The sequence below is a fragment of the Arthrobacter sp. 05N33_2 genome (genome assembly GCF_056397425.1).
On sequence record NZ_JBFTNJ010000004.1, the window covers coordinates 1 to 209404 of the forward strand.

General features: G+C 67.5%; 184 protein-coding genes, 1 tRNA gene, 1 rRNA gene, 2 pseudogenes and 3 riboswitches. Of the genes and pseudogenes, 104 read left to right on the forward strand and 84 right to left on the reverse strand.

Annotated elements, in window-relative coordinates:
* Positions 1-120 precede the first annotated feature (120 nt).
* From AC1DHX_RS04365 to AC1DHX_RS04400, 8 genes are all read left to right on the forward strand, one after another.
* Positions 121-282, forward strand: a complete 162-nt coding sequence (locus AC1DHX_RS04365) for a glycine zipper domain-containing protein (RefSeq protein WP_162159054.1) — start codon at positions 121-123, stop codon at positions 280-282.
* A gap of 279 nt (positions 283-561) precedes the next feature.
* Positions 562-1362: a hydroxypyruvate isomerase family protein gene (locus tag AC1DHX_RS04370; protein WP_476860188.1), complete on the forward strand. Its 801-nt coding sequence runs from the start codon at positions 562-564 to the stop codon at positions 1360-1362.
* A gap of 94 nt (positions 1363-1456) precedes the next feature.
* Entirely contained in the window at positions 1457-2368 is a 912-nt protein-coding gene (locus AC1DHX_RS04375) for a 2-hydroxy-3-oxopropionate reductase (RefSeq protein ID WP_290370298.1), read from the forward strand.
* 160 nt (positions 2369-2528) lie between these two features.
* A complete protein-coding gene (gcl, locus tag AC1DHX_RS04380) occupies positions 2529-4319 on the forward strand; it encodes a glyoxylate carboligase (RefSeq protein ID WP_476856967.1) in 1791 nt (596 codons plus the stop codon).
* Position 4320: 1 nt separating this feature from the next.
* The gene (locus AC1DHX_RS04385; RefSeq protein ID WP_476860189.1) at positions 4321-5535 is read left to right on the forward strand and encodes a glycerate kinase; all 1215 of its coding nucleotides are present in this window, start codon (positions 4321-4323) and stop codon (positions 5533-5535) included.
* Positions 5528-6871 (forward strand): allantoinase AllB, encoded by a 1344-nt coding sequence (gene allB, locus AC1DHX_RS04390; protein WP_476860190.1) that lies wholly within the window; start codon positions 5528-5530, stop codon positions 6869-6871. The genes AC1DHX_RS04385 and allB overlap by 8 nt, the downstream gene beginning before the upstream one ends.
* Entirely contained in the window at positions 6868-7533 is a 666-nt protein-coding gene (locus AC1DHX_RS04395; RefSeq protein WP_476899880.1) for a winged helix-turn-helix domain-containing protein, read from the forward strand. Before allB ends, AC1DHX_RS04395 begins: the two co-directional genes overlap by 4 nt.
* A 44-nt stretch (positions 7534-7577) precedes the next feature.
* Complete coding sequence (locus AC1DHX_RS04400; protein ID WP_476860192.1) at positions 7578-8075, forward strand: peroxiredoxin; 498 nt, start codon at positions 7578-7580, stop codon at positions 8073-8075.
* Positions 8076-8126: 51 nt separating this feature from the next.
* Here AC1DHX_RS04400 and AC1DHX_RS04405 read toward each other — a convergent pair whose 3' ends face one another.
* Positions 8127-9035 (reverse strand): serine hydrolase, encoded by a 909-nt coding sequence (locus AC1DHX_RS04405; RefSeq protein WP_476860193.1) that lies wholly within the window; start codon positions 9033-9035, stop codon positions 8127-8129.
* 239 nt (positions 9036-9274) lie between these two features.
* Between AC1DHX_RS04405 and bcp the strand changes: the two genes are divergently transcribed.
* Both bcp and AC1DHX_RS04415 read left to right on the forward strand, forming a co-directional pair.
* A complete protein-coding gene (gene bcp / locus AC1DHX_RS04410; RefSeq protein ID WP_028275479.1) occupies positions 9275-9754 on the forward strand; it encodes a thioredoxin-dependent thiol peroxidase in 480 nt (159 codons plus the stop codon).
* A 211-nt stretch (positions 9755-9965) separates the two neighbouring features.
* On the forward strand, positions 9966-10916 hold the full coding sequence (locus AC1DHX_RS04415) for a hypothetical protein (protein ID WP_476860194.1): 951 nt from the start codon (positions 9966-9968) through the stop codon (positions 10914-10916).
* A gap of 126 nt (positions 10917-11042) precedes the next feature.
* On the opposite strand, the gene AC1DHX_RS04420 is transcribed toward AC1DHX_RS04415, so the two are convergent.
* On the reverse strand, positions 11043-11891 hold the full coding sequence (locus tag AC1DHX_RS04420) for a class I SAM-dependent methyltransferase (protein ID WP_476860195.1): 849 nt from the start codon (positions 11889-11891) through the stop codon (positions 11043-11045).
* Positions 11892-11980: 89 nt separating this feature from the next.
* Here AC1DHX_RS04420 and AC1DHX_RS04425 point away from each other — a divergent pair, with 89 nt between their 5' ends.
* The 3 genes from AC1DHX_RS04425 (at position 11981) to purM (ending at position 15271) form a co-directional block, all read left to right on the forward strand.
* Positions 11981-12364, forward strand: a complete 384-nt coding sequence (locus AC1DHX_RS04425) for a hypothetical protein (RefSeq protein ID WP_476856974.1) — start codon at positions 11981-11983, stop codon at positions 12362-12364.
* 64 nt (positions 12365-12428) lie between these two features.
* Entirely contained in the window at positions 12429-14105 is a 1677-nt protein-coding gene (gene purF / locus AC1DHX_RS04430; RefSeq protein WP_476860196.1) for an amidophosphoribosyltransferase, read from the forward strand.
* Positions 14102-15271, forward strand: coding sequence for a phosphoribosylformylglycinamidine cyclo-ligase (gene purM / locus AC1DHX_RS04435; protein WP_223913416.1), 1170 nt, complete (start codon positions 14102-14104; stop codon positions 15269-15271). The genes purF and purM overlap by 4 nt, the downstream gene beginning before the upstream one ends.
* Positions 15272-15413: 142 nt before the next feature.
* Here purM and AC1DHX_RS04440 read toward each other — a convergent pair whose 3' ends face one another.
* Both AC1DHX_RS04440 and AC1DHX_RS04445 read right to left on the reverse strand, forming a co-directional pair.
* Complete coding sequence (locus AC1DHX_RS04440) at positions 15414-16196, reverse strand: VOC family protein (RefSeq protein ID WP_230009603.1); 783 nt, start codon at positions 16194-16196, stop codon at positions 15414-15416.
* A 263-nt stretch (positions 16197-16459) separates the two neighbouring features.
* The gene (locus AC1DHX_RS04445) at positions 16460-16693 is read right to left on the reverse strand and encodes a DUF3073 domain-containing protein (protein WP_018774150.1); all 234 of its coding nucleotides are present in this window, start codon (positions 16691-16693) and stop codon (positions 16460-16462) included.
* A 293-nt stretch (positions 16694-16986) separates the two neighbouring features.
* Between AC1DHX_RS04445 and AC1DHX_RS04450 the strand changes: the two genes are divergently transcribed.
* Positions 16987-17757: a septum formation family protein gene (locus AC1DHX_RS04450; protein ID WP_476856978.1), complete on the forward strand. Its 771-nt coding sequence runs from the start codon at positions 16987-16989 to the stop codon at positions 17755-17757.
* Positions 17758-17773: 16 nt separating this feature from the next.
* Here the strand turns inward: AC1DHX_RS04450 and clpB are convergent, their stop codons facing one another.
* A complete protein-coding gene (gene clpB / locus AC1DHX_RS04455; RefSeq protein WP_476860197.1) occupies positions 17774-20431 on the reverse strand; it encodes an ATP-dependent chaperone ClpB in 2658 nt (885 codons plus the stop codon).
* A 470-nt stretch (positions 20432-20901) separates the two neighbouring features.
* Here clpB and AC1DHX_RS04460 point away from each other — a divergent pair, with 470 nt between their 5' ends.
* From AC1DHX_RS04460 to AC1DHX_RS04495, 8 genes are all read left to right on the forward strand, one after another.
* Entirely contained in the window at positions 20902-21960 is a 1059-nt protein-coding gene (locus AC1DHX_RS04460) for a LacI family DNA-binding transcriptional regulator (RefSeq protein WP_230008957.1), read from the forward strand.
* Positions 21961-22127: 167 nt separating this feature from the next.
* On the forward strand, positions 22128-23447 hold the full coding sequence (locus AC1DHX_RS04465; RefSeq protein ID WP_476849780.1) for an MFS transporter: 1320 nt from the start codon (positions 22128-22130) through the stop codon (positions 23445-23447).
* An 85-nt stretch (positions 23448-23532) separates the two neighbouring features.
* Positions 23533-24297: an SDR family oxidoreductase gene (locus tag AC1DHX_RS04470; RefSeq protein ID WP_476860198.1), complete on the forward strand. Its 765-nt coding sequence runs from the start codon at positions 23533-23535 to the stop codon at positions 24295-24297.
* 95 nt (positions 24298-24392) lie between these two features.
* Entirely contained in the window at positions 24393-25325 is a 933-nt protein-coding gene (gene kce, locus AC1DHX_RS04475; protein WP_028275471.1) for a 3,5-dioxohexanoate:acetyl-CoA acetone transferase, read from the forward strand.
* A 4-nt stretch (positions 25326-25329) separates the two neighbouring features.
* Entirely contained in the window at positions 25330-26355 is a 1026-nt protein-coding gene (locus AC1DHX_RS04480) for a glycerate kinase (RefSeq protein WP_476860199.1), read from the forward strand.
* 713 nt (positions 26356-27068) lie between these two features.
* A complete protein-coding gene (locus AC1DHX_RS04485; RefSeq protein WP_476860200.1) occupies positions 27069-27560 on the forward strand; it encodes a carboxymuconolactone decarboxylase family protein in 492 nt (163 codons plus the stop codon).
* 176 nt (positions 27561-27736) lie between these two features.
* On the forward strand, positions 27737-29074 hold the full coding sequence (locus AC1DHX_RS04490) for an FAD-binding oxidoreductase (protein ID WP_476860201.1): 1338 nt from the start codon (positions 27737-27739) through the stop codon (positions 29072-29074).
* Between the two features lie 119 nt (positions 29075-29193).
* Complete coding sequence (locus AC1DHX_RS04495) at positions 29194-30063, forward strand: DUF4031 domain-containing protein (RefSeq protein WP_476860202.1); 870 nt, start codon at positions 29194-29196, stop codon at positions 30061-30063.
* A 34-nt stretch (positions 30064-30097) separates the two neighbouring features.
* On the opposite strand, the gene AC1DHX_RS04500 is transcribed toward AC1DHX_RS04495, so the two are convergent.
* The 3 genes from AC1DHX_RS04500 to AC1DHX_RS04510 all read right to left on the reverse strand — a co-directional run bounded on the left by AC1DHX_RS04500 (position 30098) and on the right by AC1DHX_RS04510 (position 31749).
* Positions 30098-30571, reverse strand: a complete 474-nt coding sequence (locus AC1DHX_RS04500) for an SRPBCC family protein (protein ID WP_223917130.1) — start codon at positions 30569-30571, stop codon at positions 30098-30100.
* Positions 30572-30641: 70 nt separating this feature from the next.
* The gene (locus AC1DHX_RS04505) at positions 30642-31055 is read right to left on the reverse strand and encodes a YccF domain-containing protein (RefSeq protein WP_476856986.1); all 414 of its coding nucleotides are present in this window, start codon (positions 31053-31055) and stop codon (positions 30642-30644) included.
* 142 nt (positions 31056-31197) lie between these two features.
* On the reverse strand, positions 31198-31749 hold the full coding sequence (locus tag AC1DHX_RS04510) for a YceI family protein (RefSeq protein WP_028275465.1): 552 nt from the start codon (positions 31747-31749) through the stop codon (positions 31198-31200).
* 551 nt (positions 31750-32300) lie between these two features.
* Here AC1DHX_RS04510 and AC1DHX_RS04515 point away from each other — a divergent pair.
* A complete protein-coding gene (locus tag AC1DHX_RS04515) occupies positions 32301-33209 on the forward strand; it encodes a metallophosphoesterase (RefSeq protein ID WP_028275464.1) in 909 nt (302 codons plus the stop codon).
* Between the two features lie 77 nt (positions 33210-33286).
* Here AC1DHX_RS04515 and AC1DHX_RS04520 read toward each other — a convergent pair whose 3' ends face one another.
* Entirely contained in the window at positions 33287-34297 is a 1011-nt protein-coding gene (locus AC1DHX_RS04520; RefSeq protein ID WP_476860204.1) for a glycoside hydrolase family 16 protein, read from the reverse strand.
* Positions 34298-34598: 301 nt separating this feature from the next.
* On the opposite strand from AC1DHX_RS04520, the gene AC1DHX_RS04525 reads away from it, so the two are divergent.
* From AC1DHX_RS04525 to AC1DHX_RS04560, 8 genes are all read left to right on the forward strand, one after another.
* Entirely contained in the window at positions 34599-35450 is an 852-nt protein-coding gene (locus AC1DHX_RS04525; RefSeq protein WP_476860205.1) for a glycosyltransferase family 2 protein, read from the forward strand.
* Position 35451: 1 nt separating this feature from the next.
* On the forward strand, positions 35452-36450 hold the full coding sequence (locus tag AC1DHX_RS04530; RefSeq protein ID WP_476860206.1) for a glycosyltransferase family 2 protein: 999 nt from the start codon (positions 35452-35454) through the stop codon (positions 36448-36450).
* Between the two features lie 93 nt (positions 36451-36543).
* Positions 36544-37644, forward strand: coding sequence for a hypothetical protein (locus tag AC1DHX_RS04535; protein WP_476860207.1), 1101 nt, complete (start codon positions 36544-36546; stop codon positions 37642-37644).
* Between the two features lie 11 nt (positions 37645-37655).
* On the forward strand, positions 37656-39749 hold the full coding sequence (locus AC1DHX_RS04540; RefSeq protein WP_476856991.1) for a glycosyltransferase: 2094 nt from the start codon (positions 37656-37658) through the stop codon (positions 39747-39749).
* Positions 39750-39757: 8 nt separating this feature from the next.
* Positions 39758-41641 carry a hypothetical protein gene (locus AC1DHX_RS04545; RefSeq protein ID WP_476860208.1) on the forward strand — a complete coding sequence of 628 codons (1884 nt, stop codon included), beginning with the start codon at positions 39758-39760 and terminating at the stop codon, positions 41639-41641.
* The gene (locus AC1DHX_RS04550; protein WP_230009974.1) at positions 41631-42008 is read left to right on the forward strand and encodes a hypothetical protein; all 378 of its coding nucleotides are present in this window, start codon (positions 41631-41633) and stop codon (positions 42006-42008) included. The genes AC1DHX_RS04545 and AC1DHX_RS04550 overlap by 11 nt, the downstream gene beginning before the upstream one ends.
* Entirely contained in the window at positions 42005-42184 is a 180-nt protein-coding gene (locus AC1DHX_RS04555) for a hypothetical protein (RefSeq protein WP_026538140.1), read from the forward strand. The genes AC1DHX_RS04550 and AC1DHX_RS04555 overlap by 4 nt, the downstream gene beginning before the upstream one ends.
* A gap of 97 nt (positions 42185-42281) precedes the next feature.
* Complete coding sequence (locus tag AC1DHX_RS04560; protein WP_476871820.1) at positions 42282-42986, forward strand: hypothetical protein; 705 nt, start codon at positions 42282-42284, stop codon at positions 42984-42986.
* A gap of 30 nt (positions 42987-43016) precedes the next feature.
* Here AC1DHX_RS04560 and AC1DHX_RS04565 read toward each other — a convergent pair whose 3' ends face one another.
* A complete protein-coding gene (locus AC1DHX_RS04565; protein WP_476856994.1) occupies positions 43017-43619 on the reverse strand; it encodes a phosphoribosylanthranilate isomerase in 603 nt (200 codons plus the stop codon).
* A gap of 161 nt (positions 43620-43780) precedes the next feature.
* On the opposite strand from AC1DHX_RS04565, the gene AC1DHX_RS04570 reads away from it, so the two are divergent.
* The gene (locus tag AC1DHX_RS04570; protein ID WP_476856995.1) at positions 43781-44434 is read left to right on the forward strand and encodes a HutD/Ves family protein; all 654 of its coding nucleotides are present in this window, start codon (positions 43781-43783) and stop codon (positions 44432-44434) included.
* Positions 44435-44444: 10 nt separating this feature from the next.
* Here the strand turns inward: AC1DHX_RS04570 and AC1DHX_RS04575 are convergent, their stop codons facing one another.
* From AC1DHX_RS04575 to AC1DHX_RS04590, 4 genes are all read right to left on the reverse strand, one after another.
* Positions 44445-45257, reverse strand: coding sequence for an ABC transporter permease (locus AC1DHX_RS04575; protein ID WP_476849794.1), 813 nt, complete (start codon positions 45255-45257; stop codon positions 44445-44447).
* Positions 45258-45270: 13 nt separating this feature from the next.
* Positions 45271-46200 carry an ABC transporter permease gene (locus AC1DHX_RS04580; protein WP_223917155.1) on the reverse strand — a complete coding sequence of 310 codons (930 nt, stop codon included), beginning with the start codon at positions 46198-46200 and terminating at the stop codon, positions 45271-45273.
* A gap of 68 nt (positions 46201-46268) precedes the next feature.
* Positions 46269-47456 carry an ABC transporter substrate-binding protein gene (locus AC1DHX_RS04585; RefSeq protein WP_230009677.1) on the reverse strand — a complete coding sequence of 396 codons (1188 nt, stop codon included), beginning with the start codon at positions 47454-47456 and terminating at the stop codon, positions 46269-46271.
* An 87-nt stretch (positions 47457-47543) separates the two neighbouring features.
* A complete protein-coding gene (locus tag AC1DHX_RS04590) occupies positions 47544-48620 on the reverse strand; it encodes an ABC transporter ATP-binding protein (protein WP_223917157.1) in 1077 nt (358 codons plus the stop codon).
* Positions 48621-48857: 237 nt separating this feature from the next.
* On the opposite strand from AC1DHX_RS04590, the gene AC1DHX_RS04595 reads away from it, so the two are divergent.
* The 6 genes from AC1DHX_RS04595 (at position 48858) to AC1DHX_RS04620 (ending at position 53127) form a co-directional block, all read left to right on the forward strand.
* Complete coding sequence (locus AC1DHX_RS04595) at positions 48858-49598, forward strand: FadR/GntR family transcriptional regulator (RefSeq protein WP_230009582.1); 741 nt, start codon at positions 48858-48860, stop codon at positions 49596-49598.
* 79 nt (positions 49599-49677) lie between these two features.
* On the forward strand, positions 49678-50439 hold the full coding sequence (locus AC1DHX_RS04600) for a cache domain-containing protein (RefSeq protein ID WP_476860209.1): 762 nt from the start codon (positions 49678-49680) through the stop codon (positions 50437-50439).
* A gap of 22 nt (positions 50440-50461) precedes the next feature.
* Positions 50462-50528: riboswitch (guanidine-III (ykkC-III) riboswitch) on the forward strand.
* A 9-nt stretch (positions 50529-50537) separates the two neighbouring features.
* On the forward strand, positions 50538-50861 hold the full coding sequence (locus AC1DHX_RS04605; RefSeq protein WP_476860210.1) for a DMT family transporter: 324 nt from the start codon (positions 50538-50540) through the stop codon (positions 50859-50861).
* 20 nt (positions 50862-50881) lie between these two features.
* Positions 50882-51268: a DMT family transporter gene (locus AC1DHX_RS04610; protein WP_476849797.1), complete on the forward strand. Its 387-nt coding sequence runs from the start codon at positions 50882-50884 to the stop codon at positions 51266-51268.
* A gap of 176 nt (positions 51269-51444) precedes the next feature.
* The gene (locus AC1DHX_RS04615; RefSeq protein WP_476860211.1) at positions 51445-52455 is read left to right on the forward strand and encodes an aldo/keto reductase; all 1011 of its coding nucleotides are present in this window, start codon (positions 51445-51447) and stop codon (positions 52453-52455) included.
* A gap of 21 nt (positions 52456-52476) precedes the next feature.
* A complete protein-coding gene (locus AC1DHX_RS04620) occupies positions 52477-53127 on the forward strand; it encodes an MBL fold metallo-hydrolase (protein WP_476860212.1) in 651 nt (216 codons plus the stop codon).
* A gap of 54 nt (positions 53128-53181) precedes the next feature.
* Here the strand turns inward: AC1DHX_RS04620 and AC1DHX_RS04625 are convergent.
* Positions 53182-55062 (reverse strand): annotated as a pseudogene (locus tag AC1DHX_RS04625) (DEAD/DEAH box helicase); the annotation flags it as partial.
* A 344-nt stretch (positions 55063-55406) separates the two neighbouring features.
* Positions 55407-55730 (reverse strand): hypothetical protein, encoded by a 324-nt coding sequence (locus AC1DHX_RS04630; RefSeq protein ID WP_476860213.1) that lies wholly within the window; start codon positions 55728-55730, stop codon positions 55407-55409.
* A 209-nt stretch (positions 55731-55939) separates the two neighbouring features.
* Here AC1DHX_RS04630 and AC1DHX_RS04635 point away from each other — a divergent pair, with 209 nt between their 5' ends.
* The 12 genes from AC1DHX_RS04635 to cycA all read left to right on the forward strand — a co-directional run bounded on the left by AC1DHX_RS04635 (position 55940) and on the right by cycA (position 64008).
* The gene (locus AC1DHX_RS04635; protein WP_476860214.1) at positions 55940-56965 is read left to right on the forward strand and encodes a class I SAM-dependent methyltransferase; all 1026 of its coding nucleotides are present in this window, start codon (positions 55940-55942) and stop codon (positions 56963-56965) included.
* Entirely contained in the window at positions 56962-57654 is a 693-nt protein-coding gene (locus AC1DHX_RS04640) for an SAM-dependent methyltransferase (RefSeq protein ID WP_476860215.1), read from the forward strand. Before AC1DHX_RS04635 ends, AC1DHX_RS04640 begins: the two co-directional genes overlap by 4 nt.
* Positions 57655-57964: 310 nt before the next feature.
* On the forward strand, positions 57965-58384 hold the full coding sequence (locus AC1DHX_RS04645) for an Asp23/Gls24 family envelope stress response protein (protein WP_476860238.1): 420 nt from the start codon (positions 57965-57967) through the stop codon (positions 58382-58384).
* On the forward strand, positions 58381-58572 hold the full coding sequence (locus AC1DHX_RS04650; RefSeq protein WP_223917174.1) for a hypothetical protein: 192 nt from the start codon (positions 58381-58383) through the stop codon (positions 58570-58572). Before AC1DHX_RS04645 ends, AC1DHX_RS04650 begins: the two co-directional genes overlap by 4 nt.
* Positions 58572-58970: a hypothetical protein gene (locus AC1DHX_RS04655; protein ID WP_476860239.1), complete on the forward strand. Its 399-nt coding sequence runs from the start codon at positions 58572-58574 to the stop codon at positions 58968-58970. The genes AC1DHX_RS04650 and AC1DHX_RS04655 overlap by 1 nt, the downstream gene beginning before the upstream one ends.
* Positions 58967-59548, forward strand: a complete 582-nt coding sequence (locus tag AC1DHX_RS04660; protein ID WP_476860216.1) for a hypothetical protein — start codon at positions 58967-58969, stop codon at positions 59546-59548. Before AC1DHX_RS04655 ends, AC1DHX_RS04660 begins: the two co-directional genes overlap by 4 nt.
* A complete protein-coding gene (locus tag AC1DHX_RS04665; protein WP_476857005.1) occupies positions 59545-60150 on the forward strand; it encodes a hypothetical protein in 606 nt (201 codons plus the stop codon). Before AC1DHX_RS04660 ends, AC1DHX_RS04665 begins: the two co-directional genes overlap by 4 nt.
* Before the next feature lie 59 nt (positions 60151-60209).
* Entirely contained in the window at positions 60210-60440 is a 231-nt protein-coding gene (locus AC1DHX_RS04670) for a CsbD family protein (RefSeq protein WP_476849806.1), read from the forward strand.
* 42 nt (positions 60441-60482) lie between these two features.
* Positions 60483-61070: an RNA polymerase sigma factor gene (locus AC1DHX_RS04675; RefSeq protein WP_476849807.1), complete on the forward strand. Its 588-nt coding sequence runs from the start codon at positions 60483-60485 to the stop codon at positions 61068-61070.
* Positions 61067-61660, forward strand: coding sequence for an Asp23/Gls24 family envelope stress response protein (locus AC1DHX_RS04680; protein ID WP_476849808.1), 594 nt, complete (start codon positions 61067-61069; stop codon positions 61658-61660). The genes AC1DHX_RS04675 and AC1DHX_RS04680 overlap by 4 nt, the downstream gene beginning before the upstream one ends.
* The gene (locus AC1DHX_RS04685; protein ID WP_476860217.1) at positions 61657-62106 is read left to right on the forward strand and encodes a hypothetical protein; all 450 of its coding nucleotides are present in this window, start codon (positions 61657-61659) and stop codon (positions 62104-62106) included. Before AC1DHX_RS04680 ends, AC1DHX_RS04685 begins: the two co-directional genes overlap by 4 nt.
* A 387-nt stretch (positions 62107-62493) precedes the next feature.
* Positions 62494-64008 (forward strand): D-serine/D-alanine/glycine transporter, encoded by a 1515-nt coding sequence (cycA, locus tag AC1DHX_RS04690; protein ID WP_476860218.1) that lies wholly within the window; start codon positions 62494-62496, stop codon positions 64006-64008.
* Between the two features lie 161 nt (positions 64009-64169).
* Here cycA and AC1DHX_RS04695 read toward each other — a convergent pair whose 3' ends face one another.
* Positions 64170-65618: an MFS transporter gene (locus AC1DHX_RS04695; protein WP_476860219.1), complete on the reverse strand. Its 1449-nt coding sequence runs from the start codon at positions 65616-65618 to the stop codon at positions 64170-64172.
* 91 nt (positions 65619-65709) lie between these two features.
* A complete protein-coding gene (locus AC1DHX_RS04700; protein WP_476849817.1) occupies positions 65710-66741 on the reverse strand; it encodes an Lrp/AsnC family transcriptional regulator in 1032 nt (343 codons plus the stop codon).
* A gap of 203 nt (positions 66742-66944) precedes the next feature.
* On the opposite strand from AC1DHX_RS04700, the gene AC1DHX_RS04705 reads away from it, so the two are divergent.
* Together AC1DHX_RS04705 and AC1DHX_RS04710 are read left to right on the forward strand one after the other, a co-directional pair.
* On the forward strand, positions 66945-68213 hold the full coding sequence (locus AC1DHX_RS04705) for a M20 metallopeptidase family protein (protein ID WP_476860220.1): 1269 nt from the start codon (positions 66945-66947) through the stop codon (positions 68211-68213).
* 24 nt (positions 68214-68237) lie between these two features.
* Positions 68238-69527 carry an MFS transporter gene (locus AC1DHX_RS04710; RefSeq protein ID WP_079550797.1) on the forward strand — a complete coding sequence of 430 codons (1290 nt, stop codon included), beginning with the start codon at positions 68238-68240 and terminating at the stop codon, positions 69525-69527.
* A gap of 87 nt (positions 69528-69614) precedes the next feature.
* Here the strand turns inward: AC1DHX_RS04710 and AC1DHX_RS04715 are convergent, their stop codons facing one another.
* Positions 69615-70850 (reverse strand): MFS transporter, encoded by a 1236-nt coding sequence (locus AC1DHX_RS04715; protein WP_476860240.1) that lies wholly within the window; start codon positions 70848-70850, stop codon positions 69615-69617.
* 154 nt (positions 70851-71004) lie between these two features.
* Here AC1DHX_RS04715 and trmB point away from each other — a divergent pair, with 154 nt between their 5' ends.
* Positions 71005-71961 carry a tRNA (guanosine(46)-N7)-methyltransferase TrmB gene (trmB, locus tag AC1DHX_RS04720; protein WP_476860221.1) on the forward strand — a complete coding sequence of 319 codons (957 nt, stop codon included), beginning with the start codon at positions 71005-71007 and terminating at the stop codon, positions 71959-71961.
* Between the two features lie 102 nt (positions 71962-72063).
* Complete coding sequence (locus AC1DHX_RS04725) at positions 72064-72870, forward strand: DUF1206 domain-containing protein (protein ID WP_230007768.1); 807 nt, start codon at positions 72064-72066, stop codon at positions 72868-72870.
* Positions 72871-72944: 74 nt separating this feature from the next.
* On the opposite strand, the gene AC1DHX_RS04730 is transcribed toward AC1DHX_RS04725, so the two are convergent.
* Positions 72945-73628: an anti-sigma factor family protein gene (locus AC1DHX_RS04730; protein WP_476860222.1), complete on the reverse strand. Its 684-nt coding sequence runs from the start codon at positions 73626-73628 to the stop codon at positions 72945-72947.
* Entirely contained in the window at positions 73625-74134 is a 510-nt protein-coding gene (locus AC1DHX_RS04735; RefSeq protein ID WP_026538160.1) for a sigma-70 family RNA polymerase sigma factor, read from the reverse strand. The genes AC1DHX_RS04730 and AC1DHX_RS04735 overlap by 4 nt, the downstream gene beginning before the upstream one ends.
* Before the next feature lie 186 nt (positions 74135-74320).
* Between AC1DHX_RS04735 and AC1DHX_RS04740 the strand changes: the two genes are divergently transcribed.
* On the forward strand, positions 74321-74848 hold the full coding sequence (locus tag AC1DHX_RS04740) for a COG4315 family predicted lipoprotein (protein ID WP_476860223.1): 528 nt from the start codon (positions 74321-74323) through the stop codon (positions 74846-74848).
* A gap of 165 nt (positions 74849-75013) precedes the next feature.
* On the opposite strand, the gene AC1DHX_RS04745 is transcribed toward AC1DHX_RS04740, so the two are convergent.
* The gene (locus AC1DHX_RS04745; protein ID WP_476860224.1) at positions 75014-75958 is read right to left on the reverse strand and encodes a DMP19 family protein; all 945 of its coding nucleotides are present in this window, start codon (positions 75956-75958) and stop codon (positions 75014-75016) included.
* 196 nt (positions 75959-76154) lie between these two features.
* Here AC1DHX_RS04745 and AC1DHX_RS04750 point away from each other — a divergent pair, with 196 nt between their 5' ends.
* Positions 76155-79553: a DEAD/DEAH box helicase gene (locus tag AC1DHX_RS04750; RefSeq protein WP_476860225.1), complete on the forward strand. Its 3399-nt coding sequence runs from the start codon at positions 76155-76157 to the stop codon at positions 79551-79553.
* A gap of 36 nt (positions 79554-79589) precedes the next feature.
* On the opposite strand, the gene AC1DHX_RS04755 is transcribed toward AC1DHX_RS04750, so the two are convergent.
* Both AC1DHX_RS04755 and AC1DHX_RS04760 read right to left on the reverse strand, forming a co-directional pair.
* Positions 79590-80066, reverse strand: coding sequence for a hypothetical protein (locus tag AC1DHX_RS04755; RefSeq protein ID WP_476860226.1), 477 nt, complete (start codon positions 80064-80066; stop codon positions 79590-79592).
* Positions 80067-80075: 9 nt separating this feature from the next.
* Complete coding sequence (locus AC1DHX_RS04760) at positions 80076-82028, reverse strand: primary-amine oxidase (RefSeq protein WP_476860227.1); 1953 nt, start codon at positions 82026-82028, stop codon at positions 80076-80078.
* 118 nt (positions 82029-82146) lie between these two features.
* On the opposite strand from AC1DHX_RS04760, the gene AC1DHX_RS04765 reads away from it, so the two are divergent.
* Complete coding sequence (locus tag AC1DHX_RS04765; RefSeq protein WP_476860228.1) at positions 82147-82737, forward strand: TetR/AcrR family transcriptional regulator; 591 nt, start codon at positions 82147-82149, stop codon at positions 82735-82737.
* Between the two features lie 123 nt (positions 82738-82860).
* Positions 82861-83832 carry an AraC-like ligand-binding domain-containing protein gene (locus tag AC1DHX_RS04770; protein WP_476860229.1) on the forward strand — a complete coding sequence of 324 codons (972 nt, stop codon included), beginning with the start codon at positions 82861-82863 and terminating at the stop codon, positions 83830-83832.
* A gap of 56 nt (positions 83833-83888) precedes the next feature.
* Here the strand turns inward: AC1DHX_RS04770 and AC1DHX_RS04775 are convergent, their stop codons facing one another.
* Positions 83889-84902 carry an isopenicillin N synthase family dioxygenase gene (locus AC1DHX_RS04775; RefSeq protein ID WP_230009156.1) on the reverse strand — a complete coding sequence of 338 codons (1014 nt, stop codon included), beginning with the start codon at positions 84900-84902 and terminating at the stop codon, positions 83889-83891.
* Between the two features lie 141 nt (positions 84903-85043).
* Positions 85044-86513: an APC family permease gene (locus tag AC1DHX_RS04780; RefSeq protein ID WP_476860230.1), complete on the reverse strand. Its 1470-nt coding sequence runs from the start codon at positions 86511-86513 to the stop codon at positions 85044-85046.
* 332 nt (positions 86514-86845) lie between these two features.
* Between AC1DHX_RS04780 and AC1DHX_RS04785 the strand changes: the two genes are divergently transcribed.
* Complete coding sequence (locus AC1DHX_RS04785) at positions 86846-88255, forward strand: aldehyde dehydrogenase family protein (protein ID WP_476857024.1); 1410 nt, start codon at positions 86846-86848, stop codon at positions 88253-88255.
* A gap of 21 nt (positions 88256-88276) precedes the next feature.
* Here AC1DHX_RS04785 and AC1DHX_RS04790 read toward each other — a convergent pair whose 3' ends face one another.
* From AC1DHX_RS04790 to AC1DHX_RS04825, 8 genes are all read right to left on the reverse strand, one after another.
* Positions 88277-90439 carry an elongation factor G-like protein EF-G2 gene (locus AC1DHX_RS04790; RefSeq protein ID WP_476860231.1) on the reverse strand — a complete coding sequence of 721 codons (2163 nt, stop codon included), beginning with the start codon at positions 90437-90439 and terminating at the stop codon, positions 88277-88279.
* Between the two features lie 106 nt (positions 90440-90545).
* Entirely contained in the window at positions 90546-90944 is a 399-nt protein-coding gene (locus tag AC1DHX_RS04795) for a hypothetical protein (protein WP_476850742.1), read from the reverse strand.
* Positions 90945-91370: 426 nt separating this feature from the next.
* On the reverse strand, positions 91371-91793 hold the full coding sequence (locus tag AC1DHX_RS04800; RefSeq protein WP_028275425.1) for a heat shock protein transcriptional repressor HspR: 423 nt from the start codon (positions 91791-91793) through the stop codon (positions 91371-91373).
* A gap of 15 nt (positions 91794-91808) precedes the next feature.
* A complete protein-coding gene (locus AC1DHX_RS04805) occupies positions 91809-92792 on the reverse strand; it encodes a DnaJ C-terminal domain-containing protein (RefSeq protein WP_476850743.1) in 984 nt (327 codons plus the stop codon).
* Between the two features lie 263 nt (positions 92793-93055).
* Positions 93056-93727: a nucleotide exchange factor GrpE gene (locus tag AC1DHX_RS04810; RefSeq protein ID WP_230009328.1), complete on the reverse strand. Its 672-nt coding sequence runs from the start codon at positions 93725-93727 to the stop codon at positions 93056-93058.
* A 2-nt stretch (positions 93728-93729) separates the two neighbouring features.
* Positions 93730-95592 (reverse strand): molecular chaperone DnaK, encoded by a 1863-nt coding sequence (dnaK, locus tag AC1DHX_RS04815; RefSeq protein ID WP_079550752.1) that lies wholly within the window; start codon positions 95590-95592, stop codon positions 93730-93732.
* Positions 95593-95952: 360 nt separating this feature from the next.
* Positions 95953-96408 carry a hypothetical protein gene (locus AC1DHX_RS04820; protein ID WP_476860232.1) on the reverse strand — a complete coding sequence of 152 codons (456 nt, stop codon included), beginning with the start codon at positions 96406-96408 and terminating at the stop codon, positions 95953-95955.
* A 91-nt stretch (positions 96409-96499) separates the two neighbouring features.
* Complete coding sequence (locus AC1DHX_RS04825) at positions 96500-97315, reverse strand: TetR/AcrR family transcriptional regulator (RefSeq protein ID WP_476860233.1); 816 nt, start codon at positions 97313-97315, stop codon at positions 96500-96502.
* A gap of 124 nt (positions 97316-97439) precedes the next feature.
* On the opposite strand from AC1DHX_RS04825, the gene AC1DHX_RS04830 reads away from it, so the two are divergent.
* Positions 97440-98402, forward strand: a complete 963-nt coding sequence (locus AC1DHX_RS04830; RefSeq protein WP_476860234.1) for an NAD-dependent epimerase/dehydratase family protein — start codon at positions 97440-97442, stop codon at positions 98400-98402.
* Between the two features lie 25 nt (positions 98403-98427).
* Here AC1DHX_RS04830 and AC1DHX_RS04835 read toward each other — a convergent pair whose 3' ends face one another.
* Positions 98428-100662: an MMPL family transporter gene (locus tag AC1DHX_RS04835; protein WP_476860235.1), complete on the reverse strand. Its 2235-nt coding sequence runs from the start codon at positions 100660-100662 to the stop codon at positions 98428-98430.
* 229 nt (positions 100663-100891) lie between these two features.
* Between AC1DHX_RS04835 and AC1DHX_RS04840 the strand changes: the two genes are divergently transcribed.
* The 6 genes from AC1DHX_RS04840 (at position 100892) to AC1DHX_RS04865 (ending at position 106931) form a co-directional block, all read left to right on the forward strand.
* Complete coding sequence (locus AC1DHX_RS04840; protein ID WP_230010948.1) at positions 100892-101452, forward strand: MarR family winged helix-turn-helix transcriptional regulator; 561 nt, start codon at positions 100892-100894, stop codon at positions 101450-101452.
* Between the two features lie 773 nt (positions 101453-102225).
* Positions 102226-103836, forward strand: a complete 1611-nt coding sequence (locus AC1DHX_RS04845) for a hypothetical protein (protein WP_476899881.1) — start codon at positions 102226-102228, stop codon at positions 103834-103836.
* 299 nt (positions 103837-104135) lie between these two features.
* Entirely contained in the window at positions 104136-104951 is an 816-nt protein-coding gene (locus tag AC1DHX_RS04850) for a methyltransferase domain-containing protein (RefSeq protein WP_243180592.1), read from the forward strand.
* Positions 104952-105080: 129 nt separating this feature from the next.
* Positions 105081-105533, forward strand: a complete 453-nt coding sequence (locus AC1DHX_RS04855; protein WP_476860337.1) for a hypothetical protein — start codon at positions 105081-105083, stop codon at positions 105531-105533.
* 173 nt (positions 105534-105706) lie between these two features.
* Positions 105707-106258: a dihydrofolate reductase family protein gene (locus AC1DHX_RS04860; protein WP_476850751.1), complete on the forward strand. Its 552-nt coding sequence runs from the start codon at positions 105707-105709 to the stop codon at positions 106256-106258.
* A gap of 49 nt (positions 106259-106307) precedes the next feature.
* On the forward strand, positions 106308-106931 hold the full coding sequence (locus tag AC1DHX_RS04865) for a LysE family transporter (RefSeq protein WP_476850752.1): 624 nt from the start codon (positions 106308-106310) through the stop codon (positions 106929-106931).
* Between the two features lie 62 nt (positions 106932-106993).
* Here AC1DHX_RS04865 and AC1DHX_RS04870 read toward each other — a convergent pair.
* The 6 genes and pseudogenes from AC1DHX_RS04870 to AC1DHX_RS04895 all read right to left on the reverse strand — a co-directional run bounded on the left by AC1DHX_RS04870 (position 106994) and on the right by AC1DHX_RS04895 (position 113723).
* Positions 106994-108630, reverse strand: a pseudogene (locus AC1DHX_RS04870) (acyl-CoA synthetase).
* 42 nt (positions 108631-108672) lie between these two features.
* Positions 108673-110052: an MFS transporter gene (locus AC1DHX_RS04875; protein ID WP_476857337.1), complete on the reverse strand. Its 1380-nt coding sequence runs from the start codon at positions 110050-110052 to the stop codon at positions 108673-108675.
* Between the two features lie 46 nt (positions 110053-110098).
* Complete coding sequence (locus AC1DHX_RS04880) at positions 110099-110554, reverse strand: MaoC family dehydratase (protein WP_018774069.1); 456 nt, start codon at positions 110552-110554, stop codon at positions 110099-110101.
* Between the two features lie 86 nt (positions 110555-110640).
* A complete protein-coding gene (locus AC1DHX_RS04885; RefSeq protein ID WP_476860338.1) occupies positions 110641-111885 on the reverse strand; it encodes an acyl-CoA dehydrogenase family protein in 1245 nt (414 codons plus the stop codon).
* Positions 111886-111892: 7 nt separating this feature from the next.
* Complete coding sequence (locus tag AC1DHX_RS04890) at positions 111893-112786, reverse strand: amidohydrolase family protein (RefSeq protein ID WP_476860339.1); 894 nt, start codon at positions 112784-112786, stop codon at positions 111893-111895.
* 1 nt (position 112787) lies between these two features.
* Complete coding sequence (locus tag AC1DHX_RS04895; RefSeq protein ID WP_476860340.1) at positions 112788-113723, reverse strand: SDR family NAD(P)-dependent oxidoreductase; 936 nt, start codon at positions 113721-113723, stop codon at positions 112788-112790.
* Positions 113724-113847: 124 nt separating this feature from the next.
* Between AC1DHX_RS04895 and AC1DHX_RS04900 the strand changes: the two genes are divergently transcribed.
* From AC1DHX_RS04900 to pabB, 4 genes are all read left to right on the forward strand, one after another.
* Positions 113848-114327, forward strand: a complete 480-nt coding sequence (locus tag AC1DHX_RS04900) for a MarR family winged helix-turn-helix transcriptional regulator (protein WP_476860341.1) — start codon at positions 113848-113850, stop codon at positions 114325-114327.
* A gap of 49 nt (positions 114328-114376) precedes the next feature.
* A complete protein-coding gene (locus AC1DHX_RS04905; protein ID WP_476860342.1) occupies positions 114377-114916 on the forward strand; it encodes an NUDIX hydrolase in 540 nt (179 codons plus the stop codon).
* Positions 114917-114991: 75 nt separating this feature from the next.
* Positions 114992-115564, forward strand: coding sequence for a low molecular weight protein-tyrosine-phosphatase (locus tag AC1DHX_RS04910; RefSeq protein WP_476860343.1), 573 nt, complete (start codon positions 114992-114994; stop codon positions 115562-115564).
* The gene (gene pabB, locus AC1DHX_RS04915) at positions 115561-117627 is read left to right on the forward strand and encodes an aminodeoxychorismate synthase component I (protein ID WP_476860344.1); all 2067 of its coding nucleotides are present in this window, start codon (positions 115561-115563) and stop codon (positions 117625-117627) included. Before AC1DHX_RS04910 ends, pabB begins: the two co-directional genes overlap by 4 nt.
* Before the next feature lie 24 nt (positions 117628-117651).
* Here the strand turns inward: pabB and cls are convergent, their stop codons facing one another.
* On the reverse strand, positions 117652-119127 hold the full coding sequence (gene cls, locus AC1DHX_RS04920) for a cardiolipin synthase (RefSeq protein ID WP_374706716.1): 1476 nt from the start codon (positions 119125-119127) through the stop codon (positions 117652-117654).
* Between the two features lie 93 nt (positions 119128-119220).
* On the opposite strand from cls, the gene AC1DHX_RS04925 reads away from it, so the two are divergent.
* A complete protein-coding gene (locus tag AC1DHX_RS04925; RefSeq protein WP_476850762.1) occupies positions 119221-120189 on the forward strand; it encodes an aminodeoxychorismate lyase in 969 nt (322 codons plus the stop codon).
* Between the two features lie 72 nt (positions 120190-120261).
* Here AC1DHX_RS04925 and AC1DHX_RS04930 read toward each other — a convergent pair whose 3' ends face one another.
* Positions 120262-121215 carry an ATP-grasp domain-containing protein gene (locus tag AC1DHX_RS04930; RefSeq protein WP_230008542.1) on the reverse strand — a complete coding sequence of 318 codons (954 nt, stop codon included), beginning with the start codon at positions 121213-121215 and terminating at the stop codon, positions 120262-120264.
* 318 nt (positions 121216-121533) lie between these two features.
* Positions 121534-121647: riboswitch (SAM riboswitch) on the forward strand.
* A gap of 27 nt (positions 121648-121674) precedes the next feature.
* Here AC1DHX_RS04930 and AC1DHX_RS04935 point away from each other — a divergent pair.
* The 3 genes from AC1DHX_RS04935 to AC1DHX_RS04945 are packed head-to-tail and all read left to right on the forward strand — an operon-like array spanning position 121675 to position 123608.
* The gene (locus AC1DHX_RS04935; protein WP_230008543.1) at positions 121675-121983 is read left to right on the forward strand and encodes a DUF1737 domain-containing protein; all 309 of its coding nucleotides are present in this window, start codon (positions 121675-121677) and stop codon (positions 121981-121983) included.
* On the forward strand, positions 121980-122399 hold the full coding sequence (locus AC1DHX_RS04940) for a rhodanese-like domain-containing protein (RefSeq protein ID WP_476850764.1): 420 nt from the start codon (positions 121980-121982) through the stop codon (positions 122397-122399). Before AC1DHX_RS04935 ends, AC1DHX_RS04940 begins: the two co-directional genes overlap by 4 nt.
* Positions 122400-123608, forward strand: coding sequence for an O-succinylhomoserine sulfhydrylase (locus AC1DHX_RS04945; RefSeq protein WP_476860345.1), 1209 nt, complete (start codon positions 122400-122402; stop codon positions 123606-123608).
* A gap of 49 nt (positions 123609-123657) precedes the next feature.
* Here AC1DHX_RS04945 and AC1DHX_RS04950 read toward each other — a convergent pair whose 3' ends face one another.
* The 9 genes from AC1DHX_RS04950 to AC1DHX_RS04990 all read right to left on the reverse strand — a co-directional run bounded on the left by AC1DHX_RS04950 (position 123658) and on the right by AC1DHX_RS04990 (position 134606).
* Positions 123658-124749, reverse strand: a complete 1092-nt coding sequence (locus AC1DHX_RS04950) for a hypothetical protein (protein WP_476860346.1) — start codon at positions 124747-124749, stop codon at positions 123658-123660.
* Entirely contained in the window at positions 124746-126041 is a 1296-nt protein-coding gene (locus AC1DHX_RS04955; protein ID WP_230008213.1) for a glycosyltransferase family 2 protein, read from the reverse strand. Before AC1DHX_RS04955 ends, AC1DHX_RS04950 begins: the two co-directional genes overlap by 4 nt.
* The gene (locus tag AC1DHX_RS04960; RefSeq protein ID WP_476860383.1) at positions 126028-126969 is read right to left on the reverse strand and encodes an ATP-grasp domain-containing protein; all 942 of its coding nucleotides are present in this window, start codon (positions 126967-126969) and stop codon (positions 126028-126030) included. Before AC1DHX_RS04960 ends, AC1DHX_RS04955 begins: the two co-directional genes overlap by 14 nt.
* Positions 126969-127874, reverse strand: coding sequence for a PIG-L deacetylase family protein (locus tag AC1DHX_RS04965; protein ID WP_476860347.1), 906 nt, complete (start codon positions 127872-127874; stop codon positions 126969-126971). The genes AC1DHX_RS04960 and AC1DHX_RS04965 overlap by 1 nt, the downstream gene beginning before the upstream one ends.
* A 588-nt stretch (positions 127875-128462) precedes the next feature.
* Positions 128463-129647 (reverse strand): glutamate--cysteine ligase 2, encoded by a 1185-nt coding sequence (locus AC1DHX_RS04970; RefSeq protein WP_476860348.1) that lies wholly within the window; start codon positions 129645-129647, stop codon positions 128463-128465.
* Positions 129648-129698: 51 nt separating this feature from the next.
* Complete coding sequence (locus AC1DHX_RS04975) at positions 129699-131222, reverse strand: UDP-N-acetylglucosamine 1-carboxyvinyltransferase (protein WP_028275394.1); 1524 nt, start codon at positions 131220-131222, stop codon at positions 129699-129701.
* A 202-nt stretch (positions 131223-131424) separates the two neighbouring features.
* Positions 131425-132228: an energy-coupling factor transporter transmembrane component T family protein gene (locus AC1DHX_RS04980; RefSeq protein ID WP_476860349.1), complete on the reverse strand. Its 804-nt coding sequence runs from the start codon at positions 132226-132228 to the stop codon at positions 131425-131427.
* A gap of 52 nt (positions 132229-132280) precedes the next feature.
* The gene (locus AC1DHX_RS04985) at positions 132281-133930 is read right to left on the reverse strand and encodes an ABC transporter ATP-binding protein (RefSeq protein WP_476860350.1); all 1650 of its coding nucleotides are present in this window, start codon (positions 133928-133930) and stop codon (positions 132281-132283) included.
* A gap of 28 nt (positions 133931-133958) precedes the next feature.
* Positions 133959-134606: an ECF transporter S component gene (locus tag AC1DHX_RS04990; protein ID WP_028275391.1), complete on the reverse strand. Its 648-nt coding sequence runs from the start codon at positions 134604-134606 to the stop codon at positions 133959-133961.
* 66 nt (positions 134607-134672) lie between these two features.
* Positions 134673-134816, reverse strand: a riboswitch (TPP riboswitch).
* 187 nt (positions 134817-135003) lie between these two features.
* On the opposite strand from AC1DHX_RS04990, the gene AC1DHX_RS04995 reads away from it, so the two are divergent.
* Positions 135004-135549, forward strand: a complete 546-nt coding sequence (locus AC1DHX_RS04995; protein WP_476860351.1) for a heme-degrading domain-containing protein — start codon at positions 135004-135006, stop codon at positions 135547-135549.
* Between the two features lie 39 nt (positions 135550-135588).
* Entirely contained in the window at positions 135589-135852 is a 264-nt protein-coding gene (locus tag AC1DHX_RS05000; protein ID WP_223915203.1) for a DUF4235 domain-containing protein, read from the forward strand.
* A 109-nt stretch (positions 135853-135961) separates the two neighbouring features.
* Here the strand turns inward: AC1DHX_RS05000 and mnhG are convergent, their stop codons facing one another.
* From mnhG to AC1DHX_RS05030, 6 genes are read right to left on the reverse strand one after another with little or no spacing between them, the layout of a single operon-like run.
* Positions 135962-136309 (reverse strand): monovalent cation/H(+) antiporter subunit G, encoded by a 348-nt coding sequence (gene mnhG, locus AC1DHX_RS05005; RefSeq protein WP_043434548.1) that lies wholly within the window; start codon positions 136307-136309, stop codon positions 135962-135964.
* A 31-nt stretch (positions 136310-136340) separates the two neighbouring features.
* Positions 136341-136619, reverse strand: coding sequence for an MrpF/PhaF family protein (locus AC1DHX_RS05010; RefSeq protein WP_018774043.1), 279 nt, complete (start codon positions 136617-136619; stop codon positions 136341-136343).
* Complete coding sequence (locus AC1DHX_RS05015) at positions 136616-137161, reverse strand: Na+/H+ antiporter subunit E (RefSeq protein ID WP_028275387.1); 546 nt, start codon at positions 137159-137161, stop codon at positions 136616-136618. Before AC1DHX_RS05015 ends, AC1DHX_RS05010 begins: the two co-directional genes overlap by 4 nt.
* The gene (locus AC1DHX_RS05020; protein ID WP_476850770.1) at positions 137158-138786 is read right to left on the reverse strand and encodes a Na+/H+ antiporter subunit D; all 1629 of its coding nucleotides are present in this window, start codon (positions 138784-138786) and stop codon (positions 137158-137160) included. Before AC1DHX_RS05020 ends, AC1DHX_RS05015 begins: the two co-directional genes overlap by 4 nt.
* On the reverse strand, positions 138783-139304 hold the full coding sequence (locus tag AC1DHX_RS05025; RefSeq protein ID WP_230009245.1) for a Na(+)/H(+) antiporter subunit C: 522 nt from the start codon (positions 139302-139304) through the stop codon (positions 138783-138785). The genes AC1DHX_RS05020 and AC1DHX_RS05025 overlap by 4 nt, the downstream gene beginning before the upstream one ends.
* Positions 139301-142345: a Na+/H+ antiporter subunit A gene (locus tag AC1DHX_RS05030; RefSeq protein ID WP_476860352.1), complete on the reverse strand. Its 3045-nt coding sequence runs from the start codon at positions 142343-142345 to the stop codon at positions 139301-139303. Before AC1DHX_RS05030 ends, AC1DHX_RS05025 begins: the two co-directional genes overlap by 4 nt.
* 225 nt (positions 142346-142570) lie before the next feature.
* Between AC1DHX_RS05030 and AC1DHX_RS05035 the strand changes: the two genes are divergently transcribed.
* The 3 genes from AC1DHX_RS05035 to AC1DHX_RS05045 are packed head-to-tail and all read left to right on the forward strand — an operon-like array spanning position 142571 to position 145694.
* Positions 142571-143971 carry an MFS transporter gene (locus AC1DHX_RS05035; protein WP_476860353.1) on the forward strand — a complete coding sequence of 467 codons (1401 nt, stop codon included), beginning with the start codon at positions 142571-142573 and terminating at the stop codon, positions 143969-143971.
* A 38-nt stretch (positions 143972-144009) separates the two neighbouring features.
* On the forward strand, positions 144010-144492 hold the full coding sequence (locus AC1DHX_RS05040; RefSeq protein ID WP_028275382.1) for a cation:proton antiporter regulatory subunit: 483 nt from the start codon (positions 144010-144012) through the stop codon (positions 144490-144492).
* Between the two features lie 5 nt (positions 144493-144497).
* Positions 144498-145694, forward strand: a complete 1197-nt coding sequence (locus AC1DHX_RS05045) for a cation:proton antiporter (RefSeq protein WP_028275381.1) — start codon at positions 144498-144500, stop codon at positions 145692-145694.
* 88 nt (positions 145695-145782) lie between these two features.
* Here the strand turns inward: AC1DHX_RS05045 and dcd are convergent, their stop codons facing one another.
* The 5 genes from dcd to AC1DHX_RS05070 all read right to left on the reverse strand — a co-directional run bounded on the left by dcd (position 145783) and on the right by AC1DHX_RS05070 (position 152319).
* Positions 145783-146358: a dCTP deaminase gene (dcd, locus tag AC1DHX_RS05050; RefSeq protein ID WP_026538211.1), complete on the reverse strand. Its 576-nt coding sequence runs from the start codon at positions 146356-146358 to the stop codon at positions 145783-145785.
* 78 nt (positions 146359-146436) lie between these two features.
* Positions 146437-146883, reverse strand: coding sequence for an SRPBCC family protein (locus AC1DHX_RS05055; RefSeq protein WP_476857317.1), 447 nt, complete (start codon positions 146881-146883; stop codon positions 146437-146439).
* A 234-nt stretch (positions 146884-147117) separates the two neighbouring features.
* Positions 147118-148563 carry a tyrosine-protein kinase domain-containing protein gene (locus AC1DHX_RS05060; RefSeq protein ID WP_476857316.1) on the reverse strand — a complete coding sequence of 482 codons (1446 nt, stop codon included), beginning with the start codon at positions 148561-148563 and terminating at the stop codon, positions 147118-147120.
* 54 nt (positions 148564-148617) lie between these two features.
* On the reverse strand, positions 148618-148971 hold the full coding sequence (locus AC1DHX_RS05065; RefSeq protein ID WP_476863720.1) for a hypothetical protein: 354 nt from the start codon (positions 148969-148971) through the stop codon (positions 148618-148620).
* A 423-nt stretch (positions 148972-149394) separates the two neighbouring features.
* Entirely contained in the window at positions 149395-152319 is a 2925-nt protein-coding gene (locus AC1DHX_RS05070; protein ID WP_476860355.1) for a CBM96 family carbohydrate-binding protein, read from the reverse strand.
* A gap of 440 nt (positions 152320-152759) precedes the next feature.
* Between AC1DHX_RS05070 and AC1DHX_RS05075 the strand changes: the two genes are divergently transcribed.
* Together AC1DHX_RS05075 and AC1DHX_RS05080 are read left to right on the forward strand one after the other, a co-directional pair.
* Positions 152760-153212 (forward strand): FAD synthase family protein, encoded by a 453-nt coding sequence (locus tag AC1DHX_RS05075; RefSeq protein ID WP_476857313.1) that lies wholly within the window; start codon positions 152760-152762, stop codon positions 153210-153212.
* Position 153213: 1 nt separating this feature from the next.
* Positions 153214-154692, forward strand: a complete 1479-nt coding sequence (locus AC1DHX_RS05080; RefSeq protein WP_476860356.1) for a glycerophosphodiester phosphodiesterase — start codon at positions 153214-153216, stop codon at positions 154690-154692.
* 45 nt (positions 154693-154737) lie between these two features.
* On the opposite strand, the gene AC1DHX_RS05085 is transcribed toward AC1DHX_RS05080, so the two are convergent.
* From AC1DHX_RS05085 to AC1DHX_RS05105, 5 genes are read right to left on the reverse strand one after another with little or no spacing between them, the layout of a single operon-like run.
* Complete coding sequence (locus AC1DHX_RS05085) at positions 154738-156012, reverse strand: MATE family efflux transporter (RefSeq protein ID WP_476860357.1); 1275 nt, start codon at positions 156010-156012, stop codon at positions 154738-154740.
* Entirely contained in the window at positions 156013-156771 is a 759-nt protein-coding gene (locus AC1DHX_RS05090; protein WP_230006829.1) for a CDP-alcohol phosphatidyltransferase family protein, read from the reverse strand.
* Positions 156768-158210 carry a hypothetical protein gene (locus tag AC1DHX_RS05095; protein ID WP_476860358.1) on the reverse strand — a complete coding sequence of 481 codons (1443 nt, stop codon included), beginning with the start codon at positions 158208-158210 and terminating at the stop codon, positions 156768-156770. The genes AC1DHX_RS05090 and AC1DHX_RS05095 overlap by 4 nt, the downstream gene beginning before the upstream one ends.
* Positions 158194-159348: a glycosyltransferase gene (locus AC1DHX_RS05100; protein ID WP_476860359.1), complete on the reverse strand. Its 1155-nt coding sequence runs from the start codon at positions 159346-159348 to the stop codon at positions 158194-158196. The genes AC1DHX_RS05095 and AC1DHX_RS05100 overlap by 17 nt, the downstream gene beginning before the upstream one ends.
* The gene (locus AC1DHX_RS05105) at positions 159341-160189 is read right to left on the reverse strand and encodes a glycosyltransferase family 2 protein (protein WP_223915154.1); all 849 of its coding nucleotides are present in this window, start codon (positions 160187-160189) and stop codon (positions 159341-159343) included. Before AC1DHX_RS05105 ends, AC1DHX_RS05100 begins: the two co-directional genes overlap by 8 nt.
* A 41-nt stretch (positions 160190-160230) precedes the next feature.
* On the opposite strand from AC1DHX_RS05105, the gene AC1DHX_RS05110 reads away from it, so the two are divergent.
* Entirely contained in the window at positions 160231-161013 is a 783-nt protein-coding gene (locus AC1DHX_RS05110) for an SGNH/GDSL hydrolase family protein (RefSeq protein WP_476860360.1), read from the forward strand.
* A 14-nt stretch (positions 161014-161027) separates the two neighbouring features.
* Here AC1DHX_RS05110 and AC1DHX_RS05115 read toward each other — a convergent pair whose 3' ends face one another.
* Genes AC1DHX_RS05115 through AC1DHX_RS05130 form a run of 4 tightly spaced genes read right to left on the reverse strand, consistent with a single transcriptional unit; the run spans position 161028 to position 165526 of the window.
* Positions 161028-161633, reverse strand: a complete 606-nt coding sequence (locus tag AC1DHX_RS05115) for an LbetaH domain-containing protein (RefSeq protein WP_476860361.1) — start codon at positions 161631-161633, stop codon at positions 161028-161030.
* Positions 161633-162892: a glycosyltransferase family 4 protein gene (locus AC1DHX_RS05120; RefSeq protein ID WP_476860362.1), complete on the reverse strand. Its 1260-nt coding sequence runs from the start codon at positions 162890-162892 to the stop codon at positions 161633-161635. Before AC1DHX_RS05120 ends, AC1DHX_RS05115 begins: the two co-directional genes overlap by 1 nt.
* A gap of 6 nt (positions 162893-162898) precedes the next feature.
* On the reverse strand, positions 162899-163864 hold the full coding sequence (locus tag AC1DHX_RS05125; RefSeq protein ID WP_476860363.1) for an NAD-dependent epimerase/dehydratase family protein: 966 nt from the start codon (positions 163862-163864) through the stop codon (positions 162899-162901).
* Between the two features lie 45 nt (positions 163865-163909).
* Positions 163910-165526 carry a sugar transferase gene (locus AC1DHX_RS05130; protein WP_223915145.1) on the reverse strand — a complete coding sequence of 539 codons (1617 nt, stop codon included), beginning with the start codon at positions 165524-165526 and terminating at the stop codon, positions 163910-163912.
* A 600-nt stretch (positions 165527-166126) separates the two neighbouring features.
* Here AC1DHX_RS05130 and AC1DHX_RS05135 point away from each other — a divergent pair.
* The 3 genes from AC1DHX_RS05135 to AC1DHX_RS05145 all read left to right on the forward strand — a co-directional run bounded on the left by AC1DHX_RS05135 (position 166127) and on the right by AC1DHX_RS05145 (position 167597).
* Positions 166127-166200: transfer RNA gene (locus tag AC1DHX_RS05135), tRNA-Gly, on the forward strand.
* A 90-nt stretch (positions 166201-166290) separates the two neighbouring features.
* Positions 166291-166440: a hypothetical protein gene (locus tag AC1DHX_RS05140; RefSeq protein WP_018774018.1), complete on the forward strand. Its 150-nt coding sequence runs from the start codon at positions 166291-166293 to the stop codon at positions 166438-166440.
* Positions 166437-167597 carry a N(5)-(carboxyethyl)ornithine synthase gene (locus AC1DHX_RS05145; protein ID WP_476860364.1) on the forward strand — a complete coding sequence of 387 codons (1161 nt, stop codon included), beginning with the start codon at positions 166437-166439 and terminating at the stop codon, positions 167595-167597. Before AC1DHX_RS05140 ends, AC1DHX_RS05145 begins: the two co-directional genes overlap by 4 nt.
* A 16-nt stretch (positions 167598-167613) precedes the next feature.
* On the opposite strand, the gene AC1DHX_RS05150 is transcribed toward AC1DHX_RS05145, so the two are convergent.
* On the reverse strand, positions 167614-169011 hold the full coding sequence (locus AC1DHX_RS05150) for an MFS transporter (protein ID WP_476860365.1): 1398 nt from the start codon (positions 169009-169011) through the stop codon (positions 167614-167616).
* A 140-nt stretch (positions 169012-169151) separates the two neighbouring features.
* On the opposite strand from AC1DHX_RS05150, the gene AC1DHX_RS05155 reads away from it, so the two are divergent.
* Both AC1DHX_RS05155 and AC1DHX_RS05160 read left to right on the forward strand, forming a co-directional pair.
* The gene (locus AC1DHX_RS05155; protein WP_079550633.1) at positions 169152-170006 is read left to right on the forward strand and encodes a LysR substrate-binding domain-containing protein; all 855 of its coding nucleotides are present in this window, start codon (positions 169152-169154) and stop codon (positions 170004-170006) included.
* A gap of 241 nt (positions 170007-170247) precedes the next feature.
* Positions 170248-170643 (forward strand): hypothetical protein, encoded by a 396-nt coding sequence (locus AC1DHX_RS05160; RefSeq protein WP_476857301.1) that lies wholly within the window; start codon positions 170248-170250, stop codon positions 170641-170643.
* A 132-nt stretch (positions 170644-170775) separates the two neighbouring features.
* Here the strand turns inward: AC1DHX_RS05160 and AC1DHX_RS05165 are convergent, their stop codons facing one another.
* Together AC1DHX_RS05165 and AC1DHX_RS05170 are read right to left on the reverse strand one after the other, a co-directional pair.
* Positions 170776-174330, reverse strand: coding sequence for a proline dehydrogenase family protein (locus AC1DHX_RS05165; protein ID WP_476860366.1), 3555 nt, complete (start codon positions 174328-174330; stop codon positions 170776-170778).
* A gap of 249 nt (positions 174331-174579) precedes the next feature.
* On the reverse strand, positions 174580-176043 hold the full coding sequence (locus AC1DHX_RS05170; RefSeq protein ID WP_476860367.1) for an amino acid permease: 1464 nt from the start codon (positions 176041-176043) through the stop codon (positions 174580-174582).
* A 142-nt stretch (positions 176044-176185) separates the two neighbouring features.
* Between AC1DHX_RS05170 and AC1DHX_RS05175 the strand changes: the two genes are divergently transcribed.
* The 5 genes from AC1DHX_RS05175 (at position 176186) to AC1DHX_RS05195 (ending at position 181182) form a co-directional block, all read left to right on the forward strand.
* On the forward strand, positions 176186-177136 hold the full coding sequence (locus AC1DHX_RS05175; protein ID WP_476850779.1) for a LysR family transcriptional regulator: 951 nt from the start codon (positions 176186-176188) through the stop codon (positions 177134-177136).
* 92 nt (positions 177137-177228) lie between these two features.
* Complete coding sequence (panD, locus tag AC1DHX_RS05180) at positions 177229-177657, forward strand: aspartate 1-decarboxylase (RefSeq protein WP_028275366.1); 429 nt, start codon at positions 177229-177231, stop codon at positions 177655-177657.
* Positions 177658-177763: 106 nt separating this feature from the next.
* Entirely contained in the window at positions 177764-178690 is a 927-nt protein-coding gene (locus AC1DHX_RS05185) for an AEC family transporter (RefSeq protein ID WP_018774009.1), read from the forward strand.
* Between the two features lie 67 nt (positions 178691-178757).
* Positions 178758-179888, forward strand: coding sequence for an FAD-dependent oxidoreductase (locus AC1DHX_RS05190; protein ID WP_476860368.1), 1131 nt, complete (start codon positions 178758-178760; stop codon positions 179886-179888).
* A gap of 151 nt (positions 179889-180039) precedes the next feature.
* Positions 180040-181182, forward strand: coding sequence for a GmrSD restriction endonuclease domain-containing protein (locus AC1DHX_RS05195; RefSeq protein WP_476860369.1), 1143 nt, complete (start codon positions 180040-180042; stop codon positions 181180-181182).
* A gap of 30 nt (positions 181183-181212) precedes the next feature.
* Here AC1DHX_RS05195 and AC1DHX_RS05200 read toward each other — a convergent pair whose 3' ends face one another.
* Positions 181213-183840: a trehalase-like domain-containing protein gene (locus AC1DHX_RS05200; protein WP_476860370.1), complete on the reverse strand. Its 2628-nt coding sequence runs from the start codon at positions 183838-183840 to the stop codon at positions 181213-181215.
* 192 nt (positions 183841-184032) lie between these two features.
* A complete protein-coding gene (locus AC1DHX_RS05205) occupies positions 184033-185364 on the reverse strand; it encodes a right-handed parallel beta-helix repeat-containing protein (RefSeq protein WP_223915113.1) in 1332 nt (443 codons plus the stop codon).
* A gap of 239 nt (positions 185365-185603) precedes the next feature.
* Between AC1DHX_RS05205 and AC1DHX_RS05210 the strand changes: the two genes are divergently transcribed.
* The 8 genes from AC1DHX_RS05210 to galK all read left to right on the forward strand — a co-directional run bounded on the left by AC1DHX_RS05210 (position 185604) and on the right by galK (position 196566).
* The gene (locus AC1DHX_RS05210) at positions 185604-186920 is read left to right on the forward strand and encodes an ABC transporter substrate-binding protein (protein ID WP_476860371.1); all 1317 of its coding nucleotides are present in this window, start codon (positions 185604-185606) and stop codon (positions 186918-186920) included.
* Positions 186921-186939: 19 nt separating this feature from the next.
* Positions 186940-187890: a carbohydrate ABC transporter permease gene (locus tag AC1DHX_RS05215; RefSeq protein WP_028278192.1), complete on the forward strand. Its 951-nt coding sequence runs from the start codon at positions 186940-186942 to the stop codon at positions 187888-187890.
* Positions 187887-188855, forward strand: a complete 969-nt coding sequence (locus AC1DHX_RS05220; RefSeq protein WP_243180492.1) for a carbohydrate ABC transporter permease — start codon at positions 187887-187889, stop codon at positions 188853-188855. The genes AC1DHX_RS05215 and AC1DHX_RS05220 overlap by 4 nt, the downstream gene beginning before the upstream one ends.
* Before the next feature lie 2 nt (positions 188856-188857).
* Positions 188858-190978 (forward strand): beta-galactosidase, encoded by a 2121-nt coding sequence (locus AC1DHX_RS05225; RefSeq protein WP_476860373.1) that lies wholly within the window; start codon positions 188858-188860, stop codon positions 190976-190978.
* 9 nt (positions 190979-190987) lie between these two features.
* Entirely contained in the window at positions 190988-191806 is an 819-nt protein-coding gene (locus tag AC1DHX_RS05230; RefSeq protein WP_079550600.1) for a DeoR/GlpR family DNA-binding transcription regulator, read from the forward strand.
* Between the two features lie 104 nt (positions 191807-191910).
* Positions 191911-194148 carry an alpha-galactosidase gene (locus tag AC1DHX_RS05235; RefSeq protein ID WP_476860384.1) on the forward strand — a complete coding sequence of 746 codons (2238 nt, stop codon included), beginning with the start codon at positions 191911-191913 and terminating at the stop codon, positions 194146-194148.
* Between the two features lies 1 nt (position 194149).
* Positions 194150-195331: a galactose-1-phosphate uridylyltransferase gene (galT, locus tag AC1DHX_RS05240; RefSeq protein ID WP_476850788.1), complete on the forward strand. Its 1182-nt coding sequence runs from the start codon at positions 194150-194152 to the stop codon at positions 195329-195331.
* Positions 195328-196566 (forward strand): galactokinase, encoded by a 1239-nt coding sequence (galK, locus tag AC1DHX_RS05245; protein ID WP_476860374.1) that lies wholly within the window; start codon positions 195328-195330, stop codon positions 196564-196566. Before galT ends, galK begins: the two co-directional genes overlap by 4 nt.
* A 19-nt stretch (positions 196567-196585) precedes the next feature.
* Here galK and AC1DHX_RS05250 read toward each other — a convergent pair whose 3' ends face one another.
* Both AC1DHX_RS05250 and AC1DHX_RS05255 read right to left on the reverse strand, forming a co-directional pair.
* On the reverse strand, positions 196586-197575 hold the full coding sequence (locus AC1DHX_RS05250) for an LLM class flavin-dependent oxidoreductase (protein WP_028278201.1): 990 nt from the start codon (positions 197573-197575) through the stop codon (positions 196586-196588).
* 133 nt (positions 197576-197708) lie between these two features.
* Positions 197709-198509, reverse strand: coding sequence for a glycoside hydrolase family 25 domain-containing protein (locus AC1DHX_RS05255; RefSeq protein WP_476860375.1), 801 nt, complete (start codon positions 198507-198509; stop codon positions 197709-197711).
* A gap of 179 nt (positions 198510-198688) precedes the next feature.
* Here AC1DHX_RS05255 and AC1DHX_RS05260 point away from each other — a divergent pair, with 179 nt between their 5' ends.
* The 4 genes from AC1DHX_RS05260 (at position 198689) to AC1DHX_RS05275 (ending at position 203255) form a co-directional block, all read left to right on the forward strand.
* Positions 198689-199558 carry an aldo/keto reductase gene (locus tag AC1DHX_RS05260; RefSeq protein ID WP_476860376.1) on the forward strand — a complete coding sequence of 290 codons (870 nt, stop codon included), beginning with the start codon at positions 198689-198691 and terminating at the stop codon, positions 199556-199558.
* Between the two features lie 70 nt (positions 199559-199628).
* Complete coding sequence (locus AC1DHX_RS05265) at positions 199629-200333, forward strand: type 1 glutamine amidotransferase domain-containing protein (protein WP_476860377.1); 705 nt, start codon at positions 199629-199631, stop codon at positions 200331-200333.
* Positions 200334-200382: 49 nt separating this feature from the next.
* Positions 200383-202128, forward strand: a complete 1746-nt coding sequence (locus AC1DHX_RS05270; RefSeq protein WP_476860378.1) for a helicase HerA-like domain-containing protein — start codon at positions 200383-200385, stop codon at positions 202126-202128.
* Between the two features lie 134 nt (positions 202129-202262).
* Complete coding sequence (locus tag AC1DHX_RS05275) at positions 202263-203255, forward strand: hypothetical protein (protein ID WP_476860379.1); 993 nt, start codon at positions 202263-202265, stop codon at positions 203253-203255.
* A 106-nt stretch (positions 203256-203361) separates the two neighbouring features.
* Here AC1DHX_RS05275 and AC1DHX_RS05280 read toward each other — a convergent pair whose 3' ends face one another.
* From AC1DHX_RS05280 to rrf, 5 genes are all read right to left on the reverse strand, one after another.
* Positions 203362-205320: an NHL domain-containing thioredoxin family protein gene (locus AC1DHX_RS05280; RefSeq protein ID WP_476860380.1), complete on the reverse strand. Its 1959-nt coding sequence runs from the start codon at positions 205318-205320 to the stop codon at positions 203362-203364.
* Positions 205317-207491, reverse strand: coding sequence for a bifunctional copper resistance protein CopD/cytochrome c oxidase assembly protein (locus AC1DHX_RS05285; protein WP_476860381.1), 2175 nt, complete (start codon positions 207489-207491; stop codon positions 205317-205319). The genes AC1DHX_RS05280 and AC1DHX_RS05285 overlap by 4 nt, the downstream gene beginning before the upstream one ends.
* 221 nt (positions 207492-207712) lie before the next feature.
* Positions 207713-208000, reverse strand: a complete 288-nt coding sequence (locus tag AC1DHX_RS05290) for an HU family DNA-binding protein (RefSeq protein ID WP_011776355.1) — start codon at positions 207998-208000, stop codon at positions 207713-207715.
* 425 nt (positions 208001-208425) lie between these two features.
* Positions 208426-208908 carry a hypothetical protein gene (locus tag AC1DHX_RS05295; protein ID WP_476860382.1) on the reverse strand — a complete coding sequence of 161 codons (483 nt, stop codon included), beginning with the start codon at positions 208906-208908 and terminating at the stop codon, positions 208426-208428.
* Between the two features lie 402 nt (positions 208909-209310).
* Positions 209311-209404: ribosomal RNA gene (gene rrf, locus AC1DHX_RS05300) — 5S ribosomal RNA — on the reverse strand; the annotation flags it as partial.

Here is a 209404-nt window from a genome sequence, read left to right on the forward strand (position 1 = left end):
AGTCCGCCCCGTCTGACGGGGCGGACTCCTCCGTGGTTCCGCCGGCCGCGCCTCGGCACCAAATCTGGTCACCCAGCCCGGAGCCCTTGCGGCCCGGGCGATGCTTGCTAGCCTGAGGCTGTGAAGTACGAATCCCTGTGGATCGGAATGCTCCTTGGCGCGGCCCTCGGCTTCGCCATCGGAGTCACCACCGTCGACAAGCCATTCACGGGCCTGCTGATCGGCCTCGGGGTCGGCGCACTCGTGGGCCTGGGCATCCGCAAGGACCCAACGAAGCGGTAGGGAATTTCGCCGCATCTGCTGCCCGCGCGCCCTGAACTGCCGGAACCTGAAATACCGTAGGCTCCCGCGCTCCGAGGTGCCGGGGCAAGAATATCGGGGTCCCTCGCGCCTCACCCCGCAGCCACACCCCCATTCGCTCACCCCTTGACTCCCCGGCCCAACCTTCCCTACACTTTTCATAAAGCAGAATCTTAATTCCACAAAGCGGAAAACAAGCAAGGATCTGCAAGGCAAAGGTGCCCGGGATCCAGCTCCCGCCCACACCGGAAGGAACCCACAATGACGTACACCGTGAACTGCTCCATCCTCCTGACGGAGCTCCCCCTCTGGGAACGCCCGGCCGCCGCGAAGGCCGCCGGTTTTGACGCCGTAGAATTCTGGTGGCCCTTCGAGACCTCCGTCCCCACCGACGTCGAGGTTGCCCGGTTTGAGAACGCCATTACCGACGCCGGCGTTCAGCTGACGGGCCTGAACTTCAACGCGGGCGACATGCCCGGCGGCGACCGCGGCCTGGTCTCCTGGCCCGCGCGCTCCACCGAATTCCAGGACAACATCGACGTCGTCGCCGGCATCGGTGAGCGCCTCGGCTGCAAGGCCTTCAACGCCCTCTACGGCAACCGCATTGACGGCGAATCCGCTGAGCAGCAGGACGCCATTGGCGCCGAAAATCTCGCGACGGCGGCTGCCGGCGTGGCCCGCATCGGCGGTACGGTCCTCCTGGAACCCGTCAGCGGCGCCCCCCGGTACCCCCTGCTCAAGGCGCAGGATGCCCTCGATGTGATCGCCCGGGTCAAGCAGGAATCCGGCGCCGGGAACGTCAAGCTCCTCGCGGACTTCTACCACCTGGCCGTGAACGGTGACGACGTCGCCGCCGTCATCGAAAAGCACGCCAAGGACTTCGGCCACATCCAGATCGCCGACAACCCCGGCCGCGGGGCTCCCGGAACCGGGCAGCTTCCCCTCGGCGAATGGATCGCCCGCAGCCGCGCACTCGGCTACGAGGGCTACATCGGCCTCGAATACAAGGAACCCGCGGAGACCGCATTCAGCTGGGCCATCCGCCAGCGCGTCCCGCAGTAATCCCCACCCGCTCCCTAACCTCGCAAGCTCGGCCAGGGAACCCGGCGGGCGTGGGCCCACCGCCCGCCGTGGCAAAGAAGCACACCCGCGCTACATCGAACACAAAGACTTCAGAAAGAGAACCACAATGAGCAACATCGCAGTCATCGGCCTCGGTATCATGGGACTGCCCATGGCCATCAACCTCGTCAAGGCCGGCCACGCGGTCACGGGCTTCAACCGCAGCCAGGACAAGACCGACAAGCTCGTCTCCGAAGGCGGCAAGGGTGCCGCGAGCATCGCGGAGGCCGTCAGGGACGCCGACGTGGTCATCACCATGGTGCCGGACTCCCCCGACGTCGAAGGCGTGGTCAGCGGTCCCGACGGCGTGTTCGACAACGCCAAGCCGGGCGCCCTGTGGGTTGATGCCAGCAGCATCCGCCCCGACGTCGCCAAACGCCTCGCCGACGACGCCCGGGCCGCCGGGATCCGTCCCCTCGACGCCCCGGTCTCCGGCGGCGAACAAGGCGCCATCGACGCCGCGCTCTCCATCATGGTGGGCGGTGACGCCGCCGACTTCGAGGCGGCACGGGATGTCCTGGCCGCCGTCGGCAAGACCATCGTCCACGTGGGGCCCTCCGGCGCCGGCCAGACCGTCAAGGCAGCCAACCAGCTGATCGTGGCCGTCAACATTGAAGTCCTTGGCGAGGCGATCGCCTTCCTCGAGGCTTACGGCGTGGACACGGACGCCGCCCTCAAGGTCCTCGGCGGCGGCCTGGCCGGCTCCAAGGTCCTGGAGCAGAAGGGCCAGAAAATGCTGGACCGCAACTTCGACCCCGGTTTCCGCCTGGCCCTGCACCACAAGGACCTCGGCATCGTCACCTCCGCGGCCCGCGAGGCCAATGTCGCCGTCCCCCTCGGCGCCATCGTCGCGCAGCTCGTCGCCGCCACCGTCAACCAGGGCGACGGCGGACTGGACCACTCGGGCCTTTTCAAGCAGGTCCTGAAGCTCAGCGGCCGCAACTAAGCGGCGCTGCCGCCCCGTCAAGGGGCACTTCGACACGAACGCACCGGCCGGCGTCGAGATTTACGACGGCGGCCCGCCCTCCCCCCAACAAGAGGTGCCCGCGACGATTCGCCGGGCTTCCCTTCAGCACACCCAAAAACAGACCTTCAAGGAGCACACCATGACGAAGATGCGCACTGTAGACGCAGCCGTCGCCATCCTGGAAAAGGAGGGCGCCACCGAGGCGTTCGGCCTGCCAGGCGCGGCGATCAACCCGTTCTATTCGGCCATGAGGGCCCACGGCGGCATCCGCCACACCCTGGCCCGCCACGTTGAAGGCGCCAGCCACATGGCCGACGGCTACAGCCGGGCCAAGGACGGCAACATCGGCATCTGCATCGGCACCTCGGGCCCCGCGGGCACGGACATGATCACCGGCCTGTACGCGGCGTGGGCCGATTCCATCCCGATGCTCTGCATCACCGGCCAGGCACCCGTGGCCAAGCTGCACAAGGAGGACTTCCAGGCCGTGGACATCGAGTCCATCGCCAAGCCGGTCACCAAGTTGGCCATGACCATCCTTGAACCCGGCCAGGTTCCCGGAGCCTTCCAGAAAGCTTTCCAGCTCATGCGCTCAGGCCGGCCGGGCCCGGTCCTGCTGGACCTGCCGATCGACGTGCAGATGGCCGAGATCGAATTCGATATCGACACCTATGAGCCCCTGCCCGTGGAGAAGCCCAGGGCCAGCCGGAAGCAACTGGAAAAGGCACTCGACATGCTCACCGCAGGCGAGCGCCCGCTGATCGTGGCCGGCGGCGGCATCATCAATGCCGGAGCCTCGGCCCAGCTCGTGGAACTGGCCGAGCTGCTGGGCGTCCCCGTGATCCCCACCCTGATGGGCTGGGGCGCGATCCCGGATGACCACGAACTCATGGCCGGCATGGTGGGCCTGCAGACCAGCCACCGGTACGGCAACGAGAACTTCCTGCGCAGCGACTCCGTGATCGGCATCGGCAACCGCTGGGCCAACCGCCACACCGGCGGCCTGGACACCTACACCGCCGGCCGCACGTTCGTGCACATCGACATCGAGCCGACCCAGATCGGCCGCGTGTTCTCCCCGGACTTCGGCATCGCCTCCGACGCCGGCGCCGCCCTGGATGGGCTGCTGGAGCTGGCCCGGGAACGCCGGGACGCCGGGTCCCTGCCGGACTACACCGCCTGGGTTGACGAATGTTCCGGGCGCAAAGCCACACTGCACCGCAAGACCCACTTCGACAACGTGCCGATCAAGCCGCAGCGCGTGTACGAGGAAATGAACAAAGCATTCGGCAAGGACACCACGTACGTGTCCACCATCGGACTGTCGCAGATCGCCGGCGCCCAGATGCTGCACGTGTTCGGCCCGCGCAAATGGATCAACGCCGGACAGGCAGGCCCGCTGGGCTGGACCGCCCCCGCCGCGCTGGGCGTGGTCCGGGGCAAGCCGGACCAGACCGTGGTTGCCCTCTCCGGCGACTACGACTTCCAGTTCATGATCGAGGAACTGGCCGTGGGCGCGCAATTCAACCTGCCGTACATCCACGTTGTGGTCAACAACTCCTACCTCGGCCTGATCCGGCAGTCCCAGCGCGGCTTCAACATGGAACAGAACGTGTCCCTGGCGTTCGAGAACATCAACTCCACGGATCTCTCTGCAACCGCAAGCGGCTACGGCGTGGACCACATTAAGGTGGCCGAGGGCCTGGGCTGCAAGGCGATCCGGGTGGAAAACCCGGAGGACCTGCCTGCCGCGTTCGACAAGGCCAAGGCGCTCCTGGGCGAGTTCAGGGTTCCGGTGGTGGTGGAAGTCATCCTGGAGAAGATCACGAACATCTCCATGGGCACCGAAATCAACGCCGTCAACGAGTTCGAGGCCCTGGCCGAGACCGCCGAGGACGCCCCCACCGCCATTCTGGCCCTGCAGGCCTGAGATGCGCGTCGTCATAGCGCCGGACAAGTTCAAGGGATCGCTCTCGGCCCCGGACGTCGCCCGGCACCTCGAAGCAGGGCTGCAGAGGGCTTGCGGTGGCAATCTGGAGGTACTGCGGATTCCCGTGGCCGACGGCGGCGAGGGCACCCTCGATGCCGCCGTCGGCTCCGGCTTCGCCCGCCGCAGCGCCGTCGTCAGCGGCCCCACCGGCGCGCCGATCCGGGCGGAGTTCGCGGTCCGCGGACGCGAGGCGGTCATTGAGATGGCCGCCGCGTCCGGCCTCGCCGTCCTGCCCGGCGGCAGGGGCGGCCGCCCTGATTCCGCCTCCGCCAATGGCGCCAGCAGCAAGGGAACCGGCGAACTGATCCGGGCCGCGCTCGACGCCGGGTGCCGGCAGATCATCCTGGGCGTCGGCGGCAGCGCCAACACCGACGGCGGCGCCGGGGTCCTGCAGGGACTCGGTGCCAAGCTCCTCGACGCCGACGGCAACGAGCTTCCGCCCGGCGGTGCGGCCCTGGCCCGGCTGGACTGGATCGACTTCTCCGGCTTCGATTCCCGCCTGGACGGCGCACGCTTCGTACTCGCCAGCGACGTCGACAACCCGTTGCTTGGTGCCCAAGGCGCCGCTGCGATCTTCGGTCCGCAGAAGGGCGCCACCCCCGAGGACGTAGCAGCCCTCGACGCCGCCCTGGCCCGCTTTGTGGACGTGCTCTGCGCCGAAATCGGGCCCCGGGCGCGGAAGGCTGCGGACGCTCCGGGTGCCGGGGCTTCCGGCGGCGTGGGCTACGCAGCCATCGCGGTACTGGCCGCGACCCGCCGGCCCGGCATCGACGTCGTCCTCGAATTCACCGGGCTGGCCGAGCGGCTGGCCGGCGCGGATCTGGTGATCACCGGCGAAGGCAGCCTCGACGAACAGACCCTGCTGGGCAAGACTCCGGTGGGCGTTGCCCGGGCGGCGCGCCGCGCCAAGGTTCCGGTGGTCGCGGTGTGCGGCCGGTCCGTCCTGACCCCGGAGCAGATCAGCAGTTCCGGGTTCCTCGCAGTCCACGCTTTGACGGAGCTGGAAAGCAATGTAGACACATGTATAACCGACGCCGCGGCGCTGCTGGAGCGCCTCGGACGGCAACTCGGCGAGCAATTGGCCAACGTGGCGCACTCCGCGCAGGGCGCCCGCGCCCTGGACAGTGCTCCGGGAAAGGAGACCCTCAGTGTCTGAAGAAACCTACGACGTCGTCTTCCGCGGGCAGCGGGTGCTGACCACCGCCGGCATCGCCGCCCGGGAAGTCGGCATCCGCGGCGGCGTGATTGTCGCGATCGAGCCGCTGGGCAACGGCCTCTCCGGCAGTGAAGTCATTGAACTCGCCGACGACGAGACCCTCCTGCCGGGCCTCGTGGACACCCACGTGCACGTCAATGAGCCCGGCCGGACCGAGTGGGAGGGATTCGCGTCCGCCACCCGGGCGGCAGCGGCCGGCGGCGTCACCACCATCATTGACATGCCGTTGAACAGCATCCCGCCCACCACTACCGTGGAGGCCCTGAAACTCAAGCGGGAGGTGGCCGGGGACCAGGTGTTCGTGGACGTCGGCTTCTGGGGCGGAGCCGTCCCGGGCAACAAGAACGAACTGCGGCCGCTGCACGACGAGGGCGTTTTCGGCTTCAAATGCTTCCTGCTGCACTCCGGCGTGGACGAGTTCCCGCACTTGGAAGCGGACGAAATGGAACAGGACATGGCCGAGCTCAAGTCCTTCGACTCGCTCATGATCGTCCACGCCGAGGACTCCCACGCGATCGACCACGCGCCCCACCCCGGCGGCGACCACTACTCCACGTTCCTGGCCTCCCGCCCGCGCGGGGCCGAGAACAAGGCAGTCGCCGAGGTCATCGAACGGGCCCGCTGGACCGGAGCCCGCGCCCACATCCTGCACCTTTCCTCCTCCGACGCGCTCCCCATGATCGCCACCGCCAAGCGCGACGGCGTTCGCCTCACCGTGGAAACGTGCCCGCACTACCTGACGCTGACGGCCGAGGAAATCCCGAACGGCGCCACAGCCTACAAGTGCTGCCCGCCGATCCGCGAAGCCTCCAACCGCGAACTGCTGTGGGCCGGCCTGCAGGACGGCACCATCGACTGCATCGTCTCGGACCACTCCCCGTCCACCCTGGACCTGAAGGACTTGGAAAACGGTGACTTCGCCGTGGCCTGGGGCGGCGTCTCCTCGCTGCAGTTGGGCCTGTCGCTGATCTGGACCGAGGCCCGGCACCGCGGCATCCCGCTCGAGCAGGTTCTCTCGTGGATGGCGGCAAAGCCGGCCCAACTCGCCGGCCTGGGCAATAAAGGCCAACTGGCGCCGGGATACGACGCCGACCTCGCCGTATTTGCCCCGGACGAGGCTTTCGTTGTGGATGCTTCCAAGCTCAAGCACAAGAACCCCATCACCCCGTATGACGGCAAGGCGCTTTCCGGCGTCGTCCGGCAGACCTACCTCCGCGGCACCCTGATCGACGGCCGGACCCCGGCCGGCAAGCTGATCCGCCGCGGCGGCGTGTGAGCCAGGCGGCCGTGGCCGGCACCCCGCCCGCCGTTCACGGACGGGCCCGGCATAACGGGCAGGCACGGCAGGCCGGCCTCACCGCGAAGGGACTGGCGGTCTGGGTCACGGTGCCGGACGACTCCGACGTTGACCCGGTGTGCCTGGCCCGCGCGGCCGAACTCGTGCTCGGCCGCGCCCTCAGATGTGCCCCGGAGGCGGAAGTCCACTTTAGGCCCGCCGCCGGAGCCGCAACATCCGCCGTCGTCCGGTCCCCCGGAGACGACGGCGCCCCGGCGGGAACAGCAGATCCCGCCGGGGACACCGGCGGGGCGGGCCTGGAGCCCGTCCCCGGCAGCATCAGCCGGCTCGCCGTCGACCTCGCGGCCGGAGACGCCAGGCTGGATGGAGAGCGGGTGCCCCTGACGGATCTGGAGTTCACGCTTCTGAGATGTCTCGTGCAGAACTGCTCCCGCACGGTAAGCCGGCAGGAGCTGCAGCTTTGCCTCGACGCGTTCGACACCCCGGGCGCGGCAACCCGGTCCATCGACGTGTACGTCGGCCGGTTGCGCCGGAAACTCAAGGGCTGCCGGCACGCCGTCGTCACCGTCCGCAGCGGCGGCTACCGCTTCGTCCCCGGTCCGCGGGCGACGGTCCGCGGACCAGCGGAATACAGCATCTGAGCTCCGCTGCCACAACCATCCCGACCCTCGATCGAAGGAACTGCATGCAATCCACCGTCACCACCAAGCTGCACGCCATCACTAAGCTGCACAGCGAAGATCCAGCACCCGGGTTCACGCTGCCAGATGCTGCCGGCCGCCGGATCTCCCTGGCCGATTATCGCGGCAAAGGCGTCATCATCTACTTCTACCCCCGCGCAGCCACTCCCGGGTGCACCACCGAGGCTTGCGACTTCCGAGACAGCCTCGCTGCCCTCCACGGCGCAGGCTTCGAGGTCCTTGGCATCTCACCCGACGCCCGGGAGGCCCTGTCCGCCTTTGCCGCGGAACATGCGCTCACGTTCCCCCTTCTCGCGGACGAAGACCACGCTGTGGCCCTCGCGTACGGCGCCTGGGGCGAGAAGCTGATGGACGGCGAGGTCCGCGAAGGCACGATCCGGTCCACCGTGGTTGTCGGTCCCGATGGCAACGTGGTCTTGGCGCAATACCACGTCAGTCCGCAGGGCCACGTGCGGGCGCTGCGGGAGGAGCTTGGCATCTAGGGGCTCGGACGCCATGCGGGCGGACCCGGACGTGCGCGGGCTGGAAACGGCCTAGAAGAGGGCGCCCGCCACGGCCTGCGTCAGCTGATGGATCACCTCGGTGCGTTCCGGGACGTCGCTCAAGTCCTGGCCCTTGGTGTAGATGACCAGCGCGTATGCGGTGCTGCCTTGCGCGAGGACGGCGGCGTCATGCAGTTCACCGCCCAGGAGCCCGTACTTGTGGAAGACCGTGATCCCCTCCGGAACGGCGGCGGGAATGAGCGTTTCGTAGTTGGTGTCCTGCATATAGGACAACAGCTGGGCGGTGTGGTCTGCCGTCAGGAGCGTCCCGGAATAGACCCCCGCCAGGATCGTCGCCATTTCCGCCGGTGTCAGCGTGTTGATTTCCGGGTCATAGCTCACGCCCAGCGATGCCGCGTACTCCGTCAGCTCCTCGTGGCCCGCGGCGTCCATGATCAGCGACCACGAGTCATTGTCGCTCTGCTGGATCATCTCCCGGAGCTGGAATCCGGCGGTGTAGCTCCCCAAAGGGTCATCGAGGCTGGCCGCCCCGGTTTCGACCAAGTGGTAGTAGGCCGCCGCGGCCAGGACTTTGGCTGTGCTCGCGGCCACGAATTTCTCCCGGACACCGTATTCGTGGACGTCCGCGGTACCGGCGCCCTGGGAGAGGCCGACCAGCGCCACGCCGATCTGGTACTGGCTGTTGGCAGCGAGAATGGCCTGGATGCGCGCGTCCAGGGCAGCGTCCACCGCGCTCGACGCCGGGACCGCCGGATTGAGACTGGCTGACGGCGAAGCACCGGCCTCAGCCGTCGTCGCGGCAGACGGCGCGGCCGACGTCGTCGTGGGATTCGCCGCCGTCAAGCGGGCTTGCGCAAAGGAATAGATGCCTGCGGCCAGGACGACCGCGAGCACTGCTGCACAGACCGCACCCATCAAGGCCCGTGGCCGGACGGTCACTCGACGCGCCCGCGGCCGGAAGTGCGCCCGAATCCAAATCGTCGCTGCTGTGGATTTCGCTGTTCCATAATGACTTCAATCTAGCTACGGCAGCTATGCCGGAGCTATGAAAAAGCTGTCGGCCCCAAGCCTGCCAAAGCCGCCCCGGACGGGTCCTTGCCAGACCCAGGCGGCGGAATACAGCCTCGATCCACGATGTTGTGCATCACAGACCCGTTGTCCACCCCCGAAGGATCATCATGAGCGCAAACATGACCGTCAAGCTTCAGCCGGGCACCCCGGCCCCGGATTTCACCCTGCCTGACGCCGAAGGCAAGCCGGTTGCCCTGGCCGACTACCGCGGCAAGAACGTCATTGTGTACTTCTACCCGCAGGCGGCAACCCCCGGCTGCACCACCGAGGCGTGCGATTTCCGCGACAACCTCGCGTCCCTGCAGGGCTCCGGCTACGAGGTCCTGGGCATCTCCCCCGATGCCCCCGAGGCCCTGGCCCATTTCACCGGCGACTTCGCCCTGACCTTCCCGCTCCTGGCCGACGAGGACCACGCCGTGGCCCTCGCCTACGGCGCGTGGGGCGAGAAGCTGGTCCACGGCGAGGTCACGGAGGGCATCGTCCGCTCCACCGTGGTGCTGGACCCCGAGGGCAAGGTCAAACTGGCGCAGTACCAGGTCAAGGCCCAGGGCCACGTGGCGTCGCTGAAGGAAGCACTGGGCGTCTAACGCTGCACCGCTCCCGCGGCGCTCCCGCGGCGTTCTCGCGGCGTTCTCGCGGCGGATTCGGACCACCGCGGCGGAATCGGACAGATGCAGCACGGATCCGCGGCGCGCGGTTCCCATAGCTGCGCGCCGGTCCGAAGCCGCAGCGGAGTAGTTTTCCACATCCGCCCCGCAGGTGGTTGTCCGGCCCCGCAGCGCGGGCCACCATCGGGGCATGGACCTACCCCGACTGATTCTCAGCAGCGACCTCGCGCGCCTCGGCCAGGACGCGCGGGGCCTTGCACGGCAGGCGAAAGCCGGGCAGCTCCGGCGCATCAGGCAGGGAGTGTACGTCCGGGAACAGGAGTGGGAGGCGCTGCCGCCGTGGGACAGGAATCGGGTCCTCATCCGGGCGGCTGCTTCCACATTGCGGAGCCGGACCGTCTTCTGCCGCCAGTCCTCCGCTGTGCTGTGGGACATGCCGGTTCTGGGCCACAGCCATCTGGTGCATGCCTGCACGTCCGACGGCGGCGGCGGGCGCTCGCGCGCCGGGGTCCGCCGGCATCTGGTCGATTTGGGCTCGGTGCAGATCGAGGAACGTCACGGGCTCCTGGTCACAGACCGTGTCCGGACAGCACTGGACCTGGCCGCCTTCGAATCGTTTGAGCAGGGCGTCGCAGTATTCGACCATGTCCTGGGGCCGCGGCCTGGCAACCTGGCACCGCTCAGCCGCGGGGAACTCGACGCCGGCATTGGCGGCAACTACACGGCAGCCGCGGCCCGGCGGATCCGGACCGCCCTGCAGTTTGCTGATCCTGCATCCGGCTCCCCTGGAGAATCGGTGAGCCGCGCTCTGATGTACCGGCTCGGCTTCCGGATCCCGCTCCTCCAGGTCGAAATTCGTGATGCCCGGGGGCTAGTGGCGTTCACTGACTTTGACTGGCCCGATGATCAGCTTTGCGGAGAGTTCGACGGCCTCGTGAAGTACCGCAAGGCGGAGTATCTCCAGGGCCGGACGCCAGCAGAGGCCCTCACCGACGAGAAACGCCGGGAGGACCGGATTCGTGCCACCGGCCGCCGGGTGATCCGTTGGACGTGGTCGGAGCTGGCCAATCCCGGAACATTCGGCACATTTCTGGCGGCGGCTGGCGTTCCCCGGCGGCCGCTCCCGTCCTGCCGGCGCTGATCCCGCCACGTTCCCGGGAATTCGCTACGAAATCGGACCCGTGCAGCGCGGATCCCCGGCGCGCCCGTCCGAAACCGCAGCCCCTGTCCGAAAACGCCGCGAAAACGGGCCCGGGACGCCAGCCGGCTACACCTTGGTCCCCGCCACCACGGTGGCGGTGGACCGGAGCCGGATCGCGCCGCCGTGCTCGTAGCGGCCCAGCAGAGCGAACACATCCGAACGGATCAGGGCCCGCGACTCCGCGTCCGCCTTGGCCAGGCCCATCGCCACGGTGGTCGCGATGTCGGTCATGAACTCCCAGTAGCTCTCCGGGGATTCGTGCACCAGGTCGGTGCTGACCTGGTGCTCGGCCACCTCGGCGAGCCCGGCCTCCTTGAACATCCGGGTCATGAACCCAGTGGGTGCGCAGCGGAACAGCCCGGGAGTCCCGGCGGGCGGAATGGGCAGTTCCCGGTGCCGGGCAATTGTGCCCAGGATCAGGCTGGCCCAGGGGTTTGCCGCCGCGCGTCCCCAGACGACGGCGCCCACCCGGGTGCCCGGCCTCGCGGTGCGCGCCATCTCTGCCATGGCCGCGGACATCACCGGGAAGAACATCAAGCCGAAGTGGCTGTACACGGCGTCGAATGTGTTGTTGCGGAACGGCAGGGCGGCCGAATCGCACACTTGAAAGTCCAGGTTGTTCAGGCGCCGGGCCGATGCCTTCTCCTCGGCCACCCGGAGCATTCCGGCCGAAATGTCAGTCAGGACCACACGGCCTTCCGGCACCTGCGCGGCCACGTTCAGGCCGGGCTCCCCCGTGCCTGCCGCGACGTCCAGCACCACTGAGTCGGGGCGGAGCCGGAGCTCCTGGCGGAGGGCGTCGCCGAACGGGGCCTGCCAGCCGAGCAGTTCCGCGTCCCATTTCTTCCAGCCCGCCGAGAACTCATCCCAGAGCAAGCGCTGCTCCTCACGAACACGGTCGGCTGAGGCTAACATGGCGGATCCTTAGCTCGTCTGTACCTAGCCCTAGTCTGCTCTGGGATGCGGTCCGCGGCAATGAGTCGAAGGGCAGTAGGCTTAACGGCATGTCTCCCCACGAAACCCCCGGCACAGCAGGCAACGACCCCCAGCGGGAACCGGCACAGGGCAACGTTCAGGGCGGCGTTCCGGAGCGCCGCGAGGTCACCGTCCGCCGGGCCCCGAAATATGTGCCCTTCCTGATCCTGGGCGGGCTCCTGGGCGTGGCCGTCGCGGCCATCATCGCCTTCGCCCTGCCCGGTGACCCGAGCTTCGACCGTTCCTCGGTCTTCGGCTTCTTCATGGTCCTCTGCGCGGCCGGCGGCGTCATCGTGGGTGCCGCGATCGCCCTGGTCCTGGACCGGCGGAGCGTCCGCCGCGCCGAGCACGCCGTCGTCGAATCCGCACCGGACGCCGACGACGACGAGGGCCGCGACGGGAACCTCCGCTGAAGGGCGTCAGGTCATAAACCGGCCGCCGGAAAAGTCTTAGCGCACATCGTGAGATAATCGACCAGTGGCACGCGGCGATGGAAAACTTTCTCATGATCTTCTCCCAGGCGAAAAAGGCCCTCAGGACGCATGCGGCGTCTTTGGGGTCTGGGCACCCGGTGAAGAAGTAGCAAAACTCACCTACTACGGGCTGTATGCACTGCAGCACCGCGGTCAGGAGTCGGCTGGCATAGCAACCAGCGACGGCAAGCGGATCAACGTCTACAAGGACATGGGCCTCGTTTCCCAGGTCTTCGACGAGACCACGCTGAACACCCTGACCGGGCACCTGGCCGTCGGCCACTGCCGCTATTCCACTACCGGTGCGAGCCACTGGGCCAACGCCCAGCCCACCCTGGGCGCGACGTCCACGGGCACCGTGGCCCTGGCCCACAACGGCAACCTGACCAACACGGCCGAGCTCAAGGCGATGATCGAGGACCGCAACGGCGGAAACCTCAGCGGCGAGATGAAGCAGGGCAACACGTCCGACACCGCGCTGGTGACCGCGCTCCTGGAGGGCGAAGAGGGCAAGTCCCTGGAGCAGACGGCCATGGAGCTGCTGCCCATGGTCAAGGGCGGTTTCTGCTTCGTCTTCATGGATGAGGGCACCCTCTACGCGGCCCGCGACACCTACGGGATCCGCCCGCTGTGCCTGGGCCGGCTTGAACGCGGCTGGGTGGTTGCCTCCGAGCAGTCCGCCCTCGCCACCGTCGGCGCCAGCTTCATCCGCGAAATCGAACCCGGCGAATTCATCGCGATCGACGAGGACGGCGTCCGCTCGCAGCGCTTCGCCGAGGCGACGCCGGCCGGCTGCGTTTTCGAATACGTCTACCTCGCGCGCCCGGACGCCTCCATTGCGGGCCGCTCGGTGTACGAATCCCGCGTCGAAATGGGCCGCCAGCTGGCCCGCGAAAACACCCAGGAAGCGGACATCGTCATTCCCGTGCCGGAATCCGGCACCCCCGCGGCGGTCGGCTACGCCGAAGAGTCCGGCATCCCCTTCGCGCACGGCTTCGTCAAGAACTCCTACGTGGGCCGCACGTTCATCCAGCCCTCGCAGACGCTGCGCCAGCTCGGCATCCGGCTCAAGCTCAACGCCCTCGAATCCGTGATCCGCGGCAAGCGTGTCGTGGTGGTGGACGACTCGATCGTCCGCGGCAACACCCAGCGCGCCATCGTGCGGATGCTCCGGGAGGCGGGCGCCGCAAGCGTCCACATCAAGATTTCCTCCCCGCCGGTCAAGTGGCCCTGCTTCTACGGCATCGACTTCGCCTCCCGGGCGGAACTGATCGCCAACGGCGCCACCATCGACGAGATCACCCAGGCCATCGGCGCCGACTCGCTCGCCTACATTTCCGAAGACGGCATGATCGACGCCACCCGCCAGCCGCGCGAGCGTCTCTGCACCGCCTGCTTCACCGGCAAGTACCCGATTGAGCTGCCCGGCGCGGACAAGCTCGGCAAGAACCTGCTCGAGCGCACCGACCTCGGCGGCCTCCCGACCGCCGCCGGCGCGGCTGATTCCGCCGCGGCGCCCTCCGGTGCGGCGTCCGACGCCGAACCCGGCACCTCCATCGCCGACGATCCGGCCGAGAAGGCCGGCGCCACCGGCTGCGATCCGGGGCCGGACTCCGAATTCGAAGAACTGCTCACCGATGCCGACCGCGTCACCACAGCCGACAAGAAAGAGCCAGTATGACTTCCGCCTCCCCGGCCGCTGACATGAACGCCGCCCAGAACGCCGGCATCACCTACGCCTCCGCCGGCGTCGACGTCGAAGCGGGAGACCGCGCCGTCGAACTCATGAAGGACGCCGTCAAGGCCACCCACAACGCCTCGGTGATCGGCGGCGTCGGCGGGTTCGCTGGCCTCTACGACGTCTCCCGGCTGCTTACCTACAGGCGCCCGCTGCTGGCCACCTCCACCGACGGCGTCGGCACCAAAGTGGCAATCGCTCAGGCCATGGACATCCACGACACCATCGGCTACGACCTCGTCGGCATGGTGGTGGACGACATCGTCGTCGTGGGCGCCGAGCCGCTGTACATGACCGACTACATCGCCTGCGGCAAGGTGGTCCCGGAGCGCATCGCCGACATCGTCCGCGGCATCGCGGCCGCCTGCTCGGTCGCCGGCACCGCCCTGGTGGGCGGCGAAACCGCCGAACACCCCGGCCTGCTCGGGGAACACGAGTACGACGTCGCCGGTGCCGCCACCGGCGTTGTCGAGGCCGACCAGCTGCTCGGCCCGGACCGCGTCCGCGCCGGCGACGTGGTGATCGGCATGGCCTCCTCCGGCCTGCACTCCAACGGCTACTCGCTGGTCCGCCGCGTCATCAACCACGCCGGCTGGGCCCTGGACCGCCAGGTCTCCGAGCTAGGCCGCACCCTGGGCGAGGAGCTCCTCGAGCCCACCCGCGTGTACGCCGCGGACTGCCTGGACCTCGCCCGCACCTTCCCGGTGAACGGCTCCGCGGGCGGCAAGGCCGTCCACGGCTTCAGCCACGTGACCGGCGGCGGCCTCGCAGCCAACCTCGCCCGCGTCCTCCCGCAGGGCTTGCTGGCCACCGTCGACCGCTCCACCTGGGAGCTCCCGGCCATCTTCAAGCTGGTTTCCGAGCTCGGCAACGTCCCGCTGGCCGACCTCGAGCGCACCCTGAACCTGGGCGTGGGCATGGTGGCCATTGTTTCGCCGGAAGCGGCCGACGCGGCCGTGAACCGGCTCAACGACCGTGGCCTGCCGTCCTGGATCATGGGCACCGTCGAGCAGAACTCGGATGCGGTCCTCAAGACCGGCCCGGATTACGTCCAGGGCGCCAAGGGCGTCGACGGCGGCGCCGTCCGGCTGGTCAACGCCTACGCCTAAACGGGCCCGACCCACGTCGAGTGCTCCTCAGCCGTTTTGAGGTCTCAAAACGGCAGCCGGGCCCACGCCGGCAGGGTTCCCTGGCCGAGCTTGCGAGGCGAGGGAGCCGGTGGGGAGCACTCGATCCGTTTAAGCCGCGGTCCTAAACCTCCAGCAGGCTGAAGACGCCGCCCTGCGGATCCTTGAGGGTGGCGATGGTTCCGGCTTCCTCGACCTCGTCCGGTTCGATCAGCACGACGCCGCCGGCGGCCACCGCAGCCTGCACCGCCGCTGCGACGTCGGAGACGCCGAAGTAGACCTGCCACCCCGGCTCGAGGGTGTCCTGCGCGTCGCCGGGAACCCGGGCGATGCCGGCCACCTCGGCGCCGCCCACCATGAGCGTGGTGTAGGTGCCGCCGTCGTCCTGGGGGTATTCGGTGACGTCGTGCCCGAAGAGCTGTTGGAAGAAGCCGACGGCGGCCTGCGGTTCCGGCGTGAGCAGTTCAGCCCAGGCCAAGGTGCCCGCCTCCTGGCTCCGGCCGGCTCCGATGTGGCTGCCGGCCTGCCAGGCCCCGGTGGTTCCGCCGCCGGGCGGGGCGAAGAAGACCATGACGCCGGTGTCACCGATCTCCTCGGGGCCGAATTCAAGGTGCCCGGGGGAATGCGCCAGTTCGGCGGCCAGGTCCCGGGCGTCGTCGACCGCGAAATACACGTTCCACCGGCCCGGTTCGGCCGCGGCTTCCTGCCGGGCGTTCTGCGGAGCGAGCACGGTAACCAGGTCGTCGCCCAGGAAGGCTTTCGCGTAGCTGCGTCCGTCGGGAGTGGGCAGGTCTTCGTACCGCCAGCCGAAAACCTCCGTGTAAAAGACCTTCGCTGTCTCCACGTCGGGGGTCTGGAGGTCTGTCCAGCAGAGCTCGCCCTCGGCGAATCCTTTGCGCATGGTCATGGCAGTCCTTCCGGGGCATCGGTGTGGCGTCCGGGAAAATCCGGCACGAACAACGTAGCCCGGCGCCCCGCTGGTGACAACTGCGCCGGCTCATCCGCGGCGCAGCGCGGGCCAGCCGGCCGGCCCGGATACGGAAGGCTGCGGGCACAAGAAAGGCCGCCGGCCACGCCTGTTACAGGTGTGGCCGGCGGCCCGAAAATCTTTGGCTGGCACCGCGGTGCCGGATGGATCCCCCGGAGAGAACTGCCGGAAGGAAACGTCGACTAACCTATGCGACGGGAATCAACCTCGTCGTCGTCGTCTTCCACATCGTCCGCGTACTTATCCACATACGCTGAATAATCCGGTTCAACCGGGTCATCCGCGAAGTGGCTCGTGGCACGACTTCCCGGGCCCGTGAGCTCGCGCTGGAGGGCCGAATAGTCAGTGTTCGGGGAGTAGTACTTGATGTCCCGAGCCTGCTTGGTAGCTTTTGCCTTTTGACGGCCGCGCCCCATGGCGTGACCCCCTTTTGTACTTGGACCGGAGGTGGTCACCTTTTGGCGATAGGTGAGGCCCCGGAATGTTTGGTCAATTTGTCGTACACCTAGATTACATGCTTTCGGCGCCAACTGCTCGCCGGCCCGCCCCCTGTGGACAGTGTGGCGCCTCCCGCAACGGTGGCCGGAGCCACCGGCGCATGCGCGGTGCCGCGCATCTTCGATAGAGTTTCGTGATGTGCGCCCAGAAAAGGGCCGCTACGCCGGGCTTCCAGCCCCGGCAAAGACGCACGGAAGTGGTGAATTTCTCAGTGACCGAAGAGAATCCAAGGAACGACGCCGGGGCCATCCCGCCGCCGCCCTCGAGGCCGCCGACGTCCGCCCTGCCCGTCATTACAGCCGACCGTGCGCGGCCCACGAATCCTGCGGCGGCACCCGCAGCGGCGAAACCCGCGCGCCCGGCCCTTGCCGGCACCGCGTTCGCCGGCGCCAGGAAAGCGCTCTCACGCACCAAGAAGGCTCTCTCACGGCGGGCACGCCCCCTGGTCCGCCGGATCCGCCGGCAGGGGCCAAAGCGGCTCGGCGCGGCCGCGGCCGTCCTGGTGGTGCTTGCGCTTCTGGTCTGGTGGGCTGTGGCCGCATTTGCCGGCAGCGGCCAGGCCTCCGCGGAAAACGACAGCCCGGCCCCCGCCGCTTCGTCGGCGTCCGCCCCCGCCAGCCGCGGGGCGTTGCCGCTGGAGGGCGTCAGCCCCCTGGACTTCCAGCTGCGGGACTGCTTCAAGGACTTCGACCCGGATGCGCAACAGTCCACCGTCGTGGATTGCGCCACCGGCCACTCGGCGCAGCTGGTCGCCGTGGAAAAATACGGGCCAGATGACTCGTACCCCGGCCGGGACCAGCTCAAGCAGAAGGCACGCGATGCCTGCAAGGCGGCTCCGCTCACGGCAAAGGCCGGCGACTACGACCTGAGCTACAAGCTGGCCTACCCGAGCCCGCGCAGCTGGGAGATGGGCGACCGGCGGGTCGACTGCTACGCCGCGACGAACGGCGGAAACGTCATCAAGGAGTCCCTGCTGCCCTAGGCTTGCCCGGCGGCGCCTACTCCTTGCGCCGGACCGAGAGCCCGGTGCCCGTGGCCGCGCCGCCGCTGGTCAGCTCCCCGTCCCCCAGCCCGCCCATGGTGAGTTCCATCAGGTCCGGCGCGGTGTCCACCAGGACGGTGTCGCCGTCGGCGATTTCGCCGGCCAGGATGGCCTTTGCCAGCCGGTCGCCGATCTCGCGCTGCACCAGGCGGCGCAGCGGCCGCGCGCCGTACGCGGGATCGAAGCCGGATACGGCCAGCCAGGCGCGGGCACCCTCGGTAACTTCGAGGTTCAGCCGGCGGCCCTTGAGCCGCTCGCCCAGCTCCTTGACCTGCAGTTCCACGATCCGGGAGAGCTCCTCCACGCTCAGCGGATCGAACAGCACCACTTCATCGAGCCGGTTGAGGAACTCCGGCTTGAAGGAGGCGTTCACCGTGGCCATGACGGCGTTCTTCTTGGCCGCGGCGTCGAGGTTGGGGTCCACGAGGAACTGGCTGCCCAGGTTCGAGGTGAGCACCAAGATCACGTTGCGGAAGTCCACGGTGCGGCCCTGCCCGTCGGTGAGCCGGCCGTCGTCGAGCACCTGCAGGAGGATGTCGAAGACCTCCGGGTGGGCCTTTTCCACTTCGTCGAGCAGCAGCACGGAGTACGGGCGCCGCCGCACGGCCTCGGTAAGCTGGCCGCCCTCCTCATAGCCGACGTACCCGGGAGGCGCCCCGACGAGCCGGGCCACGGAGTGCTTCTCCGAATATTCGGACATGTCGATCCGCACCATCGCGCGCTCGTCGTCGAACAGGAAGTCCGCGAGGGACTTGGCGAGTTCGGTCTTGCCGACGCCGGTGGGGCCGAGGAACAGGAACGAGCCGGTGGGCCGGTTGGGGTCGCTGATCCCGGCGCGGGCGCGGCGCACGGCGTCGGAAACCGCGGCGACGGCCTGCTTCTGGCCGATCAGCCGCTCGCCCAGCACGTGCTCCATGTTCAGCAGCTTCTGGCTCTCGCCCTGGAGCATGCGCCCCGCGGGGATGCCGGTCCAGGCCGAAATCACCTCGGCGATGTCGTCGGCCGTGACCTCGTCGGCCACCATCTGCCCGGACTTGTCCGGCACGGCCGCCTCGGCCTCGGCGGCGGCGTTCAGTTCCCGTTCCAGGGCGGGGATCTCGCCGTAGAGGATCCTGGACGCCGTCTCCAGGTCCCCCTCGCGCTGGGCCTTGTCCGCGGCGGAGCGGAGCTCGTCAAGCTTGGCCCGCAGGTCGCCCACCCGGTTCAGGCCCGCCTTCTCGGCCTCCCACCGGGCGTTCAGGCCCGCGAGTTCCTCCTTCTTGTCCGCCATGTCCGCCCGCAGGGCCGCGAGCCGTTCCACCGATGCGGGATCGGTCTCGCCGGCCAGGGCCAGTTCCTCCATGGTCAGGCGGTCCACCTGGCGGCGCAGCTGGTCGATCTCCTCCGGGGCCGAATCGATTTCCATGCGCAGCCGGGACGCGGCCTCGTCCACGAGGTCGATCGCCTTGTCCGGCAGCTGCCGGCCGGAGATATACCGGTTGGAGAGCGTCGCGGCCGCCACGAGGGCGGAATCGGAGATGGAGACCTTGTGGTGGGCCTCGTAGCGTTCCTTGAGGCCGCGCAGAATGCCGATGGTGTCCTCCACGCTGGGCTCGCCCACGTAGACCTGCTGGAACCGGCGCTCCAAGGCGGGGTCCTTTTCGATGTTCTCGCGGTACTCGTCCAGCGTGGTCGCACCGATGAGGCGCAACTCACCGCGGGCCAGCATCGGCTTGAGCATGTTGCCGGCATCCATGGAGCTGTCCCCGGTGGCGCCGGCACCCACCACCGTGTGGAGTTCGTCGATGAACGTGACGATCTGCCCCTCAGAGTTCTTGATTTCCTCCAGGACAGCCTTGAGCCGCTCCTCGAATTCGCCGCGGTATTTCGCCCCGGCCACCATCGAGGCGAGGTCCAGGGCGATCAGCGTCTTGCCGCGCAGGCTTTCGGGCACGTCGCCTTCCACGATCCGCTGGGCGAGACCCTCGACGACGGCGGTCTTGCCGACGCCGGGCTCGCCGATGATGACGGGGTTGTTCTTGGTGCGGCGGCTCAGGACCTGGATGATCCGCCGGATCTCGGCATCACGGCCAATCACAGGGTCCAGCTTGCCCGAGCGGGCGACCGCAGTGAGGTCCGTGCCGTACTTCTCCAGCGCCTGGAACGAGTTTTCCGGGTCCGCGTTGTCCACTTTGCGGTCGCCGCGGACGCCCGGGAGGGCGGCCAGCAGTGCCTCGTGGGAGGCTCCGGCCTCGCGCAGGAGCTTCCCGACGCCGTCGCTCCCGGCGGCAAGGCCCAGCAGCAGGTGTTCGGTGGAAACAAAGGCGTCCCCGAGCCGCTCGGCTTCGTTCTGGGCATTCTTGATCGCCTGCAGCCCTGCCCGGGACAACTGCGCCTGCTGCACGCTGCTCCCGGAGGTCGACGGAAGGGCCTTGATGGCGGTGCTCGCCTGGACACTGACGGCGTCCGGGTCGGCGCCGGTGGCGCGGAGCAGCGCGACGGCGACGCCCTCCCGCTGGTCCATGAGGGCCTTGAGCAAGTGAGCGGGCTCGACCTGCGGGTTGCCCGCGGTCGAGGCGTTCATGGCGGCCGCAGCGAGGGCCTCCTGGCTCTTGGTGGTGAATTTGGCGTCCAACGAGGGCTCCTTCCGGAAAGGTTCTGATATCAAACTTGAGTCTACATCGCTCAACTTTGATAAGAGGGGGGCTGGCTCCATGTTTGCCGACAGCGAAACGCCTGTCTAGGGCCGACCACCCGCGGCCACCGTGCGCCCCGCGGCCGCCCCCCCCCTGCCGCGCACCCCGCCCGAGGGCCATGCCCCCCCTGGGCACCCCGCCGCTGGACATGCCCTCCCCCGCGCCCGAAGAGTGGCCATAGTGCCACTATGCCCAGCGCCCGGGCCCACGGCTGGACATGTCCCCCCGGCCCGGGCGCCAACAATGGGCATATCCGGCAGCCGTCGGCCCGGGCGCGAACAATGAGCATGTCCGTCAGCAGTCTGCCTGCACGGCCCGCGTGAATGACTTAACGTTGCTTAACGATCGGCGGGCTCCTTACTGTAACTGGGGTCACAGCAAAACGAACCGACGCGAAGGAGGGCCGGACATGCACGAACACGCCGTAAGCGCCACCGTCGACGGCCCCGTTCCGCCGGTTTCGGCCGCTGCCGTGGCCCGCGCCGCAGGGGTTTCCTCGGCTGCGGTTTCCTACGTCCTCAACGGCAAGGGCGGCGTCTCGCCCGAGACCCGACGCCACATCATCCACGTGGCGAACGAGCTCGGCTTCAGGCCCCGTAAGCCGTCGCAGTCAACCGACCCGCAGCGGACCCGGGTCATCGGGCTGATCCTGCCGAACATCATCAATCCGATGTTTCCGCGCTGGGCGCAGGGCGTCATTACGGCCGCGGCGGAGTCCGGCTACGAAGTGTTCGTCGCCACCACCCAGGACGATCCGGAGGTGCTCGCCCAGGTCACCTCGACGCTCGCGCACCGCAACGTCGATGGCATCATCCTGGCCGCCTCGCTCCGGGACGACGCCACCGCGCTCCGCACGCTGAGGGCGGCCCGCATCCCCTACGTGTGCCTGTCCCGCCGGGCGGACTTCCTCGACTCGGATTTCGTCGGGATCGACGACGACGCCGCAGCCACCACGCTGATGCAGCACATGCTCAGCCACGGCTTCACCGAAATCGCCACCGTGATCGGCCCCCGGTTCTCAACGGCCTCCCTGGCCCGCGAACAGGCGTTTGTCCGCACAGCCGCCGCGGCGGGCATCACGATCAGCGGCGACCGGAAGATCAGCACCAGGGTGAACAACGAGGGCGGCCGGCTGGCGGCGGAGCGGCTCTTCTCGGCCGGAACGCCGCCGCAGGCCGTGGTCTGCGGCAGCGACGAGCTTGCCATCGGCGTCATGGAATACGCGTTGTCGCGCGGCCTGCGCATCCCGGACGACGTCGCCGTCGCCGGCTGTGACGGGCTGCCGCACAGCCGCTCCGGGCTGATCAACCTGACCAGCATTGTCCAACCGCAGCAGGAAATGGCCAACGAGGCGTTCGCCATGCTGCTCAAACGCATCGATTCCCCGTCCGCCACCTATACCTCGAAAGTGTGCCGGCACCGCCTGCACGTCGGGCGGACGTGCGGCTGCACGCCTCCTGACAGCTGAGGCCGCGCTACACGCGGGCCGGCCCGTCCGCGGCCAGCCCTACCCATTCCCGCGACCCTGACGAACCACGCGCCGCGCGCACTGCCGCGGCCGTCTGCCTCCCGTTTGCCCTTTCCGCATGCCCGCCCTGACCACCTATCCCGCCCACGAGCCAAGGACCCCGACCCATGTCAGTTGTATCCGCAACAAAGAAGATGCGCACGCCACAGGAAATCAACGGCGTGATCTTACGCCGCGTCATGCCGCTGCTGATCGGCGCCTACATCATGGCCTTCCTGGACCGCACCAACATCGGTATGGCCAAGGACCGGCTGGAGATCGACCTCGGCATCTCGGCCACCGCGTACGGCATCGGCGCCGGGCTGTTCTTCCTGACCTACGCCTTGTCCGAAATCCCGTCCAACCTGATCATGCACAAGGTCGGCGCCCGCTTCTGGATCATGCGGATCATGATCACCTGGGGCATCATCTCCGCCGGCATGGCCTTCGTCCAGGGCGAATGGTCCTTCTACATCATGCGGATGCTGCTCGGCGTGGCCGAGGCCGGACTCTTCCCGGGCGTCATGTACTTCCTGACGCAGTGGTTCGTGGTCAAGGACCGCGCCAAGGCCAACGGAATGTTCCTGCTCGGCGTCTCCATCGCCAACATTGTCGGGGCCCCGCTGGGCGGGCTGCTGCTGACCTTTGATGGGCTCGGCGGCCTGCACGGCTGGCAGTGGATGTTCCTCGTCGAAGGACTCCCGGCCTGCGTCCTCGCCTACGTCGTCTGGAAGAAGCTCCCGGACCGCCCCAGCATGGCGACGTTCCTCACCGCCGAGGAAGCCGCCGATCTCGAGGCCCGCATCGCCGCCGAGGAGACCGCCGGCGCCGCGGCCTCCGGCAACCACCTGCTCCGCGATGTCCTGAAGGACAAGCAGATCCTCCTCGTTGTCGGCGTCTACTTCACCCACCAGATCGCCGTCTACGCCCTGTCCTACTTCCTGCCCTCCATCATCGGCACGTACGGCAAGCTCAGCCCGCTGCAGATCGGCCTGCTGACGGCCATCCCGTGGATCTTCTCCGCGGCGGGCGCCCTGCTGGTCCCCCGCTTCGCCACCGACGGCCGCCGCTCCCGGATGCTGGTCACCGGCACCATGACCGGCATCGTCGCCGGCTTCGCCCTCGGCGCCGTCGGCGGGCCGCTGCTGGGCATGATCGGCTTCTGCCTCGCCGCCTTCAATTTCTTCGCCCTGCAGCCGATTCTCTTCACCTACCCGGCCACCCGGCTCAGCGGCGCCGCCCTCGCCGGCGGCATCGCCTTCGTCAACACCATCGGCCTCTGCGGCGGCTTCCTGGGCCCCTACGTCATGGGCTTCATGCAGGACGCCACCGGCTCCAAGCTCTCCGGCCTGTGGTTCATCGTGGGCATGTGCGTCATCGGCGCGCTGCTGTCCCTGCTGCTCAAGCGCGGCACGGAGAAGCCCGCGATTGTTCCGGCCGCCCACTGACGCACTGCTCCCACCGCCCGTTCCGGATGCGCCCCGCCGCGCGTTCGGAGCGGGTCCGCAAGCCATCTCACTGCAAGGACTACTCATGGATTTCACCGCCAAGCGCATTCTCGTCACCGCCGGAGCGAACGGCATCGGCCTGGCCATCGCCAGCAAGTTCCGGGAACTCGGCGCCACCGTCTTCGTCACCGACATCGACCCCGACGCCGTCGACAAGGCCCGCGTCAACGGGCTCCTCGCCGCGGTCAGCGACGTCTCGGACGAGGGCCAGGTCCGCGAACTCATGGACACCGTCCGGGACGAAATGGGCGGCCTCGACGTCCTCGTCAACAACGCCGGCATCGCCGGTCCCACCGGGCCCCTGGAATCCCTCGACGCCGCGGCGTGGAAGGCAACCTTCGACGTCAACATCCATGGCCAGTTCTTCTGCATCAAGCATGCCCTGCCCCTGCTGCGCGAGGGCAGCGGCGCCTCTATCGTGAACCTGTCCTCGGCCGCCGGGCGGCTGGGCATGGCCGGCCGCAGCGCCTATTCGGCGTCGAAGTGGGCCGTCGTCGGGCTGACCAAAACTCTCGCGATCGAACTTGGCCCGGACGGCATCCGCGTCAACGCCATCTGCCCCGGCGCCGTCAACGGCCCACGCATCGACTCCGTCATCGCCGCCAAGGCCCGGATGCTCGAGCTGCCGGCGGACGAGGTGTCCGCCCTGTACCACAACCAGTCCTCGCTGGGCCGGCTGATCGAGGCCGAGGACATCGCCAACATGGCCGCCTTCGCTGCCAGCGACATGGCCCGCAACGTCAACGGCCAGGCACTCGCCGTGGACGGCAACACCGAAAAGCTCTACTGACCTGAACTGAACTGCCTGGGGAGCCGGTCCGCCCCAGGCCGCCGCCCACCCCGCACCCACGCTGCCCCGCCCCGCCCCACCAAGGAGACATTCCCATGGCTGCTGCCCGCAAGGTCATCATCACCAGCGCCGTCACCGGCGCCATCCACACCCCGTCCATGTCCCCGCACCTGCCCGTCTCCCCCGACGAGATCGCCGACGCCGCGATCGGCGCCGCCGAGGCAGGCGCCGCTATTGTGCACATGCACGCCCGCGACCCCAGGGACGGCCGCCCCTCCCAGGACCCCGAGCACTTCGCCCCGATCCTGGACAAGCTCAAGCGCAACACCGACGCCGTCATCAACATCACCACGGGCGGCTCGCCGCACATGAGCGTCGAGGAGCGGATGCAGCCGGCGGCGCTGTTCAAGCCGGAGCTTGCCTCACTCAACATGGGCTCGATGAACTTCGGGCTGTACCCGATGCTGGACCGCTTCACCGAGTTCGGCCACGACTGGGAGCGCGAGGGGCTCGAAAAGAGCCGCGACCTCGTCTTCAAGAACACCTTCCAGGACATCGAGACCATCCTGGGCATCGGCAACCAGAACGGCACCCGCTTCGAGTTCGAGTGCTACGACATCTCGCACCTGAACAACCTCGCGCACTTCCACGGCCGCGGGCTGGCCAGGGGACCGCTGTTCGTCCAGTCGGTCTTCGGCCTGCTCGGCGGCATCGGCGCGCACCCCGAGGACCTCATGCACATGCGCCGCACGGCGGACCGCCTGCTCGGCGAGGACTACGAGTGGTCCATCCTGGGCGCCGGCAGGAACCAGATGCCGCTCGCCACTATCGGCGCCGCCATGGGCTCCCACGTCCGGGTGGGCCTGGAGGATTCCCTGTGGATCGGTCCCGGCCAGCTCGCCGCGTCCAACGCCGAACAGGTCACCCGGATCCGCACCATCCTGGAAGCCCTCAACTTTGAGGTCGCCACCCCCGACGAGGCGCGGCAGATGCTGCAGCTCAAGGGCCGGGAAAACGTAGGGTTCTGAGCCGATGAGCATCCTGGTGGCCCCGGACAGTTTCAAGGGCACCTTCACCGCTTCCGAGGTGGCCGGGCACATCGCGGCCGGCATCCGCACGGCCGGCGCGGCGGCCCGCGAGCTGCCCGTGGCCGACGGCGGCGAGGGCACCACCGAGGCCCTCGCCCGCGGTCTGGACGCCCGGCCCGTCTTTGTCACCACGGTCGGGCCGTGGGGCGAACCCGTCGAGGCGGCGGTCGGGCTCACCGCCGACGGGACCGCCGTCGTCGAACTGGCCGTCGCGAGCGGCCTCAACCTGCCGTCCGCCGGCGGCCGGGACCCGCTGACGGCGAGCACGTACGGCACCGGCGTCCTGATCGCGGAGGCTGCCCGGCACGGCGCACGCCGCATCGTGGTGGCGGCAGGGGGCTCGGCCACCACCGACGGCGGGGCCGGCGCCATCGCCGCGATCGAGGAACGCGGCGGGCTCCGCGGTGCCGAGCTGGTGATCCTGAGTGATGTCACGACGCGTTTTTCCGACGCCGCACGCGTGTTCGGGCCGCAGAAGGGAGCCGGGCCGGCCGCGGTTGAGCTGCTGACACACAGACTCGAACTGCTCGCGGCGGAGTTCGCCCGGGACTACGGCCGCGATCCCAGTCTGGTGGACCGGACCGGCGCGGCGGGTGGCTTCTCCGGCGGAATGTGGGCCCGTTACGGCGCCCGCCTGGTGTCAGGGGCGGACTATGTCCTGGATCTGCTGGGCTTCGACGCGCAACTGGCCGCCAGCAGCGCGGTGGTGGTCGGCGAGGGCCGGCTGGATTCCCAGACCGGCCAGGGGAAGATCATCGGTGCCATCCTGGCCCGTGCCGGCACCACACCGGTGTACGCGGTGGTGGGATCGGTGGATCCGGACCTTGGCGACTACGCAGACAGCTTTGCCCGCATCATCGTGGCCGGAGATCCGGCAGCCATGCAGGCGGCGGGGGCGGAACTGGCCCATGCGGCTTCGGCGGCTTCCCCTGCTGCTGGCGCTGCTCCTGCTGCTCCTGCTCACCTGTGAGTCCGCGGGACATGTCCTCCCTTGGCCCGCGCCAGTGGACATACTCCCTTTGTGCCCATCCCCGGACCTGAAGACTGGACATGTCCTCCGCTGCCGGACGTGGCCAAGGGACATGCCCTCCCCCGCTCCGCAAAATTGCCCAAAAACTGGACATGCCCATCGCTGCCACGTGTGACCGCCGGGCATGCCCTCCGCTGCCCCGTGCCAGTGGACATACGCCCTTTGTGCCCATCCCCGGACCTGAAGAGTGGACATGTGCCCCGCTGCCGGACGTGACCACTGGACATGTATTCCCGCGGCCGCACGATTGGCTGAAAACTGGACATGTCCCCCAGCGGGATCCGGCGAAAATCAACTCGTGAAGCCCGGCCTGGCGGAGCTCGGCGGCGCGAAGCCTGGCCCGGCTCGGAAGGCACGGCTAGGAAGGACCGGCTCGGAAGGCACAGCTAGGAAGGAGCAGCTCAAAGGCGCGGCTCAGATGGACCGGCTAGGAGGAGGCCCGGCCTAGCGGAGCTCGGCGGTGCGAAGTCTGGCCCGGCTCGAAAGTAGCTGCCCGGGGAGGCCCGGCTCAGAAGGAGCGGTCCGGCGGCCGGGTCCCCCAAGGAGCCGGCCGCCGAACCAAACACTCCCACCCCCAAAGCTTGTCACAGGTTTGACAAAATTGTCACACGCCGCTCCGGGCCGTGCCGAGGCCCGTCGGTATTGTGGAATCCATGAATGACACGACGGCACCGCAGGATCCCGGGCACCGGAGCATATTCCTTGACAAGGCGCACCCCGCTGCCTGGCGCGCACTCAACGGGCTGGGCCTGAAAGCCAAGGAAGCCGCCACCGAGGCCGGGCTGGACGACACACTCATTGAGTTGCTCAATGTCCGCATTTCGCAGATCAACGGCTGCGCCTTTTGCCTGGACATGCACGTGGGCGATGCCGTTAAGAACGGCGAGTCGGCCCAGCGCCTGGCCGTTCTCCCCGCATGGCGCGACACCTCTCTGTTCTCCGAAAAGGAACGTGCAGCCCTGACGCTGGCCGAGGCCATCACCACCATCTCTGACGCCCATACCCGCGACCATGAAGGCGCACAGGCCAGGCGGCACCTGACTGCCGAAGAATTTTCGGCCGTCAGCTGGCTGGCGATTACGATGAACGCGTTCAACCGGGTTTCCATCGTCAGCCAGCACCCGGTCCGCGACGCCCGCGGCTAAACCACCGTCCACTCCCGCCAGCCGCCCGCACCAGAACACCCGGTCGGCGGACAGGTGTCCGCGGCTAAGGGGCCGGCGGTGCGCGGCCGGCCAAACAACGAGCCGTAGCCACAACCGGCGTGCAGTCGTAAGCTCGAAAAGTGGGGCGGAGCCGCGGTCACCGAGGGAGCACTGCCATGAGGTGGGTCAGGCCGGGTCACCCGGAGTACGACGAAACACGAAGACTCTTCAACGCGATGATCGACCGCCATCCGGCCGTCATTGCCCCGTGCGCCGACCCGGAAGGGGTGGCCGAGGCGCTGGCGTACGCGCGGACACACGGCTTCGAAGTCGCCGTCCGGGCCGGCGGCCATTCCGTAGCCGGCATGTCCATGAACGACGGCGGCCTCGTGGTCGACGTTCGTCCGATGAAATCCGTGCGGGTGGACCCGGAGGCCCGCACTGCCACGGTGGGCGCGGGCCTCACCTGCGGCGAGTTCGACCGCGCCACCCAGGAATACGGCCTCGCCATCACAGGCGGGCGGGTCTCCACGACCGGGCTCGCGGGTTTCACGCTCGGGGGCGGGTCCGGCTGGCTCGAGCGCGCCTTCGGCTTCGCCTGCGACGACCTCGTCTCCGTGGATCTGGTCACGGCCACCGGCGAGCAGGTGAGGGCCAGCGCCCAGGAGAATCCCGAACTCTTCTGGGCCCTGCACGGCGGCGGCGGGAACTTCGGCGTCGCCACCTCGTTTACGTTCGGCCTGCATCAGCTGGGGCCACGCGTGCATGCCGGGGTGCTGATGTGGCCGGGGGACGCGGCCCCGGAACTCAGCCGCGGATACCGGGACCTGGCCTCCGCGGCTCCCAACGAAGAGTCCGCCACCCTCATCTACGGGATTGCACCGGCGGAACCCTTCGTGCCCGCGGCCATGGTGGGCAAGATGGCGGTGTACGTCGTGTATGTCTTCGCCGGGGATGCCGAGGAAGGCAAAGAACATGCCAAGGCATACCGGGAACTGGGCCCTGTTGTGGACCTGGTGGAAGACACGGGCTACGCAGACTTCCAGTGCTCCCTCGACGACCCGCCGGGCAAGTACAACTACTGGAGCGCCGACTACCACGACGAACTCTCCGACGACGCCCTGGACGTCATCATCGACTCGGCCCGGAATCTCCCGGGACCAAGCTCCCAGCAATTGATCGCCCATTGGGGCGGGGCGGTGAGCGGGCCGGCCGCCGCGGCCACCCCGCTGCTGAACCGGACCGCCAGCTGGGTGAGCCACCCGTTCGGCCTGGGTGACACCCCGCAGGGCGGGCAGGACGCGAAGGCATGGGTCAAACGCTTCCGCCAGGACATCTCCCCCTACGCGACCGGGGGCGTCTGGCTGAACTTCATCGGCGACGAAGGCCAGGCCCGGATCCGCGCGGCCTACGGCGACGAAAACTACAACCGGCTGGCAGAAGTGAAACGCGAGTTTGATCCCGGGAACGTGTTCCGCGGGAACCAGAACATCCGACCCGCCGTCGCGGTGTGACCACAACGGCGGTGGCCCCGCCGTCGCGGCATGACCCCGACGGCGGCGCCCGCCCGGCGCCCGCACCGGTGCCCGCAGTCCGGGCCGCGCGTGTCCGGGGTCGGGGCTAGACTGCCACCATGGCCGTCTACGTCGATCCGCCGCTCTGGCCTGCCCACGGAACCCACTTTTCCCATCTGGTCTCGGACACGTCGCTCGCGGAACTGCACGCCTTCGCCGCAGCCGCCGGCATCCCCGGGCGAGCGTTCGACGGCGACCACTACGACGTCGCCGAGGCCCGCTACGAGGCCCTGGTGGCGGCCGGCGCCATCCCCGTGGAGGGCCGGGTCCTCGTCCGAAAGTTGATCGCCAGCGGGTTGCGGATCCCGGCCCGACGACGCGGCAAGGCCCTCCGGGTCCCGCTCCTGAACCGCTGGAACGAGGCGTTGCCGGGCCACGACGCCCTCTTCCTGGACCTGCTGGACCGCTGGGGCGAGGAACACCGGACGTACCACGGCCGCACCCACCTGCTGGCGGTGCTGGAAGCCCTGGACCTGCTGTGCGATCCGGCCGATCCGCCCCGGACCGTGCTGCTGGCCGCCTGGTTCCACGACGCCGTCTACCGCGGCGTGGCAGGCCAGGACGAGGAAGCGTCGGCACGGCTGGCCGACGACCGGCTCCGGCATGCCGGTCTACCGGCCGCCGAGGTGGACGAAGTGGTGCGCCTGGTGCTGCTGACGGCCGACCACTGTCCGGAGCCCGGAGACGACGACGGCGCTCTGCTCAGCGACGCCGACCTCTCCGTCCTCGGCGGGGAACCGGAGGCCTACGCCCGCTACCTCGCCGCCGTCAGGGAAGATTTCGCCCACATCGGCGACGCCGACTTCGCCGCCGGCCGCGCCGCCGTCGTCCGCCAGCTGCTGCAGCTCGATCCGCTCTTCCATACCGACCGCGGCCGGACACTGTGGCTGGACGCGGCCCGCGGGAACCTGCAGGGCGAACTCGCGTGAGCCGTGTGCCGGCCTCCCACCGGCGGCCGGCGGCTCAGGCAGCCACGCTGAGGTGATTCGCCAGCCGGTCGAACGACTCGCGCCACCCTTCGCCATGGCGGTCGCGGCTTTCCGCGGAGTCGAACGGCCCCTGCGTGAAGGTCATCTGCGTGCCGCCGTCGATCTCCTCCAACCGGATCGTCACCTCGGTCTCGAAGCCGCGGGTTCCGTCCGGCTTGTCCCAGGCATGGGTGAACACGAACAGGTGCGGCGGCTCGACATCGGTATGCACCCCGCTCCACCAGAATTGCTGCCCGGTACTGTCCTGGATCATGCAGGCGCGGTACAGGCCGCCGACTTCGAGGTCCGCGTCGACGCTCTCACGCGGGACGTGGAAGCCGCGCGGACCCCACCACTGCGGAGCCTGGTCCGGGTCCGTCAAAGCCGACCACACACCCTGGATCGGCGCCCTGAACTCGCGGACAATGACCAGCATGAGGTCCGTGTCGCCATTTGCCGTTTGGCTCATGGTCCTCTCCCTCGGATTGCTTGAACTGACAGGCGAAGTGCCCCCGGCCTGCTGGCTGCGCTGCCGCCGCCTAGCGCCGGCCGGGGCTGTAGGCGGTCACATACGGGGTGTTGCTCGGGATGATTTGTTTGCCGAGCGGCATCAGCGAGATGGGTATGAGCTTGAGATTGGCGATCGCCAGCGGAATGCCGATAATCGTGATGGCCATGGCGAAGGCCGTAACGACGTGCGCGATCGCGATCCAGATCCCGGCCACAAGCAGCCAGATGACATTTCCCACCAGGGTGAATATGCCGTTGCCGCCGGGCTTGTCCACCACCATGCGGCCGAACGGCCACAAGGCATAGGATGCGATGCGGAACGAGGCCAGGCCCCACGGAATGGTGACGATCAGCAGGCAGCAGACGACGCCGGCCAGGAAATATCCCAGGGCAAGCCACAGGCCGCCGAAGAGCAGCCAGATGATGTTCAGGAGTGTCTTCATGGATTAATTCTCGCCCGTAGGAGTGACATTCGGATCAGTTGTTTACCCGGAAAGATCCCCGACTTTCGCGCCCAACCCCGGACAGGTTTCCACGAGCCCGGTCCACGGGTGCCCGTCCGGGTTCGGCCCGCCTCATCGGTGCTTAGGTATCGGCCTGTTTGACCATGGCGGCCTCAACGTTGATCTTGACCTTGTCGCTGACCAGCAGGCCGCCCGCTTCAAGGGCGGCGTTCCACGTCAGGCCAAATTCCTTCCGGCTGATGTCCGCCTCGGCACTGAATCCGGCCCGGGTGGCGCCGAAGGGGTCCACCGCCACACCGGTGTACTCGACTTCGAGCTCCACCGGCTTGGTGACGCCACGGATTGTGAGCTCGCCGGTCAGCACATAGTCTTCCCCCTCGCCCCGGATCCCGGTGGCCCGAAAAGTCATGTCGGGGAACTGCTCAACGTCGAAGAAGTCCGGGCCGCGGACGTGGCCGTCGCGGTTGGCGTCGCCCGAATCGAAGCTGGCGGTCTTGACCGTGGCGTGCAGGCTTGCGTCCGCCAGCGACTCGCGCACCCTTGCCTCGGCGGAGGCCTCGTTGAACCGGCCGCGGACCTTGCTGATGCCCGCGTGGCGGACGCTGAAACCGATTTCGCTGTGGGACATGTCCAATGTCCACACTCCGGGGGTCAAACCTTCGGGCAGAGTCACAACGGTCTCCTTCGAGCGGTGGCGGGCCTGTCCCGCCGGGGCGGTCGGGGTATTCCCCACTCTGCATGCTAACGAGGAAGCCCGTCCCGGGCTAGGTCCCACCGGCCCTGACGCGGGACACGCGGCGCGCGACACGCCAGCGGCCACCCCGGGCGACGGCGTCGCGCGACGGCGTCGCGCGTCGGCGGCGGGATTTCCGACGGCGGGTCCAGCGATCCGGGGCCGGACGCGTTCTCTGGCCTTCGCTCCACGGCCGGGTTACTCTGGCCTATAAATGCCGGCCAATCACCGAATTTCGCAGAACTATTTACACAGTCCTGATCAACCAAATGATGTGAGGAATCGTGGCCAGGTCCCTGGGGAAACATGGCAAGGCGGGTATCGGCGCTTGCTTGCTGAGCCTGGGTCTGTTGCTTTCCGCCTGCCAGCCCGGGCCGCCGGAACCCGCACCGCGCCCGAGCCCCGGCACGCCGTCGTCCCCCGCGCCGTCGCCCCCATCGCCGTCCACCGCACCGCCGTCGTCGTCTGCCGCGCCGTCGGCCGGCGAGCCCGTGCATTTCACCGCCCAGGGTGACATCGGCGTAGGCTCGGGCGCCAAGAAGGTGCTCGACGCCGTTGCCGGCCTCAAGCCGCACCTGAACCTGGCTCTGGGCGACTTCGCATACAAGGCCGGGCTCGAACAGGAGTTCTGCGACATGGTCACCGCCCGTCTCGGCGAGAACTTCCCGTACCAGTTGGTGACCGGAAACCACGAGAGTGACGGCCGGGATGGCGACATCGAGAAGTATGTCCAGTGCCTGCCCAACAGGATGCCCGGCCTCCAGGGCGAATACGGCGTCCAATGGCGCCTCGATGTCCCCGAGCAGAATCCGGTTGTCCGCTTCATCATGGTTTCCCCCGGCATCGATTTCCGGGGCGGGGAGCCGCTGGACTACTCAAGGGACAGCGAACGCTGGCGCTGGACCGCGGACGCCATCGACGAGGCCAAATCGCAGAACATCCCCTGGACGGTGGTGGGCATGCATACCCCGTGCCTGAGCGTCGGCAACTACGACTGCCAGGCGGGGCAGGACTTCACGAACATGCTGATCGAAAAGCAGGTGGACCTGGTCCTGTCCGGCCACGACCATGTCTATCAGCGGACGCATCAACTGGCCACGGGCGGAGGCTGCGCGGAACTCGTTCCCGCGACCTTCGCCTCCGCATGCCTGGCCGATACCGATGACGCCATGGCCCAGGGCTCGGGGACCGTGTTCGCCACCGTCGGCGTTGGCGGCGTCGGACTCTACAACGTCCGATCCGAGGACCCGGAGATGCGCTACTTCGCCAGCACATCCGGGAAGAACCAGGACCCGGCCTTTGGGACCCTGGACGTCATGGCGACGGCGGATGAACTTGCCGCCCGGTTCATTCCCGCCGACGGCTACAGCTTCTCGGATTCCTTCACCCTCCGCCGGTAACCTGCTGCGGCATAAGGGCTCAGGTGTGCGGCGGCGGATAGGCCGCCGGTAAGCCGTCGGACGCGCCCCGAGAGGGCTCAGGCCGGCACCCAGATGCTGACCCAGTCCAGGTAGACGTGGCCCTGGGTTTCCGGAGCCGGACACAGAGGCAGGCACGATTCGGTCTGCAGGATGAAATGCATGGGCGTCGAGGGCACGTCCGTTGTGCTCGCGCCGATGGATCGTCCGTCAATGAAGAACTCAACGCGACCGGGGGTCCACTCTGTCGTGGCAACATGCCAGTCTGTGGAAACTTTATTGGAAAAGAACTGTTCAAAGCGCTTTGGATCCAAGGACATGAAATGGGCAGCTGCCGTCAGGATTGCTCCGAGGTCGCCTTCTGGGAAATCTATCTCCCCGTCCCGCGGCCAGATGCCACTATCCGGCCACAGGAGCCACGCCGTCTTGAAGCCAGGCATGGCATCCCCCCTGTACCGGACTGAGTAGCGGCCGTACAGCATGCTGTTGGCCCTCGGGGGATTTTTGCTGGCATTCGGAAATTTGGGCGTGGGCGCGGCACCCATGAAGACACCGTTTTCCGAATGCATGAACCAGTCCAGAACGCCGTTTTTGACGCTCAGGACTTTCGAGGGATAGTAGCCCGATTTTCCGCCGCTGACCTGTCCGTCCGTATCCGGTGTTCCGTCTTTGTATCCGGCACTCCACCGGTCCCGGTAAAGCGGCCCGGGAAAGGAGCCCAGGGGGACGTCACCGCCGGAGAAGTCCTCCACAAAGACGTTCCTCCATCCGGGCAGATCCCCCGACATGGCCGTGTCAGTGGTCCGGTCCGGAGGCGGTGCCGATGTCCGGGCAGGCCGGGACGCCGGCGCGCCCCCAGGCGCAGGGGCGGCAGTGGCGGTGCCACCTGCCGGCGGCTCGGTCGGCGCCACCGACTGGAGCCCGGGCTGTGCCCCTCCTGTTCCGGCGTCGGTCGGCGGAGCCGCCGGCGACGCCGAAATGGACGTGAACAGCGGCCGCTCGCCCTGTGGAGCGGCATCCGTGCCGCACGCCGCCAGGGCCATGACCAGGACCATGGCGGGAACCGCCATGGTCCTGAAGGTCAGGAGACGCCGGCGTCCTGCCGGCACGCGCCCCCAATGAACGGGTGTCCGCATCGAGCCAGTGTCGCATGGACGCAACCGCCCATCAACAGTTGTGCCTCAAATTTGGTTGAAAGTTCCAGTTAATCCAAGGTTAATGCAAGGTGGCGAAACCAAACTTTAACCCTGGGGTATATCACTAAGTTGTCGACAACCGAACAGCGTAAGCATTGGGTCTATTTTCCGGTCGGAGGAGTCGGAAAGCGCTGTAGTTGCGACGAGCAGAATACGTCATTGAGTGGTGAGGCCAGTGTCCATCCCGAATCTCAAGCCGAACGTGCGCCCCCAAACGACGCCCCCGCCGGCAAATCCCTCGGTCAGCGTGGTGATCCCCACTTTGAACGAGGCAATGAACCTGCCGTGGGTGCTGCGGCGTATGCCCACCTATGTAGATGAGGTGGTAATTGTTGACGGCCGTTCCCTGGACGGCACAGTGGAGGTGGCCCGGGCCTTGCGCCTGGACGTCGTGGTGGTGGCAGAGCCCCGCCCTGGCAAAGGAAACGCCGTGCGGGCCGGATTCGCCGCAGCCTCCGGCGACATCATCGTCATGCTCGACGGGGACGGCAGTATGGACCCCCAGGAGATCGGCTGGCTGGTGACTCCGCTCCAGCACGAATACGACTTCGTCAAAGGCTCCCGCTATGTGACGGGCGGCGGCTCAGACGATCTCACATGGCTGCGCAGCGGCGGAAACAAGATGCTCACCCGGCTCGCCAACACTGTCCTCCACAGCGACTACTCGGACCTTTGCTACGGCTACATCGCCCTGCGCCGCGAATGCGTTGACATTCTGGAGCTGGAGTCGGACGGGTTCGAGATCGAAACTGAACTGATTGTGCGGGCCTCAAGGGCGGGCCTGCGCATTGCCGAGGTGCCCAGCCACGAACTGTCCCGCATCTCGGGGCAGTCAAACCTGCATACCTTCCGGGACGGCTGGCGGGTCCTCCGCACCCTGGCCCGCGAGCGCGTGAGCTGGGAAGCCCCGACCGCCGGCGCCCGCCCCGAGGCCCTGCGTCGGGTCAAGTACAAGTACCCCAACGAGGTCTTCCCGCACGTTCCCACCGATCCCAGCAGCGTCCTGGGCGTACGGGCAGGCGAATAGGATGTCCGAGAACTCCAGCCTTCCGGAAGTATCCGTGGTCATTTGCTCCTACTCGGAGGACCGGTGGGACCAGCTGATCGGCGCCCTGGACTCCGTCCGCACCCAGACCTTCCCACCCAAGCAGACGATCGTCGTCGTGGACTACAACGTGGACTTGTACAAGCGCCTGATCTTTACCGTCCCGGATGCCGTAATTATCGAGAACGCCGGACCCAAGGGTCTCTCGGGCGCCCGCAACACCGGAGCAGGCATCGCTAAGGCCGAGATCGTGGCCTTCCTCGATGACGACGCCGAAGCCGAGCCGGACTGGCTCGAACGGCTCGCGGCGATGTACGACGATCCCGACGTTCTGGCGGTCGGCGGCCGGGTGGAACCGCTCTGGGAAGCCGGACGGCCGGGCTACTTCGCCAACGAGCTCGACTGGATTGTCGGCTGCACTTACCGGGGAATGCCCAAAGTCGCCGCCGAGGTCCGCAACGTCATTGGCGCGAACATGTCCTTCCGCGCCAGCGTCCTGGAACGGGTCGGCGGTTTCAACACAACCCTGGGCCGTCAGGACGCCGTCCCGCTGGGCTGCGAAGAGACCGAACTGTGCATCCGCGCGGTGATCGGAGCTCCCGGATCCCGGGTGGTCTATGAGCCCGCGGCCCTGGTGCACCACCACGTTCCGGCCGAGCGCGGCACCTTGCGCTACATGCTGGCCCGTTCCTGGGGCGAAGGGATTTCCAAGGCGCAGGTCAGCAGGGTGGTCGGCCACAAACGGGCACTTGGTCCCGAACGGCGCTATGTCCGGCAGGTCCTGCCTCGTGCAGTATTCGCCGGAATCCGCGGCTGGCTCGGCGGCGGGGACCGTGCCGGGCTCGGCCGGGCAGCGGCCATCATCGCCGTGCTCGCGGCCACCGCGACCGGCTATGTGCGCGGCCGCCGGCTGCCTGCGGCGCCGTCTCCGGTCAAAGCGGCTGTTGTGACGCCGGAAGAGCCGTGGCGGGAAGTCAAATGAACCGCGCTGCGCCCTTCCCCGTAGACCGCCGGGTGCAGGCCCTGCACCCGGAACCACCTGACCGCAGGAACCCGACCCCAGAAAGCTTGGATCATGAGCCAACCTGAGCGCGACGTGAAACAGCCCATTGGCGCCTCTGCCGGAGCCTCCTTCGATGTCCACGGGATCGTGGGCATCGACGTGGAGGCGGGCACACCAGGGGAACCGCAACTGCGGGATATGCTCGCCCCGTTCCTGGGGAATTCCACCGCGCCGCGGCGGATCACCATCGGCGCCAGGATATCGCCGGTTTCCAGCCAGTCGCACGCGGAGGATGCCTACCGGTTCACCGGGGAGTCCCTCTATATTCCGGCGGACCGCGTCCAGATCATCGAAACAAAGGACGGGTACCGGATCGAAGGCGCCGGTGAGCTCCTGACCTCTGTGATTCCGCTGCTGGACCGGCTGTGTGTCCAGGAGGAGACGGCAATGATCCATGCTGCCGTGGTGGACTTCCGCGGCTCCGGGGTTCTCCTGCCGGCCTGGGGAGGTGTTGGAAAGACCAGTACGGTGGCGAAGCTGGTGGCCATGCCCGACGTGCGGTTCATGGCCGACGACTGGGCCTTCATGGGCGCCGGCGGAATGCTCATGGGCTACGCCAAACCGATGTTCATCAAACCCCACCACCGCGCCATCTACCCGGACATGTTCCGGGGAACCCGCAAGCCCCTGGCCCCCGGATGGCTGACGACTCCTGTCGCCCATCTGGCCACGGCGGTCCATCCGGTCATTGTCCGCTATCCGAAAACAGCCGCATTCACCCGGCGCTGGTCCCCCGAACACCGCATGGTGCAGCCGGAGCATGTTTTCGGGGCGCAACGGATCTCGTCCGCGGCGCCGGCACAGCTGGCCATCTTCCTCGAGCGCTTCGACGGCGCGGACGCGCGGCTGGAAGCACGCAGCGCCGAGTGGATGACCTCCCGGGTCGTCGGCAACTTCCATTCGGAACTGCCCATGGTCTCGCGGCGCCTTGTCGAGGCCCTCGGCGCCACCAGCCTGGTCCCGCTGGAGGAGCATTTTGGCCAGAAGGCGGCCGTGGTGCGCCGGGCCCTGGAGGACGTTCCCTGCTGGCTGCTCCGGCTTCCCGCCGCTTGGTCAGCGGACCAGGCCTCTGACTTCATCGCGAATCTGGTTCGTTCAAAACTGGATGAGTGAGGCGAGGCCACGTGAGCGATCTGAAGGTGTCGGTTGTTGTTCCGGCGCGCAATGCCGCAGCCTGGCTGGGCGAGTGCCTGGAGTCGATCCGCAGCCAACACCCGTACGAAATGATCGTGGTCGATGGCTGCTCGACGGATGACACTGTCGAAATCGCCCGCGACTGCGGGGCGACTGTCATCTCCGATGAAGGACGCGGCCTGCCTGCCGCACGGATGCTCGGCGCCCGCAGTGCCACCGGCGACGTTGTCGCCCTGATCGACGCCGACGTCGTCCTTCCGCCGAAGAGCCTGTCCCGGCTGCTGACCGAATTCGAGGCCGGCGGCTACGACGGCCTGCAATTCGGGCTGGCCAGCGAAGCCGACGGCCCCGGCTATTGGGGGGCTGCGCTGGCCTGGCACCACAACCACAGCCGGGTGCGCAAGTGGTTTGGCGTCAGCGCCACGCTGATGCGCCGCGACGTGCTGCTCGACGTCGGGTTCGACGACGACTTCCGCTCCGGGGAGGATGTGGAGCTGAGAATCCGGCTGGAGCAGGCCGGGTTCAAGCTCGGCGTCTCCGACTCCGTGGTGGTCAGGCACCGGTTTGACGACACGTTCGACTACGCCCGCGACCAATGGCTCCAGGACGGGGCCGGGATGGCCCGGACCGTCCGCAAGCACACGGGCCGCGCCGGCTGGCTCGTGATGCTGCCACTGCTGGCCACCGTGCGGGGGGTCGGCATGTCCCTGGTCCGGGCACCCCGCTTCCTGCCGTACTGGATGGGCTTCCTGCTCTACAACTACCGCGCCATGGCCGGCGAGCTCCTGCGGCCGGCCCACAAACCGATCTCGGTCGGCGGGAACGCGGCCTGGCTGGCCGCCGCGAGGATTGCCCCCATGGTGACGGGCTTCCTGTTCTGGGCACTCGCGGCCCTCGTGCTCCCGCCGGAGCAAATAGGCCTGGGGTCCGCGGTGGTCGCAGCCGCGCTCCTGACCGTGCAGCTGGGGATGCTCGGCGTCGGGCCTGCCACGCTGACGCTGCTGCCCGCGGAAACTGACGGCGGCCGGCGCCTCATCGCCACCGGCCTGCTTACCGTGGCAACCTGCTCCCTGCTGGGCGCTGGCCTGCTGGTTGCCGTCACCTCGTGGCTCGGCACAGGCGTGGGCGAGGCCTGGGCCGACCCCCTGGTCACCATTCTTTTCCTGGCCACGGCACTGCTCGCCGCCACCGCCTACCAGCTGGACCACGTGGGCGTAGCCCAGGAACGGGCCGACCGCACGCTGGTCAGAAGCCTCGCACAGTCCCTCGTGCAGCTCCTCTTCCTGGCCGCCGCGCTGGCCGCCGGGCTCCGTGACCTGGCGGTGATTGTGGGCGCCGTCGCCGCCGGCGCCCTGGCCAGTGTCCTCGTAGGGCTGCGCCAGCTCGCCCGTGCCCACGTGTCCCCGGACTGGAAGCACGGCTTCCGGCCTCGGCCGGCCCTCAATCTCCTGAAGCCGGGGCTTCCCAACCACGCCCTCACGCTCGCCGACCGCGCGCCCGGCTACCTGCTCCCGCTCATCGTTGCAGCTACCCTGGGCCCGGCGTCGACTGCCGCCTGGTATGTGGTCTGGATGATGGCCTCGGCAGTGTTCTTCGTGCCGCAGTCCGCCGGGTTTACCCTGCAAACGGCCCTCGCGGGTTCACGGGCGCGGCCGGGCCTCCTCGCCTCAGCGTTACGGGCCAGCTTTATGCTGACTCTCGTGGCCGGGCTGATACTGCTGCTGGCCGGCCCCCTGCTTCTGGGCTTCCTCGGACCGGATTACGCGTCCGCGTGGGTCCTCATTCCTGTACTCGTCCCGGCACTCCTCCTGAGTTGCGTGACCCAGGTCTACTACGGGCTGTGCCGGGCCCAAGGGCGGCTTTTCGAATCCACGATAGTCGCCACTCTGGCCGCCATCCTGGTCGTGGCACCCGCCGCGGCAGTGGCGCAGCAATATGGCCTCACCGGGGTCTCAGTCCTATGGGCCGTTGCCCAAGCGGCTGCTTGCCTGATGGCCACCTGGCGCCTGATCACCCTGACCCGGATGAAGCCCGCCTCCACCGCAGGCGAGATTCCTTCAGCGGCGCGCCACCAGCCGACCTGAATCGAGAAATGATGACACACGAAACGGCAACAAGCCTCCCTGTGGGCACCACCCACCGGCATGAGGCGCATGCGCACGTCGGCGGTGCTAAGCCGCCCACCCACCGCAACCTCGGACTCACGCCGTCGTGGCACATCGGTGCCCTGGCCGCGGCAGCCGCGGCCGCGCTCGCCCTCGGCGTGTGGAGCATGAACCAGGTCAATCCTTTTCAGATCGGCGGGGCCGGGCTGATTGATGCCCTCCCGCCGGCCTATTTCGTTGCGCTCGGGCTCAGCCTCGCCGGATTTGTTGCGTCGCTGAGCCTCCGCCGTCTGGTTCCGGCGCTTCTGACCTGGCAGCTCCTGGTCACAGTGGTTCTCCTCGACGGTGCTGACCCCATCATTCATGGCCTGCCCCGGCTCGAGGCCAGCTTCCGGCATCTGGGCATTGCGGACACCATTAGCCAATCGGGCCAGCTGGATCCGACCCTGGACGCCTACTTCAACTGGCCAGGATTCTTCAACGTGTTGGGAATGCTCTCCGGGGCGACGGGCGCCAAGGATCTTTTCGGGATCGCAACGTGGGCGCCGGTGGGCGTCAACATCCTCCTGCTCGCACCACTGCTGGCCCTGGCCCGGCGGTTGACGGCAAATCCGCGCCAGGCCTGGGCGGCTGTCTGGATCTTTTACGTGGCCAGCTGGATTGGACAGGACTACCTGTCACCACAGGCCTATTCGTTCCTCCTCCTGCTCACACTGATTGCCTGCCTGCTCAGCGTCTTCGGCGGTTGGGCCTGGCCCACGGAGCGCACCCGCTTCTCCCGGTGGCTTGCCCGCAGTGTCAGCAAACTGGACAGCTCGATCCCGCGGTATGGCGCCGCGGAACCGCACCGGGCGGACACGGCGATTCTCGTGGTGGTCTGCGCACTGATCTTGCTTGCCATGACGGCTTCTCACCAGCTCAGCCCCTTCGCCGCGATCCCCATCCTGGCCGCGCTCCTGCTGACCGGACGTCTCCGGCTGCGCTTCTTGCCGGTCCTGGCCGTGGTCCTGCCCGTCGGCTGGCTGCTCTTTGCGGCTTCCACATTCGTGGAGGGGCATTTCGGCCAGCTGCTCGGCTCGCTCGGTGACATCGGTGCGAACAGCCTCGGCGCGCTGAGCAGCAGGGTCTCAGGCAGCGACGCCCACATGTTCGTGGTTTACACGCGCATGGCCGAGGTTGCGCTGGTCTGGGTGCTCGCCGTTGCCGGCGCCATAGTGGGCTACCGGCGGAAGGCACCGTGGCTGGCGGCCGCGGCCGCGGCGCTGGCGCCGCTGGTCCTGATTCCCCTCCAGCCCTATGGCGGTGAACTGCTTCTGCGCCTGTATCTCTTCAGCCTTCCGTTCGCCGTCTGCCTGGCGGTGCTGCCACTGATGTCAGACAGTGCCGCGGGACTGAGCCTGCGCCGGGCCCTTGCGCTGCTGCTGATGGGCGCGGTGCTGGCTACAGCCACTGTCGTCTCCCGTTACGGAAATGACGGCATGGAAAGCTTCAACGACGACGAAATCGCCTTAGTGAACCACCTCTATGCGACAGCGCCCACCGGTTCCGTCCTCATTGAGGCAGTTCGCAACACCCCGTGGAGATACCAGCACTACGCGGACTACGACTACCGGGCGCTCGTTGCTGCCGAGCCCATTCCCAACGCCGCGCCGCTCAGTTGTGACGCGGCCAACCAGATCGCCCACAAAGCGGGCGCGTACCTCATCGTTACCGAAAGCCAGCAGGAGGCAGCCGAACTTCGCGGTTCGACTCCCACCGGCGACCTTCAACGTTTTACCGCCACATGCGCCACGAGTCCGGGCTGGACAAAGGTTTTTGAAAACGCAGGCGGCGTGATTTTTCACATCGAAGGAGTTAGCAATGGCAACTGAACGCAGCTACGTGAGCTATGCGACGGCAGCCGTCGCCGTAGCAGCCATACCGCTCTCGTTTGTCGGCCCCGAGGGCCTGCGCCTGGCGGTGATAGGCCTGCTGATGCTGGCCGGGCCTGGAACGGCGCTGGTGCTGCTCCTCCGCTTCGACCCCCCGCGCTCAGCCCAGGCAACTGGTGCGCTTCCCCTCAGCATCGCCATCGCAATCGCCTTCAGCCTCGCGATGTCCACCCTCGTGGCGACGGCGATGATCTACGCACGTCTCTGGTCACCGCCGGCGGCCGTATGCCTCCTGTCGGCCCTGACCCTCGTATTCCTGGGCATTGAGTTCAAGCGGCCAAAGCGTGCCCTGGTGCGTGCGAAATGATCATCTTCCTGACGGGGCTGGCCACGATGACGGCCCTCGTGAGCTGCGATGTGCTTCGCGTGTTGCAGCCGGACAAGGCACTCCCGCGCGCCGTGGTGATCACCACGGCAGCCCTGCTGGCCATAGTCGGCGTCGCGGTGGTCATGCAATTGGTGCATCTGGCGCAGCTGGCATGACAGAAACCGTCCGCCCGGTGCCGCGGCACCGGGCGGACACCAACAAGTCGAACCAATCACGGAAAGTATTTCAATGAGAAAACTTAGAACACTCAGCATGGTTGGGACGCTCGGAATGCTCGTAGCCGGTTCCCTTGTCTTCGGTTCCGCCCAGGCTGCCACCGCCGCAACCTGCAGCCCGGCACCGACAAACTCCTATCCGGGCACCGTCGTGCTCGCCACCAGTTTTGAAGCGGGCGGCTTTTGCGGCCTCGTCCCCAAAGTCTCCGGCACAGGCACCGCAACTATGTCCACTTCGCGGCCCCACACCGGGACGCATGCGGCCAAGCTGCACGTGACCACGGATTCGGGCTCGCTCGCAAACCTCTCATCCCCTTCGTTTTCCTCGGGGACCAAGACCTCGTACGCGGACGGCTGGTTCAATATCACTGTTGCCGGCGTTTCCGGCAATGACGTCCCGTACTTCCGTTTCTTCTCCGGTTCCACCCGTGTCGCGGACATCTACCGCTACAACAGCAACGGGCAGTTGTGGCTCAGGGTCACGTCACCGAGTGGCACCTTTGTCTACACGAAGCTGATCTCCAGCAGCATCTCTCTGAGCGCCTGGCACCATGTGTCCATGCGGGTGACCGCCAACGGCAATTCGTCAACAATCCAGGTATGGTTCGACGGCGTGCAGCGCTACAGCAGCTCGAGCGTCCAAATGCTCGGGAGCAGCCTGAGCAAAGTTCAGCTCGGAGCCGAGCACAACCGGCAAAAGGGCGACGAATACATCGATGACGTCGTCATCAAACGCTCCTAGCCCCTCAGATGGTCCGCGGGCGGCCCAGCCTCATTCAGGCGCCTTGGCCGCCCGCACGAAATCCCCGATCTTGGCCAAGTCCTTGATGCCGCGCGCCGACTCGACGCCGGAGGACACATCGACACCCCACGCCCCGGCCTCCGCCGCTGCCCGGGCGACGTTGACGGGATCGAGACCGCCGGCGAGCAGCCACTTGCGTCCGGTCAGGGCCTTGGCCCGGACCGAGCCGTAGTCCCAGGCCTCGCCTGAGCCTGGCACGGCGGCATCGATCAGGAGCAAATCCTCGTCCCAGTCGCTGAAGGCCTCCGGCGCGGCGGCCATGGTGACGGCCCTGATGAGTTTCATCCCGGCGTCGTGCACTGTCCGGACGTCGGCGGGTGAGCGGTCCCCGTGGAGCTGGACCCAGACCAGGCCCGCCTCACGTGCCACGGCGACGGCGTCGGCGGCCGGTTCGTGCCGGAACACCCCCACCGCGGGCACCCCGTCCGGGACATGGGCGAGGAGGTTCCTGACCTGTTCCGGCGTGACCTCCCGGGGGCTGCGGGTCAGGACGAAGCCGACGGCGTCCGCGCCGGAGCCTGCCGCGACGCGGACCGCATCCGGGGTGCTCAGGCCGCACACTTTGACAAACATTCGGGCTCCTTCTGGGCGCTTCCTGCCTCCGACGTTAGCAAGGCCGGGCCCCGGCCGCCGACTTTGCGTCGGCACGGGCGTGCGCAGCCCCGCCGGCGTCCCGGCGCGTCGGCGCGTCGGCGCGAGCGCCGTCCCCGGAAACGGGCCGATAGGCTGAGGCCATGGAGATCATCCGCTATGCCGAGCTCAAAGCCCACCCCTGGCGCAACGGCGGCGGGGTGACGCGTGAAGTGGCGCGCCATCCAAGGACCCCGTCCCTGCGGACCGCCCCGCAAGATACAGGGCAGGACAACGCTTGGGACTGGCGCGTCAGCATTGCCGAAGTCTCCAAGGCGGGCCCCTTCTCCGCGTACGCCGGGATGGACCGTGTACTGACAGTGATTGACGGCGACTTGCTGCTGCTGAGCGTGGACGGGGCCGAACATCCGCTGGAGAAGTACCGGCCGTTCCGGTTCTCCGGCGACGCGGACTCGGCGGGGGCACTGCCCACCGGCGACATCCGGGATCTGAACGTCATCACCCGCAACGGCGCCTTCAAGGGCTACACCTCGATCGTCGAGCTGTCCAAGAAGCGTGCCCATCCGGTGTTCGCAGGCCAACTCGGCATCCTCCTGCAGGGGCAGGGGACCGTCAGCCCCGGGACTGCCGGCAGCCTTTCCGTCGGGCCGGCCGCCGTCGCCGCCCCGGAGCCGGAGCGACTTGAGCTGAACCGTTACGACGCCGTCGTCGGCGCCGATACCGCGACACCGGAAATCGTGGGCCGCGGATTCCTGGCTGTCATCTCGATCGACCCTGCGGAACCCGGCACCGTATAGCGCTGTCCGCCTACACCCGGGCGCCGCCGACACGCACCGAGTCCCCGGACAGCCGCTGCGCGAGCCAGATCGGGACGATCGAGACCACGATCAGCACGACCGCCACGACATTGACCACGGGAGCCTGGTTCGGACGGAAGAGGTTCTGCAGGATCCAGATCGGCAGCGTGGTCTCGCCGGCCCCGATCGTGAACGTGGTAACGATGATCTCGTCGAAGCTCAGCGCGAAGGCCAGCAGGCCGCCGGCCAGCAGGGCGGAGCGGAGCTGCGGGAAGGTCACCAAGCCAAATGTGGTGAAAACACCGGCGCCGAGGTCGGCGGAGGCTTCCTCGAGGCCGGCGCTGGTGCGGCGGAGCCGAGCAATGGCGTTATTGAACACCGTCACCATGCAGAACGTGGCGTGGGCGATCACCACCGTCCACAGGCTCAGCGGGACGCCCAGGATCGTGGTGAACATGTTGTTCAGCGCGATGCCCGTGACAACCCCGGGCAACGCGATGGGCAGGATGACCAAGAGGTTGATGACGTCACGGCCGAAGAACTCATAGCGCTGCAATGAGATCGCCAGCAGCGTCCCCAGCACCAGCGAAATGATGGTCGATACGACTGCCACCCACAGGGAGGACACGACGGCCTCCCTGACGCCGGGCGAGTCAAAGGCCTTGCCCCACCATTCCAGCGTGAAGCCCTTGGGCGGCCAGCCGAAAGTCCGGTCTGCGTTGAACGAGTTCACCACCACCAGCAGCAGCGGTGTGTAGATGAACAAAAACACCAGCGCCGTGACAATGCCCAGGACCACCTTGGCGCTACGGGAAAGTCTCATGATGCTCCTCGCACTACAGGCTGTTCAGGGCGCCGGTGCGGCGGACGACGAAAAGGTAGAACATGATGATGGCGATCGGCACCAGCGATACCGCGGCGGCGAACGGCAGATTGTTGGCCGCTCCGACGTTGGCGTAAATCACGGTGCCCAGCATCTGGGTGGTCCCGCCGACGATCTGCGCAGTGATGTAGTCGCCCAGCGACAGGGAGAACGTGAAGATCGTGCCCGCGATGATGGAGGGGACCAGCAGCGGAAGCATGACCAGGCGCATGGTGGTGAGCGGCTTCGCGCCCAGGTCCCCGGAGGCCTCCAGCAGGGAGTCGGGCACCCGGTCAAAGCCCGCGTAGATCGGCAGGATCATGTACGGCAGCCAGATGTAGGACAGGGTCAGGATGACGGCGGTTTCGCCGTAGCCCGGCGAGGACAGGCCGATCGGGGTCCCCAGCCACTCCAGCAGCCCACCCTCGGACAGGACATTCCGCCAGGCGTAGGCCTTGACCAGGTAGCTTGCCCACAGCGGCATCAGCACGGCCACAACGAGCAGTTTCTCCCAGCGGGCGGGAGCGACCTTGGCGATGAAGAACGCGATGGGCAGTGCCAGGATCATGTCAATCACGGTGACCGCCACGGCGATCCACAATGTCCGCAGGGTGATCCGCTGATACACCGGATCGGTCAGGACCGTGACGATGTTTTCCGTGGTCCAGACCGTGGACACCTCCCCGGTGAAGGTATCCACGGTCCAGAACGCGGTGATGAGCAGTGCCGCCAAAGCGGCGATGTACACGAGCACCAGCCAGCCCGCCGGGGCGGTGAGCAGGGCCGCCAGCCTCAGCCGGGGCGAGCGGTGCAGCAACGCCGAAAAGGCGTTGGTTTTCGCCCGTGGCACGGCCCCGGCATCACCGGGCGCCCCGGGCGGCAGCTGTTGCGTATGAAGTGCCATCTCGCCTTAATCTCTGCCGGCCCCCGGGGCCGGCTCGTTCGTAAGGGTTTGGTGCGGCAGAGCCGGAATCAACCCTTGATTTCCGTCCAGGCCTTGGTCCATTCCGAATAGTCGGTGCACTTGACGTCCTTGCGGCCATCGAGGCACTCGGCCACCGGTGTGGTCCAGAACCAGATCCTGTCGGCGTAGGCCGCATCACCTGAATGGTACGTCTGGCAGTGGTTGGGATCCTTGGTCAGCTCGCAGGCTTTCGCGTTGGCCGGCGATTCGCCAAAGTACTCCGCCACCTGGGCGTTCGGCTTGGGGCTGGCGATGTAGTCGAGCCACTTGTAGGCGCAGTTCGGGTTCTTGGTCTTGGAGCCGATCATCCAGGTGTCCGACCAGCCGGTGGCGCCCTCGTCCGGGACCAGGGTTGCGACCTTGGCGCCGTCTGCCGTCGCGATGTTGGCCCCCACCTGCCAGGTGGTGCCAACCACGGTGCTCCCGGACGTAAACGCCTGGACCTCCTTGACGACGTCGCTCCAGTACTCGCCGATGTGCGTGCGCTGCTGCTTGAGCAGGTCGACGGCCGCGGCCAGCTGGTCCTTGTCGAGGGCATAGGGGTTCTTGATGCCGAGGTCCGGCTTATGGGCCATGAGGTACATGGCGGCATCGGCGATGTAGATGGGCGAGTCGTAGGCCGTGACCTTGCCTGTGTTCTTGGCGGCGTCGTCAAACACAGCGCTCCAGGAGGCGGGGGCCGGGGCGACCTTGTCCGTGGAGTACATCAGCAGGTTGGCGCCCCAGCCGTGGGGCATTCCGTAGTTGACGCCGTTGACGGTGTTCCAGGCTTTGTCCTTCAGGAACGGGTAGATGTCCGGGTAGTTCTTCAGCAGGCTCATGTTGACCGGTTGCACGTCCTGGCCGGCGATCAGGCGCAGCGACGCATCCCCGGAGGCCGAGATAACGTCGTACTGTCCCGTGCGCATGAGCGTCACGGCCTCGTCCGAGGTGCCGAACGGCTTGAAGCTGACCTTGCACTGGGTTTCCTGTTCGAACGGATGCACCCAGTCGACGGCCGGGTCGTTGCTGCCATCCTCGACGTAGCCGGGCCATCCGAGGATGGACACCTGGCCTTCACCGGTGCCGATCTCGGTTTTGACCGGCTGCGCCGACTGTGCAGAACCCGATCCGCCGCTGGTTCCGCAGGCCGACAGCGCGAGGGCTGCGGCCGCGACCACCCCGACTACGAGGGAGGCCTTAGTTCTTGGTGCCATGATCCGTACCTTTCGCTGTGGAGAAAACTCTGGACTGGAACGCTGCGCCGCGGCACGGACGGCAACCCCGCCCGGCATGGCCCGGCGTCAGGTAGTGCCGGGGACCGGAAGCCAAACGACGGCGTCGTCGTCCCAGCTGACCGTGACGGGCCCGTTCACCAGATCGGTGTCGCTGCCGGGCAGCTTTTCCGGAACGAGCGCGACGACGGCGGGTCCGCCGTCGAGCTGCACCCGCACCTGGGTGGCGTGCCCGACGTAAACGAACGACGTCACTGTCCCGGGCCGGGAGGTGGTGCCGGAACGGCGCTCCGGTTCGCCGGCCCAGGCGACGCGCAGCCGCTCGGGACGGATGCACAGCGGCTCCGGCCGGCCATAGATCGTCTGGGCCTGGCCGGCGTCGAATATGTTGGAGGTGCCGACGAAGTTGGCCACGAAGATGCCGCCCGGGCGCTCGTAGATTTCGTGCGCGGTGCCGATCTGTTCGATGCCGCCGTTGTTGAACACGCCGATCCTGTCGCTCATGGTCAGGGCCTCCTCCTGGTCGTGGGTGACGAAGATGAAGGTGATACCCAGCGAGCGCTGCAGTTCCTTGAGTTCGACCTGCATCTGCTGCCGGAGCTTGAGGTCCAGGGCACCGAGCGGCTCGTCCAGGAGGAGGACCTTGGGCTCGACCACCAGTGCCCGGGCCAGGGCAACGCGCTGCCGCTGGCCGCCGGAGAGCTGGGCGGGTTTGCGGCCGAGGAACTTCCCGAGCTGGACGCGGTCCAAGGCTTCCCTGGCCCGCTCCCGCCGCTGTTTCCCGGGCATGCCGCGCACCCGCAGCCCATAGGCGACGTTGTCCACGAGGGACATGTGCGGGAACAGCGCGTAGTCCTGAAATACGGTGTTGACGTCCCGCTGGAAGGGCGCCATGGCCGTGACGTCCTTGCCCTCGAGTTCGATACTCCCGGACGTCGGCAGCTCGAAGCCGGCGATCAGGCGCAGGACCGTCGTCTTGCCGGAGCCGGACGGGCCAAGCATGGAGAAGAATTCCCCGTGGCGGATGTCCAGGTCCACGCCATTTACCGCGACGGTGTCCCCGAAGACCTTGGTGAGCTTACGCAGACGGATCGCCGGAACCTCTTCCTTTCCGGTCGAGGTGCCGGCGGCCAGTGTTTCGGTCATGGGGTGCGCCTTACTCCGTTGCCGGATCGTCCACAGGAACCACGCAACCGAATGTGATCCAGTCCACACTGGGCTGCTGGGCCAAATGCTATTACTCCATAGGTTTTGTGTATAGACCCTCCGGCAAAGCCCGGATTAGGATGTCATCAGCCCGGGCGACGCGCGGCGGCACCGCGGAAGCCGCAGGGATGCACGGCCGGTGCGGGGCGGATACCGCCGGAGGGAAGGGAGGCCCGAATGGTGTTGTCGCCCACGGGCGCCTCCCGGAGCCTGGCGGCGGTGTTCACGCCGATCAAATCACGCGGGCTTGTGGATGAAGTGTGCGGCCGGATCGAACAGGCCGTGGAGACCGGGCTGCTCACCAGCGGCCAGCGGCTGCCGAACGAAACCGAGCTGGCCGCGGCCCTCGGAGTGTCCGCGGTAACGGCACGGGAGGCTCTCTCCCAGCTGCGCGCCTCGGGAATCATCCGGACCGCGCGCGGCCGCAGCGGCGGAAGCTTCATCGCCGACGACGTGCTGCCCTCCCGGGAACGGGCCCTGGCGCAACTGCATGAGCTGAGCCGGCTGCAGATCAGGGACCTCGCGCTGCATTACCAGGCGATCGCCGCGGCCTGCGCGGGCGTGGCGGCCCGCCGCTCCGACGCCGCCGACATCGCCACGCTGCGCTCATTCATCCCCGCAGCGGACGATGACTCCCTGAGCTGGCGTCTGGCCCTCTCGGAGTTCCTGCTGGAAGTCGCGGCCATTGCCCGCTCGGCCCGGCTTGCCCGGGAGCTCATCCGGCTGCAGGCAGATCTCGGCACCCTCACGCTGCTGCCCTGCGCCGACACCGGCTACCGCGGACGCACCGCCGTGATCCTCGGGGACGTGGCGGCCGCCATCGAGACCCACGACCCCGGGGCCGCCGAAACGGGGGTCAAGGCCCTCATCTCCGCCACCACCGACTGGCTGCTGACCGAGCAGGCCAAGAGCTATTGACCGCACCCGCATCCCGGAGCCACGATCGTGGCCATCTTTGACCGCAAATGTCCGGCACCTTCGAGCTAAGGCAGCACCGATGTCCGAAACCACCTCCACCGCAGGCCCCACCGCAGCGTCCATGGCAGCGCCGGCCGAACCCGGCGCTGTTGAGAAGGCGGCCCAGCTGGCCGCAGCCGAACTCGACGCCACCATCGCCGGCATCGAGCACTGCCTGACGGAGTGGGCCGCTGACACCGGGGCCGCCCTGGCCGCCATGTCCGGCAAAGTCACCGGCACGGCCGTGGACAAGCTCATCCGTCCGGTGGTCGAGGAACTGGTGCAGCTGCCCGGCGGCTACGCGGCCGGAGCGGGGTTCATCGCCAACGCCGGGTTGCTCGGGCCCGGGCGCAGCTACATCGCCTGGTGGCAGGGCCCGGATCTGGAGCACGTCGACGCGCTGGCCAACTTCAGTCCCAACTCCATCAGCCGCTACGTCAAGGCCGAGTGGTTCCGGATCCCCGTGGAAACAGGACGGGCCCACGTCACCGGGCCCTACGTGGATTTCCTCTGCACCGACGAGTACGTCCTGACCTTCACGCACCCGGTGTTTACCCGCCCGGACGGCCCGGTCGCGGGAATCGTGGGCATCGACGTGACAGTTCAGCGCCTGGAACGCGGAGCCATGGCGGCGCTGCGGCGGATCGGCGGCCGGGCCACCCTGGCCAATGCCGACGGCCGGGCCATCGTGTCGGCGGCATACGATATCGACGCCGGCGACCTTACCGCGCCGAACGAGCCGTGCGCGCAGTACCCCGTGGGGCGCACGTTCACTCTTTGCAGCGACGCCGTCGGGCTCTGATGCCGATTTGCTAGACTTGGAGGCCAAGGCCCCTCTTCCAGGCCTCCGGACGACGGTTCAGTACCCGGCACGCGACAAGACTGGCCACAGGAGCTGTCATGTCGTGGCTAATACTCATTCTTTCCGGGGCGCTGGAGGCCGTTTGGGCCGCCGCCCTGCACCGGACCGCCCAGGCCAGGGGCCGCCGCCGGCTGGTCCCGGCCCTCGTTTTCCTCGTTTCCGTCCTCGCCAGCACCGGCGGGCTCGCCGTCGCCATGCAGTCCATCCCTACCGGAACGGCCTACGCCGTGTGGGTGGGGGTCGGCGTCGTCCTGACGTCCGGCTACGCGATGGCCGCCAAGGTTGAGCGCCCGACGGCGGCACGGATCCTGCTTCTTGGCGGGATTGCCGCGAGCGTCGCCGGCCTGAAGCTGGTGGCGTGACCATGATGAAACCAGCTGCAATGTCATGGGTGATTCTGCTCGCTTCCGCTGTGCTGGAGGCGGTCTGGGCCACGGCACTGGGCCTGTCCGACGGGTTCTCCCGCCCGTTGCCGACCCTCGTGTTCGCCGTGACGGCCACCCTCAGCATGGTGGGGCTCGGCTTGGCCGTGAAGCGCATTCCGCTCGGCACCGCCTACGCCATCTGGGTGGGGATCGGCGCTGCACTGACGGTCGGCTGGGCGATGGCCACCGGCGTCGAACCGGCCAGTCCGCTCAAGCTGCTGTTCATCGCCGGAATCGTCGGCTGCGCGGCGGGCCTGAAGCTCCTCCCGCCAACGGCGGACTCAGAGGAACCGGCACAAGGCGCTGTCCGGCCGGCCTCCCCTGCGGAAATTCCCCACGTTTAGGGCAGTACGACGGCGTGTCCCCGGCGGCGCGCCGTCGTGCCGGCCGCGCAAGGGTCAAAGGTGGGGAGAATCGTCTGCCCGGCCGATAGCAGGGCCGGAATAGCCGCGCGCATCCCGGGGTTCTTGGCAGGGACGGAAGTCCTACGGAACTATTCAGTGCGCGAATGGAGACCAAGATGACGGCAGCAACAGTCCGGCTCGGCGACGGCCTGATGGTCAGTCCCCTGGGGTTCGGCGGTATGGCCCTGACCCCTGTCTACGGCGAGGTGGACCCGGCCGAGGCCCTGCGGACCCTGCATCACGCGGTGGACGCCGGCGTCAGCTTCATCGACACGGCGGACATTTACGGCGGCGGCAGCAACGAGGAGCTGATCGCGCGGCTGCTCAAGGAACGCCGCGGCGAAGTCCAGCTGGCCACCAAGTTCGGCCTCGTGGGCACACCGTCGGCCGGCTACACGGACATCCGCGGCGACGCCGCCTACGTGCGGCAGGCCGTGGACCGCAGCCTGCAACGGCTGGGCACCGACACCATTGACCTGTACTACCTGCACCGCCGTGACCTCCGCGTTCCGATAGTGGAAACCGTGGAGGCCATGGCGGGGCTGGTACAGGCCGGCAAGGTGCGGCATCTGGGCCTGTCAGAGGTGACGGCCGAGGAGCTGCGCGAGGCCAGCCGCATCCACCCGATCGCCGCGGTCCAGAGCGAATGGTCCATCTGGAGCCGCGACGTGGAACGCAACGTGGTGCCTGCCGCCGCCGAACTCGGGGTGGGATTTGTGCCGTATTCGCCGCTGGGCCGGGGATTCCTCACCGGCACCGTGGACGCCTCGACGCTGGGCAGCAACGACTTCCGCCGCAACATCCCGCGTTTCGCGGCGGACGCTGCCAGCGCCAACAAGGGCGTGGTGGCGGCCGTGCAGGCGGTCGCTGCGGAACTGAGCGTTGCCGGGCAGGCTGCAACTCCTGCCCAGGTGGCGCTGGCCTGGCTGCTTGCGCGGGGCCGCCAGCTGGGACTGCCCGTGGTCCCCATTCCCGGCACCCGCAAGGCGGACCGGATCGACGAAAACCTGGGCGCCCTGGCCCTCGACTTCACCGCAGCGCAACTGAGGACGCTCGGGTCCGCCGCGGACGCCGTCGTCGGTTCCCGCGCCGCGGACCCCAACTGGGTGTCCCAGGGCCGTGAATAGCGGCTCCGTAGACTGATGCCCATGGACTCGCTCATTCACTCTTTACGTGACATCACCATCCGCCGGATTTCGGTCGGCGAGATGGACAACAATGTTTACCTGCTCACGGCCAAGGCCTCCGGCGCGCAGCTCCTGATCGATGCGGCCGATGATCTGGCCGCCATCCAGGGGCTGCTCGCGGACGCCGCCGCGGATACTTCCGCGACGCCGAAGCTGGCGCTGGTTGCCACCACCCACCAGCACTGGGACCATGTCCGGGCGCTGCCGTCCCTGGTGGAAGCCACCGGTGTGAAAACGGCGGCCGGGACAGAGGATGCCCCGGAGCTGCCGGTGCCGGTGGATGTACTGCTGGATCACGGGGGCGTCGGCAACTTCGACGGCTTCGATGTGACGGCTGTACATCTGCGCGGCCACACACCGGGTTCGATCGCCCTTGTGTACCAGGACCCCGAAGGCCCGGCCCACATCTTTTCCGGCGACTCGCTGTTCCCCGGCGGGGTAGGCAACACACAGAAGGATCCGGCGCGCTTTGCCCAGCTGATCACCGATGTGAGCGAGCGGCTGTTCGACGTGTATCCGGATGACACCGTGGTGCACCCGGGACACGGCCAGCCCACCACCCTCGGCGCGGAACGGCCACACCTGGAAGAGTGGCGCGCCCGCGGCTGGTAGCTTCAGCTTTTCGCGGCGTTTTTGGACAACCGCTGCGCTTTCGGACGGCCGCAAGGCCGGAGCCGACGCGCGGCGGGGGCCCGAGCCGCGGGCCGGACGTCCTTCACCGGAACGGCCGTTGCCGCCGCCGGCGTAGGATCCGCCCGAGGTGCCACCGGTGTTGGAGGACCAGACAGCCGCGCTGCCTCCAGATTTGCTGCCGGCGGACTTGGCGCCGGCAGCTGCACGCTGGCCGGTTGCCGGGCGTCCGCTGCGCTGGCCGCCGGTCGAAGCGCCGGTGCGGGGAGCGCCACCTGTGCGGGGAGCTCCGCTGCGGGGAGCCGAAGCGCCCCGGGCGTCGCCGCGTCCGTCTGCGGCGCGACCGTCCGAACCGCGGCCGGCTGCGGCACGGCCGCCGGCGGCCGGAACATCGTTGTGGTGCGCATAGGCGGTGGTGCGGCCGCGGCCACGCGCATTCCGGCGTTCGGCGCGCTCGGCATCTGCGCGGTCCTGGTTCTGTTCGGCGACACGGTCGGCGGCGTTGCGGGCAGCAGCTTTGCCTTCGTAGGCGACGGCGCGGCGCTCGGCGCGCGGCAGGTCGGTCCGCGGTGCCTCGGCGGACACCCGTCCGCGTCCGCCACGGCCACCACGGCCACCCGCGGTGGGTGCAGCCTGGGTGGTGCGGCGGGCGCGCTTGCGCTCGGCGTTGGCACCGGTGGAGGTGCCGCCGCCGTGCTGGGCGGCTTTGGCTGCCAGCAGGGCGGCACGGGTGCGGGGATCGATCTTGTCGGCCATTTCGCCGACCAGTTCAGCAACCAGCGGGGAGTTGGCGGTGACGCGCTCGAAGTTGACCTCGACACCGGCGGCCTTCATCAGCTTCTTGACGTCGGACTGCTGCTCGGGCAGGGTCAGCGTGACCACGGTGCCGTCGGAACCGGCGCGGGCCGTACGGCCTGAGCGGTGCAGGTACGCCTTGTGCTCCGTGGGCGGATCCACGTGGATGACCAGTTCGACGTCGTCGACGTGGACGCCGCGGGCCGCGACGTCGGTGGCCACCAGGACGCGGACATCGCCGGAGGAGAACTCGGCCAGGTTGCGGTCACGGGCGTTCTGCGAGAGGTTGCCGTGCAGATCGACGGCGGGGATGCCGGCGTCGGTCAGGGTCTTGGCCAGCTTGCGGGCGTGGTGCTTGGTGCGCATGAAGAGCACGCGGCGGCCGGCCCCGGAGGCGAGCTCGACGATCAGCTGCTTCTTGACGGTCTGGTCGTTGACCACCAGCACGTGGTGTTCCATGGTGGTCACCGCGGCCTGCGGGTCGTCCACGGAGTGGGTCAGCGGGTTGGACAGGTAGCGCTGGACGATCTTGTCCACGCCGTTGTCCAGGGTGGCGGAGAACAGCAGGCGCTGGCCCTGGGTGGGGGTCATGTCCATGAGCTTCTTGACCACCGGGAGGAAGCCAAGGTCGGCCATGTGGTCGGCCTCGTCCAGGACGGTGATCTCGACTGCTTCGAGGGTCAGGATGCGCTGGCGGATCAGGTCCTCCAGGCGGCCCGGGCAGGCGATGACGATGTCGACGCCGGCGCGCAGGGCCTTTTCCTGGCGGGCCTGGGAGATGCCGCCGTAGATCACGGTGGTGGTCAGGCCCATGGCCTTGGCCATCGGCTCGATGGTCGCGTTGATCTGCGTGGCCAGTTCGCGGGTGGGAGCCAGGACCAGGCCCATCGGGCGGCCGGGCTTGCGGAAGTGCTTGGCTTCGCGCTCTGCGAGTCGTGCCACCAGCGGGATGGCGAATGCGATGGTCTTGCCGGAGCCGGTGCGGCCGCGGCCCAGGACGTCGCGTCCGGACAGGGTGTCGGGAAGGGTCTTGACCTGGATCGGGAAGGGCTCCACGATCCCCTGTGCGGTCAGGGTGTCGGCAAGTGCTTTGGGCGTGCCGAGGGCAGCAAATGTAGTCATGTGTTTCAAAGTCTTTCAGGCGGTATCCGTGCGGATATCGGCCCCCGATGCCGGTTGGCTCAAGGGTTCGCCGAAGAAAAGTCAGGTGATCAACCGGGCTGTTGCCAAACTTCAGCAAGCGGCCGCCGGGACCAAATGGAACGCGTTCATCGACGCAGGATGTGCCTCTCACATGAAAAAATCCCACTGCCTGCGTGCGGATTCCCGAAGGAATCCGGCAGGGATCCGGCTGATGGACCGAAGCCGGTCAACCAAATCAAAAGTGGGCATCACTGCACATCAAGTTCCACTAGCCTACCACCCGGCAGGCCCGGGTCCCGTATCCGTGACGGCCGGCCCGGCCCCTAGCCCGCCATGCTGGGGGCTTGGAACAGCGGAATGTGGGACAACTGGGCGGATGCATGAGCGGATGTGTTGACGGCCGCCCGTGACGGCGTTTTGGCCGGTCCCCGGTCGGCTGGCCGCAGGATCACGAGCGCCTCGGCGTCGATGAGGCGGCGGGTCCCCGTCCGGGCATCGAGGATCCAGAACAGGTCCACGCCTGTGACGGTCTGGGTCACCGGGCCCCGGTGGAAGAGCTTCCCGTTGTGCCACGCCTCAATCTCGTCCCCCACGTTCAACTCGGCCGAGCTGCGGATCTGCCGTGCTTCGTCAACGTCCATGGTCATGGCCCTTCCCCAGCGTTCAATGTCTTGTGCCCAGCATTCATGACGCAGGTTTCAGATTGGTTTCCGGAGCGTGATTTCCACGTGTCCGTCCGCCTGCGCGGCGCCCGGACGGAAGCCCGGACGGCGTATTGACCGCCCTTACGTCCGGGAGGACCATGGTGGGCGGGAAGGGCCGCACGAGGGGCGGCCCGTGAGGGGAGTCGGACGCAATGCCGGGAATAGTCTCCGCTGGCCTGTTTCGGGTCATCCAGCTGGCGTTGTTTCCCTTGAGTGCGGCCGGCTACATCACGTCCGTCCCCGGGATGCTCGCCTACAGCCGGCGCACCGGCACGTCGGCCACGCTGCTCGCATCCCTCTACACGCGCTGGATGCAGCACCGCCTGGGGACACGGCCGGATGTCCCCGCGGCCCGGCTCATGGCCGTTCTGCCGAACGTGTCCGCGACTGGCATCCAGATGGAGACCGCCCCCACGCTCGCCGCCCACCTGATCACGGGCTATGTGCCCAGGCTCTACCGCTATCCGTACCCGGGGCCGGCACCGATGCGCCACCAGCCGACAGCACGGACCAGCCTCTATGACGCGGCCGTTCAACGGCATCGCGGGGGCATCGACCAGCTCGTGATCCTCGGGGCGGGATTCGACACCCGGGCGTTCCGGCTGGCGCCCGGGGACCGCGTGCGTTGCTTTGAACTCGACCTGCCCCGGACCCAGGCTTTCAAACTCGCGATGCTCGAAAAAGCGGGCCTCTCCACGCGCCTGGCCACGTACGTACCCGCCGATTTCGAGACCGAGGACTGGATGGAGAAGCTGCTCGCAGCCGGTTTCGACCCGAACCGGCCCGCACTGTTCCTCTGGGAAGCGGTGACCATGTATCTGGACCGCGCCTCCGTCGAGGCGACGCTGCGCAGGATCGCCGGCACCGCCCCGGGCAGCATCGTGGCCTTCGACTACTTTTCCAGGGAAACGATCACCTCGGGATCGCCCTACATGCGGTATGCGCGGGCTGCCGCGAGATTCGTCGGCGAGCCCCTGACCTTTGGGATCGACAACACTCCCCCGGCCAGGAAGAGCGCCGCGGACTTTGTTGGGTGCTTCGGACTGGTCCTTGAGGAGCACAGGAATTTCGGCAGGGAGACCCGACGGCGGTCCGCGCCGGGAGGGTTCGTCACCGCCGTCGTGCCTGAAAACAAACAGCGAAACCCGGCGAACCGCCATGATGAGGGGAAACCATGACAAAACGCAGCCACAGCCACGAGCATGTCGCCGCCGAACACGCGGCGGTCGAGGATGCGGCGCCCGGTTCCGCAGCCCGGATGTGGGATGAAAAGTACAGCAGCCGGTCCAGGATGTGGAGCGGGGAGCCGAATCCGCAACTCGTCGCCGAGGTGGCGGACCTTCCTGCCGGCGAGGCCCTGGACCTGGGGTGCGGCGAGGGCGCGGACGCGATATGGCTCGCTGCCCGCGGTTGGAGCGTGACGGGCCTGGACGTTTCCGCCGTCGCCCTGGAGCGTGCGGCCGCCCACGCCCGGGAACGGGGCCAGGACGCCACCATCGAGTGGGTGCAGCAGGATCTTGCCACATGGGTCCCGGACCGGTTGTTCGACCTCGTCACGGCCCAGTTCCTGCATTCCACCCAGATGCCGTGGCAGCAGGCGTTGCAGCTCGCCGCGGCCGCGGTGCGGACCGGCGGAACGCTGCTGATCGTCGGCCATCACCCCGACGGGCTGCCTCCGTGGGGCGCGCACCATACTCCGGAGAAGTTCTTCACGGCCGAGGACCTTGCCCGGGAACTCCGGATCGAGGAGCCGATGTGGCGTGCCGAGGTCCTGGACAGCCGGCGTCGCAGCGCCGTCGGGCCCGACGGCGAGGCAGTGTCCCTTACGGATGCCGTGCTGCGGGCCACGCGCCTGGCCGCCCAGTAGACGGCCCAACGGCCTGTCGGGCCATTGTCTGGATGGCCTGCGGGGCCGCTGCCTCAGGCGGCCCCGGGATGTCCAGGACCGCATGTGATGCAGCTCACTCCGATTCGACCGTGAGGATTTCCGTTCGCGGCCCGTCTTATCTATGACGGCGCCACAGAGCGTCTTCCTCAACCGATCAGGAGTGATTGCCTTGACCACCCAAACGCAGACCACCCAGACGCACACCCCGGCAGACGTCCAGGGACAAGCCGGCCCGGCAACCGAAGCGAAGGCCCCCGCAGCGAAGGCGCCCGCCGCGAAGTCCCCCACGCTGGGCGCGCCCGCACCGGCCCCAGGCATCGACGGCCGCGGTGCGACCACTGTCGCAGACGGCGTTGTGGCAAAGATCGCCGGCATCGCGATCCAGGAAATCGAAGGAGTGCACGCCCTCGGCGGCGGAGCAGCCCGTGCGCTGGGAACCCTGCGTGAAAGGGTCGGCCAAAAGGACCTCACCCAGGGCGTCAGCGTGGAAGTCGGACAAACGCAGGTAGCGGTCGACATCACCCTGGTGGTCGAGTACCCGCACCCGCTCCAGCTTGTCGCGGACAAGGCCCGCGACGCTGTCTATACGGCCATCGAGGACCTCGTCGGCATGGAGGTGACGGAAGTGAACATCACCATCACGGACATCCATGTGCCCTCCGATGACGAGGACACCGAGGACGCACGGACCGAGCCGAGGGTGGCTTGAGCCCCACGCTGGCCGGCCTGGCCATCGGAGCCGTCCTGGCCGCAGCGTCCCTGGCGTTTGGATTCTGGGGTTTCCTGCTCACCGCGCTCTTCATGGGGGCAGGGGCCGTGCTGGGCCGCGCGGCCGAGGGGCGGCTGGATCTTGGCGGAGTGCTGGACGCCCTGCGCGGCAAGCGCTCCTCCTCGTGATGCGGGCGGGGCACACCCGGATCACCCAGGCAGCCCTCAGGCACACCATCGAGACGATCGCGGCCCACGCCTTCAGCGTTCCGAGATCCGACGTCGCCGCGGTGCTGGATGACGATTCGGGCCGGCTCGCCGCGAGAGTCTCCGTGAAGCTGGCGCTCCCGCCGCTCCTCGGCCCGCGCCGGGGGCCCGACGGCGGCACCGTCTTCGACCGCTCCCGGGCGGCCCGGACAGCCATCATTGCCCGCGGCCTGGACCTCACCGGCCGGACGCTCAGCAGCGTAGATATCCGGCTCAGCGGGGCCGCACAGCACTCCGGCACTGCCAGGGTCGACGCGCCATCCGGAGCGCCACGCCGGAACCACAAGGACCGGAACCACATGGAAAGGAAAATCGCATGAGCCAGGATCGAGCCATTCGGCGCCTCGTTCGCAGGGAGACCCACTCTTCCCGGGCCACGGCGTCCATCCTGACCGCTAGCGTCCTTGCCGCCGTCTTCCTCTGGCTTGCCCTCGAGACCGTCCTGGCCCTCCTCCAGGAGAGCCCGCTCCTTGGCAGCCCCGACCGGCTGGGCCGATGGCTCACCGGCGTGCCGGCCACCACGCTCCCGGCCGGGTTGGTGGCCGCCGGCGCCGGCCTGGCGGTTCTCGGTCTGGCGCTGCTCGCAGCCGCAACCATGCCCGGCCGCCGGTCCCGGCACGCCGTGCACAGCGGCCGGAGCGCCGTGGTGGTCGATGGCGAGGTGATCGCCTCGGCAGTATCCCGGCGGGCGCGCCTCACCGCGGGGCTGGCACCCGGGCAGATCATCACCACGGTGGGCAAGCGGGCTGTACGCGTCCAGATCCGTCCGACGTCGGGCGTTTCCGTGGACCGGGACGCGATCAGCGCCGCGGTCGACGACGAGCTGGCCGGGTACTCCCTTGGCCGCCGGATCGCACCGACAATCCACATCATGAGGGAAGGGGCGCTGGGGCAATGAGTCGGACCAACAGGGCATTGAATCGGATCCTGCTGGCCCTGGCCGGGCTCGTGCTGCTCGCGGCCGGCGCTGCAACGGCTGCCGCCGGGATCCTGCCGGACGTTGCGGCCGCATGGGCGGCCACAGGATCCTCCCTCCTGGACCAGGCCGGAACACTCCTCGCCTCGGCACCGCTCCCGGGCCCCGCCCGCAGCTGGTGGGCCATGGCCGGGCTCGCCGCGCTGGCCACGGCCGCCGGGCTCAGTATCGCCTGGATCGCATCGCAGGGTGGCGGCCGGACACCTCGCGTGGGCCGGGAATCTGACGGCGGCCGCGGCACCACCGTCGTCGAAACCGGGTTTGTCTCGGCGGCCGTCAAACAGGCCCTCGCCGGCAACCGCCTGGTACTCGGCACCTCGGTATCGGCATGGGACAACAGAGGCACAACGGGACTCCGGCTGCGGCTCCAGGCGCGGCAGGGCGCATCTCCAAGGGAGATCGCGGACACCGCCGACGTCCTGGTCCAGGGGATCGACACATTGCTCGGCCATCCGCTCCCGGTTCTGGTCCGAATCACCAGCGGCACCAAAACCTGGGCGGCCGCACCGGATCGCGCCCGCTAGCCGGCCGGAAGATGTACCGCAACACCGCACCACGCCGTAATGACAGCAGAGGAAACATCATGGGAATCGACGACAAAGTCAACTACACAGTCATCCACCACATCGGTGCGGCCAAAGAAGGCGTCGGCAGCATGACAGGCGACCAGGGCCTCAAGCGGGAAGGCCAGCACGAGCAGGCCCAGGCAAAACTGCAGGAGGCCGGCGACCGGGTCAAGGACGCCGCGGCCGATATCGGAGAGAACATCAAGGACGCCGCGCGGAAGCTCAAGGAAGGCTTCAGCAAGGAGTAGCCCGCACCCCGATATGCCCGCGATGAAAGCAGAGATAAGCGCGTGACTGGTTCACCTTCGGCGCCGCATCAACTGGACCTCGTACCGGACGCCCTGCTGGTGGGTCGGGCCACCGACGGCGACACCGCCGCTTTCGAGGCGCTGGCCCGACGGCATGGCCCCGTTATGCGGGCCTGCGCCCGCCGCCTGACCGGCTCCCTCGCCGATGCCGACGACGTAGTGCAGGAATCGCTGATGCAGGCCTGGAAGCAGCTCGACACCCTGCGCGATGGGGACGCCGTGAAGGGCTGGCTGCTGCGTATTACCGGCAGCCGCAGCATCGACCACCTGCGCCGGCGAAGAAACCATTCGGACCTCGGCGATCTCCACCACGGGCTGGAGGCTGGTGCGGGCACCGCTCACAGGGACCACCCCGAACACGCCGCCCTGAGCGGTTCCCGGATGGACGCGCTCAAGACCGCGCTGGCCGCCCTGCCCGAGGAACAACGCCGCTGCTGGGTGCTGAAGGCGTTCAATGACCAGAGCTATGAGGAAATTGCGCAAACCTTGAACATCAGCACTGCCAGCGTCCGCGGCCGCCTTTCCCGGGCACGCATCACTCTGGCCCGCGAAATGGAGGACTGGCGATGAGCACCCCTGGCGAGACTCTCGGCTGCGGGCACAACCTGGCAGACCTGAGCGAATACCTGGACACCGGACGGATCGGCGATCCCGGCCACCTTGAGGACTGTCCCGAATGCCAGTCCGGGCTGGCCTCGCTGCGCAGGCTCGCGGCCCTCGGCAATGAACTGCTCGACGCCGACACCGCTGCGGCCGGCAGCGGCAGCGACGACTGGATGAAGACCATTCTGGACAACCTGCACCTGGAACTGCGGCCGGGCAGGAACATTCCCCTGCGCGCCGACACACCCGGCGACCTCCTCACCGAGACAGAGGGCGCCATATCGGCGCTGATCCGCTCTGTTGCGGATTCCCTGCCCGGCACCGCTGCCGGAAAATGCCGCCTGTACGGGGACGTCACCGAGCCGGGGGCCCCCATCACCATCGGCGTCGACCTCGCCGTCGTCTACGGGCATCCCTTGGAACAGCGCGCCACCGCGCTTCGCTGGAAGTTGGCCACGACCCTGGCCCTGCAGACAGAACTGAACATCACGGCGATAGATGTCACGATCACCGACGTTTTGGAGCCCGGCAATCCAGACCCAGAGGAGACGCCATGACCCAGCCCTTGCCTCCCGGGCACGGCACGCCTGCGGCACTGCCCGACGGCGCGCTGCCGGCCGAGCTGCCCGACGCTGCGCTGCCGGCCGAACTGCCCGACGCCGCGCTGCCGGCCCAGCTGCGGGCGGTCATCGAGGCCGTTCACGGCGTGACGGCGGTGTATCCGGCGCGACCGCTCTGGCAAACGATCGCGGGCGCGGCCCGGTCGGCCGTGACCGGAGAAGCGCCGCCGGCTGTTGACGTCATCGATTCCGGTGCCGGCGCGACACCTTCGACTGTGAGGACGCGCATCGGCGTGAGCGGGGCGTACCCGGCCCCGGAGGTGGCCCGGGCCGTGGCCGCGGCGGTGCGGCGGCACTTCAGCCCGCACCCTGTGAATGTCCACGTTGGCATCGTCCAGATCGGCATCGACCAGGTTTCAGAAGCCCCGCCGCGCAAAATATGACAAAAGACAGCGGACGACAACTGAAGCTAAGATGATCGACAGCTGTCGAAGCCGCCCACGGGCGGGTGATCTGCGCCAATGCGATTCGGAGCCCCGCAGCGGGCGGGCGTGCCGGCGTCGCAATTTTCCCTAGGGCCCGGCGAAAGATGAGGGTCCCGGACCGGCTCCCGCGCCTTCCGGGAGCTTCGTCACGCCGGGAGCGCGGCGGCACTCCACCGACCAGACGGTCCACCTACGCGGACCGACGTGACAACAGGGACCACGAAATACCGGCCCTAACCTTGATCTACCCGCCAAAACTGTTACCTCCGTCACACTCTGACGGATCCGTGCGGCCCGCACTGTGGAACCCCCGCCGGCGACCGCCTGTGACAAGGAAGAAGCCTCATGTCTGAACGCATCACCACGGCCGCTCCGGCCACTGCAGAATCTGACATTGCCCAAACTGGAACTGCCGCCTCCGCCAACGGTGACTCCGGGAACCGCGAACCGCACCTCGCCCGGGCCCTCGGCAACCGCCACATCCAGCTGCTCGCCATCGGCGGCGCGATTGGCACCGGCCTGTTCATGGGGTCCGGGAAGACCATCTCGCTCGCCGGCCCCTCCGTCATCTTCGTCTACATGATTATCGGCTTCATGCTGTTCTTCGTGATGCGTGCCATGGGCGAGATCCTGCTCTCCAACCTGAACTACAAGTCCTTCAGCGACTTCGCCGGTGACCTCCTGGGGCCGTGGGCCGGCTTCTTCACCGGATGGTCCTACTGGTTCTTCTGGGTGGTCACCGGGGTGGCGGACATCGTCGCCATTTCCGGCTACGTGGACAAGCTCGCTCCCGGCACGCCCCTGTGGATCCCCGCGCTGCTCACGCCCGTGGTCTTGATCCTCCTGAACCTCCCCACCGTGAAGGCGTTCGGTGAAGCGGAGTTCTGGTTTGCCATCATCAAGGTGGTCGCCATCGTGGCCCTGATCGTCACCGGCGCGGTCATGATCGCCACCCACTTCACGTCCCCGAACGGCGCAGAAGCCAACCTCGCCAACATGTGGAACGACGGCGGCATGTTCCCGCACGGCATGTTCGGCTTCGTCCTCGGCTTCCAGATCGCCATCTTCGCTTTCGCCGGAATCGAACTGGTGGGCACCGCCGCCGCCGAAACCAAGGACCCGGAGAAGAACCTGCCGCGCGCCATCAACTCCATCCCGGTCCGCGTCCTCCTCTTCTACGTGGGCGCCCTGGTGGTCATCATGGCCGTCAATCCGTGGCGCACCATCGACCCCGCCAGCAGCCCGTTCATCGGCATGTTCACCCTCGCCGGGCTGGGGATCGCCGCGGTGGTCATCAACCTTGTGGTCCTGACCTCCGCCGCCTCCAGCGCCAACTCCGGAATCTACTCAACCTCCCGGATGGTCTACGGCCTCGCCCAGGACGGGAACGCGCCCAAAGCGTTCGGAAAGCTCAGCGTCCGCAAAGTACCGCAGAACGCGCTGCTGTTCTCCTGCATCTTCCTGCTGGCCGGCCTGGTCCTGCTCTATTCCGGCGACTCCGTGATCGGCGCGTTCACGGTGGTCACGTCCGTGGCGTCCGTGCTGACCATGTTTGTGTGGTCCATGATCCTGGTCAGCTACATCGTCTTCCGCCGCCGCCGGCCGGCCCTGCACGAGGCTTCGTCCTTCAAGATGCCCGGCTCCGCCTTCATGCCGTACGTCGTGCTCGCGTTCTTCGTGTTCATGCTGGTGGCCCTGGGGCAGGCCGACGACACCCGGCTGGCACTCTTCGTGGCGCCCGTGTGGTTCCTGCTGCTGGGCGCGGCCTGGCACTTCAACCGCAAGTCCCCGCTGCAGCAGGCCCGGATTGTGGAATGGAAGGCCGTCCGCTCGCACGAGGAAGCCCGCGCGGCTGCCTGATCCCCGCGCGGAAACAAGGGAGCGCTGAAACAAAGGAGCGCTGAAACAAAGGAGCGCTGACGCACAGGAGCCCCGGCCGGATCATCCGGCCGGGGCTCCTGTGCAGTGCTTGTTACGGTGCTGTGCGCGTCATGGTGCAGCGCCGCTACGGTGCAGTGCCGCTACGCGCGTTTGGTGACGGCGGCCGGGACGACGGCGACGCGCGGCGCGACGGCCACGGCGGCGATCCCGATCACCGCCGTCAGCGCGAACACTCCGGCAAACGACGCCGACGGCGCCGCCGTCGCGAACGCTGCGAACACGATCCCGGTGCCGGCGAGGGCCAGGGCGCCGCCGAGGGAATCCGAAATGGACATCGCCGAACTGTTGAAACCCTCGGTGTCCTTGGTGGAGAGTGCCAGGGTCATGACGCTCAGCCGCGGATACATCAGGCCCATGCCGCCCCCGGCGAAGATCCATCCCGCGATCGCGACCCCGGCCGGCCAGGCCAGCACCGTGGTCACGAGGGCCAGGACGACGGCGCCAAGGACCAGGGCCGATCCGATCCGCACCGCCCTCCGGTGCTCCAGCCGGGTCCCCAGCCGGCCTTGGATGGCCGACGCAGCAGCCCAGGCGATGGCGCCGCCGGTGAGCGTGAGGCCAGCAAACGTCGGGGCGAAGGCGTAGCGTTCCACGAGCAGGTACGGCAGGTAGACCTCGGCGCCGAAAAACGCCGCGGATGCCAGGCCGCGGGTAAGGATCACGCTCGGCAGGCCGCGCCGGGCGGTCAGCGTTCCCCGCGGCATGAGGGGACGGACGGCCAGGAGCGCGACGGCGACGGCGGCCGCCGCCAGCACCCCGCCGGCGACCGGTACCGCGGCGGACAGGTTCAGGCCCAGCACGGCGAGCGCTGCCAGCGCCGCCAGCGCCAACTTGGCAAGGCCTCCCGGCCGGCCGCGGGGCCCTGGCTCAGCGGCCGGGGAATCTCCGTCGGCGCCCGTGCTGCCGTTCAGGCCGCGCAGGGCCGGGGCCGTCAGGAGCAGGGCCGGCACCACGAGTCCGACCACACCGAGAAAGACCCACTGCCAGCCGGCCAGCTGGGCCACGGCGCCGGCCGCGAACGGTCCCACTAGGGACGGGATGACCCAGGCCGCGGAGAAGGCGGCGAAAATTTTCGGATGCAGGACCGGCGGGTAGACCCGGGCAATCACCACGTAGAGGGCCACGGTAAGCCCACCCCCGCCGAGTCCCTGCACCAGCCGTCCGGACACGAGGACCGGCATGGTTCCGGCGGTACCGGCGATGAGCAGGCCGAGCACGAACATGCCCACTGCGGCCAGGAGCGGCGCCACCGGCCCCTTGCGGTCCGACCAGCTGCCCGCGGCCACCATGCCGATCACCCCGGTGGCAAGCGGCCCGGCGAAGGCCAAGGCGTAGAGTCCCGCACCGTCCAGTTCCCGGCTGACGAGCGGCATGATGGTGGTCACCGCCAGGGACTCGAAGGCCGCCAGGAACACGAGCGCGCAGGCGCCGAGGGTCACCAGCAGGTAGCTGCGGTGGAAGATGCCGGCCGATTCCGGGACGGCTTTCGGACGGGATTCCTGGTGATGGGGCGGGTCGGTCTGGGGCACGTGCCACAGCTTACAACCGGACCCTCACAGCCCGCCCGCCTGTGGGCTTATCAGCTGGCCGGTGGGCCCATCAGCTGCCGGTCCGCCGCCGTCAGCCCGCCTCGTCGAACCCCTGGGCAGGAACCACGACGGCGCCACTGGCCCTGGAGTCCGGGTTCAGCATCCAGCCCACACGCTTGACGGTGCTCAGCATGACGACGCTTTCCACGAGCTCGATCCCGGGCACTTTTTGTTGCAGCGCCACCTCGATGTTCATGACGTCCGCTAGGGACTGCAGCCACATGATGATCACGAAATTCGTGGGCCCCGTGGTGGAGGCGCTGAGCCGGACGTTTCGCATGGTCCTCAGCTCGGCGGCGGCGGCCTCGTGCCGCCCGGCGGGGACGTTGACGAACCATTGGCAGGTCACGGGGAAAGCGGAGAGTTTCTGGGCCACCTCGCACCGGAATGACAGGATGCCGCTGGCGAGCACACGGTTGAGCTGGCGCTGGACGGTGGCCGGGTGCCTGCCGAGGCCGCGGGCAATGTCCGCCGCCGTGGCCCGCCCGTCCCTGGCCAGGAACGGCAGGAGCGCCAGGTGGCTTTCCGGCAGCGCCTCCCGGGCGGCAGCCTGGGCAACCCCGGTGGCCTCGGGCCCGGCCAACGCCCGCACGGCGGCCTGCTGCGCGCGGCTCAACACGTTCAGCCGCCAGGAGCCGCCGCTCGCGTGCAGCCTGGTGCACAGGGCGGTCTGATATTTGAGGAGGCCGTCAATCTCCTTCAGCCGGGAGATGACTTTCAGGCTGAAATCGTCCAGGGAGGGCGTAATGACTGTCAGCATGAGGTCCCGGTGGCTGGCCGCCTCCTCCACCGTGACGATTTCCGGCATCTCGGCGAGCCTGGCGGTGACTTCCTCGCGCCGGTGCATTTCGCAATCCACGGCGACGAACGCCAGGCACATTTGCTGGGGGTCACCGATCAGGTGGGCGGTGATCCAGGACACGCCAGAGTCCAGCAGCCGCTCCCACCGGGCGGCCAGGGTGGTGGCGTGCACGCCCAGCACCTGGGCCGCATCCGCCCAGCTCAGCCGCGGGGCAATCTGCAGGACGTTGATCAGGGCGAGATCGTCCTCGCTGAGTTCCATCATTTCTCCCTTCATCCATGCACGAAACCTGCGGCAACAGTCTATTCGTGCATTTTTTCTGCCCTTCGGGCGGGTGTGAACTGTGTCACTTGAGAATAGACGCAGGACGTCCCCGCCGGACGTGAACCAAGGAACTTCGAAAACAAGCCAGTCGCCAACCAGGCGATTTTCGATAAACGACAAACGACAAACAAGGAGAACACGTGCCGATCACCGCAGATGCCCGGGAAATGCAGACGGACCTTGCCCGGCTCCGCCACGAACTGCACCGGGAACCCGAGATCGGCCTGGCGCTGCCCCGCACCCAGGAGAAGGTGCTCAAGGCCTTGGACGGGCTTCCCTACGAGATCACCCTGGGCCAGGAGACGACGTCGGTCACCGCAGTACTGCGGGGCCAGGGGCCCGGGACCGAAGGGGGCTCCCGCCCGGCGGTGCTGCTGCGCGCTGACATGGACGGCCTGCCGGTGCAGGAGAAGACGGGCGTGGACTATACGTCCAGGATCGACGGCGCCATGCACGCCTGCGGCCACGACCTGCACACCTCCATGCTGGCAGGGGCCGCCACCCTCCTGGCCGAACGCCGGCACCAGCTGGCCGGCGACGTCGTCCTGATGTTCCAGCCCGGCGAGGAAGGCTTCGACGGCGCGAGCCACATGATCCGCGAAGGCGTGCTGGATGCCGCCGGCCGGCGTGTGGACGCCGCCTACGGCATGCACGTGTTTTCCGCCCTCGAACCGCACGGCACGTTCTGCACCAAGCCCGGCGTCATGCTGAGTTCCTCCGACGGCCTGGTGGTCACCGTGCTCGGCGCTGGCGGTCACGGGTCGGCCCCGCACTCGGCCAAGGACCCCGTCACGGCGGCCGCCGAGATGGTCACTGCCCTCCAGGTCATGATCACCCGCCAGTTCAACATGTTTGACCCCGTGGTCCTCTCCGTGGGGGTCCTCCAGGCCGGCACCAAGCGCAACATCATCCCGGAAACCGCGCGCATCGAGGCCACCATCAGGACCTTCTCCGAGGAAGCCCGGCAGAAAATGATGGACGCCGTGCCGCGGCTGCTGACGGGAATCGCGGCGGCACACGGCCTCGACGTCGACGTCGACTACCAGCAGGAGTATCCGCTGACCATCACGGACGAGGACGAAACGCACACCGCGGAGAACGTCATTGCGGGCCTGTTCGGCGACTCCCGGCTCTCCCGCTGGGCCACCCCGCTGAGCGGCTCCGAAGACTTCTCGAGGGTTCTGGCCGAGGTCCCCGGCACGTTCATCGGGCTGAGCGCCGTCCCCCGGGACACCGACCATGCCACCTCCGCGTTCAATCACTCCCCGTACGCCACGTTCGACGACGGCGTGCTGGCTGACGGCGCCGCACTCTACGCCGAGCTCGCCATCTCAAGGCTGGCCGCACTCGCGGCCGCCGACGCTCCTGCCGCGGCCAACACGGTAGCCGCCGCCTCCGCCCTTTCCTAGCCCGCACCCCCGAGGGAGAAGACCATGACTGCAGCCACGATCACGCCGGCGGCAACCCGAACATCCACCCGCAAGACGCTCGTCGGCACCGGCATCGGCAATGCCGTCGAATGGTATGACTGGGCCATCTACGCCACGTTCACGCCGTTCATCGCCAGCCAGCTTTTCAGCAAGTCGGATCCTGCGTCCGCGGTGCTGTCCACGCTGGCGATTTTCGCCGTCGGCTTCGTTGCCCGCCCTTTCGGCGGCTTCCTGTTCGGTTGGATCGGTGACCGGATCGGCCGGAAGGCTTCGATGACCCTGGCCGTGGGGCTGGCGTCGGTGGGCAGCCTGATGATCGGCATCGCGCCGACGTTCGCGGCGGTCGGCGTCTGGGCATCGCTCACGCTCCTGGTGGCGCGCCTGATCCAGGGCCTGGCCCACGGCGGCGAGCTGCCGTCGTCGCAGACGTACCTGTCCGAAATGGCGCCGAAGGAACACCGCGGCTTCTGGGCCACCCTGATCTACACCTCCGGCACCGTGGGCATCCTGTTCGGAACCCTGCTCGGTGCCGTGCTGAACATGACGCTGAGCACCGAACTCATGAACGCGTGGGGCTGGCGTATCCCGTTCCTGATCGGCGCGGCCATGGGTCTCTACGCGCTGATCATGCGGTCCCGGCTGCACGAAACGGACGTCTTCGAGGGTGAGGCCGCGACGGAGAAGCGCGCTCCGATCTGGCCGCAGATTGTCCGCCACCGCAAGCAGGCCCTCCAGGTGATCGGCCTGACGGTCGGCCTGACCGTGATCTACTACATCTGGGGTGTCGTCGCCCCCAGCTACGCCACCACCGCCCTGAAGATCGACCGGGGCGAGGCCCTGTGGGCCGGCGTGATCGGCAACATCGTGTTCATCGCGGCGCTGCCCTTCTGGGGCAAGCTGGCGGACCGGATCGGACGCAAGAAAGTGCTGTGGGCCGGTGCGATCGGCGCAGGAATCATGCACTTCCCGATGACCGCCCTGCTCAAGGATTCCGCCTGGCAGCTGGCCGTCAGCATGTCCGTCATGCTGATCTTCATCGCCGCCAGCGCGGCGATCGTCCCGGCCGTCTACGCCGAGCTGTTCCCCACCAGCATCCGCACCGTGGGCGTCGGAGTGCCCTACTCGATCTGTGTGGCCGTGTTCGGCGGAACCGCGCCCTATCTGCAGCAGTGGCTCGGCACCACCGTGCAGATGCCGCAGCTGTTCAATGTGTACGCCGTGCTGCTGCTTGCCATCTCCGCGGCCTGCGTCTTCACCATCCCGGAAACCAAGGGCAAGGACCTCACGCTCTGATCCGGTCCCGCCCGGTTGAGCTATCAGCTGTGGCTGTTCTGGAGGGTCCAGGACAGCCACAACTGATAGCTCATCGCATTTAAAACGTCAGTCGCCGATGTAGCGGTTGCGCCCGGCCCGGTACCCGAACACCGCTGCGAGAGAGCCCACCAGCATGAACAGCACACCCGCCGCGGCAAAGGATCCGGTGGACTGGTGCAGCTGGCCGACCAGGAGCGTGCCGCTGGAGCCAATCCCGTAGCCCACGCCCTGCATCATCCCGGAAAGGTGGGCCGCGGTGTGCCCGTCCCGGGTGCGGACCATGATCAGCGTCAGCGCGGCGGCGGTCAGGCTTCCCTGCCCCAGGCCGAGCAGCCCGGTCCACAGCCACAGGAGTTCCACAGGCCCGAAGATGCTCAGCGCGAAGCCACCGCCGGTCATGAGCGCCACCACCGTGTTGAGGGCACGCTGGTCCCGGAACCTGGTGGCCAGCGCCGGCGCGAACAGCGAGCCCAGCATCTGCAGCGCAATCGAGGCCGAGACGATCAGGCCGGCCGTGCCGCCGTCCACCCCCCGTTCGCGCAGGATCGGCGCCAGCCAGGCGAAGACGCTGAAGGACATCATGGCCTGCAGGACCATGAACCCGGTCACCTGCCAGGCCACGGCGGAACGCCAGACGTTGACGCCTCCGGCCGGCCGCGCCGCCCCGCCGGGACGGGCCCGGAGCGCCGGCGGCAGGAACAGCAGAAGGACGACGCCGGCCGGCAACGCCCAGAACCAGAGCGCCGCCGTCCATTCCCCGCTCGCGCGGAAGACCGGGAACGTGAAGCCGGCACCGAGCGCGGCCGAGGCACAGATCGCCGTGGTGTAGAGGCCGCCCATGAGGCCCAGGCGATGCGGAAAGTCACGCTTGACCACGCCCGGCAGCAGCACGTTGCACAGTGAAATCGCGGCCCCGCACGCGGCGGTCCCGGCGAGCAGAGCCGGAAGGTGGCCGGCCGCCGGCAGCTCCAGGGGCCGCAGCAGCAGCCCGGCGGTGAGCACCGCCATGGCACCGAGCAGCACCCGTTCGGCCCCGAACCGGCGTGCCAGCCCAGGGGCGAGCGGAGCGAACACCCCGAGCAGCGTCACCGGGACGGTGGTGAGCACCATGACCGCCCAGGCCGGAAGCCCGGCGTCGGCCGTCACCTCCGGCAGTACCGCAGCGAAGCTCGAAAACACTGTGCGGAGGTTCAGCCCGATCAGGACCAGGCAGATCCCCAAATACGCGAGCTGCCGGCGGCCGGCAGCGCGCGGCGGCCCGACGGGGCCGTCCCGGAGAACGGCGCCGGCCGAATGGTCCAACTCGTCAGTTTTCCCAGCTGAGGTCACCCGCCCCATTCTTGCAGGCCCGCGTCTTCACCCCTTCCCTTCAATCCTTCCTCCGCGGCCGGCCCGCCGGGGCGGCCGCGGGATCCCCGGGCGGCCCGGCCCGGCGAACTCAACTATTCTGGAAGGGATGAGCGAATCCCCAGAATCCCCCGGCCTGCAGGCAAACCCGGAGTCCGGCTTCCCGGACCAGAGCCAGTTGCCGCGCCCCGTGACCCCCGGCAGCCAGGCCTCGTTCGGCACCTATGGGGGCCGCCCGGTGAGCTTTGTACGCCGCGGCACGCGCCTTCAGGGCCGACGCCAGGCGGCCTGGGAGGAACACGCAGACCGTTGGGCGGTTGAGGTCCCCCGCCATGTCGCCAACACCTCCGTCCACCCGGACTATGTGTTCGACGCAGAGGCCGAATTCGGCCGCACGGCTCCGCTGGTTGTCGAGATCGGCTCCGGGCTGGGCGACGCCGTTTGCCACGCCGCGGAGCAAAACCCGGACAAGGACTTCCTGGCCGTGGAGGTTTACACCCCCGGCTTGGCCAACACCTTGATCAAAATCAACAGCCGCGGACTGAGCAACGTGCGGGTGGTCGAGGCGAACGCCCCTGAGGTGCTCGCAACCATGCTCCCGGCTGGCTCCGTCACGGAACTATGGGTGTTCTTCCCGGATCCATGGCACAAGTCCCGGCATCACAAGCGCCGCCTCATTCAACCGGCGTTCGCTGATCTCGCCGCCCGGGCCATCAGGCCCGGCGGCATCTTCCGGATCGCGACCGACTGGTCCAACTACGCCGTTCACGTCCGCGAGGTCATGGCGGGCTCGGCGGAGTTCGAGAACCTGCACGAGGGCGAGCGCGCCGGCGCGGACAGCCCCCTGACCCAGGTGTGGGAATCCGGCGTCGAGTCCCGCGTGGGCGGAGCACCGGTCAAGGAAGGCCGGGCGCCGGTCAGCACCGAGCACACCGGACCCAACGAGGGCGTCGACGGGACCGGCGGGTGGGCGCCGCGGTTTGAGGGCCGTATTCTGACCAGTTTCGAAAACAAGGCGCACGAAGCCGGCCGCCTGATCTTCGACCTCAGCTACCGCCGGATTTAGGCACCACGGCGCGCGGGTACCTTTTGTTGAGCGGCTTCGCGTGGCACGATTACGGAACGAACCACGCTGGGTAGTACTAAGGAAACGATCATCAAACGAGAATTGAACGACGCTGCTGACGTCGCCGAGGACGTCACCAATTCGAAGCCCCTCGAAATCGCAGCGCGGGCCGGGTTCGCCGTGTCGGGGTTGCTGCACTTCCTCATCGGGCTGGTCGCGATCCGGCTTGCCATGGGCGGCCAGGGCCAGGCCGATGTCAGCGGCGCGGTGGAAGAGCTCGCCGGGCAGCCGGCGGGGCCGTTGCTGCTCTGGACGTCGTTTGCCGCCTGCGTGGCGCTGGCCATCTGGCAGGCGTCCGACGCCATTTTCGATTTCGGGCACCTGCCGACCAAGAAAAAGGTCGGCAAGAAACTCAAGGCGGCCCTGCAGGCCGTGGTGTACACCGCGTTCGCCCTGACGCTCGCGTCGGTCGCCACCGGGGCCGGCTCCGACAACCGCGAGTCGACGTCCGATATGACCGTAAACCTCATGAAGGCACCGGGAGGCGTCGCACTCCTGGTGATCATCGGCGCCGCGGTAGCCGTCACCGGGATCGTCTACGCGATCCGCGGCTTCAAGAAGTCCTTCATCAAGTACCTGCGGATGCCGTCCCAGCCGCAGGCGCGCACCGCAGTGACGGTGATCGGCATGGTGGGCTACGTTGCCAAAGGCTTTGCCCTGCTGCTGGTGGGCCTGCTCATCATCATCGCCACGGTGAAGGCACACCCCGAAGAGTCAACCGGGCTCGACGGCAGCCTGAAGGCCCTGCGGGAGCAGCCGTTCGGCGTGTACCTGCTGGCCGCAGTGGGCGTAGGCCTGATCTGCTACGGCATCTACATGGCGATGCGGGCCAAGCTCGCGAAGATGTAGGCCCGCGTCGGTTTCCATGTCCCGGACCGGAAGCATGTCCCGGACCGGACGGACCGCAGCGCCCCACGAGTGGGCTACCCCTGGGGCACGGCGATGACAGCAACGGTCTGCTGCTGCTCATCGCGCATCTCGACACTGGCGATCCTGGCCAGCTGCACCGGCGTCGCCCCGGTGATCCGGACTCTGCCGGTGGGCGTCGCCGTCCACGCGCAGGCGCGGTCCACGCCGCCGTCACGGTCCTTTACCCAGAGTGAGAGGGTCCCGGCGACGGGCAGGCTGCGGCCGTCCACCGCCAGTTCGGTGCCCCAGGTTTTCTTGACGAGCCCCACCGTGACCTCCAACCCGCTGCTGGCCGCAACGGAATAGCTCGCGTCCGGTTTGGCGGGTTGGCTCAGCAGCGGACCAGCCAGGATCCCCAGCCCCAGGCATGCGGCGGCCGCCGCGGCCACCGCCGACGTCCACCGGCGCCGCACCTTCCGGCGTCGGGCGGCGAGCTCGTCCAGGAGCCGGCTTGGGACAGGTTCGGGTTCCGGCGGGACCAGCGCGCGGTCCCGGGCGGCCGCCGCCGCGGCGGTTAGCGCGACGGCGTCGGACACCGGGATCGCGTCCAGCAGCGCGGGGAGGCTGGCAAGTTCGTCCAGCTCCTGGCGGCAGTGGGCGCACACCGCAAGATGCTGCTCGAAGGCCGCGGCTTCGGCCTGCTCCAGCCCGCCGAGCAGGTACGCGCCGAGGAAGTGATGCAACTCGGTCCCGTTCACTGCTGCACCCCCATTTCGTCGAGGATCGTCCGTAGGGCCCGGACGGCGTAGAACGCCCGGGACTTCACCGTGCCGCTGGGGATCTTCAATTGGGCGGATGCCTCCTGGACTGTGTAGCGGCGGTAGTGGAGCGCAACAAGGACTTCGCGGTGTTCCGCGCTGAGCCGCAGCAACGCCTCCTCCATCAGCACCTTGTTGAGCAGTTCGTCGATGCGCCCGGCGCCGACGCCGCCTTCCGGGAGGGCCTGGACATCGCGGTCGCCGGCTTCCTGCGGCCGCCTTTGGGCCTTGCGGTAATTGTCGATCATGATGTTGCGGGCCGTCCGGAACAGGTAGCTGCGCAGGCTGCCAGTGATCTGCGGCGCCTGCTGCCAGACCCGCAGCACCGTCTCCTGGACGACGTCGTCGGCGAGCTGAGGATCCCGGGAGACGCTGAGGACAAAGCGTTTCAGGGCCGTTCCGTGGTCGCGGTAAATCGCAGCCACGACGTCTTCGTCCAGCGGCATTGCCCACCTCCCGGAAATTCGTGCTCTGCCCCTCTACGACGTACGGGCAGGCCCAATAGTTCAGTGTGCCCCAGGACAGCCCGACACGAACATGTCGGTTCCGTCATGAACCATTCCGCTCTCCATGGCGTCGTATCTCGTAGCGCCGGCCTCCGAGTTGGGCTGGCTCGAGTCTAGGAGCAGCAAATGAAGAAGCATCTCAGCATTGGCTTGTCCGCGTTCGCTCTGGCCGCCCTCCTGTCCGGCTGCGGCGGCGGAACGACCACGACGCCGACGTCGGCGGCACCGGCCACGTCGGCTCCCGCAGAGTCCAGCGCGCCGGCGAGTTCCGCGCCGTCGTCCATGGCCGCGGCGGAGCTCTCGGTGGGCGAGTCCAAGGCGGGCCAGATCGTGGTGGCCGACCAGGGATTGAGCGTCTATTTCTTCACCAAGAACACGAAGGATTCCGGGAACAGCGTCTGCACCGGCGCGTGCCTGACGTCGTGGCCCGCTGTCACGTCGACGACGGCGACTCCCACAGTTAACGGCGTCACCGGCAAGGTCGGAACCATTCCCACGGCTGACGGAAAGATGCAGGTGACCATCAACGGGATGCCGATCTACTACTACTCCAAGGACCAGGCCGCGGGGGACATCAACGGCCAGGGCGTCGGCGGGGTCTGGTTCCTCGTGTCACCCTCCGGGGAAATGATCACCGCACCGCCGGCCGGGTAGGCTCGCCGGCCGCGGATCCGCCGGGCCCGGTCCGCCGGGCAGGAAAACTAAACCCGGCACGGCCGGGCCAGAGTTAGTCGGCACGGGTTGCTCAACACGGCACGGCCGGCGCCTGCATTTGGGGGCAGACGCCGGCCGTACCGGAAAACTGTCGCGGAAGGCCGCCTACGGGCGGGCCTTTTCGAACTCCGCTGACCCTGCGAACTCAACAGCCCCTTCGAAGTCAACAGCCTCTTCGAACACCACAGCCGCGAGGATTTCCTGGGTCCGCGGATTGAGCATGAAGGCCTCGTCGTCGTCCTCCAGCATGAGGAATTCGCCCTGTTCCGTGGTGAAGTGCCAGGCCAGGGTGGTCTCCCCGTTGTGCTCATAATTCGGATCGCCCATGGTGATCCGCACCAGGCTGTGGCCCGCGAGGGCGCACAGCTCGCGGATGATCTGCTCGAACTCCGGCGCGTCCAGGAGCGCCTCCTCCGCGGCTGCCGCCTGGCGCTCCGCGAGGTCGGAAAGCCGGGCCACCCGCCCGGCAATGTGGGCGTCGAGGTCGTCGTCGGAAAGGACCAGCAAGTCCTCCTGGCCGCGCAGCCACGCGGCATTCAGCGCAGCGATGTCCTCTGTTGCGAGGATCGACTCGAATTCCCCGTCCAGTTCTTCGATGCGCCGAACGGCGTCGGAGACCCCGTCGCCCGGTTCGTCTTCCTCTGTGCTTCCGGCGGCCCAGCCGCTGCCGCCGTCGAGGTAGCTGTCGACGTCGGTGTCGGTCAGGGCGCCGAAGGCGGCCACCGTGCGGTTGAAGAGCTCCAGGTGCGCGGCGGCACCCATGGCCTCCAGGCCTTCCCGGACGTAGGGGTCGACTTCCTCGCGTTCGGGCGCGGTGAACACGTACTGCGCGAAACCGCCGGCCAGCGCCTGCGTGAGGTAGAAGTCCACGTAGTAACTGCGCAGCGCGGCCGGGGAGATCTCTTCCGTGTCCAGCAACTCCTCGAACATGGCGTTGACCACGTTGACGTTCGCGTCGACGACGTCCTCGTTTCCGCCTTTGAGGCTTTCGGTGGTCAGCACGGTGGGGTAGCTGTGGGCGGACTGGATGGTGGGCTCACTGTGGGTCATGCGGAATCCTTACTGCTGGCGCTGCTGATACTCCGGACCTCTCCACGGTAGGGCCGTCGTCACGGCCGGCGGCCGAGCCCCGGTTGAACGTCAGGCGAAGTTTGAGCGGCGCTTGTGCTGGCGGCGGCGAAGTTCCGGGGTCCCGGCCGGCTCGGTAAGATGGATCAGATGACCACCTGCCGAAAGTAGCGCGCACATGCCATCCCATCCGGACGAGAGTGCGGCACTGGCAATACAGACTCCCGCGATCAACGACCGCTCCCTCGCGGCCGGGCTCGCCTACGCCATGGGGAGCCGCGTTTCCGGGATCTCCTTCGACGCCGCCACAGGCCTGCTGCTGGGCAAGGTGCGGGGCGGTTCCGACGTGCCCTATTCCACGACGGCGAAGCTGGTCCGGAAGGCAGGCGGCTGGAGCTGCACGGTGGGCGTCTGCAGCTGCCCGGTCCGCAAGGACTGCAAGCACGTGGCGGCCCTGCTCTTCGCGGCCGAAGACAACCCCGCCACCAGGATGCAGCTGCTGGCCCCCGCCGAGGGCACGCGGCTGTCCCGCCAAAGCGCGCCACCGGAAATGGCCGACTGGGAGCAGGCCCTTAGCCCCCTGATCGCCCACCCGGGGATCACGCCGTCCGCCAACGGCACCCCGCTGGCGCTCCAGTTTGACGTCGAGGAACCCGCCCCGCACTTTTCCTACACGGGCCGCCGCGACCCGCTCCGCAGCGTCCGCCAGCTCAAGGCACGCCCCGTCATCATGGGCGCCAAGGGCAAGTGGATCCGCGGCGACGTCTCCTGGAGCACACTGAGCTACCTGAACTACCGGCGCGAATGCAACGAGGCGCACGTCGAGTGGATGCAGGAATTCCTCGCCTCGCACACCGCTGTGGCAAACCGCCAGCACTCCGGCACCGGACTGTGGCTGGGACTGAACACCTATGCCGGCAAGAACCTGTGGAGCCTGCTGTCCCAGGCCCAGAAAATCGGCGTCGCCCTGGTGCACAGCCGCGGCACGGAGCCGGTGCGGCTGGTCGAGCAGCCTGCCGCCGTCGGGCTGAACCTGGCGCGCATCGGCACCGGCGGGGACGACGGTGGTCTGGAGCTCGCGCCGACCATCACGGTCGAAGGTGAGGTGATGGATCCGGCGTCGGTCGGGACCATCGGCCGCCCGGCGCACGGAATCTTCCTGGCGTCCGGCGGCGGCGCCCTGCCCGGTACCGCCCCCGCCGACCCCGTCATCACCCTCGCCCCGCTGGAAAGCGGTCTCAGCGAGGAACTGCTGACCTTCGTCACGGGCGGGACCACCCTGCACATCCCCGCACGGGACGAAAGCCGCTTCCTGACCGGGTTTTACCCCAAGCTCAAGCAAACCGCCCGGGTTACCGCCTCCGACGAGTCGGTGGAACTGCCCACGCTCGCCGTCCCCACCCTGTCCCTGCTGGCCAATTACGGGGCCGACCACCGGGTCCGGCTGCATTGGGAATGGCACTACACGTCCGGAAACCTCGTCACGGCGCAGCCGCTGTGGCGGCACCCGGGCGATCACGGCTACCGGGACGACCCGGCCGAGGCTCGCATCCTCGAGGCGGTCGGGCAGCCCTGGGACGTCGTGCCGGCCCTGGGCGAATCCGCGACCGGCGGCTGGGGCACGCCGCGCCTGGCTGCAACGGCAGAGCTGGCCGGACTGGACACCCTCGCCTTCACCGAGGACGTGCTCCCCCGGCTCCGCGACCTCCCCGACGTCTCCGTGGATACCTCCGGCGAGATTGCGGACTATCGCGAAGCCGACGAGGCCCCGGTGGTGGCGATCTCCACAAAGGCGACGGACAGCCGCGACTGGTTCGATCTGGGCATCGTCATCACCCTGGAGGGCCAGCCGGTTTCCTTCGCGGCACTGTTTTCCGCCCTCGCCGCCGGCCAGACCCGCATGCTGCTCCCCAGCGGGGCGTACTTCGCGCTGGATCTGCCGGAGCTGCACCAGCTGCGGGCCCTGATCGACGAGGCCCGCTCCCTGCAGGACAACCCCGGCGACAAGGACGCCCCGTTGCAGATCAGCCGCTTCCAGGCCGGGCTGTGGGACGAGCTCGCACACCTGGGCATCGTGGATGAACAGGCCGCGGCGTGGCGCGAGTCCGTGGGCGGTCTGCTTGAAGGCGGCATCAAGGGCCTTCCGCTGCCCGGGTCGCTGAACGCCGAGCTGCGCCCGTACCAGCTGGAGGGCTTCAACTGGCTGAGCTTCCTGTACCGCCACGGCCTCGGCGGCGTGCTGGCCGACGACATGGGCCTGGGCAAGACCGTCCAGGCCCTCGCACTGATCTGCGCCGCAAAAGACGCCGCCGCAGGCGATGAAGCCGGGTCCGGGGCCGCCCCGTTCCTCGTCGTCGCCCCCACTTCCGTGGTGGGCAACTGGGAGGCGGAAACGGCACGGTTCGCGCCCGGGCTCAGCGTGCGCGCCATCGGCGAAACCTTCGCCAAGAGCGGCTCGCACCCGGCCGAGGCGATGGCCGGAGCGGACATCATCATCACCTCCTACGCCCTGTTCCGGATCGACTACGAGGCCTACGCCTCCCAGACCTGGGCCGGGCTGGTCCTGGACGAGGCGCAGTTCGTCAAGAACCACCAGTCCAAGGCCTACCAGTGCGCCCGCAAATTGCCCGCCGCCTTCAAACTCGCCATCACCGGCACGCCGCTGGAGAACAACCTGATGGAGTTCTGGGCACTGACCTCGATCGTGGCTCCCGGGCTCTTTTCCAGCCCCAAACGGTTCGCCGAGTATTACCAGAAGCCGGTGGAGAAGAACGGTGACAAGGGGCAGCTGGACAAGCTCCGGCGGCGTGTCCGGCCGCTCATGATGCGGCGCACCAAGGAACAGGTCATCAGTGACCTGCCGCCCAAGCAGGAACAGATCCTGGAAGTCGTGCTGAACCCGCGGCACCAGAAGGTCTACCAGACCCACCTGCAGCGGGAGCGCCAGAAGATCCTGGGCCTGATTGAGGACGTCAACAAGAACAGGTTCACCATCTTCCAGTCGCTGACCCTGCTCCGGCAGCTGAGCCTGGATCCCTCGCTGATCGATCCCTCCCTGTCCGGGGTGCGTTCCAGCAAGCTCGATGTCCTGTTCGAGCAGCTCGCGGACCTGGTGGCCGAAGGGCACCGGGCCCTGATCTTCAGCCAGTTCACCGGTTTCCTGGGCAAGGTCCGGGAGCGCCTGGTCGAGGAGAACATCGAGTTCTGCTACCTCGACGGCGGCACACGCAACCGCACCGACGTCGTGAACGAGTTCAAGAACGGCGCCGCACCGGTATTCCTCATCAGCCTCAAGGCCGGCGGCTTCGGCCTGAACCTCACCGAGGCCGATTACGTGTTCCTGCTGGACCCGTGGTGGAACCCGGCATCGGAGGCCCAGGCCGTGGACCGGACCCACCGGATCGGCCAGGCCCGGAACGTCATGGTCTACCGGCTGGTCGCCAAGGACACGATCGAGGAGAAGGTCATGGCGCTCAAGGCGAAAAAATCCCAGCTCTTCGCCGACGTCATGGAAGGCGACGCACTCACCGGCGGCGCCCTGACGGCGGAGGACCTGGCGGGGCTGTTCAACGACTGACGCTGACCAACCCGGAAGCAGCGCTTCAGCTGCGCTTCAACCAAGATACGGCCGACCGGGGTCCGCCCGCAGCCGGGCCAGCAGCGTCGCGGCGATTAGCGCCGTCGTCATTTCCAGCGCGATGACTGCCAGCAGCGCCCCGGAGCCCGACGGCGCCGCACCGGCGCCGCCGGCCCCTGCGGCCGCTGCGGCGGTTCCATGGTGACTGTGGCCCGTGCCGCCGGCTCCCGTGCCGAGGAGCAGGACCGCGTGCACCGCAGTCATGGCCAGCGCCGCGGCCATCACCTGGCGAAGGGCCCTGAGCCTGCCGTGGCGCCAGATGTGCACGGCGCACGGCAGGCACACTGCCACCATGGCGAGCATGAGCACGTTCAGCCAGGTCCCATGCTGGTTCCCGGCGGCCAGCCACAGATGCGCGAGGCACGACGCCGCGGTCACGGCGGCGCAGATCCGGGAATGGAAGACGACGCCGGCGGGGCCGGCCCGGCGGCCCAAGCTGGCTGCGACACTCACGGCGTCGGCCTAGCTGTGGCAGTGTGCGCCGGCGTCGCCATCGCCATGGCAGCCAGAGGACTGTTGAGCGTTGGCCGGCACGTCCAGCACGGGGCTGCGGTCGAAGAAGCCCTCGGGCCGGAGCTTGAAGCCGACCGTGTCCACCGGCATGATGGGCCAGTCCTCCGGACGCGGGAAGTGGGTCAGGCCGAAGGTGTGCCACACCACGATGTCCTGGCCGTCGATGTCGCGGTCCTGGGCAATGTAGGCCGGCAGGCCTGCTCCCCCGGCGTGCTGGTTGACGAAGTCGCCCGTGGGGTACCGCTCCTCCTCCGCGAACCGCGTGACCCACAGGTCCTTCGTGGCAAAGGCGGCGCGCCGGGCGATGGAGGACTCCGGGTCTGCCAGGAGAGTGGGCTGGCCCTGGGCATGCAGCTTGTAGCCCACGGGATCGCCCAAGCGGTTGCGTGATTCCGGGTTGGAAATGATCCAGGTCCGGCCGCTGCGCGCGTCGGCTTCCCGGACGGCTTCCGACTCGCGCGCCAGGACAGTCCGCTTCCGGGAGAACGCGTTGCCGCGTTCGTTGCCCTCGCCCATTCCCTGGCGGACCACGTCCTCTTCTTCGACCCGGTTGGTGAGGCCGTCGACCGCCATGTCCAGCCGCGCGCTGAACAGGTGCTGGTGGTACGGGGCGCCCAGGCCCGGAGCCAGCTGGGAGATGTTGGCCGAGCCGCCTTCCGGGTAGGCGGAGGTGAAAACCACGCCGGTGGCCTTGGCCTCGAACTCGATGGTGCCGTCGAGGTAGAGGTACCAGTAGAAGCCATAGTCGTAGTTGCCGATGGTGGTGAAGAACGAGATCACCAGGCGGCGGTTGCGGCGGGTGTAGTTGATGCCCGTCCAGAGGTCGCTGTGCTTGGCCAGGATCCCCCAGTCTTCCTCGTGCATGCAGATGCCGTTGCGGATCTCGCGGGGGTTGCCGAAGGCGTCGCTGATGACGGGGCTGAGGTAGGTGATCTCGCCGAGGCAGTCGCAGCCCAGTTCCAGGGAGTTGGCGTACTGGCCCACGAGGTATTCGCCGGTGTCGAAGTAGTTCTGCCACGACCGGATCGGCGACGGGTCCCCGTACGGGACCACCATTTCGGCGATCGATGCGCGGTTGATGATGGGCCGCAGGCGGTCGCCGTCCTGGAAGGCAAGGTTGTGCAGCACCACCCCCTCGCGGACATCGAAGCCGACGTCGAGGCTCCATTTTTCCCATTCGACGTGGTTGCCGCCGGTGACCGTGAAGCTGGGCCCGTCCGGCTGCGTGATGTTGATGGGCTTCTGCGTGGTGCGCAGCGGGCCGGTGAGCTCCGGATCGGTGTAGTTGCCGTGCTCCGCGGGAATCGGGACGGCGCCGGTGTCCAGCACCTGCGTCACTTCCTGGCTCACGACGTCGACATAGGCCACGAGCCCGTCCACCGGGTGCGCCCAGGCGCTGTCCTCGGGGAAGTCCTGCACGAAGGCCAGGCCACGCAGGATCCGCCGGCCCCTTTCCTCCGGGTACTCGAAGACGCCGGCGGACAGCGGGGCAACGCGGACCTTGCTGACGTCCAGACCGCGGCTGGCGAGGGCCTTGAGCCAGCGCTCGTCCGTGGCCAGGAGCTGTTCGACGACTTCGAATTCCTCCTCGAGCACCGGGAGCTCGCCGGTTGCCGCCGTGTCCAGCTCGACGGCGGTAACCACCGTGCCGCTGGAGACCGAAACGGTCACATCGGCCGGCCTTCCCCCTGCGGCATCGTGCAGGAAGACCCGGAACCGGCGGTCCTCACTTTCGGCCGGGGCGTTCCGGGCGGGGTCCAGCAGACCGAGGTACGCGATGCGCCGGGTCCCGCCCAGCAGTCCCGCGGCACGCAGGATGCCCTGGACCGCGGTGATTTCGGCGCCCGTGGCCAGGCTGTAGGGGCTGTAAGGGGTGCGGGTGTCAGTTTGTGCGGTCATCATGACGGCCTTCGTTCGGTGACCCTGGCGGGTCAGAACTTTATTTTCTATAGTTGTAGAGAATACGGAAATGTAAGCTGTGCCACAAGAGTCCGACGCAAAATATTTGGGGAGCTGTCCGGTGCCAAAGATTGTCGACCACGACCAGCGGCGGCTTGAACTCGTCGACGCCACGTGGCGGATCATCGCCCGGCTCGGGATCGAAAGTGCCACCATGCGGGAAATTGCCCTCGAGGCAGGTTTCGCGAACGGCGCCCTCAAGCCCTACTTCCCTACCAAGGATGACCTGCTGACCTTCGCGTTCGGGCACGTCTTCAACCGCACCAACGAGCGCATCGCTGAAGTCACCGCCGGGCAGACCGGGCTGGCGGCCCTGCGGTCGTTTTGCGTCGAGGTGCTGCCGCTGGATGAGGAGCGGATCAACGAGGCCCGGATTGTCATCCCGTTCTGGCAGAAGGCCATCAATGACCCCGGCAAGGCCCGGATCCACCGGGATTCGATGGAGCAGTGGCTTGCGGCGATGCGGCGGTACCTTGCCGAGGCGCGGCAGGCCGGCGCCGTCACCACCGCCGTCGACGACGCCGCCCTGGCCGGGCAGCTGCTCAACCTCCTTCTCGGCGCGCAGATTACGGCGGCACTCACCCCGGAAGGCCAGGTGGAACTCGGGCTGAACGAGCAGCTGGAGGGCTTCCTGACCCTGCTGGCCTGCTAGGCCCCAGGCAATCTTTATTCGCCGAGCGTCGAAAAAAGATGACATCGGCGGGCCGCGCCGCTACCCTGAAAGGACTGTGTCCCATGACACATTCCAAGAATTATGACGGCGTCAGGATCTTCGATGACTGCAGTTGCAACCCGCCCAGTGGCCAGCCCCGCCGGACAGGATGTCCTCACCAGCACAGCAGAATCTTTCGACCACTGGAGGCACCTGGTCGCGGAGTCCTTCGTTCCCCTGGCCGCCTCGAGCGCCGATGCGGACAACTTCCGCGGCCGCATGCGGGCCCGCAGGCTGGACCGTGTGGCACTCGTCGAGGTCTCCTCCTCGAGCCATGAGGTCCACCGCACGCCGGCGCTGATTGCGCAGTCCAACCAGCGCTATTTCAAGCTCAATCTCCAGCTGCAGGGTACCGGACTCCTGATCCAGGACAACCGCGAGGCAGTCCTGCATCCGGGGGATCTCTCCATCTATGACACCAGCCGCCCGTACACGCTTGCCTTCGAGGGCGACGCCCGGCTCATGGTGTTGATGTTTCCCTGGGACGCGCTGTCCCTGCCGCCGGACTGCATCGCGCAGCTTTCGGCGCTGCGGATGGCCGCCGACGGGGGCCTCGCCGCGATCGTCGGCCCCTTCATCGCCCATCTCGCGGAGAACCTGGAGGCGCTGAGCGGCCCCAGCGGATCGCGGCTGGCCACCAACGCCCTTGATCTCGTCTCCACGATGCTGCATTCGGAACTGGACATGTCCCCCGACCGTATGAGGCCCCAGGCCCTGTTGGCGGCATCCGTCCGCGAGTACATCGATGCCCACCTGGCCGATCCAATGCTGTCACCGGCGTCCATCGCGGCGGCTCATTTCATCTCCACCCGGCACCTGCACAACGTCTTCCATGAATCCGGGACCACCGTGGCGAGCTGGATCCGGACCCAGCGGCTGGAGGGGGCGCGCCGCGAACTGCGCGATCCGCTCCTGGCCGGAATGCCGGTCGGAGCCGTGGCCGCGCGCTGGGGCTTCCTGGATGCGGCCCATTTCAGCCGCTCCTTCCGTGATGCCTTCGGTGAGTCCCCCAGCGACTGGCGGCGCGGCGCCTGAGCCTGGCCTTCACCCCCTGCCGAGAGCACCTGCCGTCGTCAGCACCGGCGCCAACGTCAGTTCGTGATCAGATCCGCGTGGTGAACTGCGGCGACGTTCGGGTGGGCCCGGAGCCGGTAGCGAAGAGCGTTGTCTCCGTAGGTTTCCAGGATCGGGCTGTTGGTCGGGTCAACGGACAGTCCGCGGGCCTTGGACTGAAACTCCGGGCTCACCGCAAGCTTCGGCATGGTCGCGTCCAGCGCAGGGTTGTAGAAGAACGGCAGAGAGATCCTGTCAGTGCCGCGCAGGGGCGAGATCACGCGGTGCAGAGTCGCCTTTAGATAGCCATTTGTGGCCAGTTCGAGCATCTCGCCGATGTTGACCACGAATGTTCCGGGCACCTGAGGTGCGTCGATCCACTTCCCCTGATACTCGACCTGGAGTCCGCCCTTTCCGGGTTCGACCAGAAGGAGCGTCAGGACGCCGCCGTCGCGGTGGGACCCGACCCCCTGCTTGGGCTCCGGATTGGACTCCCCCGGATAACGTACAACCTTAAGCAGGGGAAAAGCCCGTGCGGCAAAAGCCGCGTCGAAGGTGTCCTCGGGCGCTCCCAGGGACACGGCAAGCGCCCGCAGGAGAGCGAGGGAAATGGCGCTCAGCCGCTCGGTCCACTCGGAGACAATCGCCCGCATTTCGGGCAGTGCATCCGGCCATAGGTTGGCCCCCTCCAGGCGCCAGTAGTCAGCGACGCCGGCACCCGGCTCCACAGCGTCACGCTCGACGCCGATATCGATCTGCTCGCGCCAGTCCACCGCCCCGTCCGTGAGTTCGCCGCCGACGCGGGTGTAGCCGCGGAACTGCGGGCTGTGGACGTTTTCGACGGAGAGCTTCTGTTCCTCGGACAGTTCGAAGAAGCGGCGTGCGACGTCGAGCATGTCGTCAACGAGCTTCTGCGGGATGCCATGGCCCGCCAGATAAAGGAACCCGACTTCATGCATGGCGTTACGCAGCTCGTCCCGAAACTGGGAGGCCTCCTCAGGCCCTGCATTCAATCGGGAGAAGTCCAGGACGGGCAATGATTCGAGTGACAATGCGGACTAGTCCTTTACAGCGAACTTGGCAAGCCGAAGCCTCTATTAGTTTCAATGTTACGGACGGAGCGACAGCGATGAGGATAAACGTGTCGAAATAAGACATCCGGAGCAGGACGGCGCCCTGGGCAGGGCCCGCCGTCAGGCAGTGACCCCTGCGCGCGCGGCCCTGCGCTCCACGGCAATTTCCACCAGCACACCGGCCGTAAACACAAGGGGTACGGTCAGCAGCAGGCCCACGGCCGTTTCGGCACTGCCGCCGATCAGAGCGGTGAAGTTGATGATGACGAGGGACAGGACCCAGCCAAGCAGCAGGGTGGCGAGCACCGGTGCCACCGCGGTCTGCCAGAGCTGGCCGGACACCCTTTCCCGCCGGAAGTAGGCGACGACGGCCAGCGAGCAGAGCATGTACAGCACAAGGAGCGCGGCCACGGCCAGCCCGCTGAACCAGGAAAAGAGGGTGAGGACAGGATCCAGGGACAGCACCGCGAACGGCGCCACGAGCAGGAAGGCGACCACGGTCTGGATCCGCGCAGCGACGGCGGGCGCCCTGTGCCGGTTGGTCCGGGCCACTCCGCGGGGCATCGACCCGCGCAGGGCCAGCGAATGGAGGTAGCGGTTGATGCCGTTGTGGAAGGCGATGATGCCGGCCAGCAGGGAGGTCACGAGCAGCATGCCGGTGACCGTTCCGGCCCACGGCCCGAACAGCTCCACCATCGGCGTCAGCACGAACGCGGTGGAATCGCCCGATTCGAGGGCCGCGCCCGCGGCGTCGATGACATGCGAGGGTCCGTAGTAGCTGACCAGCATCCAAGAAATGAAGGAGAAGAAGACCGCGATGACGACTACCGAAAGGTACGTGGCCCGGGCGACGGTGCGGTGGGCGTCCTTGGCCTCGGCAGAGTAGATGGCCGTTGATTCGAAGCCGAACATGGAGGCGACGGCGAACATGATGGCAACGCCCGGGGCGCCTGCGCCGATCGCCGCGGGAGAGAAGGACGCCGCCAGGCTGATCCCCTCCGGCCCGCCGCCCCGCAACAGCACGGTGAAGCCGAACATGAGCAGGATGGCGACCTCCAGGCCCACCAGCACCGCCAGGACCCGCGCCCCGAGTTCGATGTTGAGGGAGCCCAGCACCTGCACGCCCGCCATGGTGATGGCGGCTAGAAGCCACCAAGGGACCACGATCCCGGCAGATCCGAGGAGGCCCGAGAACGCCGCGCCGTACAGCCCATACATCGCGGCCTGGACCGTGCTGTACGCGAGGAGCGCGAGCCACGCCGCTCCCGCGCCAACCTTCCGTCCGAAGGCGGCGGTGACATAGGCGTAGAAGGCGCCGTTGGCCTGGATCTTCCGGCTCATGGCCACGAAGCCGACCGCGAAGATCACGATGACGATGCCCACCACCAGATACGCGCCGGGCGCGCCGGCGCCGTTGCCGAGCGCTGCGGCCAGGGGTGATGCCCCGACGATTCCGGTCAACGGCGCCTGGGCTGACAAAACAAAGAAGAGAATGCCCATGACGCCGACGCTGCCGGCACGCAGCGCGGTGGAGTGCTCCGTGCGGGGGCTGGATTCTGCGGTCCGGGAATCTGAATTTGAAATACTCATCGGATCCTTCTTAACGGTCATGAGTCTGGGAGATGGGGTGCGTTGCACCGTGAAATCCAGCATGGCAGGTGGCGCCCGTCACGCTTTTGTCGATTAGCGACCGGTTGTTGTTCCTGAGCGTAGTCAGCACCAGGCCCTGCGCCGGCCGCACGGCGGGCCGGACGCCCTCGGGTCCGCAGCCTCAGGAATAGCTTTCGGTGTTCCGTTCGCTCCCGCACAACAGCTCTTCGCGGATAGACAAGCCCCTCGGCCCCTCGCCGGAGCACGCTTGAAACAGCACTCTTAGGCCGCACCGGCCGCGTTCTCTGACCTACTCGATGTGGAGTACCCCCATGGAAACCTACGACGCCCTACTCGCCTCGATCACCCCGGTGGCCGGGGAAACCCGCACGATCTTTGACCCGGCCACCGGACAGCCGGTCGGCGAAGCACCCGTCCACACCGTTCAGGACCTCGAAGCCGCCATCGCCGCCGCAGCCGCCGCGCAGCCGGCCTGGGCTGCGCTGGGCCACGACGCCCGGTCCGCCGCGCTGCTCAGGGCCGCCGACGCCGTCGAACGCTCCGCCGAGGAACTCGCCCGCCTGCTCTCCCGCGAGCAGGGCAAACCGCTGAACGGCCCGAACGCCCGCTTTGAGGTCGGCGCCTGCGCCGCCTGGCTCCGCGTCGCCGCCGGCACGCCCTTGGACCCCGAAACCGTGGTGGACGACGGCGAAACCCGCGCCGAACTGCACTACCGGCCCATCGGCGTCGTCGGCGCGATCGGCCCCTGGAACTGGCCCATGATGATCACCGTCTGGCAGCTCGCCCCAGCCCTGCGCATGGGCAACGCCGTCGTCATCAAGCCGTCCGAATACACCCCGCTGTCCGTTCTTGCCCTCGTCGAAATCCTCAACCAGGAACTCCCCGAAGGCCTCCTCACGGCGGTCTCCGGCGGCCGCGACGTCGGCGAGGCCCTGGCCGGACACCCCGCGGTCGGCAAGATCATGTTCACCGGCTCCACCGCCACCGGCAAGGCCATCATCAAATCCTCCGCCGACACCGTCAAGCGCCTCACCCTGGAGCTCGGCGGCAACGACGCCGGCATCGTCCTGCCCGACGCCGACCCCAAGGCGATCGCCGAGGGCCTGTTCTGGGGCGCCTTCATCAACACCGGCCAGACCTGCGCGGCGCTCAAGCGCCTCTACGTCCACGACGCCATTTACGACGCCGTCTGCGAGGAACTCGCCAGCGTGGCCCGTGCCATGCCCATGGGCAACGGACTCGACGAGGCCAACGTCCTGGGCCCGCTGCAGAACCGCCAGCAGTTCGACATCGTCGCCAGGCTCGTCGAGGCAGCCCGCGACTCCGGCGCCAGGATCCTGCTCGGCGGCAACCCGGAGAACGACCAGCCCGGGAACTTCTACCCCACCACCCTCGTCGCGGACATCGCCAACAGCAACCCGCTGGTCGCCGAGGAGCAGTTCGGCCCCGCCCTGCCGATCATCCGCTACGGCACCGTGGACGAGGCCATCGCCATGGCCAACGCCGTCGACGTCGGACTCGGCGCCTCGGTCTGGTCCTCCGACCCCGCCGAAGCCCGCAAGGTGGCGGCCCGGCTCGAGGCCGGCACCGTCTGGATCAACAAGCACGGGGCCGTGGACCCCCGCATCCCGTTCGGTGGCGCGAAACAGTCCGGCTACGGACTCGAATTCGGTGTCGAAGGCCTCAAGGCCCTCGGGGTTCCGCAGGTCATCAACGGCTGACGCTGCGCTTAGCAGGGGCCATCAGCGCAGCGCCTGCGGCACGGGTTCGTGCCGCAGGTAGCTGCGCCGGAACCGGCCGCTGCCGGCGGTCAGGGCCCGCAACTCCACCGCGTACCGCAACAGTTCCTGGTCCGGCACCTCGGCGCTGATCTCGGTGCCGTCGGCGCCGGCGGAGGTGGTTCCGGTCAGGCGTGCCCGCCGGGAGGACAAGTCGCTCATCACGGCGCCCACGTGGTCCTCCGAAACGCTGATGGTCACGGACGAGACCGGCTCCAGGAACTGGATGCGGGTTGCCCCGGCCGCCTCCCGGAGGGCCAGCGCCCCGGCCGCCTGGAAGGCAGCATCGGAGGAATCCACGCTGTGCGTCTTGCCGCCGATCAGCGTTACCTTGATATCCACTACCGGGAACCCGGCCGAGACGCCTTTCTGCATCTGGGCCCGGACGCCCTTTTCCACCGAGGTAATGAACGGCCCGGGAATCACGCCGCCAACGGTCTTGTCGACAAACTCGAACCCGCCGCCGCGGTCAAGCGGTTCCACCTCGATGTCGCACACCGCGTACTGGCCGTGGCCGCCGGATTGTTTGACATAGCGCCCGTGCCCGGCGGCCGGCGCGGCAAACGTCTCCCGCAGCGGCGTGATGACCGGGACGCTCTGCAGGTTCACCCCTTGGTCCCGCAGCCTGCCCAGGACGACGTCGGCGTGCGCCTCGCCCATGCACCACAGGATCAGCTGGTGGGTTTCGGAGTTGCGTTCCACCCGCAGCGTCGGGTCCCCGGCAGTGACCTTCCCCAGGTTCCTGGCCAGGGCGTCCTCGTCGCCGTGCGTGGCGGCTTCGATGGCGACCGGCATGAGCGGGTCCGGCATGTCCCAGGCGGCCACCAGCAGCGGCAGCTCCTTGGCCGAAATCGTGTCGCCGGTCTCGGCGGTGCCCAGCTTGGTCAGCGCGCAGATATCCCCCGCGACGCAGAACGGCACTGGCCGCAGTCCTGATCCCAGGGGCGAGTACAGGTGGGTGACCCGCTCGTCGCTGTCGTGGTCCTCGTGGCCGCGGTCGGCCATTCCGCGGCCGCCCACATGGATGGCGGCGTCTTCCCGCACCACGCCGGAGAAAACGCGCACCAGGCAGACGCGGCCAAGGAACGGGTCGATCGTCGTACGGACCACTTCCCCGAGCAGCGGACCGTCGGGGTCGCAGCCGAGCGCGCCGGCGGGCACCCCGTCGAGGTCGGTCGCTGCGGGGACGCCGCGCTCCGCCGGCGTCGGAAACGCACGCACCAGGACCTCGAGCAGTTCCGCCAGGCCGAGCCCGGACTCCGCCGACGCCGGCAGCACCGGGTGGAAGGACCCGCGGGCCACGGCCGTCTCCAGATCGGTGATCAGGACGTCGGGGGCGATTTCCTCGCCTCCGAGATAGCGGTCCATGAGCGTCTCGTCTTCGCTCTCGGCAATGATCCCTTCGATCAGCGCGCCCCGTGCGGACTCCGCGGCGGCGAGTTCGACGCCGGTCGCGGCCCGGGTGGCCGGCGCCGGTTCCGCATCACTGTAGTCGGAGACCGTGCCGGTCAGCAGTCCCAGCAGCCCCGTGACGGGACCGTCCGCGGGGACCGGCAGGTAGAGCGGGAGGATGGAGTCGCCGAATGCCAGGCGGCAGCGGGCGATGGCGGCGTCGAAGTCCGCACGCGGATGGTCCAGGCGGCTGATGACCACGGCCCGCGGCATCCCGAGCCGCTGGCACTCGCTCCAAAGCGCCGTGGTCGCTGCGTCGAAATAGTCGGTGGCCGAGACGACGAACAGCACCGCATCCGCCGCCCGGAGCCCTGCCCTCAGCTCGCCGATGAAATCCGTATAGCCCGGAGTGTCCAGCAGGTTGACCTTGATGTCCCCCACCATCACCGGCACCACCGCGAGCGCCACGGAGCGCTGCTGCGCGATGGCGGAAGGATCCGAGTCGCTCACCGTAGTGCCCTCGGCGATCGAGCCCTTGCGGGTGATGGCTCCGGTGGCGGCAAGCAGTGCCTCGGTGAGCATCGTTTTTCCGGAACCGGAATGCCCCACGAGTGCCACATTGCGGACCTTGTCCGGCTGTTCCGGCGGCGCGACGCCGTTGGCGTCTGCCCGCCGGAGGTCAGACGTACCCCGGACCGGTCCTCTTGACGGCGTCTTGGCGCCTTTCGACGGCATGAGAACCTCCCGGCGTCGCATCCACTCGTGCCCTGCAGGGCCTTGTGTTAAGGATTGGACACCCTGGGACGCCCGGACAGCAAGGTCTTTTTCAGGCCGTAGTTTTTCAGGCCGTGGCCGGAGCAACCAGGGACCCGGAGGCTGCCCGGTTCCGGAGCCAACGGCCCAGGGCCTTGCCTTTGCCCGTCCACCAGCTGTCCTCGTCGCTGCCATGGTGCCACCTGAAGATCACGGCGACCATGACGAACACTCCAGCGGCGACCTCGGGCCAAGAGCCGGAGGCGGCATCGAGGAGCACGCTGAACGCCATGACCACGATGGAAGGCAGTGCAAGTGTCCGGAACCACGTGTTGGCGACGAACCGGCTGCGGGATCGCGGCACGGAGACCGCGCGGACGAAGTCGAAGCACAGGCAGACGACCACCAGGGCCTGCCCCAGGGACATCAGGATGTGCCCCGGCAGGGAACCGGCAAACAGGACGGCCGCCTGGAGCCCCGGGCTCACGGCGTGCCCGTCAACGCAACTGGCCGCAGCCGGGACCCGCCCCGAAGGGGCGAATCAAACCTGGGCGAATCACACCTGGACGGATCAAACTCGGTTGAATCATGCATGCGATGCCCCCCGGCGTCTACGCTGCTCCTGCGCTGGCTCCGCGCCCGGGCTTCCCGTAGGAGCTGTAGGCGTGTCATGCCAGCCTTTTCTGACACTCCAATTCAACGCGCGGAATGGGCATGAAGTCACGCAAATCAGGTACCCGACTATCGGATGGTCGGGTACCTGATTGCGTTCCGGTGTACTCGGTTTGCTCCTGCCGCTACTTGCCCCGGCATTGCGACGTAACTGAAAAACGTGATGGTTGACACATTGCCCGTGGCCGTGTCATCGCCGCCCTGCTCACCAGGGAAACCTGGGGAAACCGCGAGATGAGTCCTAGCCCATGCCCCTCGGCCGCCACACCACCAGCGCCTGCGACCGCGCCTGCGGACGCTTGCCGCGGGCCAGGCTGACGACGTCGCCGGCAGTTCCTGCGGCGAAGATCCGCGAATCGGCCCCTTGGCGGCGCCGGCCCAGTTCCTCAGTCAGTTCTCCGACCCGGCGCTGCAGGGCGGCCACCTGGTTCTCCAGCTGCAGGATCCGCTTGATGCCCTCCAGCGAGACCCCCTCCTGGGAGAGCCGCTGGACCTCGCGGAGCATATTCACATCCCGCTGCGAGTAACGCCGCGACTTGCCCGGGGCACGGCTGGGCGAGACGATGCCCAGCCGGTCGTACTGGCGCAGCGTCTGCGGGTGCATGTCCGCCAGTTCCGCGGCAACGGAGATGACGAAGATCGGCTGGTCGAAGTCGATGGCCATGGCTGGATCCCGTTCCTAGAGCCGGGCCTTGGCTGCCAGGCCCGCGCGGACGTCCTCATTGGCGGTGGCCGCGGCGAAGGCCTTCACGGCCTCCTCCGCTTCCTTGTTCAGCTTCCGCGGAACAGCGACGTCGATCGTCACCAGCAGATCGCCGGTGGCTTTGGCGTGCTTGACGCCGCGGCCCTTGACGCGCAGGGTTCTGCCCGAGGGCGTCCCTGCCGGAACCCTGACCTTGACCGTGTCGCCGTCGACCGTCGGAACCTCGATGTCTGCGCCCAGGGCCGCCTCCGGGAAGGAGACCGGGACGTGGATCCGGAGGTTGTCGCCGTCGCGGACGTAGAATTCGTGCGGCTTTACCGAGACGGTGACCATGAGGTCGCCGTTGCCGGCGGGGGCGTACTGCCCCTTGCCGCGGACGCGGACCTTTTGTCCGTCCTTGATGCCGGCCGGGATGCGGACGTCGATGACCTCACCGTCCGGTTCACGCAGGCCGATCGTGGTGCCGCGGATGGACCCGCCGAATGAGATCGAGGTCGACGCGGTGCGGTCCGAGCCCTTCTGCGGAGCCCGCTGGAAGGACTGGCCCCCGCCGCCGAATCCGCCGCCGCCGAAGAGATCTGCAAACTCGGGCGGCATGCCGCCGGCCGTGCTGTAGCCGCCGGAGTGGCGGCCTCCGCCGCCGGTAAAGAGCCCGCCGAAGAGGTCCTCGAAGCCAGCTCCGCCGCCGGCCCCGCCGCTTCCGCCAGGGGCAAAGCGTGCGCCGCCGCCCATGGCCCGGATGGCGTCGTACTGCTGGCGCTCATCGGGATCCGAGAGCACGGAATAGGCCTCGGAGATGTCCTTGAACTTCTTCTCCGACGCGACGTTCCCCGCATTGGTGTCCGGGTGGTGCTGCCGGGCAAGTTTGCGGTAGGCCTTCTTAATGTCGGCGTCGGAAGCGTCCTTGGCGACACCAAGGATCTTGTAGAAGTCCTTGTCCACCCAGTCCTGGCTAGCCAATGGCGTTTCCTTTCAAAGTCTGTATTGCGTTCGAGCTCCGCTGGATAGGGGGCCGTGCCCGCTTCGCGGTGCCCGCCACGCCGCGGCCCCCTATCCAGCTGCGCTGCGTTCATCTCACCTTAGGCGAGACAACCGCTGAGCGGAGCGAGACAAGGGGCCCGGGAGTGGCATCGGGCCTATCGGAGCGTGGCGGCTTGGGTCCGCAGGACCCTAAGCCGCCACGCGTAGGGGCGGGGCCCCTTGTCTCGCTTCGCGATAGGTGACTACGCCGGTACCGCCACGATCACCTGGGCCGCGCGGAGGACACGGTCGCCGGACTTGTAGCCCGAGCGCAGCACCTGGCTGACGGTGTCGATTTCGATATCCGTGCCGGGCTGCTGGATGAGGGCCTCGTGGATGGTCGGATCGAACTCCACGCCGGTCTCATCGATGCGGACCAGCCCGTACGTCTTCAGCGCAGCCTCCAGTTTGGCGGCGATCGCGGCGAAAGGGCCGTCCGCGAGGTCGCCGTGCTGGCGGGCGGCGTCGACGTCGTCCAGTACCGGCAGCAGCGCGTTCAGGACGCCGATGACGGCCATCTCGCCCGCCACGGCCCGGTCGCGCTCGACCCGCTTGCGGTAGTTGACGTACTCGGCCTGCAGGCGGCGGAGGTCATTCCTGAGCTCCTCCGCCTCGGCAGCGGGCGCGCCCTGGGCCACAGATTCCGCGGCGGGCACCTCAACACTGTTGAGGATGTCCTCCGCCTGGGACAGTGCGTCCCCGGAGTCTGCCGCGGCAGCTGCGTGCTCCTGGCCGGGGTGGCGGGCCTGGCCGGTCTTCGGATCAACCTTGCGGTTGTCGTGGATCACCGGCTTCTGCGGCTCGTTCTCCTGCTGTTCCGCGTCGCGCCGGCTCTCGGAAGAACCGTGCTCTTCTTCGTTACCGTGATGCGGCATGATTACTTCTTCTCGTCTTCGTCAACGATTTCGGCGTCGACGATGTCCTCGTCGGAGCCGGCTGCCGGCTCGCCTGCGGGGGCACCCTGCGCACCGGCGTGGCCGTCGGGGGAACCGGCCTGGGCGTAGATGGCTTCGCCGAGCTTGGTCTGGGAAGCCTGCAGCTTCTCGAACGCGGTCTTCACGGCGGCATCATCGGTGCCTTCGAGGGCCTTCTTGAGGGCGTCGACGTCGGCCTTGACCTCGGTCTTCACCTCTTCGGGCAGCTTGTCGGCGTTGTCAGCGATCAGCTTGTCCACGGAGTAGGCGAGCTGCTCGGCCGTGTTGCGGGTGTCGGTTGCCTCGCGGCGGGCCTTGTCCTCGGCTGCGTGCTCTTCGGCGTCGTGGACCATGCGGTCGATGTCTTCCTTGGACAGCGCGGTGCCGCCGGTGATGGTCATGGACTGTTCCTTGCCGGTGCCCTTGTCCTTCGCCGAAACGTGCACGATGCCGTTGGCGTCGATGTCGAAGGTGACCTCGACCTGCGGAACGCCGCGGGGGGCCGGCGCGATGCCGGTCAGCTCGAAGGTGCCCAGCGGCTTGTTGTCGCGGGTGAACTCACGCTCGCCCTGGAAGACCTGAATGGCCACGGACGGCTGGTTGTCATCCGCGGTGGTGAAGGTTTCGCTCCGCTTGGTCGGGATGGCGGTGTTGCGCTCGATCAGGTGCGTCATGATGCCGCCCTTGGTTTCAATGCCAAGGGACAACGGGGTGACGTCGATCAGCAGCACGTCCTTGCGCTCGCCCTTGAGGACACCGGCCTGCAGGGCGGCGCCGACGGCGACGACCTCATCGGGGTTGACGCCCTTGTTGGGCTCCTTGCCGCCGGCCAGTTCCTTGACGAGGTCGTAGACGGCCGGCATGCGGGTGGAGCCGCCGACGAGCACGATGTGGTCGATCTCGGAGAGCTTGATGCCGGCTTCCTTGATGACGTCCTGGAACGGCTTCTTGGTGCGGTCCAGCAGGTCCTTGGTGAGGTCCTGGAACTTGGCGCGGGTCAGCTGCTCGTCCAGGTGGACCGGGCCGTCGGGGGTGACGGACAGGTACTGGAGGGAAACGTTGGTGCTGGAGGAGGAAGAGAGTTCCTTCTTGGCCTGCTCCGCGGCTTCGCGGAGACGCTGCAGGGCAATCTTGTCCTTCGTGAGGTCGATGCCCTTGACCTTGAGCTGGTTCAGCAGGTATTCAACGACGCGCTGGTCCCAGTCGTCGCCGCCGAGGTGGTTGTCACCGGCGGTGGCGCGGACCTGGATGGTGGAGAAGTTGTCCTCATCCTTGCCGACCTCCAGAAGGGAGACGTCGAAGGTTCCGCCGCCGAGGTCGAAGACCAGGATGAGTTCGTCTTCCTTGCCCTTGTCCAGGCCGTAGGCCAGGGCGGCCGCTGTGGGCTCGTTGACGATGCGCAGGACGTTCAGGCCGGCGATTTCTCCGGCCTCCTTGGTGGCCTGGCGCTGGGCGTCGTTGAAGTAGGCCGGCACGGTGACGACGGCGTCGGTGACCTTTTCACCGAGGTAGGACTCGGCGTCGTTCTTAAGCTTCATGAGGATACGGGCGGAAATTTCCTGCGCCGTGTACTTCTTGTCGTCAATGGCGACGGTCCAGTCAGTGCCCATGTGGCGCTTGACGGACGCGATGGTGCGGTCAATGTTGTTGACGGCCTGGCGCTTGGCGATCTCGCCGACCAGGACCTCGCCGGACTTGGAGAAGGCAACAACCGACGGCGTGGTGCGGCCACCCTCGGCGTTGGCAATGACGGTGGGCTCGCCACCTTCGAGAACGGAGACGACGGAGTTAGTGGTTCCGAGGTCAATACCTACTGCACGTGACATGGATTGTTTCCTTACTTCCTTGGAATCTTGCGGAGATGGCCGCGGACCCGCAGTGGCTCCAACCACAGTGACTGTGGCTCTAACCGCAATAGGTCCGACCGTTATTGAGCGATCTACACTCAACTTTACCCAGAGGGGGACATAAGTCAATTTAAAGTTGAGCGAAGTCGACTCAACTCTGCTTTCCCGCCTCGCCCGCGGCAGCTCCTCGCCGCCTAAATTCCCCTCAATCCAGCCCTTCCGGCGCGTCCCGGGCGGCGTTTCGCCCTGCGCGAACCTGCCCGCTGGGCGCAGGGACGCAGACCTGGGCAGGGGACCAGCCGGCGCCCGCGCCGGCTGGTCCCGCCAGCTTTGATCCCGTTAGTTGTCGCCCCGAGCGGCGTCGCCGTCGGCAGGCTCTCCCGCTGCCGGCCGGGCGGATCGCTCGGGACGGGACGTACCGGCGCTCCCGTAGTCACCTTCGGGGTATTCACCTTCCTCGGCGACGCCGGCGGGCTCACCGGAGACCCCGCCCTCGCCGTAGTCGCCCTCGGGATAGTCGCCTTCCACGTCGCCGACGACGGCGGCTCCGGCCACGCCGGCCTCGCCGTAGTCCCCCGCGGCGTACTCCCCCTCGACGGCGGTGGGCGGGACTTGGCCTGCCGTGCCGGCGGAGCCGTAGTCGCCCTCAACGTATTGCCCCTCAGGTGCCGCGGCCTCTGCCTCATCTTCCGCGGGACCGGCATCGACGTTCCGCGGCGCCGCTTTTCCGGGGACATTCTCTTCAGGCGTGTTCTCTGCAGGCCTGTTCTCTTCAGGCCTGGTCTCTTCAGACATGGATGGATCCTTCCTGGACGCATCTGGCGCGCCCGTGCGGGCGCAGGGGCAGTCTATCGAGCGCCACGGCAAGGCAACAGGGGAACCTGGTTTACCGGGCAGCGCCGGCCGCCGGCAGGCCCGCGACGTCGGCCAGCACCGCGAGGTGGTGGCCGAAGAGCTCCTCCCGGGCTGTGAACGTGTCTGGGCCATACTGGCCGAAAACCTCGAAACTGACGGCACCGAAAAGCGAGGTCCAGGCCAGTGCGCCGCGGGCCAGGAGGTCATCCGGCACCGCCAGGCCGAACTCGGCGCGGATTTTCGCCAGGTCCCCCGCCAGCCCGGCGGCCACGGCAGGACTCCGCTGGCCGGTCGCGGCGAGCCGCCCGGCCCGGAAGGCGCCGTCGAGGATTCCCATGAGGGCCGTAATCACCCTCGTCCCGGGGCCGGTGGTCCGCTCCGCCGGGGCCTGGTAACCGGGCACCGGACTGCCGAAGAGCAGGGCGTAGCGGGAGGGCTCGTGCAGCGCCCAGTCCCGCACCGCGCGGCCCAGCGCCGTGAAGCGCCCGCCGAAGTCTTCCTCCGGCACTGCCCCGACGGCGGCATCCACCGCATCGCCAAGTTCGTTGTACGCATCAATCAGCAGAAGGGTCAGCAGCTCCTCGCGGCTCTCCACGTAGCGGTAGACCGCCGAAGAGACGACCCCGAGATCACGGGCCACGGCGCGGAGGGACAGTGCGGCGGCACCGTGCAGCGCCAGATGCTCCCGGCCCAGCCGGACGATATCGGCCACCGTCTGGGCCCGGGCACGCTCGCGCGGGGTGCGCAGCCGCGCCGCCGCCGGGGCCGCTCCGGCCGCTCCGGCCGGGCCCGCCGGGCCCGCCGCAACGCCGGCGTCTATCGCGCCCGCAATCCTGTCCTCTGGCATGAGTCCAGCATTCCACATTCAAGAGCACTGTCAACAAATGTGAGCACCGCTCTTGACTTGCCGGCCACGGCGACGCATCCTGAATGGGAGAGCACTGCTCTCGATATTTCAAAAGGAGATCGGAATGTCCCAACCTGCAGCCTCCGGACACCAACCGTCCAGGCTCTATGTCGTCACAGGGGCCGGCCCGGTGGGCTGGACCGTCGCCGAACAGTTGGCAGCGGCGGGCCACCGGGTGCGCCTCCTGACGAGGTCCGGCAGCGGACCCGCCCACCCGCTGGTGGAACGAGTGTCGATCGACGTGTCCGAGCCCGCCCGGCTCGGCGAGGCCGTCCAGGGCGCCGCGGCCGTTTTTCACTGCATCCACGGCTCGCGGTACAACGCCGAGGTGTGGGCCAGGGAACTGCCGGCCGCCGAGCTGAATGTGCTCGCCGCGGCGGGCGCGGCGGGCGCCGTCGTGGTCTTCCCGGAAAGCCTGTACTCCTACAGCACCCCGGAAAACATCATGACCGAGGACAGCCCCCGGCAGGCGCAGGGCGGCAAGCGCGGAGTCCGGACCGCACTGCTCGCGGCCCGGGCGGCCTCCCCCACCGCCACCGTGAGCATGGTGGCCGGCGATTTCTTCGGGCCGCGGGTCCGCAACTCGCACGCCGGCGAGCGCATGGTCCGGCCCGTCGCGGCCGGCAAGCCAATGCAGGTGATCGGGCGGGCGGACCGGCCGCATTCCTTCACGTATGTCCCGGACCTCGCGGCCGCCATGATTGCGGCGGCTGGCAGGCCTCAGGTGTGGAACCGGGTATGGCATGCGCCCACCGGACCTGCACTGACCCAGCGCGAGATCGCGGGGGCATTCGCCAAGGCGGCCGGCGCCCGGGCACCGAGTGTCACCGGCGTTCCCGGGTGGGCGGTGAGGGCAATGGGAGTGTTTTCTCCGGATATGCGGGACCTGGCCGAGACCCTGTACCAGTTCGAGCACCCCTTCGTCATGGATTCCACGGCGAGCCAGGCCGCGCTGGGGCTGACACCGACCCCGCTGCACGAGGCAGCCGCCGCCACCGTCGCCTGGTGGGGGGACCAGGGACAGTGACGGCGGCTGCGGTTTTCGGTTCCGCCTAGCGGACCCCGGCCTCCTCGTTTTCAGCCGGATCTGCCTTCGGATTTTCGGCGGACAGCGTGGCCCCGGCGCCGTCGCGGGCCACGGCCCCGTTCCCGGGCCGGCCGAGCTTGCCGGGCCACCAAAGCCGCGGGCCGATGTCGTAGGCCAGCGCGGGCACCAGCAGGGAGCGGACCAGCACCGTGTCCAGCAGGACGCCGAACGCGACGATGAAGGCGAGCTGGACCAGGAACATGATCGGGATGACGCCGAGGGCCGCGAAGGTGGCCGCCAGGACCACCCCGGCAGAGGTGATGACCCCGCCTGTCACTACGAGGCCGCGCAGGATGCCGGCCCGGGTGCCGTGCTTGAGGGATTCCTCCCGGACCCGGCTCATCAGGAAGATGTTGTAGTCGACGCCCAGTGCCACGAGGAAGACGAAGCCGAACAGGGGCACCGTCGCGTCCGCGCCCGGGAAGCCGAAGACATTGTTGAACACGAAGGCGGAGACGCCCATCGCCGCGGCATAGGACAGGACCACGGAGGCGACCAGCAGGACCGGCGCGAGCACCGAGCGCAGCAGCAGCATGAGGATGACCAGGATGACGCCCAGGACCACCGGGATGATGGTGACGAGGTCGCGCTGGGCAGTGGTGTTGGTATCCAGCGCCGTGGCCGTCACACCGCCGACCAGCACACCGCTGTCTATCTTCTTCAGGTCCTGGCGGAGCGACACCACGGCGTTTTCGGCCTCGGCGGAGTCCGCGGCGTGGTTCAGCGTCGCGTTGATCAGGACCTTCCCGTCCCTGATTGCGGGGGCAGCCGGCGCGCCCGGGGCGCCGGTGATGACCGGGGCGCCGCCTTCGGCCAGTAGATAGGCGTCTCCGACGCCGTCGCTGGTCTGCAGCTTCGCCAGAACGTCCTGGGCGTTTGCCTCGTCGGCCACGATCACCGCGGGGCTGCCGGACCCGGCGTCGAAGTGCCGGCCCAAGGCATCCTGCCCGTCGACGGCATTGGAGGAGGTGAGGATGACGTCGGTCTGGGCGACGCCGTTGGCTTTAAGCTGCAGGAGGCCGGTAGCTGCTACCAGGAGCAGCAGCACCGAGGCGACCCAGACCGTGCGCGGCCGGCGGGATACGAGCGAACCGGTGGCCCGCCAGAGTCCCTTCTGGCCCTCGAGGCCGGTGACCAGTTCCGGTTCCCGGTCGGTTTCCGGGAGCAGTTTGGGCCGGAACGGCCAGAACGCTGCCCGGCCCAGCAGTGCCATCAGCGCCGGCAGCAGGGTCAAGGCGGCGAAGAGCGCGCAGAGGATGCCCGCCGCCGCCACCGGGCCGAGGGCCTTGTTGGAGTTGAGGTCGGAGAACAGCAGGCAGAGCAGCGCGATGATTACGGTGGCGCCGGAGGCCAGGATCGGTTCCCAGGCCGCCTTCCATGCGGTGACGGCGGCGGCCGTCCGGTTGGTGGTGTGGGTCAGGGCTTCGCGGAACCGGGCCACATACAGCAGGGCGTAGTCGGTGGCTGCGCCGATCACCAGGATGGACAGGATGCCCTGGCTCTGGCCGTTCAATTGGATCCAGCCGGCCTTGGCCATTCCAAACACCAGCAGGATCGCGGCGCACAGCGCGAAGACCGAGGTGAACAGCACCATGACGGGCAGCAGCAGGGAACGGTAGACAATCAGCAGGATCAGGAACACGGCACCCAGGGCCACGAGCAGCAGGATGCCGTCAATGCCGGCAAAGGCACTCACAAGGTCCGCGGTGAGGCCGGCCGGTCCGGTGACGAATGTCTGCATTCCGGCCGGCGCGGACGCCCGGACCTCGTTGCGCAGTTCCTTGACGACTGTTTTCACTTCCGCCGAGGAAGCAATGGGCACCACGAACTGGACTGCCTTGGCGTCCTCGGAGGGGATGGGACCGATAACCGTGCTCCCGGCCTGCAGGGCCTCCAGCTTGCCCTTGAGGGCCGCGGTCTCGCGGAGCTGGGCCGGGGTGAAGGCGGAGTCGCTCTCAACCACGATCACTGCCGGGATCTCCTTGGAGTCCCTGAACTTTGCCTGCCAGCCCGCAGCCTCGGTGGCCTCGGCTCCGGCGGGAAGGAACGATGCCTGGTCATTCGATGACACCTCGCTCAGGCGGCCGAATGTAGGGCCGCCGACGCCGGCGATCGCCAGCCAGGCCAGGACGAGCACTGCGGGGACCAGCCAGCGCAGCCAGAACGGGACACGGGTCGCCGCGGACGAAGTCGTTTTCATGTTTCCTTCCAGGGTGCGCCTCGGAGTGGGAGCAGAGATCAACTCCATAGTAGACTATCTCCATCATGGAGATAACCCATTTGCCAGGGGCACCGGAGGAGAATGGAAAGACAGCCGGCGTCAGGCCTCTCCGCAGACCCTGCAGTAGACTCCCGAAGGCGCCGTCGACAGCGCCGACCTGCCGCGGTCAGACCACCGGGGCAGGATCAAGGGACGAAGGAGGTCCGCCGTGTCAGCCGAATCCCCGGGCCTATCCGAAGACGCGGTCTCGCCCAAGAACACAGTCCCGCCCGAAGCCGCCGGTCCGCCGCCCCTCGTCCGGCTCCTGCAGGAATTCACCCTCGAAGCCAACCGCTACGTGGACTCCGCCGGCGGCCGCAACGACATGCACCGCACGGACCTCAACGCCCTCGCCGTCATCATGCGGCACGCGGCGCGGGACCAGATTGTCACTCCAGGGGTGCTGAGGAAAGAGCTGAACCTCAGCTCCCCGGCCACCACCGCACTGATCGACCGGCTCCACAGTTCCGGCCACGTGGTCCGTGAGCGCGAGGGCGCGGACCGCCGCCAGGTGCAGCTGCGCATGACGCCCAAGGCCTACCGGGACGGCGGCGCAATGTTCCTGCCGCTGGCCCGCCACATGGGTGCAGCCATGGCGACCTTCACGCCCGAAGAACTGGAGATCGCCACCCGCTTCATGAACTCCATGATCGATGCCACTGTCCGGGCCGGTGAGGAAGCGGCCCGCGGCCCCGGGCCGGAGCAAGCGCCGGGGCAGCGCCCCGGCTGACTCGCGGCCCCGGCGCAGCGGCGACTAGTACCATCGGGACCATTAGGGCCAGCCGCTGAAGAGCAGGACGGCCACAGCCCCGATCTGGAATCGCATGTCGGTGACGACGGCGGCGACGCCGGTGAAGGCTCCCTTTCGTCGATATATTGCTGGTCAGTAACCTAGTCGCTCATCCCAGCCACAGTGAGATCGAGTGAGCAGAGCCTTATTGGAATGGGCTTCGGCATCATCCACCTGAGCTACGGTGCACTCGTCGAAAATACAGGCAGGATGCTGAATTGGTGACGTCGACGAATGATGTCGATGCCATCTAATTCGCGCTGGGGGCGGATTTACCACCGCGCCGCACTCTGCGCAGGCGCTTCACCGTGCGAGAAAGCACTCGGGTTCCGACGAGGAAGCCAAGAAAATGTACAGGTTGGATACCTAGCCTTGCGACGTGGCACAGCAACGCAGCCAACGTCACGCCACAACGTCATTTTCCCCCCAAGAATAGCGAGGCTCGACCCCGGCAAAGCGAGCTCTCCGCACCCACCCAACCAACATGCCGCGACTCAAGCGACTTGACAGCTTTCTTTCGATGTGACGAATCCGGCGAAATTCTGCATGACAATTCGGGCACTTCATTATCTTGCGTGGACACTCTCGACATACTTTGTCGACTGCAATAGCGCAAGTACACAATTCAGGGGGACAAATTGGCATCACATGGGATCGGCGCCATACGTCGCATTTTCAGTCCGGCACGCACAGCACTCATAGCACTCCTGGCGGTGCTTCTTTCACTTCTGACAGCTGCGCCCTCCCTGGCTGCGACGTCCGAGGCTGAACCCAACGGCACCACCGCAACCGCAACAGTGGTGCCCCTGGGAACCACCATTTCCGGTTCAACACTCAGCGCAAACTACTACGACACCGATTACTACGCGATCGACCTGCCCAAGGCAGGCAGGGCCCGCCTGAACTTCAAGTTCCCCACCGGGCTCGGCACCGGAACCACCTACACACTCAGCATCTACAGCGCCAACGGCACCGAGCTCTTCGCCTTCGACCTCGACAGCACCGACGCTGACGGAACCTCGCTCGCCAGCCTGGGCACGTTCCTGCCCGCAGGCCGCGCCTACATCAAAATCTACGGCGAAAACAGCCAGGCAAGCTGGGGCAAGACCTACACCCTCAACACCACCCTGACCGCGGGGACCGTCGAACTCGAACCCAACAGCACCACCGCAACCGCAACAGTGGTGCCCCTGGGAACCACCATTTCCGGTTCAACACTCAGCGCAAACTACTACGACACCGATTACTACGCGATCGACCTGCCCAAGGCAGGCAGGGCCGGCCTGAACTTCAAGTTCCCCACCGGGCTCGGCACCGGAACCACCTACACACTCAGCATCTACAGCGCCAACGGCACCGAGCTCTACGCCTTCGACCTCGACAGCACTGACGCTGACGGAACCTCGCTCGCCAGCCAACAAATCAACCTCCCTGTTGGACGCGCCTACATCAAAATCTATGGCGAAAACAGCCAGGCAAGCTGGGGCAAGACCTACACCCTCAACCTGGGCTGGATTTGGTCGACAACTCCGGCACCAGGCATCTCCGGGACTGCCCAGGTGGGCCGGACCCTGACCGCGGTTACTGGAACCTGGTCGCCCACGCCGGACGTACTGCGTTTCCAGTGGTTCCGCTCCGGAACCGCCATCACGGGGGCGACAGGGAAGGCCTACACCCTGCTTGCCGCCGACTACGGCAAGACAATCACCCTGAAAGTAACCGGGAGCAAGGCCGGGTACCCCAGCATCACCAAGACCTCCGCCGCCACAGCAGCAGTCGCGAAAGGCTCCCTCGTAGCGCCTGTACCGACCATCACGGGCTCGGTTAAGGTCGGCTCGCCCCTTACCGCGGCCCCGGGAACCTGGGGACCATCACCGGTGACCCTGACGTATCAGTGGAAAGCCAACGGCGTCGCTATCACCGGCGCGACCGCCACAACATACAAGCCAATTGCAGCCGACGCCGGCAAAACCCTCACCGTCACCGTCACCGGAACCAAGACCGGCTATACCACCGCCGCGAAGACCTCCACCGCCACGGCAGTGGTCGCGAAAGGCTCGCTCGTAGCGCCTGTACCGACCATCACTGGCACGGCTAAGGTCGGCTCGACCCTTACCGCGACGCCGGGAACCTGGGGACCATCACCGGTGACCCTGACGTATCAGTGGAAAGCCAACGGCGTCGCCATCACCGGCGCGACCGCCACAACATACAAACCCGCCGCAGCCCAAGCGGGCAAGACCCTCACCGTCACCGTCACCGGAACCAAGACCGGCTACACCACCACCGCGAAGACCTCCTCCGCCACGGCCGCGGTCGTTTGACGGCGGTAGATGGATCCGGCCGCCTAAATTGACGGTCAGCCCCACTGATACCTGCGGGTCCAGATCAAGGCGTAGGAGCCAGCCCGATTTGCAGCTCGTAAGCCTTCCCTCGGAGTGGAAATCTGTGGTGCTGCGTCGGCGCCGCCTGGGCGAGCCGCACGTGCATGCCTTGGCCGCCCAGATCCAATCCCACCGTCTGGGCGGGGCCCGCCTCATCGCTGCGCTACCCCGGCACTTGTCGGGAATGGCGGTGGTTGGGGTTCCACCCTTTTCCGGGCAGGGGAGGGTAGCGTTCCATTATGAGTGCGCAGCAGCCTGACGATGTGTACACGCACGGCCACCACGAGTCGGTGGTCCGTGCCCATGCCTCCCGCACGGCGGAAAACTCGGCAGCGTTCGTGCTCCCGCATCTGATGCCCGGGACCTCCGTCCTCGACGTCGGCTGTGGGCCTGGCAGCATCACCTGCGACTTCGCGGAGCTGGTGGCGCCGGGCAGGGTCACAGGCTTGGACCGCTCCCCCGACATCATCGCCCAGGCCGCGGCCCTCGCCGTCGAGCGCGGCGTGGACAATGTCGGCTTTGCCGCCGGCAACATCTACGACCTCGATTTCCCGGACGAATCCTTCGACGTCGTCCACGCCCATCAGGTCCTCCAGCACCTCACGGACCCCGTCGCGGCGCTGCGGGAGATGCGGCGGGCGGCCAAGGCAGGCGGGATAGTGGCGGTGCGCGACGCCGACTTCCACGGCATGAGCTGGTACCCGGCCATCCCCGAACTCGACGACTGGATGGAGCTCTACCAGCGGATCGCCCGCCGCAATGGCGCCGAGCCCGACGCCGGCCGCCGGCTCGTGTCCTGGGCGCAGGCCGCCGGCTTCACGGATGTGGCGCCGTCCAGCAGCAACTGGCTCTACGCCACTGGGCATGAGCGGCGCTGGCAGGCCCGGGTGTGGGGCGAGCGGGTGCTGCATTCGTCCTTTGCCGACCAGGCGCTCGAGTACGGCCTGGCCAGCGAGGCGGACCTGGCCCGGATTTCCGCGGGCTGGCACCGGTGGGGCTCCACCGACGACGGCTGGTTTCTGATTCCCAACGGCGAGGTCATCGCCCGGGCGTGAGCGGCGGCCAGCGGTCACAGCACCGGCACAGCCCGCCGAAAGTGCAGCCATAACTCCGCGCCTGAGGCTGGGTACAGGCCGAATCCTCGGCCGGCCCGGAATTCCGGGCCCCAGCAAAGGAGTTTCACCATGGCAAGAATCAACAAGACCACCGCGGGCATCATGCTCGCTGCGGTGATCGGCGGCGGCGCCATCGGCGCATCGGCCATCCCCGCGATGGCTGCCGATTCCACCGGCAGCTCGTCCTCGGCCCAGGCCACCGACGGCTACGGCACCGGGGGCCAGCGCGGCCCGCACCAGGCCAACGGAAAGACGGAGGAGGTTCTCACCGGCGACACCGCCACGAAGGTCGAGGCGGCGGTAAAGGCCGCCCAGCCGGATGCGGCGATCGAGCGGATGGAGACCGACGCCGACGGCGCCACCTACGAAGCCCACATCACGAAGGCGGACGGCACGCGCGCCACCGTCCTGCTGGATGCGAACTTCACGGTGACCGCAACCCAGGAAGGCCAGGGCGGCCCCGGCGGCGGCCATGGCGGCCCCGGGGACACCGCCACGGATGGCTACACGTCCAACGGCTAACCCTTAGCGGGTCTTGGGCGTGCCCCTTGCACGCCCAAGGCCCGCGATGCTGGCGGCACGGCCGGCCTCCGGGGCGTTCGCCGTCGAGTTGCCTGCAGCCATTCCCTGCTTCCGGGTCTGCGGATAGGGTGCATTAGATATCTGCACTGGAGACCCACGGCAAGGAGAAACCCATGCGCAAATTGACGGCCGGCCTTTTCTGCTCTGTGGACGGCGTGGTTGAAGACCCGTTCAAGTGGCAATTCGACAGCTTCGACGAAGAGCTCGGCGCCGGGATGGGCGAGATGATGGGCCGGATCGACACTGCGCTCCTCGGCCGCGTGGGCTACCAGCAATGGGCAGAATACTGGCCCAACGCCGAAAGCGACGCGGACTTTGCCGGATTCATCAATCCGCTGCCGAAATTTGTCGCGTCCAGGACCCTGACAGGCGAGCTGGATTGGCAAAATTCACGCCTGATCGAGGGCCCGCTGGAAGACTTCGTCGCGGCCCTGAAGAACAGCGACGGCGGCGAAATCGGGATCTTCAGCAGCATTTCGCTGGTCCACCAGTTACTGTTCGCCGGGCTGCTCGACACCTTGATGCTGATCGTCCATCCCGTGATCGCCGGCAGCGGGCGGCGGCTGTTCAACGACGGCGATGCCCTCACCCGGCTGGAGCTGCAGTCGTCCCAGCAGACCAGCAAAGGCAACATGATTCTCAGCTACGGCCTCCGCCGCGACTGACTCCCGTCATCAATCGGACCCGCCACGGCCGGGACCGTAAACTTACCTGGTGCAACCCTCCCTTTGGCTGGCCCTGGCCGGCGCCGGCGTCCTGATCAGCTTCACTCCCGGCGCGGGCGCCATCAACACCATGAGCAACTCCCTGAACTCGGGATTCCGCCGGTCCCTTTGGGGCATCCTGGGCCAGCAGGCCGCCCTCGTGGTGCACATCCTGATCGTGGCCCTCGGCGTCGGGGTGCTCGTGGCGAGCTCACCGGTTGCCTTCAACGTGATCCGCTACGCCGGCGCCGCCTACCTGGTCTACCTGGGCATCCGGCAGTTCCTGCACAAGCCGGACCTGGACCAGGAGAAGGCCGCGGCCCTGCGCAACGAGCCGGGCCTGTCCATGTTCCGCCGTGGCCTCTGGGTCAATCTGCTCAACCCCAAAGCCGTGGTCTTCTTCCTGGCCTTCATGCCGCAGTTCATCCGGCCGGAGCAGCCGCTGCTGCCGCAGTACTTGGTCCTGGCCGCTACCGTGATCGTGATCGACGTGGCGGTCATGTGGTTCTTCTTCGCGGCTGCGGCCCGGTCCTTCCAGCGCTTCACCCGCGACGCCCGCGGACAAAAGGTCCTGAACCGGACGTTCGGCGGGCTCTTCGTCGGCGTCGGCGTCCTGCTGGCCGCAATCCACTAGGCACCGCGGCCGCCGGCGTCCCGGCACCGGCGGCCGGCTCACCGTCCGGGACCGCTCCCCTGTCAGACGTGGCCGGGCGCCAGCTTCCGAAGGTCCGCTTTCCGGATCTTGCCGCTCGCTGTCCGGGGCATCTCGTCCACGAAGACGACTGATTTGGGGATCTTGTACCTCGCCAGCCGGCCCTCCAAGTGGGAGCGCAGCTGCTCTTCCGTGAGCCGGGCGCCCTCCCGCAACAGCACCACGGCCCGCGGCACCTCGCCCCATTTCTCGTCCGGCACCCCGATCACCGCGACGCTTCCGACGGCGTCGAGCTCGGCGATCGCCTGCTCCACCTCGGCGGGATAGATGTTCTCCCCGCCGGAGATGATCATGTCCTTGAGCCGGTCGGAGATGAACACGAAACCGTCCGGGTCCTTGTAGCCCATGTCGCCGGACTTGAACCAGCCGTCCCCTGTGTAGGAGTCCGACGAGGCCTCGGGCCGGTTCCAGTACTGGTGGATGACGTTGGGACCCTTGATCTGGATCTCCCCCACCATTCCAGGCGCAGCGGGCCCGGACGCCGGGTCGAGGGGATCGGCCACCCGGACATCGGTGAAGAAATGCGGCAGTCCGGAGGACCCGGCCTTGTCCCGGGACCTCGCCGCCGGCAGCGTAGTGGCGCCCGGTGCCGTCTCGGTCATACCGTAGCCGTTGGAGAAGCGCAGCCCCCTCCGCTCGTAGGCTTCCAGGACCCGCATCGGCACCGCGGATCCGCCGCAGGTCAGTTTGTTCAGCGAACTGAGGTCCGTGGCGTCCCAGTCCGGGTGCTCGCACAGCATCTGGTAGGTCGTGGGCACCCCGCTGATAGTCGTTGCGCGGTGCTGCTGGATCAGCTCGAGCGTCCGGCGGGGATCGAACTTGGCCTCCAATATCACGGTGCCACCTTTGAGGAGCGTGGGCAGGACGCCCATGTCCAGGGAGGCGACGTGGAACATCGGGGAGATCATGAGAGCCACGTCGGTGGAGGCAAAGTCGAAATCGACCAGCACGTTGATGCAGTTCCACGTGATGTTGCCGTGGGTCAGGAGCGCGCCTTTGGGGTTTCCGGTGGTTCCGGAGGTGTAGAGGATCATGGCGGCGTCGTCCAGGCCCACGGGCTCGTCCGGCGCCAGCGCCGCACCGGACGCAATGACGGCCTCTCATACGCCTCCACGGCGGTTCCCCGGCCAGCGCCGCCGTCGGCCCCGCCGTCGGGCAGCGTTGAATCGGGCAGCGTTGAATCGGGCAGCGTTGGATCGGGCACTGTTTCGGCTGGCGCTGTCGACTCGTCGACGACGATCCGCGAACCCACGGCCGTCTCCGCCGAGCCGCGTTCGGCGAGCACCGCGAGCGACGCCGAGTGGACCAGCACGACAGCGCCGCTGTCCCTGAGCTGGAACTGGATCTCGGGCGGCGCGAGCCGGGTGTTCAGCGGGACGAAGACGGCACCGGCCAGGCCGGCGGCGAAGAGGGTCTCCAGGAAGGAGGGATCGTTTTCGCCCAGGTAGGCCACCCTGTCGCCTTTGATTACGCCGCGGTCCCGGAGGGCGTTGGCGAGCCGGGTGGAGCGTCCCGCGAGCTCGCTGTAGCTGAGACTGCGTTCCCCGGCGATGATTGCGGTCTTGGTGCCCGACTTCGGGCGGCGCCGTTGCAGCCACGAGCCGATGCCAAAATTCTCCACGGAAAATCCTTTCTAGTTAGACGGTAGCGCCAGCGGGCCTGGTTAGGACCGGACAGTCTGCAGATCGTTGTTCTTGGGCTCTCGCGTCAGCAGGATGAAGACGATCGACACGACGGACATGATGGTCAGGTACCAGACCACGGCGGCCGTGTCCTGTCCGGAATCCTTGAAGATCTGCGCCACGATGCCCGGCGTGAATCCCGCGCCGAGGAGCGTGGCGAGCTGGTAGCCCAGCGAGGCGCCGGTGTAGCGCGAGGTGGTGCCGAACTGCTCGGACACGAACGCCGCGAGCGGGCCGAACAGGGTGGAATGGATCATGAGGCCCACGGCGAAGGCCACGAAGATCAGCCCGATGTTGTTGGAGGACAGGAGCTGGAACATCGGCGTGAGGTACAGGATGAAGAGCACCAGGCCGCCGATCATGACGGGCCGCCGTCCCAGCTTGTCGGAGAGCCGGCCGCCCATGATCACGAAGGCGATGGACACGAAGGAGGCGGCCGCGAAGGCGTAGAGAACGCCCTGCCGGTCCGCACCCTTGGACACGGCGTAGGTCACGGAGAACGTGGCCAGCACCACCTGGAGCGCAAACCCGGCCGCGCCGGCCAGCATGGTGAAGATCAGGGTCTTGGGCCGGCGCAGGACCTGCAGGAGGGGAATCTCGCGGCGCACCGGCGCGCTGCCCGGCACCGTCCGCTGGGTGTTGTCCCGTTCGGCCTGTTCCCGCTCGGCTTTCTCTTGTTCCAGTGCCGCCTTGAAGATGGGGCTTTCGGAGACCTTGAGCCGGACGAACATGCCGATGCCCAGCAGGACGAAGGACAGCAGGAACGGCACGCGCCAGCCCCAGGCCAGGAACTGCTCGTTGGGCAGGGCCGCGAACGCGCCCATCACCAGGGTGCCCAGCACCGCGCCGGTGGGGGCGCCGGCGTTGACGAACGAAGCCGCGAAGCCGCGCTTGCCCGATTCCGAATGCTCCAGCGCCATGAGGGCGGCGCCGCCCCACTCCCCTCCGACGGCAATGCCCTGGCAGACCCGGAGGATCACGAGCATCACGGCACCCCAGGCTCCGGCCACCGCGGCGCCGGGCACCAGTCCGATCAGGGTGGAGGCGATGCCCATGACCAGCATCGAGACAATCAGCATGTTCTTGCGTCCCAGCCGGTCGCCGAAGTGGCCGAAGATGATGCCGCCGAGGGGCCGTGCCACGTAGCCGGCGGCGAACGTCCCGTAAGCGGCCACCACCCCCACCCATTCGTCCGCGCCGGAGAAGAACACCTTGGGAAAGACCACCGCGGCGGCCGTGGCATAGAGCAGGAAGTCGTAGTACTCGATGGTGCTGCCGAGATAGCTGGAGGCAATGACGGTCCGTGCTTCACGGCGACGCGTACCCGCGTCCATGGCCTGCAACTGCGAAATTTGGGACATCGTTGTTCCTTATGGCAGAGGGGGGATGGTGAAGGGGTGTGGCGGTTTACTTGTAGAAGCGGGCGAGGAACTCGGCCACGACGGCCGGGCGTTCCTGGCCTTCGATCTCGATCGTGTTGGCCACCTTGATCTGGGCGCCGCCCTTGACCTCGGTGACTTCCGCGATGGTGGCCCGCATGCGGATGCGCGAACCCACCTTGACGGGGGAGGTGAAGCGGACCTTATCGAGGCCGTAGTTGACCTTGGTGGTGACGCCGTCGACGTCGAACAGCTCGCCCCAGAACGGGATGATGAGCGAGAGGGTGAGGAAGCCGTGGGCGATCGGGGCGCCGAACGGGCCGTCCTTGGCGCGTTCCGGGTCCACGTGGATCCACTGGTCGTCGCCCGTGGCGTCGGCGAACTTGTTGATCTGTTCCTGGGTGATTTCACGGTAGTCGGTGACGCCGAGGTCGGTGCCGGCGAGGGTGAGGAGTTTGTCGAAGTCGACGACGAGGTTGGGCATCTTTGGCTCCTGGAGCGGTTGGGTTTGGTTGTACGACGACGGCGGAACACCGTCAGCGGGTAAAGAGCGTCAGCGGGTAAAGAGCGTCAGTGGGTGAAGGCGCTGTGGCCGGTGAGTGCCCGGCCGACGATCAGGGCATTGATCTCGTGGGTCCCCTCATAGGAGTAGACGGCCTCTGCATCGGCATGGAACCGTGCGACGTCGGCCGCGAGCGTGATGCCGTTGCCGCCCACCACTTCGCGGGCCAGCGCCACGGTCTCGCGCATCAGCAGGGAGGTCTGCATCTTGGCCAGGGCCGAATCCTGGTCCCGGTAGATGCCCTTCTCCTGCTGTTCGGTCAGCCGGACCACCAGGGACAGCGCCGAGGTGACGTTGCCGAGCATCCGGGCGAGCTTTTCCTGGACGAGCTGGAAGGACGCGAGCGGGCGGCCGAACTGCCGGCGCCCGGAGACGTAGCGCAGCGCGGCTTCGAAAGCTCCTGCCGCGATGCCGGCGGCGATCCACGCGACGTCCGAGCGCATGGCCCGCAGCATCGCCGCCACGTCCCGGAACGAGTTCACGTTGTGGAGCCGCCTGGCCTCGGGGACGCGGACGCCGTTGAGGGTGATGTGGGCGTTCTGCATCATCCGCAGCGCGGTCTTGCCGTGGATCTTCTCCAGAGTCACGCCGGCCGCCTCGCGGTCCACGAGGAAAGCCTTGACCTGGCCGTCGGCGACGTCGCGGGCGAAGACGGCAAGGACGTCGGCCGTTGCCGCGCCGCCGATCCAGCGCTTGGCGCCGTCCAGGACCCAGGTGTCGCCGTCCGGGCCGGTCTCACGCCCCTTTTCCCTGCGGGCCGTCGTCGCGAGTCCGCCGGCGATGTCGGAGCCGGATTCCGGCTCGGTCAGCGAGAAGACGCCCTTGAGCGAGAAGTCGATGACCCTGGGCATCCATTCGGCCTGCTGTTCCGCGGAGGCCCCGACCCGGATGGCGGTCCGGAACAGCCCGGCCTGGGCCGTGTACCAGGTGGCCAGCGAGGCGTCCGTGCGGGCGAGTTCGAAGATCCGGAAGCCCTGGTAGATGCCCCGGGCCGGTGTCTGACCCGCACCCGGGGCGCCGGTCAGTTCCGCCGGTTCCATGAGGTCCAGATCGATCAGCGGCCGCGCGAGCTGGTCCGGGAACTCGCCGCGCTCCCAGTAGTCGGCCAGGAGCGGCCGGGCCTGGGTGTCCAGGAACTCCCGCAGCCGCCCCAGCACTTTCCGCTCCCCGTCGGTGAGGAGGGATTCGGCGTCGTAGTAGTCGCAGACGCCGTAGAGGCGCTCCTGGGCTGTTGTCTGGGGCGCGGTTTCCACGGACACCTCAGCCACCGAGCCCGAGCAGGCGGACGGCGTTGTGCTTGAGGATCTTGGGCCGGACCTCGTCCTTCAGCGGCAGGTCCGCGAAGGCGCCCAGCCATTTCTGCGGGGTGATGAGCGGGAAGTCGGTGCCGAACAGGACCTTGTCCTGCAGGACCGAGTTGGCCATCCGGACCAGGGACTCCGGGAAGTACTTCGGGGACCAGCCGGAGAGGTCGATGAACACGTTGGCCTTGTGCGTGGCGATCGAGTTGGCCTCGTCCTGCCACGGCACCGAGGGGTGGGCCATGATGATTTGCAGCTCCGGGAAGTCCGCGGCCACGGCGTCGAGCAGGAGCGGGTTGGAGTAGGCCAGTTTGATGCCGTACCCGCCCGGGAGCCCGGCCCCCATGCCGTTCTGTCCCGTGTGGAAGATGGCCGGCAGGCGCAGTTCCTGCAGGGTTTCCCAGAGCGGGTAGAACTGCTCGTTGGAGGGGTCGAAGCCCTGCAGGCTCGGGTGGAACTTGAACCCGCGCACGCCGAGGTCGATTGCCTGGTACTTGGCGCCCTGGATCGCCTCGGCGCCGGTGCGGGGGTCCACGCTCCCGAAGGGGATCAGGACGTCGTTGTTCCGCGCCGCCCCGGCAATGAGGTCCGGGATGCTGTTGGGCTCGTGCTTGAGCTGGGTCCGGGCGTCGACGGTGAAGACGACGGCGGCCATGTTCAGTTCGCGGTAGACCTCGGCGATCCGGTCCAGCGAAGGGCTGCGGTCCTCGGCCTTGAAGTACTTGGCGGAGGCCTCGGTCAGGGCCGCCGGAAGGGACTCGTGGCCGTGGCCGTCCACTTCGAGGTGGACGTGCATGTCGATCGCATCGAGTGAGGCGGCGTCGATGCCGGGTTCGTAGCGCTCGGCAGCCATCTCAGCGGACCTCGGCCGGTTCGGGCTGCAGTTCCGCCGGCAGCGGCAGGAAGTCCTCGCCGACGCTTTGCAGCTTGTCCCCGAAGAGCGCGCCGAAGTTGTCCACGAGATCCTGGTAGCCCCAGCCGCCCTCGCGGTATTCGGTGGCGGCGGCGTCGGGGTGGGTCCAGAGTTGCAGCCGGTCACCGCCCGCTCCGATTGCCTGGCCGGTGACGCCGGCGGCCGCGTCGGAGGCCAGGAAGGCCACCAGCCCGGCGACGTCGCCGGCCGTGCCAAACCCGAGGTCGTGGCGGAAGAAGGCCGGCATCGTCTCGCCGCGCTCGTCGGCCTCGACGGCCTTCTGGAAGTACGGGACGGTCTTGGTCATGGCGGTGGCGGCCACGGGAATGACGGCGTTGGCGGTGACGCCGGCTTTCTTCATTTCCAGCGCCCAGGTGCGCACCATGCCCACGATTCCGGCCTTCGCGGCGGCGTAGTTGGTCTGGCCGAAGTTGCCGCGCTGGCCCGTCGGGGAGCCGATGGTGATGATGCGGCCGGGAATGCCGTGCTCCTTGAAGTAGCCGAAGGCCTCCCGGGCGCAGGTGAAGGTGCCGCGCAGGTGGACGTTGATCACGGCGTCGAAGTCCTCGTCCGTCATCTTCAGCAGGCTCTTGTCCCGCAGGATGCCGGCGTTGGTGACCAGGATGTCCAGCCGGCCGAACTCCGTGACGGCCGCCTGCACGAGCTTCTTGGCGGCGTCGGAGCTGCCCACCGGGGCGACGACGGCGGCTGCGCGGCCGCCGTCGGACTGAATCGTCCGGACAGCGTCGGCGGCGACCTCGGCGTCCACATCGTTGACGACGACGGCGGCGCCATGGCGGGCCAGTTCCCGGGCGTAGGCCAGGCCGAGGCCCCGTCCGCTTCCGGTGACGATTGCTACTTTTCCTGACAGGCTCATTGCCGCTCCTTTGCTAGCTGCCTTGTGCATCCGGCCCCGCGGCGTGGGATGCTGTTCTGTATCCATGAAAATATGGATAGTTGAAAAAGTCAACGATTTATTTTTTGGACTATTGGAGTTGGGCATGGCGACCGAAGTTGACGACGAGCCGGGCACCGAGCCTGTGGAGAAGCTCACGGCGGCAACCATCAGCCTGGACGCGGGTTTCCTGCTGGCCAAGCTGCATGCCGGCGGGTCGGTCCTGAACAACCGCGCCCTGGCCGCGTTCGATCTCAAGGAGCGTTCCTATTCGGTGCTGGCCCTGGCCAACAGCGGGCTGGAACCAACCCAGCGGGAGATGGCCGAGTTCCTCAGCCTGGACCCGAGCCAGATTGTCGCCCTGATCGACGAGCTGGAGAAGCGCGGGCTGGTGATCCGGGCGCCCGGGAAGCTGGACCGGCGCGCCAAGATTGTTTCCTCGACCCCGGAGGGGGAAGCCCTCTTCCGGCGGGCCGAGGCCGCGGCGCGTGACGCGGAATCCGCCGCCCTGGCCGGCCTCAGCGCCCCGGAGATCGCAACCCTCAAGGGGTTGCTCCGCAAGGCGCTGTGGGGACCGGCAGCCTGATCGCGGCCGCTCAAGCGCCGCGGGAATACCCTTGGGGCAGGAGGGAGCCATGACCGTTCGCAGCGCCGGCCTTCTGCTGTACCGGCTAAGGGGTGCATCACCGCCCGGCGGGGCGCCGCCATCCGGCAGCACACCGCAGCTTGAGCTCTGGATAGCCCACATGGGCGGACCGTTCTGGGCCCGCAAGGACTCCCGCGGCTGGTCCATCCCCAAGGGGGAATACCTCGCCGACGAGGACCCCCTGGCGGCCGCGCACCGCGAGTTCACGGAGGAAATCGGCACACCGGCACCCGCCGCCGACTACCACCGGCTTGGCGACTTCCGCCAGCCCTCCGGCAAGATCATCACGGTCTTCACGGCGGAAGCGGACTTCCGGCCCGAACGCATCGTGAGCAACACCTTCGAGCTGGAGTGGCCGAGGGGATCCGGCACGATCGGCAGCTTCCCCGAGATCGACCGCGCGGAATGGACCGCCGAGCCCGCAGCCCGGTCCAGGCTGGTCAAGGGCCAGCTGCCGGTCCTCGACGCGCTGGTCCGGCACCTCGGGCTGGAGCCGGCCGCACCCGGGCCCGGGCATGACAAAAACTAAAAGTCAGTTGACATTTTTTGTAATACTTCGCGGGGGCCAGCTAGCCAAGAGGCCCGGGATCGTTCATGCTTAGCTATGACCTCAATGTCGAGCCAGTACCGGATCATCGCGGTCTGCACCGGAAACATCTGCCGGTCCCCGATGGCGGAACTTATGCTGGCGGAGGCATTCCGGGCCGAGCGCCTCACGGGGGCCGTGGTCGATTCCGCCGGCACCACCGCGTATGAGGCCGGCCGGCCCATCGATCCCCGGGCAGCGCGCAAACTCACGGCGCAGAACATCGCTTCGGACCGCCACGTGGCGCGCGAATGGCGGCCCGAATGGTTCGCGAGCCGGGATCTGATCCTGGCCCTCGACGTCGACCACTACGGCTGGCTCCGGCAGGCAGCACCGGACCGGGTCTCGCTGGCAAAGATCCGCATGCTCCGCAGCTTCGACCCCGCCGTGGCGGACAAGGACCCGCTGGAGCAGGGCATCGAGGACCCGTGGTACGGCGGCCACACCGACTTCGACACCACCTGGAACCTCATCCGGGCCTCCCTTCCGGGGATTGTGCAGCACGTACGCATCGAGCTTGAGCGGCAGGACGGGCAACATCACGGCAGTGATCAACCCAATGCACAGCAGCCGGTACGCTCTATTTCATGAGCCCCGCACCCGTCATCATCGCAATCGACGGGCGCTCCGGCTCCGGCAAGACCACCCTGGCCATCGAACTGGCGGCGCGGTTGAGGGAGCACCACAAGGTCTCGCTCTTCCACCTCGAGGACATCTATCCCGGCTGGAACGGGCTGGCGGCGGGGATCGAACGCTACGTCACCACCGTGCTTTCGCCCTTGCGGCGCGGGGAGAACGCGGAATGGGTCAGCTGGGACTGGGCACGGCACTACGACGGCGAGACCCGCACCACACGCCCGGCCGAAATCGTCCTGGTGGAGGGCGTCGGTGCCGCCGCGGCGGCCGCAGTGCCCCTGCTGGACGCCGTGATCTGGGCGGACTCCTCCGACGCGGACCGCCGGGCCCGGGCGCTGGCCCGGGACGGCGAGACCTACGAGCCCTTCTGGGATCAATGGGCGGCCCAGGAAGCGGAGTGGCTGGCGGCCGATGACGTCCCGGCCCGCGCGGATCTGCACGTGCTCAACCTGGCGGACGGCACCGCCCCGGACGACGTCCTGCAGGCCCTTCAGTACCTTCCCGCCGTCGCCCCTGCCCTGCTGCCCGAACTCGCCGCCCGGCGCGGGCTGCAGTTGCTGGCAGAACGGATCGAGGCCCGGCCCGAAGCCGGGCAGCTGTTTGCGTCGCTCTTTGGCGGTTCACCCAACGCCGTGTGGCTCGACTCCTCCCTGGACCCGGCAGGACTGGCCCCGGAGGCCGCGGAGCGGAGCCGCTTCAGCATTCTGGCCGACGACGGCGGCCGCTTCGGCCAGGCCGTCCGGCACAGTTCCGGACGGACCCGCGTCAGCACGGGCCAGGCCACCGTGACCACCGATGGCCCGTTCTTCCGCTGGCTCGACGGCGTGTGGGGCCGCCGCGCGCTCCGCGCACCCGAGGCCTACCCGTGCGAGTTCACCCTGGGCTGGCTCGGGTACCTCGGCTACGAGCTCAAGCGCGAAACCGGCGGGAACGACGTCACGGCCGCCACCCCGGACGCCTGCCTGATCTTCGCCGGCCGTGCCGTGGTCCTTGACCACGCCGAGGGCACTGCCTGGCTGCTGACCCTGGACGCACCCGACGCCGGGGACTGGCTTCAGACGGCACGTACGGCCGTCACCGCGGCCGCGTCGGCGCAAGCGGCCGCTCATGCCTCCCCGGCCCAGCGTGTCAGCGCCCCGCAAACCACCGCCCCGCGCTTCGCCGCCCGTGACACGGAAGCCGGCTACAAGGCGAAGGTCACCGAGGCCCAGCGGGAGATCGCGGAAGGAAACACCTACGAGGTCTGCCTGACCACGGTGCTCACGGCTGCCTCGCCCGCGGGGCCTCACGGCGTGGATCCGTGGCCGGCCTACCTGGACCTGCGGCGCCGGAACCCGGCCCCGTTCGCCAGCTTCCTGCGGTTCGGCGGGCTCGCCGTGGCGAGCACGTCCCCGGAGCGGTTCCTGCAGATTGCCGCGGACGGCAGGATGCGGGCCGAGCCGATCAAGGGCACGCGCCGCCGGGACACAGATCCAGGCACGGATGCCGCCCTGCGCCAGGAGCTGGAGTCTTCGGCCAAGGACCGGGCGGAAAACATCATGATCGTGGACCTGTTGCGCAACGACTTGAGCCATTTCGCCGTCCCGGGTTCGGTGGCCGTCAGCCGGCTGTGCGCGATCGAGAGCTACGCCACCGTGCACCAGATGGTGAGCACCATCGATGCCCGGCTGCGGCCCGGGATGCCGCGGGCCGAGGCGGTTGCGGCCTGCTTCCCCGCGGGTTCGATGACCGGCGCCCCGAAGGTCAGCACCATGGCCATCCTGGACCGGCTGGAGGCCGCGCCGCGCGGCGTGTACTCCGGGGCGATCGGCTACTTCTCCCTGAACGGGGCCGCCGACCTCGCCGTGGCAATCCGGACCCTCGTGGTCAGCGCCCTCGGCGAGGGTGCCGCGGAACTGAGTCTCGGCGTCGGCGGCGCTGTCACCGCCGACTCGACCCCGCAGGAGGAGTACGACGAAATCCGGACCAAAGCGTTCGGCGTCCTCTCGACGCTCGGCGCCGGGTTTCCCACGGGCTGAGTCGGCTGTCCCGCCGGCCCCCGGCTACTGCAGGGTGGCCGTCAGCCGCGCGACGTTGTCCACGTATTTGACGCCCATCGGACGTTTCATCCAGTCCTCGAGCGTAAGTTCGCGCGAAATGCCCCGGTAGGTGTCCTCCACGGCGCTGATCCGCCGCACGATGTCCTCCCCCAGGAGCATCACCGAGACCTCCAGGTTCAGCGAGAAGGAGCGCATGTCCATGTTGCTGGAACCCAGCACGGCAACGTCGTCGTCGATCGTGAAGTGCTTGGCGTGCAGCACGAAGGGGGCCTTGTAGAGGTAGATCCGCACCCCGGCTTCAAGCAGCGCCTCATAGTAGGACTGCTGGGCGTGGTGGACCAGGAACTGGTCGCCTTTTTCCGAGACGAAGAGTTCGACGTCGACGCCGCGCTGCGCCGCCGTCGTCACCGCATACAGCAGCGAGTCATCAGGGACGAAGTACGGGCTGCAGATCGAGATCTTGCGCTGAGCCGAGTAAATCAGCGTGTTGAAGAGCCGCAGATTGTTTTCGGTGATGAAGCCGGGGCCGCTGGGCACCACCTGGGCGGTGATGTTGCCGGCGTGCAGTTCGGGCCGGTGCGCGAGCTGTTCCTCAATGGATTCGTCGGTCTCGCTGAGCCAGTCCGTGGCGAAGACGACGTTGAGCGTGGTGACGATCGGTCCACGCAGGCAGGCCATCAGCTCGACCCATTCGCGGCCGATCTTGCGGTGCTTGGGGTTGTTGTAGGAGGGCTCGATCAGGTTCTGCGATCCGGTGAAGGCGATCTCGCCGTCGATCACCATGATCTTGCGGTGGTTGCGCAGGTCCGGTCGGCGCCACTGCCCCTGCAGCGGGTTGAGCGGCAGCATGGGCCGCCAGCGGATCTTGCTGGCCTTGAGCCGGGCGATCAGCTTGCGATAGCCCTTGATGCGAAGCGTGCCAAGGTGATCGAACAGGACACGGACCTCGACGCCGCGCTCGGCGGCCTCTTCCAGCGCAGTCAGCAGATCGTCCGTGACGTGGTCCGAGCTCATGATGTAGAACTCGGCGTTGACGAAGGACTTTGCGCCGCGGACCGCCTCGGCCATCGCCTTAATGGAGTCGGGGTAGCCGGGCAGCAGCTCCACTTGGTTACCGTCCACCATCGGCAGCGAGCCCAGCGTCTTGTTCAGTTCCGCGGCGGAAGCCACCCATTCGGGTCCGGCGTAGCGGCTTTCCAGCATCGCCAGTTCTGAGGTCCCGGCGCGCACTCGGGTATTGACCGCGTCCTGCTGCGCGCGGCGCTTGCGGGAGAGCCGGAAGTTGCCGAACAGCAGGAACAGGAGCAGGCCGATGGTCGGCACGATGAAGATGCCCAGCAGCCAGGCCATCGCGGTGGTGGGCCGCCGGTTTCCGGGGATGATGCCCAGTGCCAGCACTCGGATGGCGAAGTCGATCACGGTCAAAATCAGAATCGCCCAGGACGGTAAAGTCTCCGCCAGCGGAAATGGCCAAAACACAGGCGAACCCCTCAACGTACAAGCCACGCGGAACAGTTCCGAACGGGCAGTGACCAAATCCTATCCCGGGACCACCGAGACTAAGCTTTAGCCATGACCACTCCTGCCCCTGTTCCCGCGCCCGCGACCGTTCTGGTCTTCCTCGACCCGGCGTTCGACGGCGGCCGCGTTGCCGACGCGTCGCAGCCGCAGCTGATGGCCACGGACCTGGGCGCCACCCGCGGCGACGGTGTTTTCGAATCCCTCCTGGCCGTCGGCGGCCGGCCCCGCAAGATCCAGGCACACCTGACCCGGCTGGCCGGCTCTGCCCGGCTTCTGGAGCTGGACATCCCCGCCGAGGACGCATGGCGGCGGGCGGTGGAAACCGCCATCCGCGAGTTCCGGGGGCAGGAACCCGCCGCGGCTGCAACGGGCGGCGCGGAGCAGGACGAGGTGGTGGTGAAGCTGATTGTCACCCGCGGGCCGGAGGGCGCGGCTGCCCCCACATGCTGGGTCCAGGCCTCCGCCCCGGCGGCCGCGGGACGGCGGCAGCGCGAGACCGGGATCGACGTCATCCTGCTCGACCGCGGCTACGACAGTGAAGTCGGCGAGCGCGCCCCGTGGCTCCTGCTCGGCGCCAAGACCCTTTCCTACGCCGTGAACATGGCGGCGCTGCGCTACGCCCACCGGCAGGGCGCCGACGACGTCATCTTCACGTCCGCGGACGGCCGGGTGCTGGAAGGTCCGACGTCGACCGTTCTGCTGGCCCACCTGGAAACCTCGGACGACGGCGCCGGCGGCGTCCGCACCATCCGGCGGCTCATCACGCCCCAGCTGGACAGCGGCATCCTGCCCGGCACGTCACAGGGCGCCCTGTTCACCGCCGCCAAGGCCGCCGGCTGGGAGCTGGGTTACGGCCCGCTGGAGCCGAAGGACCTGCTGGACGCCGACGCGGTCTGGCTGATCTCCAGCATCCGGCTCCTGGCCCCGGTGAACCACATCGACGGGCAGGAAATCGGCACCCCGGAACTGCGGCGCCAGCTCACGGCCGAACTCAACGCCCTCTTCGCGACCATCGAATAGCAACGCGGGGTCAGTTACGGCCCATCCCATGTCCCCGGATGGGCCGTAAGTGACCCCGCGTTGGTGTTGCGCTCACCCCAGGGCGTCCGCGGGCACTGCCGGGCACAGGCGGAACGAGGCCGGGTTGAACGCCGGGAGCATGAACGTTGCGAGCACGGCGTCGAGCATTTCCGGGGCCCAGGTGCTGTTCTCCCCCAGGGTCGCGCAGACACCCAGCACCACGGGCGTTCCGTCGGTGCGGCGGCGGATCTGGACCTGGACCGGCCCGGTCAGCCCGAGCGTGCGGACGGCGGCCAGGCCCAGCTTGCGCACATCCCCGGCCTGGTTCGCCGGCACCCTGCGGCTGACCTCGTCGCTGCCGGCGCGTCCATACGGAGTCCTGGTCTTCTCGAGGACCACCGCCACCGGCGCCATCGCGTTGCGTGCCGGGGTGCCGAACACCAGGCACACATAGTCGGCGCCCGGGATAAATTCCTGGACCAGTTGCCCCGCCGGCATGTTCTTCCAGCTAACGGAGTCGGTTCCGGCCAGCAGGTGGATACCATGGGAGCCTTTGAAGACCCGCGGCTTGACCACCACGGGGCCGCTGAGGCCGGCGAGGGAAGCCGGCGCGGCGGCGAGGTCGCCCGGAACCGCGAACCGGGGCACCGGGATGCCGGCGGCTTGCAGCGCCCAGGTGGTGAACAGGTGGTCGTTGGCGAGGGCCACCGCGGCGGGGTCGGCCACGATGATCCGCACGTCCTGGGCGAATCCGGCGCGGGCCGCGGCCAGGACCGGGAGTTCCACGGTGAGGGTCGGAATGATGACGTTGATGGCTTCGCGGTCCACCACCCGGCGCAGGTCCAGGACCATGTCCGGGTTCGTCGCCGGCAGGAGCCTGACCGCGGCGGCGGGAGCCTCCCCGGCCTGGCGGGTGTCGGCACGGGCGTCGGAGCCGAGGTACGGGAGGCCCCGGGCTTCGAGCTGGGCCGCGACGGCCCGTCCGGCGGCGCTTGTAATCCCGGTAACGAGTATGCGCGGGCCCACGATTGCTCCATTCCGCCGTCACCGGCCGGACCGCGGCTGCGGCTCCGACCGTTCCAGCCACCGATTCCCAGACAGCTTGTTGATGGACAGACGGGTCGATTCCGGGACTGCTTGATTCACACATTGCTCGAATCACCTGCAGCTCCGGCCGACTCGTCGGACCTAATCCCCCCAGTAAACGGCGAAACGTCCCGGCAGACACGAGTGGGCTGTACCCGAAACTGGAGCCCGCCACTACTCGCCCGGGCCGCGGTCCGGTTACGGAACATGACGACGGCGGCGGTGCGGGCCGGCGTCGCAGGTGTTACGTTTTTGGGGAGTAATGAGAACCGGTGCCAAGCCCTGACTGGCCGGTCGGCAACCCTCCCTTTCGCGGCGGGGTGCCTCAGGTGAATACTCGGCAATCGAGAATTCGAGCTGCAAGCGTGAAAGAGGAGATCCGTCGTGACCGACACGTCAATACCCACAACAGCCGCACCCGGCACAGCACCCGGTACCGCACCCGGGGGCGAGGAGAGGCTGGCCTACCGCCTGTTCACCGGGGCGGATGACCGCGCCTTTTGCGAGCGGGTGTCAGCCGCCCTGGCCGAGGGCTACGTGCTGCATGGAAGCCCCGCCGCCAGCTTCAACGGAAGCACCGTGATCGTGGCGCAGGCGCTGGTCCTGCCGGCCGCGATTGCCAGTGCGGACGCCGCCGTGGCCAATGCGGTTGATGAGCTCGACGCCGACGAATTTGGCGCCGACGGGGCCTTCGCGGGCCACGCATGAGCTACGCCGGAGACCTCAGCCCGCAGGAGGCGTGGGCCAAGCTGGAGGCCGGAGCCATCCTGGTGGATGTCCGGACCGAGGGCGAATGGGCCCACATCGGCATCCCGGACACCGCGGCCGCGGGCGAGAGCCGCAACGATCCGCTCTTCATCCAGTGGAACCTCGCCGGCGGCACGCCGAACCCGCACTTCGTGGAACAGCTAAGGCAGCAGGCGCCGGAGGACACCGCCGTCGAACTGGTGTTCCTTTGCCGTTCCGGGGCCCGGTCGATCGCGGCCGCGACGGCCGCGACGGCCGCCGGCTACACCTCGTACAACGTCCTTGAGGGCTTCGAAGGCGAGACCGACCGCTTTGGCGAACGCACCGTCAATGGCTGGAAGAACCGCGGCCTGCCCACCAACCTCGGAAAGATCTAAGTGACTTTCAATCCCGACGCCGCCGGCTGGGCGGCCGACACCCAGGCCGTCCGTGGCGGCCTTGACCGCACCGGCTTCCAGGAAACCACCGAGCCGATCTTCCTCAACTCAGGATTCGTCTACGAGTCCGCGGCTGCCGCCGAGCGCGCCTTCACCGGTGAGGACGAGCGCTTCGTCTACTCCCGCTACGGCAACCCCTCCGTCGCCACCTTCCAGGAGCGGCTCCGGCTGCTCGAGGGAACGGAGGCGTGTTTCGCGACGGCGTCCGGCATGTCCGCCGTCTTCACCGCCCTGGGCGCGCTGTTGGCGGCCGGCGACCGGGTGGTCGCGGCCCGCTCGCTGTTCGGCTCGTGCTTCGTGATCCTCAACGAAATCCTGCCGCGCTGGGGTGTCGAGACGGTCTTCGTGGACGGCCCGGACCTGGAGCAGTGGAAATCCGCGCTGTCCGAGCCGACCACGGCGGTGTTCTTCGAGTCGCCGTCGAACCCGATGCAGGAAATCGTGGACATCGCCGCCGTGAGCAAACTGGCGCACGCGGCCGGCGCCACGGTGGTGGTTGACAACGTCTTCGCCACCCCGCTGCTCCAGCGCTGCGGCGACCTCGGCGCGGACGTGGTGGTCTACTCCGGCACCAAGCACATCGACGGCCAGGGCCGCGTCCTGGGCGGGGCCATCCTGGGCACCAAGGAATTCATCGACGGGCCCGTCAAGCAGCTCATGCGGCACACCGGTCCGGCGCTTTCGGCGTTCAACGCCTGGGTGCTCACCAAGGGCCTGGAGACCATGGCCCTGCGCGTCAACCATTCCTCGGCCTCCGCACTGCGGCTGGCCGAATGGCTCGAGGGACAGCCTGCGGTCGGCTGTGTAAAGTACCCGCTGCTGCCGTCCCACCCGCAGTACCCGCTCGCAGTGCAGCAGATGAAGGCCGGCGGGACCGTGCTCACCCTGGAACTGCAGCCCTCCCCCGGGCGCACGGCGAAGCAGGCCGCGTTCGCACTCCTGGACGCGCTGCGGATCATCGACATCTCCAACAACCTGGGCGATGCCAAAACGCTCATCACGCACCCGGCCACCACCACGCACCGCGCGATGGGCCCGGAAGGCCGCGCGGCGATCGGGCTCAGCGACGGCGTGGTCCGGCTGTCGGTGGGCCTGGAGGATGTGGAGGACCTGATCCGCGACCTCGGCCAGGCGCTCAAGCAGGTCTAAACACTTAAACAGGTCCAGGCGCTCAAAGCAGGTCCAGGGCCATGGCCGCTCAGGCCCAGGCCGCCTTGAGCGCCCGCCAGGCGTCGTCGTCGAGCATGCTGGACGGTGTGACGGCGACGGCGGCCGCCCCGCCGGAGACAGACGCCTCCAGCCCGGCCGCCAGGTCCGCGGCCGAGATGCGCCCGTCCTTGGCCCACATCCCGACCGAGATGGCGAACTTCCCGGACCGCTTCGCCATGGCCGCGGCCAGCTCGGCGGAATAGGCGGGAGCGGCGTCGTTGAGCCCGAAGTAGTCCCACAAGACCAGCCGGTCCGCGGCCGCGGCGAGCAGCCCGTAGTCATGGCCGCTCTCCGGCCGGTCGCCGGCGGGATCGTCCCACGGCGCCCGGACGTCCATGTCGAGCGTGGCACCGTTCGCGTGGGCGGCCGCCGCCGCCTTGGCCACGATGGCCGCCACCCCCTTCGACCGCCAGGCCCCAAGGCTCGGGTGTTCGACGTCGATGTCCCCGTTCGCGAGCCGCGGCCAATCCGTCCCGCCGCTGGCCAGCCGGTAGGAATCGCGGTCGTCGCCGCCGTAGGTGTTGTTATCGAACATCAGTTCCGTCAAGGCCACGGCGTCCGGCTGGTACCGCCTGGTCACCTCGGCCACCAAGTCGACCAGCCGCTCCCCGACGGGTCCCGTCGTGAGTGCGCTGACGCTGGCGAACTCCGTGGAGCGGGTGCCGTCGAAGTTGATGCCGGCCAGGCCCGGGTTGGTACGGATCCAGCCGGGGATCAGCAGGTCGATGGTCAGTGTGATCCTGCGTTTCCTGCCATCACCGCCGGTCCCCAGTGCCTTGACCGCTTCGGCCACGTGGTCACGGCCCGGGACGGCCTCCACCTCGGGGTGGGCGTCCCAAGGGAACGCCGTCCAGTCCAGCCGCCCCACGCTGATGGTGACGCTGTTGGCGTTGACCTCATCGAGCCGTCTGGCCAGTTCCGGCAGCGTCGAGGCGGCGTCGACCACAGTTTCGTAGCCGACGCCGACAGTGCGCTCCGCGGCGGGCGCCGTGGGCCCCTGCGGCCCGCCGCACCCAGTGGCAGCAAGGGCCAGCACCGACAGGAGCACGAGGGCAGGGAAGGCAGCCGGTCTGCGCCTCAAACGCTGACGTCCGGGCGCACCGCCGGGGCGGTGACGCTGACCACACCGGTCCGCGTCAGCTTGTTCCAGTGCGCCTCCTTGCCGCGGAGTTCCTGCACCAGCGCGGCCACCATGGTCAGGCTCGTAAACACGGAATAGAGCGGGATGAGCGGGAGCGCCCAGGCGTGCCGCAGGTCCTTCCACGCCCTGTTCATGGCCAGGGCAAACACCGTGAGCAGCAACGTGATGAACAGGCCCACCCAGCCAAGGATTGCCCAGACGTCCGCGCCGAACGGACTGCGGCCCAGCGCCGTGAGGAAGACCAGATCCACGAGTACCAGGATCTGGAGCACCGGGAGCACCACCATGGTGATGGTGTTGAACAGCAGGTACGCGCCGAACTGTCCGTGCCGGAGGTTGCCGATCATGCGCTTGTGCACACCCATGGTCTGCAGCAGCCCGCGGGCCCAGCGGACGCGCTGGCGCCAGAGCGCCCGGACCGTTGACGGCGACTCGGCATAGACCAGCGCGCGCGGGGCGAAGACCACCCGGTAGCCTGCCTTGTGCACCCGCCAGGTGAGTTCCAGGTCCTCGCCTACCGTGTCTTCGCGGAACGGCCCGATCTCCTCCAGGATCCGGCGGGGGAACGCCCCAATGTTGCCGGAGACGATCGGGAGGCAGCCGATCATGGTCAGGGCGCGCCTGACCATCCCGGTGCCGACATGGCTGATGAAGGCCAGCATCCGGGTCTGGACCCGGTCCAGGTTTACCGGCCTGTCGTCGCCGCACACGGCCCCGGTGCGCTGGTCAGTGAAACCCTGGAGCATCCGCTTGACGGTGTTCTGGGAGAAGATCCCGTCAGCGTCGACAAACATGAGGACCTCGCCCGTGGCGTGGCGGATGCCCAGGTTCAGGGCCGCCCCCTTGCCGGCATTGGCCTGGGTCAGGACCGTGATCCGGGGATCCGTCGCGGCGAGCGCGCGCATCAGCCCGGCCGTGTTGTCAGTGGAGCCGTCATCCACGAGCACCACCTCGTACCGCTCGTACAGGGTGAGCTGAATGGAGCGGACGCAGTTTTCGATGACGGTCGCCTCGTTGAAAGCCGGGACGATGATCGACACGCTGGGCCGCTCATCCAGCAGGGTGGGCGTTGCGCGGCGGCGGCGGCGCCCCGCACGGAGTTCAAACCAGACGGACAGCGGCAGCACGAGCAGCTTCACGAGCCCGAACACCAGAATCGGCAGGCCGATGAGGAGCAGGAGGTACTCGGCCCCGGGGACGGCTGATGCGGAGGCGGAACTAAACCAGGACATGGGCGTACGCTCCTGTGCTTTGCCGGAAAGAGGCCGGGTTGAAGGAGGGAAGGGCAAACGACGCCAGCACGGCGTCGAGCAGTTCCGGGGCCTGCCCGTTGTTCGCGCCGAACCGTGCGTTCACTTCAAGGACCACCGGGGTCCCGTCGGCACGCCGGCGGACGTCGACGTCGACCGGGCCCGTGAGGCCCAGCGAGCGGACGGCCGCCATCGCCAGATTTCCGACGTCCATGGCCTCGCCGGCTTCGGCGCGGCGGGTGCTCACGGCGTTGCCCACGTTGCCCTGCGCCAGTTCGGTCTTCTCCACGACGACGACGAACGGCGCGGCCCCGTTGTGCGCCGGGGTGCCGAAGACCATCGGGCCGTATTCGGTGCCCGGGATGAACTCCTGGACAATCAGTCCTTCCGGCAGGCGGTGCCAGTCCACCTGTTTGCTGCCGTCGATGACCATCACGCCGCGTCCGCCGCGGGAGACCCGCGGCTTGAGAACTATGGGGCCGCCGAGCGCGGCCATGGCGGCACCGGCATTGGCGAAGTCCCTGGGCACGCCGAATCTCGGCACGGGGACCCCGGCGGTCTGCAGCTGCCAGGCCGTGAAGAGCTTGTCGTTGGCGAGAGCCACCGGACCGGGATCGCCGATGATGACCCGGACGTCGGTCCCGAAGGCGGCACGGTACCCCGCAAGCTGCGGGAGTTCCTCACTCACCGTGGGGATGACCAGGTTGATGCCCTCCTGGACGACAAGCCGGCGCAGAGCCGAGACCATGTCCGGGTCCGAGGCCGGCGGCACCGGGACGACGGTGAGGCCCGCCCCGGCGGGCAGTTCGCGGATGTCCGTGCCCAGGACGGGAACGCCACGGGACTTCAGCTGGGCAGCTACGGCGCGGCCCGCGGGGCCTCCGGCGCCGGTGACCAGCACGCGGGGCATCACAGCTTTTCCATTTCCGTGCTCCGGAGACGGACGGGTTCGTAGGCTTCGGCGACCCGGCGCCGCGCCTGCCCGCCGCGGAACGAGGCGATGCCGCGGACCCGCTCGGGCGTCATGTACGGCTTGGCGAGCTGGTCGCTGTGCATCCTCACGGCCTGGACCTTGGCGTCAAGGTAGTCGTCGATGTCAATGAAGACGCTCGGGCTGAAGTCCCGCGTTGCCGACGGGCTTTCATAGCAGAGGATTGAGTGGTGCTGGCGGGCGGCCCGCAGCGTCGCCATGTGGACGGCCTGATGGTCCTGGTGCTGGTCGTGGTTGGAATGCGTGAGGATGATGTCCGGGTTGTAGCGGGCGATGGCGGCTTCAATGACACCCACCATTTCCTGGCTGTGCCGGAACAGGTCCGTGTCTGTGAAGTTGTAAAGGGTCATTCCGGTGAGGCCCATGAACGCCGCGCCGCGCCGCGCGTCGAGGGAGCGCTCCAGGGGATCCCCTCCACGGGTGCCATCGCTCATGACGAGCCCCTGCACCTCGTGTCCGGAGTCTACGAACTTCGCCAGGGTACCGCCGCAGGCAAGTTCAAGGTCGTCGGGGTGGGCGCCGATGGCCAGAACTCTGCGCGGCTGGCGGGCCGGGGCTCTCCCGGTGCGCAGGGCCGTCAAAGCAACGCCCAGGGACGCGAGCCCGCCAAGGGTGAGCGTGAGGTCGGCAGTCCGCCACAACTCGGGCGCATCGAGGAAAACGCTGGCAAGATTTGCCACCAGCAGCGTTGAGCCGGCAAGAAGGCAAATCCTGCGGAGCAGTTCGGGACGGCGCAGGCGGCGGTGGAACCAGGACCGGCCAAGGGCGGCGGCGGCCACAAAAGTAATCAGGAAAACGATGAGCAAGACATAAATCGAGACCATGTGAATTCAATTCCTATGTTGTTCGGCACCCCAGTGCCGGGCCGGATTTGATCTTCAGGGCCGGGCGCATAAGCGAACCTGGCTTTGGGAAGTGGGAGGGGCAATTTTCTGAATCTGCTTGCGGCACCCTTGGCAGGGTGCCGCGTCGGTGAAAGGTGCAGCCGCTGCGGGCCGTGCGAGCATTGCAGGACGTTGACCAGCGCATACGTGGCACAGCACAACCGCCCCCCGGCGTGTTACGTGACATTGTGAGACCTTCTGGGAAACCTTCGGAAAACCTTGAACTTGCTCTTCCAGTAAAGGCGAGGGGCCTATCAGGGCGCCCGAGTAGGCAATACCCGAACCTCAGTGAATGGAATTAAAGGCGGTCACGGGTAGTACTCATATTTCTTGTTTCGACTACCCGGCTCCGGCTTTCGCAAGGCGAACGGGGGCGTGCCGCCCTTGCCCGGAACGGTTAACTGAAAAGGGCTGGGCGGCAATCATTAAACAACCGTGATTCCCTATCAGCATTCGGCAATAAATGCGGCGCCTCTTCGGCCTTTTTTCTTTTGGCATCCCGCACCCGCAACTGTTGCGGGCTCCCGGTCAGGCCGGGCGCAACCGGCCCAGGGCCGAACGATTGTCTGCCGGCCCCTCGGCGACGGGCCCCTGGGTGGTCAGTTCGATGGCCCGCTCGACGACGGCGGGCAGGCCGCCGGCCCGGAACGGGCCGCGCTGCAGCTGCGAACCGGTACCCTCTGCCAGAATCCGCTCGACGCCCTCGCGCGCCAGTTCCAGCTCGCCCTGCTCCTCAAGCACCGGGGCCACGAAGTCCACGAGCGCCCTGACCACGTCCGCGGCCGGGGCCGGGGTGAAGGTTCCGAAGTCCAGGAGCTCCCCGCGCAGTCCGCAATTGCTGGCCTGCCAGGCGGCCATGCGCAGCAGCAGCGTGGGCACCGGGGCGGGATCGACGCCGTCGTTCCATTCCCGCGCGGCCGACTCCACGAGGGCGCGCACCAGTACGGCAATCAGGGCAGCATCCTCGGCCCGCAGGCAGACATCCGCGACCCGGATCTCCACGGTGGGATGCTGCCGGGCCAGCCGCGCGTCGAAATAGACCATCCCCTCATCCATCAGGACGCCGCTTTCGACCAGCCGGGTGACCACGCGGCGGTAGACGGGCAGGCTGCCGAAGATCATCGTGGGACCCGAGCCCGGCCAGCGGTTCCAGGCCTGGGTGCGGTAGCTTTCGAATCCGGTCTCGGCCCCGTTCCAGTAGGGGGAATTCGCGCTGAGTGCTATCAGCACGGCCAGCTTGTCGCGGATCCGGTCCATTACCGCCACGCCCTCCTCCGGAGACTCCACAAAGGTGTGGACGTGGAGGCCGCAGGTCAGCTGGTTCCGGACGGTGAGCCCGAAGCGCTGCTGCATGGTCATATAGCGCGGATTCGGCGTCAGGTGGGTGGCTGAGCCTTGGGGCGACGTGGCCAGGGCCGCGACCCGGCCGCCGTGGGCCCGGGCGGCCTGGTCCGCAAGGGACCGGCCACGCCTGAGCTGCCGGAGCAGTTCCGTGTATTCCAGGCACGGATGCGTCTGGGTCTCGATCTGTTCGAGCTTGAGCTCGTAGCTGAAGTCGGCGCCTTCGTGGACCGGTTTCTGTGCCGGGAGAACCCTGGCGGCTTCCTGTTGCGGCGGCACCAGACTCGGCAGCATGAGGTCAGCGAGGGCAAGCAGCATCCCCGATTCGGGGTCCACTATCAGCAGTTCTTCCTCCACGCCGAAGGTGCGCATGAATCTATTGTGCGTCAGGATCCGCCGAAACGCCCCACACCAACGCGGGGCTCAGTCCTGGAAATACTCGATCTTCGCCCCGATGGTGTTCAGCCGCTCAGCCAGGTCCTCATAGCCGCGTTCAATGACATAGATGTTCCGCAGCTCCGAGACGCCACGGGCCGCCAGCATGGCCAGCAGCAGGCAGGCGGCGGGGCGGAGGGCAGGCGGGCAGCCCACCTCGGCCGCTCGCCACTTGCTGGGCCCGTTGACGTAAATGCGGTGCGGATCGAGCAGCTGGACCTGGGCGCCGAGCTTGTTGAGCTCGGTCAGGTAGATGGCCCGGTTCTCGTAGACCCAGTCATGGATCATTGTCTGGCCGTGGGCGTTGGCGGCGATCACCGCGAAGAAGGGCAGGTTGTCGATGTTCAGCCCGGGGAAGGGCATGGGGTGGATCTTGTCCTCCGGCGCCCGCAGCTCCGAAGGCTTGGTGGTGACGTCCACCAGGCGGGTGCGGCCGTTGCGGGCAAAGTACTCCCCGGAAACCTCGAGCCGCTGGCCCATCTGCTCGAGCGTGGCGAGTTCGATTTCCATGAACTCGATCGGGACGCGGCGGATGGTGACTTCCGAGTTCGTCACAATGCCGGCGGTGATGAGGCTCATCGCCTCGATGGGGTCCTCGGACGGGAAGTATTCGATGTCGGCGTCGATCGACGGGCGGCCGGTGATCTTCAGCGTGGTGGTGCCAACCCCGGCGATGTCCACGCCGAGCATCTGCAGGTAGAAGCACAGGTCCTGCACCATGTAGTTCGGGCTGGCATTGCGGATGATGGTGGTGCCACGGCGGTGGGCTGCGGCCATGATGGCATTCTCGGTGACGGTGTCGCCGCGTTCGCTGAGCACGAAGGAGCGGTCGTGACCGTCCGACGGCGGCGCCTGCACCGCGTAGAACCCGGACTTCGCCTCCACGCTAAGGCCGAACTGGCGCAGTGCCTGCATATGCGGCTGCACGGTGCGGGTGCCGAGGTCGCAGCCGCCGGCGTAGGGCAGCCGGTAGGTGTCGGCCTCGTCCAGCAGCGGGCCCAGGAGCATGATGACGCTGCGGGTCCTTCGGGCCGCCTCCACATCCATGGAGGCCAGGTCCAGGACGGCGGGGCGGCGGATCTGGAGGTCGTTCGCGTTGAGCCAGGTGCACTCGACGCCGATGCTGGTCAGCACCTCCACGATCCGGTTGACTTCCTCGATCCGGGCAAGCCTGCGCAGCGTGGTGGTGCCGCGGTTGATGAGGCTGGCGCACAACAGCGCGACGCCGGCATTCTTGCTGCTGTTGACGTCCACCGCGCCGGCGAGGGTGCGGCCGCCCTCGACGCGCAGGTGGGTCATCTGGGGCCGGCCCACCTTGACGATGCTGTGCCCGACGATCGCCTCCAGGCGCTGGATCATCTTCAGGCTCAGGTTCTGCTTGCCCTGTTCCATCCGGGCGATGGCGCTCTGGCTGGTGCCCAGCTCGGCGGCGAGTTGCCCCTGGGTCCAGCCCTTGGCGCCGCGCGCCTCGCGGAGCAGGATGCCTACGTGTTCAGCAGTCGGTTGAGTCATGCTCCCGAAAATATCACGCATGATTTATAAACCACGGCAATTCCGGCCGGAATGGCGCCAATCTCACACGGATACCCACGCCATGCGATAACCGGCAGGCCGCCGGAACTACCGGGCCGCCCGCCGGAACTACCGGGCCGCCCGCCGGAACTCCCGCCCCGCCCCGCCGGGCTGCCCGGGCTGCCCGGCCGGCGGCGCCGGTCTACTGGCGGGTGAGGAAGACGAGGTTCCAGGTGCCCGCGCCGAGGGCCGCGGCGACGGCGGCGGCGGCGATGCCGAGCCCGCCCAGCAGCACCCAGGCATCGAGTCCGCTGAACGTGGAGGGCCGCGCCCAGGTCCGGGCGGCACCGCCGAACCCGCGGGCCTCCATCGTCACCGCGAGCCGCGAGGCGCTCCGGATCGCCTGCACCAGCAGGCCGAAACTCTGGCCCAGCGTGGCGCGCAACCGCTGATAGGGGTTGCCGCTCGAGCCCACGCCGCGGGCCCGCCGGGCCATGCCGATGGTCTGCCATTGCTCGGCCATGATTCCGACGAGCCGCATCGCGGCCAGGGTGCCCAGGACGAACCGGTGCGGCAGTTTCGCGTTCTGGGCCAGGGCATCGGCCAGGTCCGTGGGGTCGGTACAGCTCATCAGCAGCACCGCGGGCAATGCGATCGCGAGCCCGCGGAGCATGAAGCCGATCCCCAGCTGCAGGGAACCGGCGCTGACGGACCAGATCCCCGCATCGAGCAGGACGGGTCCGGAATCGGCCGCCAGGATGGCCGTGCTCCAGCCGCCCAGCGCCGCGGCGAGGATCAGCGGCCAGCCGCGCTGCCACAGCAAGGCCACAGTCAGGCCCGCCAGCGGCAGGAGCAGCAGTTCGAACGCCAGCGCCACCGACGCCGACACCCAGTCAATGGAGAGCGCCAGGACCAGGGTGATCAGGGTGACCGCCGTGAACTTGGCGAGCGGGTTGGCTCGGGTCAGCAGCGCGTGATTGCCGCGCAGGCTCAGGGCGTCCCTCATGGCGAGGCCCCCTCCGGCAGCGCGTGATTGCCGCGCAGGCTCAGGGCGTCCCTCATGGCGAGGCCCCCTCCGGCAGCTCGAGATCCGGGCCGGGAGCGTCCGCGGCGGCGGTTTCCCGTGGCCGGAGGCGGAGTTCGGCGCCGCCGAGGACGGCGCTGAATTCGGCGTCGTGCGTCACCGACACGACGGCGGTGCCGGCGTCGAGGAGCTCGGAGAGGAACGAGGCGAGTTCGGCCCAGGTATTGGCATCCTGGCCGAAGGTGGGCTCGTCCAGGACCAGCACCTGGGGGTGCGCCGCCAGCACAGTGGCAACCGAAAGGCGCCGCTTCTCGCCGCCGGAGAGCGTGTAGGGGTTGGCGTCCACAAGCTCCGTCAGCCGCAGCCGCTCCAGCAGTTCGTCCACGCGGTCTTCGCCGTACCCGAGGTGGCGCGGTCCGAACATGAGCTCGTCGAGGACCTTGCCGGTAACGAACTGGTGCTCGGGTTCCTGGAAGACGGTTCCGATCCTGGCGATCAGCTGCTGGGCCTTCCACCGGTAGGGATCGGGTCCGGCGCCGTCGCGTACGCGGCCACTGTAGCGACCGCTGGAGTGACCAGTGGCGGGACTGCTCAGCTCCGCCGTTGCCGAGACTGTTCCCGCGACGGGCCGCAGGAGACCGGCCAGCGTCAGCGCCAGGGTGGACTTGCCTGTGCCGTTCTGTCCGGTGATGGTCAGCGCCTCGCCGGCGCGGACCCGGACCGAGACCCCGGACTGGACCGGACGCGGCGCGATGGTGCGGAAGCCGTCGCGCAGCCCGGCCCGCCGCGGCCGTTCGCGGGACACCGCGAGCGCGTCGGCCGCGAGCAGAATCTGTCCCGCGCCCCGCGCCGGTGACCGCATCCGCGTCGCCGGGACGTAGCCCGGCACCCAGACGCCCGCACCGATGAGCATGTCCCGCGCCTCGGCCAGGACCCGGTCCGGCGGTCCGTCAATCAAGACCGCGGAGTCCGTGGCGGACCCTGGCTGCAGCACCACGATCCTGTCCACCAGATCTTTCCAGACCCCCACCCGGTGCTCCACGACCACCAGCGTGGCGCCTGTCTTGTCCAGGCAGCGGCCCACAGCGTCGCGGACCTCCAGGACGCCCGCGGGGTCGAGGTTGGCGGTCGGCTCGTCGAGCAGCAGCAGCCCTGGCCGCATCGCGAGGATCCCGGCGAGCGCGAGCCGTTGCTTTTGCCCGCCGGAGAGGGCCGCCGTCGGGTGGTCCAGCGGCAGCTGTCCCAGCCCGACGTCGTCGAGGGCCTCTCGCACCCGCGGCCAGATCTCCGCCGCCGGGACGGCGAGGTTCTCCGCCCCGAAGGCGACGTCGTCGCCGAGGCGGGAGAGCACCACCTGCGTTTCCGGGTCCTGCTGCACCAGCCCGGCGCGGCCGCGCCGCGCCCGTGGCGCGGCGCCGTCGATCAGGAGGCTGCCGGTCTCGTCTGTGTTCTCGGCGTCGCCGGAGTCGCCGGGGTCCCCGGAGTCGCCGTCGCCCAGAACGCCGGCCAGGGCGTGGAGCAGCGTCGACTTGCCGGCGCCGGAGGGCCCCAGCAGGAGCACGCGCTCCCCCGGCCGGATGTCCAGGTCAAGGCCGCTGACCGCGGGCCTGGTCCGTCCGGCATGCCGCCAGCCCCAGCCGCGGGCCGTGACGGCGGCCGGCCGGACGCCCGGTGAAGATCTCATGATTCTCTGCAGGATTCAGCGACGGGGCTCAGGAGAAGACGGGCTCCGTGGCGGCCTTGCGGGAGGCAAAGGAGCCCAGCACTCCGGTTTTCGCCAGGCCGCGGGTGGCGAGCCAGGCCAGTCCGCCGGCAATCACTGCGCCGGAGATCGTGGTGAAGACGATGTAGGCGAGCTTGTCGCCGGCTTCGTAGGCGATGTTCCAGCCCCACGGCAGGAAGGAATCGTTCAGGCCGCAGAAGAGGCCCGCGCCGGCGCCGGCCAGCACGGAGACGGGCAGGTTGAACTTCTTGTAGAGGAAGGCCGCGAAGACCAGTTCGGCGCCGAGGCCCTGCAGGATGCCGGAGATCAGCACCGTGGTGCCGTACTGCGAACCCATGATGAGCTCGCCGGTGGCCGCGACGGTTTCGCAGAAGAGCGCGGCGCCCGGCTTGCGGATGATGAGCATGCCCAGCACCGCCGGGATCATCCAGCCGCCGGCGTAGAGTCCGCTCAACGGCGGGTAGACCGCGTTGACCGGAGTCGAGATCAGGTTCGCGCCCTGGGACCAGGCCCAGAAAATGACGCCGCCGGCAACGGCGATCAACGCGGCCACCACAATGTCCACCACGCGCCAGCTGTAGTTGCGCCGGGCGGATGAACGGCTGGCGGAACCATGCTGTGCTGAAATATCTGTCATGTCGTCCTCCTGAGGAACAGGAGGGGAGGGTGCGCCGGCCGGTCTCGGCTTCCGCCGCCCTCCGCGCACCCTGAGAACTCGACTCCCTTGCGCCGGTACTAACCGGATCAGGTTCGAGGGTCTGCGGCTGTCCGCACTCTCAGCGCCCACCAAAGGTTTCCCCGGATTGTTCCGGCGATGCCCGACGGCGGCGCTCCCCTGTCGTAATTATTTTCGCCCTTGTGGGCTGGCTCAGTTTACACCCGGACGGCCGGGTTTTCAGTGGTGTGCCGTCACAATCGTGGACCGGACGGCGGCAGTCCCGGCGGCCCGGAAATCCCTCTTGGTAGAGTCGTCGTGCCGGACCCCCGGACCCGCCAGCGGGCGGCCTCGTCACCCACCGGAAAGCTGGAATATTTTGTCGCACACACCGGTCACCCAAGATCCCTCCGGGGAATACGATCCCGACTCGAGTGAGCCGCAGCCGCGGGGTTCCCTGGCGGCGCTTATCGGCCGCGTGCTGGCCGAGATAGAGGCGCTCCAGTTCGCGTCGTTCAGCAAGGATGACGCCTTGGACCTCGGGCTCCTCCTTGTCGAGCTGGGCAGGCAACGCTCGCTGCCCATCGCCGTCGACATCACCAAAGGCGAGCAGGTGCTCTTCCACGCCGCGCTGGACGGCGCCACACCGGACAATGAGCGCTGGATCAACGCCAAAAAGCGCACCGCCATGCGGTACGAGGTCCCGTCCCTGCTGGTGGGCCTCCAGGCCCGCGCCGCCGGCGGAAGGATCGAGGACAACGCCTGGTGGGATCAGTCGGAGTTCGCCGCCCACGGCGGGGCGTTCCCCATCTACGTGCGCGGCACGGGCGCCGTCGCCGTCGTCACCGTCTCCGGCCTGCCCCAGAAGGCGGATCACGAACTCGTGGTCGAGGCCCTGCGGATGGTCCTCACCCCGGAACGCTAGGCTAGGGGAAAACCGTTCCCGTCCCAAGGAGACCGAAGAATGAACATCCTCATCAAGCTGCTCGGCACCGGCGTCAGCCTCCTGGCCGGCTTTGCCGGCACCAAGCTGGTGGACACCATGTGGGAAAAGTCCACAGGCAACAAGCCGCCCAAGGGCCAGGAGGACGACGTTCCCACCACCCTGCGCTCGGCCCTGACGTTCGCCCTGATCTCCGCCTCGGTCAGCGCCATCATCCAGGTGCTCGCCAACCGCGGCACCCAGCGCGCGATCACCCGCTTCGCCAAGACCCAGGACGTCGTCTGACCTGACGCGACCAGCCGCGGCGCCCGCCGCGGCTGTCGAAGGCCCCGGCCGGGTCCGCTGGCCGGACGGGGGCGACGTGCCGGCCGGGTCCGCCGGGCCGGACGGGGGCTCAGCGGTCGTCGTCGTCCGCTCCGTGCGTGGCCGCCTGCTGGGCGGCCTTCTGGACTACCGCCTCGAGCTCGTCGGAGCTCAGCAGCTCCGGGTGCAGGTGCTTGGTCCGGTAGCCGGCCCGGCCCACCATGTGGGCGGACACGGGGACGGTGAGCAGCTGGAAGAGCCAGGCCACCAGCAGGACGGGCCACACCGACCAGGTGCGCATCTGCAGGCCGAGGGCCGCCAGCAGCAGGAAAAGGCCGAGGACCTGCGGTTTGGTGGCCGCGTGCATCCTGCTCATGAGGTCCGGGAATCGCAGCAGCCCGATGGCGGCCGCGAGGGACATCAGGGCTCCGGTCACCATGAACACGGCGGAGACGGCGTCGATCACTGTGTCAGGATTCACGGACGCCCTCCCGCCTGTCGGCCACGAACCGGGCCACGGTGACCGAGCCGACGAAGCCGATCAGGGAAATCGCAACGAGCAGCATCAGGTTGTTCAGGTGCCGGTTGGCGGCCATGTCGATGCACAGGGCCGCGCCGAAGATGGCCAGCAGCACGTCGGCGGCCAGAACCCGGTCCAGCAGCGAGGGCCCCCGCGCGATCCGGACGATCGCCCCCGCGGCGGCCAGGGACAGTACGACGGCGGTCACCGTCAGGACGGTCTGCATCATGCGGCGGTCTCCTGTGTCAGGGCGGAAAGTTCGGCTTTGGTCCCCATGATCCGGATCAGCCCGGCCTCGGTGTCCCGGACCTCTTTGCGCAGCTTGGCCGCGTCCTCGGCATTGCGGACGTTGATGCCGTGGATGTAGAGCGTGGACGTCGACCTGTCCACCTCCACCACGAGGGACCCGGGAATCAGCGAGATCACGTGCCCGGTGGCCGTGACCAGGAGGTCCGAATGGCTTCGGAGCGGCACGGCTACGACCGCGCTGACCACGTTGGGGCCGCGGACGACGGCCAGGTACAGGACCTGGAAGCTTGCCGCGACGACTTTTCCGAGGAAGATGAGGGCGAACGGCACGGCGCGGAGCACGTTGAAGCGGCCGCCGAGTTCCACCGGGGGCAGATAGAAAATGCGCGCCACGAGCACCGCGATGAGGGCGCCGAAGAGGAGATTGCCCGGGCTGAAGTTCTGCCAGAGCGCGCCCCAGACAAAGACGAGCCAGACCAGCAGCGGCAGTTCCTGGCGCAGCGAGATCCTTTTCCGGTTCATTTTCCGCCGCCCTCCCGGACCTGCACCGGATGGAGCGACGGGGGCACCGGCGGCACGGGCGCATCCGGGCCGAGCACGGCCTGGATGTAGGAGGTCCGGTCCAGCATCTCCTGGGCGGACTGGTCGGCCACCCTGAACAGCGGCCCGGCAAAGACCGTCAGGGCCACGCCAAAGACCACCAGGCCCAGGGTGGAGCCCACCATGGTGCGGGGCAGCAGGGTCACATTCGTCTTGCCGGCCCGGTCACCCGTGGCGGAGTCGGCCGGCGCTGCCAGGAGCACCGGATCGGGGTGTTCGGCGTCCCCGGGCTTGCGCCAGAACGCCCGGTTCCAGACCCTCGCGATCGCCAGCAGGGTCAGCAAGCTCGTCAGCACGCCGCCGATCACCAGGGCGTAGGCCAGCGGCGTCCCCAGTTCCACACCTGCCTGAAGCAGCCCCAGCTTGCCCAGGAAACCCGAGAACGGCGGGATTCCGGCGAGGTTCATGGCGGGAATGAAGAACAGGACCCCCAATACCGGGGAGAGCTTGGCCAGTCCCGCCACGCGGTCCATGGACGAGCTGCCGCCGCGGCGTTCAATCAGGCCGGTCACCAGGAACAGGCTGGTCTGGACAGTGATGTGGTGGGCCACGTAGAACACCGCGGCGCCCAGACCGGCCACGGTGGACATGGCCAGGCCGAACACCATGTAGCCAATATGGCTGACCAGGGTGAAGGACAGGAGCCTCTTGATGTCACTTTGGGCCAGGGCGCCGAGGATGCCCACCACCATGGTCAGCAGCGCCGCGACCATGAGCGGGGCGTTGAGCGCATCCCCCGGGAATAGCAGCGTTTCCGTGCGGACCATCGCATAGACGCCCACCTTGGTCAGCAGCCCGGCAAACACCGCGGTGACCGGGGCCGGGGCGGTGGGGTAGGAGTCAGGGAGCCAGAAGGACAGCGGGAAGACGGCGGCCTTGATGCCGAAGGCCACCAGCAGCATGACGTGCAGCAGCGTCCGGGTGCCCTGGTCGAGGTCGCCGAGCTTGATGGCGAGGTCCGCCATGTTGATGGTTCCGGTGGCGCCGTAGATCATGGCGATCGCGATCAGGAACAGCACCGAGGACACGACGGAGACCACCACGTAGGTCACGCCGGCCCGGATGCGCGGGCCTGTCCCGCCGAGTGTGATGAGCACGTAGCTGGCCGTCAGCAGGATCTCGAAGCCGACGTAGAGGTTGAAGAGGTCTCCGGTGAGGAAGGCGTTGGACACCCCGGCCACGAGGATCAGGTAGGTCGGGTGGAAGATCGAGACCGGCGCGTCGCGGTCGCCGTCGGCCATGCCCTGTCCCGTTGCGTAGATCAGCACCGCAAGGCTCACGGCCGATGACACCACGAGCATGAGGGAGGAGAACTGGTCCACCACCAGCACGACGCCCCACGGCGGCAGCCAGCCGCCGATGTTCACCGCGGCCGTGCCGCCATCCCAGACGGAGGCCAGCAGCCAGCATTCCAGCAGCAGTGTCAGCGTCAGCACGGCGATGCTGACCGCGCGCTGGACCCTGGGGTGATGGATGAGCAGAAAGGTCAGGGCGGCGCCCAGGATGGGGAGTACGACGGCGAGCGGGGCAAGGCTGGTGATGTTCACTCTCCGCCTCCTTCCGGGCTGGGGTCAACGTTGAGGGAACCGGGCTGTTCTTCAGAGGCGGCCTTGTCGGCCCGCACGGGGCGGTCACCGGACATGACCGTGGCCAGCGGGAACTCCGAAGTCTCGACCGGGATCACGGAGTCGTCCTCGGCATCGAAGCTTGGCGTTTCCGCGACGCGGCGGTCCTCGGCGTCGTCCTGGATTTCATCCTGGCGGGCCAGGACCCAGGTGCGGTAGATGATGCCCAGCATGAACGCCGTGACGGCGAAGGAGATCACGATCGAGGTCAGGATCAGGGCCTGCGGCAGGGGGTCGTTGTAGTCCCCCGCCGGGGTGTCCTTGTCGAAGAGCGGCGCCAGGCCGGCGTAGCCGCCGGTGGCGAGGATCAGCAGGTTCGTGGCGTTGGCCAGCAGCATGAGGCCCAGCAGGACCCGGGTGAGGCTGCGTTCGAGGAGCAGGTAGATGCCACAGGCGTAGAGGGCGCCCATGACCGTCAGCAGGGTCAGGTTGACGCTCATGTTCTCCCCTTGGCAGTGGTTTCCGCGTCGGCGGACTCGGCGGGGACCCCGCCCGGGAGTCCTCCGCTGTCCTGGTCTTCGGCGGGTCCCTCTTCGGTCGTCTCGGGTTGTTCTTCGAAGTGCTCGTCGATCTCCGCGCCGAGGCTGCGCAGCACGTCCAGGGCCAGTCCGACGACCACGACGTAGACACCGATGTCGAAGATGGTCGAGGTGACGAACTTGATGTCGCCGAAGACGGGCAGCCACAGCTCCACGATGGCGCTCTGGAACACTTCGCCGCCCAGCAGCAGCGGCGTCATTCCGGCGGCAGCCGCCGTGGCCAGGCCGATCCCCAGCAGGGTGCCGGCGCCGACGGGTGTCGCTTCGCGCAGTTCGAAGCGGCCGCCGGCCAGGTAGCGGATGGTCAGGGCGAGGCCGGCGGTGAGGCCGCCGGCGAAGCCGCCGCCGGGCAGGTTATGGCCGGCGAGGAGCAGATAGATGGAGAACACGATCATCGAGTGGAAGATGAGGCGGGTGACCACCTCGAAAATGATCGAGCGGCGTTCGGGTGCCAGGGTCCGGCCGGCCACCAGCCAGGCGTCGCGAGTGGCGGCAGCGAACCGCCGGTTCATCGCCAGGGCGGCGTCTTCCCTGGTGCTGCCCCTGGCCCCGGTCCGCCGGCCCACGGTCCCTTCCGCGACGCTCGCGGATGTCCGGATGCGGTCACCGCGGCCGCGGACGAAGATGAGGCTTGCGACGCCGGTGGCGGCCAGGGCCAGGACCGAGATCTCGCCAAAGGTGTCCCAGGCCCGGATGTCCACCAGGGTCACGTTGACGACGTTGAGTCCGCCGCCGCCCTCATAGGCCAGTTGCGGGAACTGCAGGGAGACCGGCGGCGCCACCCGGGCGCCGAGGGCGTGGATGGCCACGAAAATCATGGTGACGCCGAATGCCAGGCCGATCACCACGCGGATGACCCGGTACTTGCCGCCGGTGCGGTCCCGCAGCCCCGGCGGAAGGCTCCGCATGGCCAGCACGAACGCCACCAGGATCATGGTTTCGACCAGCATCTGGGTCAGGGCGAGGTCCGGGGCTCCCTGCAGGGCGAACATCATGGCAATCCCGTAGCCGGTGACGGACACCATCAGGACGGCCAGGAACCGTTTGTTGGCGCGCACCGCGGCCAGCGCCCCGATCACGATTCCGGCGCCGGCCACCAGCTGCAGCGGCGAGCCGGGATCGATGACATAGAGGCCGGGCGGCAGCGGTTTGTTGGCCAGCAGCAGCGCCGTCAGCGGCAGGACGAACGCCACGGTCAGGATGACGGACAGGTAGAAGAAGAGCGAACCTCGCTGGGTCCGGCCGGTGATCCATACCGCGGTGTCGTCCAAGGCGCCGATCGTCAGCTGGTAGGCACGGTCGCTGTCGATCCAGCCCGGCACCAGCGCCTGCAGCCGGGCCACGGCGTTGCGGCCGTAGAACATCGCCAGGCCCAGGACGAACGTCACTGCGGTCAGGCCCAGGGCCGGGGTGATGCCGTGCCACAGCGCCAGGTGCCCGGGCGGGGCCTCGGAGCCGTGCACAAAAAGCTCCGCGTAGGGCTGGATCCAGGCGTCAACGGTGGCAGGCCACAGCCCGTAAAGGATTGTGAGGAGGCTCAGGATCGCCGGTGCGGCGAGGAACGCCGGTTTGACCGGCTTGAAGGCCGTGGGCTCCACGCCGGGCTTGAGGGCGAAGGCTCCCCACATGAACCTGGCGCTGTAGGCGAAGGTCAGGATGGAGCCCAGGACCACACCGGCCAAGAGCCAGGGTCCGGTCCCGGTCTCCGACTTGTACTGGAGGAAGGCCTCGAACACCGATTCCTTGGCGACGAATCCGGCCAGCGGGGGCACGCCCGCCATCGAGGCCGCGCCGATCGCCGCGACGACCGCCAGTGCCCTGGCCGATCCGTAGACGCCGGAGAGCTCGCGGATGTCCCGGGTCCCGGACTGGTGGTCGATGATGCCCACCACCAGGAAGAGCGTGGCCTTGAACAGCCCATGCGCCAGGAGCAGGGCTATTCCGGCGAGTGCCGCGTCGGGAGTGCCGAGGCCCACCACCATGGTCATGAAGCCCAGCTGGCTCACGGTGCCGTAGGCGAGGATGAGCTTGATATCTGTCTGCCGGAGGGCCCGGTAGCCGCCCACCAGCATGGTGGCCAGGCCCAGGCCGAGCACGATCGGCAGCCACGCCGCGGTGTCCGCGAATCCGGGGGCCAGCCGGGCCACCAGGTAGATCCCGGCCTTCACCATGGCCGCGGCGTGCAGGTAGGCGCTCACGGGGGTGGGGGCAGCCATTGCGCCGGGGAGCCAGAAGTGGAACGGCACCAGGGCGGATTTGGTGATCGCACCGATCAGGATGAGGACGACGGCGGCGTTCACGACCCCGCCTGCGGGGCCGGCGACCAGGGTGGGAGCCAGGTCCATGATGGCCTGGATCCGGTAGGTTCCGGCCGTCGAACCGAGCATGATGAGCCCCACGAGCATGGCCAGGCCGCCGGCGGTGGTCACCACGAGTGCCTGCAACGCCGAGCGCCGCGCGGACAGCCGGGTGCGGGCGTAGCCGATCAGCAGGTAGGACAGCACTGTGGTCAGTTCCCAGAAGATGAACAGCAGCAGAAGGTCATCAGCGGTAACGAGGCCGAACATCGCCCCGGCGAAGGCCAGGAGCTGGGCGCCGAATCCGCCGAGGTAGTCGTCCTTGTCCTTGAAGTAGCGGGCGCAATAGACCAGCACCAGCGCACCCACCCCCAGCACCAGCAGGGACATGACCCAGGCCAGGGCGTCCATCCGGAACGCGAGTTCGAGCTGCAGCCCGGGAATCCAGGGGATGACTTCGGTAATCGCCCCGTCAGAACCTGAATAGACTGTGCCTGAATAGACTGCGTCGTGCTGCAGCAGCAGCCAGATAAAGGAGGCCGCGGGGACCGCGGCCAGGGCGAAGAACGAATTCCTGCCAAACTTTCGGAACAGCAGCGGGGCCACAGCAGCCACCGCAAAGTGCACGGCAAGGACTGTGATCACTGGTATCTCCGCAACGTCAGAAAGTCGATTGTCAGCAAGTTGGAGCAGGCGGGTCATTTGTTAGGTTCGGTGCCGTCAGTTTACCAAGCGTGTACAAATTCTTTTGGCCGGGACACCGGTCACTGAACAATTCGACGCAAATGTGAAGCCGGGGCTAAACCCTGCCTGGCAAAACCCCCTGCCGCTCCCCCTCGGAGGACGCCCGGGGCGGCTACGATTCTGGCTATGAACACTGCCGCCGCCCCAGAGGCCATGCGCCCCTCGGAACTGGAATCGGGAAGTCCCGTCCCGCACCGTGGCCAGATCCTCGCGTGGGCCTCGTGGGACTGGGGTTCGTCAGCCTTCAATGCCGTCATGACAACGTTCGTTTTCACCGTCTACCTGACCTCCAAGGCATTCGGCGGGGAGGACCAGGCCTCGGCAGTCCTGGGCGCCGCGCTGGCCGTCGCCGGCGTGGCCGTTGCCCTCCTGGCCCCGGTCACCGGGCAGCGCTCCGACACGGGTGGCCGGCGGAAGCTGTGGCTGGGGGTCAACACGGCCGCCGTCGTCGTCCTGACCGGGTTGTGCTTCTTTGTCTTCCCGCGGCCGGACTTCCTGATCCTGGGCGTCACGCTCATAGCACTGGGCAACGTCTTCTTCGAGTTTGCCGGGGTCAACTACAACGCCATGCTCACCCAGATCTCCACCCCGCGGAACATCGGCAAAGTGAGCGGCTTCGGCTGGGGAATGGGGTATCTCGGCGGCATCGTCGCGCTGCTGGTTGTGCTCCAGCTTTTTGTCCAGCCCAGCGTGAACTGGTTTGGCGCCTCCACCGCGGACAGCCTGAACATCCGGCTGGTGGCGGTGTTTTCGGCCCTGTGGTTCCTCGTCTTCGCACTGCCCGTGCTGTTCGCGGTCCCGGAGCTGCCGCGCTCGGACCGGGGCGCCGGACTGGGGTTCCTCGCCTCCTACGGCCTGCTCGTCCGGCGCATCAAGGCGATCTACCGGACCAGCCCGCACACCATCTACTTCCTCCTCGCGAGCGCCATCTTCCGGGACGGGCTGGCAGCTGTCTTCACCTTCGGCGGGGTGATCGCGGCCGGCACCTTTGGCTTCGAGCTCAAGGACGTCATCTTCTTCGCGATCTTCGGGAATGTCGTGGCGGCCGCCGGCGCCATCCTCGGCGGCTTCCTGGATGACAGGATCGGGCCGAAGACCGTGATTATCGCGTCTCTGGCCGGCCTGCTGGTCGCGGGTACCGCGATCCTGGTCCTCGGCAACGGCAGTTACAAGTTCTTTGGCATGGCCTGGGCAGGGACCACCACGTTCTGGGTCTTCGGCCTGCTGCTGTGCCTCTTCGTGGGGCCGGCCCAGTCGTCCTCCCGCGCCTACCTCGCCAGGCTCGCCCCGCACGGCGAATCCGGCGAGCTCTTCGGCCTCTACGCCACCACGGGCCGGGCCGTAAGCTTCCTCGCCCCCGCGCTCTTCACGCTGTGCATCGCCGTCGCCGCACCCTTCGTAGCGGAGGGCGAGGCCCAGCGCTGGGGCATCCTCGGCATCATGGTGGTGCTGCTCGTGGGCCTGCTCGTGCTCCTGCCGGTCAAGGCCCCCGATCAGACCGAAATCGCGGTGGTCCCCGAGTCCTGAGGCGGCCGAATCAACGGTTCGCGCACTAGGCTGAGGGTATGAACGTGGATGAGACGGACCTCCCCGGCCTCGGCCGGCGCAAGGACTTCATGACTGCCTCCGGACGCCGGATCGGCGTTGTCGAATACCGCGAGGGCCAGACGGAACTCATCGTCTCGACCTGGGACGATCCTGACACCTGCCAGGCCTCTGTCCCTCTGACTGCGGATGAGGCCGCCGCCCTGGGCAACCTCCTGGGCGGCCAGCGCATCGCCATGCAGCTCTCGGAAGCCCACCGGGAAATCCCGGGTATTGTCACGCGCCAGTTTTCGATCAGCGCTGAGTCACCCTTCCAGAACCAGCCGATGGGGAAGGCGTGCATCCGGACCCGGAGCGGGGTCTCGATCGTGGCTATCATGCGCGAAGGCGAGGTCGTGCCCTCCCCGGGACCCGACGTCGTCCTCCACCCCGGTGACCTCCTCGTTGCGGTGGGTACGCAAGAAGGCCTGGACACGGCGGCCGGCATCCTGCGCAACGGATAAGCCGGATGGATCCGCTCGCGCTGACCCTGATCGAGCTGGGGGCCGTCGTCTTCTGCCTCGGCCTGCTGGCCAGATTGGCCGGGCGGATCGGCATGTCCCCCATCCCGCTCTATCTGGTGGGCGGGCTGTTCTTCGGGGCCGGGGGCCTGGTCAAGCTCGAAGGCATGCACGAGTTCGCGCACCTTTCCGGCGAGATCGGCGTAATTCTCCTGCTGCTTATGCTTGGGCTGGAATATACGGCGTCCGAGCTCGTCACCGGCCTGCGGCGGTCCTGGCAGGCCGGCGTCCTGGACCTGCTGCTCAATTTCCTGCCCGGTGCCGGGCTCGCGGTGATGCTGGGATGGGGCGTCGTGGGGGCCATGGTGATGGGCGGCGTCACCTACATTTCATCGTCCGGGATCGCCGCCAAGGTCATCACGGATCTTGGCCGGATCGGCAACCGGGAAACTCCGGTGGTCCTCTCCATCCTGGTGTTCGAGGACCTCGCCATGGCCGTGTACCTGCCGGTCCTGACCGCCACGCTGGCCGGCGTCAGCATCCTGCTGGGGCTGCAGACGGTGGGGATCTCCCTGGCCGTCGTCAGCCTGGTCCTGGTGGTGGCCCTGCGGCACGGACACCACGTGTCCAAGGCCGTGCACAGCGAAAACTCCGAGGTTTTCCTGCTCAACCTGCTGGGCGCTGCACTTCTGGTCGCGGGGCTCGCGGCCGCGATGCAGGTTTCCGCAGCAGTGGGCGCCTTCATGCTCGGCATCGCGATTTCCGGCGCCACGGCCCACAGCGCCACCCGCGTCCTGGAACCGCTCCGTGACCTCTTCGCGGCCATCTTCTTTGTGGTTTTTGGCCTGAACACCGACCCCCGGTCCATCCCCCCGGTCCTGGGCTGGGCCCTGCTGCTGGCCCTGGTGACGGCAGCCACCAAGGTGGTCACCGGGTACTGGGCGGCCAAGCGGGCCGGGATTGGCATTCCCGGCCGCTACCGCGCGGGCGCGGCCCTGATCGCACGCGGCGAGTTCTCGATTGTCATCGCCGGCCTGGCCGTTGCCTCCGGCGTGGTGCCCGCCGATCTGGCAGCCCTCGCCACCGCCTACGTTCTGATCATGGCGATCGTGGGGCCGCTGGCCGCCCGCTTTGTGGAGCCGCTGGTCCGGCTCCTGCGCCGTCCGGCACGGCGGCCCGCGTTCCGGACCTCGGGCCCGGCGTAACGCTGCCGCCCTGCGACTCAGCGCACTGGGTGCCTGGCCAGGAGGCTGGCTTGGCCGGCGCGGCCGTCCGGCCTGGCAGCCGTCCCGCCTAGATGTTGGTGAGGTGGAAATTCAGGTGGCTGCGGCTGGCCGTGGGCCCGCGCTGGCCCTGGTAGCGGTTGCCGTATTCCCCCGAACCGTACGGGTGTTCCGCGGCCGAGGACAGCCGGAAGAAGCACAGCTGGCCGATCTTCATACCGGGCCAGAGCTTGATGGGCAGCGTGGCCATGTTGGACAGTTCCAGCGTGACGTGGCCGGAGAATCCGGGATCGATGAAACCCGCCGTCGAGTGCGTCAGCAGGCCGAGCCGGCCGAGCGAGGACTTGCCCTCGAGGCGGGCCGCGATGTCATCCGGCAGCGTCACGGTCTCGTACGTGGAGCCAAGGACGAACTCCCCCGGGTGCAGGATGAACGGCTCGCCGGACTCAACTTCCACCAGGCGGGTCAGCTCGGGCTGTTCCTCGGCCGGGTCAATGTGGGCGTATTTGTGGTTGTCGAACAGCCGGAAGAACTTGTCGATCCTGACGTCCACCGAGGACGGCTGGACCATGTCGGGGTCGAAGGGTTCGAGGACAATCCGCTGGGAGTCAATTTCGGTTCGAATGTCGCGGTCAGAGATCAGCACAGGTTCAAAAATACCGCACGGGGCCCTGCCCGGCTTCATGAACGGGTGCAGCCGCCAAGTGTTACTCCAACGGGGCGTCTATTCCGTAACGGGCATATCTTCGAGGAGGGACTTGAGCCGCTCGAGTTGGCCGACCTCGGCCTTCATCCGCCGGCGGAAGGGTTTAGTCAGGCGGACAATGAACCCCCTGGGCTCGTAGTTCAGGGCGAATCGGACGCGGGTGCTGGGACCCTCGGTGCTCAGGTAGTAGCCGCCGTGCGGCCGGGCCGGCCCGACGATGACCTGGTACTGGATCTCCGCCCCCTTCCGGGCTTCGACGATTTCGAAGTCTGCGGCCACGGGTCGTCCGCCCGGTCCGGCGACCGTCTGCCGGTACACGGCACCTTTGGCGCCGGCGGCACCGGAGTGTAGTTCCACGCTCCGGACCCCCTCCCGCCAGAGTGGCAGGTGACCCGGGTCCAGGAGGAAGTTGTACACGCTCATGGCGTCACGGTGGATGACGACGTCGTACTCTGCGAATGCCACGAAAATCCTTGCTTGGCGGACGGCAATGGGCGTAGCCCGCTTCCCCCACAGTGCAGCTAACCAATTCAGGATATTCGCCCGGGCCGCCAGTACCGCGGCGGCTCCAGGTCCTTTACCGAAGAGTTACGGGGCCACCCCAGGGCGGTCGTCGCTCATCGCCCTGCGGGGCCCGCCAAAGAAGACCCGCCAAAGGGCCCCGCCAATGGCAGGGCCCGGACAACCCGGCAGACATCATCAGGTTTCCACACTCGCGAACTTGCCGCGGCGAACGTGGGCGGGCCGGAAGGAACCGTCGTCGCGGTTCTCGACGGGAGGGATGCGATCGGGATGTTCGGCGCCGTATCCGGCAACGTACGCCGTGTTGGCGTCGGGGCCCCGACGGGGGATCCTGTTTTGGACGACGCCGAGAATGTTGGCGTCGACAAAATTGAGCTGGTCGATTGCCTTGGCCAGGCTGTGTTGGCTCACCCTCTTCGTTCCGACCACCAGCAACACGCTGTCGGTGCTCTTGGTCAGCACACTGGCGTCGGTGACGGGGAGGATGGGCGGGGAATCGACGATGATCACGTCGAACTTTTTCTGCAACTCCTCCAGAAGTCGGCTCATGGCTGCTGAACCGAGCAGTTCACTGGGATTGGGCGGCAGAGGACCCGAGGCGAGCAGCGCCAAACCGTCGTCGGACCAGTACTGGATGCTGTCGTCGAGGCTGGACGTTCCGACAAGGACAGTGGTGAGTCCGATGCCCCCCTCGATTCCAGTCGCTGAAGCAACTGAGGGAAGACGAAGATCCGCATCCACGAGGATGACCTTCTGGCCGCCCTTGGCGATAGTGACGGCAAGGTTCAGCGCGACCGTGCTCTTCCCCTCCCCCGCTGACGCGGAAGTAACAACGATCGAGCGCATCGGCCGGTTCACACCTGCGAACTGGAGGTTCGTTCGAAGCTTGCGGAACGCCTCCGCGCCCGAACCGCCCAGGACCGAGGGAGGGGCCCCTGGCAGACGGCCGGCAGTCTGTTCAGTGATTCCTGCCAAGAGCGGCAGATCAGTCATCTTGCGCAAATCCGATTCCGTCCGGATGTTGCGGTCCAGGACATGGCGCAATACGGCCGCCGCGATTCCGGCTGCGAGCCCGTACAAGAGGCCCAGGCCGAGGTCCAGCTTCGCGTTGGGGCTCGACGGCTCGGTCGGCGTGGTGGCGTGGTCCACCGGGCTGAGCCGGACCGGGGTCGGCGTTCCGTTCGTGGGCCGCTCCAGGTCAGCGACAGCCGTGATGAGGCTGGCAGCGACGGCGTTGGCGATGTCGGCGCTCCGCTGGGCGGAGCCGTCCCTGGCTTCGATTTCGATGATCACCGTATTGCGCGCGGTGGATGTCTTGATCTTGGCGGCCAAGGCTTCCGGGGTCATGCCGAGGTTGAGCTTGTCGATGACGGGTTGGAGCACGGTCGGTTTTGAGGTGACGTCCACATACGATTGGACGCGCGCCAATGCGAAGACACTGCCCTGTTGCAGTTCCGCGGACGTTTCCGAGTTCTGCGTCGAAACGAAAAGGCTCGTCGATGCCGTGTAGGACGTGGGAGTCAGCAAGGATGCCACGCCCGCGAGTATCGTTCCCAGCAACGCCAGGACAGTGATCAGGCGCCAGCTTCGGCGCAAAATAAGCAATTGTTCACGGACGTCCATTGCGGGTCCTTTCACAGGCGGTGGTTGCAGCATTCCAGGCGAAGCGGCGCGTTTTCATGCGGCCAGCCAGGTGTAGCATCCATCCGACACGACGCGGGCGGTGCCGGCCGGGATGGTGAAGGCCGACGTACCGTTCGATTGCGCAATCGACCCGCCTGCTGCATCGTAGGCCACCAGTGTGCAGTTCGAGGAGGGATTCCATGCCTCGTACTTACCTGCGGAGATTGAACCACCGCCTTCCTTGGGCGCTGCCGCACCGATGGTGAAGTCGCCGTCGGTGAAGCCGCGGCGCGCGGCATCGAGCTCGGGCTGGAGCCCGGGACAGAGATCATTAATGGCAGCGACCACCTCCGCGTCCACCTTCTCGATCAAGTGGGACACCACGGCCTTCTGGTCCGTGGCTTTCACATTTTCCAGTTGGGCGCAGCTTTCCTGTCCGACTTGAAGGACAGCGTTCGGGTCGGTGCCCTGGGGGACCCGTGAAGCGAGATACCGCTGCTCGGGAGGCGCAAAAGTGGGCTTGGGTGCAGCCTGCGGGGCTTGCGCCTCGCCGGAGGCGGCGGGGGTGTTAGCAGGTGCCGCTGTCTTGGCTCCCGTGGCGGGAGCCGAGGGGGAAGCCCCCGGAGGAGCGGCCGGAGCCTCAGAAGCTGAGGCGGACGGGGAGGTTGAGGCGGACGGGGAGGTTGAGTTGGCGGACGCGGACGTGGCGTTGGGATTTCCGGGGGAGGTGCAACCGGCGGCTGCGAAGACCGCAGCCGCCAGAAGCACCATTCCCAGGGATTTCGAGAGACCGTTATACATGGGATGTTTTCTTTCGAGAGCTATTTTTACTTAGGGATTCGGCTCGAAGTTCAGTACCAGGGCCGGACGTTTGGCAGCAGAGGCTTCCCGCGAGAAGAACCACATGTTGTCGGTTCCAGCGCTCTGCATCGAGAAGTTGATGTCACCTGCGAGCGCTGCCGAGATTGCGGCCGCGTCGAGCGAAATTGAGTACGACGCGTTCGGTGCCGTCGGACCGGTCAGCGTTCCCAGCAAGGTGCTGCTGGTTTGCGGGCGGTTGTTGTAGGTCGTCGTCGCCTCGGACCAGTCACCGGCCATCGCCACCGTCTGCTGCGGATCGGCGGACCCGGCAAAGGAATCCGCGGTAGTTGAGAACTTCAAGGTTGCCGACACGAGGTGCTGGCCCGCAGGAACCTGCGAGGACGCATTGAACCTCATGTAGGTGATGTAAGCCGACGTACCCCTGGTGGCCAGGGTCGTGAAGGACCCTGTTGCGGTATTCGGCGCTCCCGCATTCACGTAGGTGTCGGCGGTCGGGGTCAGCGTGAGCGTGACCGGCTGCGGGAGCGGGACCACCGTTGCGGATGCTTCGTTGGACGGGCCGCTGATGTTGCCGGCCTCGTCGGCGGCGAGAACCTGATAGTAGGACGTTCCGGCCGGACGGCCCGCGTCAGTCCAACTGAGCGTGCTCCCGTTCACCGTGGCGACGAGGCTGGCTGCTGACGGGGTGAACCCGCTGGTATCGGAACGGTGGACCTGGTATGCCGTAACCCCGACGTTGTCAGTGGTTGCGTTCCAGGAAACGGCCACATCACTGGCATGTACCGCGGCCGCAACTCCTGTCACGGCCGCGGGAGCTTGTGTGTCGGGGACCGGCTGTCCGATTCCCTTGCCGATGTTGAAGTGATCGGTGACCTGAGCCGCCGAAAGCACCGTCGGGTACACGGCGAACTCGTCGATGGAGCCGGCGAAGTAGTTGCTCGAGGGCCGCAACGGCCAGCTGTTCAGCTGGTCTCCGCCAATCTTCCACGAACCCCAGTAGCCCTGCGCTGCAGTCTGGTTCGGCAGCGCGCCGATCTGGGTTCCATCCACGTAAAGCCGCATGCCGTCGCTGCCCTGCGTCGCCACGGCGTGGTGCCAGGCGTTGTCGTTGTAGGGCAGAACCGAGCTAACCGTCCTTGTGCCGTTGACGTAGACACCGTAGATCAGCGTGCCCGCGTTCGTCATGTAGAGGTTCCGGTCGTAACTGCTGCTGAGTCCGGGATTGGTACCGTGCCGGTTGGGCTGGCCACTGCCGAAGCCGAAGATCTTCCCGCCCCGGGTCGTGTTCGTCTTGAACCACACCTCCGCGCTGTAGACGGTGGGCGCATTGCCCCGATTCTGGCCGTAGGCGAATGCGCTCGTGCCATTGAACGTCGTCGAGCGGCTGGTGTCATTGGCAATGGCTCCGGTGTCGCCGGCAAATGCCGGTCCGCCATAGCTCAGTTCCAGGTTGTTGCCCGCAGAGCTGTCGGCGCCGACCGTCGGACCGTTGCCGTCAAGCCGCCAGTACGTACTGGCACCTGCCCCAAGGACAGCGGCCGGGTAGGCTGCGGTGTTCCTCGCTGTTGTGACGGCCACCGAGGCCGAGAGCGGACCGGTGTTGGTGCCGTCAGTCGCCCGGACGCGGTAGCTGTACTGCGTTCCGGGTACGGCTGTCTTGTCCGTGAAGGACACCTGGCCTGTCGACCACCACAGCGAGCTGGCATTAACAGTTCCCAGCGGGGTCGAAGAGCCGTTCCGGTAGACGCTGTAGCTCAGCTCCGAGTCGTCGTTGTCGAGGCTGGCCCGCCACCGGATCTGGTTTTCGCCGGCCTTGAGGCTTTCCGCGCTGACGTTGCTGGGCGAGGAAGGTGCCACAGTTCCCGGGCCGGGGCCGAACCTGGTCAGGCCCTGCTGGGCGGTGCCGTTGGTGGTGGTGAATTCGCCGGCGACCCAGAGCATGTCGCCCGAACCCCGATTCGTGTGGACGATGGCCCTGGGGCCAATGCCTTCACCAATCCCGTCGTTGGTATCAGGGCTCCACCCCAATTGGGGTGCCGGGGCGTTGACGCTCTGTGCCGTCAGGTGCTGCCGGACGCCGTCTGCCATTTCATTCATGGTCGAGCAGTCGTGCTCGTGGCTGGCGGCGTAGAGGACACCGCCGTAGACATCCACCGCCTGGGTGGCTCCGAGGCAGGTGTCCCTCCACACCTGGTCGTAGGTGTCAAGGCTGAATCGTGCCCGTCCGTCGAAGACGCCGCCTCCGGTGCCCTCGTTGCCGATGTAGAAGTTCTGCCCGTCGTCAACGATGGATTTTGTAAATGACGTGCGCGAGATGAACGTTGCGCCGTATGCCCTCACGTTCGCGCCGGTGTTCGTATCGACGACGGCGATCGACTGGGATGCCACGCCGTTCACAGTTGCGAAATCGCCACCGAGGACGGCCACGTTGCGGCCGGCGGGGATGTCCAGCGCGCGGGCTGACGCGTTGACGGCCGGCGCCCATGGAAGGAGCGCGCCGTTTGAGTCCATGGCCGCGTAACGGCTGCGGGCCTCGGTCCCGACCGTTTGGAAGTCGCCACCGAAATAGACGGCGGTGTCGGTTGCGGCGATTGTCCGGACTGTGGCCGAGACGATTGCCGGCCGGAAGGTCGTGTCTACCGTGCAGCCAGGAAGCTTGACGGCAGCGATGCGGGTGGTGTTGACGCCGTTGATGGCCCCAAACAGACCGCCCACATAGAGCCGGCTGCCGTCCGGAGTTACCGCCAGGGCACGAACGGTTGTACCTGTGCCGCCCGTCACGGACAAGGCGCAGGAAGTCGGGTTGCCGGTGAACGCGTCGAAGGCCGCGAAGTTCACTGCATTTCTTGACTGGGCGCTGCCGGCGGCGGTGCCAGGAGGCCGGATCTGGGTGAAAGTTCCGCCGGCGTAGACAACTCCGTTTGACTGGGCCATGGTCCAGGCAACGCCGTTTGTCTGCCAAGTCGGGAGGGCGTTGGCGGAAAACGCAACTCCCGGAGATAGAGCGAGCGCGGAGCTGCTGGTGGCAATTAACGGCGCCACCGCTAGCGCTATGCCCGCTAGAACAGCTGGGATTTTTTGACGCATGGAGTCCCCCCCGGTTACGTAATCATGAACTTCAGGGCTGAAGCTACCAAGATCAAATCAGCAAAGACCAAGGGCGGGAACGGTTGCTCCTACTAGCTTTTCCACCCCTCCTACTTGTCTTACTAGTCCCGCTACCTGCTTTAGCCGCCCGCCCACGCGTTTCTCCCCAAAGTGCTTTCCGTCAGGCAATAACACCCTCAGCATGGAATTGGGGGGACCAGCCCAGCGCCTCGACGGCCGGCCGGTGCCTATGACCTATTCGGCATTCGTGAAGAATCGAGTTCGTTGTGACTGTTCGTATCGGCTATGCATCCGGTGTCTATGATCTTTTCCATGTCGGGCACCTCAACCTGCTCAAACATGCACGGTTGCACTGCGACTATCTGGTCGCGGGAGTGGCTTCCACTGAAGCGACACTGCTCGTGAAGAACAGAGAGCCTGTCGTGCCTCTTCATGAACGGCTTGAAATCGTCCGGAATATCCGGCTTGTCGACGAGGTGGTGGTCGACAACTACCCGGACAAAGTAGACGCCTGGCATGCCGTTGGCTTCCACGTAATTTTCAAAGGCGATGATTGGCGCGGAACAGAAAAGGGAAACCGCCTCGAAGCCGGCATGCTGGCGCTCGGCGTCGAGGTGGTGTATTTTCCCTACACCGTTCACACCTCCAGCACCCTGCTGCGGCGCGCCCTGAACCTGCTTGATAACGGCCTTGAAGACAACGAGTCATTGAAGGCGTGAAATGCAGGCAAATCGAAGTGCGGGGAAATCAGGAACCGACACTGGGAATATTCCGGAAAATCGCAGAGCGCTCTCCCGGCGCCAGGCCATCTTCCTTGGAGCATCGGGATTATTTCTGGCCGGATGCACGCCCGCTCGTCCGCCTGTTCAAGCTCCACGAATTCACACAGTAGCCACGCTATTCGAAAATGATCGTTTTATTGTGGCTCACCGCGGCTCAGGAGATAACTGGCCGGAACACACTATGCACGCCTATGAGCAGTCGGTAAATTCCGGTGTTCCGGCGCTCGAAGTTTCGGTGAACGCCACCAAGGACGGCGTGCTGGTGTGCCATCACGACCAAAGTGCGCTCAGGGTGACCGGGCAAAACCGCAAGGTCGCGGAACTTACCTATGCCGAGCTCAGCGGCCTCCGGGTCGATGCCCGCGCTTGGCTTGGCCCGTCGACGGCCCTTGAGCCCATTCCGAAGCTACGGGACGTCCTTGACCGGTTCGCGGCTTCGCATGTCATCTTCATCGAAGACAAACAAGGCACGAACACAAGAACGCTTCTTGACCTGATGGACAGCTACCCGAATTCCACCGAGCATTTCATCTGGAAGCAACCGGCCCCCGCCCTCCAGGTTGCGGCAGCCGCCAAGCGCGGCTACAAAACGTGGGGGTACTTCATGCCGGATGCCATTCCCCGTTTGGACGAGCTCGCCGCCGGATTCGACTATCTTGGCGTTTACCACACCGCCGATGACGCGACGGTCCGTAAGGTCGTGGCCTACGGCAAGCCCGTCATTTGCTGGGAAATCCATACTCGTTCCGCTGCCAACCGCGTGACCAGCCTGGGCGTTCAAGGCCTGATGTGCTCAAACATCCCCTATGTGACATCGGCGACCGCGGAATCTCAAGACACGTTCTCGACCGGTTCCCGGGCCGCCGGCGACCTTCCTTGGACTGTTGACCAAGGCTGGGGAGCCCAACCGGTGATCGACGCGGCATCGGCATCAGTAGTGCTGGATAAAAGCGAGAACTTCAGCTACCGGCTGGGTTCAATGGGTCCTGTCACGAAAGAGATCCACAGCATTACGTTCGAAATGTGCTGGCCCCAGGAACTTCCGTCGAACCTTCAGCACGCCGGAATCGCGTTCGGGCAACAGGATGACAACCCCTACCGGGTGTTGGTGCCAAGCAGCGTCGGGGGATATCACCTGATCATTCGGCCGGCCGGAGAGCTGGTCCTGTACCGGCGCGACCCAGGCAATCCCGCCGGCACACGGCTACAGACGATCGCGACATCACCCGTGAAGCCCGGGGAATGGATGCACTTCAAAATCGACGTTACGCCGTCCTCCATCCGGTTCTCGAGGGTAGACGGCGCGGGCTGGTCAGGAGAGACGATGGACCGGGAGTATCGCGGGGGCTACATCAGTCTCTGCAAGGATTACCCTGCCCCGGTCCCCGTCCAGTTCAGGGGTGTCACGGTCACCTAGACCGGATGCCCGGCAGGGCCGGCCACCCGCCGTGTTCTGCCGCGCTCACCGGGCGTCAGCAGCCCGCCGGAGCTCGACTTCCGCCGGATCGGGCCGATGCAACGACGATTCTGTCCGGGAACGGGAACGGGATCTCGACACAACGGTGGCGGTCCCCCCGACGACAACCGCGGCCGCGACTGCCAGCGCAAACGCCCAGGCGGCGCCAACGGTTCCGCCCGCATACGCCAGGGCAAGGGGCAGCACAAGCGTCAGAAGGGCCAGAACTGCCCGCATGAGCGTCGACAGCCTGTTCGCCTGGACGGACCTGTAGTAGGCCAGCAAGACGGTGTAGGGAACCATCGCGAAGTATTGCACCAAGTAAGGAAGTCGCAGCCCGGACGCAGCCTCCCAGGATGCGCCGAGCACGAGGGCCCCTATGGAGCCCGGCAGCAGCATGACGGCCGCGCCCCACAGCCCGGCCATGGCTGCCACGACCACAGCCGTTTCGATCAGCCGCATTCGAAAGACCGCAGTGCCCTTGGAGCGCACGAGCTCGGGAATGACAGCCATCTTGATAGCGGAAAAGGCGGTGTTAAGGGGCGAGAACAGCAATTGCGCCGCCCGCAGCGCACCCACGCCAGCAGCACCCAGAGGCAGCGCCAAGAGATACAGCACGACGAAGTTGGACGCGTTGAGCGCTGAAAACTCCCCGAGATAGCGAAGCCCGGGGTTACGGTTGACGCCCAGCCAGCGCCTGCCGTCGCGCAGCGAAGGCAGCACCCGCCCCAGCAGGAGTCCCAGGACCAAAGCTGCCGCTGCGCCGCCGCCCCAGCACAGAACGACGGCCCACACGGCTCCGGTGGTGGACGCGACAGCCACCATGGACGTGATCGACAAGACGGCCCACACAGCGTCGATGAGCAGCGCCCGCCATGGACGGTGCTCGCAGATAAACAAATACCGGAGCGTGTCTTGGAGGAGCACGAAGGGCAGGCTCGCGGCGACGACAAACCAGATGAGGCGGGCCGATTGGTCAGCCACGACGGCGCCGGCCAGCAGCAACGGAACGGTGGCGGCTGCGACCAGTACGCTGGCACCCAAAACGCCTCTTCTCACCGGGGCTTTAAGGGAGCCCGCGGCGGAGTATTTGACCAGCATTGTCTCTCCGATAAGCGCACGCTGGGCGCCCAGGAACAGGAGCAACCCCGCATAGCCCAAGGAGAACTGACCGAACTGGCCGGGGGTCGCGACATTGGCCGTAATGGCTACCGCGACGAAGTTCGAGATGCTGGATACGGCCTGATCGCCGAAGGCGACATACCTGCTCAGGCGGGCCATCTAGTCCATCCTTGCCAGGGCACGGGAAAACTTCGCCACATAGGCGGCGCAGAAGACGCAATGGAAGATCGCCAAGGCCGCGTAGCTGGGCAGGAATATGTTGATCCACGGCACTGTCATCAGGGCCAGGCACGTCACGCCGTAGTCGACTGGCAACGTGAGGATTGATCGCTTTATCGAAGTTGAGGCATCGTGGCCGGGAGGTGACGGGCGCTGCCCCGCCTGACGGGTCAGCTGATCGAACAGTGCGCCGGCGAAGAAGATTGTGGAGTTGGCGAAAAGGAACACGCCGCACAGCGCGGCCAGCTGCAGCGCCGGAATGGAAGTTGTGCGCAGGAGGAAGCAGAAAACGGCTCCGTGCAGGACGACGATCCGCCCGCTGTCCAGCACGTGGTCGAGCCACTCTCCCAATTTTGAGCTCCGTCCCTGGAGCCTTGCCAGCTGCCCGTCTGCGGAGTCGAGGACAAACCCGGCGGCGAGCACGGCTCCCACCAGCGCGGAACCTGCCCCGGTTCCTGCCCCGAGGGCCAGCCACAGCAACGCCCCGTAGGTAAGGAACGCCCCAGCGAAAGTCACCTGGTTTGGCCCGAACCGGGTGTTCCTGAGCGCGGCTGCGACCACCCGGCCGGCCGGCCGGTTGACGTACAGGCAGTACAGGGGCACCCCTTTCTTGCCCTTCTGCGCCAGGCTGAGCTCCCTGAAGGACTGGGCAAAACCGGGCCCTGCGGCATGTGGACGCTCGAGCTTGTCCGTACTCATTTCGTGTCACCTGGCTTTCGTTTGGCGCTCACGCTCAGAACAGCAATGGCCAGGGCGAGGATCAGCAGCCTCCCCATCGACTGCAGCAAAGAGCCGCGGAGCAGGATAAACATGTACCCGGAGAAGATGGCGACGCCCAGATAGCCCACCGATCCGGCGGACAAGGCACCCGCGCCGAAGCCGACGTCGAGCCTTCTGCTCAGCAGCCCCAGCAGGGCGAATGTGACCGCCACCCCGATGACTCCGAAATTGATCCAGGCCTCTGCCCACAGCGGGGACGACAGGTTGACGTTGGCACTGCTCATCCACTGGCCGACCTCAACACCGCTGTCGAGCGGTTTCGTCGGCCAGACGACGCGCGGCACCCAAAACAGCACGGCGCCAAGGAACTGGTACCCCCAGGTCAGTCCCTCATCCCGGGTGAACCCAAGGGTATTCGCGAGCATGCTGAACTGGTCATAGTCCTTGGTCGAGATCATCCGCCACACCGAATCCGTCTGGAGCATGACGCCGGTCCCCGCTGCCCGGCGGGTGATGTCGCTTAGCGGAAAAAGGAAGATCGCCGCCACTACCCCGCCGACGATCGCCAAGTTGAAGAGGGCTTTGCGTGACCCGATGAGCGGCATGACCAAGCCGAAAAGCACGGCCAGCGTCCAGTAACGCGAGTTGGAGATCGGGTTGTTCACGACGACATTGAGCACCACCAGGCCGACTATTAATACGGAGTCAAGCAGGTTGAGGGAACTTCGGAGGACCCGGAATATGTGGATGTAGAAAATGAGCGCCACCAGGCAGGTTACGGAGCCGAAGGCGGAGATGATCGCCCGGGCGGCTTGTCCGCTGTCGGGGCTCACCTGGTCCAGGGCCTGGCTCGCCTCCTGCCGGCTGGCAAAGAACACGCTGATTCCGCCGACCTGAGCCACGTATATCAGCCCGCCCAGGATCGCGGCTGTCGCAAAGATCCTCAGGGTTTCCATGCTCCGCAGCTTGCGCACGGGCGCCGGGCCGCCCAAGTTCTTGAAGAGTCTGAGGTGATAGGCCAGGTCGAAGCTGACGCAGCCAAGAAGAGTGATGGCGGTTGCCGCGGACAAGGTCGAGTCGTCGACCTGGACAGCAAGGATGGTTGACGCGCCGGTCGACAATTGGGCCAGTGGAACCACGCCCAGGCAGACATAGACGAACATCCAGAAGACACCGGCTACCGGTCGCACCTGGTCTTTCCAGAGAATGGCACTCATGCGGAAAGCCGCATAGAGGAGCACCGAATATCGGATGAGGAAGTCAGTATCGCTGTAGGTGGCTTCCGACGCCGACCGCAGGATGAGCGGTATGGCGACGGCAAAACACAAGAAAGTCAGGATCGCCAGCGCCGCGCCGATTCCTGACTTCCTCTCGCCCGGCAGGCTGATCGGGCTCCGGAGGTCACTGCCGGCCAGCATCTATCGCCTCCGCATACAATCCCAGGAGACTTTCCGCGAGGGATTCGGCAGACCAGAGACCCAGGTGCAGCTCACGGGCCCGCGCACTCAGCCGGAGCCGCAGATCCTGGCTGGCCGCCACTGTGGCCATGGCTGCGTGGAAGGCCCCGGCCGTGGGTGCGGCGACAACCGCCGCGCCCGCTTTCTGCAAGGGCGCGGCCAGTCCACATTCCGAGGTCAGGATGATGGGCGTACCCACAGCCGCCGCCTCGATGATCACCATCGGGTAAGGCTCGTGGCGGGCGGGCAAAACGACGGCGGTCGCATGGGACAGCGCCTCCAGCACCTGGGGTTCCGTCAACTCCCCCGGAAGATCGAACCGGTCGCGGAAGCCTGAAGCCTCGATCAAACGGTGCACGCTCTCCAGTTCGCCTTGGTCAGGTCCGGCAACCACGAACCGGGCTTCCGATCCCTCCCGCAGGAGGGCAATGGCTGCCTCGACGAACACCGTGGGCTGCTTGCGCGCCGCCAGCCGCGAAACAAACAGAAAGGTGGGGGTCTGCGGGTCTTCCCACACGGTGCCGGGGTCGGCTGTAGCGTTCACCACCCTGCGCATCTTCGTCCTCGGCACGCCGAGGGACTCAAGGTTCTTTTCTTCGGCCTCCGTCAGGGTCAGCCATATTTGCGGCGTCCGCATCGCCCGACGGAAGATCAGCGCATCGAACACCCGCAACCCGCGCGAACGCGGCGCTGCCAGCATGCCGTGGGCCTGCGCGATGACGGGAATGGCAGCACCGCGGAGCACCAGGGCGCTGAAGGTCGTGATGAAGTCGCGGCAGAGGTGCAGCTGGACGACGTCGACCTGGCGGCTCCGGTCCCAAACATGCCTGACGAGGCCAACCCCAATCAGGCCCCTGAGACGCGCGCCCCGGAAAGGGCGCCGGACGCGGAAAATTCTTTCATGCGGTTCCGGGCGAGTGGCCGGCCGGCCGCCGAGCCAGCCCCCGACGAGTTCAACAGCGGCACCGCGGCGCACCAGCGCTGCAGTCTGCATGCGCGCGACCGCCCAGACGCCGCCCGCGACGGCCCCCGGGCCGGCCAGGCCGCCGATCTGCAGCACGCTCAGGGGCGGCCTCGACGATGCGCGATTTTCAGACATGCTCAGCCAGCCGGCTGCCGTTTTGCTGTAGCTCGCGGGTCTTCAGGCCGATCTGCCAGTAGTACGTGGCCAGGGCGACGGCGTAGTCCATGCCGGCCCGTCCGTCCAGGAAGCCGCCCCGGACGATGTAGCTGTAGACCCAGAAGGCAACTGGTTTGAACGGGACGACATCAAAGCGCTGGCCCTGCAGGCTTTTCGACGAGCGCACCGAGCGCCGCATGGCCGGGTCGGCATGGATGTAGGCCTCCCAGTCGGAGTACTTGTTGTGCCTGTCGAACCAGGTGCGGACCGGATCCAGATCGTGGTGTGCCAGCAGGCCCGCTGTGCGTCCCACCTCACCTGTCGCCTCTGGCTGGTAATGCACTTCCAGCTCTGTCATCACCGGGAGATTCACCAAACCGGTGTCCTCATAGCGGTTAAAGCCCCGCTTCAACAGCGAACGCTTGACCACCCGGTGGCCGTGTTTGAGAACCTTGCCAGCGAAGTGATAGGAGATGGGGATGTCGAAAGCCACACGGCGTTCCAGCGGATCCGAGACGATCACGGCGATTTCCTCGATCAGTTCCCGGCTCGGAAATTCGTCGGCGTCAAGGAACAGGATCCACGGGTGGCGCGTCGGCGCATGTTCAAGCTGCCACTGCTTCTTCTGCGGGTAGGCCCCGTTCCAGGTGAAGTTGATAACGGTCGCACCGCCGGCGGCGGCAAGTTCCGCGGTCCGGTCGGCGCTGTTTGAATCGACCACGATGACCTCGTCAAAGTCGCTCAGTGCCGCCAGGCACCTCTCGATGCTCGCCTCTTCATTTTTCGTCTGAATCAGGACCGAAGCTGGTATCTTCTGCATTCACTTCCCCCTCGAGAGTGGATTGCCGATAGTCTTTGCGAATGGATTTTCTGAAGAGCGCAAACAGGACCAGATCATCCTTCCGGTTCCGTCACGTGAAGGAACTTGGATTTGGCCTGCTGGCCGTCGTGGCGGTCATGATTGCTGTGCTGGCATTCACCGCGCGGGGCAACGGGGCCGCTCCCTCGCCGGCTCCAGCTGCCAGCACGCCGGAATCGAGCCGTGCCGCGGTCCCAAACGTTGACATCATCGGCGACTCCTACGTTGTTGGCTCCGACCAGGGTGGCTACGGAGCAGCAAACTGGGCAAAGATCGTCGGGTCCCGCTTTTACTCGGAATCCCATCCGGTCGACATGAACGTCATCGGCCATCCCGGCGCCGGGTACATCGTCAGGGGAACCGAGAAAGTCACGTTCGCCGAAGCCGCCACCACCAGCCTGCGCTCGACGGCAGATCTGGTTCTCGTCTTTGGGAGCAGGAACGACGGTAAGCAGGACCCTGCAACGATGGCTGCGGCTGCGACGGATCTCTACACAAAGATCCACGAGCGGGCGCCCCACGCGAAGCTGATCGTCGTCGGGCCGGCCTGGGTCAACGAGCGGGTGCCGGACTTCATCACCAGTGACAGCAAGGCGATCGCCGGGGCAGCGTCTGCCGGTGGCATTCAGTTCGTCGACCCTTTGAGCGAGCGCTGGTTCTTCGGCGCCGATTCCAAGCTCATCGGCGCCGACGGCGTCCACCCGACCGACGCCGGCCATCAGTACCTCGCCGACAAGATGTACGCGTTGATTTCCAAGACCCTGGCCACCATGGCTACCCCCTAGGATGCATTGTGCCATCACAGGACATCATTTCCCCGGAACCGTTCTCTGATCACTGAGGGGCCGGGCACCCGCCCGTAGACAGCATTCGGCGGAACCTCACCACGGACCACGGTGAGCGGCTCCACGACGGCTGACTGGCCAATGTGGGCTCCGCCGAGCACCATGCAACGCGAGGTGACCCATGCGCCATCGTCAATGTGAACGGGGCTGGTTATCAGGCCCATGTCGCTGCGGGCCCGGTGGCTTCCCGTGGTGATGAAGCATTCCTGTGAAACCACAGCGTTGGCGCCGATGTAGACATCGTCCTGGTTGTGGAACCAGACGCCCTCACCAATCCAGCAGCCGGTTCCGATGTGCAGCTTCCACGGAAACTTGACGCGGGTGCGGGGCCGGAATGTGACGCCCGGACCGATCTCGGCGCCGAAAGCCCGCAGCACGGCGACCCGGAGCCGTGAACTTATCTGCCAGGGGTTGCTCACGAACAATAGCTCGCAGGCCCCCCACAGGTAGACAATCGCCCGTGGCCGGTCCCAGGCCTCACCGGCGCCCGGCGCCTGAGCCAGATCAATGACAGGCGTCTGCCGCCCTGGTCCGGCGTCCGGCGATGATTGTGCTGGCATCAGGACACCGCCTCGGCAGTCTGCGCGGACCCTTGTGGTGCCAGACGGCGGTCCGCAACGGCTTTGGCCAGCACTTCTTCGAATCGGGTGGCGATCGGACCAATACCAAACCGCTCGACGGAAAGCTGGCGGCTTCGCTCTCCGGCGGAGACAAGCGCCCCTGGCGACTGGACCATCCCTTGGAGCCAATCGGAGGCACCCATCACACCCTGCGCGTCCGGAGTCCCGACATACCCGCCGGCCGCCCCGATGTCCACGGCCGCTGGATTGTCCCGCGGCATGAGTCCCAGGACGGGACGGCCGGCCGCCAAGGACGAGAGCACCTTGCTGGGTATCGAAAACTTTGACGCCCCGGGCTCCAGGAGGGCCAGGAGCACATCAGCGGAGCCGAGCATTTCAGAGAGTTCGGAAGCAGGCTGGAACGGCAGCAGGGTGATCGGCAATTCCGGCTGCCGCTCCGCGATCTGGCGCACGGCTTCAATCCCTTCCCCCTCCGAGGCGACCACGAGACGCGCCGGGATGCCCTTGCCCAGGGCGGCGCGCAGGAGATCAATCAACAGCAGCGGATTGTGCTTCCGGCCGAGCGTTCCGGCATAGAGCAGACGGATCTCCCGGCCCTGCGGGAGATGGGCGCGCGCCCACCCGTTGTCCCTTGGCCCGGGCAGGATCTCACCGAGCGGCGCCCAGTTTGGAATGACAGAAACGTGGCGCACATCGAGGCCCCAGCGCCGGTACGCCCGGCGGAATTCCTCGCCGATTGCGACGACCTGACTGGCACTGCGGACGAGGTTCTTCTCCGTGCGCGTGACCCATCGCTGCGCTGCCGGACCGACAGCCGCAGGCAGCCGTTTCCTGATCTCTTCTCCGATGGCTCTGCTGAAGAGGTCCTGATGCCACAACACCCAGGGCTGCCCCGACTTTGCCATCGTTGAGCTGAATCTGTTCAGGACGAACAACGGAACGTTGCATGCCACGACGCAATCGGGACGGGCCTGTTCGAGGTGGCTGACCCAAGCTTGGGCAAATGACTTCTCGAACCGCATCCGTCCCAACGGCGAATACTTCTCGAAGGTCCTCACGGCGGTGATTCCGCGGAAAGTCAGCGCGTCCGGGTCACCGTCCAGGCGCTCCAGCTTTCCCTTGCCACTGGGATACTGGGTCGCGTAGGCGTGTTCGACGTCGTGTCCCCGCGCGGCGAGTTCCCGGGAGAGCTCCGCCTGGAACGGGTGCCCGGCGAAGTCGTGAATATGGATGCGCACGGGGGTTCACCCCTGCGCCTTGAGCTGGTCGAAGATCCACTCGTAGGTCTTTTCCAGTCCGGTCCGGAGCGTGATGGACGGCTCCCAGCCGTACGTGGCATGGAAGAGAGTGTTGTCGCTGTTCCGCCCGCGAACTCCCTGCGGGGCGTCGAGCTTGTAGTGCCTGGTCACCACGGTGCCGGAGATCTGCTCGAGGAGATCCACCATCTGGTTGATCGAGACCAACTCAGAGGATCCAAGGTTGACGGGCTCGGTCAAATCGCCGCGCAGGACGTCTTTAGTGCCCTGGATGCAGTCGTCAATGTACATGAAGCTGCGGGTCTGTTCCCCGTCGCCCCAGATCTCAAGATTGGTGTCGCCTGTCAGTGCCGCCCGTGCGAACTTGCGCGAGAGTGCGGCCGGCGCCTTCTCCCGCCCACCGTCCCAAGTGCCGTGCGGGCCGTAGACGTTGTGATACCGGGCGATTCTGGTCTGCAGCCCGAAGTCCTCGCGGTAATGCCGGGCCATGCGCTCGGTAAAGAGCTTCTCCCATCCGTAGCCGTCCTCCGGCTGTGCGGGGTACGCGTCTTCTTCACGCAGTGCGATGACGTTAGAGGACGTTTGATGTCCGGCAGCATAAACGCAGGCTGAGCTGCTGTAGAAGAACCGCTCAACGCCTGCTTCCTGCGCTGCCATGAGCATGTGAGTGCTGGTGAGCACAGTCAGCATGCAGGCCGCCTTGTTGTTCTCAATGAAGCCCATGCCGCCCATGTCGGCGGCGAGGTTGTAGACGTACTGCACGCCCCGGTTGACCTCGCGGGCCGTCTCTAGCAGCGAGCAGTCGCCCTGGATGTTCTCCGCCTCCGGGTGCACCTGGTACCACTCTGCAAAAGGCTTGCGGTCTACTGCCCGGACTGATTGTCCGTCTTTGAGGAGTTGGGCCACCAAATGGCCTCCGATGAATCCACCAGCCCCCGAAACAAGTGTGGTCATTGCCTTGCCTTTCTCAATTTTTGTAGAACAGAAACCCTTGGTTTGTCAGTAGGCCCCGACCGGATTGATGAGCATCTTTGCTGTGCGCCAAAGGATGATCAGGTCTCCGGCCAGCGACCAGTTTTCGACGTAGTACAAATCCAGGCGGACGCTGTCGCGCCAGTTCAGCTCCGATCTCCCATTGATCTGCCACATGCCTGTCAGGCCCGGTTTGATGTAGAGCCGCCGGAGCACCTTGTGGTGGTAGTTGTCGACCTCGCGCTGCAGCGGGGGCCGTGGACCGACCAGGCTCATGTCGCCCTTAAGGACGTTCCAGAACTGCGGCAGTTCGTCGAGGGAGTGCTTGCGCATCCAGCGGCCGACCCCGGTGACCCGCGGATCGTTGTGCATCTTGAAGAGCACACCCGCGCCCTCGTTGTGTTCCAGGAGCCCGGCGAGATCGTCCTCCGCGGTTTCGACCATTGACCGAAATTTCAGCATGTTGAATTTCTCACCGCCGCGACCCACCCGTTCCTGCCTGAAGATCACGGGCCCGGGGCTGTCCCGCTTGATCATCACCCCGAGGACCAGAAACACAGGGATGAGCGCCACCAGGGCCGCGGCGGCCAACGTGATGTCGAATAGCCTCTTCAGAGCATGCTTGGCGCCGGCGTACTGCGGCAGTTCCACGTGCATGAGGGGCAGGCCCTCCACGGGACGGGAGTGGATCCGGGGACCGGCGACGTTGGTCAGTCCGGTGGTGAGGATCAGCTGGGTGGACGACTGTTCCAGCTTCCATCCGAGTCGTTGTATGTAACGGCTGCCGCCCTTCATGGGTCCGGCCACGATGACAGCATCGGCGTCCACGGAAGCCACTGCTTCCACGACGCTCCGCTCGTCTCCAATGACGTTGAGGACATGGCTGCCCTGGGTGAAGGTGCCGGCGCCGGCGGACCCGGAAAGTGCGACACCCACGACCTTGTACGCCGCACCGGACTTCTTTTCGATCTGGCTGACGACGTACCGGACGTCATTCGGCCGGCCCAACACGATCACACGCGAAAGGTAATGGCCGTGAACCCGCTGTCTGGACAGCCACTGACGCATGCTCCAGCGTGCCGCCAGCAGGCCGGTCAGCCCGGCGGGCAGGGCGAGCGCGAAGAATCCCCGGGCCACGTCGATATTCAGGACAAAACAAACCAGAGCGATGAGGCCCAGAAGCATTGCGCTTGCGCTGACGACCCGTCTGTATTCGTCGATTCCGATTCCGACGATCCGCGTGTCCCTGCTCTTGTACAGCCCCAACGCAAGCATCCAGGCGGCCGCGATGACCACGGAAATGTAGAGGTAATCCACTCGGAACTCGCCCACTTGAACCGAACTCACTGTGCTCAACCCGAACCGGGTGATGTGGGCCGCCGCAGTCACTGCCGCAATCACCAGGGCGTCTGCGGCTATCAGCAGATGCCGATAACGGTTTGCCCAACGAATGCCCTCGCGACGGGAGCTGCTCGCAAGCCGGAGTTTCGCCGACCTGAAGTCGGGAAATGGGATGGACGGCGGGGCTAAAGCTGCCGCGCCGGCAGCAGACCTCGGTGAATCTTGCGTTCGTGGGGTGACCCGGACATGATCCGGGGATCGATACCCCGTATGGACCGGAACGCGCTGCTTGAGCTCACTCATGCTTGCCGCCAATAGCGCCAACAGGACCACTGAACCCGGCCGTCCGGCGGCCCTGATGCCCTGCCAACTGCGTGGCCCGCGAGTGGCCTTGATCCGGCACGTTTGGGTGGGCAAACCCACCCGTTGGCAACAAAGGACGGGCCACCATCAACTTTTGGTCGTACATGTGAGACCTTCTAGCGACTCGGTTGGCTGTGGTCTCCTCCAGTAAATTCGATGGCTTTCTGCTGCACACGAGTGTGGCCTACCCCTCTTGAGTTGGTGGACCACTCGTCAAATTCGCCGCCACGGGCGGACTACTTGCGCCCATTACCCGGATTCGAGACAGCACTACCCATTTCGGGGTGCGGTTTCGGCTCGCTTTCTGTGCAGATGAACGAGGCGTTCCCACAGCGTTTCGGGGAAATGACGGGCGCGGGGATGCCGGGATCAGCGATCTTCAGAGCGAGGGACACCGCAGGCGCGCCATCCGGTCACAATCACGCCACCCCGGCGCGGTACCGGCCAGGCGAGCGCGGCGTGTACAACCTCGAACTCAGACTGAGGTAATGTAAACCTCGTTGATCGGGACTCACGGCTGGAATTCAGGCCGGTCCCACTGCGGCTGTAGCTCAATGGTAGAGCGCTAGCTTCCCAAGCTTGATACGCGGGTTCGATTCCCGTCAGCCGCTCCAAATGCCCCCACAGCATCCCGGGCTCCTATTAGGTTGCTACCTGTATCGTCGGAAGTCAGGAACCTCTTCGGTTCCGCTACAGGAGCAATCATGGCTGACAAATCCCCCCGTCAAGCAGCATCCAAGAAATCCGGCAAATCCATTAAGGAAAAGCGCGCTGACAAGAGGGCCGCTTCAGCGCCGGCCAGCTCCCTCGATAAAGTGACCGCCGCAAAGACGGCGAGCCCCAAAAAGAAGTGACCCGTTCACCGAATTACCTCACGCTCGGCATCCTCGCCGGCACACGCAAACCGGACGAGCGGCGCCTCCCGATCCACCCCCTGCACCTGGACCGCATCGCGCCGGAGATCCGGGACCGGTTGATCCTCGAGGAAGGCTACGGCGAGCGCTTCGGCCGGTCCGACGCCGAGCTCGCACCCCTCGTGGGGCGCATCGCGCCGCGACAGCAACTGCTGGCGGAAGCCGACGTCGTCCTCCTGCCCAAGCCGCAGCCCGAGGACCTGGCCGAACTCCGGGACGGGCAGGTCCTTTGGGGCTGGCCGCACTGCGTCCAGGACCGGGCCATCACCCAGCTGGCAATCGACAAGAAACTCACGCTGATCGCCTTCGAGGCCATGAACCACTGGGCCAGCGACGGCGGCTTCGGCCTGCATGTCTTCCACAAGAACAACGAGCTCGCCGGCTACTGTTCCGTGCTGCATGCCCTGGCGCTGACCGGTTCCACCGGAGACTACGGCCGCCGGCTGAGCGCCGTCGTGATCGGCTTCGGGGCCACCGCCCGCGGCGCCGTGACGGCGCTGAATGCCCACGGTGTCCATGACGTGCAGGTGCTGACCAACCGCGGTGTTGCCGCTGTTGGCTCTCCCATCCACTCGGTACGCATCGCGCAGTTCGACCATGACAGCGAGGCGCCGTTCCTGAGCGAGGTCATCACCGAGCGCGGGCGCGTGCCGCTGGCGCCGTTCCTGGCCGCGAGCGACATCGTGGTCAACTGCACGCTGCAGGACCCCAACGCGCCGCTGACCTACCTGCGCACCGGGGACCTGGCCGCCTTCCGGCCCGGCAGCCTGATCGTGGACGTCTCCTGCGACGAGGGCATGGGCTTCAGCTGGGCGAAAACCACCACCTTCGCCGAGCCGATGTTCAAAGTGGGCGACCACATCGACTACTACGCCGTGGACCACAGCCCGTCCTATCTGTGGAATTCCGCCAGCTGGGAAATCAGCGAGGCGCTGCTGCCGTTCCTCGAGACCGTGGTGTCCGGCCCCGAAGCCTGGGCGGGAAACGAGACCATCCGCCGCGCGATCGAAATCCGCGAGGGCGTGGTCCTGAACCCGGATGTGCTGCAGTTCCAGCAGCGGGAGGCCGAGTTCCCGCACCACCCCTTGGAGCTCTAGGGGTTTCCGCGACGAATTAGGACAGCCGCTGCGTGGATCCACGCAGCGGCTGTCCTAATTCGGTGCGGAAATCGGTCGGGACGATCCGCAGCAGCCGGCGCCGGTCCTTCAGGTCCACTTTGAGCATGAGCTGCCCGCGCCGGGCGAGGACGACGGCGACGGTCGCGGCAGCCAGCACCGGGACGCCGCCGGAGACGAGGACGGCGGTGTGCGGGTCCGCGTGCTCGGCCAGCCAGCCCATCATCGGGCCGCCGATCGACTGGCCGCCGATCAGCACCATGATGTACAGGCTCATGACCCGCCCGCGGATCGCCAGGTTGGCGCTGACCTGGACCAGCTGGTTCGCGGCGGTCAGGAACATCAGGCACCAGAATCCGGCCAGCACCATGGCCGCGCCGAACCAGGCCATGGACGGTGCCAGGGAAGCCAGGCACAGCATGAGCCCGTACATCCCGGCGCCCAGCACCACGGAGCGCAGCCGCAGGGCGCGCCGCCGGGCCGACGTGATGGCGCCGGCCAGGGCGCCGAGGGCCACGAGCGTGTTGAGCAGCCCGTAGCCGCCGGCACCGGCGTCGTACACGTGGTCCGCGAACGCGGCCAGCAGCACCGGCAGGCTCATCGCGAACACCGCGATGAACCCGGCCATCAGCCAGGGCCAGTAGATGGTGGGCTTGCTGAGCGCATAGTCCAGCCCTTCCCGCAGCATGCCCGGGCGCTTGGCGGCCGGGGTGCTGACATGCAGCTGGTCCTTGCGCAGGCTCAGGAGCATGGCCACCGTGAAGCAGCAGGCCACCGCATTGGCGGCAAAGGCCCAGCCGGCCCCCACGGCGGTCAGCAGGATCCCGGCGATCGCAGGACCGATCAGGCCGCCCAGCTGGAAGATCGTGGAATTCACGCTGATCGCGTTTCGCAGATAGCCGGGGCCCACGAGCTCGTTGACGAACACCTGGCGGGCCGGCTGGTCCAGCACGGTCACGAGGCCCAGAACCAGCGCGATCGCGTAGACGTGCCCCACCTCGATCCGCTGGCTGAGCGCCAGGACGGCAAGGACCGCGGCCAACGCGGCTGCCACCGACTGGCACAGCATGAGGATCTTCCGCTTCGCGAAGCGGTCCGCCATCATGCCGGCCCACGGGCCGAGGAACAGGGACGGCAGGAACTGCAGGGCCACGGTGATGCCGACGGCGGTGACGGAACCGGAGAGCTGGAGCACCAGCCAGTCCTGGGCGATCCGCTGCATCCAGAGCGCGATGACGGCGACGAAGTGCCCGATCGCGAAGATGCGGAAGTTGCGGACCTTGAGCGAAATGAAAGTGTGGCGCCAAGGCAGAGGCTGGCTGACGACGGCGAGTGGTTGGGTGATGGTGTCCGGCAGGGAAGCTGCGTTCGCCTCTAGCGGCGGAGGGGGTGCCACGGAAAAGTCCTCAAAAGAGCGGGTGAGTGGAATGGACTTAACGCTAGGCTGGCCCCAAGAGATTATGGAAGCCTATTCCACGCATAACTCGCATTACAAAACGCAATGCAGGGTATGCGGCACCCGATCCGGAGACCGCCATGTTCGAACCCGCCCAGCTCCGCTCGTTCCTGGCCGTGGCCGAAACCTTGAGTTTCACCAAGGCCGCCGAGCGCCTCGGCCTGGCCCAACCCACCGTCAGCCAGCACGTCCGCAAGCTGGAGACCGCCGCCAAGCGGGTGCTGATTGCCCGGGATACCCGGGATGTACGCCTGACCGACAACGGCGATGCCATGGCCGGCTTCGCCCGCAGCATCCTCGCCGCGCACGACTCCGCCGCCCGCTATTTCTCCGGCTCCGCCATGCGCGGCCGCCTGCGCTTCGGCACGGCCGATGATCTCGCCATCACCGGGCTGCCACGCATCCTCCGGGAGTTCCGGCAGATCTATCCCCAGATCAACCTCGAGCTGACGGTCGGGCAAAGCGACCAGCTCTACAAGCGCCTGAACGCCGGGCAACTGGATCTGGTCTTTGTGAAATGGGTGGCCGGGGCCAAGGACGGAACCGTGGTCCAGCAGGACGCCTTCGCCTGGGTCGGCCTGGAGCAGACCGTGCTGGAACCGGCTGATCCTGTCCCGCTGATCGCCTACCCCTCCCCCAGCCTGAGCCGGAAGCTTGCGATCGACGCCCTGGAGGCCACCGGGCGCACCTGGCGGATCACCTGCACCACGCGCCAGATCAGCGGCGTACTGGCCGCCGTCCGGGCCGGCATCGGTGTGGCGGTAATGCCTTCCTCCCTGGTGCCGGAGGATCTGAAAATCATCACCCGCCGCTTCGATCTGCCGCCGGTGGGCGACGTCGATTTCACGCTCATCCGCAATCCGCTGGCCAATACCGAGGTGATCGATGCCCTGACGCAGGCGATCGTGGGCCGGACCCTGAAGCGACCGGCCTGACGAGCGGGCGGTTCCGCAGCCAGCGCTGATCCTGACACGGTACCTACGGGGCGGACTACCCGGACCCGAGCAGTACTTACTTGACCATTGAACCGTGCACGTACTTCATCTATCCTGACACTACTTAAGATCCACCGTTAGAGGTCAAGCAGTGGCCCACGACAACGATTCGAAAAACGAACGCTGTCCGTCGCTGGCGCCCTGTGGCTGGCGTCGGAGCGTTCGGGATAGGCCGCCATTGATGCCAGCCATTAATCACCCCCGATTGCCCGCCCCCGCCGCCCACGCGACAAAGTCCGCCCGTCAGGTAACCGCGCCGGCCCACCCCGCAGCGGCCATGCACCACTCGACCGCCGGAATGCAGCACTCAGCCGCGGCCCAGCACGCGGCCACCCCGGGCCAACGGGGAATCCGCCCGGCTACCCTCGCAGAGTCCGATTATGTGGCCAGCCCGTACTGCGAACGCTGCGGCACGGACGAGTTCATTTACCTGGAGACCTTCGTCCCGGCCACGCACCGGAGGGACGGCTCGGTCAGCAAGCTCGGCGAGGTCACCTACTTCTGCTCGGGCTGCGACGATTTCTCCGCCCACGCGGTCCCCGCTTCCTGGGTCCCGCCGGGCTGGTACTTCGGCTAGCCCCGGCTCTGCTTAGCGCCTTCGCCGTTAAACGCCGCCGCCGTGCCGCACCTTATGGTGCCTGCACAGCGGCGGTGTTTTTTGGGTTTCAGGGTTCTAGCACGCCCGAGCCGGGGTTTTAGCAGCCCCGGGCTAGATCAGGGCGTCCGAGATGTGGTTGGGCGTGCCGAAACGGTGCGCCGTGATGCTGATGGCCTGCTCGTGCAGGAACGGCAGCAGTTCCACGCGTCCGGCTTCCGTGACGGGGTGGACATACACCGCCAGGTCCGGGCGTCCGCCCGTGGCCTCGGCCAGCGCCTTGGCGTCCCCGCCAATCAGCCGGATCCGGGCGCCGGAGAGCTTGCCCGCCGCGGCGAGGGTGCCGGCGGAAGCGAGCCATTCGGCGTCGTTCTCAACAGTCGCGGCGATGCCAAGCCCGGACAGGACGGCGCGCAGCTGGGCGGGCAGTTCGACGGCGGTGGAGACCGTCAGGACGGACCCGGCCAAAACGCCGGCGGCGACGGTCCGGACGAGGCCGGCAAGCGGCTCGCCATCCGCGAGGCGGACCGTGACGGGCAGAGCACGGTAGCGGAAGACGTTGCGTTCCGCACTCAGGCCGGAGACGTCCTTCGCGGTGCCGAACTCTTCGGCCCAGGCGCGGGCGTCGGAGGCGAGCGCGCGCTGCAGCGGCGCGAGTTCGTCGGCGGTCAGGAAGCCCTTGGCGGCGTCCTCGATCCTGCGGACGCCGGCGTGGGCGGGAGCAGCGCCCGGGGTGCCGGCGGCGGTGCTGGGCTTGCTGACCCATTCGCCGAGGCCGACGAGGTAGTTCGGGCCGCCGGCCTTGGTGCCGGCGCCGACGGCGGATTTCTTCCAGCCGCCGAAGGGCTGGCGCTGGACAATCGCGCCGGTGATGCCGCGGTTGACGTAGAGGTTGCCGGCCTGGATGGTGTCCAGCCAGATCCCCAGTTCCTCGCTGTTCAGCGAGTGCAGGCCCGCGGTGAGGCCGTATTCGATCTGGTTCTGGATCGCGATGGCCTCCTCGAGGGTCTCGGCGGTCATAACGCCCAGGACCGGGCCGAAGAACTCGGTGAGGTGGAAGTAGGATCCGCGGCGGACACCGGAGCGCACGCCGGGGCTCCAGAGTTTGCCCGTATCATCGAGCTTCCGCGGCTCGACGGCCCAGGTCTCGCCCTCGCCGAGGGTGGTGAGGGCGTTCAGGAGCTTGCCGTTGGCGGGCTCGATGATCGGGCCCATCTGGCTCGCCGGGTCCTGCGGGTAGCCGACCTTCAGCGAGGTGACGGCGTCGATCAGCTGGTTGTGGAAGCGCTTCGACTTCGCCACGGAGCCGACGAGGATCACCAGCGAGGCGGCGGAGCACTTCTGGCCGGCGTGGCCGAACGCGGAGTACGCGACGTCCTTGGCCGCGAGGTCCAGGTCCGCGCTCGGGGTGACGATGATGGCGTTCTTGCCGCTGGTCTCGGCCAGCAGGGGCAGGTCCTTGCGGAACGAGCGGAACAGCTCGGCGGTCTCGTAGCCGCCGGTCAGGATGACGCGGTCCACGGCCGGGTGGGAAATGAGCTGCTGGCCCAGTTCCCGCTCGCCCAACTGGACCATGGTGAGCACGTCGCGCGGAACGCCGGCCTCCCAGAGGGCCTCGATCATGACGGCGCCGCTGCGGCGGGCCTGCTTGGCGGGCTTGACCACGACGGCGGAGCCGGCGGCGAGGGCCGCAAGGGTGGAGCCGGCCGGGATGGCGACCGGGAAGTTCCACGGCGGCGTCACAACGGTGAGCTTGGCCGGGACGAAGGTGGCGCCGTCGACGTCGTCGAGCTTGCGGGCGGACTCGGCGTAGTAGTGCGCGAAGTCGACCGCCTCGCTGATCTCCGGATCGCCCTGGTCGATCGTCTTGCCGGTCTCGGAGGCCATGACCTCAAGAAGGTCCGCGCGGCGGGCCTCGAGGACGTCGCCGGCGCGGTGCAGGATTTCGGCGCGCTCGGCGCCGGAGAGCGCACCCCAGGCCTCGCCCTTCTCGACGGCGGTATCGATCACGGCATTCAGGGTCGCGGCATCGTTGATCGTGGCGGCCTCGACGGAGGAGTTGCCCAGTGTCGACGTCGTGACGCGGCCCAGGATGGCGCGGCCCCAGTCGCGGTTCGCGGGCAGCGACGGATCTGTGTCGGCAGTGTTCTCGAACGAGTCGTGCGGCAGCGGCGCGGCCGGAAGGGCGCGGTTCTGCAGCCGGTTCGGGCCCGGGACCTCGTCGTCGAGCTTGGCCAGCGAGGCGAGGAAGCGCTGCTTCTCGCGCTCAAACAACGTTTCGTTTTCGCTGAGTTCGAACACGGCGGACATGAAGTTGTCCTGGCTGGCGCCCTCTTCGAGGCGGCGGATCAGGTAGGCGATCGCGACGTCGAACTCGGCAGGGTGGACCACGGGAGTGTAGAGCAGGAGGGAGCCGACGTCCTTCTTGACGGCTTCGGCCTGGCCCTGGGCCATGCCGAGCAGCATCTCGAATTCGATACTCTGCGGTGCGGTATCCGCGATGCCGCGCTGCTTGGCCAGGAGCCAGGCGAAGGCGATGTCGAAGAGGTTGTGGCCGGCGACGCCGATCCGGATGTTGCGGATCCGGTCCGGGTGCAGCGAGTAGTTGATGACCCGCTTGTAGTTGGTGTCCGAGTCCTGCTTGGTGCCCCAGGTGGCGAGCGGCCAGTCATGCAGGGAGGCCTCGACCTGCTCCATCGGCAGGTTGGCGCCCTTGACGACGCGGACCTTGATGGCGGCACCGCCGTCGGCGCGGCGGGCGGCGGCCCAGTCCTGCAGGCGGATCATGGCGGACAGGGCATCCGGGAGGTAGGCCTGGAGCACGATGCCGGCCTCCAGGTTCTTGAACTCGGGCTTGTCCAGGATCCGGGTGAAGACCGCGATGGTCATGTCCAGGTCCTTGTATTCCTCCATGTCCAGGTTGATGAACTTGGCCTTCTGGCCAGTGGACGCATAGGAGGCGGCGCGGGCGAAGAGCGGAGTGAGCTTCTCTACGACATGCTCCACGGCCTCGTCGAAGGCCCAGGCGGAGTGCGGGGCCACCGTGGAGGAGACCTTGATCGAGACGTAGTCGACGTCGGGCCGGGACAGCAGGGTGTGCGTGCCCTCGAGCCGGCGGGAGGCCTCGTGTTCGCCGAGCACGGCCTCGCCGAGGAGGTTGACGTTGAGCTTGATGCCGTCTTTGCGGATCTTGGCGATGGCTGGGCCGAGCTTGGCGTCGGTGGCGTCGACAATGAGGTGGCCGACCATTTCACGCAGCACCCGGCGGGCAACCGGGATGACCACCTGGGGCAGGACCGGGGCCATGGTGCCGCCGAGGCGGACCGCGCTGCGCATGTACCAGGGCAGGAAGGCCGGGACCTTGGGGGCCAGGGCGGCGAGGTTGCGGGCGGCGACCTGCAGGTCTTCGGGACGGACGACGCCGTCGACGAACCCGACGGTGAAGTCCAGGCCGTTGGGGTCCTTCAGGACCCCGGCGAGCTGCTCGGCCGAGGCGTCGACGGGCACCTTTGCAGCCTCGGTGAGCCAGCGGCGCACCAGCGCGATGGTGTCCTCGGCGAGGGCTGCGGCCTCAAGGACCGTCGAGCCTTCCGAAACGGCGGCGTGCGTGGCGTCGTTGCCTGCGGCGTTTCCGGTGGTGGCGCCGGGCTCCGTGGAGATGTTGGTCATGGCTGAAACACGTTCTTTCTCAAAATGTGGACCTCTTACGAAACAGTATGCAACCGGATTTTCATAAGATAAAGCGAAGTTTTCTGAGCAATACCGGTTAGAAAAACCGACGCTTCCGGTTCCCGCCCGAACGTTCGGGAACCACCCCCGGACCCTTAAACGCCCGTTGCGCTATCACTTCTGGGTCTTAAACCCTGGGAAGACCCGGGAATGGGAGCCGGAAGTGATAGCGCAACGGGGGTGGGGTGGCTAGGTCAGGGGGCGGTGCATCTCCACGATCTCCTCGTGCCGCGGGCTGTCAGGGTTCATCAGCGAGTGCCTGCGGCCGTACGTGAAGTAGATGATCAGGCCGACGATGAGCCAGACGACGAACCGCAGCCAGGTCTCCCAGTGCAGCTGGAACATCAGGAAGAGCGAGGCAAACACGCCGAACGCCGGAACCACGGGCATCAGCGGCAGCCGGAACGTCCGCGGGGCGTCGGGCTTCTTGTAGCGGAACACGATCACCGACACACAGACGACGACGAACGCGGCCAGGATGCCGATGTTGGTCAGGTCCGCGACGGCCTTGATCGGGAGGATGCCGGCCAGGATTGCGGCCCCGACGCCGGCGATCCAGGTCACGCGCTGGGGCGTGCCGTTCCGGTCCGTCTTCGAGAACCAGCCGGGCAGCAGGCCGTCGCGGCTCATCGAGAACCAGACACGGGTGACGCCGAGGAGGAAGGTCAGCATCACGGTGAGGATGGACAGAACGGCGAACACGGAGATGATCGTCGCGATCACCGGAAGGCCAACGCTGTTGAAGGCGGAGGCGAAGCCGGCCTTGGGGTCGATCTCCGTGAAGTTCTGCATGCCGGTGAGCACCAGGGTGGCGGCGGCATAGAGCAGCATGGCGATGACCAGCGAGAGGATGATCGCCTTGGGCATGTGCTTCTTGCCGTCGGTGGCCTCCTCCGCCGCGGTACTCATGGCGTCGTAGCCGAACACCGCGAAGAACACCGTAGCGGAGCCGGCCACCACTGGACCAAAACCGCTGGGGAAGAACGGGTTGTAGTTGTTGGTGTTCACGTAGAAAATGCCCAAGCCGATGATGAACAGGATCAGCAGCACCTTGATGCCGACGGCGATCAGTTCGAAGCGGCCGAAGGTCTTGGTGCCGCGGGAGAGGATCCAGGTCACGAGCAGGCAGACGAGGATCGCGGGAAGGTTGATGATGCCGCCGGTGCCTTCATCCGGCGTCGCGGTCATCCAGGCGGGCATATGGATGCCGATACCGGAGAGGAACGCGTCGAAATAGCCGGAAATACCGATGGCCACCACGGCGACGATGGCGATGTACTCCAGCAGCAGGTCCCACCCGATGAACCAGCCGATGATCTCGCCGAGGGCAACGTAGCCGTAGGTGTAGGCCGAGCCCGCCCGCGGGATCATTCCTGCGAACTCCGCGTAGGACAGCGCTGCGGCGGCGGATGCCAGACCGGCGATCAGGAAGGAGATGAGCACGGCCGGTCCGACTCCGGGCTCGGACTCGCTGCCGTGGGCCACAAGGCCCGCCAGGGAGAAGATGCCGACGCCGATAATGCCGCCGACGCCGATGGCCGTCAACTGCCAGAGCCCCAGGCTCCTGTGCAGACCGCTGTGTTTGTTTTCTTCCTCGATGTCGTCGATGGGCTTGCGCCGCATGATCGACTGTGACAAATCCCGTGTAGCCATGAGGGCCTCCTGCTTAGGTGCGGTGCCCATCACTCCACCCTGTGATGGGGCTTATCGAGTGAGAACAGTATGCAAGCCCGGTTGCATTAGATAAAGTGAATTCTCTTAATGAATAACCGTCAGGATTCACAAAGGAATAGAGATGCTCGACGTCCGGCGTTTGCGACTGTTGCGCGAACTGAAGATTCGGGGCACTTTGGCCGAAGTGGCCGAAGCGCTTCAGTACAGCCCGTCGTCAGTCTCGCAACAACTGGCCCTCCTTGAGAAGGAGGCCGGGGTGGAGCTCCTCCGCAAGACCGGGCGCCGGGTGCAGCTGACCCCGCAGGCCGAAGTCCTGGTGGCCCACACCTCCCAGCTCCTGGAGACCCTCGAGCAGGCGGAGGCGGACCTGGCCGCGTCGCTGACCACGGTCACCGGCACCGTGCGGATTGCGGTGTTCCAGTCTGCCGCGCTGGCGCTCATGCCGGACACCCTGACCAGAATGACCGCCAGCTACCCGGAAGTCCGGGTCGAAATGACCCAGCGGGAACCGGAGACGGCCCTGCACGAGACGTGGGCCCGCGACTTCGACCTCGTGATCGCCGAGCAGTACCCGGGCCACGCCGCCCCGCACTACGCCGAACTGGACCGCGTGGCCCTGACCCGCGACGCCATCCGGCTCGCCGTTCCGCCCCCCTCGCCGGACCGCGGTCCCATCAGGACGCTGGCCGATACCGCAGGGCTGGCCTGGGTGATGGAACCCCGCGGAGCGGCCTCCCGGCACTGGGCCGAGCAGGCCTGCCGGAGCGCCGGGTTTGAGCCCGACGTCCGCTTTGAAACCGCCGACCTGCAGGCCCAGATCCGGCTGATCGAATCCGGAAATGCGGTGGCCCTGATGCCCGACCTCGTGTGGACCGGCCGCGGCACCAGCGCGCAACTCCTGGACCTGCCCGGGGATCCGCACCGTACGGTGTTCACCTCGGTGCGGCGCTCGAGCGCCAGGCGGCCCGCACTGCTGGCGGCCCGGGAAATCCTGGCGGTGACGGCGGCATCCATCGTGCCGGCGGCGGCCGCGGGCGTCCTCGGTCCGGCCCCCGCGGACCGGCCCGCGTGACGTCCGGCATGTGGAACCGCGCGCGTAACGGCCCGCGGCATGTGCAGTGGGCCACAGCGCGGGCGGTGGCCCCGCGTTAGACTGATGTCGTTATGAATCGCACAATATTCAAATCCAAGATCCACCGCGCGACGGTCACGCACGCGGACCTGCACTATGTCGGATCCGTCACCGTGGACCTGGATCTGCTGGAGGCGGCCGACATCCTGCCCGGGGAGCTCGTGGCGATTGTCGATGTCACCAACGGCGCCCGGCTCGAGACATACACGATTGCCGGCGAGCGCGGTTCCGGCGTGATCGGCATCAACGGCGCCGCCGCCCACCTGATGCATGAGAACGACATCGTCATCCTCATCACCTACGCCCAGATGACCACGGAAGAGGCCAAGGCGTACAACCCCAAGGTGGTCCACGTTGACCAGGACAACAAGATTGTCCAGATCGGCAACGACCCCGCCGAGGGCATGACACCCGGGCTCATGCGTCCGCCGCACTCGCTGAACAACGCCGCGCTCAACTAGCGGCAGCGCGCCGTCGGGCGTAATAGGACAGCCCGCGGAATAAAGCTGATTACTCTGGACGGGTGACCATCACCCGCCGCTCACCCGCCCCGCTGCGGAGAACCGCGTGCTAGGGGTACTGGCAGGATTCTTTGTCGTCTGGGCCATCATCCTGGTCGGCATGTTCGTGGGCCGGCGCAATATCCTGGGCGAGAACGCCCGCCCCGTCCTGAGCGCCCTGACGTTTTTTGTGGCCAGCCCCGCCCTGCTGTTCGAGACCCTCAGCAAGGCGAAACTCCACGACGTCTTTGCCGCGCCGCTGCTCGTGACGGCAGTCGGGGCGGTGACCACGGCGGTCCTGTTCTTTGGCATTGTGCGCTTCGCGCTCAAGCGGTCCCTGCCGGAAGCCCTCATTTCCTCCATGAGCTCGTCGCTGGCCAACTCGGCCAACCTCGGCATTCCCATAGCCGTCTTCGTGCTCGGTGATGCCAGTTATGTGGCACCCCTACTGATCTTCCAGCTGGCTTTCTTCACCCCGTTGTTCCTCATGGCGTTGGACGCCACCACCAGCTCGCACCGCACTACGCCCCTGAGTTTCGTGCTCATGATCCTGCGCAACCCGATGATCGTGGGCACCGGACTCGGGCTCCTCGTGGCCGCAACCGGCTGGACGGTACCGCCGCTGATCCTGGAGCCCATCCACTTGATTGGCGGGGCCGCGATCCCGGCCATGCTGATCGCCTTCGGCATGAGCCTGAACGGTTCCAAGCCGCTGCAGGCGGCCGCCGGACGCCGGCTGGACGCCCTGCTGGCGAGCTTCTTCAAGCTCGTTGTCCACCCGCTGGTGGCCTACCTGTTTGCCCATTTTGTCCTCGGCATGCAGGAACAGGCGCTCTTTGCCGCCGTCGTCACGGCCGCCCTGCCCACCGCCCAAAACGTGTTTGTCGCGGCCAGCCGTTACCGCACCGGCGTAACGGTAGCCCGGGACACCGTGCTGATCACTACGGTGGTAGCTGTGCCCGCCATGATCGGCGTGGCCCTGCTGCTGGCCTGACCTCGCCGGGCAGCCGGGCCCGGCTGAACGGGATCGGCGGACCGGCACCAAACCCGGAGGAGGACCCTTGAAAACAACCCTGGACACTGTGGTCATCGGCGGCGGCGCGATGGGCTCGGCCGCCGCGTGGGCGCTGGCCCGGCGCGGCCGGGAGGTGACCCTGCTGGAGCAGTTCGGTCCCGGCCACCGCAACGGCGCCTCCCACGGCACAACCCGGAACTTCAACCCCGGCTACGCGGATCCGGACTACGTCGCCATGCTGGCAGAGGCGGCCGGGCTGTGGCGCGAGCTCGAAGCGGACGCCGGCGAGCGGCTGCTGGCGCGCACCGGCGTCGTAAACCACGGCCCCGATCCGCGGTTGCCCGAGATCCGGAACGCGCTGCTTGCCGCCGGGCTCCGGGCGGAGTTCCTCTCCGCCGGGGAAGCCTCCGGGCGCTGGCGGGGCATCCGTTTCGATACGCGCGTGCTGCACATGGCGGATGGCGGCCAGTTGAACCCGGACGCCGCACTGCCGGCGCTGCAGCGGCTCGCCGCCGGGCTCGGCGCCGAGATCCGCCATCATGTGAAGGTCCTCGAGTTGAATGTCCTCGACGACGGCGTCCGGCTCACGCTCGAGGCCGGCGGCCGCAGCGAGGTGCTCACCGCAAGGCAGGCAGTGGTCACCGCCGGCGGCTGGACCACGAAACTGCTCGCCGGGGTCGCGCCCCTGCCCCGGCTGACGGTCACGCAGGAACAACCCGCACACTTCGCCATCACCGATGAGGGCGCCCAGTGGCCGGGGTTCAACCACATGCCCGGCCACGGGGACGCGTACGCGTACTGGCGTTCGCCGGTCTACGGCATGCAAACACCGGGCGAGGGGATCAAGGCCGGATGGCACGGGGTGGGCCCGGTGGTGGACCCGGACCGGCGGAGCTTCGCGCCGGAGCCCGAGCAGCGGGCGGCCCTGCAGCGCTACGCCCGGGACTGGCTGCCCGGGGTCGACGCCGACTCCCTCACCGACATCAGCTGCACCTACACGACCACCGTTGATGAAAACTTTGTCCTGGACCGGATCGGGCCGGTTGTCATCGGCGCCGGCTTCTCCGGGCACGGCTTCAAGTTCACGCCGGTCGTGGGCAGGATCCTGGCCGACCTCGCGACCGGCGACGGCGGAGCGCCGGCTGTCTTCTCGGCCTCCCGCCCCGGGGTCCGCTGACGCCGTCGGGGAGCCAACGCGGGGTCACATAGCGCCCATGGTGGGGCCCGGCATGGGCGTGATGTGACCCCGCGTTGCTGTGTGGACCGGTAGGCTGGGGCCGGTCTTATGCGCCCGGATACCCGGCGCGCCAGCATGAGGTGGGGGAAAATTGCTCAGCACGCGATCAGGCAGCATCCAGTCCAACGACATCCAGTCCAGCGGCGCCCAAGGTATGAGCGCCCGCAGCCCAAGGATCGGTGCGGTCGACTGGATCGTGCGTGGGGTGGCGGGCCTGCTACTGGTGGCGACGTCAGCGTGCTCCGGCCCGGGTACTGTTCCCCCGGCCGCCGGCAACGGCATCCTCCCCGTCGTCACGGCTACCCCCGCCGCTGCGTCAGCCGGCACGGACAGCGCTCCGCTGGATCCGGACGCCACCCCCGGTGTCGAAGTTCCCGGCGCCGAAGTTCCCAGTGCCGAAGTTTCAGGCATCGAAGTTGCCGGCGCCGATGTTGCGGCCGCCGCGCCCCGGCAGCCGGCCTTGGCGGGCAAGGCCCTCGCGGTACTGGCCACGCTGCCCGTCAAGGGCCGCGCCCCCAAGACGGGCTATTCCCGCGACCAGTTCGGCCCGGCCTGGTCCGACGTTGATCACAATGGTTGCGATACCCGCAACGACGTGCTCCGCCGCGACCTTACTTCTGTCGCGCTCCGGCCCGGGACGCGGGACTGCGTGGTGCTCTCCGGCGTCCTGGCCGACCCCTACACGGCCGTCGCCATCCACTTCCTGCGCGGCAATGCCACCAGCACCGCCGTCCAGATCGACCACGTCGTGGCCCTCAGCGACGCCTGGCAGAAGGGCGCGCAGCAGCTCAGCCCGGCACGGCGGCTGGCCTTCGCCAACGATCCCCTGAACCTGCTGGCGGTGGACGGCCCGGCCAACCAGAGCAAGAGCGACGGCGACGCCGCCACCTGGCTGCCGCCGAACAAGTCCTACCGCTGCAACTACGTCGCCCGCCAGATTTCGGTGAAATCCAGCTATGGGCTCTGGGTGACCCAGGCCGAGCACGACGCCATGGCCCGGGTCCTGTCGAACTGCCCGAACGCCCTGGCCCCCGCCACCCAGCCGGCAGCCGCTCCGGCCCAAGCAGCACCCGCGCCAGCACCCGCGCCCGCGCCGGCACCGGCACCGGCGGCCGGCGTGGCGTACGCGAACTGTGCCGCGGTCCGTGCGGCCGGCGCGGCGCCCATCCGCGTCGGCCAGCCGGGGTACAGCCGCAGGCTGGACCGGGACGGGGACGGCGTCGGCTGCGAATAGCGGCGGCCGGCCCGTCCCCGGGCCGGGTGGTCAGTTCTTCTGGTGCTCGTGCAGGAGCCGGGCGCAGCGGATGAAGCCCAGGTGCGAATACGCCTGGGGATGGTTGCCCAGGTGGGTTTCCGTGCCGGGGTCGTATTCCTCGGGCAGCAGCCCCGTGGGACCGAACAGGTTCACCAGCTGGTCAAAGAGGTCCCAGGCCTCCTCGATCCGGCCCACGGCGATGTAGGCCTCGATCAGCCAGGTGGTGCAGATGTGGAAGCCGCCCTCCAGGCCCGGCAGTCCGTCGTCGTACCTGTAGCGGAATACGGTGGGCCCCACCCGCAGTTCCCGCTCCACCGCCGTGACGGTGGCCAGGAACCGGGGGTCGTTGACGTCCAGCAGGCCGGAGAGACCGATGTGCAGCACGGCTGCGTCCAGGTCCGGGCTGTCGTACGCCACGGTGTAGGAGGACGCCGACTCGTCCCAGCCCTCGCGCAGGACTTCCTCCCGGATCTTCGCCGCCGTGGGCTCCCAGGCCGGCAGCGGTTCCCGGCCATGCCGGACGGCCGTGCGCAGCGCCCGGTCGAGCGCCACCCAGCACATCACCTTCGTGTAGACATGGTGCCGCGGCGCCCGCCTGGCCTCCCAGATGCCATGGTCGGCCTCGTGCCAGCGGGCCAGCACGGCGGCGGCCATCTGCACCAGCAGGTCCCAGTGCCCGTCGGAGAGCATGCCCTGTCGGGCGCTGAGGGCGTGGATCAGCTCGGCGATCGGGCCGAACACGTCCAGCTGCACCTGGTGGTCGGCAGCGTTCCCGATCCGCACCGGGCGGGATCCCGCGTAGCCGGGCAGGCTCTCGATGATGGCCTCGGTGGACAGCGGCGCCCCGGTCACGGAGTAGAGCGGATGGAGCCACTCCGGACCCGGGGCGTGGGCCAGGATCCGGCCCAGCCACGCCAGGAATCCCTCGGCCTCGGCCGTGGAGCCCAGGTCCACGAGCGCGTTGACGGTCATGGACCCGTCCCGCAGCCAGCAGTACCGGTAGTCCCAGTTGCGGGTGCCGCCGATTCCCTCCGGCAGTGAGGTGGTGGGCGCGGCCAGCACAGCGCCGGTGGGTTCATGGACCAGCGCCCGGAGCACCAGCGCGGACCGACGGACCAGCGACGGCTTCACGCCGGGCAGTTGCAGTTCGTTGACCCAGCGCCGGGAGTGATGGGCGACGGCGGCGCGGCGCCCGGTCTCATCACCCGGCATCGCGGGCTGAGGTTCCGTGTCGCCGCAGCGCAGGTTGAGGACCACCGGTCCGTCCCGCAGATCGACGTCGCCCGTGGCCGTGGCGTGCCGGCCGTCGGAGGTGATGGCAAAGGCCACGCCGGGAGCCCGGAGAATGATCGGATCCGCGGTTCCCACGACGTGCAGTTCAGTTCCGCGCGCCTCCATGCTGAACGGGGCATTCGCGTAGTCCGGCCGCGGGGCGAAGACGACCCGGGCCGTGCCGGTGCCGGACAGCACCCGGACCAGGCTGGTGATGCCGTCCGGGGCCGGCTCCAGGTAGTCCGTCACGGTGACGTCGGCCCAGCGGGTTTCGACGATCATGGTGCTGTCCACGTAGCGCTGGCCCAGGACCTGCGAGGCCTTCGCCGGTTCCACGGAGAAGTGCCCCGCCGCATCGCCGCCGAGCAGATGGGCAAACAGCGACCCGCTGTCCGGCAGCGGGTGGCTCATCCAGCAGATCTTCGCGTCCGGGGTGATCAGGGCGGTGGACGAGCCGTTGCCGATCATGGAGTGCCGCTCCAGCCCCACGGCATCCTCGCCGAACAGCCACGCCCGCCGCAGTTCGAACAGGATCGCCAGGACGCGGGCGAACGACTCCGGGTCCCGGAGCGTGTGGGCTGCCACGGTGGGCCCCTCCCCCACGCGCAGCGCCATGTCCGGCCCGCGCAGCGTCGCCATGGCCAGCTCATCGCTGGAGGCGTCGCCTGCGTAGAGGGCGGCACTCACGCCTAGCATGGAGCGCAGGTGCTCCAGCGCGGAGGCCTTGGACGGTTCCACCACGGAGAGATCCAGCACCGAGCCGTCCACGACGAAATGCAGCCCGTGCGCCCGGGCGATCTCCTCCGCCTTCGAGGTGGCCAGTGCGACGATGTCCGGGCCGGCCGGGCGGGTGTGCACCGATACGGCGACCGGCTTGCGCTCAATGCTGATGCCCCGGTAGGCGCCCACGGTTTCGGCGAGTGCCTGGCTGGCCTGCTGCAGCACTGATTCGGTGGCGAGGGACAGCCCGTGGGCGTAGCCCATGTCGAACTCCGCGCCGTGCGAGCCGACCAGGTGTACCTCCGCGGGGAGCCGTGAGACGGCGGCCAGATCCCGCAGCGACCGCCCGGAGATGACGGCCGCGTGCGTGTTCGGGAGGGCTGCCAGGGCCCTCAACGCGATCGCCGCGCTGCCCAGCGGCAGGGTCTCGGTGGAAATGCCTTCTGCCGCGCACAGCGTGCCGCCGTAGTTGCAGGCCACGAGCAGCCCAGGAGTGCGGGCCAGGATCTTGAGCTCAGCCAGCAGTTGCGGCGTGAGCCCGTCGTCGGCCGCGTTGGTCTGCACGAAAGCGCGGAGCAGGCCCAGCGGGAGGGATTTAGTGAGAAGCGCAGAGTCGGCCAGGGCCTGGTTGAGCGGTGTGGGCATCGGCGCGGTCCTTCGAGTAGTCCCCAATGCCTGCATGCGAATCGTCCCCGGGAGGACGCACTTCAAGTATCGTCCCGGGACGATTTCGCATGGGTGTCCCGGCAGTTGCAACTATGTAACATCGCCGGGCCGCCCCGTGACCAGCGATGGCATCAGTGCTGGTTCCTTGCTGCGCCGCCGGGCCGTTGCGTTTCAGCAGCCGGCTGGCCTGTATTCGTAGGTCCCCGCATCGGCCGCGCCGCCGCCCTGGCAGTCGCCCTTCTGGTTGGCCGGCCGCCCGTCCAGATCCAGGGGGAAGGGGCTGACCCCGGCCCGGTCAATGGCCGGGCTCGCGCCGGAGAGGTGGAGATCGGCGGGTGCATTGACAAAGTCGGCCGGCTCGGTAGTGGAGGTGGCATTGGGACTGATGTTCGTGGGCCCGTTGAGGACGTTTTCCCGCTCGGTCCAGCCGGCGCCGTCCATCCACAGCGCGTTGCGGGCGGCCACCAGGATGTTTCCCCTGACGACGGTGGAGGCCGGGCACGACGCGTGGCAGACCAGAGCCTGGGAGTCCGCGCCGTCCAGCCACACGGTGTTGTATTCGAACGTGGTGCCGTTGGTCGGGCCGAAGGAGGAGGTCCTGCCGCGCGCGATCAGCCCCATGGCCTGGGAGCAGTTGGGGCCGCAGGTGGACCGGACCAGGTTGTAGCTGTACGTGTTGCCGTCGGCAGTTCCCCCCTTGCCGCGCCCCAGTTCGGAGAAGACGTTGTTATCGACGGCCACGTTGTGGTGGATCCTGTTCCGGTTGCCGTTGAAAATTTCGAACGCGCTGCCGTCGTGGCCAAAGTCGTAGGACAATGCGGTGGAGCCGGTGACGGTATTGCCGGCGAACTCGTTGTCGCTGCCGTTGATCAGGAAGCCAAAGGCGCCCGAGTCGTCATCGCACTTCAGGGCCGTGGCGGTGCCGCACAGCTCCCCCGGCGTATTGACGTTCATGATGTTGTTGTCGGCAAGAGTGTTGTTGGTATAGGTGCCGAAGTCGGAGCCCTCGCTCACTTTGATGCCCGCGGCATTGTTCCTGGCGGCGGAGTTCCGCACGGTGCCGTGGTCGCCGTAGATACTGAAGCCCGCATAGCCGCACGACTCCGCCCGCAGGCCGTCAACGGCGATGTAGTCGCCGTCGAGCCTGACGCACGTTCCTGCCAGTCCGCCCGTAACAGCGGGCGGATCGCCGCTTCCATAGGCATTCAGCGTGACCTTGAGCCGGCTGGTGCCGCTCTGGCCGACAACAAGGCCGCCGGAGAAGATGTCTCCGCGGCGAAAGCTGACCGAGTCCCCGGGCCGAAGCGCAGTGGCATTGACCTTGTCGAGCGTCGCCCAGGCTGATTGCGGCGACGTCCCGTCGTTGGCGTCACTGCCGTCGGCGCTCACGTAATACGTGGCGCCCTCGGACGACGCCGGCGCGGACGCGGACGGGCCGCCGAGCAATCCTCCCAGGAACAGCAGGACGAGCAGCGTGGCGGCGGCTGTGGACTTGATCTTCATGGGTGCACCTGGGTTTTCGCCATGTATCCGCGGTTCCGGGCGCCACCGCCAACCGGCGGACCACATCGGCACCCTGAGGGGCTTAACGCTAAGAGCGGTCCCGCCCTAAGTCAACGGACGAGTCCGGCCATGCGCATCAAAATGTTCTTTTTTGCTACTTGACGTTCCTTATTGTGCGATTATGATAGCTAATGATGTGAGCTGCTTCACTCCACCCGCGTTATTTCAAAGGAGAAATTATGACCATGCATGAAGACGCACTGCTCCGGGCCTCCAGCCGAGGCGGGTGGGACCGGAGGACGCTGCTGAAGACCTTCGGCGCCGGAGCAGTCGCGATGGCCGGCATTCCCCTGCTCTCGGCCTGCACGGGCGGCAGCGCACCTGCCAGCGGCGGCGCCAAGACGGCCACGTTCGGTTCCGGGTCCTCCGACGAGGTCCCCAAGGCTGCCTACAAGGCGGTGACCGACGCTTTCCAGAAGAAGTCCGGCATCGCGGTCACCACCAACGTGGTGGCGCACAACGACTTCCAGAACAAGATCAACACCTACCTCCAGGGCAGCCCCGACGATTCTTTCACCTGGTTCGCCGGGTACCGCATGCAGTACTACGCCGGCAAGGGACTGCTCGCCCCGATCGATGACGTCTGGGAAAAGGTCGGCGGAAACTACTCCGATGCCCTGAAAAAGGCCTCGACCGGAGCCGACGGCAAGATGTACCTGATCCCGAACTACAACTACCCCTGGGGCTTCTTCTACCGCAAGAGCCTCTGGACGGAAAAGGGGTACACCGTCCCCACGACGTTCGATGAGCTGAAGACCCTCGCCACCAAGATGAAGGCCGACGGCCTGATCCCGATTGAATTCGCGGACAAGGACGGCTGGCCCGCCATGGGCACGTTCGACTACCTGAACATGCGCCTGAACGGCTACCAGTTCCACATGGACCTCACCGCGCACCGGGAAAGTTGGGACCAGAAGAAGGTCAGCGACGTCTTCGACACCTGGAAGGCCCTGCTCCCGTTCCAGAACCCGAACGCGCTGGGCATGACCTGGCAGGACTCGGCGAAGTCCCTCGCGGACAAGAAATCCGGCATGTACCTGCTCGGCTCCTTCCTCACCCAGCAGTTCACGGACAAGACAATCGCCGACGACATCGACTTCTTCCCGTTCCCCGAGGTCGCGGTGGAAGGCCAGGATGCCATCGAGGCACCCATCGACGGCCTGCTGCTCTCCAAGAAGGGCGGCCAGAACCAGGCCGCCCGGGACTTCCTGGCCTACGTCGGCACCCCGGAAGGACAGGATGTGTACGCCTCGGTCGACTCGTCCAACATCGCCACCGCCAAGGGCGCCGATACCTCCAAGTTCACTCCGCTGAACAAGAAGCTGGCCGAGGCCATCAGCGGCGCCAAGAACATCAGCCAGTTCTTCGACCGCGATGCCCTGCCCGCCATGGCCAACAACGTGATGATCCCGGCGCTCCAGTCGTTCATCAAGGACGGCAACGTCGATGTGAAGAACCTGGAAGCCCAGGCCAAGTCCCTGTACGCCGCCCAGTAGCGCCGTGGGGGGGGGCTCCATGAGTGTCTCTACCAACCCGTCGGCGCGGGGGCGCAAAGCAGCCGCAGCCCCCGCGCGGCGGGTTCGGCGGCTGTCCGGCCGCGACAAAGTGGTGCTCGGCTTGATGGTGGGCATCCCCACGCTGATCCAGCTCGTACTGGTCTGGATCCCCACCCTCATGTCGGTCGGACTGTCCTTCACCCGCTGGAACGGGCTGGAGCTGACCGACATCAAGCCCGCCGGCGTCGAGAACTACCAGTTCATCGCCCAGGATTACCCGCCGTTTTGGCCGGCCATGCAGCACAACGTGCTGTGGCTGGCGTTCCTGGCACTCGTCGCCACCCCGCTGGGGCTGCTCCTGGCCGTGCTCCTGGACCAGAACATCCGCGGCACGCGGATCTACCAGAGCATCTTCTTCGCCCCGGTGATGCTCTCCCTGGCCCTGATCGGGATCATCTGGCAGCTGTTCTACAACCGGGACAGCGGCCTCCTGAACTTCCTGCTTGGCACCGCCGGCACGCCCCAGGCCGTCGACTGGTTCGGGGATTCCAGCGTCAACATCTGGGCAGCCCTCTTCGCCGCCACCTGGCGGCACGCCGGCTACGTCATGATCCTGTACCTGGCCGGGCTCAAGGGCGTGGATCCGACCCTGCGCGAGGCGGCCCAGATCGACGGCGCCAACGCGGTCCAGACCTTCTTCCAGGTGGTCTTCCCGGCCATGCGCCCGGTGAACGTCATCATCATCGTCATCACCGTCATCGAATCCCTCCGGGCGTTCGACATCGTCTACGTGATCAACCGCGGCACCAACGGGCTGGAACTGATCAGCGCCCTGGTCATCCAGAACCTGGTGGGCGAAGGGCAGGTGATCGGCATCGGCTCGGCGCTGGCCGTCATCCTGCTCGTCATCTCGCTGATCCCCATCACGTTTTACCTCTCCCGCGCATTCGGAAAGGACAAAGAGGCATGAGCATCGCCCATCCAACCGATGCCGCCGCGGCCGGCAGCCCGGCAGACGCCCGGCAGCGCAGCTCCGGCCCAGGCAGGACCGGCCCCCGCCCCGGCAGGCCGGCCAACAACAAGCAGGGCAAGAAGCACTACGGCACCCACGTCTTCCTCATCGTCATGGCGGCGATCTGGCTCGTACCCCTGGCCTGGGCCATTTTCACTGCCCTGCGGCCCAAAGCCGACACCGACAAATACGGCTACTTCAGCACCGGCGGCGCCTTCAACTTCGACAACTTCGCCCAGGCCTGGACACAGGGCGGCTTTTCCCAGCTGTTCTGGAACTCCGTGCTCATCACGGTCCCCTCGGTGTTCCTGATCCTCTTCTTCGCCTCCATGATGGCGTTCGCCGTGAGCCGGGTGAGCTGGAAGTTCAACATCACCCTGCTGATCATGTTCACCGCCGGAAACCTGCTGCCGCCGCAGGTGCTCGCGGCGCCGCTCTTTGAAATGTTCAAGCACTTCGAGCTTCCCTACGCCGTCAGCGATTCCGGGAACCTGCTCAACACCTACATCAGCGTGATCGCCGTGGACACCGCCTTCCAGATCGGCTTCGTGACGTTCGTCCTCTCGAACTACATGAAGGCCCTGTCCCCCGAGCTGACCGAGGCGGCCCTGGTTGACGGTGCCGGCGTCTGGCGCCAGTACTGGGACATCATCCTGCCGCTGTGCCGCCCGGCCCTGGCCGCCATGGGCACGCTCGAGGTGATCTTCATTTACAACGACTTCTTCTGGCCCCTGCTCTTCATCCAAAGCGGAGACCGGCTCCCGGTCACCACCGCGATCAACAACCTCCAGGGCCAGTTCCTCTCCAACTACAACCTGATCGCCGCCGGCGCCATGATCACGGCCGTTCCGGCCCTGATCATCTACCTGCTCCTGCAGCGCCACTTCGTGGCGGGCCTGACCCTCGGCTCCAGCAAAGGATAAACGTGGACAACAGCTCCAACCACAACAACGCCATGGACTACATCACCGCCCGCCTCGGCTCCGAAGGCTCCCCGATGCTGGCATTCGGCGGAGACTACAACCCGGAGCAGTGGCCCGAGGAGACCTGGGACGAGGACGTCCGGCTGATGCGCGAGGCCGGCGTCAACCTGGTCAGCGTGGGCATCTTCAGCTGGTCCCTGCTTGAGCCGTCCGAGGGCGTCTACGAGTTCGGCTGGCTGGACCGGGTCCTGGACCTGCTGCACGCCAACGGCATCCGGGTGGACCTGGCGAACGCCACGGCGTCGCCGCCGCCCTGGTTCAGCCACAAGTACCCCGAATCCCTGCCCGTGACAGCCGACGGCGTGCGGCACAGCTACGGTTCCCGGCAGGCCTTCGCGGCGTCGAGTGCCGAATACCGCCGGGCCGCCGCGGCCCTGACCGAGCAGCTCGCCACCCGGTACAAGGACCACCCCGCCATCGTGATGTGGCATGTCCACAACGAGTACGGCTGCCACAACCAGCCTGATTTCTCGGACGGTGCCGCCGCGGGTTTCCGGCGCTGGCTCGAACGCCGGTACGGCAGCCTGGAGGCCCTCAATGCCGCGTGGGGCACCGCCTTCTGGTCCCAGTGCTACTCGGCCTGGGAGCAGATCCTGCCGCCGCGCACCTCCGGGACCTGGGTGAACCCGACCCAGCAGCTGGACTTCGCCCGCTACTCCTCCGATGAGCTGCTCGAATGCTACAAGGCCGAGGCCGCGATCATCCGCACGCACTCGGGACATCCCGTGACCACCAACTTCATGGGGTTCAACATGGGCCTGCACCAGCCCGTGGACTACTGGCGCTGGTCCGAGGAGATGGATGTGGTCTCCAACGACCACTACCTGATTGCCGAGGATCCGCGGAACTTCCAGGAACTGGCGGCAACCGCAGACCTCACCCGCGGCTGGGCCAGGGGCAAGCCGTGGCTGCTCATGGAGCATTCGACCTCTGCCGTGAACTGGCAGCCGCGCAACATCGCCAAAGCGCCCGGCGAGATGCTGCGCAACTCCCTGCAGCATGTTGCCCGCGGCGCCGACGGCGCGCTCTTCTTCCAGTGGCGGGCCTCGCGGGCCGGCGCCGAAAAGTTCCATTCCGGACTGCTGCCGCACGCCGGCACGGACACCAAGGTTTGGCGCGAAGTGGTCCAGCTGGGCCAGGCGCTGCGGAGCCTGGCCGAAGTCAGCGGCTCGGTGGTTACGGGCGCGTCCGGCCGGGTGGACGTCGCGATCCTCCACGACACTGACGCCCGCTGGGCCTCGGAACTGGACTCGCACCCGAGCGTGGACGCCTCCAACATCGCCGAAACCCGGCGCTGGCACGATGCCTTCTACCGCGCCGGCATCCCCACCGACTTCCGCCAGGGCACCGATGACCTATCCGGCTACAGGCTCGTCGTCGCGCCGATGCAGTACCTCGTGAGCGATGCCGGGGCCGCGAATCTGGACGCGTACGTGCGCTCCGGCGGCCACCTCGTGGTGACCTATTTCTCCGGTATCGTGGACGAAAATGACCACATCAGGCTTGGCAGCTACCCCGGCGCGTTCAGCGGACTGCTGGGCGTGAAGATGGAAGAGTTTTTCCCGCTGCGCGGCGGCGAAAGCATCCGGCTCAGCAGCTTCGGGGCGGGTAGTTGCTGGAACGAATTGGGGCATGCCACCACCGCCGAGGTCCTCGCGGCCGTGGAAGAGGGACCGGCCGCCGGTTCTCCCGCCGTGACCCGTAACCGTGCCGGAAGCGGCCGCTCCTACTATGTCGCCACGTCACTCGCGCCGGAGGGCCTGGGCGAACTGCTCGCCGTCGTCTGCGCCGATGCCAAGGTGCAGCCGCTCGTCCCGGACCTGCCGGCCGACGTCGAAGTGGTCCGGCGCAGCAAGGACGGGACCGACTGGACGTTCTGCATCAACCACGGCGCCCACGACGTCCGGCTGCCGCTGGAAGGCGTGGACCTGCTCACCGGCGCCGAACTCGACGGCGGGCTCGGCCTCGCGGCCGGCGGTGCCGCCGTCGTCCGTTCGGCTGCCGCCCGATTGGTCGGCACCTCCGCCAGCCACTCAAACCAGTCAAGCCACTCAACCCTGTAAGGACTCCACATGCTAGCCGCAGCCCGCCATTCCGCCATCCTCGCGGAGGTCCAGCGTGAGCGGATCGTCCGTGTCGCGGACCTCGCCAAGATGCTCGGCGTCTCGCTGATGACCGTGCGGCGGGACATCGAGGCCCTCGACGCGGCGGGCGCCGTGGAGAAGATCCACGGCGGGGCCAAGTTGCCCGGCGGCGCCGGCACCCACGAGCCAGGCTTCGAGCTGAAGGTGACCCAGCTCAAGGACGAGAAGATGGCGATTGCGCAGGAGGCGGCCGCGCAGGTGCGCGAGGGCATGGCGGTGGGGCTCAGCGCCGGCACCACCACGTGGGCGCTGGCCCAGCTGCTGTCCGCCGGCCCGCGGATCACGGTGGTCACCAACTCGGTGCGGATCGCGGACGTCTTCCACCAGAGCGCCTCCCCGTCCACCGTGATCCTGACCGGCGGCGAGCGCACACCCTCGGACGCCCTTGTAGGCCCGCTGGCCACATCCTCGCTCAAACAGCTGCACCTGGACGTATTGTTCCTCGGCGTCCACGGTGTCGACGCCGACGCCGGGTTCACCACCCCCAACGTGCTCGAGGCCGAAACCGACCGGGCCTTCGTCACCGCGGCCCGGCGGGTGGTGGTGCTGGCGGACCACACCAAGTGGGGCACCCTCGGCATCAGCACGATCGCCGGCCTGGAGGACGCTGACGAACTCATCAGCGATGACCTTCTGGGCAGCGAGGCCCGGCGCATCCTCGGCGAGCGCGTCGGCCGGCTCCGCCTGGCCCATACCGGCGACGCCCGGAGCATCAGCGCAGCCAGCCCCGCAGCAGCCACAGGCTGACCGCTCGGCCCCCGCCCACCCAAACCACTACGCCTGGAGCTGCCGTGAACAACCCGGACCTCACCCTTGCCGCCGAGACCCTCTCCCCCGTGGGCGTCCCTCCGGTGGAGCCGTTGTACCTGCGCCGCTCCGGAACATCCCTGCTGATCGACTTCAGCACGGGCGAGGCCGCCATGCTGCACTTCGGCGCCGACCTCGGCCCGGCCCTGCCGGATCTTTCGCTGTTGGGCCAGGCCGTGCCGCACTCGGCCCTCGACGTCCCGGTGACGCTGGGACTGATCCCGCAGGCGTCCTCCGGCTGGCGCGGGCGCCCCGGCCTCCGCGGCCACCGGAACGGCCAGGCGTTCTCGGCCCGTCTGCGTGTTGTCAGTGTTGAACGTTCCAGTGCTGAGCTGTCCAGCGGCGAGCGGTCCCGCGGGGCGGACTGCTCGGCTGTCATCACCCAGGCCGACCCCGAGGCCGGTGTCAGCGTCCGCACGGAGATCAGGATCAACGACGGCGGCCTGCTCCAGCTCCGGCACCGGCTCGACAACGACGGCGCCGGCCCGTACAGCCTCGACGAACTCGCCGCCGTGCTGCCCGTGGGCCGCGCCGCCACAGAAATCCTGGACCTGACCGGCCGCTGGTGCCGGGAGTCCCACCCCCAGCGCCTGCCGCTGCGCCAAGGCACATGGGTCCGCTCGGGCCGGCACGGCCGGACCGGCCACGACGCCTCGCTCCTGCTCGCGGCCGGCACCCCCGGATTCGGGAACCGCCACGGGCAGGTCTGGGCCGTGCATCTGGGCTGGAGCGGCAACCACGAGAGCTTCGTTGACGCCGCCGCGGACGGCCGGACCGTCCTGGGCGCCTCGGAACTGCTCGGCGCCGGCGAGATCAGCGTGGAAGCGAACGCCAGCTACGAGACCCCGTGGCTGTACGCTGCCTACTCCGCCGCGGGCCTGGACGGCATCAGCGATGCCTTCTACAGCTGGTTCCGCGGGCGCCCGCACCACCCCGGCGTGCGGTCCGGCAAAGCCCGTCCCGTGGTGCTCAACGTCTGGGAAGCGGTCTACTTCGACCACCGCCTCGAGCCGCTGCTCGAACTCGCCGAAGCGGCCGCCGGGCTCGGCGTGGAACGCTTCGTCCTTGACGACGGCTGGTTCCGCGGCCGCCGCGATGATCACGCCGGCCTCGGCGACTGGTACGTCGACGAGGACCTGTGGCCCGAGGGCCTGACGCCGCTGATCGACGCCGTTACCGGCCACGGCATGGAATTCGGGCTCTGGGTCGAACCCGAAATGGTCAACGAAGACTCGGACCTGGCCCGCGCCCACCCGGACTGGATCGCCGGCCCGGCCGGCCGGCTGACTGGCCGGCTGCCCATGCAATGGCGGCACCAGCAGGTCCTTGACCTGGTCAATCCGGCGGCCTGGCAATACATCTTCGACAGGCTCGATGCCCTGTTGAGCGAATACCGGATCAGTTACCTCAAATGGGACCAGAACCGGGACCTGGCCGAGATGGGCCACGCCGGCCGGCCGTCCGTGCACGCCCAGACTCAGGCCGTCTACCGGCTCCTGGACGAGCTCCGCAAGGCCCACCCCGGCGTCGAGATTGAAAGCTGCTCCTCCGGCGGGGCCCGCGTGGATCTCGGCATCCTGGAGCGCACCGACCGGATCTGGGCCTCGGACTGCAACGATGCCCTGGAACGTCAGACCATCCAGCGCTGGACCGGCGTGGTGGTGCCGCCGGAGCTCGTCGGATCGCACATTGGCCCCACCACGAGCCACACCACGGCGCGAACGCACGATCTCTCGTTCCGGGCGATCACCGCGATGTTCGGCCACTTCGGCCTCGAATGGGATGTCCGGCGCCTCGACGATGCCGAACGGACCGAGCTTGCCCGAGCCATCGCACTGTTCAAGCAGTACCGGCCGCTCCTGCACAGCGGGCGCATGGTGCGGGCCGACGAGCCCGATCCCGCCCTCCGGCTGCACGGGGTCGTGTCCCACGACGGCGGCGAGGCCCTCTACGCCCTGGTCTCGGTGGCGACGTCGTTCGCCGAAGTCCCGGGGAAGGTCTGCCTGCCCGGGCTGCTCCCGGACACCGCGTACCGGGTGGAAGCGGTCTACCCGGCGGCCGGGGACCGGCGGGCGTTCCTGCAGGCGGCGCCACCGGCGTGGCTTGCGGGCGGCGTCGAGGCCTCGGGACGCTTCCTGGCCGAATCCGGGCTCCCAATGCCGGTCCTGAACCCGGAACACGGGCTGCTCCTGGCAGTCCGCCGCGCCACCGCCGCCGCTCCGGCCGCCTATCCAGCCGCCTATCCAGCCGCAACCAGCGCACACCCCGTGAGGAACCCCTAGCATGGGCCAGATTACGAAACGCTCCCACAAGCTCTCCGACGGCCGGGACATCATCTACTTCGATGATGCCGATACCGCCCTGCCCCCGCACCGGGGCGAGGATCTCCGCGCGCCGGCGGTCCGGCCGCCCACGGCCACCATGCGCCAGGACGCCCTGACCGGGGAGTGGATCTCGATCGCGGCCGCCCGGCAGAACCGGGTGGTCCTGCCGCCCTCGCACCTGGACCCGCTGGCCCCGGCGTCGCCGGAGAATCCCTCGGAGATTCCGAGCCTCTACGACGTCGCCGTCTTCGAAAACAAGTCCCCCTCCTTCGGGCCGGACCTGGCGGGGGCCGCCGCGCCGGAAGGCCTGGATGACCTCGCCCGGGTGGGGCTGGGGCGCAGCCGGCAGTCCGTGGGCCGGTGCGAAGTGGTGTGCTTCTCCCCGGAACACACCGGCTCCCTGGCGGGCCTGCCCCTGTCCCGGATGCGCACGGTCGTGGAAGCCTGGGCGGACCGGACGGCCGCGCTGTCCGCGCTGCCCGGCGTCGAACAGGTCTTTCCGTTCGAGAACCGCGGCGAAGCGATCGGCGTGACGCTGCACCACCCGCACGGACAGATCTACGCCTACCCGTACATCACGCCGCGCACGGCCCAGCTGGTCCGCACGATCGAAAGTTACGGCGGCGCGCTGTTCGAGGACATCCTCAGCTTCGAGCAGAAATCCGAGCGGGTGCTGCTCCAGGGCGAGCACTGGACGGCGTTTGTCCCGTTTGCCGCGCGCTGGCCGCTGGAAGTGCATATCCTCCCGCACCGGCACGTCCCGGACCTCGCCGCCACGACCGACGAGGAACGCGATGAGTTCTCCCTGCTGTACCGCCAGCTCCTGCGTGGCGTCGATGCCCTCTACGACAGCCCCACGCCGTACATTTCGGCGTGGCACCAGGCTCCCGTCCACGCCCACCGGGACGACATCCGGCTCATGCTGCAACTGACCTCGCCCCGCCGGGAGGAGGACAAGCTCAAGTACCTGGCAGGGTCGGAAGCCGCGATGGGGGCATTCATCGCGGACATCCCGCCGGAAACGGCCGCCGCCCGGCTCCGGGACGCCATGGAGGCAGCATCGCCGCCACCGCGTACACCAGGGCTCGAGCCATTCCGCACAGAACTCCCAGCAACAGAACAGGAAGCAGCCCAGCCATGAACGAGGTCCTTGAACGGGAAAGTGGGTACTTTTCCAGCGAGTTTGGGGGCGCGCCGGACGGCTTGTGGTCGGCGCCCGGGCGGGTCAACCTGATCGGTGAGCACACGGATTACAACGAGGGCTTCGCGTTTCCGATCGCGATCGACAAGCGCACCACGGTGGCGGCCCGCGTCCGCGCAGACCGTCTGCTCCGGGTCACCAGCAGCTCTTTCCCCGGCGTCATAGAGGTAAGCCTCGACCGCCTGGACCCGGATAGCCTCACCGGCTGGGCCGCGTACCCCCTCGGCGTGGCCTGGGCGATGTCCCGGGCGGCAGCAGCCGGCGCCGGTTCCGACGTCGCGTCCGGTTCAGCAGCCGGTTCCGGCGTCGCGTCCGGTTCAGCAGCCGGTTCCGGCGTCCCGTCCCGGATGTCCGGCCTGGACCTGGCGCTGACCTCGGATGTCCCGGCCGGCGCCGGGTTGTCCTCCTCCGCCGCAATCGAATGCGCGGTGGCCCTGGCCCTGAACGATCTCTGGGACTTGGGGCTGGGCAGGCCTGAACTGGCACGGATCGGCCAGCTGGCCGAGAATCGGGTGGTCGGCGCGCCCACCGGCATCATGGACCAGTCGGCCTCGCTCCTTGGCGAGCCCGATCATGGCATCCTGCTCGATTGCCAGAACGTCTCGACCGAGCCGGTTGCCCTCGGCTTCGCCGGTGCCGGGGTGGGGCTGCTCGTGATCGACACCCGCACCAGCCATTCCCATGCCGACGGCGGCTACGCCAGCCGCCGCCGTTCCTGCGAGGACGGCGCCCGCCGCCTGGGCGTCGGCAGCCTGCGGGCGCTGGGCCCGGACGATCTTCCCCGCGCCGCGGCACAGCTCGACGGACAGACCTACCGCCGGGTCCGGCACATCATCACGGAAAACCAGCGGGTGCTCGACACCGTGACGGCACTGCGGACCTCCGGCCCCGCCGCGATCGGGCCGTTCCTCAACGAATCGCACGAGTCCATGCGCGACGACTTCGAGATCTCCACCCCTGAGCTCGACCTCGCCGTGGCCAGCGCGCAGGGATTGGGCGCCATCGGCGCGCGCATGACCGGCGGCGGTTTCGGTGGCGCAGCCATTGCTCTGGTCCGCAACGACGGCGCCGCAACGGTGGCCGCGGGCGTTGCCCGCGACTTCGCCCGAGCCGGATACGCGGCCCCGCACATCTTCCCCGTCACCGCGTCCGAGGGCGCCCGCCGGGAACTGTAGCCCGGAAGGCCCCAGGTCGTTATGCCCGCACGAGGCGGGCGGCGTCGGCCAGAAGTTCCACAGAACGGAGCCGGGGTTCGGTCCCGGTGCTCTGGTGCGCCACGATCAGTTCGTCGGCGTCGGCGTGCGCCGTGAACTCCTCGAGGTACGCCAGGACGGCCTCGGGGGTGCCCACCGCGGAGTACTTCATCATCTGCGCCATCTGCTGGCCCTGGGGCGAGTCCAGGATCATATCCGCCTCGTCGTCGCTGAACACACGGCCATTGCCGAAGAACAAGGAAACCCTGGCCCGCTTGGTGGCCTGGAACATCGCCTGCGCCTCAGCGGCGGAATCGGCGGCAATGACATTGACTCCGGCGATCACGTGCGGGGCCTCGAGCTGCGCGGAGGGCCGGAATTCGCGGCGGTAGACCGCCACCGCATCCTGCAGCGCGTTGGGCGCGAAGTGCGAGGCGAACGCATAGGGCAGGCCCAGCTGGGCGGCCAGCCTGGCGCCGAACAGGGAGGACCCCAGGATGTACAGCGGCACGTTGGTGCCCTTGCCCGGGGTGGCCTCCACGCCCTGGATGCGGGTGGGGCCGCTCAGGTAGCCCTGGAGCTCCAGGACGTCCTGCGGGAAGCTGTCTGCCGACATCGGATCGCGGCGCAGGGCGCGCATGGTGTTCTGGTCGCTGCCCGGCGCCCGGCCCAGGCCGAGGTCGATCCTGCCCGGGTGCAGGGTCTCAAGCGTGCCGAACTGTTCGGCGATGGTCAGCGGCGAGTGGTTGGGCAGCATCACGCCGCCGGCGCCGAGCCGGATGCTGGAGGTGTGGGCCGCGACGTGGGCGATCAGCACACTCGTGGCGGACGAGGCGATCGCGGACATGTTGTGGTGCTCGGCGTACCAGATCCGCCGGTAACCCCGGTCCTCGGCGAGCTGCGCCATGGCCACGCTGCCGGCGAAGCTTTCGGCCGCCGTCTGGCCCGGGCCGATGGTTGCGAGATCAAGAATGGAAAGCGGAACAGTCACGGAAAAGCCGGCCTTTCGTAGCGGAGCAGTGTGCGGGCCGGAGTTGGGACTGCGGTCCTGGGTGGCACCGGGTTTCCGGCGCGGGCACACTGGGGTCAACGACGGCGGCCCCCGGGATATTTCTGCAGGCGGCTCAGGGGCACGAGTAGTTGTAGTCAAGGCCCCCGGAGATGTACTGCGTCATCGAGACGCGGCTGTTCGGGGTGAGTCCGGGGCGGGCGCAGTTCGCCTTGGCCCCGGCCGCCGATCCCGCTCCAGCGAGCCAGCTCGGCAGACCTGCCAGCGGGCTGGCGAACTTCACGGTTCCGGCGATCTCCCCCCACTGGTAGGCGGTGGAGTAGAGGCCCACGCGGGCGCCGATCTTCTTGAAGTAGGCGGCCATGCCTTCCAGGACGGCGACGTTGGCGGCTTTGTCTGTCTGCCAGGTGTTTTCCGTTTCCACATCCAGCCACCAGAGGTAGGACTGCGGGTTGCTGACCCCGCGGCGCTTGGCGTCGTCGGACGCCTTGGCCCACCCATACATATAGGAGCAGGCTTTGAGCGACCCCAAGGCGCAGTTGCCGTAGGGGTTTGTGACCTTCACCCCGTTGTAGGTGTTCAACGTGGGCCACCAGGACCCCTGCCGGGCGGGGTTGGCCGTGTTGACGTACAGCGCCACCCTCGGCTGCGCCGTCGCTGCCGGGGACTTTGCGGTCTTGGCCCAGGCCAGCTGGCTTGCCAGGCACGGGTTCGTGTTGTTGGCCAGGCCATGATTGACGCCGACGATCGCGAAGGCCGGCTGCTTTGGGAGGGTCTTCCCGCATTGCGGCCAGGACACATCGATTCCGGGTCCCGAGGTACTGGCCGCAGCGGCCGAAGCGGGGCTTCCGCCCAGCAGGACAAGGCCGAGGGTCACGGCAAAGGCCAGCACGATGCGCGGGAACGAGTTGGGCATGCCACAGTCTAAGGCAAAATCGCAGAAACGCTAATCGGTGGCGTAATTCCGTCACGGCGCAGGTTTTGCCGCCGGAATGCCCGGAACGCACGCCTGCAGGCGCCCCCCGCATCGCCGGGCGGGGACGCCCCCTTAGGGAGCCTTGGAATAGTCAGCAGACTGAGGATGTTCACTTTCCTATGAGCCACGACAATTCACAGCATCCGAAAAAATCCGCCACGATCGCCCTCAAGGATCTGGGAACCGTCCACCGGCTGGGCTTTGGCGCCATGCGGATCGTCGGCGACGGCGTCTGGGGCGAGCCGGCAGACCGCGCCGCCGCGGTCGACGTCGTGCGCCGCGCCGTGGAGCTCGGCGTCGACTTCATTGACACCGCAGACTCTTACGGCCCCAACATCAGCGAGGAAATCCTCGCCGAGGCGCTGCATCCCTACCGGGACGGCCTCAAGATCGCCACCAAGGTGGGGTTCACCCGCACCGGCCCCAACGTCTGGGTTCCGGTCGGCCGGCCCGAATACCTGCGCCAGCAGACGGAACTGAGCCTGCGCAAACTCAAGGTCGACTCCCTCGACCTCCTGCAGCTGCACCGGATCGACCCCAAGGTGGACCGCGACGAGCAATTCACCGTGCTTCGCGATCTGCAAAAGGAAGGCAAGGTCAAGGCACTCGGCCTCTCCCAGGTCAGCGTCGAGGACCTGGAGGAAGCCGGGAAGTACTTCACCGTCTCCACGGTGCAGAACCGCTACAACCTCACCGACCGCAGCTCCGAGGACGTCCTCGAGTACGCCGAGGAGAACGGCATCGGCTTCATTCCGTGGGCGCCGATCTCCGCTGGCGAGCTGGCCCGGCCGGGCGGACCGCTCGACGAGGCGGCGAAGCGGCTGGGCGCCACGACTTCCCAGGTGGCGCTGGCCTGGCTTCTGCGCCGGTCCCCCGTCATGATGCCGATCCCCGGCACCGGCTCCGTCAAGCATCTTGAAGAGAACCTGGCCGCCGCCGGCGTCGTCCTCGACGACGCCACCTATGCGGAACTCGAAGCGACCCGCTGAACCGCGCCGCTTCCCATATTTCACCTTATCCACCGTCCGCCGGCCCTGCCGGCAGAACAGGAGCAGCACCATGGCTAAAAATATTCTGATGGTTGTCTCGGCAGCAGATTCCCTGACGATGCGCGACGGCAGCGAACACCCCACCGGGTACTGGGCCGAGGAGCTCGTCGTCTCCCACCGGACCCTTCTCGACGCGGGCCACACCGTGCACATCGCCACTCCGGGCGGCAAGAAGCCGACGGTGGATGAGGTGAGCCTCGCGGCCGAGTCCGCCGGTGGGCAGGACCGTGCGGATAGCTTCCGCCGCTACATCGATTCCCTCGACGCCGAACTGTCCAACCCGCTGGTGCTGGCCGACGTCGACGCCTCCGCCTACGACGCCGTCGTGATGCCGGGCGGCCACGGGCCGATGGCCGACCTGTACCAGGATGCCGACCTTGGCCGCCTGCTGACGGCCGTCAACACGGCCGGCAAGATCATCGCGCCGTTCTGCCACGGCCCGGCCGGGCTGTTGAGCGCCACGGACGACGACGGCGCGTTCACCTTCGCCGGACGCCGCCTCACCGTCTTCACCAATGAGGAGGAGCTGGGTGGCGGCACGGGACCCAATACACCGTGGTTCGTGGAGGATGTCCTGAAGGAGAAGGGCGCGGTAGTGGAGAACGGCGCGGCCTGGACGTCTCACGTTGTGCGGGACGGAAACCTCATCACCGGGCAGAACCCGCAGTCCAGCGAGGACGTGGCCAAGGAGGTCCTCAAGGCCCTCGCCGAATAAGCCACTCCTAGCCGGGTCCGGGAACCCCGGACCCGGCTAAGCTAACCGCATGGCCATCAAATCCACTGCAGACAAAGTCGCCACGATCGTCCAGGGCTACACTTTGGACGGCCCGACGATCGAGCTCGGCGCGGCGATCGTCGACGGCGAACTCCACAAGGAAGCCTCCGTCCGGCTGCCGCTCGCGATGATGAACCGGCACGGCCTCGTGGCCGGGGCGACAGGCACGGGCAAGACCGTCACGCTGCACATGATGGCCGAACAGCTTTCCACCGCCGGCGTGCCCGTGTTCCTGGCCGACATCAAGGGCGACCTCTCGGGCCTGGCCACCGCCGCCACGGGCACCGAAAAACTCTTGGCCCGCACGGAGAGCATCGGCCAGGCCTGGTCGGGCAAGACTTTTCCGGTGGAGTTCCTGGCCCTCGGCGGCGACGGCAAGGGCATACCGGTCCGCGCCACCATCACCTCCTTCGGCCCCATCCTGCTCTCCCGCATCATGGACCTGAACGAGACCCAGGAATCCAGCCTGCAGCTCGTCTTCCATTTCGCGGACAAGAAAGACCTGGAGCTGATCGACCTCAAGGACCTGCGGGCCGTGATCCAATTCCTGACCTCGGCCGAGGGCAAGGACGAACTTGAGGAACTCGGCGGCCTCTCCAAGGCAACCGCCGGCGTGATCCTGCGCGAACTGATCACGCTCGAGGCGCAGGGTATGGAGAAGTTCTTCGGCGAACCCGAGTTCGACACCGCCGAACTGCTGCGTACCGCGCCGGACGGCCGCGGTGTGGTGAGCTGCCTGGAGCTTCCGACGCTGCAGACCAAGCCCATGCTCTTCTCAACGTTCCTCATGTGGCTGCTGGCCGACCTCTTCGAGGACCTGCCCGAGGCCGGTGACCTCGACAAGCCCAAGCTCGTCTTCTTCCTCGATGAGGCCCACTTGCTGTTCAACGGCGCCTCGAAAGCCTTCCTGGATGCGATCACCACCACCGTCCGGCTCATCAGGTCCAAAGGTGTCGGAATTTTCTTCGTGACGCAGACCCCCAAGGACGTCCCCGCCGACGTCCTCGGCCAGCTGGCAAACCGCGTGCAGCACGCCCTCCGCGCCTATACCCCGGAGGACGCCAAGGCCCTCAGGGCCACCGTCTCGACCTTCCCGACCAGCGACTACGACCTCGAGGAGACCCTCACTACCGCCGGCATCGGCGAGGCCGTCATCACAGTCCTGAATGAGAAGGGCGCGCCGACCCCGGTGGCGCTGACCCGGCTCCGCGCCCCGGAGTCCGTGATGGGTCCCAGCACCGACGAGCTGATCTCCAGCACCGTCGCCGCTTCCGCCCTGCTGCCCAAGTACGGCACCGCCGTCGACAACATCTCGGCGTACGAGAAGATCGCCGCCGAAGGCGGTGACCGCACAGGCGCTGCCACCGGGCCGGCGGCCGGGACCGCACACCACGGCGGCGCACGGGACGGCGGCAGCCAGGAATCCGCCCAGAGCGGCGGTTTGGACCCCCGCGCCATCGACGCCGAAGCCCGACGGATCGAGGAGGAAATCCTTGGCCGCCCCAGCAGCCGCCCCGCGCCGGCGCCCAGGATGCCCGACGATGACAACGTGGCCGAGCGGCGTGCCCCCCGGCCGGCGCAGCCGCCGGCCGGCGGTGGCGGGGGCATTGGCGGCGAACTCGCGGGGGCCCTGGGCGGTGGCCTTCAGAGCATGGCCCGCTCGCTGGGGACCCAGCTTGGCAGGGAACTGCTCCGCGGCGTCTTCGGCACTTCCTCCAAACGCCGCCGCCGCTAGGGATCACCGCGGCGGCATCCAACCGAACGTTCCCGGCCCGCGGGCCCGGCGGCCTTCAGCCATGCTCCGCGTCACAGATGCGGACTGTGACACCGGGATTCCTGTGGGGTACAGGTAACGTAAGAATGGTGCAGATGAGTCAGGCGTTGGTCAAAATCGCAGCAGTGTGGCTGCTGGGACTGATGCTTGCCGTCGCCGGGGCCATCGTGTCGATCAACCTGGTGAACGACTCCATTGCCGGGCCCCAGCAGCCAGTCCGCGAATATTTGAGTGCCCTGCAAAAGGGCGATGGCGAAAAGGCGCTGGGCCTGTTGCGCGCCTCCGTGCCACAAAGCAACCCGGCGATGCTCGACGGCACGGCCCTGCAAACCGCGGCGGCACGCATCTCCGACGTCAAGCTTGGCGCCGCGGAAGAGCGCGGTGCCAATCAGGTCATGGTGCCCATGGAGTACACCGTCGACGGCAACAAGTTGCGAACCGAGTTCCTGTTGGAGCGCTCCGGCACCGAGTGGCTGTTCTTCCACAAATGGTCTTTCGTCCCCTCTGAGCTGCCCGTCCTGGACGTCACCGTGGTCAACTCCAGCGAGGCCACCCTCAACGGCGTGCCGGTGAACATGCCCAACGGCCGCAACTCCTTCGCAGTCTTCTACCCGGGCGAGTACGAGGCGACCCTGAACGGCCAGTACTTCTCCGCCCCGGCCACCCGCGCCACCGTGTCGGCCGCGGACGCGCCTCCGGCGCCGCTGAACCTGCTGACCGAGGCCACGGGCGCCCTGAAGGAGGCCGTGAGCGGCAAGGTCAAGGAGTTCCTGGACTCCTGCGCGGACGAGGCCGACAAGCAGCAGAAGCTGCAGCCCAACTGCCCGTTCTACCACGCCACCAACAACCGCGTGATGGACGGAACCATCGACTGGAGCATCACGGACTACCCGAGCGTCAGCATCGAGCCGTTCGGCGGCCGCTGGGTGGTGGCGCCCCTCGACGGCAAAGCCCGGATCAAGGCCCGCCAACAGGATCTGTTCTCGGGCGCCGTGTCCGACATCGACTCCGTCCACGATTTCAGCTTCACGACCCGTCTGGACATCGACGGCGACACCGTCAAGCTCACGCCGCAGCTGGACTACTAGTACCCGCCGGGGCTCCGCGGCCGGAGGCCCGAAGAAAGCCAAAAGGCTGCTGTCCGTGATTCAGGGTCACGGACAGCAGCCTTCGGCTCAGCCTTGGCGCAGCGGCTCAGTCCATTCCGCGCAGGTCCAGGACCAGCTCGGTGTCTCCGTCGGCCTGCAGGAGCACGGGGATTCCCCAGTCCTGCTGGTAGAGGTGGCAGGCCGCATGGTCCGGGATCTCGCCGTCGGCGTCTTCGGGCCCGTCACACGCGGCCGCGCGGGCGGTGATGTGCAGGACGCCCTCGGGGACGTCGGAGGAAAGCTCCAGGGTGCGCAGGAGCCCCACGGACGTCCCGCCGCCGGAGACCAGCAGTTCGGGGGGTGTGGACGAGATCTTCAACTGGGTGGGATCGCCCCAGCGGTCGTCCAGCTTCTGACCGGTGGGCGCCGTGAAGCGGACCGCCAGTTCGAGCGGCCCAGGCGCCACGGGGCTCTTGGGCCGGTGGGTCTGCGCCGCACCCTCGTCCACCTGCTGGGCTTCCTTCGGGATGGGCACGTACACGAGCTGGTGCTTGTTGGCCTCGACCACCACCAGCAACGGCTCGGATCCGGCGACCTGGGTGTGGTCCACAATCACGTCCGAGGGCTCGGACAGTCCGCGGGCCAGCGTGGAGACCGTGCCCGTTGCGGGGTCGTAGCGGCGGACTGCGCCGTTGTACGTGTCCGCGATGGCCACCGAACCGTCAGGGAGCACCGTGACGCCGAGCGGGTGCTGCAGCCGCGCCTCCCCGGCGGGTCCGTCGCGGAAGCCGAAGTCGAACAGGCCCTTGCCCACCGCCGACTCGACGGTGATGCTGCCCGCGTCATCAATCACGAGTTTGCGCAGGGCGGAGGTCTCGGAGTCAGCCACCCAGATGTTGCCGTCCGCGTCTTCGGCGAGGCCGGAGGACTGGGCGAACCAGGCTTCAGCGGCCGGGCCGTCCAGGAGCCCTTCGAGGCCGTTGCCGGCGATGATCTTTACGGCCCCGGAGGTCGGGTCGAAGCTGAAGATCTGGTGCACTCCCGCCATCGCGACCACCACGGCGTTGAGCTTGGTGGACCAGACGACGTCCCACGGCGAGCTCAGGGACACCGCGAGCGGGTCCGCCTCGAGCCGGGTACCGTAGGCGGCGCCTTCCTCGTCCACGCGGGCCGGACCGGTTTCCAGCAGCCGCTGTACGCCGTTGCCGGCCAGCGTCCGGACGGTGCCGTCCGTGAGGGACAGCCCGCGGAGCCGGTGATTCACTGAGTCGGCAATGACGACGTCGTAACCGGCGTCCGCGGCGACATCCTCAGGCAGCAGCACCAGGCCCTGCGGTTCGTTGAACCGGGCGGTGGCGGCGTTGCCGTCGGCGTGGCCCTTTTCGCCCGAGCCGTACGTGGCCAGCACGGTCTGAAAGTCGGTAGAGAGTTCCACGAGCCGGTGATGGCCGGTGTCGGTCACCAGCCACGAGCCGTCGCCGGCGCCTCCGACGCCGCGGCCGGCGGGCAGGAACAGGGCCTTGCCCGGGAAGCGCAGTGTTCCCGACGTCGGTTCCGGCGCCACATAGGGGCCGTCGCCCCGGTGCAGGGTGCCCCTGGCTTCGTGTTCGGCGATCAGCTCGGGGATCAGCACGGCGAGGCCGTCCGCGTGGCCCTCGCCGGAGAGGTGCGCCACGATGTAGCCCTCGGGATCGATGACCACCAGGGTCGGCCAGGCCCGGGCCGTATAGGCCTTCCAGGTGTCCAGCTCGGGGTCGTCGAGGACAGGGTGGCGGATCTCGTAGCGTTCGACGGCGGCCGCCAGCGCCACGGGATCGGCCTCGTGCTCGAACTTGGGCGAATGCACGCCGACCGTCACGAGGACATCCGAGTACTGCTGCTCGAGCGGGCGGAGTTCGTCCAGGACGTGCAGGCAGTTGATGCAGCAGAACGTCCAGAAGTCCAGCAGCACGATCTTGCCGCGCAGGGATTCAAGGTCCAGGGACTTGCCACCGGTGTTAAGCCAGTTGCGGCCCACCAGTTCGGAGGCCCGGACCCGGAGGTGGGTGCGTACGGTTTCGGTCATGAGCGTCCTTCCAGCTTTGAATTGCGTTCGGCAAGCCTGGCGTCGCGCTCGGCCAGCTTGGCAAACATATCGTTGTAAGCGGTGAGATCGGCGTCGTTATTCCTGTCCGCCGCCCGGTCGGTGCGTTTGGACTCGCGCGCGTCGGAGCGGGACCACATCACGGCGACTCCGATCGCTACCAGCAGGGTTGGCACTTCGCCGATCCCCCACGCCACGGCACCGCCCATCTGTTGGTCCAGCAGGGCCGCGGGGCCCCAGGTCCGCCCCAGGTTGCCGAAGTAGTCGGCGGCCAGCAGTCCGGTGCCGCCCATGATGGCGACGCCGAAGAACGCGTGGAAGCCCATGGTGGCCAACAGGAGCAGCAGCCGCATGGGGTACGGTGCGCGGCGCGGCAACGGATCGGTGCCGATCATGGTGAGCACGAAGATGTAGCCGGTGAGGGCGAAGTGCAGGTTCATGAGTTCGTGGCCCACGTGGTCCCGCATCGCATAGCCGAACGCATCCGAGTAGTAGAAAAGCACGATCGAGCCGGCGAAGTTGGCGGCCGCGAACAGCGGGTGGGTCACCAGTTGCGAGAACTTGGAGTGGATGAAGATCATGAGCCACTCGCGCGGGCCGCGGGAGCTGTCGCGCCGGGGGGTCAGCGCCCGCAGTGCCAGCGTCACGGGGGCGCCGAGGACCAGGAAGATGGGGGCCACCATGGTCAGGGCCATGTGGTCCACCATGTGCGCCGAAAACAGCACCCTGCCATAGACCGACGGCGGCCCCGAGGTCACATAGGTGAGGACCATGAGTCCGATCACCCAGTTGACCGTCCGGAACCAGGGCCACGAGTCGCCCCGCTTCAGCACCCTTCGTACGCCGAGGAGGTAGGACACCAGGCCAAATACGACGACGGCGATCCAGAGCCAGTCGAGCCGCCACTCCGTGAGCCATCGGTCCGGGGTCAGTTCCGGCGGCAGCTCGTAGCCCGAGAGGATGAAGGCCGGCGAAGCGTCGGGGGCGAAAGTGGTGGGCTGCGGCGGGGCGGAACGCCCCAGCGCGACGGCGATCCCGGACGTCGCTCCCATGATGATCAGCTCCACGATCACCAACTGCCACAGCACCCGCCGCGCGGACCTGCCCATGGCGCGGTTGCCCAGCTGCGGGATGACCCAGCGGCGGTGCATGAGCCCGATGCCGCCCAACACCAGGACCGCTGCCGTCTTGGCCAGGATCAGTTGCCCGTAGGCGGAGCCGAAGAGGTCTGCCCATGTGGTGAGGCGGATGCTGGCGTTGATCACGCCTGAGGCGAAGACCAGCGCGAAGGCAAAGCCGGCCAGGGATGAGAACCGGCGCAGGGTTGGCTCGGTGATGTCTGCAGTCCCCGAAGCTGCCCCCGAGGTGCGGCCGCCGGCGCCCGTGCCCTCCAGGACCCCGGAGAGGACCGCGAGCATGATGATGCCGCCCACCCAGGCCGATACGCCGACCAGGTGCAGGCCGAGCGAATTGATGGCGCCCTCGTGGTCGCTGGAGCTGGAGGAGTGTCCGATCAGGGCAGCGGGAACCAGACCGATCAGCGAAAGGACCAGCGTCAGTGCCAGGCCGCCGCGGGAGCGCACTCCGAACAGGGCGGTGGTAACGACGGCGGCGATGATTACGACAGCCAGCCACGCGCGTCCGGTTTCGATGTCCGTCATGAAGTAAACGAGGGAGCGGGTGAATTCCGGATCCCCGGAGATGCCCTGCCCCGCAATGTCCGCGTAGCCCAGGACCAGCACGGTGATCGCGGACAGCGTCCAGACGGCGCCGGCGGCCGCTGCCACGGCCAGCGCCCGGGTGAAGGCGGGATGTTCCGGGGCGTCCTGCTCCTTGGACCGGGAGCCGTTCCTGTTTCGCGGCAGGATGCCGACGGCGAAGATCAGGCCGCCGATCACGGTGGCGACAGCGACGTTGTGGATCGCTTTGCTCACCGGAAGCCCCCAGCGCACCAGTGCCCCGGGATCTGAGACCTCGCGGGCGGCTGCTGCGCCGGAGAAGATAAGTGCCGCTACCAGGCCAATAAACAACGCGCCAAGGCCTGCGATCAGCCAAGGCCGGGCAATCCCGGCGGGACCGGAGCCAGGGCCGCGTGCGTCCCCGGGGGGAACGGGCGCTGCGGTTGTGGGCGTGGGATTTACTGCGGAAGGCACACCTCCATTGTCCGCTACGCCGCCTAGCTCAGCGAATCGGCCCCGGCGGCTGGGCCTCTGGGGATCCGCCAAGCCGGCCCGGCCTTCAAAGGACTGCGGATTCGTCGGGAAGGCCGCCCGGCCGGGCTAAGACCGATTAGGGACCGGGTTAGGGACTGGCCGGGGACGCAAAAGGAGCGGCAACCCGAGGGTTGCCGCTCCTTTCAAGCCTGCGAAGAAGACTACTTCTTCTTGGCGACTGCAGCCTTCAGCTTGGAGCCGGCGGTCAGCTTGACGCTGTGGCCAGCGGCAATCTGGATGGTCTCGCCGGTCTGCGGGTTGCGGCCGGTGCGAGCTGCACGGTCGGTGCGCTCTACGGCGAGCCAGCCCGGGATGGTGATCTTCTCGCCCGCGGCGACGGAGGTCTCGAAGACCTCGAACAGTGCGTCGAGCACGGAGTTGACTGCTGCCTGGCTGGTGCCGGCCTTGCCTGCTACCTCTGCAACAAGTTCACTACGGTTCTTAGCCATTTATGTCCTCCTGGACGGTCACGATTTTTGGAGCCTGCACACGGCATGCGTACAAACCACTGTTCGAAAACTTACCAGCTTGGCGCCTCAGAGGTGGCAAATTCCGCGTGTTTTCGGCCTTTTTTGGGGAAAATCACTGGAATCGGGCGCCGATCGCCGTCAAATTGCGCCGAGAGCGGAAGCCCCCTCGTCGGCGCCGTTTCACCGAGTTCCGCCGCGGTCCCCGCCGGCGTACTTTGTGCCGCCAGGTAGCCACCCCGGGCGCTGCCCGCTGCTGACCCGTCCCATGGTCTGTAAGTCTATATCCGGCTGCTCTGTGAGTGGCTGGCAGTCTGGTGCTGTGGCCTGGCTTGGGCGTGGCTCACCCATGGTATTGCCTCCGAGGGGAATCTCCCACGTACTGATGAGGCCTAACTCTTGGTGTTCTAAGACTGCTTGGCACCATTCAAGGATTTGAACTGGCCGCCGAGCTCTTGCGCCAGGCCCTTCAAGTCCATACCGCTCGGAGACTCCTGAAGTGCCTCGGACATGTCCACGACCATCCAGTTTTTACCCTCCACGATGGCTAAAGGCTGGGTGCTGTCCGCATACAGCTGCTGCTCAGCATTTCGGGCCTCTTCGGTCTTGAACCACTCGACCTGGACACGTTTTGAACAGACGGCGTATTCGGCCGTGTAACCGGCCAGCTCCGGATTGATGATGGGGGCCGTTTTGGGCGCTTCCTCGCAGCCAATGACATCGGCAACGGCTCGGCGGGCTTCCTCGATAGAGCCGAATTCCGTATGCTGCGGGGACTGCGAAGACTGGGCATTCGAGGACTGCTGCGCCTCCATGCCACAGGCTGTTAGGACGCAGATCAGCCCCAGCATTGTGGTCGTAGCGGCGTACTTGAACTTGCCTGTGATCATCACCGGACACCCCCCAAGGTCAGTGGACTAATACTTGCACAACGCCAGGAACTTAATATGTAGGGGGCCAGTTCCAAGGAGCTGGCTTGTCCTTTCGCTGCGCTGGCTGCGCTATCAGAACCCGGCTTGACGAATTTAGAAGCATCCTGGCGGGCAGTGAGGGGATGCCTTGGCGGGTCGACGCCGGCACCGGCCTTGGATGCCCTGCCGGCTGCCCGGGGATGTGGGGCGCTCGTGGCGGGCCCTGGGGCCGCTGTGATGGCAGGCCGTGTACCGGACCGGTTTGGGGGCATCTGGCCGTGGGCCCGGGCTCCGGGGCCGGGGTCCCGGCCCTGCCGGAGAGGGGGGTTAAATGCGGGAGGACCCCCACCTGGTGGTGGGGGTCCTCGACCGTTAATGGTGTTCCGGCGGTGACCTACTCTCCCACACCCTCCCGGGTGCAGTACCATCGGCGCTGTGGGTCTTAGCTTCCGGGTTCGGGATGGGACCGGGCGTT

Bases quoted from the DNA above. Each gene is read 5' to 3' on its own strand.
- AC1DHX_RS04370 (WP_476860188.1), top strand. From the start codon at position 562: ATGACGTACACCGTGAACTGCTCCATCCTCCTGACGGAGCTCCCCCTC.
- gcl (WP_476856967.1), top strand. From the start codon at position 2,529: ATGACGAAGATGCGCACTGTAGACGCAGCCGTCGCCATCCTGGAAAAG.
- AC1DHX_RS04385 (WP_476860189.1), top strand. From the start codon at position 4,321: ATGCGCGTCGTCATAGCGCCGGACAAGTTCAAGGGATCGCTCTCGGCC.
- AC1DHX_RS04400 (WP_476860192.1), top strand. From the start codon at position 7,578: ATGCAATCCACCGTCACCACCAAGCTGCACGCCATCACTAAGCTGCAC.
- bcp (WP_028275479.1), top strand. From the start codon at position 9,275: ATGAGCGCAAACATGACCGTCAAGCTTCAGCCGGGCACCCCGGCCCCG.
- AC1DHX_RS04415 (WP_476860194.1), top strand. From the start codon at position 9,966: ATGGACCTACCCCGACTGATTCTCAGCAGCGACCTCGCGCGCCTCGGC.
- AC1DHX_RS04420 (WP_476860195.1), bottom strand. From the start codon at position 11,891: ATGTTAGCCTCAGCCGACCGTGTTCGTGAGGAGCAGCGCTTGCTCTGG.
- AC1DHX_RS04425 (WP_476856974.1), top strand. From the start codon at position 11,981: ATGTCTCCCCACGAAACCCCCGGCACAGCAGGCAACGACCCCCAGCGG.
- purM (WP_223913416.1), top strand. From the start codon at position 14,102: ATGACTTCCGCCTCCCCGGCCGCTGACATGAACGCCGCCCAGAACGCC.
- AC1DHX_RS04440 (WP_230009603.1), bottom strand. From the start codon at position 16,196: ATGACCATGCGCAAAGGATTCGCCGAGGGCGAGCTCTGCTGGACAGAC.
- AC1DHX_RS04445 (WP_018774150.1), bottom strand. From the start codon at position 16,693: ATGGGGCGCGGCCGTCAAAAGGCAAAAGCTACCAAGCAGGCTCGGGAC.
- AC1DHX_RS04460 (WP_230008957.1), top strand. From the start codon at position 20,902: ATGCACGAACACGCCGTAAGCGCCACCGTCGACGGCCCCGTTCCGCCG.
- AC1DHX_RS04465 (WP_476849780.1), top strand. From the start codon at position 22,128: ATGTCAGTTGTATCCGCAACAAAGAAGATGCGCACGCCACAGGAAATC.
- AC1DHX_RS04470 (WP_476860198.1), top strand. From the start codon at position 23,533: ATGGATTTCACCGCCAAGCGCATTCTCGTCACCGCCGGAGCGAACGGC.
- kce (WP_028275471.1), top strand. From the start codon at position 24,393: ATGGCTGCTGCCCGCAAGGTCATCATCACCAGCGCCGTCACCGGCGCC.
- AC1DHX_RS04480 (WP_476860199.1), top strand. From the start codon at position 25,330: ATGAGCATCCTGGTGGCCCCGGACAGTTTCAAGGGCACCTTCACCGCT.
- AC1DHX_RS04485 (WP_476860200.1), top strand. From the start codon at position 27,069: ATGAATGACACGACGGCACCGCAGGATCCCGGGCACCGGAGCATATTC.
- AC1DHX_RS04490 (WP_476860201.1), top strand. From the start codon at position 27,737: ATGAGGTGGGTCAGGCCGGGTCACCCGGAGTACGACGAAACACGAAGA.
- AC1DHX_RS04495 (WP_476860202.1), top strand. From the start codon at position 29,194: ATGGCCGTCTACGTCGATCCGCCGCTCTGGCCTGCCCACGGAACCCAC.
- AC1DHX_RS04500 (WP_223917130.1), bottom strand. From the start codon at position 30,571: ATGAGCCAAACGGCAAATGGCGACACGGACCTCATGCTGGTCATTGTC.
- AC1DHX_RS04505 (WP_476856986.1), bottom strand. From the start codon at position 31,055: ATGAAGACACTCCTGAACATCATCTGGCTGCTCTTCGGCGGCCTGTGG.
- AC1DHX_RS04520 (WP_476860204.1), bottom strand. From the start codon at position 34,297: ATGGCGGTTCCCGCCATGGTCCTGGTCATGGCCCTGGCGGCGTGCGGC.
- AC1DHX_RS04530 (WP_476860206.1), top strand. From the start codon at position 35,452: ATGTCCGAGAACTCCAGCCTTCCGGAAGTATCCGTGGTCATTTGCTCC.
- AC1DHX_RS04535 (WP_476860207.1), top strand. From the start codon at position 36,544: ATGAGCCAACCTGAGCGCGACGTGAAACAGCCCATTGGCGCCTCTGCC.
- AC1DHX_RS04545 (WP_476860208.1), top strand. From the start codon at position 39,758: ATGATGACACACGAAACGGCAACAAGCCTCCCTGTGGGCACCACCCAC.
- AC1DHX_RS04550 (WP_230009974.1), top strand. From the start codon at position 41,631: ATGGCAACTGAACGCAGCTACGTGAGCTATGCGACGGCAGCCGTCGCC.
- AC1DHX_RS04555 (WP_026538140.1), top strand. From the start codon at position 42,005: ATGATCATCTTCCTGACGGGGCTGGCCACGATGACGGCCCTCGTGAGC.
- AC1DHX_RS04560 (WP_476871820.1), top strand. From the start codon at position 42,282: ATGGTTGGGACGCTCGGAATGCTCGTAGCCGGTTCCCTTGTCTTCGGT.
- AC1DHX_RS04565 (WP_476856994.1), bottom strand. From the start codon at position 43,619: ATGTTTGTCAAAGTGTGCGGCCTGAGCACCCCGGATGCGGTCCGCGTC.
- AC1DHX_RS04570 (WP_476856995.1), top strand. From the start codon at position 43,781: ATGGAGATCATCCGCTATGCCGAGCTCAAAGCCCACCCCTGGCGCAAC.
- AC1DHX_RS04575 (WP_476849794.1), bottom strand. From the start codon at position 45,257: ATGAGACTTTCCCGTAGCGCCAAGGTGGTCCTGGGCATTGTCACGGCG.
- AC1DHX_RS04580 (WP_223917155.1), bottom strand. From the start codon at position 46,200: ATGGCACTTCATACGCAACAGCTGCCGCCCGGGGCGCCCGGTGATGCC.
- AC1DHX_RS04585 (WP_230009677.1), bottom strand. From the start codon at position 47,456: ATGGCACCAAGAACTAAGGCCTCCCTCGTAGTCGGGGTGGTCGCGGCC.
- AC1DHX_RS04590 (WP_223917157.1), bottom strand. From the start codon at position 48,620: ATGACCGAAACACTGGCCGCCGGCACCTCGACCGGAAAGGAAGAGGTT.
- AC1DHX_RS04595 (WP_230009582.1), top strand. From the start codon at position 48,858: ATGGTGTTGTCGCCCACGGGCGCCTCCCGGAGCCTGGCGGCGGTGTTC.
- AC1DHX_RS04600 (WP_476860209.1), top strand. From the start codon at position 49,678: ATGTCCGAAACCACCTCCACCGCAGGCCCCACCGCAGCGTCCATGGCA.
- AC1DHX_RS04605 (WP_476860210.1), top strand. From the start codon at position 50,538: ATGTCGTGGCTAATACTCATTCTTTCCGGGGCGCTGGAGGCCGTTTGG.
- AC1DHX_RS04610 (WP_476849797.1), top strand. From the start codon at position 50,882: ATGTCATGGGTGATTCTGCTCGCTTCCGCTGTGCTGGAGGCGGTCTGG.
- AC1DHX_RS04615 (WP_476860211.1), top strand. From the start codon at position 51,445: ATGACGGCAGCAACAGTCCGGCTCGGCGACGGCCTGATGGTCAGTCCC.
- AC1DHX_RS04620 (WP_476860212.1), top strand. From the start codon at position 52,477: ATGGACTCGCTCATTCACTCTTTACGTGACATCACCATCCGCCGGATT.
- AC1DHX_RS04630 (WP_476860213.1), bottom strand. From the start codon at position 55,730: ATGACCATGGACGTTGACGAAGCACGGCAGATCCGCAGCTCGGCCGAG.
- AC1DHX_RS04635 (WP_476860214.1), top strand. From the start codon at position 55,940: ATGCCGGGAATAGTCTCCGCTGGCCTGTTTCGGGTCATCCAGCTGGCG.
- AC1DHX_RS04640 (WP_476860215.1), top strand. From the start codon at position 56,962: ATGACAAAACGCAGCCACAGCCACGAGCATGTCGCCGCCGAACACGCG.
- AC1DHX_RS04655 (WP_476860239.1), top strand. From the start codon at position 58,572: ATGCGGGCGGGGCACACCCGGATCACCCAGGCAGCCCTCAGGCACACC.
- AC1DHX_RS04660 (WP_476860216.1), top strand. From the start codon at position 58,967: ATGAGCCAGGATCGAGCCATTCGGCGCCTCGTTCGCAGGGAGACCCAC.
- AC1DHX_RS04665 (WP_476857005.1), top strand. From the start codon at position 59,545: ATGAGTCGGACCAACAGGGCATTGAATCGGATCCTGCTGGCCCTGGCC.
- AC1DHX_RS04670 (WP_476849806.1), top strand. From the start codon at position 60,210: ATGGGAATCGACGACAAAGTCAACTACACAGTCATCCACCACATCGGT.
- AC1DHX_RS04680 (WP_476849808.1), top strand. From the start codon at position 61,067: ATGAGCACCCCTGGCGAGACTCTCGGCTGCGGGCACAACCTGGCAGAC.
- AC1DHX_RS04685 (WP_476860217.1), top strand. From the start codon at position 61,657: ATGACCCAGCCCTTGCCTCCCGGGCACGGCACGCCTGCGGCACTGCCC.
- cycA (WP_476860218.1), top strand. From the start codon at position 62,494: ATGTCTGAACGCATCACCACGGCCGCTCCGGCCACTGCAGAATCTGAC.
- AC1DHX_RS04700 (WP_476849817.1), bottom strand. From the start codon at position 66,741: ATGGAACTCAGCGAGGACGATCTCGCCCTGATCAACGTCCTGCAGATT.
- AC1DHX_RS04710 (WP_079550797.1), top strand. From the start codon at position 68,238: ATGACTGCAGCCACGATCACGCCGGCGGCAACCCGAACATCCACCCGC.
- trmB (WP_476860221.1), top strand. From the start codon at position 71,005: ATGAGCGAATCCCCAGAATCCCCCGGCCTGCAGGCAAACCCGGAGTCC.
- AC1DHX_RS04735 (WP_026538160.1), bottom strand. From the start codon at position 74,134: ATGCCGCTGGACGAAGACGTCGTGGCTGCGATTTACCGCGACCACGGA.
- AC1DHX_RS04740 (WP_476860223.1), top strand. From the start codon at position 74,321: ATGAAGAAGCATCTCAGCATTGGCTTGTCCGCGTTCGCTCTGGCCGCC.
- AC1DHX_RS04745 (WP_476860224.1), bottom strand. From the start codon at position 75,958: ATGACCCACAGTGAGCCCACCATCCAGTCCGCCCACAGCTACCCCACC.
- AC1DHX_RS04750 (WP_476860225.1), top strand. From the start codon at position 76,155: ATGCCATCCCATCCGGACGAGAGTGCGGCACTGGCAATACAGACTCCC.
- AC1DHX_RS04760 (WP_476860227.1), bottom strand. From the start codon at position 82,028: ATGATGACCGCACAAACTGACACCCGCACCCCTTACAGCCCCTACAGC.
- AC1DHX_RS04770 (WP_476860229.1), top strand. From the start codon at position 82,861: ATGACTGCAGTTGCAACCCGCCCAGTGGCCAGCCCCGCCGGACAGGAT.
- AC1DHX_RS04780 (WP_476860230.1), bottom strand. From the start codon at position 86,513: ATGAGTATTTCAAATTCAGATTCCCGGACCGCAGAATCCAGCCCCCGC.
- AC1DHX_RS04785 (WP_476857024.1), top strand. From the start codon at position 86,846: ATGGAAACCTACGACGCCCTACTCGCCTCGATCACCCCGGTGGCCGGG.
- AC1DHX_RS04790 (WP_476860231.1), bottom strand. From the start codon at position 90,439: ATGCCGTCGAAAGGCGCCAAGACGCCGTCAAGAGGACCGGTCCGGGGT.
- AC1DHX_RS04800 (WP_028275425.1), bottom strand. From the start codon at position 91,793: ATGGCCATCGACTTCGACCAGCCGATCTTCGTCATCTCCGTTGCCGCG.
- AC1DHX_RS04810 (WP_230009328.1), bottom strand. From the start codon at position 93,727: ATGCCGCATCACGGTAACGAAGAAGAGCACGGTTCTTCCGAGAGCCGG.
- dnaK (WP_079550752.1), bottom strand. From the start codon at position 95,592: ATGTCACGTGCAGTAGGTATTGACCTCGGAACCACTAACTCCGTCGTC.
- AC1DHX_RS04820 (WP_476860232.1), bottom strand. From the start codon at position 96,408: ATGTCTGAAGAGACCAGGCCTGAAGAGAACAGGCCTGCAGAGAACACG.
- AC1DHX_RS04825 (WP_476860233.1), bottom strand. From the start codon at position 97,315: ATGCCAGAGGACAGGATTGCGGGCGCGATAGACGCCGGCGTTGCGGCG.
- AC1DHX_RS04830 (WP_476860234.1), top strand. From the start codon at position 97,440: ATGTCCCAACCTGCAGCCTCCGGACACCAACCGTCCAGGCTCTATGTC.
- AC1DHX_RS04835 (WP_476860235.1), bottom strand. From the start codon at position 100,662: ATGAAAACGACTTCGTCCGCGGCGACCCGTGTCCCGTTCTGGCTGCGC.
- AC1DHX_RS04850 (WP_243180592.1), top strand. From the start codon at position 104,136: ATGAGTGCGCAGCAGCCTGACGATGTGTACACGCACGGCCACCACGAG.
- AC1DHX_RS04855 (WP_476860337.1), top strand. From the start codon at position 105,081: ATGGCAAGAATCAACAAGACCACCGCGGGCATCATGCTCGCTGCGGTG.
- AC1DHX_RS04860 (WP_476850751.1), top strand. From the start codon at position 105,707: ATGCGCAAATTGACGGCCGGCCTTTTCTGCTCTGTGGACGGCGTGGTT.
- AC1DHX_RS04875 (WP_476857337.1), bottom strand. From the start codon at position 110,052: ATGTCCCAAATTTCGCAGTTGCAGGCCATGGACGCGGGTACGCGTCGC.
- AC1DHX_RS04880 (WP_018774069.1), bottom strand. From the start codon at position 110,554: ATGCCCAACCTCGTCGTCGACTTCGACAAACTCCTCACCCTCGCCGGC.
- AC1DHX_RS04890 (WP_476860339.1), bottom strand. From the start codon at position 112,786: ATGGCTGCCGAGCGCTACGAACCCGGCATCGACGCCGCCTCACTCGAT.
- AC1DHX_RS04895 (WP_476860340.1), bottom strand. From the start codon at position 113,723: ATGAGCCTGTCAGGAAAAGTAGCAATCGTCACCGGAAGCGGACGGGGC.
- AC1DHX_RS04900 (WP_476860341.1), top strand. From the start codon at position 113,848: ATGGCGACCGAAGTTGACGACGAGCCGGGCACCGAGCCTGTGGAGAAG.
- AC1DHX_RS04905 (WP_476860342.1), top strand. From the start codon at position 114,377: ATGACCGTTCGCAGCGCCGGCCTTCTGCTGTACCGGCTAAGGGGTGCA.
- AC1DHX_RS04910 (WP_476860343.1), top strand. From the start codon at position 114,992: ATGACCTCAATGTCGAGCCAGTACCGGATCATCGCGGTCTGCACCGGA.
- pabB (WP_476860344.1), top strand. From the start codon at position 115,561: ATGAGCCCCGCACCCGTCATCATCGCAATCGACGGGCGCTCCGGCTCC.
- AC1DHX_RS04925 (WP_476850762.1), top strand. From the start codon at position 119,221: ATGACCACTCCTGCCCCTGTTCCCGCGCCCGCGACCGTTCTGGTCTTC.
- AC1DHX_RS04940 (WP_476850764.1), top strand. From the start codon at position 121,980: ATGAGCTACGCCGGAGACCTCAGCCCGCAGGAGGCGTGGGCCAAGCTG.
- AC1DHX_RS04955 (WP_230008213.1), bottom strand. From the start codon at position 126,041: ATGTCCTGGTTTAGTTCCGCCTCCGCATCAGCCGTCCCCGGGGCCGAG.
- AC1DHX_RS04960 (WP_476860383.1), bottom strand. From the start codon at position 126,969: ATGCCCCGCGTGCTGGTCACCGGCGCCGGAGGCCCCGCGGGCCGCGCC.
- AC1DHX_RS04965 (WP_476860347.1), bottom strand. From the start codon at position 127,874: ATGGTCTCGATTTATGTCTTGCTCATCGTTTTCCTGATTACTTTTGTG.
- AC1DHX_RS04970 (WP_476860348.1), bottom strand. From the start codon at position 129,647: ATGCGCACCTTCGGCGTGGAGGAAGAACTGCTGATAGTGGACCCCGAA.
- AC1DHX_RS04975 (WP_028275394.1), bottom strand. From the start codon at position 131,222: ATGACTCAACCGACTGCTGAACACGTAGGCATCCTGCTCCGCGAGGCG.
- AC1DHX_RS04980 (WP_476860349.1), bottom strand. From the start codon at position 132,228: ATGAGGGACGCCCTGAGCCTGCGCGGCAATCACGCGCTGCTGACCCGA.
- AC1DHX_RS04985 (WP_476860350.1), bottom strand. From the start codon at position 133,930: ATGAGATCTTCACCGGGCGTCCGGCCGGCCGCCGTCACGGCCCGCGGC.
- AC1DHX_RS04990 (WP_028275391.1), bottom strand. From the start codon at position 134,606: ATGACAGATATTTCAGCACAGCATGGTTCCGCCAGCCGTTCATCCGCC.
- AC1DHX_RS05000 (WP_223915203.1), top strand. From the start codon at position 135,589: ATGAACATCCTCATCAAGCTGCTCGGCACCGGCGTCAGCCTCCTGGCC.
- mnhG (WP_043434548.1), bottom strand. From the start codon at position 136,309: ATGGTGACCGGAGCCCTGATGTCCCTCGCGGCCGCCATCGGGCTGCTG.
- AC1DHX_RS05010 (WP_018774043.1), bottom strand. From the start codon at position 136,619: ATGATGCAGACCGTCCTGACGGTGACCGCCGTCGTACTGTCCCTGGCC.
- AC1DHX_RS05015 (WP_028275387.1), bottom strand. From the start codon at position 137,161: ATGAACCGGAAAAGGATCTCGCTGCGCCAGGAACTGCCGCTGCTGGTC.
- AC1DHX_RS05025 (WP_230009245.1), bottom strand. From the start codon at position 139,304: ATGAGCGTCAACCTGACCCTGCTGACGGTCATGGGCGCCCTCTACGCC.
- AC1DHX_RS05035 (WP_476860353.1), top strand. From the start codon at position 142,571: ATGAACACTGCCGCCGCCCCAGAGGCCATGCGCCCCTCGGAACTGGAA.
- AC1DHX_RS05040 (WP_028275382.1), top strand. From the start codon at position 144,010: ATGAACGTGGATGAGACGGACCTCCCCGGCCTCGGCCGGCGCAAGGAC.
- AC1DHX_RS05045 (WP_028275381.1), top strand. From the start codon at position 144,498: ATGGATCCGCTCGCGCTGACCCTGATCGAGCTGGGGGCCGTCGTCTTC.
- AC1DHX_RS05060 (WP_476857316.1), bottom strand. From the start codon at position 148,563: ATGGACGTCCGTGAACAATTGCTTATTTTGCGCCGAAGCTGGCGCCTG.
- AC1DHX_RS05070 (WP_476860355.1), bottom strand. From the start codon at position 152,319: ATGGCCCAGTCAAACGGAGTTGTCTACGCCGGCGGAACTTTCACCCAG.
- AC1DHX_RS05080 (WP_476860356.1), top strand. From the start codon at position 153,214: ATGCAGGCAAATCGAAGTGCGGGGAAATCAGGAACCGACACTGGGAAT.
- AC1DHX_RS05085 (WP_476860357.1), bottom strand. From the start codon at position 156,012: ATGGCCCGCCTGAGCAGGTATGTCGCCTTCGGCGATCAGGCCGTATCC.
- AC1DHX_RS05090 (WP_230006829.1), bottom strand. From the start codon at position 156,771: ATGAGTACGGACAAGCTCGAGCGTCCACATGCCGCAGGGCCCGGTTTT.
- AC1DHX_RS05095 (WP_476860358.1), bottom strand. From the start codon at position 158,210: ATGCTGGCCGGCAGTGACCTCCGGAGCCCGATCAGCCTGCCGGGCGAG.
- AC1DHX_RS05100 (WP_476860359.1), bottom strand. From the start codon at position 159,348: ATGTCTGAAAATCGCGCATCGTCGAGGCCGCCCCTGAGCGTGCTGCAG.
- AC1DHX_RS05105 (WP_223915154.1), bottom strand. From the start codon at position 160,189: ATGCAGAAGATACCAGCTTCGGTCCTGATTCAGACGAAAAATGAAGAG.
- AC1DHX_RS05110 (WP_476860360.1), top strand. From the start codon at position 160,231: ATGGATTTTCTGAAGAGCGCAAACAGGACCAGATCATCCTTCCGGTTC.
- AC1DHX_RS05115 (WP_476860361.1), bottom strand. From the start codon at position 161,633: ATGCCAGCACAATCATCGCCGGACGCCGGACCAGGGCGGCAGACGCCT.
- AC1DHX_RS05125 (WP_476860363.1), bottom strand. From the start codon at position 163,864: ATGACCACACTTGTTTCGGGGGCTGGTGGATTCATCGGAGGCCATTTG.
- AC1DHX_RS05130 (WP_223915145.1), bottom strand. From the start codon at position 165,526: ATGAGTGAGCTCAAGCAGCGCGTTCCGGTCCATACGGGGTATCGATCC.
- AC1DHX_RS05140 (WP_018774018.1), top strand. From the start codon at position 166,291: ATGGCTGACAAATCCCCCCGTCAAGCAGCATCCAAGAAATCCGGCAAA.
- AC1DHX_RS05155 (WP_079550633.1), top strand. From the start codon at position 169,152: ATGTTCGAACCCGCCCAGCTCCGCTCGTTCCTGGCCGTGGCCGAAACC.
- AC1DHX_RS05160 (WP_476857301.1), top strand. From the start codon at position 170,248: ATGCCAGCCATTAATCACCCCCGATTGCCCGCCCCCGCCGCCCACGCG.
- AC1DHX_RS05165 (WP_476860366.1), bottom strand. From the start codon at position 174,330: ATGACCAACATCTCCACGGAGCCCGGCGCCACCACCGGAAACGCCGCA.
- AC1DHX_RS05170 (WP_476860367.1), bottom strand. From the start codon at position 176,043: ATGGCTACACGGGATTTGTCACAGTCGATCATGCGGCGCAAGCCCATC.
- AC1DHX_RS05175 (WP_476850779.1), top strand. From the start codon at position 176,186: ATGCTCGACGTCCGGCGTTTGCGACTGTTGCGCGAACTGAAGATTCGG.
- panD (WP_028275366.1), top strand. From the start codon at position 177,229: ATGAATCGCACAATATTCAAATCCAAGATCCACCGCGCGACGGTCACG.
- AC1DHX_RS05200 (WP_476860370.1), bottom strand. From the start codon at position 183,840: ATGCCCACACCGCTCAACCAGGCCCTGGCCGACTCTGCGCTTCTCACT.
- AC1DHX_RS05205 (WP_223915113.1), bottom strand. From the start codon at position 185,364: ATGAAGATCAAGTCCACAGCCGCCGCCACGCTGCTCGTCCTGCTGTTC.
- AC1DHX_RS05210 (WP_476860371.1), top strand. From the start codon at position 185,604: ATGACCATGCATGAAGACGCACTGCTCCGGGCCTCCAGCCGAGGCGGG.
- AC1DHX_RS05215 (WP_028278192.1), top strand. From the start codon at position 186,940: ATGAGTGTCTCTACCAACCCGTCGGCGCGGGGGCGCAAAGCAGCCGCA.
- AC1DHX_RS05220 (WP_243180492.1), top strand. From the start codon at position 187,887: ATGAGCATCGCCCATCCAACCGATGCCGCCGCGGCCGGCAGCCCGGCA.
- AC1DHX_RS05230 (WP_079550600.1), top strand. From the start codon at position 190,988: ATGCTAGCCGCAGCCCGCCATTCCGCCATCCTCGCGGAGGTCCAGCGT.
- galT (WP_476850788.1), top strand. From the start codon at position 194,150: ATGGGCCAGATTACGAAACGCTCCCACAAGCTCTCCGACGGCCGGGAC.
- galK (WP_476860374.1), top strand. From the start codon at position 195,328: ATGAACGAGGTCCTTGAACGGGAAAGTGGGTACTTTTCCAGCGAGTTT.
- AC1DHX_RS05255 (WP_476860375.1), bottom strand. From the start codon at position 198,509: ATGCCCAACTCGTTCCCGCGCATCGTGCTGGCCTTTGCCGTGACCCTC.
- AC1DHX_RS05260 (WP_476860376.1), top strand. From the start codon at position 198,689: ATGAGCCACGACAATTCACAGCATCCGAAAAAATCCGCCACGATCGCC.
- AC1DHX_RS05265 (WP_476860377.1), top strand. From the start codon at position 199,629: ATGGCTAAAAATATTCTGATGGTTGTCTCGGCAGCAGATTCCCTGACG.
- AC1DHX_RS05270 (WP_476860378.1), top strand. From the start codon at position 200,383: ATGGCCATCAAATCCACTGCAGACAAAGTCGCCACGATCGTCCAGGGC.
- AC1DHX_RS05275 (WP_476860379.1), top strand. From the start codon at position 202,263: ATGAGTCAGGCGTTGGTCAAAATCGCAGCAGTGTGGCTGCTGGGACTG.
- AC1DHX_RS05280 (WP_476860380.1), bottom strand. From the start codon at position 205,320: ATGACCGAAACCGTACGCACCCACCTCCGGGTCCGGGCCTCCGAACTG.
- AC1DHX_RS05290 (WP_011776355.1), bottom strand. From the start codon at position 208,000: ATGGCTAAGAACCGTAGTGAACTTGTTGCAGAGGTAGCAGGCAAGGCC.
- AC1DHX_RS05295 (WP_476860382.1), bottom strand. From the start codon at position 208,908: ATGATCACAGGCAAGTTCAAGTACGCCGCTACGACCACAATGCTGGGG.